The sequence below is a fragment of the Mycoplasma amphoriforme A39 genome, from assembly GCA_000723365.1.
GTDB classification, from domain to species: Bacteria; Bacillota_I; Bacilli_A; order Mycoplasmatales; family Mycoplasmoidaceae; genus Mycoplasmoides; species Mycoplasmoides amphoriforme.
Window position 1 is genome coordinate 57,672 of sequence record HG937516.1, and the last position, 230,686, is coordinate 288,357.

At 32.1% G+C, this 230,686-nt stretch carries 163 protein-coding genes and 2 tRNA genes (2 of these 165 only partly in view); 63 read left to right on the forward strand and 102 right to left on the reverse strand.

What is annotated here, in order from left to right:
• The 3 genes from ABDB96_RS00290 to ABDB96_RS00300 all read right to left on the reverse strand — a co-directional run.
• Positions 1-442, reverse strand: partial view of a SagB family peptide dehydrogenase gene (locus ABDB96_RS00290; RefSeq protein ID WP_343251519.1) — the 5' portion only. It extends 170 nt beyond the left edge of the window; only the first 442 of its 612 coding nucleotides appear in the window; it begins with the start codon at positions 440-442; its stop codon lies beyond the left edge, outside the window.
• A gap of 289 nt (positions 443-731) precedes the next feature.
• On the reverse strand, positions 732-1,511 hold the full coding sequence (locus tag ABDB96_RS00295) for an ABC transporter permease (RefSeq protein ID WP_343251520.1): 780 nt from the start codon (positions 1,509-1,511) through the stop codon (positions 732-734).
• A gap of 3 nt (positions 1,512-1,514) precedes the next feature.
• Positions 1,515-2,171, reverse strand: coding sequence for an ATP-binding cassette domain-containing protein (locus ABDB96_RS00300; RefSeq protein ID WP_343251521.1), 657 nt, complete (start codon positions 2,169-2,171; stop codon positions 1,515-1,517).
• Between the two features lie 222 nt (positions 2,172-2,393).
• On the opposite strand from ABDB96_RS00300, the gene ABDB96_RS00305 reads away from it, so the two are divergent.
• From ABDB96_RS00305 to nadE, 5 genes are all read left to right on the forward strand, one after another.
• Positions 2,394-2,630, forward strand: coding sequence for a hypothetical protein (locus ABDB96_RS00305; protein ID WP_343251522.1), 237 nt, complete (start codon positions 2,394-2,396; stop codon positions 2,628-2,630).
• A gap of 640 nt (positions 2,631-3,270) precedes the next feature.
• The gene (locus ABDB96_RS00310; RefSeq protein ID WP_343251523.1) at positions 3,271-3,438 is read left to right on the forward strand and encodes a hypothetical protein; all 168 of its coding nucleotides are present in this window, start codon (positions 3,271-3,273) and stop codon (positions 3,436-3,438) included.
• A 465-nt stretch (positions 3,439-3,903) separates the two neighbouring features.
• Positions 3,904-4,548: an MPN565 family protein gene (locus ABDB96_RS00315; protein WP_343251524.1), complete on the forward strand. Its 645-nt coding sequence runs from the start codon at positions 3,904-3,906 to the stop codon at positions 4,546-4,548.
• Positions 4,549-4,558: 10 nt separating this feature from the next.
• Positions 4,559-5,854: a GTPase ObgE gene (obgE, locus tag ABDB96_RS00320; RefSeq protein WP_343251525.1), complete on the forward strand. Its 1,296-nt coding sequence runs from the start codon at positions 4,559-4,561 to the stop codon at positions 5,852-5,854.
• A gap of 36 nt (positions 5,855-5,890) precedes the next feature.
• Positions 5,891-6,691 (forward strand): NAD(+) synthase, encoded by an 801-nt coding sequence (gene nadE, locus ABDB96_RS00325; protein WP_343251526.1) that lies wholly within the window; start codon positions 5,891-5,893, stop codon positions 6,689-6,691.
• Here nadE and ABDB96_RS00330 read toward each other — a convergent pair.
• Entirely contained in the window at positions 6,683-6,964 is a 282-nt protein-coding gene (locus ABDB96_RS00330; protein WP_343251527.1) for a hypothetical protein, read from the reverse strand. The two genes, nadE and ABDB96_RS00330, sit on opposite strands and share 9 nt — an antisense overlap.
• A 403-nt stretch (positions 6,965-7,367) precedes the next feature.
• The gene (gene recA, locus ABDB96_RS00335) at positions 7,368-8,375 is read right to left on the reverse strand and encodes a recombinase RecA (protein ID WP_343251528.1); all 1,008 of its coding nucleotides are present in this window, start codon (positions 8,373-8,375) and stop codon (positions 7,368-7,370) included.
• A 181-nt stretch (positions 8,376-8,556) separates the two neighbouring features.
• Between recA and ABDB96_RS00340 the strand changes: the two genes are divergently transcribed.
• Entirely contained in the window at positions 8,557-9,663 is a 1,107-nt protein-coding gene (locus tag ABDB96_RS00340; RefSeq protein ID WP_343251529.1) for an Abi family protein, read from the forward strand.
• Positions 9,664-9,697: 34 nt separating this feature from the next.
• On the opposite strand, the gene ABDB96_RS00345 is transcribed toward ABDB96_RS00340, so the two are convergent.
• A complete protein-coding gene (locus ABDB96_RS00345) occupies positions 9,698-13,483 on the reverse strand; it encodes a hypothetical protein (protein ID WP_343251530.1) in 3,786 nt (1,261 codons plus the stop codon).
• A gap of 677 nt (positions 13,484-14,160) precedes the next feature.
• On the opposite strand from ABDB96_RS00345, the gene ABDB96_RS00350 reads away from it, so the two are divergent.
• Complete coding sequence (locus ABDB96_RS00350) at positions 14,161-16,080, forward strand: TraM recognition domain-containing protein (RefSeq protein WP_343251531.1); 1,920 nt, start codon at positions 14,161-14,163, stop codon at positions 16,078-16,080.
• A 101-nt stretch (positions 16,081-16,181) separates the two neighbouring features.
• On the opposite strand, the gene ABDB96_RS00355 is transcribed toward ABDB96_RS00350, so the two are convergent.
• The 10 genes from ABDB96_RS00355 to pdhA all read right to left on the reverse strand — a co-directional run bounded on the left by ABDB96_RS00355 (position 16,182) and on the right by pdhA (position 25,920).
• Positions 16,182-17,420: a replication-associated recombination protein A gene (locus tag ABDB96_RS00355; RefSeq protein WP_343251532.1), complete on the reverse strand. Its 1,239-nt coding sequence runs from the start codon at positions 17,418-17,420 to the stop codon at positions 16,182-16,184.
• A complete protein-coding gene (rsmI, locus tag ABDB96_RS00360) occupies positions 17,410-18,273 on the reverse strand; it encodes a 16S rRNA (cytidine(1402)-2'-O)-methyltransferase (RefSeq protein ID WP_343251533.1) in 864 nt (287 codons plus the stop codon). Before rsmI ends, ABDB96_RS00355 begins: the two co-directional genes overlap by 11 nt.
• Entirely contained in the window at positions 18,266-18,829 is a 564-nt protein-coding gene (gene rnmV, locus ABDB96_RS00365; RefSeq protein ID WP_343251534.1) for a ribonuclease M5, read from the reverse strand. The genes rsmI and rnmV overlap by 8 nt, the downstream gene beginning before the upstream one ends.
• Positions 18,772-19,851: a ribose-phosphate diphosphokinase gene (locus ABDB96_RS00370; protein ID WP_343251535.1), complete on the reverse strand. Its 1,080-nt coding sequence runs from the start codon at positions 19,849-19,851 to the stop codon at positions 18,772-18,774. Before ABDB96_RS00370 ends, rnmV begins: the two co-directional genes overlap by 58 nt.
• Before the next feature lie 197 nt (positions 19,852-20,048).
• Positions 20,049-21,071 (reverse strand): lipoate--protein ligase, encoded by a 1,023-nt coding sequence (gene lplA, locus ABDB96_RS00375; RefSeq protein WP_343251536.1) that lies wholly within the window; start codon positions 21,069-21,071, stop codon positions 20,049-20,051.
• A 26-nt stretch (positions 21,072-21,097) separates the two neighbouring features.
• Entirely contained in the window at positions 21,098-22,492 is a 1,395-nt protein-coding gene (gene lpdA, locus ABDB96_RS00380; protein WP_343251537.1) for a dihydrolipoyl dehydrogenase, read from the reverse strand.
• Between the two features lie 29 nt (positions 22,493-22,521).
• A complete protein-coding gene (locus ABDB96_RS00385) occupies positions 22,522-23,265 on the reverse strand; it encodes a dihydrolipoamide acetyltransferase family protein (protein ID WP_343251538.1) in 744 nt (247 codons plus the stop codon).
• A 94-nt stretch (positions 23,266-23,359) separates the two neighbouring features.
• Positions 23,360-23,812, reverse strand: coding sequence for a biotin/lipoyl-containing protein (locus ABDB96_RS00390; protein WP_343251539.1), 453 nt, complete (start codon positions 23,810-23,812; stop codon positions 23,360-23,362).
• Between the two features lie 53 nt (positions 23,813-23,865).
• Positions 23,866-24,834: an alpha-ketoacid dehydrogenase subunit beta gene (locus ABDB96_RS00395; RefSeq protein WP_343251540.1), complete on the reverse strand. Its 969-nt coding sequence runs from the start codon at positions 24,832-24,834 to the stop codon at positions 23,866-23,868.
• Positions 24,835-24,846: 12 nt separating this feature from the next.
• Entirely contained in the window at positions 24,847-25,920 is a 1,074-nt protein-coding gene (gene pdhA, locus ABDB96_RS00400) for a pyruvate dehydrogenase (acetyl-transferring) E1 component subunit alpha (RefSeq protein WP_343251541.1), read from the reverse strand.
• Between the two features lie 576 nt (positions 25,921-26,496).
• Between pdhA and metG the strand changes: the two genes are divergently transcribed.
• Positions 26,497-28,056 carry a methionine--tRNA ligase gene (metG, locus tag ABDB96_RS00405; protein ID WP_343251542.1) on the forward strand — a complete coding sequence of 520 codons (1,560 nt, stop codon included), beginning with the start codon at positions 26,497-26,499 and terminating at the stop codon, positions 28,054-28,056.
• A gap of 171 nt (positions 28,057-28,227) precedes the next feature.
• Here the strand turns inward: metG and ABDB96_RS00410 are convergent, their stop codons facing one another.
• The 3 genes from ABDB96_RS00410 to ABDB96_RS00420 form a co-directional block, all read right to left on the reverse strand.
• Positions 28,228-31,056, reverse strand: coding sequence for a cation-translocating P-type ATPase (locus ABDB96_RS00410; protein ID WP_343251543.1), 2,829 nt, complete (start codon positions 31,054-31,056; stop codon positions 28,228-28,230).
• A gap of 101 nt (positions 31,057-31,157) precedes the next feature.
• Positions 31,158-31,340 carry a 30S ribosomal protein S21 gene (rpsU, locus tag ABDB96_RS00415; protein ID WP_343251544.1) on the reverse strand — a complete coding sequence of 61 codons (183 nt, stop codon included), beginning with the start codon at positions 31,338-31,340 and terminating at the stop codon, positions 31,158-31,160.
• A 51-nt stretch (positions 31,341-31,391) separates the two neighbouring features.
• A complete protein-coding gene (locus tag ABDB96_RS00420) occupies positions 31,392-32,615 on the reverse strand; it encodes a DUF5454 family protein (protein ID WP_343251545.1) in 1,224 nt (407 codons plus the stop codon).
• Between the two features lie 480 nt (positions 32,616-33,095).
• On the opposite strand from ABDB96_RS00420, the gene lysS reads away from it, so the two are divergent.
• The 15 genes from lysS to ABDB96_RS00495 all read left to right on the forward strand — a co-directional run bounded on the left by lysS (position 33,096) and on the right by ABDB96_RS00495 (position 52,173).
• Complete coding sequence (gene lysS, locus ABDB96_RS00425) at positions 33,096-34,571, forward strand: lysine--tRNA ligase (protein WP_343251546.1); 1,476 nt, start codon at positions 33,096-33,098, stop codon at positions 34,569-34,571.
• 188 nt (positions 34,572-34,759) lie between these two features.
• Entirely contained in the window at positions 34,760-35,926 is a 1,167-nt protein-coding gene (glf, locus tag ABDB96_RS00430; protein WP_343251547.1) for a UDP-galactopyranose mutase, read from the forward strand.
• Between the two features lie 297 nt (positions 35,927-36,223).
• Positions 36,224-37,090: an HAD hydrolase family protein gene (locus tag ABDB96_RS00435; RefSeq protein WP_343251548.1), complete on the forward strand. Its 867-nt coding sequence runs from the start codon at positions 36,224-36,226 to the stop codon at positions 37,088-37,090.
• A 2-nt stretch (positions 37,091-37,092) separates the two neighbouring features.
• Positions 37,093-38,073, forward strand: coding sequence for an HPr(Ser) kinase/phosphatase (gene hprK / locus ABDB96_RS00440; RefSeq protein ID WP_343251549.1), 981 nt, complete (start codon positions 37,093-37,095; stop codon positions 38,071-38,073).
• Positions 38,074-39,390: a prolipoprotein diacylglyceryl transferase gene (gene lgt, locus ABDB96_RS00445; RefSeq protein ID WP_343251550.1), complete on the forward strand. Its 1,317-nt coding sequence runs from the start codon at positions 38,074-38,076 to the stop codon at positions 39,388-39,390. It abuts the gene before it with no gap.
• A gap of 5 nt (positions 39,391-39,395) precedes the next feature.
• The gene (locus tag ABDB96_RS00450; protein ID WP_343251551.1) at positions 39,396-39,755 is read left to right on the forward strand and encodes a hypothetical protein; all 360 of its coding nucleotides are present in this window, start codon (positions 39,396-39,398) and stop codon (positions 39,753-39,755) included.
• A 232-nt stretch (positions 39,756-39,987) separates the two neighbouring features.
• Positions 39,988-40,416 (forward strand): OsmC family protein, encoded by a 429-nt coding sequence (locus tag ABDB96_RS00455; RefSeq protein WP_343251552.1) that lies wholly within the window; start codon positions 39,988-39,990, stop codon positions 40,414-40,416.
• 250 nt (positions 40,417-40,666) lie between these two features.
• A complete protein-coding gene (gene pta, locus ABDB96_RS00460; RefSeq protein WP_343251553.1) occupies positions 40,667-41,659 on the forward strand; it encodes a phosphate acetyltransferase in 993 nt (330 codons plus the stop codon).
• A 405-nt stretch (positions 41,660-42,064) separates the two neighbouring features.
• The gene (gene tsf, locus ABDB96_RS00465; protein WP_343251554.1) at positions 42,065-42,979 is read left to right on the forward strand and encodes a translation elongation factor Ts; all 915 of its coding nucleotides are present in this window, start codon (positions 42,065-42,067) and stop codon (positions 42,977-42,979) included.
• Positions 42,980-42,982: 3 nt separating this feature from the next.
• Entirely contained in the window at positions 42,983-43,711 is a 729-nt protein-coding gene (pyrH, locus tag ABDB96_RS00470; RefSeq protein ID WP_343251555.1) for a UMP kinase, read from the forward strand.
• Between the two features lie 20 nt (positions 43,712-43,731).
• Complete coding sequence (gene frr, locus ABDB96_RS00475; RefSeq protein ID WP_343251556.1) at positions 43,732-44,283, forward strand: ribosome recycling factor; 552 nt, start codon at positions 43,732-43,734, stop codon at positions 44,281-44,283.
• Positions 44,284-44,610: 327 nt separating this feature from the next.
• On the forward strand, positions 44,611-45,957 hold the full coding sequence (locus tag ABDB96_RS00480; RefSeq protein ID WP_343251557.1) for a phosphatidate cytidylyltransferase: 1,347 nt from the start codon (positions 44,611-44,613) through the stop codon (positions 45,955-45,957).
• A gap of 1 nt (position 45,958) precedes the next feature.
• Complete coding sequence (locus tag ABDB96_RS00485; protein WP_343251558.1) at positions 45,959-47,056, forward strand: 1-deoxy-D-xylulose 5-phosphate reductoisomerase; 1,098 nt, start codon at positions 45,959-45,961, stop codon at positions 47,054-47,056.
• Positions 47,056-47,862, forward strand: coding sequence for a site-2 protease family protein (locus ABDB96_RS00490; RefSeq protein ID WP_343251559.1), 807 nt, complete (start codon positions 47,056-47,058; stop codon positions 47,860-47,862). The genes ABDB96_RS00485 and ABDB96_RS00490 overlap by 1 nt, the downstream gene beginning before the upstream one ends.
• A 9-nt stretch (positions 47,863-47,871) precedes the next feature.
• Positions 47,872-52,173, forward strand: a complete 4,302-nt coding sequence (locus tag ABDB96_RS00495; protein ID WP_343251560.1) for a PolC-type DNA polymerase III — start codon at positions 47,872-47,874, stop codon at positions 52,171-52,173.
• A gap of 33 nt (positions 52,174-52,206) precedes the next feature.
• Here ABDB96_RS00495 and argS read toward each other — a convergent pair whose 3' ends face one another.
• Complete coding sequence (argS, locus tag ABDB96_RS00500) at positions 52,207-53,886, reverse strand: arginine--tRNA ligase (protein ID WP_343251561.1); 1,680 nt, start codon at positions 53,884-53,886, stop codon at positions 52,207-52,209.
• Between the two features lie 236 nt (positions 53,887-54,122).
• Here argS and ABDB96_RS00505 point away from each other — a divergent pair, with 236 nt between their 5' ends.
• Positions 54,123-55,967 (forward strand): MATE family efflux transporter, encoded by a 1,845-nt coding sequence (locus ABDB96_RS00505; RefSeq protein ID WP_343251562.1) that lies wholly within the window; start codon positions 54,123-54,125, stop codon positions 55,965-55,967.
• Positions 55,968-55,977: 10 nt separating this feature from the next.
• On the opposite strand, the gene ABDB96_RS00510 is transcribed toward ABDB96_RS00505, so the two are convergent.
• The 9 genes from ABDB96_RS00510 to ABDB96_RS00550 form a co-directional block, all read right to left on the reverse strand.
• Entirely contained in the window at positions 55,978-57,591 is a 1,614-nt protein-coding gene (locus ABDB96_RS00510) for an amidohydrolase (protein ID WP_343251563.1), read from the reverse strand.
• Positions 57,572-58,759 (reverse strand): methionine adenosyltransferase, encoded by a 1,188-nt coding sequence (gene metK / locus ABDB96_RS00515; RefSeq protein WP_343251564.1) that lies wholly within the window; start codon positions 58,757-58,759, stop codon positions 57,572-57,574. The genes ABDB96_RS00510 and metK overlap by 20 nt, the downstream gene beginning before the upstream one ends.
• A 20-nt stretch (positions 58,760-58,779) precedes the next feature.
• On the reverse strand, positions 58,780-59,760 hold the full coding sequence (tsaD, locus tag ABDB96_RS00520; protein ID WP_343251565.1) for a tRNA (adenosine(37)-N6)-threonylcarbamoyltransferase complex transferase subunit TsaD: 981 nt from the start codon (positions 59,758-59,760) through the stop codon (positions 58,780-58,782).
• Between the two features lie 6 nt (positions 59,761-59,766).
• Positions 59,767-61,515, reverse strand: a complete 1,749-nt coding sequence (locus ABDB96_RS00525) for a type 2 periplasmic-binding domain-containing protein (RefSeq protein WP_343251566.1) — start codon at positions 61,513-61,515, stop codon at positions 59,767-59,769.
• A gap of 60 nt (positions 61,516-61,575) precedes the next feature.
• The gene (locus ABDB96_RS00530) at positions 61,576-62,499 is read right to left on the reverse strand and encodes an ABC transporter permease (RefSeq protein ID WP_343251567.1); all 924 of its coding nucleotides are present in this window, start codon (positions 62,497-62,499) and stop codon (positions 61,576-61,578) included.
• Positions 62,499-63,458, reverse strand: coding sequence for an ABC transporter permease (locus ABDB96_RS00535; RefSeq protein WP_343251568.1), 960 nt, complete (start codon positions 63,456-63,458; stop codon positions 62,499-62,501). Before ABDB96_RS00535 ends, ABDB96_RS00530 begins: the two co-directional genes overlap by 1 nt.
• Complete coding sequence (locus ABDB96_RS00540) at positions 63,458-64,954, reverse strand: ATP-binding cassette domain-containing protein (protein WP_343251569.1); 1,497 nt, start codon at positions 64,952-64,954, stop codon at positions 63,458-63,460. Before ABDB96_RS00540 ends, ABDB96_RS00535 begins: the two co-directional genes overlap by 1 nt.
• Before the next feature lie 314 nt (positions 64,955-65,268).
• Positions 65,269-66,702 carry a proline--tRNA ligase gene (gene proS, locus ABDB96_RS00545; RefSeq protein ID WP_343251570.1) on the reverse strand — a complete coding sequence of 478 codons (1,434 nt, stop codon included), beginning with the start codon at positions 66,700-66,702 and terminating at the stop codon, positions 65,269-65,271.
• A 28-nt stretch (positions 66,703-66,730) separates the two neighbouring features.
• On the reverse strand, positions 66,731-66,877 hold the full coding sequence (locus tag ABDB96_RS00550; protein ID WP_343251571.1) for a hypothetical protein: 147 nt from the start codon (positions 66,875-66,877) through the stop codon (positions 66,731-66,733).
• 480 nt (positions 66,878-67,357) lie between these two features.
• Here ABDB96_RS00550 and ABDB96_RS00555 point away from each other — a divergent pair, with 480 nt between their 5' ends.
• From ABDB96_RS00555 to ABDB96_RS00575, 5 genes are all read left to right on the forward strand, one after another.
• Positions 67,358-68,566 carry a hypothetical protein gene (locus ABDB96_RS00555; RefSeq protein ID WP_343251572.1) on the forward strand — a complete coding sequence of 403 codons (1,209 nt, stop codon included), beginning with the start codon at positions 67,358-67,360 and terminating at the stop codon, positions 68,564-68,566.
• Between the two features lie 24 nt (positions 68,567-68,590).
• A complete protein-coding gene (locus ABDB96_RS00560; RefSeq protein WP_343251573.1) occupies positions 68,591-71,272 on the forward strand; it encodes an MIP family Ig-specific serine endopeptidase in 2,682 nt (893 codons plus the stop codon).
• A 155-nt stretch (positions 71,273-71,427) separates the two neighbouring features.
• Positions 71,428-72,330, forward strand: a complete 903-nt coding sequence (locus ABDB96_RS00565; protein WP_343251574.1) for a hypothetical protein — start codon at positions 71,428-71,430, stop codon at positions 72,328-72,330.
• Positions 72,266-75,358 (forward strand): MIP family Ig-specific serine endopeptidase, encoded by a 3,093-nt coding sequence (locus tag ABDB96_RS00570; protein ID WP_343251575.1) that lies wholly within the window; start codon positions 72,266-72,268, stop codon positions 75,356-75,358. The genes ABDB96_RS00565 and ABDB96_RS00570 overlap by 65 nt, the downstream gene beginning before the upstream one ends.
• Positions 75,348-77,396: an MSC_0620 family F1-like ATPase-associated subunit gene (locus ABDB96_RS00575; RefSeq protein WP_343251576.1), complete on the forward strand. Its 2,049-nt coding sequence runs from the start codon at positions 75,348-75,350 to the stop codon at positions 77,394-77,396. Before ABDB96_RS00570 ends, ABDB96_RS00575 begins: the two co-directional genes overlap by 11 nt.
• Positions 77,397-78,993: 1,597 nt before the next feature.
• On the opposite strand, the gene ABDB96_RS00580 is transcribed toward ABDB96_RS00575, so the two are convergent.
• The 4 genes from ABDB96_RS00580 to msrA form a co-directional block, all read right to left on the reverse strand.
• Positions 78,994-81,747 (reverse strand): lipoprotein 17-related variable surface protein, encoded by a 2,754-nt coding sequence (locus tag ABDB96_RS00580; protein ID WP_343251577.1) that lies wholly within the window; start codon positions 81,745-81,747, stop codon positions 78,994-78,996.
• A 1,117-nt stretch (positions 81,748-82,864) separates the two neighbouring features.
• Complete coding sequence (locus tag ABDB96_RS00585; RefSeq protein ID WP_343251578.1) at positions 82,865-84,136, reverse strand: lipoprotein 17-related variable surface protein; 1,272 nt, start codon at positions 84,134-84,136, stop codon at positions 82,865-82,867.
• 337 nt (positions 84,137-84,473) lie between these two features.
• Positions 84,474-85,502 (reverse strand): NAD(P)H-dependent glycerol-3-phosphate dehydrogenase, encoded by a 1,029-nt coding sequence (locus ABDB96_RS00590; protein ID WP_343251579.1) that lies wholly within the window; start codon positions 85,500-85,502, stop codon positions 84,474-84,476.
• Positions 85,503-85,515: 13 nt separating this feature from the next.
• Positions 85,516-85,992: a peptide-methionine (S)-S-oxide reductase MsrA gene (msrA, locus tag ABDB96_RS00595; RefSeq protein ID WP_343251580.1), complete on the reverse strand. Its 477-nt coding sequence runs from the start codon at positions 85,990-85,992 to the stop codon at positions 85,516-85,518.
• A gap of 324 nt (positions 85,993-86,316) precedes the next feature.
• On the opposite strand from msrA, the gene hrcA reads away from it, so the two are divergent.
• Complete coding sequence (gene hrcA / locus ABDB96_RS00600) at positions 86,317-87,360, forward strand: heat-inducible transcriptional repressor HrcA (protein ID WP_343251581.1); 1,044 nt, start codon at positions 86,317-86,319, stop codon at positions 87,358-87,360.
• Positions 87,323-87,970: a hypothetical protein gene (locus ABDB96_RS00605; RefSeq protein WP_343251582.1), complete on the forward strand. Its 648-nt coding sequence runs from the start codon at positions 87,323-87,325 to the stop codon at positions 87,968-87,970. Before hrcA ends, ABDB96_RS00605 begins: the two co-directional genes overlap by 38 nt.
• 1,340 nt (positions 87,971-89,310) lie before the next feature.
• Here the strand turns inward: ABDB96_RS00605 and ABDB96_RS00610 are convergent.
• The 4 genes from ABDB96_RS00610 to parE form a co-directional block, all read right to left on the reverse strand.
• Positions 89,311-90,402 carry a nicotinate-nucleotide adenylyltransferase gene (locus tag ABDB96_RS00610; RefSeq protein ID WP_343251583.1) on the reverse strand — a complete coding sequence of 364 codons (1,092 nt, stop codon included), beginning with the start codon at positions 90,400-90,402 and terminating at the stop codon, positions 89,311-89,313.
• 1 nt (position 90,403) lies between these two features.
• Positions 90,404-91,549: a GTPase gene (locus ABDB96_RS00615; protein WP_343251584.1), complete on the reverse strand. Its 1,146-nt coding sequence runs from the start codon at positions 91,547-91,549 to the stop codon at positions 90,404-90,406.
• Positions 91,550-91,688: 139 nt separating this feature from the next.
• Positions 91,689-94,178: a DNA topoisomerase IV subunit A gene (parC, locus tag ABDB96_RS00620; RefSeq protein WP_343251585.1), complete on the reverse strand. Its 2,490-nt coding sequence runs from the start codon at positions 94,176-94,178 to the stop codon at positions 91,689-91,691.
• Between the two features lie 3 nt (positions 94,179-94,181).
• Positions 94,182-96,080: a DNA topoisomerase IV subunit B gene (gene parE / locus ABDB96_RS00625; protein ID WP_343251586.1), complete on the reverse strand. Its 1,899-nt coding sequence runs from the start codon at positions 96,078-96,080 to the stop codon at positions 94,182-94,184.
• 679 nt (positions 96,081-96,759) lie between these two features.
• On the opposite strand from parE, the gene ABDB96_RS00630 reads away from it, so the two are divergent.
• The 4 genes from ABDB96_RS00630 to ABDB96_RS00645 all read left to right on the forward strand — a co-directional run bounded on the left by ABDB96_RS00630 (position 96,760) and on the right by ABDB96_RS00645 (position 104,882).
• Positions 96,760-101,196: a midas domain-containing protein gene (locus ABDB96_RS00630; RefSeq protein WP_343251587.1), complete on the forward strand. Its 4,437-nt coding sequence runs from the start codon at positions 96,760-96,762 to the stop codon at positions 101,194-101,196.
• Between the two features lie 172 nt (positions 101,197-101,368).
• On the forward strand, positions 101,369-101,935 hold the full coding sequence (locus ABDB96_RS00635) for a DNA-3-methyladenine glycosylase I (protein ID WP_343251588.1): 567 nt from the start codon (positions 101,369-101,371) through the stop codon (positions 101,933-101,935).
• Positions 101,936-102,344: 409 nt separating this feature from the next.
• Positions 102,345-103,238, forward strand: coding sequence for a PQ-loop domain-containing transporter (locus ABDB96_RS00640; protein WP_343251589.1), 894 nt, complete (start codon positions 102,345-102,347; stop codon positions 103,236-103,238).
• A gap of 195 nt (positions 103,239-103,433) precedes the next feature.
• A complete protein-coding gene (locus ABDB96_RS00645; RefSeq protein WP_343251590.1) occupies positions 103,434-104,882 on the forward strand; it encodes a DUF5378 family protein in 1,449 nt (482 codons plus the stop codon).
• Between the two features lie 30 nt (positions 104,883-104,912).
• Here ABDB96_RS00645 and ABDB96_RS00650 read toward each other — a convergent pair whose 3' ends face one another.
• Positions 104,913-105,428, reverse strand: coding sequence for a Holliday junction resolvase RecU (locus ABDB96_RS00650; RefSeq protein ID WP_343251591.1), 516 nt, complete (start codon positions 105,426-105,428; stop codon positions 104,913-104,915).
• A gap of 180 nt (positions 105,429-105,608) precedes the next feature.
• Here ABDB96_RS00650 and ABDB96_RS00655 point away from each other — a divergent pair, with 180 nt between their 5' ends.
• From ABDB96_RS00655 to ABDB96_RS00665, 3 genes are all read left to right on the forward strand, one after another.
• On the forward strand, positions 105,609-109,574 hold the full coding sequence (locus tag ABDB96_RS00655; RefSeq protein ID WP_343251592.1) for an ABC transporter permease: 3,966 nt from the start codon (positions 105,609-105,611) through the stop codon (positions 109,572-109,574).
• Between the two features lie 14 nt (positions 109,575-109,588).
• Entirely contained in the window at positions 109,589-111,133 is a 1,545-nt protein-coding gene (locus ABDB96_RS00660) for an ABC transporter ATP-binding protein (RefSeq protein ID WP_343251593.1), read from the forward strand.
• 134 nt (positions 111,134-111,267) lie between these two features.
• Positions 111,268-112,356 (forward strand): ZIP family metal transporter, encoded by a 1,089-nt coding sequence (locus ABDB96_RS00665; RefSeq protein WP_343251594.1) that lies wholly within the window; start codon positions 111,268-111,270, stop codon positions 112,354-112,356.
• Between the two features lie 868 nt (positions 112,357-113,224).
• On the opposite strand, the gene glyA is transcribed toward ABDB96_RS00665, so the two are convergent.
• The 8 genes from glyA to ABDB96_RS00705 all read right to left on the reverse strand — a co-directional run bounded on the left by glyA (position 113,225) and on the right by ABDB96_RS00705 (position 119,338).
• Positions 113,225-114,466, reverse strand: a complete 1,242-nt coding sequence (gene glyA, locus ABDB96_RS00670) for a serine hydroxymethyltransferase (protein WP_343251595.1) — start codon at positions 114,464-114,466, stop codon at positions 113,225-113,227.
• Complete coding sequence (locus ABDB96_RS00675) at positions 114,447-115,055, reverse strand: hypothetical protein (RefSeq protein WP_343251596.1); 609 nt, start codon at positions 115,053-115,055, stop codon at positions 114,447-114,449. Before ABDB96_RS00675 ends, glyA begins: the two co-directional genes overlap by 20 nt.
• 3 nt (positions 115,056-115,058) lie before the next feature.
• On the reverse strand, positions 115,059-115,535 hold the full coding sequence (locus ABDB96_RS00680; RefSeq protein WP_343251597.1) for an RpiB/LacA/LacB family sugar-phosphate isomerase: 477 nt from the start codon (positions 115,533-115,535) through the stop codon (positions 115,059-115,061).
• Positions 115,516-116,085, reverse strand: a complete 570-nt coding sequence (locus tag ABDB96_RS00685; RefSeq protein ID WP_343251598.1) for a Sua5/YciO/YrdC/YwlC family protein — start codon at positions 116,083-116,085, stop codon at positions 115,516-115,518. The genes ABDB96_RS00680 and ABDB96_RS00685 overlap by 20 nt, the downstream gene beginning before the upstream one ends.
• Positions 116,086-116,089: 4 nt before the next feature.
• The gene (locus ABDB96_RS00690; RefSeq protein ID WP_343251599.1) at positions 116,090-117,001 is read right to left on the reverse strand and encodes a HemK family protein methyltransferase; all 912 of its coding nucleotides are present in this window, start codon (positions 116,999-117,001) and stop codon (positions 116,090-116,092) included.
• The gene (gene prfA / locus ABDB96_RS00695) at positions 116,955-118,037 is read right to left on the reverse strand and encodes a peptide chain release factor 1 (RefSeq protein ID WP_343251600.1); all 1,083 of its coding nucleotides are present in this window, start codon (positions 118,035-118,037) and stop codon (positions 116,955-116,957) included. The genes ABDB96_RS00690 and prfA overlap by 47 nt, the downstream gene beginning before the upstream one ends.
• 73 nt (positions 118,038-118,110) lie before the next feature.
• Positions 118,111-118,413 carry a 50S ribosomal protein L31 gene (gene rpmE / locus ABDB96_RS00700; protein WP_343251601.1) on the reverse strand — a complete coding sequence of 101 codons (303 nt, stop codon included), beginning with the start codon at positions 118,411-118,413 and terminating at the stop codon, positions 118,111-118,113.
• A gap of 154 nt (positions 118,414-118,567) precedes the next feature.
• On the reverse strand, positions 118,568-119,338 hold the full coding sequence (locus tag ABDB96_RS00705) for a type III pantothenate kinase (protein ID WP_343251602.1): 771 nt from the start codon (positions 119,336-119,338) through the stop codon (positions 118,568-118,570).
• Positions 119,339-119,419: 81 nt separating this feature from the next.
• Here ABDB96_RS00705 and asnA point away from each other — a divergent pair, with 81 nt between their 5' ends.
• Positions 119,420-120,400: an aspartate--ammonia ligase gene (asnA, locus tag ABDB96_RS00710; RefSeq protein WP_343251603.1), complete on the forward strand. Its 981-nt coding sequence runs from the start codon at positions 119,420-119,422 to the stop codon at positions 120,398-120,400.
• Positions 120,401-120,411: 11 nt separating this feature from the next.
• Here the strand turns inward: asnA and ABDB96_RS00715 are convergent, their stop codons facing one another.
• On the reverse strand, positions 120,412-120,696 hold the full coding sequence (locus ABDB96_RS00715) for a hypothetical protein (RefSeq protein ID WP_343251604.1): 285 nt from the start codon (positions 120,694-120,696) through the stop codon (positions 120,412-120,414).
• 385 nt (positions 120,697-121,081) lie between these two features.
• Here ABDB96_RS00715 and ABDB96_RS00720 point away from each other — a divergent pair, with 385 nt between their 5' ends.
• Positions 121,082-122,827, forward strand: coding sequence for a hypothetical protein (locus tag ABDB96_RS00720; RefSeq protein WP_343251605.1), 1,746 nt, complete (start codon positions 121,082-121,084; stop codon positions 122,825-122,827).
• Between the two features lie 1,014 nt (positions 122,828-123,841).
• Here ABDB96_RS00720 and ABDB96_RS00725 read toward each other — a convergent pair.
• From ABDB96_RS00725 to ABDB96_RS00760, 8 genes are all read right to left on the reverse strand, one after another.
• Complete coding sequence (locus ABDB96_RS00725; RefSeq protein ID WP_343251606.1) at positions 123,842-126,685, reverse strand: hypothetical protein; 2,844 nt, start codon at positions 126,683-126,685, stop codon at positions 123,842-123,844.
• A 2-nt stretch (positions 126,686-126,687) separates the two neighbouring features.
• Positions 126,688-129,651, reverse strand: coding sequence for a hypothetical protein (locus tag ABDB96_RS00730; protein ID WP_343251607.1), 2,964 nt, complete (start codon positions 129,649-129,651; stop codon positions 126,688-126,690).
• 20 nt (positions 129,652-129,671) lie between these two features.
• Positions 129,672-132,386: a hypothetical protein gene (locus tag ABDB96_RS00735; RefSeq protein ID WP_343251608.1), complete on the reverse strand. Its 2,715-nt coding sequence runs from the start codon at positions 132,384-132,386 to the stop codon at positions 129,672-129,674.
• A gap of 3 nt (positions 132,387-132,389) precedes the next feature.
• Complete coding sequence (locus tag ABDB96_RS00740) at positions 132,390-135,686, reverse strand: hypothetical protein (protein ID WP_343251609.1); 3,297 nt, start codon at positions 135,684-135,686, stop codon at positions 132,390-132,392.
• 382 nt (positions 135,687-136,068) lie between these two features.
• Entirely contained in the window at positions 136,069-136,953 is an 885-nt protein-coding gene (locus ABDB96_RS00745) for a DUF6856 family protein (RefSeq protein ID WP_343251610.1), read from the reverse strand.
• Between the two features lie 155 nt (positions 136,954-137,108).
• On the reverse strand, positions 137,109-137,807 hold the full coding sequence (locus tag ABDB96_RS00750) for a coiled-coil domain-containing protein (protein WP_343251611.1): 699 nt from the start codon (positions 137,805-137,807) through the stop codon (positions 137,109-137,111).
• Positions 137,808-137,937: 130 nt separating this feature from the next.
• Positions 137,938-138,573, reverse strand: coding sequence for a hypothetical protein (locus ABDB96_RS00755; RefSeq protein WP_343251612.1), 636 nt, complete (start codon positions 138,571-138,573; stop codon positions 137,938-137,940).
• Positions 138,574-138,710: 137 nt separating this feature from the next.
• Positions 138,711-138,938, reverse strand: coding sequence for a hypothetical protein (locus ABDB96_RS00760; RefSeq protein WP_343251613.1), 228 nt, complete (start codon positions 138,936-138,938; stop codon positions 138,711-138,713).
• A gap of 705 nt (positions 138,939-139,643) precedes the next feature.
• On the opposite strand from ABDB96_RS00760, the gene pgmB reads away from it, so the two are divergent.
• The gene (pgmB, locus tag ABDB96_RS00765) at positions 139,644-140,321 is read left to right on the forward strand and encodes a beta-phosphoglucomutase (RefSeq protein ID WP_343251614.1); all 678 of its coding nucleotides are present in this window, start codon (positions 139,644-139,646) and stop codon (positions 140,319-140,321) included.
• Here pgmB and ABDB96_RS00770 read toward each other — a convergent pair.
• Together ABDB96_RS00770 and ABDB96_RS00775 are read right to left on the reverse strand one after the other, a co-directional pair.
• The gene (locus ABDB96_RS00770) at positions 140,318-142,021 is read right to left on the reverse strand and encodes a glycoside hydrolase family 13 protein (RefSeq protein WP_343251615.1); all 1,704 of its coding nucleotides are present in this window, start codon (positions 142,019-142,021) and stop codon (positions 140,318-140,320) included. The two genes, pgmB and ABDB96_RS00770, sit on opposite strands and share 4 nt — an antisense overlap.
• Positions 142,021-144,300 carry a family 65 glycosyl hydrolase domain-containing protein gene (locus tag ABDB96_RS00775; protein ID WP_343251616.1) on the reverse strand — a complete coding sequence of 760 codons (2,280 nt, stop codon included), beginning with the start codon at positions 144,298-144,300 and terminating at the stop codon, positions 142,021-142,023. Before ABDB96_RS00775 ends, ABDB96_RS00770 begins: the two co-directional genes overlap by 1 nt.
• A 517-nt stretch (positions 144,301-144,817) precedes the next feature.
• Between ABDB96_RS00775 and ABDB96_RS00780 the strand changes: the two genes are divergently transcribed.
• From ABDB96_RS00780 to ABDB96_RS00795, 4 genes are all read left to right on the forward strand, one after another.
• Entirely contained in the window at positions 144,818-146,014 is a 1,197-nt protein-coding gene (locus ABDB96_RS00780) for an arginine deiminase (RefSeq protein WP_343251617.1), read from the forward strand.
• Positions 146,015-146,044: 30 nt separating this feature from the next.
• Positions 146,045-147,070, forward strand: coding sequence for an ornithine carbamoyltransferase (gene argF / locus ABDB96_RS00785; RefSeq protein ID WP_343251618.1), 1,026 nt, complete (start codon positions 146,045-146,047; stop codon positions 147,068-147,070).
• A 5-nt stretch (positions 147,071-147,075) separates the two neighbouring features.
• Complete coding sequence (gene arcC, locus ABDB96_RS00790; RefSeq protein WP_343251619.1) at positions 147,076-148,005, forward strand: carbamate kinase; 930 nt, start codon at positions 147,076-147,078, stop codon at positions 148,003-148,005.
• 96 nt (positions 148,006-148,101) lie between these two features.
• Positions 148,102-149,769, forward strand: a complete 1,668-nt coding sequence (locus ABDB96_RS00795) for an APC family permease (RefSeq protein WP_343251620.1) — start codon at positions 148,102-148,104, stop codon at positions 149,767-149,769.
• Between the two features lie 349 nt (positions 149,770-150,118).
• Here ABDB96_RS00795 and ABDB96_RS00800 read toward each other — a convergent pair whose 3' ends face one another.
• The 6 genes from ABDB96_RS00800 to ABDB96_RS00825 form a co-directional block, all read right to left on the reverse strand.
• Complete coding sequence (locus ABDB96_RS00800; protein WP_343251621.1) at positions 150,119-151,159, reverse strand: hypothetical protein; 1,041 nt, start codon at positions 151,157-151,159, stop codon at positions 150,119-150,121.
• The gene (locus tag ABDB96_RS00805; RefSeq protein ID WP_343251622.1) at positions 151,140-151,775 is read right to left on the reverse strand and encodes a DAK2 domain-containing protein; all 636 of its coding nucleotides are present in this window, start codon (positions 151,773-151,775) and stop codon (positions 151,140-151,142) included. The genes ABDB96_RS00800 and ABDB96_RS00805 overlap by 20 nt, the downstream gene beginning before the upstream one ends.
• Before the next feature lie 72 nt (positions 151,776-151,847).
• Positions 151,848-153,944: an ATP-dependent zinc metalloprotease FtsH gene (gene ftsH / locus ABDB96_RS00810; protein ID WP_343251623.1), complete on the reverse strand. Its 2,097-nt coding sequence runs from the start codon at positions 153,942-153,944 to the stop codon at positions 151,848-151,850.
• Positions 153,945-154,124: 180 nt separating this feature from the next.
• The gene (gene hpt, locus ABDB96_RS00815; RefSeq protein ID WP_343251624.1) at positions 154,125-154,721 is read right to left on the reverse strand and encodes a hypoxanthine phosphoribosyltransferase; all 597 of its coding nucleotides are present in this window, start codon (positions 154,719-154,721) and stop codon (positions 154,125-154,127) included.
• A gap of 11 nt (positions 154,722-154,732) precedes the next feature.
• Positions 154,733-155,197 carry a 2-C-methyl-D-erythritol 2,4-cyclodiphosphate synthase gene (gene ispF, locus ABDB96_RS00820; protein WP_343251625.1) on the reverse strand — a complete coding sequence of 155 codons (465 nt, stop codon included), beginning with the start codon at positions 155,195-155,197 and terminating at the stop codon, positions 154,733-154,735.
• Between the two features lie 137 nt (positions 155,198-155,334).
• Positions 155,335-155,601, reverse strand: a complete 267-nt coding sequence (locus ABDB96_RS00825) for an HPr family phosphocarrier protein (protein ID WP_343251626.1) — start codon at positions 155,599-155,601, stop codon at positions 155,335-155,337.
• Between the two features lie 194 nt (positions 155,602-155,795).
• Here ABDB96_RS00825 and ABDB96_RS00830 point away from each other — a divergent pair.
• Together ABDB96_RS00830 and ABDB96_RS00835 are read left to right on the forward strand one after the other, a co-directional pair.
• Positions 155,796-155,886 (forward strand) — tRNA-Ser (locus ABDB96_RS00830).
• 40 nt (positions 155,887-155,926) lie between these two features.
• Positions 155,927-156,017 (forward strand) — tRNA-Ser (locus tag ABDB96_RS00835).
• A 94-nt stretch (positions 156,018-156,111) separates the two neighbouring features.
• On the opposite strand, the gene ABDB96_RS00840 is transcribed toward ABDB96_RS00835, so the two are convergent.
• Positions 156,112-156,999, reverse strand: a complete 888-nt coding sequence (locus ABDB96_RS00840; protein ID WP_343251627.1) for a hypothetical protein — start codon at positions 156,997-156,999, stop codon at positions 156,112-156,114.
• Positions 157,000-157,300: 301 nt separating this feature from the next.
• Here ABDB96_RS00840 and rplM point away from each other — a divergent pair, with 301 nt between their 5' ends.
• Together rplM and rpsI are read left to right on the forward strand one after the other, a co-directional pair.
• Positions 157,301-157,762, forward strand: a complete 462-nt coding sequence (gene rplM / locus ABDB96_RS00845) for a 50S ribosomal protein L13 (protein WP_343251628.1) — start codon at positions 157,301-157,303, stop codon at positions 157,760-157,762.
• Positions 157,763-157,764: 2 nt separating this feature from the next.
• The gene (gene rpsI / locus ABDB96_RS00850) at positions 157,765-158,163 is read left to right on the forward strand and encodes a 30S ribosomal protein S9 (RefSeq protein WP_343251629.1); all 399 of its coding nucleotides are present in this window, start codon (positions 157,765-157,767) and stop codon (positions 158,161-158,163) included.
• Between the two features lie 61 nt (positions 158,164-158,224).
• Here rpsI and ABDB96_RS00855 read toward each other — a convergent pair whose 3' ends face one another.
• From ABDB96_RS00855 to infC, 26 genes are all read right to left on the reverse strand, one after another.
• On the reverse strand, positions 158,225-159,145 hold the full coding sequence (locus ABDB96_RS00855; RefSeq protein ID WP_343251630.1) for a PfkB family carbohydrate kinase: 921 nt from the start codon (positions 159,143-159,145) through the stop codon (positions 158,225-158,227).
• Positions 159,146-159,147: 2 nt separating this feature from the next.
• Positions 159,148-161,217, reverse strand: coding sequence for a PTS fructose transporter subunit IIABC (locus ABDB96_RS00860; RefSeq protein WP_343251631.1), 2,070 nt, complete (start codon positions 161,215-161,217; stop codon positions 159,148-159,150).
• 81 nt (positions 161,218-161,298) lie between these two features.
• Entirely contained in the window at positions 161,299-162,057 is a 759-nt protein-coding gene (locus ABDB96_RS00865; RefSeq protein WP_343251632.1) for a hypothetical protein, read from the reverse strand.
• 9 nt (positions 162,058-162,066) lie between these two features.
• Entirely contained in the window at positions 162,067-163,158 is a 1,092-nt protein-coding gene (locus ABDB96_RS00870) for an aminopeptidase P family protein (RefSeq protein WP_343251633.1), read from the reverse strand.
• A gap of 2 nt (positions 163,159-163,160) precedes the next feature.
• The gene (rpmG, locus tag ABDB96_RS00875; protein ID WP_343251634.1) at positions 163,161-163,322 is read right to left on the reverse strand and encodes a 50S ribosomal protein L33; all 162 of its coding nucleotides are present in this window, start codon (positions 163,320-163,322) and stop codon (positions 163,161-163,163) included.
• Between the two features lie 1,067 nt (positions 163,323-164,389).
• On the reverse strand, positions 164,390-165,289 hold the full coding sequence (locus ABDB96_RS00880; RefSeq protein ID WP_343251635.1) for a hypothetical protein: 900 nt from the start codon (positions 165,287-165,289) through the stop codon (positions 164,390-164,392).
• A 165-nt stretch (positions 165,290-165,454) separates the two neighbouring features.
• A complete protein-coding gene (locus tag ABDB96_RS00885; protein WP_343251636.1) occupies positions 165,455-169,105 on the reverse strand; it encodes a DUF3713 domain-containing protein in 3,651 nt (1,216 codons plus the stop codon).
• 3 nt (positions 169,106-169,108) lie between these two features.
• A complete protein-coding gene (locus tag ABDB96_RS00890; protein ID WP_343251637.1) occupies positions 169,109-172,636 on the reverse strand; it encodes a DUF3713 domain-containing protein in 3,528 nt (1,175 codons plus the stop codon).
• A 180-nt stretch (positions 172,637-172,816) separates the two neighbouring features.
• A complete protein-coding gene (locus tag ABDB96_RS00895) occupies positions 172,817-173,767 on the reverse strand; it encodes an MSC_0882 family membrane protein (RefSeq protein ID WP_343251638.1) in 951 nt (316 codons plus the stop codon).
• Positions 173,768-173,874: 107 nt separating this feature from the next.
• On the reverse strand, positions 173,875-178,452 hold the full coding sequence (locus ABDB96_RS00900; RefSeq protein WP_343251639.1) for a hypothetical protein: 4,578 nt from the start codon (positions 178,450-178,452) through the stop codon (positions 173,875-173,877).
• Positions 178,453-178,683: 231 nt separating this feature from the next.
• Positions 178,684-180,084: a Fe-S cluster assembly protein SufB gene (gene sufB / locus ABDB96_RS00905; RefSeq protein ID WP_343251640.1), complete on the reverse strand. Its 1,401-nt coding sequence runs from the start codon at positions 180,082-180,084 to the stop codon at positions 178,684-178,686.
• Positions 180,084-180,542, reverse strand: coding sequence for an iron-sulfur cluster assembly scaffold protein (locus ABDB96_RS00910; protein ID WP_343251641.1), 459 nt, complete (start codon positions 180,540-180,542; stop codon positions 180,084-180,086). The genes sufB and ABDB96_RS00910 overlap by 1 nt, the downstream gene beginning before the upstream one ends.
• Positions 180,526-181,749 (reverse strand): aminotransferase class V-fold PLP-dependent enzyme, encoded by a 1,224-nt coding sequence (locus ABDB96_RS00915; RefSeq protein WP_343251642.1) that lies wholly within the window; start codon positions 181,747-181,749, stop codon positions 180,526-180,528. Before ABDB96_RS00915 ends, ABDB96_RS00910 begins: the two co-directional genes overlap by 17 nt.
• A gap of 2 nt (positions 181,750-181,751) precedes the next feature.
• Positions 181,752-182,393: a SufD family Fe-S cluster assembly protein gene (locus ABDB96_RS00920; RefSeq protein WP_343251643.1), complete on the reverse strand. Its 642-nt coding sequence runs from the start codon at positions 182,391-182,393 to the stop codon at positions 181,752-181,754.
• On the reverse strand, positions 182,380-183,213 hold the full coding sequence (gene sufC, locus ABDB96_RS00925; protein ID WP_343251644.1) for a Fe-S cluster assembly ATPase SufC: 834 nt from the start codon (positions 183,211-183,213) through the stop codon (positions 182,380-182,382). Before sufC ends, ABDB96_RS00920 begins: the two co-directional genes overlap by 14 nt.
• A gap of 181 nt (positions 183,214-183,394) precedes the next feature.
• Positions 183,395-184,768, reverse strand: coding sequence for an MSC_0618 family F1-like ATPase beta subunit (locus ABDB96_RS00930; RefSeq protein ID WP_343251645.1), 1,374 nt, complete (start codon positions 184,766-184,768; stop codon positions 183,395-183,397).
• Between the two features lie 2 nt (positions 184,769-184,770).
• Positions 184,771-186,291, reverse strand: coding sequence for an MSC_0619 family F1-like ATPase alpha subunit (locus tag ABDB96_RS00935; RefSeq protein WP_343251646.1), 1,521 nt, complete (start codon positions 186,289-186,291; stop codon positions 184,771-184,773).
• An 11-nt stretch (positions 186,292-186,302) separates the two neighbouring features.
• Positions 186,303-186,779 carry an MSC_0621 family F1-like ATPase epsilon subunit gene (locus ABDB96_RS00940; RefSeq protein ID WP_343251647.1) on the reverse strand — a complete coding sequence of 159 codons (477 nt, stop codon included), beginning with the start codon at positions 186,777-186,779 and terminating at the stop codon, positions 186,303-186,305.
• The gene (locus ABDB96_RS00945) at positions 186,779-187,666 is read right to left on the reverse strand and encodes an MSC_0622 family F1-like ATPase gamma subunit (RefSeq protein ID WP_343251648.1); all 888 of its coding nucleotides are present in this window, start codon (positions 187,664-187,666) and stop codon (positions 186,779-186,781) included. Before ABDB96_RS00945 ends, ABDB96_RS00940 begins: the two co-directional genes overlap by 1 nt.
• A 17-nt stretch (positions 187,667-187,683) precedes the next feature.
• Positions 187,684-188,199 carry an MSC_0623 family F1-like ATPase-associated protein gene (locus tag ABDB96_RS00950; protein ID WP_343251649.1) on the reverse strand — a complete coding sequence of 172 codons (516 nt, stop codon included), beginning with the start codon at positions 188,197-188,199 and terminating at the stop codon, positions 187,684-187,686.
• A 10-nt stretch (positions 188,200-188,209) separates the two neighbouring features.
• A complete protein-coding gene (locus tag ABDB96_RS00955; RefSeq protein ID WP_343251650.1) occupies positions 188,210-189,604 on the reverse strand; it encodes an MSC_0624 family F1-like ATPase-associated membrane protein in 1,395 nt (464 codons plus the stop codon).
• 517 nt (positions 189,605-190,121) lie between these two features.
• Complete coding sequence (locus tag ABDB96_RS00960; protein ID WP_343251651.1) at positions 190,122-190,751, reverse strand: MG319/MPN454 family protein; 630 nt, start codon at positions 190,749-190,751, stop codon at positions 190,122-190,124.
• Between the two features lie 193 nt (positions 190,752-190,944).
• Entirely contained in the window at positions 190,945-191,430 is a 486-nt protein-coding gene (locus ABDB96_RS00965) for a dUTP diphosphatase (protein ID WP_343251652.1), read from the reverse strand.
• Positions 191,402-191,785 carry a 50S ribosomal protein L20 gene (rplT, locus tag ABDB96_RS00970; protein WP_343251653.1) on the reverse strand — a complete coding sequence of 128 codons (384 nt, stop codon included), beginning with the start codon at positions 191,783-191,785 and terminating at the stop codon, positions 191,402-191,404. The genes ABDB96_RS00965 and rplT overlap by 29 nt, the downstream gene beginning before the upstream one ends.
• 12 nt (positions 191,786-191,797) lie before the next feature.
• Positions 191,798-191,992, reverse strand: coding sequence for a 50S ribosomal protein L35 (gene rpmI, locus ABDB96_RS00975; protein ID WP_343251654.1), 195 nt, complete (start codon positions 191,990-191,992; stop codon positions 191,798-191,800).
• Positions 191,973-192,629 carry a translation initiation factor IF-3 gene (infC, locus tag ABDB96_RS00980; protein ID WP_343251655.1) on the reverse strand — a complete coding sequence of 219 codons (657 nt, stop codon included), beginning with the start codon at positions 192,627-192,629 and terminating at the stop codon, positions 191,973-191,975. The genes rpmI and infC overlap by 20 nt, the downstream gene beginning before the upstream one ends.
• Positions 192,630-193,022: 393 nt before the next feature.
• Between infC and ABDB96_RS00985 the strand changes: the two genes are divergently transcribed.
• From ABDB96_RS00985 to pheT, 4 genes are all read left to right on the forward strand, one after another.
• Entirely contained in the window at positions 193,023-195,983 is a 2,961-nt protein-coding gene (locus ABDB96_RS00985) for a coiled-coil domain-containing protein (protein ID WP_343251656.1), read from the forward strand.
• Positions 195,984-196,015: 32 nt separating this feature from the next.
• Positions 196,016-196,852, forward strand: a complete 837-nt coding sequence (locus tag ABDB96_RS00990) for an alpha/beta fold hydrolase (RefSeq protein ID WP_343251657.1) — start codon at positions 196,016-196,018, stop codon at positions 196,850-196,852.
• 317 nt (positions 196,853-197,169) lie between these two features.
• On the forward strand, positions 197,170-198,195 hold the full coding sequence (gene pheS / locus ABDB96_RS00995; protein WP_343251658.1) for a phenylalanine--tRNA ligase subunit alpha: 1,026 nt from the start codon (positions 197,170-197,172) through the stop codon (positions 198,193-198,195).
• Between the two features lie 5 nt (positions 198,196-198,200).
• A complete protein-coding gene (gene pheT, locus ABDB96_RS01000; protein WP_343251659.1) occupies positions 198,201-200,807 on the forward strand; it encodes a phenylalanine--tRNA ligase subunit beta in 2,607 nt (868 codons plus the stop codon).
• Positions 200,808-200,810: 3 nt separating this feature from the next.
• Here the strand turns inward: pheT and rnhC are convergent, their stop codons facing one another.
• Positions 200,811-201,770 (reverse strand): ribonuclease HIII, encoded by a 960-nt coding sequence (gene rnhC, locus ABDB96_RS01005; RefSeq protein ID WP_343251660.1) that lies wholly within the window; start codon positions 201,768-201,770, stop codon positions 200,811-200,813.
• A gap of 87 nt (positions 201,771-201,857) precedes the next feature.
• On the opposite strand from rnhC, the gene ABDB96_RS01010 reads away from it, so the two are divergent.
• The 10 genes from ABDB96_RS01010 (at position 201,858) to ABDB96_RS01055 (ending at position 216,372) form a co-directional block, all read left to right on the forward strand.
• Positions 201,858-202,259 carry a DivIVA domain-containing protein gene (locus ABDB96_RS01010; RefSeq protein ID WP_343251661.1) on the forward strand — a complete coding sequence of 134 codons (402 nt, stop codon included), beginning with the start codon at positions 201,858-201,860 and terminating at the stop codon, positions 202,257-202,259.
• Positions 202,260-202,481: 222 nt separating this feature from the next.
• Entirely contained in the window at positions 202,482-202,817 is a 336-nt protein-coding gene (locus ABDB96_RS01015) for a holo-ACP synthase (protein WP_343251662.1), read from the forward strand.
• A gap of 1 nt (position 202,818) precedes the next feature.
• Positions 202,819-203,628, forward strand: a complete 810-nt coding sequence (locus ABDB96_RS01020) for a lysophospholipid acyltransferase family protein (protein ID WP_343251663.1) — start codon at positions 202,819-202,821, stop codon at positions 203,626-203,628.
• Between the two features lie 13 nt (positions 203,629-203,641).
• Entirely contained in the window at positions 203,642-204,511 is an 870-nt protein-coding gene (locus ABDB96_RS01025) for a thymidylate synthase (RefSeq protein WP_343251664.1), read from the forward strand.
• Positions 204,512-204,514: 3 nt separating this feature from the next.
• Positions 204,515-206,077: a segregation/condensation protein A gene (scpA, locus tag ABDB96_RS01030; protein WP_343251665.1), complete on the forward strand. Its 1,563-nt coding sequence runs from the start codon at positions 204,515-204,517 to the stop codon at positions 206,075-206,077.
• Positions 206,078-206,083: 6 nt separating this feature from the next.
• On the forward strand, positions 206,084-206,869 hold the full coding sequence (gene scpB / locus ABDB96_RS01035) for an SMC-Scp complex subunit ScpB (protein ID WP_343251666.1): 786 nt from the start codon (positions 206,084-206,086) through the stop codon (positions 206,867-206,869).
• A 479-nt stretch (positions 206,870-207,348) separates the two neighbouring features.
• Positions 207,349-209,262 (forward strand): P68 family surface lipoprotein, encoded by a 1,914-nt coding sequence (locus tag ABDB96_RS01040; RefSeq protein WP_343251667.1) that lies wholly within the window; start codon positions 207,349-207,351, stop codon positions 209,260-209,262.
• Between the two features lie 203 nt (positions 209,263-209,465).
• The gene (locus ABDB96_RS01045) at positions 209,466-212,816 is read left to right on the forward strand and encodes a DEAD/DEAH box helicase (RefSeq protein WP_343251668.1); all 3,351 of its coding nucleotides are present in this window, start codon (positions 209,466-209,468) and stop codon (positions 212,814-212,816) included.
• A gap of 545 nt (positions 212,817-213,361) precedes the next feature.
• Positions 213,362-214,354 carry a Hachiman antiphage defense system protein HamA gene (locus ABDB96_RS01050; protein WP_343251669.1) on the forward strand — a complete coding sequence of 331 codons (993 nt, stop codon included), beginning with the start codon at positions 213,362-213,364 and terminating at the stop codon, positions 214,352-214,354.
• On the forward strand, positions 214,309-216,372 hold the full coding sequence (locus tag ABDB96_RS01055; RefSeq protein WP_343251670.1) for a DEAD/DEAH box helicase: 2,064 nt from the start codon (positions 214,309-214,311) through the stop codon (positions 216,370-216,372). The genes ABDB96_RS01050 and ABDB96_RS01055 overlap by 46 nt, the downstream gene beginning before the upstream one ends.
• Positions 216,373-217,371: 999 nt before the next feature.
• Here ABDB96_RS01055 and ABDB96_RS01060 read toward each other — a convergent pair.
• The 11 genes from ABDB96_RS01060 to ABDB96_RS01110 all read right to left on the reverse strand — a co-directional run.
• Positions 217,372-218,640 (reverse strand): lipoprotein 17-related variable surface protein, encoded by a 1,269-nt coding sequence (locus ABDB96_RS01060; RefSeq protein WP_343251671.1) that lies wholly within the window; start codon positions 218,638-218,640, stop codon positions 217,372-217,374.
• Positions 218,641-218,849: 209 nt separating this feature from the next.
• The gene (locus ABDB96_RS01065; protein WP_343251672.1) at positions 218,850-220,571 is read right to left on the reverse strand and encodes an ABC transporter permease subunit; all 1,722 of its coding nucleotides are present in this window, start codon (positions 220,569-220,571) and stop codon (positions 218,850-218,852) included.
• Positions 220,564-221,298 carry an ATP-binding cassette domain-containing protein gene (locus ABDB96_RS01070; RefSeq protein ID WP_343251673.1) on the reverse strand — a complete coding sequence of 245 codons (735 nt, stop codon included), beginning with the start codon at positions 221,296-221,298 and terminating at the stop codon, positions 220,564-220,566. The genes ABDB96_RS01065 and ABDB96_RS01070 overlap by 8 nt, the downstream gene beginning before the upstream one ends.
• 26 nt (positions 221,299-221,324) lie before the next feature.
• Positions 221,325-222,527 (reverse strand): ABC transporter thiamine pyrophosphate-binding lipoprotein p37/Cypl, encoded by a 1,203-nt coding sequence (cypl, locus tag ABDB96_RS01075; protein ID WP_343251674.1) that lies wholly within the window; start codon positions 222,525-222,527, stop codon positions 221,325-221,327.
• A 383-nt stretch (positions 222,528-222,910) separates the two neighbouring features.
• Complete coding sequence (locus ABDB96_RS01080) at positions 222,911-224,155, reverse strand: phosphoglycerate kinase (RefSeq protein ID WP_343251675.1); 1,245 nt, start codon at positions 224,153-224,155, stop codon at positions 222,911-222,913.
• Positions 224,156-224,167: 12 nt separating this feature from the next.
• Positions 224,168-225,181, reverse strand: coding sequence for a type I glyceraldehyde-3-phosphate dehydrogenase (gene gap, locus ABDB96_RS01085; RefSeq protein ID WP_343251676.1), 1,014 nt, complete (start codon positions 225,179-225,181; stop codon positions 224,168-224,170).
• A gap of 143 nt (positions 225,182-225,324) precedes the next feature.
• Positions 225,325-226,236 (reverse strand): DegV family protein, encoded by a 912-nt coding sequence (locus ABDB96_RS01090; RefSeq protein ID WP_343251677.1) that lies wholly within the window; start codon positions 226,234-226,236, stop codon positions 225,325-225,327.
• Positions 226,237-226,426: 190 nt separating this feature from the next.
• On the reverse strand, positions 226,427-228,136 hold the full coding sequence (locus tag ABDB96_RS01095; RefSeq protein ID WP_343251678.1) for a ribonuclease J: 1,710 nt from the start codon (positions 228,134-228,136) through the stop codon (positions 226,427-226,429).
• A gap of 577 nt (positions 228,137-228,713) precedes the next feature.
• Entirely contained in the window at positions 228,714-229,217 is a 504-nt protein-coding gene (locus ABDB96_RS01100) for an alpha/beta fold hydrolase (RefSeq protein WP_343251679.1), read from the reverse strand.
• A 27-nt stretch (positions 229,218-229,244) separates the two neighbouring features.
• Positions 229,245-229,457, reverse strand: a complete 213-nt coding sequence (locus ABDB96_RS01105; RefSeq protein ID WP_343251680.1) for a hypothetical protein — start codon at positions 229,455-229,457, stop codon at positions 229,245-229,247.
• A 225-nt stretch (positions 229,458-229,682) separates the two neighbouring features.
• Positions 229,683-230,686, reverse strand: the 3' portion of a protein-coding gene (locus tag ABDB96_RS01110; RefSeq protein ID WP_343251681.1) for a DUF2179 domain-containing protein. 259 nt of this gene lie beyond the right edge of the window; 1,004 of the gene's 1,263 nt are visible here — the last part of the coding sequence; the start codon falls outside the window, past its right edge — the gene reads right to left on this strand; it ends in the stop codon at positions 229,683-229,685.

Here is a 230,686-nt window from a genome sequence, read left to right on the forward strand (position 1 = left end):
TAAAGGCAAAGCCAAGCGAGGCATTGCTATATTTAAATCGTGAAATATTAGAATTTCAAACAAAAAATAGAAAAATGTTTGAATCTAAATAATTAATATTATCCATTTTGGCAGCTTGATCCATGTCAAATAATTCATCACTTTTAATCACTTCAATACCGTTTTGCGTAGTTTTATAAACTGCATTTCTTAGACCTTTCACATTATTTGCGTAAAAATACAAATCAATTGGATATAGACTGCCAGCTGATGAAAATGTGCGCTTACCTAGATTTGTTACACCAAAAGCGTATTGCAAAATAGCAGATAAATCCTTAAAAGACATGTTATATTTAGCAAAATTTCGAACAGATTCTCTAATGTTAATCAGGGTAGACAATCTTTCTAATTTTGAAGGCTTTTGTTCAAAAGCAATAAATTCGTCATAAACAATATCCTTCATCTTGCTCATTTCATTTTTTGTTTCATAAAAAGAAGAATAAATAAATGAAGAATATAGTTTAAATCCCGATAACAAATCATAGTTTATGTAATATAAGTTAAAATTGTGCAGATACAATTCAATCAAATTAAAATCATTTTCAAAATGTTGCAAAAATAATTTAGAAGCCAAAGTCAGATCAGAACCCACAATAGAATTGTTGGTTACATTTAAATAAGTGGGCTTGAAATCATACACAATACTTTTAAACAATTTTAATGATGTTTCATCTTTATTCATATACTATTTTTTACTTTCATCTAAAATACTTGAAACCTAAAAAACTGAAAATAATCGCTTCGAATACTGGTATAAGAATACCTAGAAAATCAAAAGTAAAATTCAATTGCGATTTTTGAAAAATTGAATGAAGCAAAATATTTTGTGAAAAATATGCTGCAGAACCAATTGGCGAAAGAAATTGAACGTATTTAAACCAAACATTATTTCTATCAATCGAATAGGTTGGGATGGAATTTCCACTTAAAAATAAAATTGGATAAAAGACTAATAAGGAAATTAATATCACAGTACGGTCTGTTGACCCAAAATTTGATAAAAATATTGCTAAGGGCAACATAAAAATAAAAGCCAGTAAATCCAAGAAAAAAATTTGAAAGAAAGCGGTTGGTTTTAGATTCAAACCGAAACCAAAATTCGAAATCAAAAGTTGTGTAGTAAACACTAGAAAAAAAATTAAAAAATTCACCAAACAATGTACAGTTAAATACTCATATTTAGTGATATTAAAAGTTCTAAAAACCTTAACACGGTTATGAATCCTATCATTAGCAATTACATTAGGTATATTCATCAACGAAATAGATGTAGCAGATAATAATAAATATCCAGAAACAGAGAACGTAAAATAATTGGTTTTTTGATCAAAACCATTAATGCCAGTATCTTCACCACGGCCTCATGAAAAATACGAAATTATTATTCATGCAATGGGGAAAACAATACTAAAAATTGTGTTTAAAGGATTTTTAAAAAATTTGTACGTATAAAGAAAAAGAAGATTTTTCATTATTTAATTAACCCCAAAAAACGAGTCAATATTTTCGATCTGCGATATTTTCTGATTTTTTACTAAGAAATACTTATTGCATAATGATTTAATTTCGTTTGGATCATGTGAGACAAGAATCAAAATTCCGTTTTGATGTTTATCAAAATAGTCCTTAATGTTTTTAGTGATATCAGACCTTCATTGATAATCTAAAGATGTCGTCAATTCATCTAAAATAACCAACTCAGGCTCAAATTCCATACAAAGAAGAAGCTTAAACTTTTGTTTTTCGCCACCAGACAAATGTCGAAACTTTTTATTTTTTAAATGAAATAAATCATATTTGTTAAGCACATTGACATCTAAATGATTTTTACTAAAACCTTCTTTGCGATTTGCAAGTTTTGAATAAAAATAAATCAACTCAGATAAAGTAAGTTCAGAATCATAATCAATATCTTGAAATACAGTTTTCATCTTAATTTTCAAATCAGAAGAAATATTAATAGAGCCTTTAGAATGATGATTTAAACCCATTATTGTTTCAATAAATGTGGTTTTACCACTGCCGTTTCTGCCAATAATGGCAACCCTATCTCCGTTAAAAATTTCAATATTCACATCATTTAGGATAACCTTTTTACCAAAAGAAACGCTTAGGTTTTTTATACTTATCACAAAAGAAAGATCCTTTTCTATATTAATCTATATTAAATTAAAATAGTAAAAAAATGTAATGAGATTACAGTAATATTTTATAACTACTCAAGCGAAAACAAACTCTTGACAAGAAATAATAAATACAAGTAATGATTCCTTTACTACTCTATTTACTAAAACACTGAAGTGATATAAAAAATATGGGTTAATAGCGACTAGGGAGATGATTCAGGATACTATTTGTTTGAAGTAGCAGCACTTGAACTACACGAAGAACAACACGAGCAAGCACACGAGCAAGAAGAAGTTGAACTTGAAGAGCCCGCGGCAGCAACCAAAATACCATTAGTTAACAAAAAACCATGTGAAGTCGAACTAGATGCAGAAAAAAATTTAACTTTAGAACTATACATAATTAAAAAACCTCGTATTGATCTTGTAATGTATGAATTTAGATCAAGAATTATTGTAACATAATAGAAATTACTTTCAAAAAATTCACAGAAATATTATGGATAAACATTAATACTTATAAATAAGCATGCTTACTTGTGTAAAAAGTGTTATTTTCTAAATTAACCTCATAAAAACTGAATCATCGAACTACTACTTATCTGAATAAACAAAAGTCAAAAAATTAATGTTAATTAAAATTACGAACAATTAACTTAAAAACTTTATAAAAATAAAAAATGCGATTAAGTTACCTAAACACAGAAGATAATCAAGATAACTAGTTCAGTTTTTTAACAACTTTTAAAAAAATTAAATTTGGAATTATATGCTTTCTAAAACTAAATCTGGCTTTAGGCAACCCTATCGCCACTAAAAATTTCAACATTCACATCATTTAGGATAACTTTTTTACCAAATGAAACACTTAGTTTTTTACACTTATCACAAAAGAAAGATCCTTTCCTACATGAATCTAAGTAGTACAAAAAAAAGGAATAACATCATAGTAATTCTTATAACTACTCGAGCGAAAAACAAACTTTCGGCAAGAAATAAGAAATAAACCTGATGATTCCTTTACTACTTTGTTTACTAAAACACTGAAGTGAAATAGAAGTAAAAGTTGGTAGTGACTAACTAATGAAGTGATTTAGAATACTATTTGTTTGAACTAGATGAGGAACAACACGAACAAGCACACGGATCACACGAACAAGAAGAAGCTGAACAGGACGAACAAACACACGCACAAGAAGAAATTGAACTAGATGCAGAAAAAAAATTAACTTTAGAACTATACATAATTAAATACCTCGTATTGATCTTGTAATGTATGAATTAAGATCAAGAAATATTGTAACAAAATAGAAAATACTTTCAAAAAATTTACAGAAATATTATGGATAAACATTAGTACTTATAGATAAGTACGATTGCTTATGTAAAAAGTATTATTTGCTAAATTACCTTCAAAAAAACTGAATCATCGAACTACTATTTATCTGAATAAACAAAAGTCAAAAAATTAATGTTAATTAAAATTACGAACAATTAACTTAAAAACTTTATAAAAATAAAAAAACACGATTTTAAGCCACCTAAACACAGAAGATAATCAAGATGACTAGTTCACTTTTTTAACAACACTTAAAAAAACTAAATTTGGAATTATAGTTTGGTTTTATATCAATACAATCAAGTTTTTTGTTTCTCACATTTCGTTAACAAATTACTAAAAGCATTATTGCTATGTTACGATATACTAAAACGTAAAAGAAAAATCAAATTATCGAAAATGTCCAATTTTAGAACAATTAGTCATCTAAAATACAAACGAACAAAAGTGTGGATCGTAACATTTTATGTGTTTACATTTGTGTTCGCTTATTATCTATTAATCTGGCTTTTATTGGGAGAGATTAATTTATTAAAACTTAATTTAACCAGTTTTTTTGGCCAATTCGTTGACCCAAAGGACCATTCTCGCGTTTCGGGAACTCAATTAGATTCAAGAATGTTTTACTTCACCTTAATTCCTTTGGTTTTTCACGCCTGTTTTATCTTACTAATAAGGGTGATTTTTAAGCAATTAGGATACGACATGATTCCTTTAGTATATAGTTTTTGTGTTGGAATGATTACAATCATTTTTACGGGACTATTTAATAATGCATGATCATTATTAGTTTTGTTTGGCAGAATTGTTTTGGTTGTTATAACTTTTTTCATAACTTTAATAGTGCTTAACTATCTTGTTAATCGTTTCATTTTGCTTAGCAAAAATGCTTCGAACTATTTTGAAAGCATTTTAAACCAAGAACTTACCAAAAAACATCTTAACGAACAATCATGAAAATTAAAAAAGTCTAATCAAAATGAAATTTTAGATGTTGCAACAAGTAACATTTTTTTAAAAAAGAAAAATCAACCAAGTAAATAGGTGGATACAAATGCAATTTGTCGATAATTGTACTTTAAAAATATGTGCAGGTAATGGAGGAAACGGCATCATTGCATGAATGCGGGAAGCCCATTATGACAAAGGAGGGCCTGCAGGTGGTTCAGGCGGTGCAGGTGGCGATGTTATAGTTGTTGCTGATCATAACCAATCCTCATTAATGCATTTAAAATACATCAAATTAGTTAAAGCATCTGATGGTGAAAATGGAAAACCAGATTTAGGTACAGGGCGAAACGGGGAAGCAAAGTTAATAAAAGTTCCTGTCGGAACCACCATCACAAATTTACTTACAAATGATGTAATTGTTGATTTAATTCATGATGGTCAACAATTTGTCATTTGTCATGGTGGTAAAGGCGGTAGAGGAAATGCAGCATTCAAATCACCATCGCTACGAGCTCCAGCAATGTTTGAAAATGGTGATTTGGGTGAAACATTAGAAATAAAATTAGAACTAAAATATCTAGCAAACGTTGGAATTGTTGGCTTTCCTAACGCTGGCAAATCAACATTAATTTCAAAATTATCCAATGCTAAACCAAAAATTGCAAATTATCAATTTACCACTCTCGTTCCTGTTTTAGGAATTGTCAACTATAACGATGCACGACTAGTTTTTGCCGATGTTCCTGGTTTAATTGAAAATGCATCGGAAGGTTACGGGTTAGGACATCATTTTTTACGCCACGTTGAACGTTGTGAAATTCTTATCCATTTAATATCTTTAAGTGCTTTTGATCATGATGATGTTATCATTGCATACGAACAAATAATGCATGAATTAAAAAAATATTCACAATTATTACTAAACAAAAAGATGATTATTGTTGCTAATAAAAAAGATGCACCTGATGCGACAACAAGACTAATGCAACTAAAAAAATATCTTAAAAATAAACCGGTAATTGCTATTAGTGCAATCAACAGCGATCTGAGTGATTTGATTCCATCCGTTTTTAATACATATGAAAAAGTAAAAAACAGTTATGGAGCAAACAAATTTAATAATCCGATTGATCTAATGAGATTATATTCGTATGATAGGAGTGCATCCCAAAATAACGACCCGTTGAACGTAATTAAAGATGAATTAGGAAGGTGAATTGTGAGTAGTAAAAAGTTAGATTACTGATTTCATAAAATACCTCAAACAACAATGGATAATATCGCAAGATTAGGACAAAAAATTAAAAGTATTGGCGTTGAAGAACAGCTCAAAGCAATGGGGGCTAAGCCAAATGATATAATTGTAATCAACGGGTATGAATTTTTAATTGATGAATAATATACAAAATTTGATGAATAATATACAAAATAATTTATGCAAATCAAGAATACAAAAGCAAATGCTATTCTAAAAACAAAACCAATTACTTGTAACTTTAAAACCACTAAAAGTTATGTGCAATATTTAGAAAAATGAGTGCAACAAACGATTCATAATGCTGGAGCCAAAGGTGTTGTGTTTGGGTTATCGGGCGGGATTGATTCAGCAGTGATAGCAGCAATAGCAAAATCTGTTTTTAAAAGTAACCATTTAGCTGTTGTAATGCACATAAATAATCCTTTATTAGATAAAAAATGTACTGATCAAGTAATTAAAGACTTAAAACTAAATGCAGTCCATTTAGATTTATTAGATGCTGCTACAAACATTGCCAAAACAATTAAGATTAATCCAAAAAAAGATTTAGAAATTTTTGCAAATATTAAGGCTCGCATTCGTGCCGTTTCGTTATACGGATTAGCTCAAAAACACAATTATCTAGTTCTAGGAACAAGCAATTATGACGAGTGAATGACGGGTTATTTTACTAAATATGGCGACTCAGCTTGCGATATTGCTCCACTACGTAACTTACTAAAAGGGGATGTTTACACTTTGGGAAATTATTATCAAGTTCCACAAATTATTTTACAACGTGCACCTTCTGCTGGTTTGAAACCTAACCAAACTGATGAAAATGATTTAAACTTAAAATACGTAGATTTAGACAATCATTTCTTAAGAATCAGTCCTTTCAAAAAAACCGAACTAGAACATTACAACAAAATACACAAAAATTCAATTCACAAACGAACGCTTCCTTTGGCACCAAAAGGAATTCATAAACTAGTATAATTTCGTTTTCTTTGCCGGACTTAAGGGAGTAATACTTAGTACTAAACTATTTTCTCGTTTAACCACTGCATAGTAGTTGTACATTTTTGGAATTTTATAATAATCAGTACCATCTCGTCCTTTAATTTCAGGTTTTAAACCAAACAAAATTTTATTAATTTGATTATCGATTTCAAAATTAAATTCTCCTGTTAAATTCAAACGTTCTTTAATGCGAACTCGGGCGTGATCGCTGATGATAAATTTTGCAGATTTTTTATTATAAAAACTCATTTTGAAATCCTTTTGGCAATTGTTTAAAGGTTTTCGAATGTTATTGTCTTAACTGCAAAATTAATTTGCATTTAAACAGATACATTCGCAGCTTAAAACTTGAAAAACCAAACAAATCAATCTTATAATAACAAGATTAATATTCAATAAAAGTCGTTTGTAAAATAATTCTAATTTTTGAAAAACAATGAGTATTTATATAAATATTACCTGTTGTAATTAATATTTACTATTCTATAACAACGATCGACAAAATCATTAATTAAAGCAAAATTAATTTGAATTTTAACCAAAAATTGATCAAACATCAAGTAATTAATTACTAATGATGATTTGATCAATAATCATAACTTTCTTGTTATTTTGTATTTTTTAATAGAAAAGGAGATGAAATTAGCTGATTTTAAGAAATCAAATTTGGTTGCTCAACTGGCGTAACGTGATTTAATGTTAGTAATTCAATTTCTTGAAATAAATTAGAATCATTTTGCATGATATTTAATAACTTATCACGTCCCTGACAAAGTTTATTATTATTAAAACTATATCACGATCCTGATTTTTCAACGACTCCATATTGAATGGCAAAATCAGTAATTTCAGCCTGATAATTCACGCCCTTGTTAAAGAAAATTTCAATATAAGCAATGCCTAAGGGTGGGGCAACTTTATTTTTAACTACAGTAACTTTAGATTTGATGCCCACATGCTGATTGTCATTTTTTAATAATTCTGACCTTCGAACCTCTAAACGTACAGAACTATAAAACAGCAGTGCTCGCCCCCCGGGAGTTGTTTCAGGATTACCAAACATCACGCCAATTTTTTCACGAATTTGGTTAATAAATATAATGCATGTGTTCGTGTTTGCCATGAATGATTGTAAGCGGCGTAATCCTTTGGACATCATTCTAGCGTGTAAGCCGACCATTTGATCTTCCATTGTTCCTTCTAATTCGGCTTTAGGAACTAGTGCTGCAACTGAATCAACCACGATCAAATCAATCATATTGGTTTTAACAAGGGCTTCAATCACAAAAAAAGCTTGTTCGCCATGGCGGGGACGGGCAACTAGTAGTGTATCCAAATCGATTCCTAAATTTCTAGCATAACCAGGATCAAAAGCGTGTTCAGCATCAACATAAGTAGCTTTACCACCCGCTTTTTGACACTGAGCAATTGTTTGAAGTGCTAAGGTTGTTTTCCCTGATGACTCATTCCCGAAAATTTCAATAATTCTGCCTTTAGGTAAACCGCCAATCCCCAAAATTTTATCCAACTTTAAGCTTCCTGTGGAAATTGCTGGAACTTTCGCAATTTTATTTTTGTTATAGAAATTTAAACTTTCTTTGCCGTAACGCTTTTGGATGTCAACAATGGCTTGACCATAAATTTCATCTTCTTTGATCATAGGTTTTATCCTCCATAACAAATAAATGTCAAAAAACACATAAAAAAGACAAAAATAATTAAAAAAAATAACAATTTTTAGCAGAAAAATGGCAGGAATGGTTCTTTGATCCTACACATTATAATATAGTAGAATAATTAAAAAGAATACATCTGTTTTTAACACAAAATTATTAAATACAATGAGCGATCTAAAAAAATTTACAACAACAGAAGAGCAAATATCAAAATTAGAAAAAGAATATATGCTTAAAATGGATGAAAAGGGCAAAGAAAAACTTAAATTATATTTGGATTGATATGGTTATGAAAGGGTGGTAACAGATGCCAAGCCTTTGTTATTTGATAATGCTAATAGTGTTTTTAAAGAAGAATATAATGCAAAGGATTTATGTAAAATCTATGACTTAGACCGAAACATAAGTACGACGATTTCGCGCTATTTATTAAAATCAGCCGAAATTAAATTCAACACATTGGTAGCGAACCACATTGCCAAAAAAATGTATGAAAAAGGTCTTGAAAAACATGGACTTATCGGCACAATAGTTAATGATGATTTAGAGAAGATTTTTCCAAAATATGAAATTGAATATCCAAAATATAAAAATCGACCACAAATCTCACAATTAAAGCGGGATTTACTTGGTTTATTAATCATTCAAGAAAATCGTGGTCAGTTATTGGATGAATATAAAAATATTATTGCAGCAAAACACGCAGAAATTTCTGCAAAGATTGAATCATACCCCAATAACAAAGTACTAGATAAGGAAATCATGGACAATATTTATTTACCAATTTGAACCTTAGCAACAAGCTGAACGTTTGATCGAACTGTCAAATTTTACAATTGTTTAGACGAGCAAACCCAAAAAGAAATTATCAAAAAATTCGTTGGTGATAGCACTAATTGAATAATAAATAGCTCTTTGAACCAAATTCATAAGCATGTTTTTCCTGTCATTATTAATTGGATGAAATATGTAAGGAATATTGTTGCTCATAATGGACAAATTTATAGTTTGGAATATAATCCTTCAGAAAAAAACAAGCAACTAGAAAGACATAATATTGATTTTAATTTCGTCTTTGATTTTTTAAAAAATGTTATTCAAATAACTCGCAATAAAAATGATAGTTATGGCTTAATGTCGTTCGTAAAAATATTAGAAAGTGTTTTATCAATCCTTGATAAAAAAATTCAAAAAGAAATTGATGAATTGTTTGATAAAAGAAGTATATCTGAACAAGTTAAAAAATTACTTTGAGAAAAAATTCGCTTCTAAAATTTGCTCATTAATAAAAAAAAGGGGGGGGTACTTAAATTCCTTGGCTTTTTTTGCGTTTAATAATGAAAATAACGCTTGCAAAAATAACAATAACTATGAAAGGAATTGTCGTACCTAGGATAATTTTGAGCCCAAAATCAGGATCTTGAGGGGCAATTTTTAGCTCATCAGCAGCAGGTGGTGCCACTTCGGGGGCAAGATCACTAATCGGGTTCTGAGTTATTTCTGCTTTTTGTGGGGCAATGAAAGTCTCTAGTTCAAAAAAGGGCATTTCTTGTTTTTCACGAAAATAAGATAGTGATTTTTTTAAATTATCGCTGTTCACAATATGTGTGTTTTTGGCATTAGATGACGGCAATGTCTTAATAAATTTAACAAACTTATCTAACAAGTCGTACTTGTTATTCAATAAGTAGTTTTTGATTTCATATCCATCGTTCGATTCGTTAACTAGAATAACAAATTTGGAAATATTGCCGGTTTTAATTTGTTTGTAAGGAATAATTCAATATCCTTCTGATTTAGTAGCATCATCAATTAATTTTATTTTTCAATAGCCACTAGCTTCCTTGAACAATGTTGTATCGATAGATTGATTTGTGATGTTTTGTTTACCCAAGCCTTCAGAAAACTCTTCAGCAATTTTAATATTGTTCATATAAGTAGTTTTAATGTAAAAAGTTAGCGTATGGTTAATTTCATCATAAACAATGTAAGAACCATTAAAAGCTGCAAATAAATTTTGATAATTTAAATTTTTATTTCCTAATGAAGTTAGCAATTTATTAGCAAGTTTTTGCGGTAATAATTTTTCAGTTTTTAAAAAATCAGATAATAATACCTTTCCATCAATTTTAAATTTTAATTTTGTGAACATATTATTATTTTTAGTTGCTAGATCTTTTTCAATTTGATCAAAAGTTAAATTGCTATCTTGCTTAATAGATTTGTGTTGATTTTTAGTATATTTTACAAAATCTGAACTTTTATTAAAAACATAAATAGACGAGGAATCGGATTCAGTGTTAACTTGAAAATCTTCCAGATTATATTCTTTGTTAGGAGATTCAAATTTCATTAAATAAAAACTTACATTAGTATTTATGCCATCACCTAAATACCAAACATATGGTGCAGGATGCTCGAGACGTCGTTTGTTGCCTAAGTCATTTGCATTTGCAATTTTAACAATTTGAAAAAATTCGCCTGTATCCTTGTTAGGATTAAAATTTAATGAATATTGATTTTTCAAATTTTTAATTTTTTCCACAATTTCATCCGATAGGCTTGCATCATTTCTGTTATTGATAGCATCTAGGGCGCTAATCACATCAGTAACTATAAATGATGATTCAGGAATATTAAGATAATTATCAAGGGAATCGGTAATAATTTTTCTTCCGTTTTTTGAAACATATTGTTCATATTTTGCCGGAGTTCAACCTTTATGCTTGTTATAATCATAATCAATGATCGGGATTGCTCTAGTATCGGTAACAACCTCATTAGGGTCTGACGAAGCCAAATTAAAATTTTTTGCCACAAAATCAGGTTGATAGTTTAATTGATACTTAATCAATTTTTTACCGTGTTCATTTTCGGTCACACTTAACGTATTTTGAATCGTTTTAGATCCAGTAAAATCGCGGTGGGCATCATTAAATTCCTGTAAGACAAATGGCATGTTTTCGATGCTTATTTCTTTGGAATCATCACTAGCAATAGTGTCATCAAAATGTAGTTTTAAAATCGAAAAATCAATTCTGTTTTGATAATCATTTTTTGGATTTAAATAATCAAAATGTTCAATCAATGGATAAGGTTCGATATCAACAAACTGGTTGTTATTTCAAACCGTAACTACTTGATTACGATCTTTAGCACCATAATTAACATTTGCAGTAATTCGTTTATTTTTAAGCGATTGTGCCACTAAGGAAGGAAGGTCTAATAGTGAATTAAAAATTGTTTTTCTCTCGCTGTTGATAAAACGCTCTGAAACTTCTTTATCTAACAGATCAATGCTATATAAAACTGGTAGATCAGAATCAAAAATCGATTTATAATTTTTTGCAAATAAATCACTTGTAGAATCTACTAAATTGTTATATTTATTTAAATTACCATTATGATTTGACCGGTAATCAAGCAACTTTGTTAAGGTATCATAACTGTACCTAAAATTAAAAAAATTATTTAAAAATTTATTATCGTTTATTTTGATAAAAGGATCAGTGTTATTACTTGTTCCACTAGCAATTAACTTAAAAGTTTCAGCCCGTGAAGAATCAGATTTTAAAATTTCATTATGCAAATTTAGCAAATTAACTAAATAAGCAAATTCATCTCTAAAAGCAAATTTGAGTTTTACTTGGTCTGCATCCTGTTTATTATAAACTCCGTTATTGACAGGATTTTCTTGAGTTCCTACACCCGATTTTTTACTAATTAATAATTGTTTTGCTAAAAAATTTAGAAACGATTGGTACCAATGTATTGGTTGAGTTTGATACAACAAAGCAATGTTTGCACTGTTAGTAAGATTTATTGGACTTAAATTGTTAATTGGTTCTATGATTTGGTAAGAATTATTTAAAATTGGGGTAAATTTAACGTTAAACGCATTATTAATAGAATCTTTTAACTCATGAGAATCGACATATAATCTTGTAATTGTTTCATTTCTCTTGCTAACAATTTCTTTAATATGGTTTAAAAAGTTTTTAAATCTTTTACCAGATACGATAACTTCATTAAGATAGTAATACTTGTCGTCTTCAAAGACTTCATCTAAATATCCATTAAAATCATTAGAATCCATATTTTTTATAACATTATCAAAACTTATTTTTTTCTTATTGCTAAAATAAATATCATATTCTCTGTATATATCATTACCAATGCCAAACGATTCAACATTTTTAGGAAAAATAGTTGATCCATAAGTCTGGTTTCATGAACCGCCCGATGCCACGTGGGTTCATAGTTGGACTTTGGTAACGGTAATATTTGGTTCGCCATATTTTTCGCCTGTTAGCAAATTGACAGTGTTGTATTCATCCTTTGCTTCAGTGCCATGCTTCGAATAATTTTGAAAAACTGTTCTTCTTTTTTTTATTTCTGTAGAACCCTTTTCATGATAATAAATAACAACAGCATACTCAGAGGCATCATTAGGTGCAATCCGAATCGCAGAAGTAATGTAACTAACTTCAGCAGTGATCATGTCATTTTTGTCTCATTTACTATATAAAAACATATTGTAGTAATGACTATAAAGTTTAGCAGGACCCTTCGGAAAATAAGCAACAGGACGAGGTGGTTTCTGATATGTTGCATATAATGATGGTGCCACTTCTTTATATGTTTTCTTAAAAATATTTCGATATTCATCTTGATATTCCCTTTGTGATCTTAATGCGGTAAAAATCAAAGCACTTACCTTTAATTTGGCCGCATCTAACTTCGCTTTTTTTCACAGTAATTCACTAATAGTTGGACCATAGTGATTTTTATTAAAGCTAGCAATTTTTTGACTTTGAGAAAAATTTAATTTTCTAGTGTTATCAAATAATTCAACATTGGGATTATTAACGTTAATAACCATTTGATTGGATCCTAGCAAATCAACAAGTTGATCGCTATTAGATCGTTCTGATACGTCTAAAGATTCAGTTGCGTTTTGCACAAATACATACGAACTATTGGTTACATGATTTAAAGATCTTTCGTTAAAAAACATGGGTATAAAAATCATGTTTGTAACAACAACAAATGCAGTTTTTTTCAGGTGATATAACGGTAATTTTCGTAACATATTAAATTCTCTTTTAAATATAAAAATATAGATTTGCTTAATATTAAATCACACGCTTTATACGGGTATATACAAAAATTAATTTAGCAATTATTTTTTCAAGTTTATTAACATTTTTTTGGATAATTTACCATTTCTAAAAATTTTATGTATCTACATAAAATAGTAAAACAATAAAATAATTAAGATGGCTTGGCCGCAATGAAATATAATTTCATTACTTGTTCAAATTAATTTTATGTTTATCTCTACATTAAAAAAATAATTGTTAACTTTATTAAGGTATTCATGTCCAATTTAAAATAGATAACACATGAGGAGTTTTGCCTCAAGATAAGCCAAACACAATAAATTTAAATCGTCAGTATTTAATTATTTTACTTTTTGTGTTTTTTCCCATTAGTATTCCGATATTATGCGGATGATGATATTCACAATGAATCTTTAAAAAACTTATTTATTCAAAACTATTTTCTATCAAAGATTTTTTTATATTTATTACAATTTCATTTCCAATCATCATTGCTAGTTTTTTTGCATTATGAAATTTTTGGTACATTAATTTTTTTAAAATTTATTTTTTTGATCCAACCATTCGTTTTCCAAAAGGCCTGAATATCTTGGTAAACATCTTATCAATTGCTCCTTTAATCACAATTTTTACCATGATAATTTTGGTGCTTTTACATTATTCGTTAAGAAACAAATATTTTTTAAAGAATCAAGAAAAAATCAAAAAAGAACAAGAAAAAATAAATGATGGCGAATTAACAAATGACCATTCAAAAGAAACATACAGTCTTTTTGAAAGATTAATATTTATAAATTTGTATAGTAAAAAAATACCAAATAAAAAGATTAATAAGCCTCGACCAAGTAATGGTGTAGTATTAAACGAAAAAGTTCTCATTCCTGTCAAGGCCCTACAACAACCAATTTCAGTATTAGGATCGTCTGGTTATGGAAAAACAACTACACTCATCCATTTTTTAAAATTTGCGTTTTTAAATAATTATCCAGTAATCTTCATTGATGGCAAGGGAGATCGAAAACTAATTAACGAATTAGCTGATATCGCTAAAGCTAATCGTTTAAAAATGAAATCATGAAGCATCGATGGTAATTTAGAAAAAAAGACGAATGAAGTCAAATACAATCCTTTTAAAAATAAAACTGATAACCAAATTGTGGCATTATTACTAGAATCACAAGGTTATTCACAATCAGCAAAAAACCATTCTGATTCCATGTATTATCGGCAAATTGAAAAGGCCATTCTTGATTTAGTTGTACCATCATTGACAAAACTAAACATTCCCATTGATTTAAAATCATTAAGTAAATATACGAATAAAAAAACTTTTGAATCCTTGGCTTTCAATCGTCATAATATTTTTATTTTAGATCCACTAATTACAGAAAAATACAAAAAAATCAAATATTTTTTTGATCATAAATTATCAAAAATAATGGCAATAAGTTTAAAAGAGCGGCAGATCATTTTAAAAAATAAAAATTTTAGTTTTTATCCGATCAACAAATATGAATATTTACTGCCGGTTTTAATTTTGTCAAAATTAACAAAGGTTCATTTATCAAATCAATTTTTAATTTATTTTTCATTAATATTTGTTATTCCTGGCGAAAATTCATCACTCCTTTATACAAATTACTTCACATTACTTAAAAACATTTATTTTGAAAATTATCATCACGAAAATGAAGCAATTTTACAAATGAAAAATATGATTAATCAAATCGAAAGAAAACAATGATTATCGTTACACTTAAAATTAAAATCAATGGCAGAATCTTTAAAAACAATAAGTGCGAATGGGATTGGATTAAAAGATATTATTAATCGAAAAAATAACAACAATTTTATATTTTTTAGCATTGCAATGCTTGAGGATTCGGTGAACTCAAAATTTGTGTCAGACATTATCATGCTAGATATTATGCAAAACGCATCTTATAACCAAACACAAGGTCAAACAATATTGTTATTAGATGAGTATAGTGCATTTGGCAGTTCAATCTTATCAACATTAGTGTTACAGGCAAGATCATTAATGTATTCGCTAATTTTAAGTTATCAAGGTATCAGCGATATTGCCAAAATGGGGTTAGAATTTAAAGATATCGTTTTAAACAATTGCAACACTTTTATTGTTCATAAAGTTCAAGAACCATCAGGTTCAACAGAAATTTCAAAATTATTTGGAACAAAAAAGAATCTTGTTGATACTTATCAATATAAAAGTAAAATGAATCGAGAACTTAATTTGGCCGGTGTTGACCGGACAATAGATGAAACATATTTATTTAATCCGAATGTAATCCAAAAACTAGAACCAGGAAATGCCATTATTAAAACCATTACACCTGATGGAAAAACTTATATTCACCAAGAGATTCAAAAAATTGATTTTATAAGTCCTCATGTAAATATGGAGATAAAAAAGAAAAAAAGTAGCAGAAAAATAATCCCAGCAAAACCTTTTATATTGTTTTGAAACTTTTCAAAAGATGCTGATGTTAACTATAAAAACATGTTAGCAGCATTTATTAGAAAAATCTCAAAGAATGCAACATAATACAATACCAAACTTTCAACGACGAAATTAATTAAAACATACAACATTGCAAGGTCACTTGTAATCGATGAAACTAAAAAAAATAACATAGTTTTAACAATTTATTTATTGCCTTTTTGTAACGATTTTAACCATGAAGCAAGTTTTGTTTCATTAGCACTATGTTTAGCCGGATAGTAATATTTAGCATTTTGCAATTCCTCAGGTAAATATTGTTGCTTGATTCACCCATCAGAATAATCATGGGGATATTTATATCCAATAATTCCTAATTTTGCACTAGATTTATAATGTCCGTCACAAAGATGTTTTGGAATTGGCGGAATGTTACCATTCATAATGTCAGTTGAAGCGTTTTTCATTGCTAAATAAGCAGAATTTGATTTAGGCGATAGAGCCATTTCAATCGCTAAATTTCCTAAAATTATCGCAGCTTCAGGAAAACCAACTTCTTTTGCTGCTTGCAATCCTAAATAAACTCGAATGCATAAATTGGGGTTTGCTAGACCAATATCTTCGTATGCAACCATTTGCATGCGCCGGGAAATGGATACTAAATCACCACTCAATATTAATCTTCCTAAATAATGAAGGGCTGCGTCAACATCGCTGCCTCGTAATGATTTATGCAATGCTGATTTTAAATTATGAAATTCATCACCATAATGGGCGTTAGTCACATAAACTTGATTCATAAGATTATCTAAAACTGCTTTGGTAATTTTCACATCACGATAAAGATGAAAAATTAAATCAATGATATTAATCGCGGCTCGTATGTCTCCCAGGGTTTTAGTTGCAATAATTTGAAGGATAGCATTTGACACATTTTTCATTTGTGAATTTTTAACAATTGTTTTTAAGCATGCGAATGTTTCAGTTAAATTCAGGGGTTGTAACTGCAAAATCTGGCACCGACTGCGAATGGCTGGATTGATTACAAAAAAAGGATTTTCCGTAGTGGTAGCAAACATGACAAAAGTTCCATTTTCTAAACCTGATAATAAAATATCTTGCTTATCTTTATTGAGTCGGTGAATTTCTTCAACAATTAAAATATAGTTAGCAGACACCTTGGCGGTAGCGATAATGTCAGTGAGCACTTTTTTCTCATCAGTACTCGCATTAAAAATTTTATAAGGCATTTTTAAATCATTGGCTAACGCTAGGGCCAGTGATGTTTTACCAACTCCTGGTTTGCCGTAAAAAATTAAAGAAAAAACCTTCTTCGTCGCCGCAATTCTTGCGATAATTCCCTTCTCATTTAATAAATGTTTTTGCCCAAAAATATCTTTAATTGTTGATGGTCGTAACGAAAGAGCTAGCGGTTTAGTTTTCATAATCAGTCGAATTATTTTTAATCATTCAGTTGTAAAGTTGTGAGCTTTCCAGATTGTTTTTGCTAGCAATATATTTGCATGCATCTTTTAAACGAACGTTAATTTTAGTTAATTCATTAACCAAACATGCCGCTTCAGACCAAGTTATTTTTTGACTATTTTCTACTGTTAAATTGTTATTATTAATTAAAATAACAAATTCACCCTTAACCGTAATTTTGTCAATTATTTCTTCAGGCGAACCAAAATAATAAGTCTCGTTTAATTTTGTTAATTCCCTAGCAACACAAAGATCAGCATTTAAAAAAACCTTACTAATCGTTTTCAACGTGTTAATAATACGGTGAACCGACTCGTAAAAAATTAGGGTTGTTTTATAGTTTTTTAATTCGTATAATCTTTCTTCTAAAAGGTGATTGCTTCGCGGCAAAAAACCATCAAAATAAAAATTATTCGCCGGAAAACCTGATCCCGAAAGAGCACAAGTAACCGCACATGGGCCGTTAACGATTACAATTGGATGCTCGGGGAATTTTGAACGAATTGTTTTGATCAAAATCTGGCCCGGATCACTAATTACTGGATAGCCAGCATCACACATTAACGCACAATTATTATTACTAATGATCTCTAGAAAAGAACTGATTTTTTGCATTTCGTTAAACTTGTGATAACTTTCAAAAAGAACGTGCGAGAATTTGATATTTAACAAATTAAATAGTTTTTTGGTAACTCTAGTATCTTCACAAAATAAGTATTTGATTTGAGAAATCGTTTGTTTGGCCCGCTCTGAAAATTCTTGTAAATTGCCAATTGGAGCAGCAATTACATAGAATGCATTTTTGTTAGTCATGATCTTTTAAAATCTTTTTTAAAGTTAATCAATTGTAATTTAGTAGATTTAGTTGTTTAAATAATTGTTTATGGTTAAAATATTCAATTTTAAGTTGATCACATAAAAATAAACGCTTGTTTTTATTATTTAATTGCAATCCTAAATATTCTTGTCATGTTAAAGATGCATTAGTGCAGTCATATGTTTGAAGATAATTTGCAAACGCATGAATAACGGCTTCATCATCAGCTTCAGCAATTCCATTTTTTCTTTGACCATTTTTGATATCAAAAGGATTAATAAAACACTCCTTGTAAGTTGACAAAACTGCTCGAAGACGGTTACGAATTTTCTTGCCCTGATAATCTGGATCTAAAAACAAAATAATCCCATTGTGTCTTGCGGCTTGAATAATCCGGTTTATTGTCGTTTTTTTTAAATCAGAACCATTGGTTTCAATCGTTTTTACGTGAAATAATTTTTGTAGTTTTTGGGTATCGGTTTTTCCTTCAACCACTACCGTTTCTTTGATAAATCTTCGAGAATTTTTGGTAGATTTGGTGACTTGATTCATTTGTCATATTCCCCATAAATTGATGAAACCGAACCACCATGCATATAACTATGGAGCACTTTTGCGTAAAAAATATCTAAGGAAATTATTTCTAAATTAGTAATTTCTTTTAATTCTTCGCGTGGAGGAACTGTATCAGTGATATAAATTTTATCAACAATTTTTTTATGATTAATTTCTAAAAAGTTTTTAATCGCATCGCCATTAAACAAACCATGGGTTGCCATGATCACAACTTTCTTCGCACCCTTTCGCTTTAAAAGTTTGGCAGCTGAAATGATGGTGCCGCCTGTATCAATCATGTCATCAACCAAAACACACGTGCAATTGCGGACATCACCTAAAACGTTAACGGATTCAGCAACATTTGGTTTAGGACGGCGTTTGTCAATAATTGCCAAGGGCAAATTTAAATCTTCAGCAATCCGCCGAGCCCGCTTAACCCCACCATAATCAGGTGAAACAATGGTTAAAGGTTCGTTTTTATAATCAACTAACAAATAACATAATAAAACTTGTGATGCTCTTAAGGTGTCAACCGGAACGCTGAAAAAACCTTGGATTTGCTCGCTGTGGATATCGGTTAACGCAATGCGAGTTGCTCCAGCTGCCACTAATAAATCAGCAACTAATTTTCCAGTAATTGGTTCGCGACCTTTAGCCTTGCGGTCTTGGCGAGCATATCCGTAATAAGGAATTAAAACACTAATGGAACGTGCTGACGCCCGTTTAAAAGAATCAATGGCAATCAATAATTCCATTAAATTCTCATTTACTGGCTTGGATGTCGACTGCATCACAATCACATCTTTGCCGCGGATGGAAATATCTGAACGAATGTAAATTTCGCCGTCTTTAAACCGATCAATTTTAATGTCACCCGGAGCAATTTTTAACAATTTACAAGTTTTATCAGTAATTTCTTTGGCAGCAGTTAAACCAAAAATAATATGGTTGTTAAGAAAATGAGTGTGGTGACGTTCACAATATTCAGCGGGATATTTGCAAAAAAGTTGCGTCATTTTTTTATCCTTTATAACTTCCCTCATTGATTATAATAAAACATCATAAAATCCTTACTAAATTAAAGTGAAAAAGCAAACTGAAAATACATGAAAATATGACTACCATTTACTAATTTCGTAGTCATATTTGTTAAGCATCTTTAAACTTTTTAATATCGAAAACCATGTATGCAAAATCTAATAAATCTTGAGAACTAGTTCTGATGCATTCCGTTATCAAACATTAATTCCAAAATTTCGTCAGCGGTAATTGTGCCAAAATAGCGCATTAAATCAATATTATCTAAAACATTTTTTACACTAGGTTGATCAAAGTTAATCCCGATGAATTGATCAATAATTTCACTTAAATCACTAATGCTTAAAAAATCACCATAGAATTTAATGTCGACGATTTTCCCTTTATTAGTTTGTAAATTAACTTCAATCAATCCGCCTGCAAATTTCCTTTTATTAACAAAAGCAAATTCTTTCGTTTCACCATAGTTTCACGCTCACGTGCTAAAATGGTCTTTGGCCCGTTTTTCAATCCAAGCTAGGGCATGTTCGTCGAACTTTACAATTTTGGCACCACCATGTTCCACAAACCATAAGCATAAGGCATTTTTAAATTGTTCAACGTCTTTCATTGCTGAATTAGCTGGCAAATGATCAATAATATTAGTAATTCGCTTACGAATCGAATCAATTCCCTTCGCACTCATTTTGGATAAATCAACATTTAAGTAAGAAGTTAACAAATCAAAATTAACATTGAACATTAACGTTCCGTGTTGTAATAATTTATTCTTATACAAATATTGGGCATTACCACTAATTTTTTTGCCATCAATTTCAATATCATTCCGGCCGTGAAAAGTGGCATTAACGTTTATGCTTTGCAAAAAATCGACAACAGGCTGACCAATGATGTCAAACCGACAGGGCTTGTTAATTTCGCTACGATCAATAATCGTGTAGCACAAATTACCTAAATCTTGATAAACCGTTCCGCCACCAGAAAAACGGCGGACCAGATTAACGTGATCTCGTTGAACGTTTGCCAAATTAATTTCTTTGTAAGTGTTTTGGTTCCGACCAACAAAAATCGTATTATCATTTTGCCAAATAAAAAGAATCGGCTCGTTGCTAGGATTTTTATATTCTTTTAACAAGTACTCTTCAGTAGCAACGTTAAGGTATGGTTGCGTGGTTTTGGAAATGAATAATAAGGACATTTTTTCTAGTAACTAATCATCAATAGTTAGGCTTCAGCATGATCTGCAAAAAAATCAACAACAATTTTTCTAGCCGCATCGCCAATTGATTCAGCAATTGCCGGATGGGGATGAATTGAGTTGTACAAATCAAAAACAGTTAACTTGTGCCGCATCGCCAAAGCGATTTCACTAATCATGTCACTGGATACCGAACTAATCATGTGCACCCCTAAGATTTCGCCGCTTTCTTTATGAGCTAACATCTTCATGATGCCGCGGGTTTCGCTATCTGCTACGGCCTTGCCGTTAGCCGCCATTGGCAGCACAACCTTAACGTAGGGAATTTTTTGGTTAATCAATTCTTCTTCAGGATAACCAACACTAGCCACTTCGGAATGAGTATAAATACAACTTGGAGTGTAATGTGGTAAAACTTTCAAAGGTTTTTTACCCAAAATATAATCGACGACATAACGGGCTTGGTGATAAGCGTAATGGGCAAGCATCAATTGGCTAGTAACATCACCAATTAAATAGATATGCGGTAAAGAAGTTTGTAGATTTTCGTTTAATTTGATGTGACCAGATGCGGTTTTTTCTAAGTTTAAAGGTTGTAATAATTCGTCATTTGCCTTGCGACCAACACATTCTAAAATGTAATCAGCACTAATGGAGGTACTTTCGCCACTAACACTATAGTAAAGGGTTGAACCTTGAGCTTTTTCAATTTTGGCATTAGTAACAATTTTCACGCCAAAATCAACAAGGTGTCTAGTCGCATGACGGCTAATATCACCATCTAAACGTTCTAAAATTTTAGGTAAACCCTGAATAATCGTTACATCAGTTTTAAGTGCAGCATAAATGGTTGCCATTTCCACACCAATCACCCCGCCACCAACGACAGTTAATTTCCGTGGTAATTTCGGCAATGATAATGCTTGGGTGGAATCAATCATTTTGCCTGATTGATATGCTTCTTTAAAGCCTGGCAGATTTAACGAACGGTTGGAACTACCCGTAGCAACAATGATGTTTTCGCCCCAATATTGTGTGCCGTTAACAGCAACTGTGTGCTCGTCAATAATCTTTGCTTCACCCTCAACAACAGTGGCTTTAGCGGTTTTCAAAATATACTTTACGCCATCAACTAAAGTGTTCACTACCTTTTGTTTTCGAGCTTGAATCATACCCCAATCAGGAGTAAAAGACGACCCTTCGCCAAATTTAATCCCATACGAACTAGCATGTTCTAAATATGTGGCGATTTTACCGCTTTTAATCAATGCTTTAGTGGGAATACAACCCACATTTAAACAAACACCACCAAACATTTCTTTCTCAATAATCAACACCTTTTTTTTATAGTGGCCAGCATGTTCAGCAGCCATATAGCCACCAGGACCAGCTCCGATGACAATGATATCAAACTTATCCATGATAATTTCTTTCTTTCTAACCTAAATTTTTAAAAATCATGATAACCATCAATCTGAATATCACGTGAATTCAAAGCTTCGGAAATAACTTTAGCAAAGCGGCCAACATCTGCACCATCAATCCAGCGGTGATCAGCAGCAATTGTTAATGGCATAAATTGCTTAGCAATGTATTTACCTTCATTGTTTTTAACAACACGTTCTTCAATCGTGCCTGTGGCAACAATTGCTAACTCAGGAAAGTTAATAATCGGCACGCCAAAAGCCGCACCAATTGAACCAAAATTCGTTAAACTAATGGTACCACCACGAATTTCAGCAAGTCCTAATTTTTTTTGACGGGCTTTAGTTGCTAATTCAGCGATTTTTTGACCAATTTCAATAATTGATAAAGCGCCAGCGTTTTTAATGTTTGGAACGATTAAACCGTTTTCTGTATCAACAGCAATTCCAAAATTGATTTCCTTTTTAAAATGAATTTTATTTTGTTCCTTCACATAAGAAGCATTAAAAATCGGGTATTTTTCAATTCCAAAAATTATGGCTTTCACTAAAAACGGTAAAAAACTTAACTTTAGATTATACTTGCTAAAAATATCGTCCTTAATTCTTTTCCGATAGTTAACTAAGGTTGTCATATCGACATAAAAAGTTAGTGTGGTGAAGGGAATTTCATTCTTAGCAATACTCATTTGTCTGGCAATTGCAGCCCGGATCATCGAAACATCTTCGAGCCGATCGCCAGGATTTAGCTTAATTTCATCACTACCCATAATTTATCTCTCCGAGTTAAAAAATAATATCGTTAAAACTTTTTATTTCCTACATGAAAAATGCGTCCTTGAACGTGCAAAGCGCATTAATTCATTATTTTTTTTGCTTACCAAAAAGAGGTAAAACCTTATTAGAAACCGTCACTTCGCCAACGACTGAAGCACCCTTGTCTTCTTTTACTGATTCAAGCTCTTCTTTTGGTGATTCCTGTCCAACTGGTGTAGGTTCTGGTTTTACTTCTACCGCAATGGGTTGGGGACTATTTGGGCTAACTGCTGGTTGGTTTTCAGAAGTAGCTGCACTAACTCCGGGTTGGTCTTCAATTAAAGCAATGACGTCACCAACGTGAATAACCTGGCCGACAGCAACAAGAATTTGGACAATAACCCCACCAACTGGAGTGGGAATATCGCTAGTAACCTTATCGGTTTCCACATTTAAAACCGGATCATCAACTTTTACCGTGTCACCGACTTTTACGAAAATGTCGTTAATTTTTCCTTCTTCCAGCCCTTCTCCTATATCAGTAAACTTAAATTCATACATGTTATGATCAAATCCTTTCGGCAAATAAAAACTTTATCTTAGTAATCCATCAATTATTTTAACAGTTCAGCAACTGCATCTTTAACGCGTTGTTCAAGTTTAAACTGAATGTGTTCGCCTTTGGCTAAAGGGATGTTAATATCTCATCCAGTTACACGTACTGGCGGCTTAGTTAATGAAATGCCATTTTCCACAACGGTAGTAATGATTTCAGCAGAAACACTAAATGATTTAACTGCTTCGTGAACGACTAGTAAGCGGCCGGTTTTGCGTACGGATGCAAGAACGGTTTCACGATCTCATGGCGAAATCGTACGGAGATCAATTAGTTCAACCGCATCACCAAAATCTTGAACCCAGTTAAAACAATCCACAACTAAAGGACCATAGGTCACAACCGTAAGTTTATTACCTTCTTGTAAAACATTAGCTTCGCCAATTGGTACTTGATAAGCTTCTTCAGGAACTTCTTGACGGAAGGCACGATACAAGCGTTTAGGTTCTAAAAAGACAACAGGATCGGGATCGTTAACAGCAGCTAAAAATAATCCTTTAGTGTCATAAGGATTGGAAGGGTAAACTACTTTTAATCCAGGAACATGCGAATAGATCGTTTCAAGTGATTCACTGTGGTGTTCTAACGCCTTAATGCCGCCACCCATCGGAATACGTAAAACAAGCGGAACATGACGTTGACCGCGTGTTCTTCCACGGTATCTTGCAGCATGTGCAAATAATTGTTGGAGGGCTAAAAAGGAAAAACCATCAAATTGAATTTCAACAATGGGCTTCAATCCTAAGAGAGCAGCACCAATTGCACAACCAGTCATTGATGCTTCGGAAATTGGCGAATCCCATACCCGTTCTTCCCCATATTTTTTTTGCAAGCCTTGGGTCGCCCGGAACACCCCGCCTTCAAATCCGGAATCTTGTCCATAAAGAACAACGTTTTTATCATTTGCTAACGCAATATCCATCGCGTTATTTAACGCTTGAATATTATTTAATTCTTTGCTACTCATTGTATAAACATCCTATTTAAAGTATTTTTTAGCCAACTCTTTTTGTCTAGCGAGTTCAGGCGTAATGGTTCCATATTGCACATCAAAAAGATCATCAACAGTCACATTGTGCATTAATTCAGCACAAATTTTGTATTCACTTTCGACTAAATCGGCAATTTCTTTTTGCATTGCTTCTTCTTTAGTTGCATCCCAATGACCGTTAGCAACTAACCACTTATTTAAACGTTCAATCGGGTCTTTTTTCATTCCTTCAGCGTGCTCTTCAGCAGTTCGATAAATTGTTGGATCATCCGAAGTTGTGTGTGGACCTTGGCGGTAGGTTACAAATTCAATTAATACTGGGCCCATGCCGCTACGAATGTACGCTAATGCATCCCTAGCTGCATCATAAGAAGCAAAGAAGTCATTACCATCAACCCGAACTCTCGGAATCCCAAAAGCGATTGCTTTTGATGAAATATCACTCACTGCAGATTCGTCTTTTAACCGTGTGGAAATAGCAAACCCGTTGTTGTTAACACAGAATAGACTATTTCATTTGTGAATTGCAGCTAAATTAATTCCTTCATAAAATTCGCCTTCGGCAGTTCCCCCATCACCAATGAAGGAAACAGAGACCGCTTTTTTACCTTGGTATTTAAGGGCATAGCCTAAGCCAGCATTTTGGGAAATTTGCGAACCGATAATAATATTAATCGGTAAAACATTCACACCTTCGGGAAAAACGCTGCCTAACTCGTTGCCAGCTCAATAAAGCATTAGTTTATGAATTGGAACGCCACGCATGATCATTAAGCAATCGCTACGAAAAGCGGGTGCTAATCAATCGTTTTTGTGCATTGCTAAGGCAACAGCTGCTTGCAAGCCTTCTTCGCCTAAGTTTGGAGCAAAGTTTGCCATCTTTCCAGAGCGTTGTCAACTCAACATTTTTTTATCCTTTTGCCGACTAATATTCATGAATTTGTAAGCTTCAAGAATTTTTTCAACTGGTAAATTAGGAGTATAACCTTCGGCTAATTTACCATCGGTGTCCATTACTTGAAACAGCGTTTCCGGAACATTACTTTTTACAAGAATAGCCATTTTGTTTTTCCTTTTTGTCCTCGCCAATTGCGTTTAATAGAGAGTAAAAACTCCCAATTTCATAATTAATGTTTATGATTCTACTTTAAAAAATTTAAAAAATAATAAAAAAGTACTTGGTTAATCTTTTTATTAAAAACCAATTAGAATAAAACGCTTATTTTTCAAAAATAAAACTTAAACTTAGAGTAAGTTGTTCACTGATTATTGCTAGATAAAAACCGGAAAATACCAATAACAAACATGATGATAATGGGATGTTTGTAATGCTAGAGATAAAATGATTAGTTTAATTACTAATTGTTTTAATTTTGATAAAACAACTAAAAAACTAACTAACGCTTTGTTTTTTGAATGATTTTACAAGTGCAAATCACTAAACATGATCTATTTTTTGGGTTTTTGAATGGAAGCAATGACCATTTCCTAAAAAATCGAGGCAATATCCATAGATTCACGAGAAAAATTGCTTAAATTGTGGCTAAAATGCAATAAAACTTGAAATAATTTTAATAATTTTAAATATTACAATAATAATATAGTAACCATGAACAATCTACAAATGAGAAAATAGCAATGAAACTAAAAAAAGCATGCATCATCACAACCCCGATTTTTTATCCATCAGGTGCTCCACATATTGGTCATGCATTTACAACTATTTTGGGTGATTTTATTAAGCGATTTAAACAGCAACGTGGTTATGATGTGTTTTTACTTACTGGTAGCGATGAACATGGCAAAAAAATCCAAACAAAAGCAGTTTTAGCAAACAAAACACCTCAAGAATATGTTGATCAAAATAGTTTGCGATTTAAAGATCTTTTTGATAAGATGCAAATTTCATATGATCAATTCGTACGCACCACAAATTCTGAACACGAACAAGCAGTGCAAGCAATTTTTACAAAAATTCAAAGCCAAGGCAATATTTATCTTGATGATTGGGAAGGTTTATATTGTGTTGATTGTGAAGAAAACTATACTGGATCGCAAGTGATTATCAAAAATGAAAAAGCTTTTTGTCAAATTGGTCATCCTATAGAAAACCACAAAGAAAAAACTTATTTCATTAAAATTGCAGAATACGAATCACTAATAAAAAAATTTTTAGTAGAGCAGCAATTAAACATTTTTCCAGATAGTCGTTTTAATGAGTTGATCAACAATTTTTTAAATACAGGTTTAAAAAACTTATCAATTAGTCGCGAAGAAGTCACTTGGGGAATTCTGGTGCCTGGCGATGATAAGCAAACGATTTACGTCTGGTTTGACGCTTTGTTTTCTTATTTAACTGGTACTGGCTACTTAACTAGTCATGATAGCAATTTTCAAAAATATTGAAATGATCCTAATAGTGAACGTATTCAGTTGCTTTCTAAGGAAATTGGTCGCTTTCACTGCATCTACTGGCCGTTATTTTTAACATTTTTAAACATTCCGCTGCCAACGCAATTTATTTTACATGGCTGAATTGTTGATGAAAATGGAACAAAAATGTCAAAGTCTTTGGGTAACATCATTGATCCCTATAATTGGGTGGAGCAATACGGTAATGACGCGATGCGCTACTACTTGTTAAAGGAAATGAATTTAGCAAAAGATAACCGGTGTGGCAAGCAATTGCTCGAAAGTGTCTACAATGCTGATTTAGCAAATAATTTAGGAAACTTAATTTCACGAACCATTGGAATGTTAACTAAATACCAGAATCAAATCATCTTACAACCCGAAAACTTTGATGAACAGTTACAAAATTTATTTGAACAATTAAAATGCTTACCCATTTCCTTTGAAAATTTAATTAACCAAAAGTCGTATCATGCAGCATTTACCCATTGTATTGAAGCTGTTGTAAGAATAAACAAGGCAATTCAAGATTACAAGCCGTGAGAATTATTTAAAAATAATCAAAAACAAAAGTTAGCTAATTTATTATTTTTAGCAGCAGCGACAATTCGCAACGTTTTTGTTTTGTTAGAACCTGTTTTCATTAATAAATCCAAACAAGCCTACCAACAAATGAACTTTGACTCAAAATTAACCACCATCGATAGTTTGCAAAATCATTTTGCAATCTGCAATGTTAAAGTCAACCAAGCTTACCCCTTATTCGAACGAATTCAAAAAAAGTAAAAGATCGCATTAGTAATTTTTTTGAACCTAAACAATAAAAACTTTGCAAAAAAAATCCGAACCTAATTTATGCCAGAAATAAAAATAATAAACCTTAATTACTGAAACATGTTGGTTAAGAACATGCAGAAAAAACGCATTAATCGAAGCGAAAATTTAAAACATTTCTCGTTAAATTCATTGCGTTAATTTCGGGTGGTATTTGGTAAAATTAGCGTATCATCTCGAATTATTTACCACTTTTAAAATTTCGATAAATCCCGTTGGAATCATGCTGGCAATAAATGCAATTGCAAACAGTCATCCGTAGTTGAAAACATCAATGCTTTTTTGATTGTTTATTGTTAAATCTTTAAAATCATAGTGAGTAGTGTTAAAAACGTAAACGTTACTATTAAACACTTCGTTAACTTTGGGAATTAAAATCACAAACAGAATTAGCGATAAGGAACCAAGGCTTGCAAAAACTAAGTATTTAATATCATGTCAACGGTATTTAAAAATCGTATATCGACTAAAAGTATTAAAAGCGTTAAAGGACTGGCTAACAGCAATCACGACAAAAGCAGATAATGATCCAGCAGTTTGCATGTTATAAATAAAGTCACGATCTTGCCCCGTTGCTGTTTCAAATTGTTTAAAAAGCCTTACCATTTCATAATAGTTAAAATTAACAAAAGAACTACTAGCCAAATAAAACATCAATAACGCTATGCTTGAAAACATGATGCTTTGAAGAATGATTCGAACCACCATCTTGACACTGATTAAGTTATCATCCATTTCCGGTTTTAATGACATAATGTGACGATGGGGACGTTTCATTCCTAACGCAATTGCTGGTAAACTTTCAGTTACTAAATTAATTCATAAAATTTGAATGGCTGTAAATGGGCTGAACGAAAAAATTAACATTCCAAACAATAATGATAATAAGCCGCTAATATTAGCAGTAAATAGCGTTAACATAATTCGCTTTAAATTATCGATAACACCGCGCCCTTCGCGAATCGCTTCAACAATTGTTGCAAAATTATCATCTGTTAAAACCATATCAGCAGCATTTTTTGCCACTTCAGTTCCTGTGATACCCATAGCAACGCCAACATCAGCGGCTTTTAATGCTGGCGCATCATTAACACCATCACCAGTCATGACGACAACTTCCCCATTAGTCTGTAAGGCTTTAACAACCCGAATTTTATCTTCGGGTGTGACGCGAGCATAGACGGCAATATTATTCACTTCCTTTAAGAAATTATCCTCACTAAGTTGTTTTAATTCATCACCAGTAATTACTTTTTTGTCATGATCCAAAATACCTAGTTCGCTAGCAATTGAACTAGCTGTCAAAATGTAATCACCCGTAATCATCACCGGGCGAATGTGGGCTTTTTTACAAATATCAATGGCATGTTTTGCTTCGCTGCGCACCGGATCCATAATCCCAAAAATGGCAACTAGATTTAAGTCTTTTTCAATGGTTTCATGACTAATGTTTTTAGGTAATTCTTTTAAAAATTTAAAGGCAAGAGCTAAAACTCGTAAACCTTGCTTTGACATCATATCGGTTTGGGTTTTAAAATTAGTTAAATTTTCATTATTAGCAACGTTAAATAAGCTTGAAGGTGCTCCTTTGGTGATTACTAGAAAACCGTTTTCTCAAGAATGAATTGTGGTCATTAATTTCCGAGTGGAATCAAACGGAAATTCTTCAATCCTTTGGTGAGTTTTTTGCAAATTTTCAAACGCAATACCAGACGCAACGCCAATATTTACTAATGCTAATTCAGTTGGATCGCCAACAAAGGTACCATCATCATCTTTAACATCGGTGCACAACATCGCTGCTTTAATAATTTGTAAATGTTTTTCGTTTTCAAAATTCGTTTGTTCTTGCAAGCCATCATGCCATTTGACCATTTGCATGCGGTTCTGGGTAAGTGTTCCGGTTTTATCACTACAAATTACCGAGACTCCACCTAAAGTTTCGACAGAATTCATTCGTTTGATTAAAGCATTACACTTAATCATGCGCTTGATACCCAATGCAAAAACCACGGTCATGATGGCAAATAGTCCTTCAGGGATTACAGCAATGGCAATTGAGATCCCGATCTTAATGCCGTTTGATCAAGTATTTTGAATATTAGCAATATTATTAACATAAAAGATGTAAATCAAGAAGACAATAACCAAAAAAAAGCCTGCAGTAATTCCTAAAATACGACTTATTTTCGCAATTTTTTTCTCAATACGACTTGCTTGGTTTTTTGCATCATTTAACAGTCCGGCAATCTTACCAATTTCGGTGTTCATTCCGGTCTTAGTAACTAGAATTTTGGCCCGTCCTTTAGTTACCGTGGTGCCCGAAAAAACATAATTTTTTCGATTCGAAATAATCGTATTTCTCGTGGTGATGAAATTTTCATCTTTTTCAACTGGTAACGATTCGCCAGTAAGAACTGCTTCCATACAAAAAAAAGCACTAGATTCGATGATAATACCATCTGCTGTAATTAAATCGCCAGCGTCTAAAACCATAATATCGCCGGGAACTAATGATTCAGAGTTAATAACGCTAAAATCATTATTGCGATAAACTTTTACCTTTGTCACAATCATCTTATTTAAGGACTGGACAGCTTTTTCAGACTTTGCTTCTTGAATCACACCAAAGACGGCATTAATAAGAACAATTAAAAAAATAATGAAAGGCTCAACACGTTCCACAATTCTTTCAGTTTCTGTGATTCCTAAATCAGTGTGAAATGTTGGTATAAAAGCAATCAATAGCGAAATAATAGCAGCAATTAACAACAAAATAATCATTGGATCTTTAAATTGCTCTAAAAATCGCAATAATCAACTAACTGGTTTTTTGGTTTTTAGTTTATTGGGTCCAACTATCTTATAACGTGATTGTACTTGTTCAGAAGTTAGACCCTTCTCCGTGTCAGATTCTAATTCTTTTAATGCAGAAGATAAATTACTGTTCAAAGTGTACCTACTATATGAAAACAATTTAAAAATTTCATTAAATCAATTATCTTTAAATTTATATCAAAAAAAATAAAAATACCTAAAAAAGGTATTTAAGTTTAATATAAATGTTGCTTCTTTTGCATCCGCTTACGTGCTAATTTACGTTTTTCGCGCATTCTCAACCCTGGACGAAGGTGATACTCATGACGGCTCATGGCACGTTTAGTTTCGCTAGAAATCCGCTTGAATTTCTTTAAAGCAATTTCAAGATTTCCATCTTTGATTTCAATTTTTGGCATTATAATCACCCCCTTTCTAAAATAGTCAATTTGTTATAGTTGAATTTACTGTTAAAAATCGTCATCATCAAAACTAGAAAAAATATCATTTTGTTTTAAATTTTCCGTTAAGGCTTGTCTTTTCTTCCGTAACTCCTGATAACGTTTTTCTTCGGCTAATTTTAATTCATTAACTTTTTTGAGCTCGCTGTGAATCAACTCCCGATCTTGCTTAATGGCTGAAACCTCTTTATCAACATGCTTTTCAAAATTTAATGCATCGTTATATTTTCTATTTATAGTTGATTGTTTGGTTCGGTGAAAATCAAAATCTTGTGAAAGTAAATTTTCAGACTCAATTTTTAACGAGTTATTATCGATTTTTTCACTTGTAGCCGATGGCAAGTTTATTGTTTTAGAAGACTCAAAGTCATACAATTTACTATAAGACAAATTTGAACTAGAATTATCATGCTGATTTGGTAATTTATCTTCTAAACTTTGTGTATTAGACCGAGTAGGTTTAAAGCTTGTTGTTGAATGATTGTTTTCAACAAGTTCATCACTGGAAGCGTAATGTTTACGTCTAGGTTGTTCATCAGTTCGAAAATCATTAGAGGCTTTCTTAAAATCTAAACTTGACTTTTCTAAATTTTTCGAATTATTATCTAATCGCATTTGGGCTTTTTTCAAAATATGGAGAACTTCTTCACGGGTGTATTTTTCGTCTAATGGGTCATTTTTTCCAGAACGAAATGGCAAACCAACATATGATTTCATCCATTCACTTTGATTGAGTCCAGAACGTTTAGCGTTTCTTCAAGAACGTTTCATGTTCTTTTTTTCTAACTTGGTCTGGGGGCATAAAAAACGAATCAATAATCTTGTTCGCAATACGTCGCCATTAGTCATTAGTTCAATCAGGTCATCGTCAATGAATGGTTGTTTATTTGGTGATGAATTCGATAAAGGGGTTGCATCGTTCAGAGAACGATTGATTCCCTTTTTTTGCAAAATTCTTTGTCGAAAACGCTTAAAATCCTCTTCACATTCTTTGCCGTATGCTCTAATAAAATCATGAATATTAAACTCACCATAATATAATTTACAATCTTTAATATATTTTGGTCAAGAAAAATCAATATGGTAATAGTTTTTATACCCTTCTAAAAACATTTCTCACTTGTTTTTGTTTTTAGATGCTGCTTCGCGGGTAAAATCAATCGTCGAACTATTAGAAACTGGATTAGTTTCGTCTAGAATTGTCATCTCGTCATCTATTTTGCCATTTCTCATATGCACTCCACAAAAATAAATAAACACGTGCTTGAAATAAGCATCCGTTCACTAGTTTTGTTTACTAATTTATTATACATTACAAAAATCGATATTTTAAACGTCTTCTCTTTTTTTCGAAAAGGAACCTCAAGGCATTTATTATCTAATCCAAATACACATTATGTAGTTTCTTAAGGCTGAAATCTAGTAGTTAGAATTTTTTGTTCTTATAGTTTTTTATTTAGATTTAAAAACATACCAAATCTTAGTAAAAGATTTAAAAAAGATAATTAGCGTGTCCGCAAAATGCAAGCAAAATTTTGTTAACTATTTATCAATAAAATTTAACAAGAGATTCGTTTTGAAATTTAAATTAAAAAGACATTAAGATAATCTATCTGATTTTCGATAATTATGATTGCGCAAAATATTGCTAAAATAATAAAAATAACATTTTATAACTTTTTTGGCTAAAAACATACAGGGGACACAAAATATATGGATCAAAAACTCAACGATCAAGAACAAGTTCGTTTTAATAAACTCAAAGCATTACAAAAAATTAATAAAAATCCTTATGAAGTAACAAAGATTGATCGCACCCATAATAGTCTTACTTTTAAAAAAGAGTTTGATCATTTTGCCAAAGAAGAATTGAATAACTTAACTACTCAAATTGTTTTAGCCGGAAGAATTGTTGGCATCCGTCGGACGTTTATGATTCTTCAAGATTTTTTTGGAAGAACTCAACTTTATTTAAACAAAACTAAACAACCAGAAATCTTCGATTATTTCGATAATTTTTTAGATTTAGGCGATATTGTTCATGTTGAAGGGAATCCAATGAAAACAAATACAAACGAATTAACTTTAAACGTTAATAAATTAATCATTGTTAGTAAATCACTAAAAACGCCACCAGAAAAATATCACGGGATCACCGATGTTGAAGAACGTGCGCGGAAACGATATCTAGATTTAGTGTATAACCAAGAATCCATGGAAGTGTTTAAACTAAGAACACGAATTATTAGTTTAATACGTACTTACTTGGACTTACAAGATTTTTATGAAGTTGAAACGCCTGTGTTACAACCAATTTTAGGCGGGGCAAATGCGAAACCTTTTATCACTAAATACAATGTGTTAAAACAAGATTTTTATTTACGAGTAGCAACAGAAATTGCTTTAAAAAAATTAATCGTTGGCGGCTTTGAAAAAGTTTATGAAATTGGTCGAATTTTTCGGAATGAAGGTATGGATTCAACTCATAATCCTGAATTTACTAGCATTGAATTATACATCGCTTACGGCAACATCCAAACGGTAATGGAGTTAACTGAAAGTTTAATCAAATTTATTGCCCAAAAAATTAACAAACAACAAATAACAATTAAAAACCAGGTAATTGATCTACAAAAACCTTTTAAAGAAATTAGTATGGTGGAATTAATTAAAGAAGCGACCGGCATTGATTTTAAAACGGTTACAAATGACGAGCAGGCCATCGCTATTGCTAAAAAACACCAAATTCATTTTGAAAATCACCAAACTTCATACGGGCACATCATTAATTTATTTTTTGAAAAATATTGTGAAGATCAATTAATCCAACCAACTTTTGTTGTTGAGTATCCTGTTGAAGTATCACCACTTTCGAAATTAAATTATCAAGATACAAGATTTACCGAACGTTTTGAACTATTTATAAATGGCAAAGAATTTGCTAATGCTTTTAGCGAATTAAATGATCCGATTGATCAACGCCAACGCTTCGAAGCACAAATTCGTGAAAAGCAACAAGGAAATAACGAAGCCGTGGAAATCGATGATGATTTTCTAGAATCGTTGGAGTACGGACTTCCACCAACAGGAGGATTAGGCATTGGGATTGACCGTTTAGTCATGTTATTTTGTGAAAAAAATTCAATTCGTGATGTTTTGCTATTTCCGCAAATGAAATCATTAAAATAACACTTAATTAATTCCTTTACAAATAAATATTGCCTCTTGTAAGATTAAGTTGTTACATACCAAATTTTATTTCCAAATAAAATCCATGGATAAAATTTTTAGCAAGATTTTAACAACTATTACCTTAAAATTCGCATATCCATCAACTAAACCATGCATAATATAATTTGAAAGATGTTTAATATATCGTGAAAAAAGTAATAATTGCAGGGGCGGGAATTTCCGGAGCAACGATTGCTAGACTATTTGCTGAGCAAAATTACCGTGTGGAAGTATATGAAAAGCAAAATCACATTGGTGGCAATTGTTACGATTTAAAAAATGAGGATGGAATTTTGTTTCATCGTTATGGACCCCATATTTTTCATACTGACAAAGAACCTGTAATGACTTTTGTAAAAAGATTTACGAAGTTTAACAATTACGTTCACAAAGTGGGAGTAATAGTAAATTCGCAAATGTACCAATTGCCAATCAATTTTTGCCAAATAAAAAAAATTTTATCGCCAAAAAATGGGGGAAAGTTATGCAGGTTTTTAAAAAGTCACTATCCAGATCAAAAAAAAATATCTTTATTAGATCTTTGTAAAATTAAGCATTTTCAAACTTTAAATCAATTAACAAAATGACTTTTTGAAAATATCTATGCTCCATATACTGCAAAAATGTGAGGAACACCTCTTGAAGCAATTGATCCCAGTGTGGTTGAACGCGTAAAAATTACTTTAGGAGACAGCGAAAACTATTTTTTAGATACGAAATTACAAGGTTTGCCAGTAGACGGTTATACCAGAATGATTCAAAAGATCTTAGAGCACAAAAACATTTCAGTTAAATTAAATTGTGATATTTTTGAACATTTAGAAATTAAGCAAGAACATCTATGGTGAAATAACAAAAAACTAGAAAATATTGTGATCTATTGTGGACCAATTGAAGCGTGTTTAAACCAAAAATTTGGTTATTTACCTTATCGAAGTCTACGTTTTGTTTTTGAAACTTATGATGAAAGTAAAGTCTTGCCATTTGCTGTAGTTAATGACCCATCTCATCACACAAAAACTAGGGATACAGAATATACCCAATTAACAATGCAAAAAATTAATAAAACAATCATTTCTAGTGAATATCCAGGGGCATATAATCCAAATGATCCCTTATATAATGTCCCCTATTATCCAATTAATAAACCTGAAAATATACAACATTATCAACAGTATAAAAAAGCTTTAAAAAATATTAAAAATTTTTACTTGCTAGGAAGATTAGCAGAATATAAGTATTATGACATGGATGCTGCAATTAATAGTGCAATGAATCTTTTTGAACAAATTCATAACAACAATTCAAAATAATCTTTTTTTAATGTAAGAACTATCATTTCTAACAATTTTCTAACACTATTTAATTTAGATTTTTAGTAAAAATATATGAATAATCGTCAAATTTCTTTTAAGAAAAATGAAAAAAACTTAATCAATTCCTTTGATTATTTTGTTAGTAAAAACAGTTTTGCTAAATGGCTTTTTACAATGAAAATTAAAATAAAATTTATAATAAAAGATCTAATTTTTGAAATAAACTCATATTTACCAAAAATCCTAAATTTTGTTAATAATTAAATTGATAAAAACAAAGAACACAACATCAACATGAAGACATTAAATCCCGATCAAAAAATTTTTTTAGGTATCGATTTAGATGGCACGTTATTAACACCTTGTAAAAAAATCGCTCATCAATCTTTTGAAACATTAAAAAAATTTAAAAATTTATACCCTAAGGCAGTTTTGGCATTTATTACGGGACGTTCATTTACTTCAGCAAAAAAATATGTCGAATTGGTTAACAAGCAACTTGGTAAAACAACCATTACTTATTTGGCATGTTTTAATGGAAGTGTCGTTTATAAAGTCGAAGAATCAGAGGGATATACACTTTTAGATAAGCATCTTGTTCTTGATAAGATGGCTGAAAAAATCTGACATTCTTGTCGTAAGCATAAAGTTTTCTTTTGGGGTTATCCACAAGAACCTTATAAGGGAGCTCCATGCATGGTTGGTAGACACCCTCTAGGGCACATTATCCAAATGTTGCGGTGAAAGGATATGCATTACTTAAAGGGTTATATTAATAACAACTATTTTAAAATCAACGTCATGATGTTTTTTTCAAAACGCCTTGATCATTTTATGAAAAATTTTACAAAACATGATCTTGACCAGGTCGAATTAATTCGTGCTAACAACCGATTAATCGAAATAACAGCACATGGCATTAATAAGGGCACAGCTGTTAATTTTATTTGCAATCGTGAGCAAATTCCCGTTTTGTCACGGTGTGCCATTGGTGATTCTGGAAACGATCTAGCAATGTTTAAAGAGGTCACTTTTAAAGCGGCAATCTGTGGCTCGCCACAAAGGTTAATTGACGCATCAACTTATGTCGGAACAACAAAAAATCACAGGCGCTTTAGTTCAATTTTCGAAAACTATTTTTTAAAACTTAAAGGAAATTAATAATGCTTACTGTCGCACATGTTTTACAAAAATTTGAATTATCATGTAAATTAATTGATGGAAAAAATAATTTAAGTAACGAAATAAAAAAGCCGGGTTTAAGCCGTGCAGGCTTTGAATTATCGGGTTTTTTCCTAGATAACCAAATCAAAAGTGTTATTATTTTTGGCAATCGCGAACAGCTCTACCTGTCTTCGTTAAACAAAACGGAAAGAAAGCACCGTTTAAAGCAAATTTTAGATTTAAATCCTCCAACCATTATTTTGACCCAATCATTTAAAGATATTGATTCTTTGATCGAAGCCAACCAAAACTATCAAGTTCCAATTTTATTAAGTACAATGTTTTCAAGCGACATTAATTCTTCAATTGGATTTTATATATCTGAGCAACTAGCAGCATACGAAACCATTCATGGGGTTTTAATTGAAGTTTTTGGTGAAGGTGTTTTAATTCTTGGTGAATCAGGCATTGGTAAATCGGAAATTGCCATGGAAATGATTAAAAAAAATCACTTGTTTATTGCCGATGATGCTGTCGACATTACCATGCTAGGCGGAACCGTTTTAGGCAAAGCGAATGCAATTGCTAAAAATTTTATTGAAGTACGTGGTTTAGGCATTTTAAACATTACAAAAATGTTTGGTATTGAAAAAATCAAAGACTCAACAAGAATCACTGTTGTTGTGGAAATCGTGAACATTACCAATAAGCGTTATGACTTTGAAAGATTAGGTGCTGATTTAAAATATAAGGTGATAAAAGGGATTCGAATTCCTTATTATCTTTTGCCTGTATCACCTGGTCGCAAAGTTAGTGACTTGCTAGAAAGCGTGGTGATTGATTTAAAATTAAAATTGCAAGGCTATAATTCAGCATCTGATTTTATTGGAACAACAAGAAGTCACACAAAAAAAGAAGAAATAGTTACAAATCCTGTAAATCAGGTTCGTGATTACAAAAATAATGAAGGGAGTAAATAAATGAATGAGACAACTTTAAACATTACCCCGGGCTATTCGGGAGGCGTTGGCCCAGGAAATATGGCTGAACCGTTTGGTACGGCTTTTTCTATTTCGGGTTTTGATATTCGTTGGTATGGCCTTTTCTATGCTCTTGGCATTCTGATGGCGATTGTTTTTATTATTGTTAAGTTACGAACATTTTACAAGATTGATGATACACCTTTTTACATTTTTATTTTTATCGCGATTCCCGTAATTTTATTAGGGTCAAGAGCATGATCATTTGTAATTGGTGATCTCAAAATTGGCAGAAATGCTTTTTTTGATTTCCGAAGTGGCGGTCTAGCAATTCAAGGTGGTATTATTTTCACAACTTTATCAGGAGTTATTTGATTTAGTTACATCTTAAGAAAAGTAAAATATTACGTGCATACAAGTGATGCGGTGATCAGAAATGGGATTATAATCTCAGAAATTAATCCAAGAAAAATTAGCATGTGGGTATTAGCGGACACAATATTACCAGCAATTTTAATTGGCCAGGCTTTAGGACGTTGGGGTAATTTTTTTAACCATGAAGTTTACGGCGAAGCAGTACAATCAGTACTAACTGCTGGATTAGGAAGTAATTCAATTACAGTTGATTCCCAAGGACCAGCATTTACGCAGTGGGGATGGCTAAAAACTTTATTTCCTAAAGTATGGGAAAACATGTGAATCGGCAATCCTGCTGAAGGCAACGGAGCCGTTAGTTTTCGGATCCCAATTTTTTTAATTGAGTCATTCATGAACGTAATTGGTTTTTTGATTATGTACTACGTTCTTGAATTCATTCGGGGTTATCGGGCTGGTACTAACGCTGCGTTCTTTTTTGCATGAACTGGAATTGTACGCTTGGTGATTGAAATTTTTCGGGATCAAACTTTCAAATTTCAAACATCCATCGTTACTTCATCAGTTTTTTTAGTATTTGGCATCATCTTTTTATGCTTGGTGTATTTGTTATTTCCACGCATTCGTAAATATCGGGTAATTTACTTTATGTGAGTAAATACAATCGGATGATTTGTTGGTGTTTTTTATTTTTTTAAACAAAAAAAGAGCGTTCCCAAACATTTGCAAAAAGTTATTATTGAACACGCCCGTGAATGAAAAAAATCCCGAAATCATTTCGTTCGTAATTTTTATGAAATGTATTATTTCAATGACAATATTGTTCAAAAGCCTTATGAAGTCACCGATAAAATAAACTTTTCGAATTTAAAAGAAAATGATGAAAATCAGTCGGTTGCTAGTTCTGCTACAAAAAATAATTTAGAAACAATGAGCAAATAATCACTATGTATATTAAACAGTTTATTTTCTTAAGAATTTTGAAAATTTTTCATTGATTTTCAACATCGAAAACTTCTGAAATTAATTCGCAGACAAACAGCAACGAAAATCCACCTAACAATTCTTATCCAACTGAAGTAAATAAAAATGATTTCAAAGAAGAATCAAAGCCTAATGAAAAACTACCTGAAAATAATGATGCGATAAAGCAAGATCAAAAAGATAAAAAACAAAAAAGCAAATACCTGCTTTTAATTAAAAAATATTACGAAAAAAAACCATTTTTATATGCTACTTTAATCATGTGAAGTATTATCATTTTGATTGGTGGATTACTAATTACGCGTGGTTTGGGTCTTTACTAAAAACACGGGATTTTAAACCTTTAAATTTGTTAGTAAAGAGTAAGTATTTTTTATTACTCATCTAATAATTTTTAAACATTAATAAATCAATCAATTTTCAAGTCATGATCCAATTTATTGACTTTATTAAGAAATATTTATGGATCGTTTAGCAAAATTACGATATTAATGACCTTTTTATTATATTATTCATGCAAAAGATAACAAAAATAAAATTTACGGAGAATTATTTATGAATAAAATATACGAAGTATCAGCACAATCATTAGTTGGCACCGAAGGCGTTGTCGAAACATTTGAAGGTAAATTTACCAAACCCCAAAAGGATGAAACAGAAAAAGGCCAAAAGATTCTAAACCAAAATCCTGAGCAATTATTAGCAGCTGCTCATGCTTACTGCTTTTCTTTAACACTGGCACATAATGCAAAATCGAAGAATGTAGTTTTAAAAGAGGCTGTAATTAAAACTACTGTTGAATTACAAATAGTTCCGGGAAAAGGATACGTTCTTGCTTCGGGTGTAGAGATTAATACACCAGGTGGCGTGGATGAAGCAGTAATTGGTGAGTTAATGAAAAAAACCCACGATACTTGCCCGGTTTCCAAGATTTTTGGTAACGATATCTTGTTTTTAAAAGTTAATGGTAAAACCATTCATTAATAAATTTTCATTATTTAAAATTATCAAAAATAATTTGCTAAATTAAAACCAAACTAATAGGACTTTCAAAAAATTTCTATTAGTTTTTTTATCATTCATTTCGAAATTTCCCGAAGAATATCAGGTCCTTGTCTCTAGCAGATCATCTAATTCATCATTAAAGTGAAAAAAATATTTTTTTCTTTTATTATATATAACAAGTTGGTTGTGAAACCATCATTTTGTAGACTTTATTGCCAAGGAGACATTAATGAGTGTTATTATCGAAAGTTTAAAGAAAAAAATCAAAGAGTCAAAAATAATTCCCAAAATTGTTTTTGTTGAAGGATGATCTGCATTTGTTCAGAAAGCAGCAATTAAATTAACAGAAGAAAAGATAATTAAACCGGTTTTAATGTTTCGAAATAAAACTGAAATTCCAGCGACTTTGCCGCCAAATATTCCCCGCTTAATCGTTAGCACCTTAGATTTACTTAAGTATGCTAAAGTACTACATGAATTACGAAAAAGTAAGGGAATGAGTCTGCCGCAAGCTTTAGAAGAAGTAAAAAATCCTAACGTTTTAGCACCACTTTTGGTCAAACTTGGCGAAGTTGACGGGGAAGTTTGTGGAAAAGAATACGCAACGAAAGATACTTTAAGACCTGCTTTACAAATTTTAAAGACTGATGAGACCAGTAAGATCGTTTCGAGTGCTTTTATCATGAACAAAGAGACAGAGCGTTTAATTTTTGGCGATTGTGCAATTAATTTAAACCCTAGTCCTGAAGAACTGGCTGCAATCACTCAAAATACGATTAAATTTGCTAGCCAGATTTTAAACTTTAAAGAAATTAATTGTGCCATGCTTAGTTATTCAACTTATGGATCAGGCAAAGGTGAATCAGTTAATAAGGTGCGTGAGGCCTATGATTTAGTTACTGCTGAGCCATTACCTATGGGAGTAAATGTTGCTGGCGAAATACAATTTGATTCAGCATATGTTGAAGCGGTGCGCAAACAAAAAGCACCAAAATTAAACTGAAAAGAGGGTGCAAACGTCTTTATCTTTCCAAATATTGATGCCGGTAACATTGGTTATAAAATTGCTCAACGTTTAGGTCAATATGAAGCAATTGGGCCAATTTTGTTAGGACTAGCTAAACCAGTAAATGACTTGTCACGTGGGGCTTCAATTGAAGAAATTATTGATGTTGGAATTGTAACAGGAATGCAAGCAGTGATCGCTAATTCTACTAATTAGTAATTTATTAAAGTTTTAAATAAAAATCTACATCCTTAAAATATGAAATTTCCCTCAAAAATTTCATATTTTAATTGTGTCTTTGCAAACTACGATTTTCAAAAAAACTACTAACTTTAATAATATTGATTGTCCTGTAATAAAACAATAAAAAAATGGCTTTAACTAAATTGACAATTTATTTTGTAACAATTATGAACCATAAATGGATTCAATTAGTAGTTTATATCATTGAATTTTAAACAATTTTAACCGCAAAATTATTAAGAAACAAAGGATCGTTTACAACTATGTATGATAAAAGAAGGAGCATTTTCTAATTATTTTTTGCCTAACTAATTTGTTAATTCTTGATATAATAATTAACAAATTAAATGCAATAAAATCGATATAAAGAGTTTAAAAATGATCAATCAAAACGAATTAATAAAACAATTACGAAGTCGCACACAGGCAGGGTTTATGGATTGTAAAAAAGCCCTCGATAATTGTAACAACGATTTGGATGCAGCAGCAAAATGATTAAGAGAAAATAACATTGTTAAAGCAACCAAAAAAGTTGATAGTATTGCCGCAGAAGGAATCATAGCAATTCACGTAGTTGATAGTAAAGGATTAATTTTAGAAGTTAATGCACAAACTGATTTTGTAACTAAGAACGAAAAGTTTGCTAATTTTGTTAGCGATTTAACTACTTTAATTTTTAACGGTAGTTTTAAAGATTTAGAAGAAATTAAAGCAGCAAAATTGCCGTCAGGAAAAACTGTTTTTGAGCAAGAAACCGAATTAACTGCAACGATTGGTGAAAAAATCTTTTTAAGACGCTTTAGTTTTGTAAATGCTAAAACTAACGAAGTTATTGGCCAGTACTTACACGCTAATAAACGCATTGGTGTTTTACTAGTAATATCAGAGACAGATGCAGTTACAAGTAAACATTTAGCAATGCATGTGGCTGCAAGTAATCCGAAGTTTATTAGTAAAAATGATGTTGATCCAACATGGTTAACTAGCGAAAAAGAAGTGATTTTGGCACAGGTAAATAGCGATGAATCAGTTGCTGAAAAATTAAAAAAAGTTAACGATCCAACTAAAAAGTCCGAACTGAAAGATAAAATTATCGAAGGACGCATTAATAAATTACTTTCAGAATCATGCATGGATTCTCAACTTTACTTGATTGACCCAACGAAAAAAATTGGTGACTTTTTAAAAGAAAAAAATCTTGCAATCAATAAAATGGTTCGCTTTGAAGTCGGCGAAAACGTCGAAAAAAAAGTTACTGATTTTGCCCAGGAAGTTTATTCACAAATTAAATAAATTATGTCGGGAAAACTAAAAACTGGCAAGACACGAATTTTAGTGAAAATTAGTGGTGCTTCATTACAGGATCGAAATTCAACTAATCCCTTTTATTTAAATCGGGTTGTGGAACTTTGCAAACAGATAAAAACCTTATCAGCACAATATCAAATCGGAATTGTTGTTGGTGGGGGGAATATTTGGCGGGGGAAAGTTGCCAAAGAAATTAAAATGGACCAGCGCCGGGCTGACTATGTTGGAATGGTAGCGACCATCATTAATGCATCTGTTCTAGAAGCACAACTTGATGCAATTGGCGTCAAGGCTTGCGTTTTGTCAGCGATTGATTGCCCACACTTAACGAAAAGAATTACTGTCGATAACATTGATGAATCATTTGAAAATGATAACATTGTGATTTTTGCAGCCGGAATTGGTTCACCATATTTTACTACCGACACCGGGGCAGCACTAAGAGCAATTGAAATCAAAGCAAAAACGATTTTAGTTGGTAAAGAAGGGGTTGATGGAGTTTATAGTTCTGATCCAAATATCGATAAAAACGCTAGGTTTTATAGCGAATTAACTTACGAAAAAGCGATTCAAGAAAAACTAACAATTATGGATTTAACTTCGTTTACCATGTGTCAAGAAAACAAAATTAAATTAATCATTTTCAATATTGAAGCAAAAAACAGTTTGCTAAACGCATTAGAAGGAAAAATGCGCCGTACTGTTATTACCGAATAATCATAAGGAAGTCGTCATTCATGGAATTGAAAAACTACCAAACTTTTTTTGAAACTGAAGCAAATAAAAAAATCGAATGATTACATACAGAATTAGGGAAAATTCGCTCCGGACGAGCTAATGTTAAGTTATTGGACGGAATTCGGGTTGAATATTACGGTGAATTAACACCATTGAACCAAATGGCTCAATTACAAATTCCTGAACCTAGAGAAATTTTGATTAAGCCATTTGATCCATCAACTACCAATCTTATTCAAAGTGCCCTATCGAAGTCAAATTTAAATTTAAACCCCACAATTGATGGGGATAAGATTCGCATTAAATTACCCCAATTGACTACAGAAACAAGAAAAAGTTACGTAAAAAAAACTAAAGAAATTTGCGAAAAGACCAAGCAGGAATTACGAATTATCCGTCGGGATACTTTGCAAAAAATTAAGTCTGATAAACATTCTGATGAAGATTTTGTTAAGTTTTTGGAAAATGAAGTTGAAAAATTAGTTAAAAAATTCAATGCAGAAATTGAAAAAATTTTGGCTGCTAAAGAAAAAGACTTAATGACTGTTTAGAATGATTAATTAAAAGTCTTTATGATAGCACTTGTTATCAGTCACAAATAGATGCTTAAAATTTAGTCGAAAATAAATTATAGAACCATCATTTATTTAAAGAAATTTAAAGTTAGTTTACTTGAAATTTGTAAATCCCTATCAAGGAAAACGGTTTTAAATGGCTTTGGATGATATCTACTAAAAAAGCAGTTTTAATAATTTATAAGTAAAATTAAAGTAGTTACATAAAATAATCATTTGTATTTGAAACTAGATAAATTTTCATAAAAAATGACTAACAAATAATTTGTTTCTACAGTATTTTGAAACCGCTTAGGATCATGTATGGAATTGTCAACATTGAAAAAAAATCGCTGAAACACAAAAATGTTGCGACCAAAATCGCGGGTTGCCGTTTTTATTGCATTGATCGTGTGAATGGTTCTAATATTAATATTTAGTGGGTTAGGTGATGGTTTTAATCGCTGGTCGCCATGAAGTCCAACAATCGTAGATAATGGAACTTTTGCTAGTCCATTAAGAGATTTTGGCAATTCTCATGCAACCTTTTATCAATTACAAGATACTTATCAAAACGCATCAATTCGATTTGCAATGTCTTTTATTGCAATTTCCATGATCAGCGTTTTTAGTTTTTTTATTGCTAAGGAAACCGCGAACCTAATTCGAGCAAACTCCAAAATTGTTTTGTATGCGTTGTATCTAACAATTTTTTTTGGTTATTTCTTTACGGCTTTATTCTACATTGTTCCCCTATACTTTTTTAACAGTGATAGTGATAATAGTTATTTACAATTTGTTACTAATTGTACTAATAGATCATGTGTTCTTGATTCTTCTCGAAATATTAATCTTGACTTTTATTTTGGAAATATGCACGTGAATGATGGGGGGACATTTGCCACCTTTGGCTTTACTGTTTCAATAATTATTTCATTATCACTAATTATTATTTTTGACTTGCTTTTTTTATGAAAATTTAAATTGCTAACCAAACGTTACATTTTAAGTTTGCTAACGATTCATTTATTGTTAGTTTTTGCCATGTTTAGTGTGACTTATGCAAGTGTCATCCGCGGTTGAACCACATTATTGTTAATTAGTTTAATAGCTGTTGGCACTGATACGTTTGCTTACCTTTTTGGAAAACGGTTCGGACGTTATAAAATGATTCCTCATATTAGCCCAAATAAAACTTGGGCAGGAGCAATTTATGGGGTAGTAATCACCACAATCTTAGTGATTGGTATCATTGTTTTATATGGAGCGAATTCTTGATCAAAATTTAACCATGTTAGTCCTTGTCGCAACGTTTCGCCCCAATGTTTTGATCAGCATAATTTAATTACGAATGTCTTTGTTATCACTTTCATTTTCGGGGGAACCACTTTTCAAACATATTGGTGATTAGCAACGATATTAATCGTAATTGCTTCATGCGTGATCTGTATTGTTGGTGACTTGTTATTTAGTTTTATTAAACGGTGTTATCAAATTAAGGATTTTGGCAATACCTTAGGATCACATGGCGGCATTTTGGACCGTTTTGATTCAACAGCAACTTTGTTTACCTTTTATCTACTTTATATTTTAATAATGGTGCTCATATCCAAGCGACCCCTTTTTAACCCTAATTTTTACATTTCAACAGTTAATCCGGTGGCCATTTAAAGTGAAGATATTAATTTGTGGGGCAACAGGAAGTATTGGGATGCAAACGATTGATGTGGCCCAACGGCTAAATCACGAAATTGTCGGAATTACCTTCAACAAACAAATTAATGAAGGTTTACGAATTGTGAAACAGCTTAGCATTCCATTTTTTTTAAGTCATCACGATCCAACAATTGGTACGGTAAAAGACCTTAGCGAACTGATTGAAAAAACCAAACCAAATTTAATCGTTAATGCAGTAGTTGGCACTGCTGGGTTAAACATTAGTTTGCATGCTATCAGGCATAAAATTGATTTGGGATTAGCCAATAAAGAATCATTGGTTATTGGTGGATATTGAATTATGCAAATGGCTAAAAAGGCCAAATCCAAAATCTATCCGATTGACAGTGAACATAGTGCGTTATATGAATTAATCCAATCGCAAAAAGTTAACCAAATTCAACAATTGATGATTACTGCTAGTGGCGGACCATTTTGAAATTATAATCAAGACCAATTAAAAGCAGTAACGTTAAAACAAGCAATGAATCATCCCGTTTGAACCATGGGTCCTAAAATTTGCATTGATAGTGCTACCTTAGTTAATAAAGCGTTCGAGTTAATTGAAGCCTTTCATTTATTTAAAATGAAAAACATCATAGCCTACCGCGAACAACAATCAACAATTCACGCTGGCATTTTATTAAAATCAAATGTATGATTATTTCATGCAGCTTATCCCGACATGAAGTTAGCAATAAGTTTATGCTTACAACGTTACAAAAACAAACAATCGATTATTCGCCCATTACCAATTAATAATTTAAACTTAACACTTGAAGCAATTGATTTAAACAGTTATCCGGTATTAAAAATTGCTTACGATGTTATTAACAAACCAGAAACAACCAGAGGTGTGGTTTTTAATCTGGTTAACGATTTAGCATCAGAATTATTTCAAAGCGGAGCAATTCATTTTTACCAAATTACCCGATTAATTACTAATTTTTACTGAAAATACCAGCACCGTAAAATTACTTCTATCGAGAATTTAATGAGCCTAATAAACAAAATTCAAATTAATTTACAATTACATTGAAAGGAATACCTCTAGTGAATTCATTAAATATTTTTCTAAATATCTTAATTGTGATATTTAGCGTGATTGTTGTTTTAACGATTCATGAATTTGGACACTTTACTTTTGCCAAAATCTTTCGGGTTAATGTTAAAGAGTTTTCCATCGGGTTTGGACCGGTCCTTTTTAAAACTTTTACCAAAAAAACCAATATTCAGGTTTCCTTGCGTTTGTTACCACTAGGTGCATATGTTTTAATGGATAGTGCGTCAATCCGGAAGGCCTATTTAGACGAACCAAATGCAAAAAAATATAATTTCTACTTACGGGCCCGACCGCACAAAACAAAGTTGCTAGAACAAATTGCCTACTGGCAACAAATGTTAAATTTATTTGGTGGAATTTTTTTTAATTTAATCTTTTTTACCTTCTTTTTTGGCATTGGTCAAGCAATTAGCATTGTTAATAATGATTTTTTATTAAGTTCTTTACAAAATATTTTTATTCAAATTGGCCGTTCCTTTGTTTTGTATAGTTTGTGACCGATGCAAGGATCGATGGGTGGGGGAGGTGGACATGCACCTGGTTCATTTTTTCAATCCCCACCGAATTCTTTAATTTTATTAAGTTGGTTGTTATCCATTAATTTTTCGACTGCAATTGTTAACTTAATTCCCATCGCCCCGTTAGATGGCTGAAAAATTATGCAAACATCATACGAAAAGATTACCAAAAAAACCTTACCAGAAAAACTTTTAGTAATTCTTTCCATAACGGGATTGATATTAGTTTTTTGAGTCACACTAGGTGGGATCATTAATCAAATTAGATCAAATTCTTAAAAGGTAGTTATGGAAGATCAAATCAATAAATTCTTACGCGATTTTAAACTAGTGGATGAAGACACTTTAAAAGAACTGGAAAGTTCAACTTTCCAGGTTTCGCCTATTTTTTCAAAAAACCAGGATAAAATTATTTTATCGTTTGTGTTGGGGAAAAGTTTACCACCACAAGCTTATTTTTTTGCTTGTGAACAAATTAAAAAAAACCAACAAATTAATGTTGATTGAAAACTGGAAATTAAAGAACCTAACTATAGTAAAAAAGAAGTTTTAGAATATTTTTTGTACTATTTTCAAAAGATTAATCCCGATCTTCAGTCGCTAACAAAAAACTTCAAAAGAGATGATTTTTGCACAATTAAAGATAAAAAAATAACTTTAGAATTTGATAATGGTCTTGAAAAGGATTTATTTGATGCAAATTTAGACTCATTACAAAAAATTTTCCATGCTGCTGGATTTATTGATATTTTCATCGCTTCTGCATTAACAGTTAAAAAAAAGGTGATTGAACAACATCGTCAGGAATTAGAAAAAAAGATTAAAACCCCAAAAAAAGTTACAACAAAAACTATTTATAATCAAGCAGAAGTTTTACAAAAAAACCAAATTCGGGCCAAAACAATTGTAAAACTTGCCGACTTAACTAAGAGTGAGCCATCGGTTATAATTTATGGTGAAATCATTGATATCGAAAAAATTAATGCAAAAAAAAAGTTTTACGAATTCTTGGTTACTGATTATTCCGATTCACTTACCTTTACGATTTTTTTCAATGATCAACTTCCCGAAGATTACGTTGAAACATTTAAAATTGGTGATTGGGTAAAATTAGAAGCACGTGTGGATTTTAGTAAATACAAAAAAAATGAATTAACCGGAATTGTAGAAAAAATTATTCTCGCCGATATTCCTAAAGATTATCTTCGCAAGGATGATGCCAAAAAAAAACGGATTGAAATGGCTTTTCATTCAAACATGACCGCCTTTGATGGTATTTGCGATGCTGAAAATTATGGTGAATTTTTAGAAAAAATGAATTATGAATATGCCGCCATAACCGATACTAGTAGCATCCAAGCATATCCAAAAATTGTTTCAAAAATTAAAGAAACAAAAATTATTTACGGGCTTGATTGCGAAGTCATTCCAGATCAGATTGAGATTGTTGTTAATTCGACTGATCTGAAAATGGAAGATGCTACTTATGTAATTTTTGATTTAGAAACAACCGGATTATATAGTGCTTACCACGAAATTATCGAGTTTGGAGCAGTTAAAGTTAAAGGAAACCAAATCATAGACACCATTAACTTTTTTATCAAGCCTAAAAACCCGATTCCCGAAAATATCTCAAACTTCACAAAAATTACAAATGCTGACGTTGCAAATGCAATTAATATTAAAACTGCATTGAAGAAAATTACCGAATGGGTTAAAGATTGTGTTTTGGTGGCCCATAACGGCATTGAATTTGACTTTAAATTTCTGGAAACAAAATTACAACAAAACAAAATGCCACTACTTAAAAACCCAATGCTAGATACTTTAAGATTATCTTGGGCAATTAATCCAAAATTCAACTCCCATTCGTTAGGTAGCATTGCCCGCAAATATAACGTTGAATACAATCAGGACGAAGCCCATCGGGCTGATTTTGATGCTCAAGTTTTGAAAAACGTTTACATGCAAATGCAACATTATTTAAGGGAAAACCAAATAATTAATTTGAATCAATTAAATGCAAGTCTGCAAAACGCATCGTTAAAAGAACATTTTCGCGGACATAAAACTTTAATTTACGCAAAAAACCAAAAGGGCGTTAAATCCATCTATAACCTGTTATCTGAAAGTTTAACAACTGGTTTTTTTGATAGGCCGAAAATTTTTCAATCCAAACTAGATGACCAAAGAGAAAACTTATTGGTTACAGCAAGTCCTGGCGAAGGTTTACTTATTAATACGGCCTTTAGTTCATCAGATGAAAATTTACAAAAAGTAATCAACCTTTATGATTTTGTTTTAATTGTCCCCCCATCTTGGTTTGATCATTTACACCAAAATCAATTACTTGATGAAAAATTTATTCAAGATGCGACTGCAAGAATTATTCATTTAGCAAAAAACAAACTAGTAATTGCTAGTAGTGATGCTTATTATTTACACCCCCACCAGCATGTGTATTACCATTTAATGACACATGTGAAAGCCCTGGGCGGAAAACGACACCGGTTTTATCGAATTAAATCTAAAGAGCAATTTGCACCGCACGCCCACTTTCGTACAACAGGTGAAATGGAAGTTGAATTTAAATTTTTAAAAGATAAAAAATTAGTTCAAGACATCGTAATTAATAATGCTTATTCATTAATCAAGAAAGCATTTAGTAAAGAAAAAATTGAACCAGGAAAAAAGGGACTATTCTTTCCTAAAATTGCTAACGCTGATAAAAATTTAACGGATCTAGCGTGGCAAACTGCTCATGAATGATACGGGAAGAAACTACCAGATTTAATTCAAGAACGAATTCAATACGAACTTGATGCCATTATTAAAAATGGTTACGGAATTGTTTATTGAATTGCCCACTTACTAGTTACTAAATCTAACCAAAATGGTTATTTAGTCGGCAGTCGGGGTTCAGTTGGCTCGTCCCTAGTAGCTACCTTGACCGGAATATCGGAAATTAATCCGTTGCCACCTCATTATTGGTGTAAAAAATGTCATTTTGTCGAATTTAAAAATGACGTTGATGATGGTTTTGATTTAAAAATAAAAAAATGTAGTTGTGGCGAAAAATTAATTGGTGAAGGTCATAACATTCCTTTTGCTACTTTCATGGGTTTTGAAGGGAACAAAGTTCCCGATATTGATTTAAATTTTTCAGGTGAATACCAACTTCAAGCCCACCAACATGTTCGGGAATTATTTGGTTCAGACCACGCGTTACGGGTGGGAACGGTTGCCACTATTGCAAAGAAAACAGCATATGGTTATGTGCGGACCTTCTTTGAAGAAACTAATAAAATTGAAACAGTTAAAAATGCTGAAATTAATCGCTATGCCAAAAACATTACTGGTGTCAAACGGACCACCGGTCAGCACCCAGGTGGGATTATCGTTTTTCCAAAAGAATTTGAAATTACCGATTTTACTCCATATAATTTTCCAGCTGATGACTTAGATAGTGATTGAAAAACAACCCATTTCACTTATGAAGATCTGCATGATAACTTGTTAAAGTTTGACCTTCTAGGTCATGATGATCCAACCATGTTGGAAATGCTACGCGATCTTACCGGAATTGATCCAATTGATATTCCCCATCATGATGAAAAAGTGATGAGCTTGTTTAGCAGTTTAAACAGTTTAAAAATTTCTGCACAAACATTCATGAATGAAAGTACAGGAGTGATTGGTATTCCCGAATTTGGAACGGAATTAGTGCGAAAAATGCTGCAAGAAACCAAACCAAAAACTTTTGCTGATTTAATTAGAATTTCGGGATTATCGCATGGTAAAGATGTTTGGCAAAATAATGCTCAAAGTTTAGTGAATCAAGGCTTGTCACTTAACCAAATCATTGCCTGTAGGGATGATATTATGGAATATTTAACCAAACAAGGTTTAAAAGGTGGTGATGCCTTTAAGATAATGGAAAGGGTGCGTAAGGGTTTAGGTTTGACCGATGAGATGATTCATCAAATGCAAGAAAAAAACGTGAAGCCATGATATATTGAGTCGTGTCAAAAAATTAAATATATGTTCCCAAAAGCCCATGCTGCTGCTTATGTTTTAATGGCCTGAAGAATTGCTTGGTATAAAATTTATTACCCGCTGCAATATTACGCAACATTATATTCAATTAAGTTAATTAAAGATCACGATACCAAAACGTGCATACAGGGTACCGGAGCAATTCGGGAAGCCTTAAAGAATCTTAAAGAGCGTTCAACTGACAAAAAATCAGCAAGTGAACTGAAGGAAAAAGAAAAAAATTTAATAACAACTTATGAATCATACTTAGAAATGAGTTTACGTGGTTATAAAATGGGTCCAATTTCCTTAGAACATTCTTTAGCCAGAAAATTTCGGATCGTTAATAACGAAATTATTCCCCCATTCATAACAGTTGATGGTTTAGGCGAAGTCGTTGCTGATTCCATTATTCAGGCCCGTGAACAACAAATGTTTACTTCAATTAAAGATTTTGCTGAACGAACCAAAGTAACCAAAACCCATTTAGCAACATTAAAAGCCAGCGATATTTTTGTATCTTTAAAAGAAGATGATCAGATTAAATTGTTCTAATTACCGATTTTAAAATTTTCAACCTAAAGAAAATTACTTCTTATCCATGTGAATTGGGGCATTAATACCAAGTAACGAAAGACAAAACTTAATGGCATTACCAACAGCTTTTGCTAAACAACAGCGTTGGTATTTCAAATTCAAATCTTCTAAATCACTAACCCGACATTGGTTATACCAACCATGGAAAACTTTTGCCAATTCTAAAACATAACTAACAAGGCGGTGTGGTTCATAAGTTGTAACCGCACTATGTAGTAGTGGATTTAATGACATCAACAAATTAAATAAAGATCTTTCGGCGGGATGAATTAGTTGATCAAATTGTTGCTTAGATCGAAAATTAATTGGTGTTTTAGCCCGTTTCAAAAGTTGAGAAATTCTGGCGTGGGCGTACTGAACGTAATAGACTGGATTGCTATTATCGTTTTTTGATGCTTTCTCTACATCAATAACAATCGGTGAAGATGGGGCTTGGGCCAAAATATACCAACGGGAAGTATCAACATTCATAAATTCTAATAGATCAGGAATGGTTAAAGCGGTGCCAGCACGCTTGGATAATTTTAATTCTTCATTTCCCTTAACTAATTTAACCATTTGGATCAATACTACACCTAGTTGGTTGGCTTTAGCCTTGATTACGGGCATTGCTAACTTCATGCGTTTAACATGTCCTTCATGATCACTGCCCCAAACATGTAAAAAAAGGTCAAAACCCCGGGCTTTTTTATTGGCTTGATTGGCAATATCAGTAACAAAATATGTCCGTGAACCATCACTTTTAACTAAAACCCGATCCTTATCATCGTGGCCTTTATCTGTGGTTTTTAACCATAAGGCTCCATCCTTTTTATAAGTGTGGTTTTTAAAACCAGTTTCCATCAATTTTTCAATAATGCCTGAATAATAAACCTGGGTTTCACTCGTCCATACCTGAAAATTAACCCCAATTTGTTGTAAGTGGTTTTTAATTAAATCTAGCATTGTGTCCATGCAAAAGCGTCAAACGATTTTTCGAATTTCTTGATCTTTAATAACGTAATGTTCATCCCATTTAACATTTAAAAAACGGTCACCAAATTTCGCCTTCATTTTTTGGGCTACTAAATAAGGATCTTGTCCGGGATAACCACCATCAGGAAAAGGTATTTTTTTATTAAATAACTCAAAATAGTGCACTAAAACTGAGACTTCAAATAAAGCAACTTGTGTACCCATATCATTGATCCAGTATTCACTTGTAACCTGATGACCAATGGCTTTTAACATATTGATTAATACGTTACCAACATAAGCATTGCGAACGTGTCCTAAATGCAAAGCACCAGTTGGGTTTGCAGAAACATATTCCATGTTAATTTTTTTGCGTTGGGACTTGGGTAGTTGTTTTGGTAAATAATGTGGCTTTAAAAAAGGTGCCAAAATTTTGCCATAAATTTTTGGGTTCAAAAAAAAGTTAATAAATCCGGGTTTAACTACTTCAATCGTAAGGAAATATTCAGGTTTTAATTCCAAGATTTTTAAACGAATTTTTTCAGCGATAACCATAGGATTTTGCTTAATTTTTTTAGCAAGAACCATCGCAATATTACTAGCAAAATCGCCATGATCTAAACTTCTAGTCATTTCAACCATAAAATTTTTTGGTTTTTCAATATTTAAAGCCGTTAACGCTTGTTTGATATATTTACGAATGTATAAATAGTCCATAAATTAACTCGTTAAAAACAATTAATTAATACAAATTATTATTAATTTTAGTTTATTTTAAATACATCATAAAAAAAATTAAAATTGTCGCTAAAATTTTTGCTTTTCTTTAGGCCTAAATGTGTATAATTAGTGTAATTATTTGCCTTATATTTGTCTTAAGTAGTCACAAAGATTACAAAGTTCAAAACCGTTTTTATTTAGTTAATTAAAGGAAGAATCAGTTTTGAACGACCATGCTTAAATACAAAAAATCAAACACACAACAAATTTTCGAAAAATCTTGCAACCAAAGAACGATCACTTTTTTTAACCAAGCATCAATGGTCAAATTAGGTTTCCATGTTGTTTTTCCCACTTTATTATTGTCATTATTGTTTGGGGTTTTTGTTTTTGCTGACCAAATCATCATGCAGCAATTCATCCCTAATGATGGAAACAATTACTTTCAATTATTTGCTTCCCATTTTGCAACTTTAGATGAATTAACAAATGCCAAAATTTTATTATTTGGCAAGAGTAATTTAACGCAAGAACAATTAAATCATGATTTTATTTATGCTGCTGTTGCCAATGTTGCAGTGGTAAGTTCAATCATTCATTCATTAAGTTTATTTATCAGCACGGGAGCGTCCATTTTTTATAGCCGTTCGTTTGTTGATAAAAGTGTTAATCAAAGGCAATTATTACAAACATCGTTTTGAGGAACTGTTTTAACATCTTTGCTTTTAACAGGACTGATGCTCGCAATTCAGGGGGTGGTAATAAATGCTATTTTACCTGATGCTAGAAAGGTGGGAGTTGATTCAGCAACCAGTTTATTAAATCATCCCGATGCATGAACGCCTGAACAATTAGCATTAATTAACGAACAAGGCGGAATAATGCACGCATCAGATTACTTGCAAAGGACATTCATCCTTATTAATAAAGCAAGAAATGCCACCATTTTTAACTTGGCATCAAATTACTTATGATTTTTATCAAGCAGTATTTTTCTTGTTTCATTAATTAATTTTTACGTATTTTTTTTAAGGGCTGAAGGTACAAATTTATGAATTACAATATTAGGTGTCAGTGCCAATTTAATTAATATTGTTTGTGATTATTTATTGATTGCAATTGCTAAAATTGGTATGATTGGCAGTGGTTTAGCAACATTAATTAGTTATTTGTTTAACATTCTAGGTTTAATTATTTATACCCAATTTCTTAGCAAGAACCACCAAACGAATTTAGGTATAAAAAACTTAGTTGGCTTTATTGTGAAAATTCGCTTGCTTTTTGTTTCCTTTGCTTTAGGATTAGGAACTTTTTTGCGCGACATATCCTTAACAATTGCAAATATTTTATACATCCCTGTATGAATTGCAACAGTTAGTCAAACAGGCTGGGCTGGAATTATTAATGATGCCGGAGCAGTATCGGTAATTCCGATTTATAATTTAGTCTTTTTTGCAATTTATGGCGTAATTGATGGCATGCGGCCCATCATTGCTTTCAACTATGCACAAAAAAATTACCAGCGGTTGAAAAAAACTTTTTATACAGCAATTATCATCAGTTTAATTTATGCAATTATGGTTAATATTTCAATTTATATTCCGACATATGCTAGCACTACAGATAACCAGTTTTTAAATTTTCTTGGAGCAAATAACATTCAATCGCGAATGCTAATTTTACGGGTGTTAATGCCATCAATGCTGTTACAATTGCCTTTTTTGTCATTAGCAGTAGCTGGTTTAGGAATTTTTCAAGCCACTGGAAAAATGTGGCTAAACATCATCTTGTCAGTTTTACAAGGGCTGATTACCTTTTTTTTTGTTTTATACACAATGGCAGCCATTAGCCTTCAAATGAAATCATGAGCAGTCATGTTTTACGCTGGCTTTACAAATATTGTGATTTCTTCCTTAATTATTTTTATATTTGCCATGGTATATATTTACAGATACATGGGTAAAAAAGAAAAATTTACCAATGCCGAATTAGCTGTTTCTGCTTTTGTTAATAGTTTCATTAAAATTAAAAATAAATTCCAAAGAAAAAAGCAACCACTTATCGAAACAATTAATTAATTGTTCTTAATTATTGTTGGTAAACTAATTTGCCATTAACATAGGTGTTTAATGCCTTAGTTTTTTTCAAATCAGCCAGTTTTTTTAAAGAAAAAATATCTTGATTTAAAATAGCAAAATCAGCTTTATAATTCTTTTTGATTTGTCCTTTAATCTTTTCTTCAAATGAGCCATAAGCACTACCAGTCGTATAAGCATCTAAAGCTTGTCATAAACTAATTTTTTGTTCGGGAGTTGATCCCAAACGGGGCTGGTTTGTTAAATCAATGCGCGAAATTGCAAAGTACAAATTTGGTCAGGGATTATGGTCCGAAATTGGTGCATCTGTGCCAAAAGCTAATTTAATGTGATTGTCTAAAAAACTTTTAAATGTTAAACAATTTGCAAACCGTTTTTTCCCTAAACGTTTTTTTAAAAAAAGCATGCTTGAGTCATATAAACACGGTTGGGCGTAAACAACAATATTTTGTTTTTTAATACGTTGAATCGTTTTGGGATCAGTAATTAAGCAATGAACAATGCCATGACGGAGCGGGTTTTTTTTAGTTTGATCATACTTTAGAAAGATGTCAAGAATTTGGTTAATCGCTACATCACCTAAGGCGTGACAAACAATAGAAATATTTTCACTAGTGGCTTTTTTAACAACATCATCTAGTTTTTGGTCATCATAAACTAAAAACCCATGATTATCATCTTCGTCAGCATACGCATCTTGTAAAGCGGCTGTTCTTGCCCCAACCGATCCGTCAGCAAAAATTTTTAAATGTGCTAATCGATTAAATTCATGTTGTGGTTTTTTTTGTAGTTTTTTAAAGGCACTAAAAAATAAGTGAACTTTTTCAGGGCTGGACGTTCAAATCTGGTGATAAAACTTCAAAGTCAACAAATCACGTTTGCATGCTTCTTCATAAACTTGGTAATGATTTTCAATGTTTTCATCAGTTAAATCACACGCGTGAACAGAAGTAACACCAAGTTCATTAAGTTTTGTCATCATTTTTTGATAAATTTTAATTTGTTCATCAAGACTTGGTGGCGTATACATTTTTCGTGCATACACTGTTGCTCCTTCGCGAAGCACGCCGTTGGGATAGTTTTGTTCATCATGATCAATGATCCCGCCAAATTCACTTTTAAAATTTTTGGTAAACATTTTCATCTGTTTTAATGCCGGAGTGTTGCACACAATCATGTGGCGACAGGCTCGGGTAAAATATATCGGAACTGTGGTGGAAATTTGATCCAAATCAAAACGGGTTAAATGTCGGTTACAATCAGTCAATAACGCCTCATCCCAGCCTTCAGCCCATAACATTTTTTTAGCTGATAAACCGTGTTTTTTAATGTATTTTTTTGATTCGGAAATAATCGCTTTTAAGCTTGTTATTTTCGTAAGATCTAAATTCAATAAGTTTAAAGCAGCCATCCGGAAATGAATGTGCGAATCGTTCAGTCCAGCAATCACTAAATTTTGCTGCAAATCAACGGTTGTGTCCACTTTTATTTGACTAATTGCCTTGGTTGACCCAACTGCTTTAAAAAGATCATTTTCAACAACAAACGCTTGTGCAAAACGGTTTTTGCCTAAATAAACCTTACCATTAACGTAGGCGGTTTTCATCTTCTCAAACCTCTTGTAAATGCTTTAGATATGGTAATGTTTCTCACGGAGCATTGGAAGCACTCCGTCCAAAATGACCATAAGTTGCAAACGGCAATAATGAAATGCAATCTAATTTGAGTAGCTGAATAATTTTTGCTAAATCAAAATCAAAGGTTTTTTCAACAGCATGGCTAATTTTTTCAAGGGCAATTTTATTCGTATTAAAGCAATTGATGTCCATCGCAATCGGTCGTGGAAAACCAATCGCTCACGATAAACTCACTTCACATTCACTAGCTCAACCGCAAGCAACAATATGCTTCGCAATTCACCGGGCATAATATGCCCCAGTACGGTCAACTTTGGTAGCATCTTTACCGCTAAAAGCCCCACCACCATGGTGAGCGTAACTGCCGTAATTGTCAACCATTAACTTTCGTCCGGTTAATCCCGTATCGCCGATTGGACCACCAATCACAAATTTGCCTGCCGGATTAACTAAACACGGAAAATCAATTTCATTTTCATGATTAATAAACTTTAACTGTTTTAACAAGGGAACAATCACTACTGTCATGATTTTCTTTTCCAAAAGATCTAAACTAACACTTTCATCGTGTTGAACTGAAATTAAAATTTGGTGAATTTTTACTTCGTGTCCCTGATAGTTTAAAATAATCTGACTTTTCATGTCGGATTTGATTTCCGGTAATAAACCGTTGGCCTTTTGGTATTCACAAAATGCTAACAACTGGTGGGCTAATTGGGTTCCTAATGGCATCAATGATGTCGTTTCTGATACGGCATAACCGATGGTAATGGCTTGATCACCTGCTCCTAATGTGCCATCAGCATGGTCAACTAATTGGGAAATGTCTTTGGATTGTTCGTGGATGTTGGAAATGATTGTAAAATCATTTTCACTATAACCTAACGGAAAAACAATATCCCATGCTGTTTTAACCACATCAACATAACTAGTGGTAGAAATTTCGCCACTAATTAAAATCAAACGGTTACTCGCTAAAACTTCACAGGCAACGCGGCTTTTTGTCGACTGTTTTAAACATTGATCTAAAACAGCATCAGCAATTTGGTCACAAATTTTATCAGGATGACCCTTACTTACTGATTCGCTTGTATAAAATCCCTTACGATAATGTTTAATTTGATAACTTGCTGACATAATAACTTGTGAAAACTCCTTTAAAATGTTTGAATCGGCAGAGAAAATTTTTTCTCGTGGGCTTCTTTTAATAACACGCTAGCATAGTAAGCGTGCATGGCCGCATTATCTTCAGTATACATATTTTGTGGTAAAACGACATTAACATGCATGGCTTGTAGCCGTGAACGTAAATAAGAATTAGCACTAACCCCGCCACCTAAGGCAACTGTTTTTACGGGATATTTTGCTAAATAAAAAGATGTTCTTTTTAAAAAATCTTCAATAATTCAGTACTGAAAAGACGAACAAACTTTGGTGTGATCTAAAGCAGTATGTTTTTGTTTTTGATGGTTAATGTAGTTGATAACTGCGGTTTTAAAACCCGAATAACTAAAGGCGGTGTGTGGTCTTTTGTTTTTCAAAAAATTAATGGTATTAGCCTGTTTTAAATCAAACTGTTGATCAATCGTGCAACCACCAGGATAATCGTAAGACAATTCCCGGGCAACTTTATCGTAAACTTCACCAATGGCATCATCCATGGTTTCGTCTAAAAGCTGAATATCAAAAGCACTATTAATTAGATAGATACTAGTGTGACCACCAGAAACAACTAAGCCTAAGGCGGGGTATTCAATCGGGTTTTGATTAATGGCACCACTAAATAAATGCCCGTATAAATGATTGATCGGTAACATTGGAATTTTTAGCACTAAACCTAAGGTTTTGGCAAAAATTTTACCAACATGTAATGAACCTGGTAACCCAGGTTCACTTGCATAGGTAATTAAATCAATGTCATTAGCGGACAAATTGGCTTCCTTAATGGCTGCCTTATAGACTAATGGTAAGTTCTTTTCGTGTTCACGTGCGGCAATTTCGGGAACAACCCCACCATAATTTTGGTGGTAAGTTCTAGAAGAAATAATTTGGTTGGCAATGACTTTGCCATTTTTACATATCCCAATTCCAGTATCATCACACGTGGTTTCAACTCCTAGAACAATCGAATATTTCATAACAAATTAAAGCGTGTTTTTAAAGCGTCTAAACGCATTAACTAATACCTGTTTTTGGACATCATTTGTAGGTTGTTCCAGAATCAGGGCAGGATTTTTTTCTGATTCTTTAGGAATGGAAATATTGTACGCATTTTGAATTTGTTTAGCTAATTCAGCATCATTATCGGCCTTGTTTTCATCGTATGATGCTAACGCAGTTGCAAAAAAACCGCCAGTGTATGTTGTCTTGTTGTCATCGCTAGTTTCCTTCGAGAAAGGATGATTCACACTATTTGCTGTTGAAAAAACAACGCTTGGATCAATTGGGTTATTCAGATCATCTGATTTTTTAACAGAAGTCTCATCAGGTTCAAATGTCCCTGGTTTTAATTTGGTAGGTGTGCCAGGAATGTGACTAAAAATTCTTAATGGTGATGTGTAGTAAACAAAATCAAAATTTAGCATGGTGCCGTACTTAAATTGTGCGGTTTTATCATCGTCTTTAGCAACTGTTTTATCATCGTCTTTAGCAACTGTTCCAGATGCCTGACCGTTTTTATCGAGTTTAATATTGGATATTTTCGACTGAAAAGCATTATTTACATGTTCTGAACTTAAATCATCAGCACCTTCTAGAGTAATATTTTTAATTACTTGGTGGGCTTGATCAAAAGATTTAGGAAGGCGTTGGTTGATCACCATACTATCTAAGGCATATACTGGTAGTTTTGGAGTCACAATATGGAAGTTTTTGCCATTAATTTTAGCTTTATCTGCTTCTTTGTTATTGTCACCACCAACCGCACTAAAAATAGCATCACCATTATAGAATAGTGCCCCGTTTAAAGCACCTTGGCTTCCTTCTGGTTGGGCTAAGCGATTAACTAAAGTATTGCTATCAGAATTTAAAAAGATGGAACTTGGGTTACTTCTTCATCCCTTGCCTTTAATTCTTTGTTTATTTGCATTGTCTGGATCTTTAGTGCTGTGGTTTAAACTTTCAAATATTTTTAAATAATCATCAACGCTTGGGTTTTGCTTACTTAATGGCGAATCAGCGGCATGTCGTGATTGGTTTGTATCCTCTTCGTAAACGAGTGAAGCAATGGAAAATAACGTTTTTTCGTCTTCAACTGTCCCCAAGCGACCATTATCAAAACGGTCTTTGTATTTAGTGCCAATTAAGTCTAAAATTTGACCATATGATGGGGGATTTTGTGGATCGTTAAATTCTGCAATCACATCACCGCGATAAGCAAAAACAACGGTTTGAAAAAAGTAAGGAACCGAGTATTCTAAGAGATTTTCAATCCCTTGATTCGTTTTTTTATCAGTTAAGATCTGTTGAATTGGAATGCTAAATAAACTCAAAGCTTCTTGAGCATTAGTGATTTTTTCAGAAGGATTATCGGGATTTTTCAGATCAAATTTGGCTCAATCGATTTTTGATAAAAAACCACTTTTTTGTAATTCAATAATCGCGTACGATGAAAGAACAGCCGATGAATAAGAACCACTTTTAAACTTACCAACAGCATTTTCATTAGAAGGATATGACTCAAATTTAACATTATGGTAAGCCGTTTGTAAGCGTTTTTGTAAATCTGGTGCCATATAAGATTCAAAATTACCAAGCACAAAATTTTCACCATTTGCCCTAGCACAAGAGCCAACAATTGCTGTCAGTAAAGTTGTTGTTCCAAATAAAGCAAAACCGGCTACTTTTTTCTTCAACGTTGTTGTTTTGTTTTTAAAAAATTCTTTGTGGTACATATTTTTATTTCTCCTAGTAAATTGATTTTTAAAAAAGTTAATTTAATTTTGAATAAATCATTATTTTAAATTATTAGTTTTGGCCAATTTTGTGCCTTTGGTTACAAAAGTTAACTTGGTTAATTTAGAGCGGCTGCGAACCAGTTTATCGTGTTGTTTGCTCCGCTCAACCAGTCATTTGTGAATGGCAAAAGCAATGGTAATAAATACCGTAGATAAAACTAGTAAACTGCCAAACGCAACCGCTCATGCTTTAACTCCTTTACGCATCGAATAAAGTTGGATCGCAACTGTTTGGGTTGTCCCCCGAACAAAATTAGTAATCACATAGTCGTCAAAACTTAACGCAAAAACAATTGCTGCACCTGATAAAATTCCAGGAAGCAAATAGGGAATCACAATTTTGAAAAAAGTTCTAACGCGTGATACTCCTAAATCTTCACTCGCTTGAATTAATTTGGGATTCATTTTTTGCATTCGCGGATAAATCACAACCAAAGCATAAGGGGTGCTAAAGGAAATATGCGAAACAATAATCGTGAAGTAACCTAATGATGGTGTAAAACTTAACGATGTGACAGCAAATAACACCAGTAAACTTAATCCCGAAATAATATCTGGAGTACTAATTGAGGCACTGGAAACACCAAGGGCAAATTTTCGATAAATTTGTTTGTTATTTCAAATTGCAAAAGATGTAAAAATCGCAATTAATACCGAAATTGGGGTGGAGATTACAGCAATTAGGATGGAACTTTCTAAACTACCAAGAAAACTTGGATCAGTCGCTAATAAACTATATGGAGATGGACCGACTCCCCGACCTGTTGGTCCAAAATCCAAATTAATATTTTCTTTTTTTAGCGTTGAACCATTGAAGCTAACTAAAACAATCACAAATAATGGCAAATAAATTAAAACTAAAATTAAAAAGATATAACTTTGCCGGAGACTATAGCCAACTTTTTTTCAGTTAATGTTCATTATTGTTTATCTCCAATATTTTGATCTAAAACCGTTGTTCCAAGAACTAGCAATTTCGACTTTTTATTAGGTTGTTGGTGAAAAAACGAACCGGTAGTCAGTTTGTGTTTAACGATTCTTCAACCTTTAGGAATGAGTACTCATAGTGAATAAGCCGCTAAAATAACGAGTGCTAAAACTAAACTAACTGCACTAGATTGTGCTGCAGACAATTCACTTTCAATGGCGTTGTTACCGAGATTAAAAATATAATCACCAATTAATGATGCGTTATTGTAATTGTTCAAAAATTCAGGAATGGCAACGGTTGTAAATCCCGGTAGCAAAACAAGCGTTAAACCAGAAATTATTGCAGTTTTACAATAGGGAATGACAATTAGAAAAAAAGATTGAAAAGCATTACGGCCTAAATCTTTACTGGCTAAAACAAAATTTTTAGGCAAATGAATTAAAACGGTGTAAAGTGGCAAAAACATGAACGGAAGGTACATGTACACAATCCCAATAATTGTAAAAATATCACCATATGTACTTTCAGTGTGACCAGCCAATAAATCAAACAATGTTTTCAAACCAATTAACTTGATCAAAAAACTACTTCAGATCGGTGCGGTTGCAAACAAAATCACGGTGGATTTGAAAACTTTACTTTTCACAAAAGCTAAAAAGTAGCAAAAGGGAAAGGCTAAAACTAGACAGATAAAAGTGGAGACAACGGCAATTCAAAACGACTTTCAAATTTTTTCAGCAACAAACAAATCCACGTTTTGAAAATTTTCCGCAACAGTGCTTGAAAGTCCAGACCGAACGTCAAAAGCGGGACGCAATGCTGCAACAATCACAATGACTGAAGGCACAATGAAAAGCATGAAAATAATTGCGGTAAAAGGTAAGATTAACCAAATTTTCTTTTTTGCTTTAAAGGTGTTAACCAATTTCGACTTAAGGTGCATCAACATTAATGTTCAACCTTCATCATGTGCACGTCAATCGGATCAAACTTTAAACCAACTTTTGAATTTAGTTCAACAAAATCAATGTTATCAACAGTAATTTCTGTTTGATCATTTAAAACACCTTCAATTTTTCACAATAGACCCTTGTAAACCGTGTTTGTAATCGTTGCGTCAAACACCCCCGTGCCAGCAGACACAACATCAAAATCTTCAGGACGAATCAAAACTTTTACTGCTTCATTAGCACTAAAACCAGCATCTTCATCAGTGTCAATCACATCGCCGCTACTTAGTTTAATCTGGTGATTTCCTAAATAAACGCCATCAAAAATATTGGCTTCGCCAATAAATTTGGCAACTCACACAGTGCTAGGCGAATCGTAAACATCGCTTGGTGTGCCAACTTGCTCAATGTCGCCCTCAGACATCACCACAATCTTATCAGAAAGCATCAGGGCTTCTTCCTGATCGTGGGTTACCAAAATGAAAGTTAAATTGAATTCTTGATGCAACCGTTTTAATTCATCTTGTAAATTTTTACGAACCTTCGCATCTAGTGCCGATAAGGGTTCATCCAGTAATAAAATGTCCGGTTCAATCACAAGAGCACGTGCTAAAGCGACTCGTTGTTGCATTCCGCCAGATAATTCTGATGGATATTTATCTTCCTTGCCAGTAAGACCAACTTTTTCAATCATTTTGCTCGCACGTTCATTAATTTCTTTTTTTGTTAATTTTCGTGTTAAGGATCGTTTCTCAAAATTTTCTTTTTGAATAACTGGATACGATTCCCAATAAGCTAATCAGTAATCAACATTACTATATTCTTTCATCAACCTATCATACGCTGCATCAAGCGGTTTTTTCTTTTTAAAATTATTTTTTAATTCCAAAATTTCTTTTTCAATTTTAGCGATTTGTACTTGATCATGTGTTTCAGCGATTTTATCACGCAATAAAACAACAGTCTGATTGAATTGCGTCAATCGCATTTCCTTGTTTTCGCTAAATCAAGCGTTTTTTGAGTATTTTTCTGCTTCTTTATCGATCTTCTTTTGAAGGGTAAGGCGCTTTTTTTCTAAATCTTTTTTCTTCCCTTCAGAGACCTTGATAGCTTCTTGGTAAACTTGATTTGCTTCATCATACTTTGAAGCAGGAATTTTTTCCAATGGTGTCCGCATTACTTTCAGTCCGTAGCAAATGTTTTTATAAACAGTCATGTTCGGAAATAATGCGTAGTTTTGAAACACTGTGGCACAGGGACGCTTGTGCACTGGTAGATCTTTAATATCAATTCCACCAATTCGAATTTGTCCACGCGTTGGCTGTTCAAAACCAGCGATCATGTTTATTGTTGTTGTTTTTCCACAACCCGATGGACCTAGTAGCGTGACGAACTCACCTTTTTTTATTTGAAGATTGAAATCTCTTACTGCTACAAAACCATCATCAAAAGTTTTATTAATCCCTTTCAGTTCAATAAAGCTTTTTTCTTCCAATTTGAAATCCCTCGCATTAAAAATTAATAAATAAAAATTACCACCCTCCAAAATTTTGAAATGGCGTTAAGTATAACAAAAAATAACCAACTTTTTTCAAAAAACTATTATTTAAGTTTTAAATAATACTTTGCTAAAAAAGACGAAACAGAATCATCAGTTTATGTAGATTGTTTTTGCTATCTTTTAACTCTGAAATAAATTCAAAAAAATCAAAAAAATCTCCATATCAAATGATCTTTTTTAAAGGGTTATAAAAATATTTTCCTCAATATTTCTATTGCGGAACTAAAATGAACTTTTTTTAAGATTAACTAATAAGCTCGTGCGAAATAAATCCAGTGTGTCGCCTTTTTATTCGAGTAAAAACATTTCTCATTTTCATTAATAATTTCATCTTGCTTAATACAACGCGTGGTAATTCCGGTTTTTGCTTTTAAATCATTTTCAGCATCGACATCATCATGTCATGGTGATAAAGCAATTTTTTTGTTTTTGATGGCTTGTTCAAATTCGGAATATGTTTTTGCCTTAACAATTGTTTGTTCAAGACGGATTTGGCTAGTTTCATAAAGTTCTTGGTCAAATTTATTAACATTAATTTTCATTCAATTGATTAACTCAGAATTTTGGATTTGAATTTTTTCGTTTTTCGTACGGATTTTAATGGTAATGGTTTGCTTAGTTAGATCGTTTGGTCCAACAATCATTACAAAAGGGACACCATGAGTTTCGTAGTTACTTAATTTTGCACCTAAAGAATCATATGATTCATCTATTAAGATGCGATATTGATCATGATTAGAAAGCTTGTTAAAAATTTGTTTAGCATAAACTAAAATTTCGGAATTTTTATTGGCTAATAAAGGAATAATAACGATTTGTTCAGGAGCAATTTTAAAAGGCAAAACTAAGCCATGGTCGTCACTATGACTCATAATCATCGCACCAATAATTCGCGTTGACAACCCAGCAGACATCGTGTGAACATAAGCAAAATCGTTGTTTTTTGTTTGGAATTTAACATCAAAAGTTTTTGCGAAATTTTGACCAAAATAATGAACAGTAGAAGATTGTAGGGCTTGACCATCAGGCATAATTGTTTCTAAAGTGTAAGTGTCAATGGCACCAGCAAATCTTTCGTTTGTTGTTTTGACTCCCTTGATAGTTGCCATCATTAAGATGTCATTGATGAGTCAGTTGTAAACGTCTCACATCCTTTGCACCATGTCGTTACAACGATTACTATCTGCAAATGCACAGTGAACTTCGTGTCAAAAAAATTCAGTATTTCTTAAAAAAGGGCGGGTGTTTTTCTCAATCCGAAAAACACTACACCATTGGTTGTATAAAAAAGGCAATTGGTTATAAGTTCTTAAAGTTTCACTTCACAATTGACAAAAGGCCACTTCCGATGTTGGCCTTAGTACGTAGGGATCCTCTAGACGATCATCACCTTTTTGTGTAATTAAGAATAATTCGGGATTAAATCCGGTTACATGATTTTTTTCGCGAAGAAAATCACTATATAAAAAGAGGGAAGGAAGAGCAATGTTTTGAATTTTTAATTCTTTAAACTTATAACTTAAATATTTTTGGATTTGCTCCCATATGGCTCAACCTCTTGGTAAAAAGGTCATAAATCCCTTAATCTTACTGTAATGAATTAGTTGGGCAGCTTCAACAATGCTTGTATACCAGTCGCTAAAACTTTCTGCTCGCGTAACAATTGCTTGATTTTTGATCATAAATTGTCTCCATATTATTAATAAAAAATTAATTTCGTCTTGTGTTAATCAAGATGATTGTTAAAACAATGATAAAAATAATTGCAAGCAAAATAGCAGCAGCAGTAATAGTGCGAATTTTTTTATGTTTGGACGAAGAGCGGTTTGGTGATTGACTAATTGCCATAATGTACATAATTATACCTTAGTTTATTCATATTATTTAGTTGCTAGTTATATCTTAATTTAAGAAATAACTAATACAAATTAAGAAGCAACTAAAGTTATCCAAAAAAACACAATCATTTTATAAGTGTCAAAAGATTAAACAATGCTGTTTTTAGAATATATACTAAAACAAAAAAGTATTTTAGATTTCTGAGGCCGTCAGGGACCTTTAATATTATTTTTAAGTCAACGAACTATGTTTACTTTTTAGCATTCATGGCTAATCTCCTATTTTAATAAGCAGTTACTTTATTTCTAAATGTATTGCATTAATTTAAGGACATTAAGCCGGGGTGCATTTTATATAATTGCAAAAATAGCGAATTTTTCAACCAGCATAATCGCTAATTTTTTATTATTCTAATAATGGAGTTTTCAATCTAAAAATTAAGTCAAAACCTCAATAGAATTATAAAATTTTAGAATTAGAATATGGGAGATCAACATCATGAGGACCAAAACTAAAATTTTACTATCAGTTATCTCGGGAACTTTTGTGTTATCAACATCGGTTACTGCTGGAATAATTCTTGGCACCAATTTATCAGAATGGCAAAAGGGTGGAACAATTTATAATTCGTTAGCCGGAACAAAAAAACTTAAAGACCTAAACCCACCACAGCAGTCTCTTTCAAAGCAAAAACCCAAACAAGAAGAGCCGAAAGTTAAAAATAGTAATCTCGAACCCCAATTACAACCCAATCCAATTGTTGTTCCTGAAGGGCCACCTCGAGGTGAAGGTTCATTTGGTAAAGATCTCACCTCATTATCAGTACAAGAAATTTTAGAAAAATATAGTGATCTTGATAAGAGTAAATCAAAGGCATTTGAAAATCCAAATGGCGAATTTAGAACCCGTTATGGTGTCGGCACTAATTTTCGAAGCATTGGTGGAAGCCCACTTAGTGATAGCAAATGGGATGACAGCGAATTTTACCAAGGATCGCAAGATTCAGCCCAAACCTTAGGTCGGTTGGTTAAAGCCGGATACACGTTAGAAAGTTTTCCAACAATTAAAGAAGGCGAAATTATCCAACTAAAAGATCTGAAAAATTTACGAACAAACAGTTTGCGAATGAATTTGGGTCAAAAGATTTTAAATTTAACTGAAGAAGATAAACGCGACATTATTAAAGATATTAACGAAAACGTTCGGGTGGTTGATACCTATGCACACGGAATTCGTGGATCTTTAAAGGATGTTGTTGAATTAGCAAAAGAATTTAAAAAAGCATCGAGTTTAAATGATCTAACTAAAGAACAAAAATCTTTAGCAGATGTTTTAATTAGTTATTTATTAAGGCCTGAAACTAGCGAACAACGCTACGGTTATGTACAAAATAAAAATATTGATGCTTTTCCAACAATTTACAAAAACGTCGACATTCCAAATTACAGACAATTTTTAACACCACCAGAAGAGGAGTTTCGGGCTTTAAAACAACTGCTTTTAAATGTTCGGGAAATTACGGTTAATGATTTAACTAGCGATAATATCAAGTTTTTAGAAGAAGGTTACATGCCATCTAGCATTCAACCAGACGGAAAGTTAGGTGCAGGTGTTTGACAAGCAAGACCAGCATTTGTTAATGGGGTACAATTTCAAACCACACTAAGAAATATGAACCGCTTCATTCCGATAACATCAAATTGGTAACGAAACCAAGATGATGTCTTACGATTGAATTTCCAACCAGGATCGGGCGAAGGTGTTAGTGGATATAAACGCTCTGATTTAGGGATGATTGATGGCTTTGATAAAGTTGGTCGGGTTTTAAAATATGTTTCCGCATTAAGTCCAAATAATCCAAAAGAAAATCGCTACATCATCGAAATCGGTGCGGAAAAAGACACCACAATTGGAATCCAATACTTAAGTGATACTGCCGAAAAATTAATTGCAGCAGCACGCGAAAAAATTCAAAAAGACGAACCACAAGCAGATTTCACTGAAAGTGGGATTGGGGTTGCCATTCATAACATTAATGCCACAACCGGAGTAGCAGCGGCTAATTTTGTGAAAACTATGCCAGGAATAGTTAAGTCACTAACCCTTTTCTACAACTGAAATAATCCGCTAGTAGCCAATGCCTTAATTCAAAATCGAAACTTTCCGCCAAATGGTTCCAATAACCTGACTGAATTAAACATTTATACCGATCTAGACGTACCAATTAGTCAAAAAAATCCAGCGGTTGAAAAGCCGACAAATTTAAATCGGATCGATCCTAGGGTTTATCAAAGGGTTAATCCAACCGCTAACGACTACCGTTATAATGCAATTTATACCACAATGGCTGTAAGTGCCAACGAAACTGATAATACTGGCAAAACCATTAAACAAACATCGCGTCGTGAAATTAGCAATATCATGAATTACGTGTATTTACAAGCGTGAAACCGTCGTGAATTTCAGGGCGAGATCCCCGATAGCGCTTCAGTAAAGCCAAGCGGGGCATATCCGGTTAATTGGGATTTTAGCGAAAATAATCAATGGGATTTCAACAACGTTGTGATTCCAGACATTCCCAATTTTGAAAATGGCAAATTTACTAAGGTTTACTATTCGCCATTAGTTAACGGAATTGCTGCACCATTAGATTTACAACACTTAATTGTTGATAACACCTCAAAAGTTGATTACCGGTTAGGTGATGTGAACAAAGGTATTTTCTTCCGTTCCAAAGATGGCGGAGTAGCCGGTGCTGCTGGTGAAGGAGTTTCACAAAATTATTTACGGGTCATTGGCACTTCATCTCGCGGTAAATCAGCTGACCTTCAAACAATACTAAACTATGTAAACGCTGCATGACAATACATCAGAAATATTGACTTACGCGATTACAATGATAATAAGGGAACAGTTTATAAAACTGCTTTTAGAGAAGAAAAAGATGTTGCAGCAATCAGTTGACCGCGCACAATTGGATACATTTATTATGGTGATAATAAAGTCTATCACAACCCAAATGCACATAATGCCAATTTAGGAAGTTCGGGACTACCTTCAAATGATCCTGGTACTTTTGCTGTTGATAACCTCGGTAATACGGAAATTTTTGGTGATATTAAGCCTTCAAGAGTCGGAAATGTTCCAAGTAAAGCTTTTGATTCCATTATTAAAAATCCTTCCAGTTCAGCCCAGGGCAGAAATGGTAATCCATTTATTTCAGTTAATACCCCAGAGTACCAAGCAGTTCAAAACGAAATTTATAAAGTTTTAAACGATTATTCACAACGAATTATTGTTAATACCAATAAACAAAATATCAATCCAATCACTAAAAGACCAATATTTGATTCTTCTGGAAATCCCGTTCCGCTAAACGAATATGGGACAGCATGAATTTTAGACTATGAAAAAACCGAGAATGGTTCTTATCCTACAACCTTTTATTATGCAACAAACATGCACGTTATTGCTCACATGAATCGTGATAAAAAAACCCTTAATAAAAATCCAAATGAACCAATTAAAAATAATGAAGGAATTGAATTTAGAAAAACGATTTTTGGCGAAAAAGAAATCCGCACGTTCAAACTGGAAGAATCCGAATATCCAGAATTAGTGTTTAGTGCAACTAATTTTTTGAAAAATGGTAGTGATACAATCGATTACACAACGCAAGGTTATCAAAAGACCCAATCGTTAACAAACTATTTTAAAGATTTTGCCATCATTAAAGTTACTTATAAAACCGAGGAAAGAGCAAAGTTTGCAACGAATGAGTTTGCAACGAAATATACCACTCCGAAATTTAAATTTAACAATATTCAAGAAAGTTTATTGAACCGACAAACCGGTCAAGATTTAAGCGATTATAAAAAAAATTATTCATTAGGTTATCCGGCTGGTGGCGACGGTTTTACTGGTGGATCAAATTCTGGTGGTGCTAGTGCAACAATTAACAAGAGGGTTGGTAGTGTTGATCATGAAAATGGGCAATCATTTGCAAATAACACACAATTCCAATACATTAATAATTACGGACAAAGCATTCCGGGGATTTATGACCAACAAAGAGCAGCCCCTCCTCCATTAATCTGGGAAGGCAAAACTTTCTATCGTTTTAACACCGTGTATGGTTTAAATAATTCCGGATTTATTGGGGGTGGATCAGGGACTTTAGTTGTTGATGGTGATTACAATGTTGTCGGAATTTATTGGGGCAATATTGGTAACACCCAATCAGCTTTTGTTGATCCTTTAGTTAGTCCTGAAGTTAAAGATAAAAGGGGTAAGACTTTAATTCATGGTTACGATTTAATTAACGGTGGGGGACAAGGACAAAGTAAATCATTTAAACAGTGATTAGAAACAAACAAAACCTTAAGTAAATCTTGATTATTTAATTCTAAATAAAGATAAAATTCAATTAATTTTATCAAGCATTATCAAATACAAAATTTTCGATATTAATTGTACTTATTTATACAAGTACAATATTTTTTTACCAAGTAAAATTAACAAAAAGCACAAAGAGAATTGTAAAATTTTAATAATAGGAGATTAGCACTGTGAGAAGTAAAACTAAAATTTGACTATCAATTATTTCAGGAACTTTTGTGTTATCAACTTCAGTTACTACGGGAATTATTATTGGGACTAATTTATTAGAATGGCAAAAGGGTGGAACGATTTACAATTCATTAGCGGGAACAAAAAAACTTAAAGACCTAAGCCCACCCCAGCAGTCTCTTTCAAAGCAAAAACCCAAGCAAGAAGAGCCGAAAGTTAAAGATAAAAATCTCGAGCCCCAATTACAACCCAATCCAATTGTTGTTCCTAAAGGTGAACCGCGTGGTGAAGGCTCATACGGGAAAGACCAAACTTCCTTATCAGTTGAAGAAATCTTGCAAAAATATACCGATCTTGACGGGAGTAAATCCAAAGAATTTGAAAATCCAACAGGCGAATTTAAAACCCGTTATGGTGTCGGCACTAATTTCCGAAGCATTGCCAGAAGTCCGCTTGGCGATAGCAAATGGGATGATAGTGAATTTTACCAAGGTTCACAAGATTCAGCCCAAACTCTTGGTCGCTTAGTTAGGGCTGGATATACGTTGGAAAGTTTTCCAACAATTAAAGAAGGGGAAACAATCAAATTAAAAGACCTAAAAAATTTGCGAACTAACAGTTTGCGAATGAATTTGGGTCAAAGAATTTTGAATTTAACCCAAGAAGATAAGCAAGACATTATTAAAGATATTAACGAAAATGTCCGGGTTGTTGACACTTACTCACGGGCAATTCGGGGTTCATTAAAAGATATTGTTAATTTAGCAAATGAGCTAAAACAAGTTGATAACATTGCCAATTTGACCCCAAATCAAAGGGCACAAGTTCTACCTTTAATTGCTTATTTATTGTCGCCAAATAGTAACGAGCAATACCGCAATTACCCGACAATTCCTATATAAAAATATTGCGGCTTTCCCGACGCTTTATCGTAACGTTAACATTCCCAAATATGGCGTTGATGTTATTACTGAACAAACCGAATACCAAGCGTTAAAACAAGTACTTGCTAACGTTCGTGAAATTACCATTGATGATTTAACTAGTGATAATATCAAGTTTTTAGAAGAAGGCTACATGCCATCTAGCATTCAGCCAGATGGCAAATTATCTACAGGTAGTTGGCAACCACGACCAGCATTTGTTAATGGTGTCCAATTCCAAACAACACTAAGAAACATGAGTCGTTTCATTCCGATAACATCAAATTGACAAAGAAGTCAAGATGATGTCTTGCAGTTGAATTTTCAACCCGGACCGGGTGAAGGTGTTAGTGGCTACCAACGCTCTGATTTAGGAATGATTGAAGGCTTTGAAAAAATTGGTCGGGTTTTAAAATATGTTTCCGCATTAAGTCCAAACAACCCGAAAGAAAATCGCTACATCATCGAAATTGGTGCTGAAAAAAACACACAGACCGGAATTCAACATCTAGGTGATAAAACCCCAACTGAATTGATTGCAGCAGCAGTTAAAAAAATTCAAAATGATCAACCTGGAGCGGACATTACTGAAAGCGGGATTGGCGTTGCCATTCATAACATTAATGCCACAACCGGAGTAGCGGCGGCTAATTTTGTTAAAGCCATGCCAAGAACGGTAAAATCACTAACCCTTTTCTATAGTTGAAATAATCCCTTAGTAGCCAATGCTTTAATTCAAAACCCAAATTTTCCAGCAAATGGTTCTAATAACCTGACTGAATTAAACATTTATACCGATCTAGACGTACCAATTAGTCGAAAAAATCCAGCGGTTGAAAAGCCGACAAATTTAAACCGGATTGATCCTAGGGTTTACCAAAGGGTTAATCCAACCGCTAACGACTATCGTTATAATGCAATTTATACCACAATGGCTGTAAGTGCTAATGAAACTGATCGTAACGGTAAAACAGTTAAACAAACATCGCGTCGTGAGATTAGTAACATCATGAATTACGTCTATTTACAAGCGTGAAACCGTCGTGAATTTCAAGGCGAAATCCCTGACAGTGCTTCAGTGAAACCAAGCGGGGCATATCCGGTTAATTGGGATTTTAGTGAAAATAATCAATGGGATTTTAACAACGTTGTGATTCCAAACATTCCCAATTTTGAAAATGGCAAATTTACTAAGGTTTACTATTCGCCATTAGTTAACGGAATTGCTGCTCCATTAGATTTACAACACTTAATTGTTGATAACACCTCAAAAGTTGATTATGAAATTGATAACGTTAGAAAAGGTGTATTTTATCGTTCGAATAGTGGCGGTCTAGAAGCACCAGCCGGTACTGGCCAATCGCAAAATTACCTACGGGTAATTGGTTCATCATCACGCGGTAAGCAAAGCGATGCTAATACCATTTTAAATTATGTCAATACTGCTTGACAATACATTAGAAACGTTGATGTTCGTGATTATACTGACCAAAATGGTCAAGTTTACAAAACTCCTTTCCAAACACTAGAAGATGTTAAAGCTGTTAACTGACCAATAACAATTGGTTACATCTATTATGGCAATAACCAAGTTTACCGTAATCCAAATGCTGCTAACCAAAATTTAGGTAGTTCCGTTTTACCTTCAAATAATCCAGGTACATTTGCTGTTGATAATGTAGGCAATACCGAAATTCTTGGTGATCTAACCCCACAAAAAACTGGTAGCATCCAAAATAGTGTTTTTGATTCAATTATTAAAAATGCAGCAAGTTCAGCCGAAGGCAAAAATGGTAATCCGTTCATTTCGGTCAACACTCCCGAATATGATGCAGTTAAAAACGATATTTATAACACCTTAAACGATTATTCACAAAGAATTATCATTAATACCAACCAACAAAGTCGAAATCCAACTACTAACCAATTAATGTTTGATTCATTTGGTAAACCAATTCCCGTGGTTGATTACGGAACTGCATGAATTTTAGACTATCAAAAAACTAGCGATGGTTCTTATCCAAAAACCTTCTATTATGCAACGAACATGCACGTAGTTGCCAGAATGAATCATAAAAAGGATACTTTAAACAAAGATCAGAGTGGTCCAATTAAAAATAACGAAAGTGTTGAATTTCGAAAAAGCATTCTTGGCCAAAAAGAGATTAAAAACTTTAAATTGAAAGATTCTGAGTATCCCGAATTAGTATTTAGTGCCACGAACTTTTTAAATAATGGAAGTGATACAATTGAGTACACCACTCAAGGTTACCAAAATACCCAAAAATTAAAAAATTACTTTAAAGATTTTGCAATTATTAAAGTCATCTACGAAACATCAGAAAGAGCAAAAGAAGCAACTAGTGGCTTTGCTGATAAGTATAAAACACCAAAAATTAAATTTAATAAGATTTCAGAAAGTTTATTAAATAAACAAACATCGCAAGGTCTAAGTGATTATCAGGGAAACTATTCTTTAGGATATCCGGCTGGCAGTAACGGTTTAATGGGTGGTTCAAATTCAGGTGGTAGTCACGCTACAGTAAACAAGAGAGTGGGGAATGTTGATGGCAAACATGGCCAAACATTCGCCAACAACCGTCACTTTCAATTTATTAACAATTATGGTCAAACAATTCCCGGAATTTATGACCAACAACGTGCTGATCCCCCGCCATTATTATGACAGGGCAAAACCTACTACCGCTTTAACACCGTGTATGGTTTAAATAATTCTGGTTTTGCTGGAGGCGGTTCTGGAACCTTAGTCGTTGATGGCAATTATCAAGTTCTAGGAATTTACTGGGGAAATATCGGTAACACCCAATCCGCTTTTGTCGATCCATTAGTTAGTCCTGAAATTAAAGATCGAAACGGTAATACTTTAATTTACGAGTATGATTTAATTAATGGTGGCGGAAAAAATCAAGCCAATTCGTTTAAAAAATATTTAACCGATGCTGGTTTATTAAAAGATTCTTGGTTATTTAATGAAAATGAAAAATAAAAAACAATTTTTAGTAATCGGGTTGGTAAGTAGTTTTTTATCAATCCCGTTGGTTTCTTCATCACACGTTTTACCAAAAACACAAAACTTAAAGTTAGCACACCATGATGAACAATCAACACCGCAATTAGTTGATAGTGAGCCAGAAAAAAATAAAAAATACTTTGAAAATAATTTTAAACCTTTGATTGATGAGGTTATCAAGCAAGTTAAAACGAAATTATCTGCTGATTCTAGCGAAGATCGTGATCCTAACACAACAATTTACTACTTGCAACTTTTGAAATTCTTAGATAAGATAAAAGAAAGTGGTGATTTAGAAACCAATCCAACAAAATATGGATTTAATTTAAACTTTTTATCAGTTTTTGGTAATACAAAATACCGTCGTGGTTCGATAACTTACGATGGAACAACGACAAATGGTGTCATATTTGGCGATAATAACCAAATTAATGGAAATAATTTCGGATACAGTAATAAAGAAGATTTTCAAACATCTAATGGCGAAGAAGTCGAAAACAAAATCACAAATTCAATGTACCAAACTGAATATTTCAATAAATATAAAGCTAACTTATTAAAAGATGGGATTCCCAAAATCTTTTTTAACGAAGCTAATATTAAAAGTGTTGAAGGAAAATACAAGGCTAAAATTGATAATAGTAAGGGCACAAAGGAATTAGTTGTAAGTGATTTATCATTAGATTCAAAGGATGAAAAGAAAATAACAACTTGAGAAGATTATTTTCGATCTATTATTGATAAAAATTTTAATAAATTCGATATTGAACAAAACCAGCAATTACAACCAGAATCTCAAAGCAAGCCGCCAATTGAAGTACCGCCATTAAAGAGTAATGATGATGTTAATGATGCCAATCCTAATAAGGAAATCACAATTAACAAGGAAAAGCAACCAACTAGGATTGACTTGAAACTACCAGAAGAAATTCGCAATATCCAGAATTTAAAACCAATGGTCATTGCTTCATATGATAACCTTACGCCAAAAGAATTTTTAAGTTATTCGCTTAAAGAACAAAGAAAAATGGTTTATATTGATAATCCGGTGCAACAACGTTTCGATTATCAAATTTTAAGTTTAAAACCTGAAGCCACAACAGAGCAAAGTTTAGATGCACAGATCGAATTAAAAGATAAGATTGTTTCCGAAAATTCTCGAAAATATCAAGCAAAGATTGATAATTTTATTGACAAACAAGCGCCTAGCGAGGAACAATTGTTAAAACACAATACCAATTTGTTAAATTACAATTCTTATTTAGTCACTAAGGAAATAGTGAACAAAATTCAAAATGCATTTAAAATTAATCTCGATCTATCCGATTTAACTAGTTTTCAAAAAGGGCAGCAATTTCACATTAAAAATTCCTTTTTCCTCATTACAAAAATTTATTTTAATAGTAACTTTGTCAATGACATCAATATCGTTAAACAAAAATATCTTGATAAAGACTTAAGCCAAAATTTGCAAAACACATATCAAAAAGAAATCCAAGATGTCTTTTTAAGTTATTTATTTAACTCCAAAATTGATACGATCAACTTTAATATTTATTTAAAAAATTTCTTCATGAATAAAATCAAAGATTTAAAAACAAAAATACTTAAAAATGACAAACTTATTAAGTTAATTAATGATCTAAACTTACGTGAAGCAGAAGTATCAATGTTATGAAATAAATTAGAAATGTATTCAAGACAAATTGACTCTTTAAATCAAAGTGCTGATAAGTATGGGTTAAATGATTTTGTTAAAATGTTAAACATCATGATTAATGCAAACAAAATTTATGAACCAATTTTTAATCTTTACCAAGTTTCAAATAATGCAAGCAACAAAAATAAATCTCAAGAAATAAAAACATCTTTGCAAAATTTAATTACCGAAATCAACAAACCAAATAATATTCTTGCCGTTGCAATGACTATTCTCGGAGTGTTTCTTACAACTCTAATAATCACCGTAATAATCATACGGTATAAGAAGTTTAAAGTAATTCAAAAACATTAATATTTATTAATTATTATCTTTTCAATAAAGACACAAAAATCATGGTTGGTTATTTTATATTTTAAATAATTAGTTCATAAGGTCTAATTTCTTAAATCAGAAATTGTAATAATTTTTATTTCACTAGTGTTGATATGCAAACAAACTTCTTCAAACTATAAAAATTCTTTGCAAAATCTTTGTTTACACAGCATTAAGTTAAGACTAGAGAACTAATTTTTTTATTAATATTATTATTTTTCATTTACTAAATTTATTTTAATTAAGACTTGATTTGGTCACAATTAACAAACTATTTTTTAAATTTATAAGACTTAGATGTTGGTATTTTTATTATATTAATCCATTACACAACTAGTTGATCAATTATTTAAAGCATTAAATATGGTCTTAGCGGAAAAACTTAGATAATAATGAAATAAAAACTAAAATTCAAAATTGTTTTACTTGCTTTGTTTATATAAAGTTATTTACTTAATAACCTTTTTATTGATTTATTTGAAAATATGAAGAATTATTTAAATACTTAGCGTTTTTAGAAAATATGTTTTCTAATATTTAAGTGTTGTGATAATTTTAAATTTATCTCGGTTGTCAACCGATTTGAACGAAACGTATCAAAGTGTTCGTACATTTTGTTAATTTTTAAATATATTATTTTTAGAATCAGAAAGAATTCCATTAATTTTTTGCTTTGAATCTTAGATGCGATTATTATGTAGCACGATAATCACCCTTTCGTAAATCTACTTCTTTTTCATAACATAACTTAACTTAACTTAAAAAGATCATGACATAAAAACAGAATTACATATGAATATGAAAGAGATAATGTTAAGTACGTGAAGACAATTTTTTAATTTTGTTATTAAAACTATCGTCAAATAAAATGTTTACTGCATATATTTCAAGAATATTTTTAACATAAAAAAAATCAGATGTATATCGGCTTTAATAAATATTAAAAAACTCAAAAGATCATATTTCTTGATTTATAAAATTAACAATCTTCATAATTTTTACTTCTCTTACCGATTGATGTATTAAAACATTTAAGTGAATGTTGACAAATCAATTGTTTTAGTTCATATTCATTCTTTTTAAAGAATAACAGATTATTAATTAAGTAAATTTACAATGTGATTTTAATAATTTTAAAACGATAAAAAGTTGGTTACGTTCAGTTATAGAGTAGTTTGCAAGCAAAATTTAATTTGTTAAGAAAAATATTTAAAATCAATTGAATTTTATAAGAACTGCCAACACTTTATTAATCATGAAACTCATGTGTCAAAGTATATCTAGACATTTAGAAAAAATCTTATTTTCAACTAATTTCTTCTGTTTTTTTAATTTTAAAATATTGTTTTCACTGTGATATCAATTAATTCAGTTCTTGATCAATCAAATATAAGCTCTATCAAAATTTATAAACTAAATCAACAGATGATAAAGTGATAAAAAACAACAGTGCTAAAACTAGACAAAAGTTATTGTAAATTTTAAATGTTAAAGATAAATAATAAAACCTAACGTACTTGTTAGGTTTCATTACTTTATAAATTGGAAATATTTAATAGTTTTCTATAACAAAATTTTATTTCAAGAAGCCAGTTACGGTAATGGTTTTAGCGCGGTGTGCATCTTTATTAACTGGTTTACCAGTAGTTAAATCAAAGTATTGGTCGCCATTTTTTAAAGCAACGCTAATGGTAAGAGTTCCGGTTGCGTCATCGCCAGTTGCTGAAATTTCGTATGCAAAGCCAGTAAGGTTTGCAGGGATTTCGGGAAGTTGTTTGCTTGCATCTTTAATTTGGGCATTAGCACTTTCGCGACTGTTAACTGTTTTAGCAACTTCACTCGCTTTTTTAGCAGTATCAACTGCTGGGGAAACGACACTGTTAGATTTAAGTTCGTTCTTGCCAGTTTCGCTAAGTTTCTTGTCATTGTCAGCGTCACTAGGTTTTGTGCCTTTATTGGTATCTTCTAGTTTTTTGTTTTTGTCAGTATCAACTTTTAAAAAGCCAGTTACGGTAATGGTTTTAGCGCGGTGTGCATCTTTATTAACTGGTTTACCAGTAGTTAAATCAAAGTATTGGTCGCCATTTTTTAAAGCAACGCTAATGGTAAGAGTTCCGGTTGCGTCATCGCCAGTTGCTGAAATTTCGTATGCAAAGCCAGTAAGGTTTGCAGGGATTTCGGGAAGTTGTTTGCTTGCATCTTTAATTTGGGCATTAGCACTTTCGCGACTGTTAACTGTTTTAGCAACTTCACTCGCTTTTTTAGCAGTATCAACTGCTGGGGAAACGACACTGTTAGATTTAAGTTCGTTCTTGCCAGTTTCGCTAAGTTTCTTGTCATTGTCAGCGTCACTAGGTTTTGTGCCTTTATTGGTATCTTCTAGTTTTTTGTTTTTGTCAGTATCAACTTTTAAAAAGCCAGTTACGGTAATGGTTTTAGCGCGGTGTGCATCTTTATTAACTGGTTTACCAGTAGTTAAATCAAAGTATTGGTCGCCATTTTTTAAAGCAACGCTAATGGTAAGCGTGCCCGTTGCGTCATCGCCAGTTGCTGAAATTTCGTATGCAAAGCCAGTAAGATCTGCAGGGATTTCGGGAAGTTGTTTGCTTGCATCTTTAATTTGGGCATTAGCACTTTCGCGACTGTTAACTGTTTTAGCAACTTCACTCGCTTTTTTAGCAGTATCAACTGCTGGGGAAACGACACTGTTAGATTTAAGTTCGTTCTTGCCAGTTTCGCTAAGTTTCTTGTCATTGTCAGCGTCACTAGGTTTTGTGCCTTTATTGGTATCTTCTAGTTTTTTGTTTTTGTCAGTATCAACTTTTAAAAAGCCAGTTACGGTAATGGTTTTAGCGCGGTGTGCATCTTTATTAACTGGTTTACCAGTAGTTAAATCAAAGTATTGGTCGCCATTTTTTAAAGCAACGCTAATGGTAAGAGTTCCGGTTGCGTCATCGCCAGTTGCTGAAATTTCGTATGCAAAGCCAGTAAGGTTTGCAGGGATTTCGGGAAGTTGTTTGCTTGCATCTTTAATTTGGGCATTAGCACTTTCACGACTGTTAACTGTTTTAGCAACTTCACTCGCTTTTTTAGCAGTATCAACTGCTGGGGAAACGACACTGTTAGATTTAAGTTCGTTCTTGCCAGTTTCGCTAAGTTTCTTGTCATTGTCAGCGTCACTAGGTTTTGTGCCTTTATTGGTATCTTCTAGTTTTTTGTTTTTGTCAGTATCAACTTTTAAAAAGCCAGTTACGGTAATGGTTTTAGCGCGGTGTGCATCTTTATTAACTGGTTTACCAGTAGTTAAATCAAAGTATTGGTCGCCATTTTTTAAAGCAACGCTAATGGTAAGCGTGCCCGTTGCGTCATCGCCAGTTGCTGAAATTTCGTATGCAAAGCCAGTAAGATCTGCAGGGATTTCGGGAAGTTGTTTGCTTGCATCTTTAATTTGGGCATTAGCACTTTCGCGACTGTTAACTGTTTTAGCAACTTCACTCGCTTTTTTAGCAGTATCAACTGCTGGGGAAACGACACTGTTAGATTTAAGTTCGTTCTTGCCAGTTTCGCTAAGTTTCTTGTCATTGTCAGCGTCACTAGGTTTTGTGCCTTTATTGGTATCTTCTAGTTTTTTGTTTTTGTCAGTATCAACTTTTAAAAAGCCAGTTACGGTAATGGTTTTAGCACGGTGTGCATCCTTATTAACTGGTTTACCAGTAGTTAAATCAAAGTATTGATCACCTTTTTTTAAAGCAACGCTAATGCTAAGAGTTCCTGTTGCGTCATCGCCAGTTGCTGAAATTTCGTATGCAAAGCCAGTAAGGCCCGCAGGGATTTCGGGAAGTTGTTTGCTTAAATCTTTAATTTGGGCATTAGCACTTTCACGACTGTTAACTGTTTTAGCAACTTCACTCGCTTTTTTAGCAGGATCAACTGCTGGGGAAACTACACTGTTAGATTTAAGTTCGTTATTGCCAGTTTCACTAAGTTTCTTGTCATTGTCAGCGTCACTAGGTTTTGTGTCTTTATTAGTATCTTCTAGTTTTTTGTTTTTGTCAGCATCAACAGCATTACTAGATTTTGTGCTCTCATCAGGATTGCTAAGTTTCTTATTCTTATCAGCATCATCTTGTTTTTCTTGTTTAACTCCCGGAGTTGTAACAGAATTATCTAACCCTGTTTGTGGTAATGTTTCTGGCTGACTCTTATTCTCATTTTTTCCATCATTATTCCCAGAAGTTGTTAAAGAGCACGCTGAAGCAATTGCACCAACCAATGGGGTTGCTAATGCTAAACTAGTTAACAAAACTTTCTTTTTATTTAATTTTGCCATTAAAATTTCTCTCCGAATGTGATACGTCGCAGACATAGTAAATCTGGAAGAATCTATAAATTTTGTATTTTTTGTTTTTATACTCTGTATAATTTTCCGTTTTTTTTTTTTGTCAAGGGGGTTTTTAAAAATTTCTGTTTTTATCACAAACAATATACAAATTAAATTCTTTTGAAATCCTAAGATATTAGGATTACAAAAATGATGTATTCATAAAATAATGTTTGAAGAATACAAAAATTGAAAATTACAAAATTTAATAAATCAATATTTTTAAATTATGATTCTTAAAATCTGACCCTAGCAATGTTATAAAAACTGATAATATTCAATAATTTTTCCAATACTTTTAAGTTATAGATAAATCTTGTAAGACTATATTTTGTGCAAGATAAATCTTTTAAACATTTTTGATTAAATTTCAAACAAAAACTGATTATTTTAAAATATTAACTAGATACTTAAATATGATAGGGGTCGCATAAATTGGCATTCAATCTTTTTTCAACTACTAGATATTGCTGCTTTGGATACAAACCGAAAATTAGCAAATTTTGTTAATTCATACTAAAAACCAAATTATTAATTTAAAAAAAATTTAAAATTAATTAATGATAAATTTTTTCATTTACTACTTTTAGGATATTTCTAGTAATATTTTTAAAAAACAGCAAAAAGGCAAATCTTTTATCTTTTTTAATTGATGTAATTGATAAACGATTATTACGACAATTTTTTAGCGGACTAAATATATTGTCATGCAAAATCAACTGGATATATTAGTTGTAAATGCTATTGTGACTTCATCTACAATGTTCAATTTAATTTATTCTAAAAAAATAACTAATAATTAGTCTTAAGCATTCTTTTACCTAAATTAAGATTTCAGATCAAAAAGCATACTTTCTATTAATCTATTAAAAACAGTAATTTACTTAAATTTATTCATTAACTTTTTCCAATCTTTATATAATCACAGGAATATATTATTAAACTCAATAATTGCAACTGATTTAAGCACCTGCTTGACGGCGACTTGTGACTGCAGTTTTGTTAAGATGTTTGCATGTTAAATTTATTATAATTTGATCTGTACAGGTATAATTTTTGAATTTGTTTAGGAATCACCAAAACTTGGATCATTCCAAAACGGGTCCAAGGGGGTTTGCGTTTTGGGGCTTTCCTTCTTAAAACCACTTATTGTAATTGTTTTATATATAGGAGTAGATGACAACTCTCCATCTAGTTTGAAATATTTTCCAGTTATTCCAACTTTTTTTAAAGCGACTTTAATTAATAACTTACCTTCAGCATTCTTGTCTTCAGCGGAAATCACGTATTCAAAACCAGCGGGAGGATTGGGAATTTTATTACTATTTGCAGCAATTTGTTCGTTAGCTTTCACTAATGTAGTTATGTTTCTAGCAACTGTTGATGGTAAAACACCTGATTTGCCATTAGCATTTGCTGTTTCTTTAATAGCATCGTATGTTTTTTTGACTTTAAGTTTATCTGCAACTTCAGTTCTTTGGTAGCCACTTACTATAACATCTTTATCAATTTTAGCTTTTGAATAATCTCCGGTTGCTGTGAAAAAACGATTTCCTTTTTTTAAAGCAACTTTAATAGTTAAAGTTCCGCTCTCGTCATTTGCAACTGCAGAAATTACATATTCAAAACCAGCGGGAGGATTGGGAATTTTATTACTATTTGTAGCAATTTGTTCGTTAGCTTTCACTAATGTAGTTATGTTTCTAGCAACTGTTGATGGTAAAACACCTGATTTGCCATTAGCATTTGCTGTTTCTTTAATAGCATCGTATCTTTTTTTGACTTTAAGTTTATCTGCAACTTCAGTTCTTTGGTAGCCACTTACTATAACATCTTTATCAATTTTAGCTTTTGAATAATCTCCGGTTGCTGTGAAAAAACGATTTCCTTTTTTTAAAGCAACTTTAATAGTTAAAGTTCCGCTCTCGTCATTTGCAACTGCGGAAATTACGTATTCAAAACCAGCGGGAGGATTGGGAATTTTATTACTATTTACAGCAATTTGTTCGTTAGCTTTGGCTAATGTAGTTATGTTTCTAGCAACTGTTGATGGCAAAACACCTGATTTGCCACTAGCATTTGCTGTCTCTTTAATAGCATCGTATGCTTTTTTGGCTTTAAGTTGAGCAGATACAAAATTATTACTGTTTGATCGAGTACGAGGTGTTAAACTACCCTTCTTGTTTCCTGGGCTTAAATCATCACGTGCCTGATTATTTAAACCACTATTTCTTTCTTGTGGTTTTATAGTTTCAGAACATGCAGATGCAATTGTAGTAACTAATGGGGCTGCTAATGTTAAACCAGTTAATAAAATTTTCTTTTTAAACTTTGCCATTTTATTAAACTCCTAGTATCATGCTTAGTTAATATGAAGATTTAAAAAAATCTGTAATTTGCATATTCATTACGAAAATTTTCCGTTTTTTTATTTATTTGTCAAATGATTTGTTTAAATATGTCGGATTTTTTAAAAACCAAAAAATTTATTTTTCTAAGTACAAATATTGACATTACACCAATAAATACTTTTATGTTTTTAGTAAAGTAATAAGTTGAAAAAAGTTTCAATTTTATTAATAAGATATAATCTAGGTAATAATAATTATACCGTGTAATAAAAAATGATTGCTAACAAATGCTGCAAAGTTCTTAATCTTAAAATTAAATTTTAATTAACTCTGGCATGAATGAAAATTACCTTTTTGAGTTTTTTCGCCAATAATATCAGCAAAAGCCTGAGGATCTTTGTTTTTATACAATACATCATACACTCATTGAATAATGGGGGCACTTATTTGATTGCTTTTTAAAATATCATGAATTACTTGGGCACTTAAATATCCTTCAACCGTGGTATCGTTAATATTTAAGGCTTTGTGAACTCCAAACATTGCCACTTGGTTGCCAAACCGAAAATTCCTAGACTTTTCACTAGTACACGTTAAAACTAAATCACCAATGCCGCATAATTCGAAACCAATTAACGGTAAAATTTGATGATTGGTTAATTTTTGGTAAATTTCGGCAATTTCTTTAAAAACACAGGCCACGATGGCTGATCTTGTGTTCATTGATTGGTGTAATTGGTAAACAATTCCTGTGCCAATTGCTGCGACATTTTTTAATGCTGCAAATAGATCAGCACCAATTTCATCAGTATTAGGAATTAACTTAAAGTACTTAGTTGTAAAGAGCTTAACCACATCATCAACAATTTTTTCATTGGATCCCACGGCATTAATTACGGTTAGTTCCTTATCAAAAACTTCACTAGCAAATGATGGACCTAATAATGAAACTAGAGCAATTAAATTATTAGCAAAATTTTCTTTAATTACTTGTGACCAAAATTTCTTCGTAGTTAAACTAATGCCCTTAGCAACGTTAATAATCACTACTTTTCTATTTTTTAAAATTGCTTTTAGTTGTTCTAAAATTGCTTCTAAAAATTTACTGGGAATTGCTAGCAAAACATATTGAGCATCAACTAGGGCTGTTTTTAATTGATCAGTGATTAAAACAGGTTTTCCTGCTAGTTTTTTTTCGCCAAAATAACGACTGTTCATTTGCTTTTTTAAATCAGCAATTTCTTTTTGATCAATCCCTCACATGCTCACAACATTTTTATTATCCAATAAAACACTGGCTAAAGCTGTACCCCAAGCCCCTGTACCCAATACGGTAATTTTTTTATTAGTCATAAAAAAATCAATCTTAATCTAACTTAATGTGGCAGTAACCACCCGGATTTTTTTTAAGATAGTCTTGGTGATATTCTTCAGCTGGGTAAAAATTTTTTAAAGGGATTGTTTCGGTAACAATCTTGCGAGCGTATTCTTTTTGCTTATTGCTAACAAACTCTTTAACCATTGGTGCATCATGATCATCCAGTCAATAGATTCCGGTGCGATACTGACTACCACGGTCATTACCCTGTCGATTAATTGCAGTAGGATCAATTACTTCAAACAATTTTTCTAGAAGAAAGTTTAAACCAACAACATTTTCATCATAAATAATTTCCACGGCTTCAGCTGCTTTGGTTTGTTCGGAACAAACTTCTTTATATGTGGGGTTATCAATTAAAGAATTTGCATAACCTGCAGTCGTTTGTGTCACACCATTAATACGTGAAAAATATTCTTGGATTCCTCAAAAGCAGCCACCTGCTAAAACAATTTTTTTACTCATTTTTGTCATGCCTTTCATTGTGTAGTGGACTAATTATAGTGATGTTTACTAAAAAATGAACGAATGTGGCATTTAAAAATAATTATTCTGGTTAAGTTGCTAACTTAAAAATTCTTGGATTAAGTTTTTTACAGGCCGCAAAATATATTATTTTTTTACCAAAAATTAAATTTTATTGTAAATGTCTTTGTTGAAATTCTAAAAGCAAACATAAAAACCTTGGAACGCGATTATTAAAAGCAAAAAGGTTATAAAACTTCTAAAAAGTTATAATAATTTGAAGTTTTTTAAAGTTATATATACACTACGCACTAACGAGAGACTATGCAATTAACTGAGCGACAAGAAAAACTAATTAAAGCAATTATCGACGAGTACACCGCAACAGCAGCACCGGTTGGTAGCAAATTACTCATGTCAAAATATTTTAAAAATTTATCAAGTGCAACAATCCGGAACGAAATGCTGCAACTAGAAAAACTTAATCTTGTTGAAAAAACGCATACTTCTTCAGGTCGAGTCCCTTCACTACAAGGCTACCATTACTATGAAAAAAATTTATTATCACCAGTTGTTGATGATGAAATTCGGAGTAAATTACGCAAAATTTTATCAACAAGATTAAATTCAATTGATGAAATTGTGGAGATTTCAGTTGATTTTATCAACCAAATTACTAATTTGCCAACTGTCATTACCCATTTTAAAACAGATGACCGTTTGTGTCGCTTGGATTTAGTCAAACTTGACGAAACAAGCGGACTAGTTTTAGTCGTTTCCTCGACGGGAAACGTTATCAAAAAAACGATTCAATTTAATAATGAAAACCAATTTATTGATGTTTCCACATGCATTAAAGTTTTTAACGATCGTTTGGTAGATTCCAAATTTTCTGAAATCCCTTATAAATTAACGCTTTTAAAAGGAATTATTAAAAAAAAGGTACATGAATACGAATATGTCATTCAAGAAATTGTTAACCGGATTTTTGTATTTAATGATAGTAATCAAACCGATGTCCGGGGAATTAAAAACTTACTAACGCAACCCGAATTTGCCGACCGGGAAAAATTAATTAAAATTATCGATTTACTCGAAAACACTTCGGTGTGGCAGCAAATTTTATATAACTACCAACGGACTGGAAAAACGATTATCACTTTTGGTGATAGTTTGGGCATAGATGGTGTTTCTGTAGCGTCAACAATGATTGAAACTGATAATAAAAAACACCAAATTGCCGTTGTTGGTCCAACCCGAATGAATTATGAAAAAATCAAGGGCTTATTAATGATGTTAAAAGATGAAATAGAAAAAATAGGTTGCAAAAATGTTAAAAGCAAAATTAATGCTGAAACCGATTATTAATATCGTTAATAAAAGTAAAAAAAATATCTTCAATTTTTATCTCGATTCGAATCAAAAAAAAGTTATTAATAACCGACTTTTTAAGAAAAAAATCTTTGATAATTTAATCGCCATGGTTTTTACATTTTGACAATATCGTCAACAAAACATTTTTAACTATAAAATTGATTATCACAATGTTAAACCTGATTCAAATTGGAAACTTTTTTACCAATTATTTACCGAATTGTATCATTTTAGTAATTTAAAACTGAATGAAACAAAAGATTATTTTTCTCAACAAGACAATTTAAGACAATCAGCCCAAAAATATGCTCAGAAATTTTTGCAAAAAATAACTTCTAACTATGCAAATTTTCAAAATAATGCGGCCATTTTAACAAACGTTTTGGAAGCTTTAATTAATTTTAATTTCATTGATCTATACACCTTTAAGATTAAAATTACTACATCTTGTGATTATACGAAGATCGACCAGTATCTGGCGAAATTAATTAGACTCCAAATGGATTATTTAGATAAAGCATACAAAGTTTTTCAAGACACAAATTCAGTTAATTTCAACATTTTTTTTAAAATTATAATTTCTTTGAGAAAAAACCTCCTTTAACTAATTTCGAAAAACAATTTTTAAACCAGTGTAAAAATAAAAAAACTAATTTAAATGATGTTTCACTCAAGGTTTTAAAAATTCTTTTGGACACATAGGTCATAAATATTAAATTGGTATATTCTGATGTTTAGTTAGCATCTGTATAGTTATAAAATATAGTGCTTTTGTCGTTTTTTAATGTTAAATTTAAATGTTATTTACTATAAAAACTAAGCAACAAGATAATTTTGTTCGATGAATCCGTCTGCTTATATATAAAAATAAAAAAGTTAAATTTTCTAAAACTTAAAGTATCAAAATAGAAGAAACAAATATTCATAAACAATCGTGTTCAATTTTAAAAACTAGTTCTTAAACACTTAAAGGAACTTTCTAATACATTAAGAAATAAAATAATTCACGATACTAAAACTGAATTAAAAGAAGAAATTCACAAAACTAATAAAGAAGTTAATAATACTAGAAGCACATCCAGACAGATTTTTACAATTTACCCGTTAACTCGCATCTTCACCATTAGTTCAAAACTTAATAAATTAATTAAAAATAGTGTTATCATTCGCGTTAATGTGTTTTGAAATTAGTATAATCCAGAATCATTAATCAATAAAATTTACCAAGATTTTAGTTATCTTAAAAAGAAAAAAATCGCTATATTTAGTTTCGAGTGGTTTCAAGCAAAATGGAATCTGCTAAGAAATATTTAGAAACTATCAATACTTTATTGGACATGAAACTTTAAATAAAAACAAATTTATGTAATAAATGTTTAACAAAGTTGGATTTAAAAACATTTTGTCAAAGATTTTATTTCAAAGTCATTCGTGTATTTAACATAAATCCGATCTTTTATAGTTAAATTTCTTAAAATCTATTCACAGAGTTTGGATAGCTAAAACAACCATGATCTTTGCATTTTTGATAATTAAAACTGAAAAATTATGCTGAACTACAAAAATAAGTTTTTGATCAAGGGAAAAAACTCAATTTCATCGAAATATTTATAAAAAACCAAAAATTAATCACGTTAAAAACAAATTGAAAACTAAAGTCGCAATTTAGACATCGATTGATTACGACCATTTAATTACAAACTTTGTTCTCAATTGAAAAGCCTTATTAATAAATATGAAGTAAGGTTTTATAAATGCACTATCGTTCTATCAAAAAGACAAAAACTAGGCTTATTATTTAATAACTTTATTAAAATTTTTATTATTGAAAAAAAGCCAAATTAGTTTGTATTAAATTCATATTAATGATAATGAAATTAAAAAGTTACTGTGATTTAGAAGCCATTTTCAAGGTAGTTTAATAAACTTTTGTTAAAAATATTTTTAGGGATTATTTTTATGTTTTTTCGTATAAAAATTCAAGGTAGCCTGATAAACTTGATGAAATGCTTCATCAATATTACTTAATGCTAACTTTTGCATCTTTGAAATATCAAATAGTTGGTTTTTGTTTGTTTTTTTACGGCCTGGTTCGAGTTTGTCTGCTAGGTAAATGATTTTATCTAACAACGTTAGATCTTTTTGAATAGGTTCAGTATGTCGATAAACGGCATCTAAAATCTCTTTATTTTCAAACAAATAATCATATTTCATAATGTAATATGCGGCGTAAGGATGCAGTGTTTCAATTGAAGTATATTTTTTAATATTTAGTAATTGTGCATAACGTAACAATTCTTGTGAACTAAACTCTTTTGCTAAATCATGAAATAAACCAGCAATATAAGCATCATTGACATTATGATAACCACAAGATATTGCCAGTTTTTTAGCAAATTTTGCAGTTCTAACACAGTGTTGTCAGCGTCCTTCACTCAAATAATTTTTAATTCTTTTTTCAACATACACACAATTTTCATTAATGTACTTAATAACCTTTCAATCAAGCATGCGAAGGTCAGATTTTTTTCTTAATGTTGATGAACTAATATCAAGATTAGTTTCACCAATTTTTTGCATTTTAAATCGCTTAATATTATCTGCATATTCTAATTCAAAACCAGGTCTAACTAGATAGATAATTTGACTATTTTCGCTAATTAATTCAGCATGCTTTCACATGTGAAATGTTTGCAAATGGTCTGATCCAATTAAACTAAAAAGTTGGGCAGTAGGATGCTTTTTTTTAAAGAATTGTAAAGTTTGGTAAAAAAGAAAATTTTTTGATTTAACTTCGATTAGGCTAAGTTGCATTTTGGGATATTTTTCAATTGCCAAACGGACCATCTTAGCCCGGTGGTTTGCTGAAGCATAGATTTGGTTTTTAAATGACGATAACGGACTAATAATAAAGTATAAAAAATCGGCACCAACAGCTTCAATAGCCATTTGTGCTGCCTTAATATGACCCACATGAATTGGATCAAAGCTACCACCATATAAAATAATTTTGTCTGGTTTTTGCGAATGTTTCATGTTAAAACTTTGCTCCTTCAACAAAATGTGGACCAATAATTTTTTCAGGCAATTTCCAAATTACTTGCTTAATTCCCTTAAAAGCAACGATTCCAAGGCCATATAAAACAATAAAAAAGATCTTTTGCTTTGAATTAAACAAATACTGGTTATATTTATCTTGAAAAATTAAATTAGAAATAGGAAAAAGTGTTTTTGGATTATTTTCAAAACGATTTTTATTTTTTAATGAAGTGCGATGTAAGGTTAATTGGTGGCTCAAATAAAAAGTAACCGAAGCACAACTGTCATCGTTTTTAATAACCTCACACCAAAACAAATTTTCAGCAATGAATAATTGATCATCATTAATTTGATAAGTTCTTGGACGATTTTTCTTATTTGCAACAATTTTTTTTAATTGGTCATCATTCATTAAAAATTGAAATGAATTTTCATGTTCAGTGCCCGGCACATCAATTAAAGTAAAATTGCGGGTTTTTATTTGTTTAAATCCTTGGGTAGTGTTTAGATAAGGACTTGTTGTCAACCGTTGCTGACCAATCTTTTCACGATCTAAAATTCAATTAATTAAAGAACTTTTACCACTATTAGTTAAACCTACAAAACAGATTTTTAATTTTTGCTTACTAACTGCAAAAATTGCATTCTGCAACTTTACATAATTTAGGTTAAGTTTGGCTGAAGTAAAAATTATTTGCTCCGGGGTTAAATCTAACTGAAAACAAGCAGTATAAGCAAATAAACGTTCATCTTTTGGTTGAAGATTTTTAGTCGAAATCATCATGTCGATTTTTGTAATAATTAAATAAAAAACTTTAGTCAAATTTTTTAACCGTTTAATTTCATCAACAACATAAGGTAACATTGTTAAATCGCATGCGTAAAATAAGGCATTTTTAGCAAACTGAAAATTTTTTAAAGTTTGTTGAACATTAGGACGTGAAATCTCAGGGTCAACTGTCGTTTTTTGGTAGTGTTTTAATTGAAAACAGCGCTGACACAAACTCGCTTTTTCAAGCACTGGTGTATATCCGGCTGTATTCGCATCTGAAGTTAAAAAAATCCCACATCCTAAACATTTTTTCTTAACTTTTATGTTTTGATTCGTCTTTTTTTTAACTTTTTTTAATTGATCTGATTTCATTATCCCTCTAAATAAAATTGAAATTTTTAGATCCTAATTTTTTGTTAACAATATAAAAATTTCATCTTATTTTTGTCTTATTATTAATATTTAATTACGAAACCAAGGACTGTTTTGGTAACGATAACTTAATCAGGTTTTATGATGTTTTATCATTACTAAATAAATTGTTAACTTCATTATTAAGTACTGTATCATCAACAACAATTAGCCCACTGGTAGATTGTTCAAAAACCGCACTCATACGACTGTTTAAATCCATTACTGGAATATTACTAAGTTTAATAAATTTTTGGTTACCAAAATCATCGCTAACTAAAACTGACTGGTTAACTTTGGCATTTAATGCATGTGTTAATACATATGGTTTGGACTTAATCTGTTGTAATAATGTTTTACCTAATGCCGAACGGGTTAAAGGAACAATTTCATTAATTCGAACCCGTTTAGCGTTACCATGTTTGGCTACTAATGTTAATAGATCATCCTTATTAGCAATCACAATGCAAGCCATTAGCATGTCATCAGTCCGTAATTTAATCCCCCTAACGCCCATGCCTTTTAACCCGATTGGGATTACTTCATTAACGGCAAAACGCAAACCAAGACCGTTTTTAGAAATTAATAAAATTTCGGTTTTTGCGTCATTTATCAGTTTAACATCAGTTAAAAAATCGTTAGTTTTAAGCGAGATGCAAACACTAGGACGTAATGTTTTAAAATTAAGAAGTTGGTTCAAAAATATTCGTTTCACCATCCCTTGTTGGGTGGCTAAAAATAAAGTTTGTTCGTCACCAAACATTTCATTATTTTTAATAATTTGAGCATAAATAATTTTTTCATTATCGCGTAACGTGGTAACCGTATTAACGTGCACGCCTTGTTCTTTTAAGCGGGTTTCTTTGATTTTATGAATTGGTAAAACAAGAATATTGCCATAAATTGTAATCAATATTAAACGGTCTAATAAATTACTTGAATGAATCGCTACAACGCAATCACCTTCTTTTAATTTCAACGCATTTAAACTGTCTAATGTAACACTTTTAGGCGAACACAATTTTAAATACCCATTTTTGGTAACAATAATTGTATTGCTTTTATTTTCAATCACATCATTAGCCTCAATGACAATTTTTTCGGCCGCACCAGCAACTTGCGACCGTCGTGGCGTAGCAAATTTCTTCTTATAATCACGCAGAATTGTTTTTAAATGGTTATTGCGATGAGTTTCATTATTTAACAAGACTTCGAATTGATTAATATTTTGTTCAAGTTGTTTTGACTCGTCAATAAGGGCTTTGACATCAGTATTAGTTAACTTGTAAAGGCGTAGTTGAACAATGGCTTCGGCTTGAATTTCTGATAATGCAAAATTTTTCATTAATTTTGTTTTAGCATCGGCTTTGTCAGTAGCACTACGAATTAATTTAACAACTTCATCAATCACCGATGTTGCTTTAATTAACCCTAAAACGATTTCGAAGCGGTGTTTGGCCTTTTTTAAATCAAAAGTTGTTCTTTTAACAATTATGTCGATCGCATGTTGTAAGTAACTGTCTAAATAATTAATTAAACTCATTTGCACTGGCTTACGTTGGTTAATAACAATCGAATTAATATGAAAGTTGATTTGTAATTGCGTTGACTTGTACAAATATTTTTCAATCGCATTTCCGGCTTTTTCATCACCCTTATACTCAAGGACAATGCGAATGCCGTTTTTGTCTGACTCGTCGCGAACTTCTTCTAGATAAGAAATTTTATTTTCAGCAATAATGCTTTCAATGCTGCGAACAATGTTCGCCTTGTTAGTTTCAAACGGAATTTCTGTAACTACCAATTGTTTTTTATGGTGGTTATTTTCGTGTTCAATTTTAGCTCGGATAACGATTTTGCCACGACCAGTAGCAAACGCTTCCTTAATTCCCCCGTCATCATGAATAATTCCACCTGTGGGAAAATCAGGTCCTAAAATCACTTTCATCAATGATTCTAAACGACAGTTTGGTGAGTCAATTTTCATGATAATTGCATCAATTAATTCGCCCAAATTATGGGGCGGAATCGTGGTTGCATATCCTGCTGCAATTCCTGAACTACCGTTAACCAATAAATTAGGTAATAAACTAGGTAAAACTGTGGGTTCAATTTCAGCATCATCAAAATTAGGAACAAACTTAACGGTTTCTTTTTCCAGATTGTTTAACATCTCATAAGCAAAAGGTGATAATTTGGCTTCAGTGTATCGCATGGCAGCAGCAAGATCGCCATCAATTGAGCCGTTATTTCCCTGCATATCAACTAGGCAAATGTTGTTTTTTCAAGGCTGGCTCATTCTTACTAAAGCTTCGTATATGGAAAAATCACCATGGGGGTGATATTTACCAATAACTTCACCAACTGTACTCGCTGATTTTTTAAAAGGGCGATCTGGCGTTAAATTTAACCGGCTCATCCCATACAAAATCCGTCGTTGTACGGGTTTTAACCCATCGCGAATGTCAGGCAAGGCACGATCTTGAATAATGTATTTGGCATATTTGGCAAAACTTTCTGCCATGATTTCGCCAAGTGAGCGATTTCAAACCCGATCAATTTGGTGATTTTTGTTGCCTTCCTTCGCCATAAGTTATTCGTTCTCCATAGTAAAATCAACATTTTCGTTAATTCAAATTTTTCTAGTGTTTGTACCCTCACTCATTAAAGTAGTAACACGCCGTTCCGCCTCGACAGCATTTTCTAAAGAAACCTTAATTAATTGGCGCGTTTTTGGGTCCATTGTGGTTTCTCACAATTGTTCGGAATTCATCTCGCCAAGACCTTTGTAGCGCTGGATCTCATACTTTTTATATGTTTGTTTCAAATCATCCAATTCAACTTCATCCCAAGCGTACGCTTGTTTTTTCTGATCGGAAGCCTTAATTTTGTATAACGGCGGTAACGCGAGATAGATCATTCCGTTTTCAATTAAAGGGCGCATATATCGGTAAAAAAAAGTTAAAAGTAAAATTTGAATATGGGCCCCATCTGTATCGGCATCAGTCATAATGATAACTTTGTGATAACGAAGTTTTTTTAAGTTAAAATCTTCACCAATTCCCGTCCCTAGACAGGAAATAATTGAAACAATTTCTTCATTTTTTAACAATTCTTGAAGTTTCGTTTTTTCGACATTCATGACCTTACCACGGAGTGGTAAGATTGCCTGAAAACGACGATCCCGGCCAGTTTTTGCCGTACCGCCTGCCGAATCGCCTTCAACCAAAAAAATTTCCGCTTCGCTAGCAATCTTCGTTTGTGCTGGGGTTAGTTTGCCAAATAAAACCTTCTCTGATTTAGCATTTTTTAATTGACGAATGTTTTCGCGTGCTTTGCGAAGTGCAAGGCGTTGATCTCTTGCGGTAATAATTTTTTGAATAATCTTATTGGCATCTTCTTTATTTTCTTCTAAGAAAAAATACAAACCTTCGCTTATCACTTTTTGAACAGCGGTTTTTGCTTCTAAGGTAAATAATTTGTTTTTAGTTTGTCCTTCATAAGCGAGTAAGGCTTCGGGCACTTTAACAGATAAAACCACAGTCAAACCTTCACGAATATCACTACCCTCAAAACTTTTATCACGATCTTTTAAGATTTTATACTTTCTGGCATAATCGTTAATCGTTTCGGTTAAAGCGGTTTTAAAACCAATTTCATGACTACCACCTTCACCGGTTTTAATTGAATTAGCAAAAGAAAAAAATAATTCATTTTCATCTGTGGTGAACTGCATGGCTGCTTCAACTTCGATTTGCTCTTTATTTGCAGAAAAGTAGGCAATTTTTGAGCAAGTTTTTTTTGATTCATTAATAAATTCAACGTACTCCTTAATCCCGTTTTTGGCTAAAAAAATAACGTTGTTTTTCGGATTTTTTTCATCAAAAAAATTAATTTTTAAACCCTTAAATAAAAATGATGATTCGCGTAACCGTTCTTTAATTACGTTAGCATTAAAGGTTATTGAGCGAAAAATTGTGGCATCTGGCATAAAATGGACCGTGGTTCCGGTTCGATTTGTCGTTCCGGTTGCCGCAGCTTTTTTAACAATGTTGCCCCCATTTTTGTAAAGGGCTTCGTAAACTTTCCCCTCGCGCTGCACTTTAACAGCCATTCATGAGCATAATGCGTTAACAACCGATGCACCGACTCCGTGAAGACCACCGGCAACCTTATATGCTTGGTCGTCAAATTTTCCACTAGCGTGTAAAACCGTATAAGCAGTGTCAATGGTTGATAAACCTGTTGAGGGGTTGGTTCCTAAAGGAATGCCCCGACCGTTATCTTTGATTAAAATTGATCCATCTTTTTTCATGGCCACATCAATTTCAGTAGCTGAACCGTTTAAAACTTCATCGACTGCATTATCTAAAATTTCCCACACAAGGTGGTGCAAACCTCTAGTGTCGGTTGATCCAATGTATAATCCAGGGCGTTTACGCACTGGATCAAGCCCTTTTAAAACTTTTATACTACTTTCGTCGTATGCCATTTATCAGAAATATTCCTTTTACAATAAAGAGAAAAAATTTCAGTCGCACAATACCTGGAAGAAGATCGCTTGCCATCAAACACAATATTAATATAACTTTTGACAGTGCAACTGTTTTGTGAGTTTGATAAAAATTAAAATTTACTTTTTAATGCTTTTTGTGAATACATATTATCTTGCCGACCGAATAAATGAAATACGCACTTTATTTTCAAGACTAAAAACATTGCAGCAACAAAATTAATCACAATCCAATTAAATTTAATGTAAATTTTAATAACTTCAATATTTTATATTGTTTTGTATGAAAAAAACATTTTTTATCGTCATATTTAATCATTTTGCATAAAATAAATTCATTTTGCTTATGAAAAGAAATTTTTATTAAAAGATCATCACAGAACTAGCTGGTTAATGATTAAAACTGATTAGGTGCAAATATCGAAGTAGCAACACGTTAAAATATTTATTATTAATTTTAAAATATTGATAACAGGCTTAGATTTCAGATTCCGAAATTTAGTCAAATTTTAAAAAGTAACTATAGGTAAGACTTATTCTAATGAATAATAAATAATTGGAGCCAAAAAAACATTAGGATAAATTAAAAATTGATAAAATTAATTTACATTACACCAAGTTATATTTATCATGTTGGTTCGTCTTGGAGACACCCTTTATGCTACCCAAACTTCAAAAAAAACTTAATAAGTTAAAAACTGTAAATGCAAGAAAATTTCCAAATTATGACATTAACTATGCCTATGATCGCAAATCTCTAAAACTTTATACATTGGTTCAAAACCAACAAACTGGAGTAGTTGTTTCGATTAAGAATTTAAAGCCATTACCAAAAAAAATAATGGTTAATCTCTTGGATGAAAATGACGAACCATTTGAATTTAAACCGCGGATTGTTGGTCTTGAAGTAATTGATTCTAATGGGACGACAGTTGTTTTAGCATACGACCACGACACGCAACAATTCATTAATCCAGAAACAGGCGAACCTGTTGATTCGAATAATTACCGGCAAATAGATGGTTCAGTTTTAGAACCTTTACCACCAAGATTTTCCCAAAAAAATACTGGTGGCGTTAATCAAACCCAATCAATAAGTCATGAAGCAAACCATCAAGACACAGAAATCCTGGAAACTGCTAGCAATTTGCAAGAGCAATTAGAACAAGAATTAGAAAATAATGAATTTGCACTTCAAAACAATCCACAAAATATTGCAGTGGAATTTGATCAACAAAATGGTAGTTATGATCAGTTTCAAAATGAAGGTAACTATGATGAAACCAATGCTTATCAATATAATAAGGATCAACAAATAATCGCACCAAACTACTATCCTGATCAAGGGCAAGATTATTCAAGTTTAGGATCTGAACCACAAAGTTACAACCAACAAAATTATCCGTATCAAAATGAATATTCAGCAAATAAGGAATACAATACAGGACAGGTTGATCACAATCAAAACCAGCAAATATCACAAAATTACTATAATAATATAAGTCAAGGATACCCTGCTGAAAACCAACAAATTGTTCAAGATTATTTTGCTAACAATGCACAAGATTACCAAAATTTGGGTCCTAATGCTGCTCAGCAGAAAGACATTAGCCAGCCAATTGCAAATTCACATGGAAATTCTTCTGAAAATTATCCTAATAGTATTCAGCAGACGCAACCTGTTGATTCACAAAGTGATGCCAATTTAAACCAGGAAACTGATCAAAATTACTACACATATACAAATCAAGTGTACACTGGTGAAAATCAGGAAATTACCCAAAATTATTACGCTAGTAATCAACAAAATTACCAAAATTTAATATCAGGAGCAGATCAACAAAACATTAGCCAAAATCCAGATTCGCATCTAGATGCTGCTAAAAATTACCCCGATAATTATTACCAAACGCAACCTGTTGATTCACAAAGTGATGCCAATTTAAACCAGGAAGCAAATCAAAATTATTACGATAATTTCAATCCAGTGCGTCCTGATGAAAACCAACAAATTTCACAAAATTACTATAACAATAGTCCACAAAATTCAACACCAGAGACAGTTCAACAAGAAGTTAATCAAGTAATTCCAGATTCGTATTCTGAAAATTATCCTGACAATTTTCATGAAACACAATCTGTAGATCCGCAATTTAATACTGATTTAAACCAAAACCTAAATAATTCCTTTAGTGATACAAATCAAGGATACACTGGTGAAAACGAACAAGTTGCACAAAATTATCAAAATGTAGCACCAGTGGCAACTCAACAAGAAATTCCTGATACAAATGTGAATGCTTCTAATAATTATCCTGATAATCTTTACCAAACACAATCAACAGAAGGACAATTCAATACAGATTCAAATCAGCAATCAACTAACCCTTATGGTGATTTAAACCAAGGATACACCGAAGAAAATCAGCAAGTTGCCCAAAATTATTATGCTGACTATTCCACAAATCACCAGAGCATAACATCAGATGAAACTCAACAAGAAACCAGTCAAGCAATTTCTAATTCGTATGCCAATAATTCGGAAAATTATTCCGACAATCTTGGCCAAACGCAATCTGATGATCCACAACTTCATGCTGATGCAAGCCAAGGATACGCCGAAGAAAATCAACAAGTTATCCAAAATTATTATGACAACTACACCCAAGATTATTATCAAAATTTAACAGCAGAAGCAGGTCAACAAAATATTGATGGAACAATTTTAGATAATCATGCAGGTCAAACAAATAATTATTTAAATGCTACTCAACAAATTGAACAACCCACTTCTTCTAACAATCAAAATTTAACCTCCGAGCAAGTTGAACAAATTCCTGAAGAAGCAAATACTGATTCAACTCAATATTACTATTACCCTAACTCACCACAATCCGAGCAAGATGCTAATGGGAATAATTTGTACGAAATTAAAACTAACGATGAGGTAATTTCAGCACAAGAAAATAATATTAGTAACCAACCAAATAAAATTGCCGAACAAATACCCACATATGATCATTTCGAAACAAAAAATACGAGTTATGCACCAGATTCGATCAATTCTATAAGTATTAGTGAACCTAATCCAAAAACAGTGGTTAATAATACTTATTCATCTGTTTCTGAACCAAGCCAGTTAAATCAAACACAACATCAAGAAACACCTAATCATGAACCTATTTTTAAAACTGAGTTCGAACCATCTACACCATTCGCTTCCTTAGCAAGTGGTATCAACAATGGTTTTTCAATGAAATCAGAGTCAACGTATGAAAATAGTTTCATTGATGAAAAAAAATCTGCTCAAATTAATGTTGATAATAGTTCTCTAGCAACAACTGAACCAATGGTTGAGCAAGAAATTATCATTGCAGAACCAATTCGACTTAGCCCTAATTTTGAATACAAGCCTGAAAGTATTGCAAACAAGACAAAGCATCAATCCGCTATAACTCAGAAATCAATTTTTTCCGAAATAGAAGACACTACAGTTCCAACTGTTAAATTTGTTAGTGCTCCTAAAAAAGAGCAAACCAGCAATACATTCAATCCGTTAAACGACAAACAAAAACGTCAAGAAGAGTTGCTTGTTCAAACAAAAGATCATGAATTGTATACTTTAGTTGAAGAAACAACAAACAATGTTGAATTTATAATTAAGCCAAATGTTCGACCAAAAGAAAAACAAAACGTGCCTGATGATCAACTATTCCGTTTAGAAAAACTTGAAAAAGAAATTAGAAAATGTCAGGATCAACTTAATGAAAATGCTCAAACGAAAGAGCCTTTAGCAAATAATATTCAACTCGAAGAGCAAAAGAATAAATCTGTTGACCAAAATAAGCAAGAAAACGAGTCAATAATGCAACTTGTTGAAGAAAAAGAGCCAATTTTTGACCGAAAAAATAACGTTTTAACAAAAAACATCTTAGAACAACCAAGTTTCAAGACTCAAAGAAGTTTGCAAGAAACTACTAGTCGTGTTATGAACACAAATGTTAATCTAAACCAAAACGACCAAATTAAGCATAATGAACTAAAAACAACTGATATTTTTACAAAAAAATCAGGCGTCAAACAATATTCAAAAACACTCAAAGCAGACGATATTTTTACCCATAAACAACCAACCTTACAAGCAAAAACAGGAGCCAATCAGTTAGAATATCGACTTAATGCATCAAGAATTTTCACTAACAAAAAACAAGTGGATCCTCAAATTAATATAACTAAACCAAAAATTTTAGTAAAGCCAGAAGTTGCAGTATATCCGCAAGCAGCGTATGCTTCACCACAAACTCCTACTTATGATCAAAAAACTGCTAATATAATTAAGGTTCCTTTTGCCAATCCAATTGATGCTAATGAACCACAATTACCACGATTAACAATGAATCGTTTAAACTCATATGAACGAGCATGATTACAGGAGCAAGAAATGCGTGATCGTTATCAAAGACAACAATTAATTAACGAGCGAAAAAACTACAATGAATCTTATCGACCAAAATTTAATAAACCGCAAGATGAACCAAAAGTTTACGAACAGTGACCATCCAGACATCGCACGTTAAAAACATTTAATGATGAAATTACAAACAAAAGATACACAACAACATACCGTTACCCACATAAAGCACAAGAAATATCGCGGTCTTATCGTCATCTTGAAGAAACTAAATGCCAACCATCAATCCAAGATGTGATCACCAAACGCCCAAGTTATAACTACACTTTATCATCGTTTTTAAGTACGGTGCGCTATCCTTATAGCAGACGACTACCATCATCTAAAATGACGCCAATTGGATTTGGTTTATATCGAAATATCAACCGCACAAAAACCTTAGATTATAATCATCCATCAAGAGAAATTGAATCTTTATCTTACAATGGTGAAGGAATTCATTACAATTTGCCAATTCGCACTATTCGTCCTTTAATAATGATTAAAAAATATCGCCGTGATGATTCACCATTAGCGATTAAAACAAGAACAGTACCAAGATATTACCAGCCAGGATTGTCGGTGCAAATACCGAGACAAACGCTAGTTCATAGAATTAATTCGCCATATCATTCCGTTAATTAAAAGTCGGAGATTTGAGATAAGTATTGGTTTCAATTGAAATTTTTACTAAAAAAATTACTTCGATCATTTAAAGCTATTTTTTATATTAATTTTTAAATAAGAGTTTATTGAGATTTTCACTCATCTAGGTATTCTTTTTAGAATACGGTGCTAATTTTAAATTTACAAAATTATGAAAAATAGATTAATAAAACGTTGCCATTGGGCCCGTTCGCCAGAATACATTGATCATCACGATAATTTCTGGGGAAAAGGCCCAAAAGAAGAAAACATTTTATTTGAATATCTTTGCTTGGAAGGACAAGCAGTAGGTTTAAGTTTTGATTTAATTTTGAAAAAACATCATGCTTACCGGTTAGCCTTCTACAATTTTGAACCAAAATTAATTAGTGCAATGACTCAAGAAGATGTTAATAAACTGGTAGAAAATAAAAATATTGTTCGGCACAAACAAAAAATTCAAGCAATTGTAAATAATGCGAAAGCTTATTTAGAAATGACAAGCAATAATTTAACATTATCTGAATTAATATATGGCAAGGAAAAAGACAAAATTCAATTACATCACGAAGACCAACAACAAGCATTAACTTTAACGAAAACACTGAAACAGTTTGGATTTTCTTTTATTGGACCAACGACCGTTTACGCATATTTACAAGCCGTTGGTTTATATGATCACCACGAATTGGATTGTGATTGAAATTACCAGAAGAAAAAGTTTGATACGAACAAATAAATTTATAAATCGATGTGTTTGAGTAGTACAAGTCTGTCTTTGGCGTTTATTATGAATGTTATCTTTTTTAATCGTCAAATAGCAACAAAATATTAAACTGGTTAATAAATTAAATAAAAAATCACTTGAGTTAAAATAATCAACTAACGAAAATAAATCAAACCCTTTATAAATTAGCCTTTTAAAAATTAACTAAAGCATCCATAAAAAAGGTAATTTTATATTTTTGTCTATTTACTTAATAACCCCGTGAAAAATTCATCATCTTACGAACTAAATCACAATAATTAAGGGATAAATTAATTTCAAATTTTATAAACGATCAGTGTTATTTTTTGTTATGATCTTTACAATACAAAGATTGCAATTTGCAGGTGTTATCAGTAAAATACTGAATTTGGAAAAAATCATGGATTCTAAAGAATTATTAGCCGGACGAAACCTTAATTTTGACGGTTTAACGGTTGAAAGAGATATTAGTGGAATTAAAAACTTAACAATTCCACAAGCCCACCAACTATACGATATTAATGTTAGTTATTTATTTCTAGGTTGAATTGCTGCAATTTTAACCATTCTCGTAGGTTTACCACAATTAATTTTTATTATTAGAACAAAAAATGTAAAAGGAATTTCCCTAATTTCCTTCTGAGCCTTTTACACCTCGCTGCTTTTCTTTTCTTTGCTTGGCTTATTATTAATTAGTGACCAATTAATATATACAGAGTTTGTTGCAGCGATTGTTTTTGGCGTCCAAATGGTTCTAGTTATTAAGTATTCAGAATTTAAAAATCACCACATCAAAATTAAAAAAATAGTATCCTATGGACTTGTTGGTCTATTTACAGTTATTCCTTTTATTTTCATGATGCTCCACATCTTTCGGGTTCTAGGTAATAGTTTAGTAGTTAACGATAAATATCCAAGCGAATTAAATAGTTTTCGGCAATTTGTCTCAATTGTTGGGCCGGTAATTTCAATGTTATCATTTTTACCACAAACAATTCAAGGAATTAAAAATAAAGAACTTCACCGTTTACCGTTTACTTTCTTAGTAATCCTTGTTACTTTTAACGCTTTATGAATTATTTCGTGATTGTTAAATGTCGGTTACTATCACAATCTATGAACATATGCTAAAAATCAAAATCCTGTAAATGACGCACTAATAACTAATTTATATGATAGTTTAATTACCTTTGCTTTAAATACAATCTTTCAAATTGTGGGGTTAACTATTGCCAGTACCCAAATGATTTTTTGAAGATTACAAATTAAGGGCAAAAAAATTATTTGAATTTAATTTTTAAAATAATCACAATCTTAAACATACCAAATTTAATTGTTATTTTTTAATGGATAAAAAGGTAAATCATGAACTTATTTAGGATTTCTAATAAATTAATTTATTAAAGAATTTTTGGATTAACCACTACAAACTTCACAATGATTTATAGTAAAATTATTTAATCTTTTGTGAGTTAAACTGGGAATGTTTATGCAACGATTCAAGACAGTTGGGCAACTTGAACCAATTGGTCGCTGGCTAGCAGTAATCATGGTTCTAGTTATTGCGATTATTGGCGCATCAGCAATTTTATATTTAAAAGTTAAGAAAAAAACAAAACCTTGGTTTAAACCAATTGGAATCTACAATCTAATCAGTGGTTCCAAACTATCAATTAGATTACTAAAAAGCGATTACATGGTTTGAGCAACAATTGCTTCGGGTTTTTTAATTTATTGGTTTGCTGCATATTTCTTAGTTAGTATTGTTTTATTAACCCAATATAACCAAGCAGTTCAACAAGCCGTTGGTCATGGTGGCATTCAATATGTCTGAAATCCATATAAAATTACTTCATCTGGATCCATTGGTGGTTATGAGGCAATTTTTAAAGATGATTATGATGCAATTATTGCTAGATATCCGAATGACCTTAATGCTCAATTAAATAATATTATTAACAAAACTTACAAATTGATGCCTTATTTAACTAGTCAAACAAATTTCAATTACTACATTTTTAATTTACAAAGTTCAATTTACAACGGGTTAAATAACCAAAACGGATCGACCCGGTTATTATTTTTACCATCATTTAATCTATTACCATTTTGAAATTTATTGCCCCTTGGTCAAAATGTTGAAGCGTATGAGGTTAATAGTCCGTATTATCTTACGAACTTATACCATGGTTTTGCCCAGGAACAATTCACGGTTGTAAGAAGTAGCAATGCAATCGTTTCTGATCAAAAATATATTGATCAACAAACGCAGTTATGGGTTCATTCATTTGTATACAGTAATGTTTTGTTAACCCCACTATGTCAATCGCTTGGATTAATCTTTCCCGCAACATTAGTTTTGTCACGAAAAAAAGATTATGCAACCATTGTTGCTCCGTGAGCATTTCTAGGTGGAATAGTAACTTTATTTGGTGGCATTGCTAGTGATCATAATATTCATATTAGTTTACAATTCATTTTTTATGATCAACAAATGTTTTACTTGTATCATAGTTTCATTTTTATAACAGGCTTATGCTGGTTTGTTTATAGTCAACGTTATAGTTTTGTAAGCATGACCAGCACATATTTTTACATGGGTGGTTATTTAATTTGAATTGTAATTGTCGCCAATATTTTTAACATTCGCTATTTTACAACAGCAATTACTTCTTTAGATTTATCAGTTTCAGGAAGTTATGGTATTGTCAATAGCGATTTACTAAAAGATACATTAATTGAATACCCAGGCAACACGTTGTTAATGTTTTTTGTTTTTGCTACCATCATAACTATTGCCATTATTGTTAAAAACTTAATCCATTACTACTTTTTTAAAAAAAATCTTCATGATGTTAGTGATAGTTATTTCAATGACATTAAACAAACATACAAATTTGCAAAAGAACATCTAAAAAGAATAGTTATTTTGAAGTAATTCTTCTATTAACTAAATATAACAGCCGACTTATGTTTGGTTGATTTTAAATTTAATGAGTTCAATAAAAATTGGCTCAAAGTCTAAAATATCAGGAAAAATTAGACTGATTTCAACTGTATTTTCTAGAAAATAATCATAGGGGATCGATTGTTTTTGTGGATTTTTATTCATGTAATCTAAAATTTGTTCAGTCGTTATTAAAAAGAATTTATCAACATTAGTAAACAACACAATTACAAAAGAAAACGCTTTATACTTAACGATATCAGTTAAATGCTTTAATTGGTGAGCGGCCAAGTTTTTTAAAGGAAATAATTTTAAAGAGACTTGTTTGGCTTCAAAATCAAAATAATAGCCATCATAAACGCCATAATAATCAGTTTGTGTTTTTTCGCCAAGCCAACCCTGAATTCTCCGACCTTGAAATGAATAAACTTTAATGGGTAAATGCCGTTTCGAAAAATAAGCGATTTTGCGACCACAAAAATAAGCGATTGTTCGGTTAATAATCGTTTCCAAAAACATGCCACGGTTTGATTGCATAATATCAAAGATCTAGTTTTAATAAATTCCTACTACAATCTAATGTCAAAAAAACTCCCAAAAATACCAAAAATTTGCAATTTAATTTTTGTAATCTCGCTTAATCAAGAACATGGGACGGACAAAAAAAAGATCAATATATTAGTTAAAAATTTATAATATACTACTATGAAGAACTTATTGAAAAATGTTCTGCGTTCTTTTTTAAGGACAAAGATCGCTTTAATCAGTTTAACTTTTCTAATATTTTTATCAGCCGGAGTTTTTTCCTTACTAAACAGCACCACAAGTAATCTCAAAAACTCTTATGATAATCTAGTTCAAAAAGGAAATCTTGATGAATTTGTTGTTAACGAAAAGTATGATTATGGACTACTGCAATTCGAACGTAAAAACGGACGAATTGAGTTAACTGAAAATTCCAAAGGAAATCCGTTAGTCAAACAAGCCCTTGAACAAAATCGGAGTAAATACGAAAAACTAACAGGTTTTTCACATAATTTAGGCCGTGCTAACAATGAAGAAACGACTACATTGCTACAAAAAGCACGCGCTAACTTATTGGAAGCATTGGAAAATGATCCCAATATTAAGGTTGACAAAATTTTAAAAGAACAGCAAGTCAGGTTTCGAAAATTTCAAACGATTGATATTACTGATGGAAACATTCAAAAAAAAGTTGTGCAATCAAATCCTGAAGATCAAATAGACAAACTTGTACTTTATCAAGGACAACCATTACCTGCAGCAAATTCTTTTTTAGAATTACAGCAATTATATAGTGAACTTACTAAGAAAGATTGAAGCAAACACCCTCGTGAAATCTTTGCAAATAATAAATACTTACCATTGTTCGTTAATTGACAAAAAAATATTGACGGAACTAAAGATGCTAAACTTAACAAATACCTTGCTGCGATTAAGTACGCCACTCAAGGAAAATGATCAGATTCATTAACACCAGAAGAAACCATTCACTTCAATAATTTAAAGCAAATCTTTCTTAGTTCAAAATCTAAATTTACTAATGATGGTTGAAAATATGTAGTTGAATGGCAAGATCAAGTTCCTTTAAATTTTAGAGTTCTAGATTATTCCGCTTATGGAGCAATTGTGGCCCCTGGTAATTTTGCAATCGAGCAAAAACGTGATCAAAAAGAAGTTTATCAAGATCTTGATAACTGAAACAACATCTTAAAACTGGGAAGCGAACAATTTGAAGCAGCATTTAACCAAATTGACTCAAAATACAAAATTAAAATTAGTGCAACTGAATACTTAATTTTAGGCGTTGGCATTACCCCTGATTTTATGTACCCCGTTTTTAACGGAAATGCTTTGATTCCTAATCCTGAAAGTCAATACTTATATTACACCAACACATCGGGATATAAGCGCATTAGATCTGCGTTTTTAACCAATCCCATTGAAGCAAATCTGGTTGCAAAATTTCCAGAAAATGCAACAACTGAACAAAGAACAGCGATCTTAGAAAAAATTAATAAATGATCAAGACAATTTATGTCCTGACCTTCAACCATTCAAGCCGCATATTTATCAAGTGATCAAACAAATATTCTTAATTTAAATGCCGCTAGAACTACTTTTATTCCTTATTTGGTTTCAACAATTTCCTTAGTATCTGCCCTACTAACCATTGTGATTATTGGTCTGGCATTATTTGTTGGAGTTTTAATTATTAAAAATTACATTACGAAAAATCGACAAAATCTTGCCATCTTGCAATCAAACGGAATTAAACGCTGAAAAATTAATTTAAGCATATTGTTATTTAGTATCATTCCATCAATTATTGGTGGTATTTTTGGATACCTAGTAACTTTTGGATTACAATCAACTGCCGTTTCATTATTTTCGTCTTATTGGTTTATTCCCGTTTCTATTTCCTTATTTAATATCGGCTTTTTCTTTCTAGCGATTTTCTTGCCGCTTTTAATTTTTGTTATCGCCAGTTTAACTGTTGGTTATTTTGTTTTAAAACAAAACGTGGTTAAAAGCTTAAAAAATGATAGCGATTATAAAGTTTCCAAATTATCCATAATTATGAAGGCACCATTAGTTAAATTTAACGTAATTACTAGATTTAGGGCTTCATTGGCGTTTAATTCCTTTTGAAAATTAATTATTTTATGCTCGTTATCAATTGCAACAATGGTGGTTTTCAATTTCGCCATAACTGCTAATGGTAATTTTGCTTCAGTTGAAGAAAAAACAAGAAAAACGCATCACTACCAGTACGCCATTGATTTAGCGACACCAACAATTCAAAGCGGGTTAATCAAATACCAATCATTTAAAGAATTAGGGCAAACTGACCCGGTTATTAAAAATAAAAATCCGCATTATTTTTTAGCAAATACCCGCATCAATCCCAATGATCCAACCTTTAACAATTGGGGTAATCTGCATGTTCCTGATTTATTTTTAGATGGGATTGATTCACCAGTTACTAATAACATTATTTATTTGAAAAACTTAGTGCAATCAAAAATAAGTTTAGATTACAACATTGGCGTTAGGTTAGGAACATTCGATCTAACCGTTAATCCCTGAATGCTGTCACAATCATTAATGCCAGCAAACCAGGTTTCCGCATCGAATTTTGCCTATCAAGAATTTTTAAAAGAAATTTGGCAACGTGACAAAAACGCACAAGATTTTATTGATCAAACTTTAACATGTAATGATTCTAATAATGAGGATTGTAACGTTCATTATGAAATTAAACCACAAGTTGTCCAAGATGGTGCATTAACTAGTCAGTTTAAAAATTTTTTAATCAAACAATTTAACATGATTGCTAACAAAAAATACCAACCCCTTGACTATAAAATAACATATAACGTGATTGGTTTAGATGAAAAGACCATTGGTGATCCTAGGCAACAATTTGCTAATGGTAAAAGTTCGCCAAAATACGCATACACCCGGATCGAAGGTGAAGATTTTGATCAACAAAAAGTCATGATAAAGGGAATTAAAGATTGGATTGGTGCTGATGGCCAAATTCCTGATGATTATTTAGGACCAATCTTAACCAATTCGGAGAATCAAATTATTAATCACGATTTATTTAGCAATGACACAAGACTAAATGGTAATAACAATTCACAAACCGAAAATCAAACATATCCATTGATCGTTAATTTATATACTGCTAAAAAATACGACTTAGCGAAAGGATCGCAGTTTCAAGTAAAAGTAACCAATACTTATGACCGGATCTTTAGCAAAATCAATGCGGAAATAAACAACAAACAAACTGTTACCTTTAACGTTATTGGCATTAATAATTCGGCAAAAGATAACGAATTTTATACAAGTTATCAAGCAGCAAATAAAATTCTTAAGTTTAACGATGATGAAATTATCAATAATTTACCATTTAATGGTTTTTACACCAATAATTTATTAACTTTTAATCAATCAACACCATTATTTAGTGAATCGGGTTTATTTCCAGGAACTAGTAGTTTTTCACAAGACAATAACTTAATGAAAATAATTATCGAAAATACAATTAAAGATCCAACAAAACCAGGTTACTTCGCCTTATTAAAAGCACTGGGGAAAAAAGATAGCGAAATTTTAAATATCCAAAACGTGCAAACCTACTTAGAAATTTTGAACAAAACATATGGTGGTCTTCCCTACACTTCAATGATTAATTTTATTTATAATGCCTCGGCTAATCAGGGGATTTTTAATAGTGTTTCAACGACATCGGTCATGCTACAAAACATTGTTATTGGCATTATCGTGCCAATCGTGGTATTAATTGTTATTTTGATTTCCAATATGTTAATTGATGAACTAAGAAAAATTGGCATCAGGTTAAAGGCTTTAGGATACTCAAATATTAAAATTCTAATTTCGTTTTTATCAGTTTATATTCCCGTTTTTGTTATTGGATTAATTATTTCTGTACCAATTTCCATCGCATTTATTCAAACATATGACGCCATTATTTTTAGTAATACTAACATTATTCTAAACAGCATATTAAACCCATGAACGGTCATTGCCTCGCTTTTATCATTAACACTTGTTTTTACTGTTTCGTTAATATCAAACTGAATTTCACTACGAAGGTTGAAAATTGCACAAGAAATTAAAAATTGTTAGATCGAGAAAAATCTATGACTAATAACAATAACCAAGTTATAAAAACAGCAACAAATGAAAAAACCAAAATTATTCCCAATTTTCCGTTTGTTGAAGACAATTGACAACGACCGGAAACCAAAATAGTTAGTGTTCACCAACAGTTTTTAGAAATTGCTAACCCCTATTTAAATTTTGTAAGTCAACACATCATTAACAATTTAAAACAACTAGAAGCAGCATTTGGGATCAAATCGATTGGTAAAATTAACGCTCAAGTCAATAAAACTTTTAACGAACTTAGAGTTTTACGTAATCAAATCAATAACCGCCGTCACTTATTTACAGATGGTAATGGTCATGAAAAAAAATATAGTGTCATTAATTTTATAAACTACGTTGATCGCAAAATTCTATCAGTTATCGAAATTATTAATGATTTTATCGAAAAGCACCGTGGATCAAAAAAACGCTTCATGTATGCAACATCATTAGATGAATATCATAAGATTATTAATTCGGAAATTAACAGTTTGTTTTCTTACTTTGAAAGCCTTGAAGAAAACAAAGCAACCGATGATGCAATTCCTCAAAAACTCTTACTTGCCACCAAAAAAAATGATCAAAAACGGAAGCAAAAAATCCTAGAATTTAAAGCGAATTTTTTAAATCTTGCACCCAAACCGTACGTTAACAAACAAACAAAACAGATTTATCCTTACGGATTACATAAATTTTATAAAAATTACGACAAGTTAAAATTCAAAGTGGAAAGAGCTTTTTGGGAAAACGAGGTTGTTAAAGTTGATCTTTTAAACAAACCTCATCAAGCGAATTTAAAACAAAATTACAAGTCAACAGATTTTGTTATTGATCTACAAAATGTTGTTAAATATTATTCTAATGGTGTTACCACTAACAAAGTTCTAAAAGGGGTGAATTTACAAATTCCTCCGGGAGAATTTGTGGTTATTTTAGGTCCATCAGGTAGTGGTAAAACCACATTACTAAATATTATCTCCGGGATGGATCGGGCTTCGTCTGGAAAAACCATTGTTGCCGATGAGGATTTACTCACGTTTTCAGATACAAAATTAACCAATTTTCGCCGCAAAAATGTCGGCTATATTTTTCAGCAATATGGCTTATTGCCAAATTTAACTGTTAAGGAAAATATTGAAATTGGTGCACACTTGCAACCAAATGCAGCACTAAGATTAAATATTGATGAATTATTAAAAGATATTGGCATGTACGAGCATCGAAACCGGTTACCGGCCGAATTATCTGGCGGACAACAACAGCGAGTTTCGATTGTTCGAGCAATTTCGAAAAACCCAAAAATTATTTTTGGCGACGAACCAACTGGGGCTTTAGATGAAAAAATGACGCAAATTGTGTTAGAACAATTTGTGGAAATTAATAAAAAATATAAAAGTACTCTAGTGATCGTGACGCACAATCCTTTAATTGCTGAAATTGCAACTTTTGTCGTTAAAGTAAGTGACGGTACAATCAAACTCATTGTTAAAAACTCACGTCCTAAAAAAGTTAGTGAAGTAAAATGAGGCGGAGATTAACTTGTTTATTTTTATAAATCTGAAAATAACAAAAAATCAGAAAAATTAAAATTACTTTATTTATAATTTTTATAAATTAAAAATTTTTGGATATAATCATATTTATTCAATTTAAATTATCAGAAAGAAGGTTTATGTTTCCAAATTATTTTCCATATCATCGCCAAGATTTTAATGGCAATATTAATCTAGCAATTTTCGTAAATCTATTGATTTACATTCTTATCTTATTAACTGTACCAAGCTTGTTCGTTTTGCTACTTTCTTTTATCAAACCAAAACTAAAGCCAACGTCAAATTTTTACTTGTATGCTTTTTCATCAGCAATTTTTGTCCTAATAGGAACCGTTGGGTTAATAGGTGAATCACTTGAACATGGCAGAGAATATATTAGTGGTTTAAGAAGTGGTAATATTCGAAAAGTTAATGAAGCAATTGAGGCTGGATTAGCCATAGGAATAACAGCTGGCGGGGCTTTAATTGGTTTGACAGTTGTCATTCTTTTTAGATTTTTATTTATTAAAAAATTTGGTGAAATCCACCACACCCACGAGATGCACGGGCATAACGATCTTATTACTAATGTTCATGATATTGATTCGAAAACCATTAAAGCTGCGTGACTTGTAATTTTTTTAATTTTAAGTCACCGGATGATTGATGGTTTTATTCTCGGTGGTGCAACCTATCGTTTCACATCTCGTTTCACATCTGATAGTAACCAGGAACTTAACATTGGTTTTATTATCACGTTTAATTTACATATTTTAGTTGAAGCAGTAATTATTTATTACCGCCAAATTCAGTATGGACAAAAACGATGAAAAGCAGTGATGTATAATTTTTTAACAACCTTAGTGATTGTTCCAATTATGTTTTTAGGAGCATATATCAACCCTTACTTACAAAGATTAGGCTGGTTCTTGCCAGTAGTTAATGCATCTGGTGGAGCAATCATTACGTTTGTTGGAATTATTGAAATTGTTCCTGAATTTATTCACTTTAAAGATATGCAATCGAAAGAATGATATAAAGTGATTATTGCCTTTGCACTTGGAATTATTGTTGCTTTAATTTTATTGTCCTTCCACACACACGGACACGAACATGGTGAACATGGTCACAGTCACAGTCACGGTCACGCGGGTCATGACCATGGCCACGAACACCATTTTAAGCAAATAGCACAAAGCGTATTTAGTTTACAATCGTTAAGAATTTAATGAGAAAAATTTGATAATCTAACTCTAAAAAAGATGCAACCAATATGTTGGCATCTTTTTTTATACACAAGGTTCAAGATTAAGTTTTCACAAATTATAAAAACTTAATTAATAAAAATTAACTTTAAGCAATTTGGTATTTATTACAAATGCAGTATTAATAATTAAAACTGCAATGTTAGTTTCTTTTTGGCTATTTCCTAAAAGTTTCAAATCCTTCTCTAAAAACTCGAATTTTTTCAAATAAATCTTTTTGATGATAATTTTTGCAATTTCATAGTTAAGATTCATTTAAAACAACATCAAAGAAAAACAAGTTCATATCAATGATATTTTTAAAAAAAGTAAACTCACTCTGATAAGATGACCTTTATAAGTTTAGATAATTCGTCATACTAATGCAAATCGATGAACAACCATTGAAAGATAACCTAAACTTCTGAATATCAAGTTTGGTATACATTTATTGTAAATAAAAATATTAGGCGAAATCTAACAGTTCTAATTAATAAAACTACAATTTATAAAATATTATTAACGTTCTTCTTCGTTTCTAAATAGCACGTTATACATACATAAAATTTATAATGCCTAAAATTCGTATTTTAGTATCCGGTTAAAATGATGAGAATTACGATATTAAAGAAGCAAAAATTCGCATATTTTTGGAATAACTTCATATAAGCGTGATAAAAACCAGCTTTAGCAAGTTATTGAATTAATCGCTAAAACTGGTTTTTTTCTATAGAAAAAATCAATCGATGTTTTAAGTCACTTTATTTTATTTTTATTACTTAAATTGCAAAACTTTAAAAAGGTTGCGTTGTTTTTAGCAATAAAAATAAATAAAAATTTTTTGTTAAAAACTTTATAAATATTTCATATTTTCGTAAATAGGAAATTGTTTTAATAGGGTTTGAACTTTTGCTTTAATTAATTCAATTATGGCATTATCGCCCATTGATTTAATGATTTGCACAATTCATTCGCTAACCATTTTAAACTCATTAATGCCAAATTTGCGTGTGGTCATGGCTGGTGATCCAACGCGAATTCCCGAAGGTTTCATTGGTGAATTGGTTTCATTAGGAATCGTGTTTTTATTAACAACAATTCCTGCATCGTGAAGCCATTGCTCTACCAAATCACCAGTTACTTTTGCCTTGTTAAAAACATCGATTGATAACAAATGGTTGTCAGTTCCGTTAGAAACAACATGAAAGCCATGGTTAATAAAAACATTAGCCATGGCTTTAGCATTAATTAAGACTTGTTTTTGGTATTCTTTAAAATCAGGTTTTAACGCCTCTTCAAACGCAACATACTTAGCAGCAATAATGTGTTCTAATGGTCCGCCTTGGTATCCGGGAAAAGTAGCATTATTTAACTTTTTAAAAATTGCTTCATTATTACTCATAATAATTCCACCGCGTGGTCCGCGTAAGGTTTTGTGAGTAGTTGAAGTCACAACATCACAATAATTTAAGGCATCTGGGTGCAATTTAGCCGCAATTAAACCCGCAATATGAGCGATATCGCCAAGTAAATAAGATCCACATTTTTTAGCAATTTCACCAAAACGCTTGAAATCGATGATTCGGGAATAATTGGATGCACCGCAGACAATTAATTTTGGTTGTATTTCTAAGGCTTGCTTCTCGATCGCATCATAATCCAATGTTTCGGTTTCAGTGTTTAATCCGTAAGTATGAAATTCATAGATTTTTCCAGAAAAATTTGCTTTTGATCCGTGGGTTAAATGTCCCCCAGCATTCAAATCCATTGCTAAAACTTTGTCGCCTGGTTTTAATAGTGCTAAGTAAACAATTGCATTAGCTGTCGATCCCGAATGTGGTTGAACGTTAGCATAACTTGTATTAAATAATTTTTTTAGCAAATTGATTGCCTCTTGCTCAATTTCATCAACGTTATAGCAGCCAGCATAATAGCGTTTATAAGGAAAACCTTCAGCATACTTATTTGTAAGCACGCTGCCAGCGGCTTGCAATACATCTTCAGAAACATAATTTTCTGAGGCAATCAATTGAATGTAATTTTGTTGACGCCATAATTCCGAATTTAAAAGGGATTTAAGTTTTGAACTTTGCATAAACTAAATGTCCTGGGCGATAAGATTTTTTGGTTTTTTTCTGAGCAATTTTCAAATAAGAAATCATCACAAAAAAGCCAGTTAGCGCACTGCCAACAGCAGCAGTGGCAAATAAAACAGCAAAAATAGACAAAACAAACCGTAGCTTTCAAAACGTACTAATCGGGGTGTTAATTTCAAATCTCACATTATGGCCGGGAATAGCGGATTCAGGCGAAATTTTTTTAAAAGGCAAATCACCTTGACTTCCAGGACTCGAAGCATCAAAACCCCAAACACTTAAAAAACTAAAATTTTTACCGCTCAATTCGTTGGGTTGACTTACATTAAATGTGTAACCGCCAAGTCCATATACGCCTAATAAACCACTAATAATAAAAAAAAGGACTGCTAATAAATAGCAAAAAATGGTTAATCTTTTTTTAGAAAGTAAACGTTTTTGTTCAATAGTAAGTGATGAATTTTGATAATTTATTTTGTTGAGAAAATTTCTTTTCAAAAATAGAAATCAATGTTTTCATGCAGCATGTTGCTGATTAAAAAAGGCACATAACTTGTTCTTTACCAGTAAAAATTTATTTTTTATCATTTGCTATATTCCCGACTTTGTTTCATAGTCAATAATTTGGTTGACCCGTCGGGAGTGACGTCCTTTTTCAAATTTGCTGTTTAAAAAAATGTTAATAATTGACTGCATTTTTTTAAACGATGTCTGCCTTGCAGCTAAAGTCAAAATATTAGCGTTATCGTGACGTACGGCTAAATCGGCAATTTTTGGATCATAAACCAATGCAGCTCTGGCTCCTTTAATTTTATTTGCCGCAATGCAGATACCAACCCCAGTTCCACAGATAATAATACCAACCGCTTTTTTATTTTGAACAACAGCTTCTGCTACTGCAAAGCCATATTGGGGGTAATCATCGGCTAAATCTTCAACATGGTTACCTAAGTCATGAACTAAATAATCTTGCTTTGTTAACCAATCAATTAATTGTTTCTTAAGGTGAAAACCCGTGTGATCAGCACCAATATAAATGGTCGGTAATTTATTTTTCTTGGTAGACATATTTAATTTTCATTAAGTTTAAAAAAGCAATAAGTTCGTGATAAAGTAGGCCTTTACGTGATATTATACCATTGTTAACATTAAATACAGTTGAAGGCAATCTAGTTTTAGCACATCCATTGACTAGAAACAAACGGTTACGATAATTTTGAAAATGACTAACAGTTTGGTAATCGATCACTTTATTAAAAGGTTTTTCACCATGTAAATTAGCGCTGGTCGAAAATATTGGACCGGTTTTGTGCAAAATTTTTAGCAATTGTTTGTGATCAGGCATCCGATAAGAAATTCCATCTAAAATTAAAGTAAGTGCACCTGGTCAAAATTTTTTAGTCAATTCTAAAAATAATTGGTGATCAGTTTTGACAGCATTTTTATCAGAAACAAAAGTAACAATTTTTTTTATCTGTGGTCGTTTTTTCAACTCATAAAGCAAATTGGCATCATGCGAAATCAAACCAAGTTGGGTATCGGTTTCAAGAATGCACGCATAATTCTTTTTTAAGAGAAAGGCAATTTTTTCAATATGAAAAATTTCATAGATTTCCATGAGTTTATTTTTTAACTAAAGTAATGGCTCGTTTAGCTTGATTTAAATCTAAACTAATAGTTACATTATATTTTTTTTGCAAATTATTAGCCAAAAAACTAATTTGGTCTGCCAAATATTCGTGCAATTCACAAGTAATAACTTTGGGTTGAAAATCTAAATTAGTTTGTAATTCATTAAACAATAATTGATAATACTGCAAACCACGAGAATTTGCAAACAACGCAATGGAAGGCTCGTGTTTTCGTACTCCCTTTTCCAGATGACAATCATTAGTATCAACATATGGTGGATTACAAATTAAATAATCGATATGATGATTAATTTTTTTTAGGACATCTAAAAAATTTGCTTGGATAAGCGTGACATTATTTGCGGAGTGTTTTGCTTGATTAATTTTTGCAACTTTTAATGCTTCCTTGGAAATATCACTTGCAATTATTGAACATTCACTAAATTGTTTTGATAAAGCAATGGCTAAACACCCGCTACCAGTCCCTAAATCTAAAAAATATTGGTCTTTGGTTATAAACTTACCAACATGACTAATAAAAGTAGCCAAAACACTTTCGGTATCATTTCGGGGAATTAAAACTCGGTTATCAACATAAAAATCAAGACCAAAAAAGTGCCTTTTGTTGGTGATGTATTCAATTGGTTTTAAATTAATCAAAAAATCATCAATTAAATTTAATAAAAATGCACATTCAAAATCAATTTCTAGATCTCGCTTGAAGACAAAGTCACCTGGTGATTTAACGATTTTGGAGCAATGAATAACTAATGCTAAAAAATCATTTTGATATTTAACAAAATTGGTTAAATATTTATTAGACAGAAAATTTCACAAGTTGTGAAAAGTTAACATTTTATAAATTGGTAACTTCTGCCATTTTTCGGGCTTGTTCGTCAGCACGCAACGCTTCAATTAATGCTTCCAAATCGCCCATCATAACGCGATCTAAACTATTTAAACTTAAACCAATACGGTGATCAGTTACCCGGTTTTGTGGAAAATTATACGTCCGAATTTTTTCGGCCCGATCGCCAGAACCAACTTGTGATTTTCGTAATAATGATAGACTGGCATCTTGCTCGGCTTGGGCGGCTTCTCACAATTTAGCACGCAGCATTCGCATTGCGGTTTCGCGATTCATTATTTGTGATTTGCCTTCCTGGCAAGCAGCAATAATACCTGTTGGTAGGTGGGTAATACGAACTGCCGATTCAGTCCGATTAACGTGCTGGCCCCCAGCTCCGCCTGAACGGTAAGTGTCAATCCTTAAGTCGGAAGGATTAATTTGAATTTCCACTTCATCTAATTGTGGCAAAACAGCAACTGTAATTGTTGAGGTGTGGACACGACCTTTCGCTTCAGTCAACGGCACGCGTTGAACACGGTGCACACCAGACTCGAATTTCATTTTTCCGTAAATGTCTTCACCATTAACTTCAAATGACAAAAAACTATATCCAGAAGTTGATGGTGACATATCCAGCAATTTAATCTCCCATTTTTGGGAATCGCAATACGCTTTATACATATCATAAACATTCCCAACAAAAATGCTTGATTCATCTCCGCCGGCTGCGGCTCTAATTTCAACAATAATTGACTTATCATCATTAGGATCAACAGGCAATAATAAAATTTTTAATTTTTCTTCTAAAACAGGCACTTCCTTGACAGCGATCGATAAATCCAAAGATGCTAATTCGTGTAATTCTTTCATCATTGAATCATTTAATATGGTTTCGGCTTCGTTTGCTTGTTTTAAGTAACTATCATACTGATAAAACACTTCTAAAACCTTTTTTTTATGTTTTAGTTCACGATTAATGTCCCGAATTCTTTTTAAGTCGCAATTAGCCAATGTTAATTCTTCTTCAAGAGTTTTTGCGTGGGCAGCAATTTTGCTAAGTGCATCATGGAGTTGTTTGTTATATTGCATAAAATGAAGTTAATGATTTTGAAAAAACAATTTGCAAAAAATTAGCAAAGCCAATTTTGCAAAAAACCTTCATTTAAAGATCAGCGAAAGTTTTTGGTTTATGAACTTCCTTATGTTTTTTAACAATTTTTGGCGGTTTCGAAGTAACTGTGGTTTTTCCAGTTTCAAATTTAACCGAAAGTTTTTCGGCTCGTCCCTTAACAACTTGTTGAACATTAGAACCCTTATAGAAAGGGTGACAGTTACTGCAAATATCAATTGGTTGCTCAGTGGCATTTAGCGTTGTTGTAACTTTGTAGGTACTAGTGCATCCAGCACAAGTAAAAGCCACTTCCTTCATTGTCGGGTGGGTTTGTTTTTTTGTTGTCTTTTTCATTAATTACTCGCTATATCACTAAATTAGAACTATATAAAAAATATTAAGTAAGATTATAACCGATATTCATAAAAAAATATTACAAACATAATCAGTTAATTAAAAACATTAACTGAGAAAATTAACTTCAAAAATCTAACATAGCAATAGACAGTTAATGATTTAAATCATAAATAATTTTGTAACCAAATAAAATTGCTGATCCATCATATTGGATCATTTTCATTTGAAAATCAGTAGCATTACCGCCAGTAACAATAACTTTAGTCTGTCTAATTGAATAATTTTTTTTAATGAATTGACTGAAACTAAAAATTAAACCTAATCGCATGTGAAATAATCCCGATTCAATTGCTGTTTTGCTATCATAGCCAATCGTTAAATGCGAAAAAAGATTAAATTCAATTTTTTTTAATAAATGTGCCTTTTGGATTAAACAATTAACTGATGAATGAATCCCCGGAGCAATAATCCCACCAATTAATTCCTTATTTTTTAAATAAATACCAACTGATGCTGTTCCAAAAGAAAAGCCAATCACATCTTTGGCTTTTAGATTGGCACAATAACACGCTAATGCTAACAAATCATTACCAATTTCATTAACTGCAACGTTTTTTGATATACAAAAATTTAATTTTGTTTTTGATGAAATCAGATATGGGCTAATCCCAAAATGATCCTTGATAAAATTATTGAAAAATAAGGTTTTTTCAGGAACCACACTACCAATTATCGATCCTTCAATATTTATATTTTGAAACTTCTTAATTAATTGCTCTTTAAATAATCTTCTGCCAAGATCTAAACTAGTATCGGTTTTTAAAAACCTTATCAACTTCTGGTCTTTGATTAAACCTACTTTAATTTGTGAATTACCAATATCAACTACTAGGACTGCTTTTGAGTTTTTAAGCTTAGGCATTTGCTCAATTTTAATTAAAACAATTTTATCGTTTCATATTTTGCTTTTATATAATTTTAAAACCAAACATGGAGGATAAGAATGAAAAAAATCAGTCTTTTAGAAACGCAAAAAGCAATCAAGTTTATTAAGGACTTTTTTCAAAACAATCTGAGTAAAAAATTAAAACTACATCGGGTTTCAGCACCAATTATCGTTGCGTCAGGGACTGGTATAAATGATGATTTATCAGGAAGTGAACACAGTTTAAAGTTTTCATCAAAAATTAACGGCGTAAGTGCCGAAGTTATCCATTCACTAGCAAAATGAAAACGATGGGTAATCAAACGCTATGAAATCCCAACGCATGAAGGTGTTTATACTGACATGAATGCTTTAAGAATTGAAGAAGAATTAGATGATGTCCACTCAATTTATGTTGATCAATGGGATTGAGAATTAAAAATTAAAGCAAGCGAACGTAATTTAGAATTTTTAAAAAAGATTGTTAATGATATTTATGGAGTAATTCGCAAAACCCAACTTGCCACACTTGCAAAATATGGCGACAATAAAGACTGAAAATTACCAAATAAAATTAAATTTATTAGTTCGCAAGAAGTTTTGGATATGTACCCAAAAATGAGTACGAAAGAACGCGAAGATGCAATTGCAAAAAAACATAAAGCGGTTTTTTTAATGGGAATTGGTCATAAATTATCCAATGGCAAAACTCATGATCTAAGATCACCAGACTATGATGATTGAAACTTAAATGGAGATATCATTGTTTATAATCAAAAAACAAACAAGGCACTAGAATTAAGTTCAATGGGAATCCGGGTAAATGCCGCATCATTAGATCAACAACTAAAATTAGTTAACGCTACAGATCGTAAAAATTTAATGTTTCACCAAATGTTGTTAACTAATAAACTACCACAAACAATCGGTGGTGGTATTGGACAAAGTCGTTTGTGTTATTTGTTTTTACAAAAATTACACATTGGCGAAATTCAAAGTTCAGTTTGAACTGACAAAATTTACAAAGATTGCGAACGTAAAAAAATTACTTTACTCTAAATTACTAAAATCTAGTCTTTTATTTCGTGAAGAAAATATTTACAAAATTTATCAAATTGAATTGTTTGTAAAAGATCGCTAATGGTTATTAGCAAAGATGAACTAATTCAAAATTCAACAAATCCAAGTTTATTTCTTTCATCTTTGCCAAACTTATTTTTAATTTGTTTCATTAGTTCTCGAAGCATTTTAGTGCTCATTGGTTTGACAATGTGAACATAAACTATTTTTTCGACAGGAAGGAAAAGTTTTGGTGTTTTTTTAGAAATTTTGGAACCTTTTGATACTGTAGCCATAGTTTGTTAATTAGCAGTTAAGAAAATATTAATGTAGTAATTTTGGTAATTGTTTTTCTATTAAATCTATTAAACATTTTATTATATTGATTATATCACACTGATGATAGTAAAAGTTGTTATCATTATAATAAAGTTGGTTGATTTTAAAAAAATCTAAATCTATGCTAAAAAATTTGGTTTCATTAATAAAGTTGGTTTATTCTGATTTGCTTTTAAGCAATCATTTCAATAACAATCTATAAAGTAAAAAGCAGTAAATGCTATTCAAAAACTATCATGCCTAATTTAATCATAGATAAGGCTTTCGTATATAATTATTTGTGACAAAATGTGTTGATTTTCAACGCTCATGATTAACATCATTTCATCAAGGATAAATCTTATGATTAGTCCCAAAAAGAAATATCCATCACAACTAGAAAAATTGTTTGAACAATTGGAAAATAATGAAAAAAAGCGGATAGTAATCATCGCGGGAAAAATTAATAACCGTAAAAGCCGAACTTTGACTTCGTTATACGAGTATAAAGCAACTAAGCAAAACCAAAACGAATTAAAACTGAAAAATGAATTAGTTTTAATTCAACCAATTGTTGCTCTTAGTCATCATCGCGTGATCTCTGATATTATTTTTAATTTAAAAGCAAATTTAACAATCGATAATTTTCAAGCACCACACATGCCAAAATGAATTAAAAAAATCGTTGTTCAAAATAAAAAAAATAAGATTGACAAAATGTTAACCGATTTTAATAATTTGGCATCAAATGAATACTTGGTGGTTCGAACCCAATCATTATTTCCCATTTTAACGACGATCTCAACCTTGGGGACGTCTGTTGGTGTGCCATTATTATCGATTACATTATTAAGATCTAATGAATTTCACCGGTTTGCTGGCAGTGGTGGTTTTGCTGTTTGAATTTCTTTTTGTATCTTTCTAATTATTGGTGGCATTACAGCATTGCTATTTTATTTGTTTTCTAACATTCGCTACAACAAGTTACAAAGAATTACTTCCAATGCTAATGAAATTTTTAATAAGATTTTAAATAAATATTTTGTTCTTCCAGAAAATCAAAATAAAGCGAACAAGAAACGTAATCTTCATAAATTTTTCATTACAACCCATAGTTCCTTCTTATACAATGAAATCGACCATAACGATAAAAATTACGATAAAATCCTTCAATTACTATTAATTTTACTAAGTTTAAATAACAACATAATTTGTACGGTTAATATTGTTGATGATTTTGAAATTAAACAGTTATACAATCCGAATTGAGGAAAAAATAATTTTTTAGTAATTGACATTAGTAGTTTTAAAACAGCCACAAATTACCATACAATTTTATTCTTTTTACTCCGTCAGTTGTCAATAACACTAAACATCGATGCAGAAGAATTATTTTTTAGAAGCAAGCGTTTTTCGAAAATTATTAATTCTTTTTTAACAGAAGCAACTTCCAATTTTCAGTTAATGGAGTTATTACGTTTAACAAAAATTTTCTTGGCTAATTTTTCCAATAGGTTGAAACATAATTTGTGCCGAACTTTCTTTTTTGACTTCTTCACAATCTTAGTTTTAAGAGCACTAAGCGAACAAAGCTACTTGTATTTTGTAACCGAAATTCAAACGCATTTTATTATTTCTAAAGCAGCATACCAAACAATTTATGAAACTTTAGAAATAACGAAATTATTAAGTGATAATTGACAAACATATGGTCCTAATAGTTTAATGTTTGCTTTGGAAGATATTTATGATGATCCGTCATGATTGAACGATATTTTTAATTCATTAGAGACTCAAGGAAATAATTTTGATGAATTAGATTGAGAAAAAAATAAAGAAAAAGTGCAAGACTTTATTACAAAACGATCCTTTCAGTGGATCACTGAAACTGATAACCATTTTTCAATTTATTCGAATGACAATAAAGAAAAATTAATTATATTGACCGTTCCTATTGAAGAAAAAAATATTTTTGAATGAGCAGAAACTGAATTTAAAAAAGCTCTTGAAAATGGCTTCACCTATGTAATTTTACTGTTTAGACAGCAACGCTTAATTCTTAAAGTAAATAACGGAAAATTTGTTGTCATCCCTGAAACAATTTTATAAATTATTTATCTGTTTCTAAGTTTGTTAATGAAAAATAATTTAATTAAATAAGAAGTTAAAAATTAATTTAAAAAGATATTTAATTATTTGTTAATTAAATTAAATCTGTTTATCAGAAATAAAGCATCATTTAAAAGTTTAATAATTCTTACAGTTAAAATGTATTCAAGCAATCTTGTTTTATATCAAATTAAAAAAACCATTGTGCACAAGTAATCAACACCAGAACTAAATGAATCAATTAATCTATAACAACCTAGGAACTATTTGTTCAAAATTCAATTACTAAATTGAAATTTAGATATTATTCATGAAACCGCATTTAATTGATTAAACAAATGTTCATTTGAAAATTATCTACTCAAAAAAAGATAATGTTTATAAACTAAAATATTAATTATTTTTGCATGAAAATAATTTTAGTCTATATTTATTTGATTTACCTAATCTGCAAGCAAAAGACATCAGGTTAATATTTTAAAAATGGAAACTAGATCATAAAAATTTATGCATAGATAAGAAAATATATAAACTGTCCTAATAACTTTTCATAGCAATAATTCAAATGTGCATAATAAGAAAAAGCAACAAAAAGCGAACCAGAAAAATTATAAAATTTTTTTGGTAAAGAAATTCATTCATTAATTCGAAAACCTAATCCTAAAAAAATTAATAAAGCATTAAAAACTAGGTTCTATAAACTTCAAACTTCTAGTGGGCAGATTACCATGAAACTTATTGATAAAACAAATCAAAAATCTATTTCTTAACTACGTAATAAAATAGGAAAATTAAAAAATAATAACGAAGATGAAAACTACGCATCATGTTCATGGAATATTTAAAAAATTAATAATTTGATTAATTAACTTAAACGAGGCATTAGTAAATAAAAAAACAAGCGTTCTTTATGAAGGCTTGTTTTTCATATCTTTAAGATCTTATATAGTTTTTAAAACAAGTGAATCTGGCTTGACAAAATCCGTTAGTTCTAAAATTAAATAAACTTAGAAATTAACCTGGTTTTTTAGGCGGAACTGGCGGTTTTGCCGGATTAATTGGTTTTTTAATTGGTACAGTAGGTTTAGATATAGAAGCACTTGCTGGTTTTTTATCAGCAGTTTTCAATAATTGTGGTCTCTTTTTAACAGCAGAAGTTTCAGTAATAATTTTCTTATAAACACTGCCAACCGCCGAAGTCAAGGTATCCACCTTTTTAAAGGTACTAACAAAGCCTTTATCTTGGATTTTGCGATTTTTATGCATGGGAATACCAATACCAAGTCCAATCGATGTAAACAAGACAACAGCAGCCACAGAAACACCAACAGCAGTTGGAACCACTCATTTTGGTTGGGCTGCTAGTGGTTTAACAATTTCATTAGGAAAATTGAGGCTAGTGTTTTGAATGGTATTATTGCCATACATCTTGCCATTGAAATATTCAATTTCAAAACTTACCGGTAATTCCGTAGAATTTTGATTTGGGTTAGCAATAATTCGGGCTTTTTGACCAGGGAATGCAGGACGATGCACAAGCAAGTCGTTAAGCCGGGTTTTATTATTAGCCAACTCATTAACAGTTAACCCATTATATCCGTTTCTAGTTAGATAATTAGCATCTTGAATGCCGACAGTTCCCCAAATGGGACTGTCCTTTTCATATTTTGGAATTTCACCGTTAAGTGCGTTAAACGAGCGACTTAATGGGGTAGTGCTGCTGAAACGACCATTTTCAGTTAACTGTTCTTGCAAACGCACAATTCGTTCTTTCGTGCTGATATCATCTTCAATTGAGTAAATAAACCGGTTGGCTAGGGGTAATAAAGCATTAACTTTAAAACTATCATTAGGCGGTAAAATGCCTGAAGGGGTGACAAAAACCGAACCATTACCGTTTGGAAACAACTTATCGCCATCCTTACCTTTTGAAAGAACTCCGCCCGAAAGCCCAATTGTATAAACAGATGATGTTGTTTCGTTATTAAAGACTAAATACCACCGGTTATTATTAACCAAGATTTGCGATAATTTGCGCGGATTAAATGAAGCAGTGCTGCCAGATGTTGGTGGTGGAACTAAAGATTTTGTTAAATCTAATTCAGCAGTTGTACTTACCTGTTTTTTTGATCCTGTCGGTGCACTGCTTTGGTCAAGTCGATATCCCAGGCGGTAAACATGATCCCTAGTTAAAAAGAAGGCATTAATTACCGATTTACCCTTTTGTGGCGGAACTGACACTTGGACATCAAAAGCATAAAGGATATTAGCTGTTGTTTGGGATCAATTATCATTTTGGGAAGATTGAGTCGAACTAGAATTAGTGGCAGAAGACACCAACCGTGAGGCATTATTTTCAAAAAGATCTCCGCGATCACCGCCAGTAACTAGTTTCTTGCGTACTTCTTTTTTTGCTAAAGTGCTAATTGTACTAACTGGTGTATCACTAACAATTAACCCAACTGAATTTTTAAAGGAAATGTCAGTTTCAGCCTTGTTACCGTTAATTAAACCAACGTTATGAAAAACTAAATCACTGTTATTGGTTGTGCTATTATACCCAGCGTTAGTTGCTCCGACATGAACTGAAGCCAGTGTGGACTGTGGTTGAACTGCACCATTATCGTCATAAGTTTTCTGCAAAGTAGTACTAGCACCAGCAATTAAATAAGCTGGGTAATAAAAACGGTTAGTTTGCGAACTACCTCAATAACTTTTTAAACCTGCTAGTGAAATAAAAGTCCGTGCTTTTACCTTCTGGCTTTCTTCATCAAACTCGTTAACAAATTCCGTTCGATCTAAATGTGCATTAACCGGATTAGTCCATTTGTACAATGCATATAACCGTGCCTTGTTATGAATCATCTGATCAGGATCATCATTACTACCACTCAACGGTTTTTTGTCAGTATTATCAAAAACGTTAAATGCGTAAAATCAAAACGCTGGCAACACATTGCTACCATAAATGGCAATTGCTCCGTCAGCATAAACCATATTTTTTAAATTTCAGTAGTATAGATGCGAAATCACACTACCTTGAAAATTTCCGGTTCCTAAAATTGGATTAGTTACCGCTTCCCATTCTTCTAACAATTTTTTGGCTTTAGAATTTTGGTTAGTGTTATTCTCGTTAGTTAATTCAGTATCAGTAGTACTTTCACTGTAAGGTTGTGCGATTTTTACTTTTTCAAAGAAATCTTTAACTTTTACGCCATTAGTATCTTCACCAGGAAATTCCGGAAGGCCTAAAATAACCGTGGTGACTAGTTCAAATTTTTGGTTATTAACATCACGAAAGCCTAAAACAACACCAGGATCAGTAATGCTTAATTGTGTTAATGAACTTCCACTAATCTTAACTTGTGGGTTAACAGCAAGAGCATAAAAAATTGACGGATCATCATAGTTTTGAACAACTTGGGTAACGTGGTAGCCAGCAAGGTTGTTGGTAAACGTTTCGTTGCCGGTGGCAGTGATTTCTAAACTAGTAATATCAACAGCATATAACGGCTTTCCAAACGGGCTAAGTTTAACAATTCCGCTTGTGATTGAATTTGCCTCACTATTAGCCGCAAACGAAGTTACGTAAGAACCATCATCAGTCACAATCGGTTTATTACTCAAACTACCAGTGGCAATATCACCTAAATTAATTTGGTTTAAGACTTTCTCATCGCTAAAATTGGTTGTTTCAACCTGATTGTTTAACTTTCATTTTGAAGCTTTTGTAGAGTTTGAATCGGCTGGTAATGTTTTTGCTAGCGAATAAACAGCACCAAAAGCAATGCCAAAAGTGCTAAAGGTTCCTAGAAGCCATTGACTTTTTTTAAAAAAACGTTTCTTTTTTAATTTCATGATTACTTATCTCCTACTGTAGGTGCAGTCGGCTTTTTCGGGGCAATTGGTCTGGTTGGGGTTGGTGCAGAGGGTTTTGGAGCAGTTGGAGTTGTACCTTTTTTTAGTAATTGTGGCGTTTTTTTAATATTACCGATTTGGGTACGATTAATAATTTGTTTAAACACACTACCAACAGCAGTTGTCAACACATCAACCTTACGGTGCGAAATGTCAAAACCTTGCTGTAGGGCTTTTTTGTTTTTTTGCATCGGGATGCCAATGCCAAGACCAAGCCCAATAACAATGGCCACAACAACTAACGGTACGGCAATCGCAACAGGAGTCACATACAAGGGTAACTGGCCAAAACCACCATCAAAGGATGCTGAATTATTAACTGAATTAGAGTTTGGTAATGGGATGGTTACAAACTGGTTGGTAAGATGGTTGCGGACTTGGGCAACAAAAGTAACTTTTTCAGCGGTACGATCAACTTTTGTTGCCAGAATCCGGAAATCCTTCTCAAAATCAAAACCATCATAACTAGGTCGATTAATGTAATTGAAAATTAAACTACGGAACCGCGGATTTAAAATGGTAATTGGCTTACCATCAACTGTTAAATCAGTTAAAACATCGTTAATTGAATTAGTAAAAAATGATTGATCAATTTGCCTAGTTCCAAAAAATCTGCCCTGACCTAGTGTTCTTAATTTACTTTCTTGAGGATTGGTTTCTAATACCGATAAAACCCTATTTTTCAAATCGAGCATATCTAGTGGCATACGATTTGTTTGTTGGATAAAGGCCGAAGTTGAGCTATCACTCGAAAAGATGGAATTGATGCCGTTAGGAACATCTTTCACACTAATATCAGTGTTAATCGGAATTTTAGCAATGCGACCACTTTCTTGGTCTCTGCTACCATTACCACCTGAATTATACATTGCTTGTGTAATGCCGTTACTAAAGTCGGGGAAGGCGTTATTGTTGTTATTGGTTGCAGTTGGTCGAATAACTTTATTATCATTTAACATAATTTCATTATTCGTACTTAAATCTTTACTATAATAAACACCACTTTCTGGTGAATCGGGACTGGTTTTTGCTGTTGATCACCCTGAACCCACTACTGCTGATTGATTCTTTGGATTAGCATCGCCACCAATGATAAATGAACCTAAAAAATTATTTCATTTGTATGCTTTTTTTGCTTGACTTGGTAAACTGGAAACGGTGGCAAAATCACCATTATTAGCAATCATGGGAATCGAAGACATCACATCTTTAGGAATGATACCAGGGTGATACAACTTAATCATGAATGATCCTAATTGGAAGACATATGCTCGCAAACTGAACTCTTTGGAATTAGTCACTTTGTTCGTATAAGCAACTAAATTACCAATACTACGGGGTGAAAAACCGCCAACATTAACTAATGAATAAAAATAATTCATGGCAAATGTTTTCTGATTTTCGCTATTATCTTTTCAAGCGTTCGCTACTGTTCCGGTGGTAAATTGGGTTGGTGAAGCAACTGCAGAATGTTCAATCGGATTGATTGTATTATTGGCATCAGCACTGGTATTTGAAGCAAGGGTTTGAAACGCTGTAATACTAATTAAAGTACTAAAAATGGTTTGTGTTGTAAAACTATTGCCTGTGGCTTTTCGCGATTTTAAGGCCTGTGTGGCAAGATGATTACTACCTAAATCATCTTTAGTAATTGCTCCTTGTTTGTTAGTTCGCATTTGCGGTAATTTACTTTTATTTTCATCATTTTTGGTTCCAATAGTAATTGCTCCAACCAAATTTCAACTGTTTACGGTTTCACTACCTGGTTCAACTGCAGGGACTAATCCCGAAACTGCGATTCTTGGGACATATGCGAAAGTATCATCCTGGCCAATTGGTAAATTAAATAATTCACTACCGATGATATAACTTTTCTTGGAATTATCTGGAAGTAAAGAACCCACAATGGGAGCAGCCAATCCTGATAGTAATGTAGCATAAGGAAAACCATCGGCACTAACCCGGCGCAATTGCGGACTATTACTTTGACTAATTTGGTCAAAATCGAAATTAATACGAAACATTCCCATTGATAAGATCTCTTCATCATCAACCTGACCAGAGAACATGGTTCCATTACCCCCAGCCATTGCTATTTGACCATTATCTGCATATAAATTACCAACTGTGGTTAAATAAATTTTCCATGGCAAGGAAATTGCCTCTCCACCTTCGTTATCGAAATAACTCGGGTGATTAGTCTTGGTAAAGGATGTCATCATACTTTTTCATTGGCTGGGGTAATTTTTAGTCATGTCGCTAGGCTTAATATTACTTACAGCCACAATTCCATACTTTACATTTGAATTAGTAGATAAATCTTCGCTTAAAACCACAACTGTTGCTTGTTTACTAGAATCGGCTTCAATTTCGCTAACACTAGGGGTGATCTCAGCAAAATTAGTTGGAATTAGTAACAAGTAAAAAATGTTAGAAAGCGAAGCATCTTGACGAACTTCTACCACTGTTTTATTACGAATATCCTGATCAAAATCAATGGCATCAGTGACTAAATCACCATTTGGCATTCTTATTAGTGTAGCATCACTACTAATTTTAGTCGCTTTGGTATTAGTTAAAGAATTAGGAGCAAACGTTCATAAAACGTTTCCGAAAAAATCCGTACGACTAACCGCATTTGGTTCAGTCAAAACGGCCGCACCTGGATTTAAACCATTCACTGTAATACCACTAAAACTTGTGTTTTGAAAAACTCTTGTTGGTCCTAAATCAATCGCCTTTTCAGTTTGCTGGTGATTAAGCTGATACGGAAAAGGGTTGAAAACGGGGTCAGTACGTTTAAATGTTAATGAATGCAAACCTGCAGCAACAATTGATCCTAATAATAAAACACCACCCGTAATGGTAAGAACTTTTAACTTCTTTTTCTTTAACAATTTTGACATCTTCGATCTCCTAAATTAAGTTATGCCGGTTTATTTGGTGGTGTTGGTGATTTTTGTTGATTATTAACACTAGGCGGTGTGGGCTTTTTCGGGGGCATTGGTTTGTTGAAAGCAGTAGGCACAGTTGGTTTGGATCCGGTTGGGGTTGGATTTTTACTTCCGGCCTTTAATAACTGTGGTTTTTTCCTAACGGCTGAAGTTTCCAAAACAATTTTTTTATAAACACTACCAACAGCTGAAGTTAACGTATCAACTTTCTTAAATGTTGATACAAAGCCCTTGTCTTGAATCTTACGAGCTTTATACATGGGAATACCAAGACCTAAACCTAAACCTAGAATGATTACTGCTAGAAGAATTGGAACCGAAATGGCAACCGGTAATACTCATGGTGCATATGCACTAAAGCCGGTATAAGTGCGAATTAGCGGATTAAAACTACTTTGATTATCAACTAGTTGTTCGGGCGAATAAAATTGGCCATCAAAATACTGAATGGCTACTGATACTTTGAGTTCATTATTCGCTGTAGCTACTGCACTAACCCGAAATTTTTGACCAGCAAAAGCTGGTTCAAAACTTTTCACCAAAGTGCGAATAATACGTTGGTCATCATCAGCTAATTGTCGAGCTGGGTTTCTTTTGAATCCGGAATTAACTAAATAAGCATCATCTTGGAAGACTAGATTTCCCCAAATGCTTTTAGTTTGCGAACTAGCCTCGCCGTTTCTAACTTCGTAAAAGGGGACGCCTGATGAACTTTTTTTCGCTCGGGCAAAACCATTATCTAAATCAAATAGTCCTGATGGCAAGCGCTTGTACAACTGAACATGACCCGTAGTCGGATTTTCCTTACTATCACTACTTGCAATATAAACGGTTTCATTAGATAACGGAATTATTGCAGTTATGTGTTTCTCACTACTAGTTCCCGAAATCCCAGTTGGGACAAATTGAACGTTTTTACTAATCGGGTCATATGTTAGAACATAAACGGTAGAAAGTGATTCATTACCATCGGTAACACTACCACTATAAACAAAATACCAACTATTGTTGCGATAACTCACACCCTGCAGGCGAGTAAACATGGTATTAGAATCAGCAGCGGCCGGGATTGATCGGGTTGTTTTGGTAGTAACGGTACCGTTAGTTTCATAAACGGTAATTTTCGAACGGGTGTATTGCAAACTGAGGGTCGATCCGGTTGAACTAATTTGCGTATCAAAACCTAAATAACGGTTCGAATAACGGTTCGATGTGTAGCCATCATTTTCTGGATAAGTATCTAAATCTAAATAAGGAGTAACACTAGTATTTGCTGTTAAATCGGCACTAAACAACGGAATCGTGTTTGCTAAATTTCCCTCATTTTCAATAATGGTATTTGCTTGAACAAGACTCATAGTACCAGTAACAATTGGTGTAACTAATGGGTAATTATTCATGGCATTTTTATCACTAATAGCCCCTGCTAAATTCACATTAGTTGACCGAATTAAAACCGGACTGCCACTTGTACCAGTTAACATGTTAGGAACGGCAACTTGCAAGCGAATTTCGTTACGATTTACTAACGCCTTAGCCCCAATAATTTGTAATGCGGGAAATCCTTTCCCGGTAAAACTCATATTGTCAGAATTAGTAATTAAAGATTTTAATTTTTCAGCAGTGACGATATTAGCATCTACCCCGTTTGAGCCAGAACTAGAAATTTCTTTTGGAATTCTTGCTCCAACTAAGCCATCATGAATTTTTAGTTCATAGTTACCATATAACTTGGCACTAACTTTAGATGAATTATTTGCATCATCACTATCTTTAGTTAATTTAAAAGCATAGAACCAGATGTTTGCTAAAGTTGAACCGCCAAAAATATATAAGTTGTCATTATTGCCATCGCCAACATAAACCAAGTTGTTTAAAGAATTTAAATAGAGGGCGTTAGCCACTTTTAGATTATTCGAACTGCCGTTAAAAGTACCACTTAATTTTTGGCCATTGTTACCATTTGCATCATTATTAACTTTTAAAGAACTACTACTTAGTTCCACTTTGTCCGTAGGCGTTAAAGGGGCCTGAAACATAATCTTGTTATAGAAATTTTTCAGATTATCGGGTACAACAAAGCCGCCTAATTCGTAAGTTTTTTTAATAACAAAGTTATCGACACCATTATCAACAACTTGTAACACACGGCCCGGATTTGTAACCTCTAATTGCGATGATGATTCAGTATATGTCGCGTTTGGCTCATTAGAAACAACCAAAACAAAATATTCATTTTTTTGGTTATAATTTTGCACGACTTGGCGTACTTTATAATTAGAAAAATCAACGTCACCAACATTGGCGAATTCAGTTTGGTAGACCGGAAAACCAAACGCATTCATTTTAATTAAACCTGGTCTGTTATTAGCAAAACTAGACAACACAAAATCGCCCTGATCAGTCACGATTGGTGAATTAGTAAGCGGTGCTAAAAAATTGGTATTATTGCTTGGCTCACTTAAATTAATACTTGCTAAACTTTTTGAGGCGTCTTTTTCAGCAATTTTATCTTGATTGCTTAATTTTAAGAAATTATTGCGGGTAGAAAAAGGCATCTTGTCTGAAACATTAATTCCGCTAAAACTATAAACCGAGCCAACTAGTACTAGAGAGAAAAAACTCATCCCGCCAAATAGTTTTATTGATAAATATTTTGATTTTTTTCATTCAAACTTTTTTTTCATACTTTAAGCATTAACTCCTGGTGGTAAAGGTTTTTGTGGTGAAACCGGTGGTTTTACCGGAGGGCTTGGCTTTTTATCAGGTGCTTTCTTCAGCAATTGTGGTGTTTTCTTAATATTACCAATTTGGGTGCGGTTGATAATTTGTTTAAACACACTACCAACTGCAGTGGTTAATGTATCCACTTTGCGGTGGGAAATATCAAAGCCTTGTTGTAACGCTTTTTTGTTCTTTTGCATTGGGATGCCAATGCCAATGCCAAGACCAACAATTACCGCAACCACAAACAAAGGAACAGCAATCGCCACTGCCAAGAGATATTCAGGCTGATTACCAAACGAACCACTGGAATAAGCAACATTTTGATTTTTAAGAACTGAACCATTTTTATCAGGAATTGTTTGCCATGATCTATTAATTGGATTTAAAAGTTGGGCCGAAAACGTTGCTGATTGGTTAGAAATATTTTTGTTGGTAACTAATATCCGGCGGTCTTCTGGTTTAACTTGATTTTTAAAGGTATAGTCAAACAAGCCATCAAAATATTGGGAACGGACAACTTCGATTGAAGTACCATTTTCGTTTTTTTCTTCGATTAATTCGGCTAAACTTTTGGTTTTAATTGATTCGGGAAGATTGGAACGGAAGATACCCGAACCAAGCGTTACCTCACTCGCTTTCATTCAGTCACTATAATTGCCAACCGTTTCTAAAAAACTACCACTACTACTTGGCTTTAAAACAATGATCTCTGAATTTTTTGTTTGCGAAAAGAAATTTCCAGTTGTACGGGGTTTTTGAATGATAACTGAAGGATTTTCCTTGGTTACATCGGTAAAAACTTGGCCACCTGGCACAGATGGATCTTTAAGCGAAACAACTCCTTTTGTTGTCGAATCATATAGCGTTACACTCACACGGCCAAGGCTTGGATTTTGGTATTGCGTTCGGTCATAATAAGTTCCACCACTACCAGAAAAACCCCGAACTAAGACGGCATTGGTTGTATCATCATTATTTCCTGAAGATCATAATGAAAGCACCGAAACATCTTTAGAAGCAGAAGTAGTTGGTACATTACTGCCGGTCGAAGTACCAATGAAGTTTGATCATGAAAGATTTTTATTACCAGATGCATCACTAGCAATAGTTGTCGAACTATTTTTTGCTACTGTGGCACTGTAGTTATAAAAAAGATCATTTGGTTGTCGTCAATAATTTGGTAAAAATGCTGCGATCAAGAAACGACCATGGGTAATTTTTATTTGACTTTCTCTTTTACTTACTTCGAATTCATCAAGTTTAGGAGCAACAATCCCGCTTTTTGTCACATCGGTTACAGGACTAGTACCATGTTGCTGGAAAAAGCCATCTTGACGATTTAAACTAAAGTAGTAAATAAATGCTCCGATTTGCATAATGTAACCATGACTAGCTAACGAATTATCAACAGAATAAGTAGCTAAATTACCAACTGATTTTGGTGAATATCCAAACAGTGAAGTAAACACGCCTAACCCCGCATCTCATAACTGTTGGGGTCTACCGACAACTGCCCCATCACGACCATCCTCATTGCGAGCAACATAGCCATATCTGCCCGCATCATATTTCGATTCATCAGGAAGTACACTTAAATACAATCGTTGGTCAGTAGTTCTAAACTCACTCGGTGCATTTCCCTTGGAATTAAAAGCATAGGTGAAACCAGGATTAACCCCTAAACTATACTTGCTTGGATCTAACAGGGAGAATAATCAGGACTTGTCATTTTCTAGTAATATTCTAATTCCAGCACTCTTGTCAGCATCTTCAGAACTCTCACTAGTAGCAATGCTTAACAACGAAGAAACACTTAATTGGGTACCAAAAACGGTTAAAGGGGTTTTGGAATTTCCAGTTGTATCACCTGAATGAAAACCATGTGAAGGTAAAAAATTAGTTGCATTTTTATTGCCATTACTATTTGTACCATTAAGACTTTTAAATCTGGTCTCAATGTTACTGTATGTTGCATTGGTCGCATTGGTAATAAAACCAAAATCATTTAAACTGCCATAGCCCACAGTAGCAGAAGATGAGCCGCTGTTTTGTGTACTATTATTAGTAGTTACACTACGGCCAACAATGGTTGAATCAGAATCATTGTCGTTTTCTTTTTGAACCGATTTATCTTGACCTACAGTTAAAGAGCCTGCTAAATAGATGTATCCAGCATTTGGATCATTATTTACAGGACCTGATACGCCACCAACTGCCATTCTTGGCACGTACTTAAAATTCTTGTTTTGACCGATAGGAGCATTAGTAAACTCAAAATCAGTAATGGGATTAAAACTATTGGCTTGGATTCCTGCCAAAATATACGCATAAGGAATTCCGGTAATTTCAACTTGTCCGGAATTATTGGCTGAAGGTAAACCGAAATTTAAGCGGAACATTCCAATGGAAAGGGCTTGCTTATTTTCAAAAACGGTACCATTACCCCCAAACATTAAAACCGTACCATTAATCCCATAAAGGTTACCCATGTTGGTAATATACATCGCTCATGGTAAAACAAATTTATTATTTTCATACCAACCCTTGTGGTAATTTGGACTGAAGAAATCTGGACCACCATTACTATCAACTTTTCATTGTAATGGATAATTATTAACCATGGCTCTTGGTGGAATCGAAACAACGTTATTAATAATATAGGTAAAGGCTGTTTGGGATTTATCAACCGTTTGGGTTAACTGCACTACTGAAGCTTGCAATTTGACTTGCTCATTGATCTCATCATAAGTATGCGTTGAACTAACCAAACCCGTTGCTGGGTCAGGAATCGCATCTTTAGGTACTAAGAGAGCATAAAAAGTGTTTGGTAAAATGGCGTCTTGTCTAATTTCAATTACGGCTTTTTCTTTGATCGCTTGATTTTTAAATTTATTTTCAATATTTTTTGATGCAAACGATCCGGTGACACCTTCCGGATTAAAACTTCATTCAACACCACCAAATGCGTTAGTGCGTGTAACTGCATAACCATCATTGACATTTCCCGTTAAAACGGCAAGACCACCATCGTTAAGTTGAATGCCTTGAAAGTTATTGTTTTGGGAACGGCGGATCGCACCAACAGTTTCTCCTTGTTTTAAAGTTGCAACCTGATTAACTGCTTTAATTGAATTATTATCAAAAACGGCATGTTCCTGATTTTGATTTGAATTAGGCATTTTAGACACCGAAAGACCAATGCTGGCTGCCAAACCAAAATTTCCTAAAAAAACTAGTGGGTATCAAATTTTTTTCTTCACACTCTAAACCTCTTGAACTTTCAAAAAGCAAAATAATGATCGCATCTAAAGATAACTATAATTGGTAGAAAATAAATTGTTGGTCAACCAAACACAAGTCTGATGTTCTTCAACATACGATGGCAATATTATATTAGAAATTTTTTTGATTTTAAAAATTTATCAAAATATTTTTTTCTAAGTGCTTCACGATATAAATCAAAATCAATCTAGCTAACAATAAATACTTATTGTTGACAATAAAATGGACCACTAATTTTGAGTTTGATTAAATTCATAAACAAAAAAAATTAAGACTTGATTTGAACTTTAATAAACAATCATTTAAATATAAATTCTAATAACCATACCTATAAAACACAAATTAATAATTACTAATAACCTATTTGTATACACCATCTAAAAACGTAAAGAATCCACTTGGCAAGGTGAGTGCCTGTTGCTTTTGTGTCAAACTTTGTGGGTTTGTAGATGCTGAAGTTGGCGGGGTTGCAGAAACTGGCGGATTTGTCGATGCTGGTGGGGTTGGTGCTGAACCATTATAAAAGTGAGCAGTAACTTTCCCCATAACATTACGAAAGGCGATAACAGCCACTTTGGTAACTTCAACTGATGGATCTTCCGACCTAACGTTGCTACTGTTAAGTCAACCCGATACACTTGAGCCATAAGTTTGTTGAATTAAATTAAAAACATCGCGATAAACTTGGGCACTTTGATCGTTCCTTCTTAATTTATTTGATCGTTTTTTTTCAGCATCAGTGGCTCTTTCATCCTTACGTTTATCAGGAAACCGACTTAACGGGTTTCATTGTTCATCGCCAGAGGTGCCAGGTGGCGTTTGATCAATAAATAGACCAAATTTAATGCCATTGGGATAACCGTTTTGCACGCTTGTATTGTAGCGGTTAGTAATGTTTCGAACAGCTTGAGCCCATTCGCCTAATCAAAGATCACCAATTCCCGGACTGGTCCCGTTGATAAATTGGTATTGGGCTAGATTAGTTGTTGTTGCCAAAGTTAAAACATAATTACCATTATTGTATGCAGTTGTTCCGTAAACCAAATTTTTAACTGTCGGTGATGGAATATTTGTAATTTCACTAAACTGCCGTTTGTTTTCTGGACCAAAATCTTGAAGTGAAATCTGCCGAAATACAGGTGTATCAACAGTAGCACAACTAGTAGCAAAGATGCCAATCATTGTGCTAGTTCCAAACAAACCAAATCAGGTGAATGATTTTTTATACTTTTTTTTATTTCGCATTTTACACCTAAAAAAATACATAATTTATTAAATCAGTACTTAAAATATTGTAACTACTTTGCTTAAGAAATTATAACAAGATAAAAGCAAAATTATTTCAAACTAAAAATTTGCCTTGCTTGTTAATGTAGATTTAGTCGAAACAAATCACCTTTTTATTCATCAATTTCATTATCAATAAAGTACTGATAATCCTTGCGAAATTCGATTGTTTCTAAATACTTTTTGACAAATTCCATTTTATTTGGAACAACTCGAAACTGAACGTAACCAATTTTATTCTTTTTAAGATGACTAAAATCTTGGTAAATTTGCTTAATTAATAGTTCTAACTTATGTTGATTTCAAGAAGTATCAATATGACTTAAAACAATATTTTTCATTAATTTGTAAAGTTTTTGTACTGGTGGTGGTGGTGGCAAGTCAGGATTCAAATGGTACGAATCGATCCGGGCGTTAATTGCAGCGTTACCATCATCAACTTTTTGGTCCAGTTTATCAACCTTTTGGTTGGTTTTATCAATTTCTTTTTTTAATTCAACTTTATTGTTATCAACTTTTTGATCCAGTTTATCAACTTTTCGATCCAGTTTATCAACTTTTTGGTTGGTTTTATCAATTTCTTTTTTTAATTCAACTTTATTGTTATCAATTTTTTGGTTCAGTTTATCAACTTTTTGATTGGTTTTATCAATTTCTTTTTTCAACTCATTTTTATTATTGTCAATTTCTTTTTTTAAATCGGTTTTGATGCTCTGAACGTTTTGATTCGTTTTCTTAGCATTTTCGGTAAGTTCTTTTAGTTGCTCAAGAACCAATTTTTGAAACTTGGAATCATTGTCTTTTTTTGCCACAATCTAACCTCATTACAAATAATAATTGTTTTTAACTTTAAAAATTTGTCAATGTATTGTAAATTAATCTAATTACTAACAGCAACAATTAATCAAAAAAACTTTTTACAGAAATAATTATTTACGCTCTTTATTCATCCATTTCATTATCAATAAAGTACTGATAATCCTTATGAAATTCGATTGCTTCTAAATACTTTTTGACAAATTCCATTTTGCTTGAGACAACCCGAAATTGAACGTAACCAATTTTATTCTTTTTAAAGTGACCAAAATCTTGGTAAATCTGCTTAATTAATAGTTCTAACTTATGCTCATTTCAAGAAGGACCAATATGGACTAAAATAATTTTCATTAATTTGTAAAGTTTTTGTACTGGCGGTGGTGGCGGAGGTAAGTCAGGATTCAAATGGTACGAATCGATCCGGGCGTGAATTGCTGCATTACCATGATCAACTTTTTGGTCCAGTTTATCGACTTTTTGGTTGGTTTTATTAATTTCTTTCTTTAACTCGATTTTAATATTATCAACTTTTTGGTTGGTTTTATCAATTTCTTTCTTTAACTCGGTTTTAATATTATCAACCTTTTGATTGGTTTTTTCAATTTCTTTTTTCAACTCATTTTTATTATTGTCAATTTCTTTTTTTAAATCGGTTTTGATGCTCTGAACGCTCTGGGTTGTTTTCTTAGCATTTTCGGTAAGTTCTTTTAGTTGCTCAAGAACCAATTTTTGAAATTCAGAGTCATTATTTTTTTTAGCCATGTCTAATCCCTATATTAATTTGATATTTTTGTGGAAATCTAAATATTTTATAAATATATTGTAAATTAAATCCGATTAGCAAAACGAACAATTTACTCGGAAATATAACTTTTTGAAGAAATAATTATTTACGCTTTTTATTCATCAATTTCATTATCAATAAAGTACTGATAATCCTTATGAAATTCGATTGCTTCTAAATACTTTTTGACAAATTCCATTTTGCTTGAGACAACCCGAAATTGAACGTAAGCAATTTTATTCTTTTTAAGATGACTAAAATCTTGGTAAATCTGTTTAATTAATATTTCTAACTTATGTTGATTTCAAGAAGTATCGATATGACTTAAAACAATATTTTTCATTAATTTATAAAGTTTTTGTACTGGCGGAGGCGGTGGTGGCAGCTCATTAGATAAATGGTACGAATCAATTCGGGTGTTAATTACAGCGTTACCATCGTCAACTTTTTGGTTCAGTTTATCGACTTTTTGGTTGGTTTTATCAATTTCTTTTTTTAAATCAGTTTTGATGTTTCGAACGTTTTGATTCGTTTTCTTAGCATTTTCAGTAAGTTCTTTTAGTTGCTTAAGAACCGATTTTTAAAATTCAGAGTAAAAACTTTTAAGAAATCTATTCAATAGTAAAAACTAACCAAACATCAATAATAAAGAACGCTTTTATTTCTAAATTTGTTTTAAAAGTGATTTTAAACTTCTTAAATCACACTCAATTTTCAATAATTATAAGTAAATATATTTTCGTCTACGTTTATTAGAAATTCGTGATAGGTTTTTAAATTACTAAAAATTAACTTATCATAAAGCAATCATTAAATTCACATTTATAAAAATAATTTATTAATTATAAACAACTAACATTGCATTAAATTAATCTCGCTAATTGCAGTTATCATAATTATATTAATTAGCTTGCTTGATGAATATCTTTTAATTAATAGATTAATAAATGTGCTCCAATAAAACAAACTATGGGATGAACAAAGTGAATTATAACTAAAAATATTATTTAAAATAGAGATTATTTATTTCGGTAAGTAAAAAGAAATTATGCAAAAAAGAATAAAAGGAATAATTTTTGATTTAGACGGAATTATCACGGATACTGCAAAGTTTCATTACGAAGCTTGAAAGCAAATAATTGCACCCTATGGAATGAAATTAACCAGCGAAATAAACGAAAAAATCAAGGGTTTAGACCGTAAAAATACACTTTTAAAAATTTTAGAAGTCTTTAACTATCAAAAATTATCAGTTCAACAAATTGACCAACTTTGTTTTAAAAAAAACGAACTTTACAAGACATTGATAGCATCAATTACGCCAAACGATATTTTGCCTGGAATTAAGCCGTTTTTAGAAGAAAGTAAAAATCAAAAAATTTTATTAGCAATTGCCTCGAGTTCAAAAAATGCACCCATTATATTAAAACGATTGCAAATATTTGATGTGTTCAATTACCTTGTTGATCCTAGTACGGTTAAAAAGGGTAAACCAGCACCAGATATCTATTTAGCAGCAGCAAATGGTTTAAAACTAAACGCAGATGAATGTATTGGTTTAGAAGATGCATCAGCGGGAATTATCGGATTAAATGCTGCAAATATTTTTTCAGTGGGCATTAATCCGAATGATGATTACGTTAGAAAAAACTCGAGATATTTTTTAGAGTCAACAAATGATTTGGACCTTAATAAAGTTATTAAAGCCTACCAAACATCATTTTAACTTAGTTCAATTGTCAACTCACTTCAATTAATTTTGATTAATACCCTATTATTTTTGTAGATTTTAATTAGCGTTGTGATGTTAGCCATGCGATTAGGAACTAAGGTTCAAATACCTTTTGCAAATACCTCATTTTTTTTCCGCCATTTAATTAATTTTTGAAGGTTTTGATATAAGTTTTTATTTTGTTTACTAAGATCTCATTGCATACATTTGCGACAATCTGGATCTTGTTGTCCTGATAAACCAATTTCGTCACCATAAAAAATACACGGTGAGCCGCTAAATAAAAATAGAAGTTGGTAAGCAAATAAAAATTTCTTCTCATCTTGGTTGAAAATTGTTAGCAATCTTGGCACATCATGGCTACTTAAAATATTAAACATGCCCGTCATGTCATAGGCGTTATACGAAAGTAAAAATTTCGCGAAATTAGTTTCAAACGTTTTCTTATTAGGTTTAAAAATTGCACTTAAAATTAACCCGCGCAACGGATAATTCATTACTCCATCAAACATATCACCTGCTAATCATGGTGTCGAATCATACCAAATCTCGCCCAAAATATAAATTTCTGGATTAATGCTTTTAGTTCAGACGCGAAATTTTCTTCAAAATTCAAAAGCAGGTTCATTAGCAACATCAAGGCGCCAACCATCAATACCCATTTTTGTTCATTTAGTAACAACTTTTTGTAAATATTTTTCAACCTCAAGGTTGTTTCAATTTAACCGGGGCATGTAAGCGGCAAAAGCAAAGGTTTCGTAAGGATAATAATCTAGCCGAAAATTTTTTTCATTACTTAAATCAATTGATTCTCGCAATTTTTCTAACTGCTTAAAATCATTGACAAAAAACCAATATTTGTATTTCGATTTTTCAAGATTTTTTAAGACATCTTGTCACGGTTTAAAAAACCATCCGCTATGGTTAAAAACAGCATCTAACATAACTTTCATGCCTTTTTTATGAGCAAGATCAATCAGTTTTTTTAAATCTTTCTCATCGCCAAAATCAGGTTCAATTCTAAAATAATCAGTAGTATCGTACTTGTGGTTGGATTCGGCTTGAAAAATTGGACATAAATACAATCCAGAAACACCTAATTCTTGAAGATAATCTAATTTAACTGTAATGCCATTGAGATCGCCACCAAAATAATTAAAACGGGTTGGCTGTGTGCCTCATTGCTCAACTGGTTTGCGTTTTTTTGAACTCGTTTTATGAAACCGGTCAACAAAAATTTGGTACCAGACCGTATTTGGCATTCACTTAGGAATCGTTTTTAAATTTCCCTTGGTTAAATATGCTCATGTGTAACATTCATCATGAATTCACTTGGGCTGCTGATCATAAAGATCAAATCGGGTTAAATAATAAGTTGTTTTTGAGGTTTTTATTTCAAAGTAATAATGCAAACGATTGGTGCTAATGGTAATGTAGGCCCGATAATAGTTAAACGCTTGGTCAGCCACATAAAACTCCATGGCTTGTTCAAACGAAACATTTCAAACTTTTCACGTCTTGCTTTTTTTAGGACGACTTTGGTTCACCGTGTAGGGATCACCATAATGTAAAATTAAATTTTTAACCTTCACATCTTTACGCACTTGAATAATGACGCCTAAGGTTTTTGCATCAGCTTGGTATGCCATTTTTCAATATGGGGTATGAAAAATAAAATCATTAGCGATTTGCATTAATTAATCCTTGAATTTTTTGATTTTGATAACACTATTGTTAGTTCATCAGATTGAGCAACAATTGTTTTTCATTGGTTTAAAAACTTGATTTTTGCCGTAATTTTTCCTAATTCTTTCGGAATTTGTGGGGCAAACTCTAAGGTTTGTTTTTTATTAAAACGCATTCCTAAAAGTCCTTCAACAACAGCCAATCATGCTCCAGCCATGGAGGTAATATGCAACCCATCATCGGTATCATCGTTATAATTATCTAGGTCAAGGCGACAAGTTCGAAGCATCGTTTCCAACAAAGTTTTAGCGGGTTTTTTCAGCCGGGACGCAAGAATCATGTGAATGCAGGGTGATAACGATGATTCGTGCACGGTATAAGGTTCATAAAATGAGTAATTTTGGTTCACTTCATGGTCAGAAAATTTTTCAGGAAAAAAATACATTGCTTGTAGAACATCGGCCTGCTTTATGTAACAAGAGCGTAAGATTTTATCCCATGACCAATGCTTATTTAATGGTTTTTCATTCTCTGGAATTAAATCTTTACTGACAAAATTTTTATCTAAAAAAGTATCAAACTGCACAAAAATATCGTGCTTTTTATCGTATGGCAGATACATCTTGGCAACAACTTCTTTTCAGTGTTGAATTTCGGTTTTGGTAAGTGAATATCGCTCTAATTTGGTTAGTTTGTATTGACTAATGCACTCTAAGGCATACTCAATGCACCATCTGGCCATATAATTGGTGTACCAATTGTTGTTAACATTATTATCATATTCATTTGGGCCAGTAACGCCATGAATCATGTAAACTTGCTTGTTTTGCGAATAATGGGTCCGGTCAACTCAGAATTTAGCAACTTCCAAAATTACAGGAATCCCAAAATCTTTTAAATACTTTTCGTCTTTAGTTCATCTCACATAATTGTAAATTCCATAAACAATTGCCGCGTTACGGTGGATTTCTTCAAAGGTAATTTCCCATTCATTATGGCATTCCACGCCATCAAATGTAACCATTGGATATAAAGCCCCATTTAAGCCAAGTTGCTTAGCATTTTCGATAGCTTGATGCAATTGCAAATAACGATATTTAACAAGGTTTTTTGCAACTTCTTGGTCACAAGTTGCTAAATAAAATGGCAAACAAAATGCTTCCGTATCCCAATAAGTTGCTCCGCCGTATTTTTCGCCAGAAAAACCTTTAGGACCAATATTTAATAACGGATCAACTCCTGAATAAGTGCTTAGCAGTTGGTAGATACAATACCTAACACCTTGCTGAATAGCAACATTTTTTTCAATAATAATATCACTTTGTGACCACCGTTTTTCTCACTCATTTTTTTGCAATTTTAGTTGTAAATCAAAATCTGATGTTTGAAGGTTTTTACTTTTTTCAACAATAAAATGTTTGGCATCTTCTTTTGCGATGTTAAAGTCTGATTTAATAAAAACGTGCTTATCTAATTCCAAAATTTCCTGATCTTTTTTCGATGTTCAAATCGAACCTGCCTGAAAACCAGTTTTATTTTGTTCATATTTAATTTCGACACTTTTTTGGTTAGAATTAAAAAGTTTAAACGAACTAAAAACATTAAATTGTTTGACACCAAAAGGGTTCGTTTTCGTTTGCGTGTGTACTAAATATAAGTTGGTATCAATCTTTTTAGTATCAATTAAATCCCAGAAATTTTCCTGTTCACTTGCATCGTAATTAGTGACATCAGTTTTAATTTTTGTGATAAATTCAACTTTGGTATTTTGGGGAACTTGAAAGCGAAAGCGGGTTAAAACGCGTTCAGTCTGGACAACGCTATAAAAACGAAGGACTTGGTAATCGATTGTTTTGCCATTGATATCAAAAGTTGCTTTCCTTAAATAGGTTCCATTCTGCATGTCAAGTTCACGTCAAAATGAAAGCACTTTTAGTTTCGCTAAATCAACCTGGATACCATCAATATAAATTTCGGTATCTAAAAAATCCAAAGCATTAATCATTTTCCCAAAATATAATGGGTAGCCGTTTTTTCACCAACCAACTCTAGTAGGCATAGGATATCACACACCACCTAAATAGTTGCCTAAATGTTTGAAAGAACTAAAAGTTTCTTCAAAAGTTCCCCGGGAACCAATGAGACCATTAGTTGTTGAAAAAATCGATTCACTAAAATAAATTTTTGCTTCCTCAGATGGCAAGTTTTTTTGAATAATTTTTCACGGGTCATAATACAGATTGGTATTACTTTTTAATGAATGGTTTGGTTTAACTCTTGCTTTCATAATTGATCCTTATAAACACGTGAAAACGCTAAAGAGGTTTTGACATTGTCAATATGATCTGATTTTACTACTTTTATTCAAAAATTTTATGAAAAATATAACCGCTTGATTGGTTAATAAATTTTAAAAACAAACTTTATTTAATGCGATTAAATTTCGTACATTACATTTGAAGATTTTTTAAAAAATATCACTTAAGAACACATAAAAATTGCTAAATGATTTTGATTTTCCAAGATTTAAAAAATAAATTAATTCGCAGAAATTTAAGCACTCTTCTAAAATTTCATTTAGGGAACAAAAGAGTAATTTAGCACAACAACAAAATCTGTCAGAATAAATAATGGTAATTTCGAAATTTTCCGTGAACAATATTTCTCAATAATGCGTGAAAAATGAAGATTCTTGCTTCTTACTATATATAAAATTACACTGTGAAATAAGGTGAAGATTTGTCGTAAAATAAATTATCAAATATCCACTAAATTTCCATTAAAAATCAAGGAAGAAGTAGTTCATGAAAATCAATGTGTATAGTGAAGTTACTAAACTAAAAGAAGTTGTGGTTCACACTCCTGGTGAAGAAATAGCACATGTTGATCCAATGCGTTTAAAAGAATTTTTGTTTTCGACAGTAATTGAGCCAAGATCAGCAATTGATGAACACAAGCGTTTTGTAAAAATTCTAGAAGATAATGGGGTAATCGTTCATCAAATCGATGATTTAATTGTCCAAACATACGATGCTGTTGACGATAAAATCAAAAGTGCTTTTATTGAATCCTGATTAGATCACGCCCTGCCAAAATTGTCGACTAAAAACCGTCTCCTTGTTAAAAAGTACATTCTGTCATTTCCAACTAAAGCAATGGTTCGTAAAATGATCGCAGGAATCAGGTGCTGTGAACTAAACTTAAAAGGCAATAAAAATCCCTTAGTTGTTGACCCGATGCCAAACATCTGCTTTGCCCGTGATACATTCGCTAGCATTGGCGATGGCGTATCAATCCACAATATGAAATATCCCACTCGCAAACGGGAAGCATTATTGACTGAATTTGTCTTTAAGAACCATCCCGATTATAAAACCAACTTCAAATATTACGATAATAAAGATGCTAAGGGAACAATTGAGGGTGGTGATATTTTTGTTTATAACGAAAAAACTTTGGTAATTGGCAACAGCGAAAGAACCAATATGGATGCGATTAAAACTATTGCCAAAAGTATCAAATCCCACAAGACGGCAAAATTTGAGCAAATTGTAGCAATTAATGTTCCACCAATGCCCAATCTAATGCATTTAGATACTTGGTTAACAATGGTCGATTATGATAAATTTTTATATTCACCAAACATTTTACAATCCCTAAAATTCTGGGTGATTGATTTAAAAAAACCAAAACTAGAATTAGTTGAAAAAAAGGCCAATCTGAAAACCATGTTGAAATCAATCATTGGTAAAGAACCAATTTTAATTCCCGTTGGCGGCGAGCATGCTGATCAGTTAGATATTGATGTCGAAACCCATTTTGATGCAACTAATTACTTAACGATTGCTCCGGGTGTGGTTGTCGGGTATGATCGCAATGTAAAAACCGAAGCGGCCTTAAAAAAAGCGGGTGTGAGGGTTTTGAGTTTTTCAGGAAACCAATTATCACTAGCAATGGGGTCAGCACGCTGCTTATCCATGCCGCTAGTTCGTGAAAATTAATTATTAAAATTCAAAGGATAAAAGATCACTATGGCATTTAACATTCGTTCAAGAAGTTTAGATTCATTGCTAAACTTTACATCACAAGAAGTTAATCATTTAATTGATTTAGCAATTGATTTGAAAAAAACAAAATATGCCCAATTACACGCTAATAATCGACCATTACAAGGTAAAAACATCGTAATTTTATTTCAAAAAGACTCCACACGCACTCGCTGTGCGTTCGAAGTCGCTGCCATGGATTTAGGTATGGGGGTAACATACATTGGACCTACAGGATCGAATATGGGCAAAAAAGAATCAATTGAAGATACGGCAAAAGTGCTAGGAAGAATGTATGATGGGATTGAATTTCGGGGGTTTTTCCAAAAGGACATTGATGCTTTAGTAAAATATGCTAATGTTCCTGTTTGAAACGGATTAACCGAAAAAGAGCACCCAACACAATGTATTGCCGACTACATGACAATTAAAGAAAAATTAGGATCATTCAAAAATCGGAAAATTGTTTTCATTGGTGATTACAAAAACAACGTTGGGGTTTCAGTAATGATTGGAGCCGCCCACACTGGCATGGATGTGGTAATGTGTGGTCCAAAAAAATATCAGGCCGGTATTGATTTAGAAATTATTGAAAAATGCCAGGAACTTTTTAAACAAAATGGGGGATCTTTGCAATTTAGTGAAGACAAAATCAAAGCAGCAAAAGATGCCGATGTCATCTACACTGATGTTTGGGTGTCGCTAGGTGAGGATTTTTCATTATTTGATGAACGGATTGGCGAGTTGAAAAACTTTCAAGTTGATATGAAAATGATTCAAGCTGCAAAGCCTGAGGTCATCTTCATGCATTGCTTACCAGCGTTTCATGATGATCACACCACTTTTAGTAAAGAAGTGGCCAAAACCCTTGGTGACAAGTACCCAATTGTCAAAACTGGAGCGATCGAAGTAACTGATGAGGTTTTTCAATCAAAGCATAACCAAGCGTTTGATCAAGCCGAAAACCGGATGCATTCCATTAAAGCAATTTTGTTGGCAACTTTGGGGTAATGAACATGGCAAAAATCGTCATTGCTTTAGGTGGCAACGCCCTAGGAAATAATCCGGTTGAACAAAAAGAATTAGTCAAATTACCGGCAAAAATGATTGCTAATCTAGTCCAAGAAGGTCACCAAGTTGTTGTTGGCCACGGTAATGGGCCCCAAGTTGGCATGATTTTTAATGCTTTTAGTGATGCAAAAAAAGCTAACGAGAAGACGCCGTTAATTCCCTTTGCTGAAGCTGGTGGGATGTCACAAGGTTATATTGGTTATCATTTGTTAACAGCGTTATCAAACGCATTTAACATCCAAAAAATTGACCAAGAAATTATTTACGTATTAACCCAAACCATTGTTGATAAAAACGATCCTGCGTTTAAAAATCCGACTAAACCAGTTGGGCCTTTCTATGCAACAAAAACTGATGCACAAAAAAATAATCCCGATTCGCTAATCGTTGAAGATGCAGGTCGCGGTTATCGCAAAGTTGTTCCCTCCCCTTTGCCAATCAACTTTCTTGGTATCAATGCAATTAAAGCCAATGTTGATAATGGGGTAGTTGTCATTGTCGGGGGTGGTGGGGGGATTCCAACAATTATTGAAAATGGCCAATACATAGGGGTTGAGGGTGTTATCGATAAAGACTTTGCATTGGCAACAATTGCTGATAAAATTGGTGCTGATGTTTTTTTAATCTTAACTGCAGTCGACCATGTTTTTATCAACTTTAGTCAACCAAATCAAAAGGCCTTACATGAAGTTAACGTTAACGATTTAGAAAAATATATTAACGAAAAACAATTCGCACCTGGCAGCATGTTGCCCAAAATTCAAGCAGCCAAAACCTTTGTGAAAAACCACGCAAACCGCTATGCCATTATTGCAAGTTTATCGAAAGTTAATGAAGTTTTAGCTGGTAAATCGGGAACGAAAATAATTAATTAAAAAGTCATAAAATAATTAGGATTCATTCATGAATTAAACGGAAATATTTTTAAACATGCAAATTAGTAATGTCGCTAGACACTAAAAGGAATATTTATGGAAGAAATAAAAAGTAATTTAAAACAGGAAGCAGGTGGTATATCTCTGGCTGCACCACAGAAAAAAATTTCCTTCTTTTCGGCCATGTTAATTGTTATGGGATCATCAATCGGTGCTGGAATCTTTTTCAAATCTAAAGATGTTTTAGACTTGTCACAGTCATCACTGGTATTAGCAATTTTTTGTTGAATTATTGCTTCGATTTCGGTAATTGCCATGGCATTAGCCTTAGTTGAAATTTCATCAGCTAGAAATGATAATTTGTCCTTATTAGGTTGAATCAAAGTTTTTAATGGCCGAACCATTTTTAAAGCATCAAAAAATTTTATGTTTTACATTTATTTGCCATTAACTTACTTCTTCATGCCCTTATATTCATTGTTATCACTCCAAGATGCCTTAGGGGCATTTATTAATGATGATGCAAGTGCCATTCAATTTAAAACGAATGCTGATTGAGCCATTTGATCTCTAATTGGTTTAGGGATTGCGGTTTATTTTGTTTATGTAAGTGGCATCTCATCACGAATTGGTAACATTCATAATAAAATCATTACTTATATCAAATTTGTACCCTTAGCAGCTGTGGCAATTATTGGTTTTGTGTTAGTTGGTTTAATTCCCAAAGAAACAATTGAAAAAATTTCACCAACAGTTGTAACTCCAAGTAACGATACAATTGCAGCTGGCAAGGAATTGAAAACATTTACACCCGGATTGGGATTGTTTATCGCTATTGGTGCGATCTTTTTCGCATTTGATGGCTTTTATGTTGCTGGCGGCATTCAGTCAGAAATGAAAGAACCAAAAAAAACACCATTAGCAATTCTATTAGGTCTAGGTATCACGACATTGATTTACTTAATTCTTGCCATTAGTATGTCCATTAATGGTGGTAGTTTTTATGACATGCTTGAAAACATGCGAAAAGCCTTCGGTAGTGTCACTGGTCGAATTGTATTTGGGGTTATTAATTTAGGAATTGCCATTGGTGTATTAGGAATTATTAACGGTTTTGCCCTATGAGCACCAAGATATACTGAAGAACTAATCAAAACCGGAGAACTACCTTATTCATTAAAATATTTAAACCGTTTAAACGATAATCGACCCGTAATTGGTATTGTATATTCATTAGTACTAAGCGTTCCCATCTACATTCTTTTTGCGATTATTGGTGGACTTGGATATATTCCTAAAAGCAGTTATCTAGACGAACAAGGGGCTGAATTATATGGCAGCGGAATGGCACGACTTTACGGATTTACTGATTTAACTTCGACATGAACTTCGGTTTTTGTATTTGGGTTTATTGCCATGGCTATCTATGGTGGTTTACGCAACCGAAAACATCAAAAAATTCAAACAGATCAAAAAAAATACTTCAAAATTTCAGCATGAATTGCTGTAGTTACAGTTGCTTTTTCAATGGCAGTTACAATTATTTTTCCGGTTATTGATATGTTCTTAATTTCGCAAATGAACCGGTTGCAACCTGGTTATCAAGATAATGTAATCTCACGAATTTTAGTGGTCTTTGTGTTATTTCTTTTTGGCTTTGGATCATTTGGAACTACCGTCATTGAAGACATGATTTACAAGCATAAACATGGTTCGATTGATGCGTTTGAAAATTGACAAAAACAAAATTTTAAACATTCCTAAATTAAAAAAATAAAAGAAAATCAGCAAGATATCATGTCTTGCTGATTTTTCATATTAATAATGTTAACAAATGGCTTGAAAGCAAAGCATTTTTTCATAAACAACTTAAACGATGCATATTTTCTAGTCGAATGTCTCCTAAAATTTAAGGAAAACATTTGTTATTTAAAATAAATTTTTAGTCATGAATTCATGGCTTAAGTAATCTTAAAAAAGGTTCTCTTAAACCAAAAAAATCACTAAAAAACTAATTTGCTAATTGAATACTTGTTAAAAAAATAGGATCTAAAATTGTTGAACTATTAAAATAAAAATGAAGAAAATAATAAAAAACAGCAATAATTTTCAATTAAATTTTTACTGTAGATTGGCTAACTTTAAGAATCGGATCAATTTTACTGTTTAATTTTTTTGTTGCTTCTTGAAATGAGAGAAAGTTAAATTGGGTTTCAATAATTTTCATTAAACTTGCTAATAATTTTAAATAGGCAACATCATGATTTGCTTGTCTTCTTAAATTTTCTTGAAAATTAGCAACACTTTCATAAGATTGTAATTTACTATTCATAAACATTGCGGGAACTAAAGCAATTAAATAAAGATCATTAGGTGTATTCAAAAGATCAAATTTTCACGACACCATATTTTGTGCAAATAAAAATTCATCAATTAATTCAAAAATCGTCTGCCATTGTTCATCAAACTTTGCACCATTAACTGCGTACAAATGAAAATGATGAATCGGCTTTTGATAAGTTAAATTAATATTGTTAACTATGATTTCTTGTTGGCTATTAAAATTAACAATTTCTGAACTTAAATAGAAAACATTAGGTCCAATTGAACTACCTTTAGCAATAATAATTTTCTTAACGTTTGCTTGGTCATATAGGGTTTTTTTTGCAAATGAACTTGTAAAATCAATGTGGCCGTAAGTGATGTTCAAAGTTGGTTCTTGAAACTGTAAAAAAAACCAACCGGATCCGCTTGATGGTTCATAAAAACGCTCCATTCATGAGCTGGTAAAATTGACAATTTCAAATTTGGGTTCAGACAATAAACTGAAAGTTGAAACCTCTGCATTGCGTTGAATATTTGTGATCAATTGCTCTTCGTAATTACCATTATTGAATCGCTGAAAACGTTTGATTCTTAGAAAAAAACCAATAAAAACAACGATCATCAAAATTCCGGTTAGACTAATGCTTGTAATTAAAACAGGGAGGTATGCTCTTGTGTTTTTTCAAGAAAATTCATTAATGGTTAAAAGAACAATTAAAGCAATTATTAAGATAATAATAACTTGAATAAAATAACGATTTTTCTGCGGGTTCAATAACCACTTATCAAGTCAAAAAAAACCAACTTGATTAACTTTGATTTTTTTCAAGGGCGACCTCGCTTCATGTTTGCTGAAAAATTTTTAATAAGAAATAAATGAATAACGCTCCGCTATCATGTAAACCAATTGCCCTTTTTCCAAGATATCTAGATAGGCCAATTTTGCTCCGAATCATTTGTAATTTCTTTAAAATCGCTGTCACTTTTTTTAAACAGCTGTTCAAGATCCAATCAACTGGTTCATCATAATGATTGCTAACTCATTCAGACAATGGTAGCAAGACGTCAAAAAATGATTTTTCATTTATTTTAATTTTGTATTTGTTTTGCAAAAATAAAGTACTCCTGTACAAATTGATACAAATGCTTTTTGGAGTATAATTTTCATTTACTGTAAGTTCAGCAAAATTAATAAGAAGCGTCGCAAACAAAACAGCAAATTCACCTTCAACAATATGATAAAAAAGGTCGGCTAAATCAGCTAAAATTTTTTGCGGAGAATTAAAATCATAAGCATCTAAATTACAAGAAACTTCTTGAAAGAAATTATTAATTCGTGAACCAAATGTACCATCACTTAATTGCGTATCAATTTGATTAATTTGGGATTCTTCTTGGGCAAAAAAAGTAATTAAATTAAATAAATATTTTTTGAAAAAACCCATAAAAATGATCCAAGAAAAAAGTAACAAGATTTGAAGCAGAAAATCATTTATAAAATCTATGCCACATTTTAATTAAGCATTAGGTGCAGTTGGTTTCTCTTTAACTGATTCAGTTGCTTTTTTCAAATCAATGGCACCTGGTGGCATTGTTTTGTTTTCATGGATGTAGTCAATATCTTTTTTAAGAATGGTTTCTTGAACTAACAAGGTTTGGACAATTAAATCGTGTTCATCGCGATTAGTTTCAATGATTTGTTTTGCTACTTGATATTGTTTTTCAATAATCTCATTAATGACCACATCAATAGCTTCAGCAGTTTTATCAGAATAAAGTTTCGCGTGCGGGCTAACAACTCCCTCGCTAGGAACAAATTGAGTCATTCCTAACCGGCTCATCCCCAGTTGGGTTACCATGGCACGAACGATGTTAGTTGCTTTATAAAAATCATTAGAAGCACCTGTTGTAATATTATCAGCACCATAAACTACTTCTTCGGCGGCTCGACCACCTAATGCTCCCGCAACGATATTTAATAGATCACTCTTGCGTTTCATTAACATTTCGGCATCTTTTGGTGTCGATAAGGTATAACCACCGGCTTGACCACGAGGAATAATGGTAATTTTTTGAACTTCTTCAACACCTTTTAAATGTAAACCAACAATGGCATGTCCTGCTTCGTGACACGCTGTTAACTTTCGGTCCTGCTCAGAAATCACGCGTGATTTTTTGGCAGGTCCAGCCATAACGCGATCGATCGCTTCATCTAAATCTTCAATGCTAATTGTGTTTTTCTTATTACGAACTGCAAGTAAGGTCGCTTCGTTCAAGACATTTTCCAACTGGGCACCACTAAAGCCTGGGGTGCGTCGTGCGACATCTTCAAGATTAACTTTGCTCGAAAGATTTTTATTGGCCGCATGAATTTTTAAAATAGCGGTACGTTCTTTAACGTCTGGCAAGGTAACTTGAATGTGCCGGTCAAAACGTCCGGGTCGTAATAAAGCCTCATCTAAAACGTCTAAACGGTTCGTTGCAGCCATCACAACAACCCCAGTTCGACTTGTAAAACCATCCATTTCCGCTAACAGTTGGTTTAAGGTTTGTTCGGCAACAGAATAATTGCTAATTTCAACCTTGCCCCGTTTGGAACCAACTGAGTCGATTTCATCAATAAAAATAATGCAAGGGGCGGCTTTTTTTGCCTTGGTAAACAAGTCTCTAACCCGTTTCGCACCAACTCCGACTAGCATGTCTTCAAAAGCTGATCCAGTCACTTGGAAAAACGGGACATTTGCTTCACCAGCCACCGCTTTGGCTAATAAGGTTTTTCCTGTGCCAGGAGGACCATATAAAATTACTCCCCGTGGTGATCTTGCTCCCATTTGGGCATAGCGTCCTGGGTTCTTTAGGTAATCAACAATTTCAATTAATTCATTTTTTTCTTCCTGAATACCAGCAACATCGGTAAATTTTACAGTTGATTTCGCTAGTTTTGCTTGCGATCTTCCGATCGTAAAAACACTTTCAGCACCTTCGCCGCTGCCGCCAAGACCACGATTAGCAAAACGATAGATGAAGTAGATAATTAACGCATAGAAAACAAAAGGCAATAAAGCAGTAATAATGTTAGTTACAATTGCAGCATTTGCATTTGGGACTTGGATTGATCCAATTTGCAACAATCGTGCTAAACCTTGGTTTTGAGCATTTCCATTTGTCCCTTGACCAAGACTATATTGAGTGCCACCAATAGAGATTGTTTGGTTTAATTTATCAATTTTTAAATTACCGATCGTATATATCGGATCGCCATTACTATTGTGAGTGAACTCGCCTGAAACAAAAACGTTGCGGCCCCCAATATTGAAAACGACATTATAGTGACTATTACTAACGTACTGGGTTAAAAGATTCGAAGCTGGTAAATTAATCACTTGTCGATTCGGGCCATTGTTAACCCGTGCTGTTAACTGACTTCCGTTTCATTGGATATCACTTAAGTATACAGTTGGGGTTGACGGTAAGGTTCCAACCACAATTAACGCAACAATAATACCGATAATTACCGACCAAACAATTGATTTAATAATAATGGAGCGTTTTTTTCTTGGATCCATTTTCGATTCAGTAATTTTATCAGTTGGATTCGCTTTGGCTTTAACCATTGGTTTTTTCCTTTCTCAATTATTTCTCATGTGGCACTAACAAATATTGAAATCTGAAACTACTATAAATTGTTGTAAATTATATATTAATATTAGCAAATCGACAATTTCTGTCCAAAGATCAGATAATCGGATTGTTCTTAAATTCCTACAAATGAGAATTTTATTTGGTTAATTGCCTTACTTTTCTAGTGAAGGTTTTATCGCGGTAATCACTTCTTTTTTAAGCGTGCCAACATAAGGTAAATTGCGCAATAATCCCTGGTAATCTAAACCAAAACCAACAAGAAATTTATCAGGCAAACTAAAACATTTATAATCAATGTTCACAAAAATTTCGCGTTTGTCTTGTTTATCAATAAACGTTAATAGACTTACAGATTTGGCCCCACGCATTTTTAACATATCTAGGACTAATTTAATGGTATTTCCTGTATCAACAACATCCTCAACTAGCAATACATGCTGGTCTTTAACATCAATTGCTAAATCCATGACGATTTTGGGAGCACCAACAGCTTTTGTTTGTCCTTTAAACGAAGAAATCGTCATAAAATCTAAAAGCATATCAGATTGAATTAAACTAATTAATTTGCCAATAAAAGGGATGCAACCTTTTAAAATGCCAACCATTAAAAAAGTTTGATTATGGTATCTTTGATTAATCCATTGTGCAGCCGCCATACATCCAGCATCAACTTGTTTTCTAGAAATTAGTAATTCATCAATTCTAGGATCAATTGCTTCTTGTTCGAAAACGGTATTATCTTTTGGCATTATCACTTTTCCTACTTCTTGTGAATCATGACAACCACTTCGCAAGCGATTTGTTTTTTGGGTTCTTCGTAATGCTTCGCCTTGACATTAACAAATTCGCTCTTAAGAATTCGTTTTAAATTGTCAACTAATTGGTAGCGAATTGGGTCAATTTTAATGTATTCAACAAAAATATTCATGTCGACATTAACAATTTGTCATTTTGATTTTTGTAAAATTTTTAAAGTATGTAACAGGATTTTTTCCGATTCAAGATCTTTTAATTTTGGATCACTATCAGAATAAAAAGTGCCGACATCACCAAGGCCAGCAGCTCCAAGCAAGGCATCAGAAAGGGCGTGAAAAACCACATCACCATCTGAGTGGGCCACCACTTCATAGTCGCACTTAACACTAATTCCGCCAAGTTTAATGGTGTTCTTTTTTTTGCTTTTTAAATTATGATTATCAAAGCCTAAGCCTACCCGATATTCCATGATTTTTACCCCGCCTTTACTATAATTAAAAATTGAAGTTATATAATGAAAAAAAATCAAAATGAATAAATCATTTTGTTGTTTACAAGAAATGACTCACTTAAAGTTAATTAATCCTGACAAAAACTGTAAAAAAACTAAATAATCTGATTGTCTTCAAGACTTTTTTGAACAGCCATAACAGCCTCAGCTTCATCTTCGCCTTCAAAAAAGATTTCAAAACTATCACCTTGTTTAATTGCTAAAGACATTAAATTAATAATTGACTTCGCATCACCAGTAGTTCCGGCTTGGGTTTTAATGGTAGTTTTGGATTTAAATTTATTGGCCACTTGCACTAATTGAGTTGCAGGACGAGCATGCAATCCGGTAGGATCTTTTACAACTGCTTTAAAACTTTTCATAGCAACCTTCCTTAGATATTTATAATTGCTTGTTGTTATATATTTTACCAAAATTAATCATAGAATTTACTTGCTAAAAAGAAAAAGAATGAATAATTATTAAAAAATTTTCAAAACATAAGTTGATTTTTAATAAATAATCTAATGATTTTATCTAACGTTAAACAATTATTTATTTTATAATTTATAGCCACGGAGGTTTACCCAAGTGGCTGAAGGGGCAGGCTTGGAAAGCTTGTAGGTGTTTAACAACACGCGAGGGTTCAAATCCCTCAACCTCCGCCATATGTTATTAACAGTTATTATTAACTAATAACTGCTTCATGGAGATTTACCCAAGCGGCTCAAGGGGGCGCTCTCGAAAAGCGTTAGATGGATCAAACCATGCGAGGGTTCAAATCCCTCAGTCTCCGCCATTATTAGTAAAGTTACTCAAATTTAATTTGATAAAAATCCAAAAAAAATAACCAGTCGGATTGACTGGTTATTTTTTTTATGAAGAGGTTGCTATTAACTTAGTCTTTTGGAAAGGAATAATAAATGAATTAGTGATCAAATTAAACCAATTAAACCTACTAGTAAATAAAAACCATAACTAAGTGATAAACTGCGCAATAAACCTTTTTCACTATTATCGTAAGCTAGAAATTCTGAGTGTTGTTTTAATTGGCTAGTAATGTAAACAATATATAAAAGGTAAATAATACCACTAATAATTGTTGACACAATCATAATGATGGGACTAACACCCCTGCGGCCAAAACCAAAACTTAAACTAATAATCAATGAACCGATAATCCACGCAATGACTGCAAAAAATAAGAAGCGACCTAATTTGATTGATGCTTGGCGCGACATCGCTTTACCAATTGCAGCCATGGCAATAAACATTAAACCACCGATAGCAAACATTGACACCACATCAATTAATCGGTAACTGTCATCGACAAATTCAACTAATTTCACCCCAAAAAATACTAGAGCAAAACCAATGGCGTTAGCAAGAATGTAAAATCCAGTTGCAAAAACCATAAAGCCAAAGCCAATGGAACTTAAGCGAGGACGCATGAATCAACCCATAATGTTGGCTACTAAAATTAAAATTGGGCCTAAAGTTAATAAAACGTTAGTTAAATTTCGAACCTGTTGGCTAATTGGGTATAAGTTATACAATAGTTCGAATAAACCATAAGCAATAGCAAAAATTAAAGAAAAACAAATCCCTGTAATTAGAAATGATCTAGTCATCAATCGGGTTTGCGATTGATTAAAAATATATTTGCCCTCAGGACCATAAACTTCAGTATTGCTACCGTAGTTAACACGCCGTGGGTCATATTGAACTGAACCATGAGGATTATAATCATAAGATCGGTTATAAGAATCGTTTGATTTCATAAAACACCTCCGAATCATGATTTAACATTATAACAAAATGAAAAATATTAGATCAGATATAGATAAATAGAGTAATGTGGTTCAGTCTTGATTGCTAATTATTAACTACTAAAAAATGATGGTGCCTATCATGTTTTTTAGAACTTTACAAATAAAAATGACATTTTTTAAGAATGGATGTGTTATCTTCATCCATTTTAGGTATAATATTTACGCTTTGGGCACAAAATCAAGTGCAACACGTGGAAAATAAAAAACAAAGATCTTTAAAACAAGTCGAAAACGACGAGAAGGTTTTTATATGCAAAAGACAACAATGTTGAAAAAAGAAGAAACAATCAAAGCACGGAAATGGTACGCAGTTGATGCAACTAACATTGTGCTTGGTAAGTTAGCAGTAAAAGCAGCAAACTTATTACGGGGCAAAAATAAAGTTGATTTCACACCAAACCAAGATTGCGGCGATTTTCTCATCATTTATAACACTGATAAGGTTGTATTAACTGGAACGAAATTAGAAACTGAAAAATGGTACCGGCACTCCCAATACATTGGCGGAATTAAAAGCCGTTCTGGAAAAGAAATGTTACAAAACTATTCGGATAAATTAGTTTATGAAGCAATTGAAGGCATGCTACCAAAAAACCGGATTCGCAAACACATCATTCGTAAATTAAAGACATATAAAAATGATGCATATAAAGAAACCGCACAAACCCCAACGCTTTTAGATTGATCTTGCAAGAATAAGGAAACTAAATAATTATGGTCACAAACAATACATCTTTCTATGGTTTAGGGCGCAGAAAGTCTTCAATTGCTAAAGTGAAAATGACTCCCGGAACAGGAAAAGTTATTATTAACAGAAGAGAGCCAGGCCAATATTTTCCAAATAAGATTGTAATTCAAGACATGGAACAACCTTTGGAATTAACAAATACCAAAACATTGTATGATATTAATGTAGTAGTTAGTGGTGGGGGCTTTACCGGTCAATCGGGAGCAATCCGTTTAGGTATTGCCCGCACCTTAATTAAGATTAATCCTGACTTTAAAAAGATTTTAAAACAACGCAAATTAGTAACGCGGGATGCCCGTTGTAAAGAACGCAAGAAATTTGGTCTTTACGGTGCTAGACGTGCTCCACAATTTACCAAACGTTAAGATTTCATTTGTTTCTTAAGTTCAACTCTTTTAAAAAACACAAATGCTAAATTTGTGTTTTTTAATTATCAATTGTCACTTCTAGATTATTTAGCATTACTGGAATTTTTTTAACATCAACTAATCAGTTTGAACTAACTGCACTCAAAGCACACGCATTAGCATAAATAAAAGCGGCTTTTTCATCTTTTGACATGGCATAATGAGCAATAAAACTGCTTGTTAAAGTGTCGCCCGCACCAACAGTTGACTTAATTGTTATTGGATGTTTGGGTTTTACTCTAATTAATTGCTTGCTTTTACTTAGCATGTATGCCCCATTAGCTCCAGCACTAATGATCGGAATTTTTGCACCCCAGCTTTGATAAAGTTGTAACGCTTGTTTAATTTCCAAAAGATTAGTTAGTGCTAATTTAGTTGATCTTTGGGCTTCGTCAAAATTTGGCTTGTAAACTAAGGGTTGATAATTTAAAAATGAAGTAATATTATCCAAATCGATGTCAATGACAAAATTAATCTTTTTTTTATTGAGGTGTTGTAAGAAATTAGTTAGATAATTTTCATTCATTCTCCCCATAATTAAAACAACATCTTCATCACTATTTAAGTTGTCAAAATCGTGCAGAAAATGTTGATAACTAACTTGGTCGATAAGCAAGTTAGTGCCATTAATTTCAAAATAATGCTCACTACTATGGTATTTAACATTCGTTCTCGTGATGCCGTCAACGAGAAAATCCTTAACAACTAAGTTTTCTTGTAAACAAAGATTTTTAAAAAATAAATGATTAAGTTTTCCTAAAAAAACATAGTTAACAACCCGAAAACCTAAGCGTTGTAACGTAATGCCAGCATTGATCCCCTTGCCACCTGGTTTAAATTCGTAATGATCAACCCGGTTTAAGCCGTGGAGATTTAGGGCTTTATTACCATAAATTTTATAGTCAATGCTAGGGCTAAAAGTAACGGTATGAAAACGCATGTTTAAGCACTTACGACTTTTTTATGTTTCCAGAAATTTTTAAATTTTGATGAAGGTGTTGCTTGGTGCTTGTCGAAATATTTTCGTAATGCTCAAATGGTGAACATCGAAGCAATTGCTCCAGCAAAAATTGCAATTAAATACAAGCCAATTGCCGCCCCAATGTTAGCTGAAGTGGAAACGTTACTAAATAAATTGGTTTTTAATAAAGCAAAGACAAAGATGCCACCATGCGGTGCAGCAATAGTAATGCCTAAAGCTCCTGATAATAAACCAGTAATTGCCCCACTTATTAAGTTAGCAGGAATTAATACTTTCGGATTCGCTGCTGTAAAGGGAATCGCACCTTCAGATACAAACGAAAAGCCCATAACATAATTAACATAACCATTATTGCACTCTTCATCTGATCATAACTTTTTAAAGAACGATACACTTAAAGCAATTCCAAGTGGTGGTACCATCCCAGCAGCCATCGCTGCTGCCATGGCTAATGATTGACCACCACCTTGTAAAGTAGCCGCACTAAATACATAAGCCGCTTTATTAATTGGACCACCTAAATCAATTGCCATCATTAATCCTAAAACTAGTCCTAATAAAGGAGCAAGATAAGGAGCACTCATTAATTGTAAAAACAGCTTAAATCCATAGTTTACATAAATTAAAGGGATATTAATGATTCAAAAAATAAAAGCAATAATCAATGTTCCAAGTAGGGGAATAATTAAAATGTTTTTAATTCCGTTAAAAGACTTTGGTAATCAATTCAAAGCATAACGACTAAAAACAATGAGCATTGTCGCACTAAAGATACCACCAACAATTGCCCCGAAAAAACCACTAGCAGCCGTTGACATTGCCGTAAAATCAACCTTACCCGTCTGCAAATTAATGTCAAATAAGAATTGAGCATTGGAAATTAAACCGCAAATAAATCCGGGTAAAATCCCAATTTTACCAACTAAACCATAGGCAGTATATGCTGCTAATAGTGCAACAATTAAGCCAAAGGAAAGGCCACCCAAACGGTTAAATCATAACGCCACAACACTGCCACTTCCAAAATTGCTTTTTCCAGCATTATTAATATCGATTAAAAAACTAATAGCAATTAGAATGCCGCCAAAAATAACAAATGGTAGCATGTATGATACACCAGTCAAAATCGCTTTATACAACCGTTTGCCAAACCGCTTAAAACTTAATTCAGAATCGTCGACTGCTGTTATATGACGTTGCCCCGGACGATTTATTGATCCTAAAGCAACGCCTTTATTCATTAATAGATCGTCAATTTGTTTCTTAGCGTTTTTAATTACTGCTCCCGTTGAAACTTCTAATACATTTTGGTGGCTTTTAAAGCGCGATAAATCAATATTCCGGTCGAGTGCTAAAATAACACCTTTACAATTAGCAATCTCGCTTTCACTTAAACGGTTAGCAATTCCTTCGGTTCCTTGCGTTTCCACTTTAATTTTTAACTTCATTTCTTCAGCAGCAGTTTCTAGTGATTTAGCAGCAATAAAAGTGTGGGCAATTCCAGTTGGACAAGCCGTGACTGCTACAAGATCATAACTTGGTCCAGATTCTGCTTTTGCTTGTTTAGTTTGATTAGAACTAGAGTAAGTTTTTACTAAATCGATTAACTGCTCATAAGTACTAATTTCGTTCAAGCCAGTTTTAAACTTATCTTCTAAAAGTAACCGACTTAATTGAGCGATTAACTGCAAGTGTTCGTTTTGAGCACTTTTTTTGTTTAAAGCAATCGTAAAAATGTATTGTACGGGTTGATTATCTAGTGCATTTCAATCAAGGGGTTTAACTTTAACAAACGCAACAACATTATTTGTAATTGCATCATTTTGAACATGGGGAATGGCAAAACCACCACCAATTCCCGTACTAACTTGATTTTCGCGATGGATTAATCCGTCAAAAACTTGTTTTTCATTGTTCGCACAACCATAGGTGACAAGCTGTTTAGCAATTCATTGCAAAGTATCATTTTTGGACGTAAATTCTTGGTTAAAACTAACCAAATTACCATTAAATAATTCAATTAATTCCATTTGTATCTTTTGCCTTTCTCTTTAGAAATCATTATAGTTGAAAGAAAAGACACTTATAAAATGTTTGTAACGAATTTGTTTTTAACTGCTAACACGTTTTTTGCGAAAGAGATTTTTAAAGTCAATCTTGTAATTTAAACCATAAAACCAAAAGATTAAAGAAATAGCCATCATAATCTGTAAAACAACAACCCAAATCCCAAAAGCAGTGGGTACTAGATTAAAAGCAAAGATCATCCCAGAATTGTTTCTAATAACTTCACGAACTTTAAAACTAAGACCAAAAGTTGTGCCAACATCAATTGTTGTAAATGATTTAGGAAATAAATTTTGGTTATTAATGCTAATGCCAATAACCCCAATAATTAGAAAAATGAAATAAGTGACAGTTGTTGAACCAACAATACTAATTCATTGCTTCTTATTTGCTTTATCTAAGTTTGTAAAAAATGGGTCCTTAAAATAAGCGTAAATGTACGAAATTAATAACAAAATGGAGATAATAACAAAAACAGTAGCCACAATACCATACGGGGAAACAGTATAAACATTTGCTTGTTCACTGCTAGCGACTGTGTTTCCAGGAATTTCATATAGCCATAATCTTGTTGCCGATCGATCATTAGTGTTCATAAATCTAACTTGATTAGGTGCTAAAATTGCAATCACAATTAACAGCATGGTAATTAACATGACAATTATTGTTGAAAAAGCAATAAAGATCACAAAACCTTTCGGCCGGCGTGTTAAAAGCGAACTTTGAGGATTAACCTCAGCATCATGCTGGGCGTTTTGCCATTTTCATAATTTATCTTCAATTTGATTGGATCAACCAGTCATGAAATTTTCCTAAAGATGTAAACGCTTAATTTTTTCAGATAATCAAACTGATTTTTTGGATTTAACTAAAACCATGTCTTCAATCCGAATCCCACCAACGCCAGGGATGTAAATTCCTGGTTCAATAGTAACAATGGAATTTGCCATTAAAGGGCGATTGTAACCGGGCGAAACATTCGGTAATTCGTGAACATCATAGCCCACACCATGACCCGTACTGTGCACAAAAAATTTAGCGAATTCACTATTATTTATGTGTTCGCGACAAATCCCATCAACATCTTTCCCTGACATTCCCGACTTGACTTTGCTAATTCCTAGCATGTTGGATTCATCGACGGTTTTATAAGCATTAATTAATCGGGTATTTTTAGGTTTTTTACCAACAACTCAGGTACGGGTAATGTCTGAACAAAAACCTTCATAAACTGTCCCAAAATCGCAAGTTACAAAGTCGCCATCTAAAAATTTACGATTACTAGGCTGGTGGTGGGGAATCGATCCGTTTGGCCCAGAAGCAACGATGGGATCAAATGAATTCTTATCACCACCGGCTTCGATTAAGGCAATTGTAATTTTTTTAGCTAAATCAATCTCGGTCATCCCTTTTTTAATTCATTCAGGCAACTTGTTACCAACTTTAGCTGTGATCTCAATGACTTTGGTAATTTTTTCAATTTCTGACGGAGTTTTAGCAGCCCGTAATAATTTTGATTCAACTACTGTTCATTTTTCACAAATATCTTCCAATAACTTATTGTTCTCATAAGTTAAATATTCGCCTTCAATTAACAAGTGTTTTACCTTCATTTTTTTTGCTATTTCATAAATTAATTTAGGTGAATTGTACAAAACAACTTCAACGTCTTTGATTTGTTTTACAGCCGTTTCATAATAACGAGCGTCAGTTAATAAAACAGCCCGGTTTTTATTAATAAATAAATAACCAAAAGAGCTGCGAAATCCCGTAAATCATTCGCGGTTCTGGTCAGATGCTAAAAGAATGGCATCAGCTTTATGGGATGCTAATGTTTCAGTAACAACCCCATGTTTAAAAGCAAAATCGGTTGATAAATTATTTTTAATTTTTTTAGTTGCCATTTTTATTTCTTCTTAATTTCCTTATGAACGGTTGCCTTTTTACAGCGTGAGCAGTACTTATTTAATTCCAGTTTCTCTGGATTTTTTTTGGAATTTTTATGGGTTATGTAATTGATTTCAGAGCAATCTTTACAACTTAATCTTGTGCCACGTTTTACAGCCATACGCTTATAATACTCCTAAAACTTAAGTGATTCACATCACAAATTAATATTAGTTTATTATATATTATAAATGCTGACCTTTAAAAGGCAATATTTATTAAGTAAATCAAAAAACGACAATTTCTTTTTAAATCTAGCAATTATCTTATGAAGATTAGATCTTTAACCGAATTGATTTGTCAAGATATCTTATAGAAAAATAGATTTGAGTTAGGTTAATGCTAGAAAATAATTAATAAATATTTAAATGAATTTTGAAGTGTTCTATTATTGAGCAAAAGGTTTTTAAACTAACAATAAAAAATCCATTTTTTAGTTTACCAATGCAAAAATAACTGGCGATTAAACAGGAAAATAAAATCTAAAGATTAACCAAAATAATAATATTCTTAATAATGAACCAATGATTATTAAAAGTATCTAGTTACAAATTACTTGTTAGTCATGATAAACAAAGAATAAAATTGCATTTTAGTTCATCACTAATGTTATTTAAAACACAGCCAAACTTTGCCTTTGATAAATAGATTTGAATCATGACTTATGAGTAAAATAATGTAAACGTGGGCAAATGATCTTGTTAGTATTAATTTCAAAACTACGTTAAAAAAATAAGGTTAAAGATAAAACAAGAAATAAAGATCTTTTTGTCAACAAAAATCCGTGTTTTTCAATTAATGCATTTATTCAAAAAAAATAAAACAGTTAACTTGATTGTTTTTAATACATTGCTTTCATGATCAGATTGTCAAAATAGGTCATGTTTGAAACAATAAGTTTACAGGTCATTTTAACAATTATAAAAACCTAAATAAAGTGAGTTACACAAAATAAACTTGGAAATCATTTAAAACTAGAAAATCAAACAAGATAGTGAGTTTTAAACTATAGAACTAATCATTAAACTTTAAATACTGCAACTAAAAAACAAAAAGTGCCAGAATATGGCACTTTTAAAATTAATAACTTAAAAAAATACACGTTTAGGATAAAAAACTTTTATTGAAATGTTAGTTTATTACAACGACTGCTTTCTAAATTTTAAATAATTTTTAAACGAAATTTCACTAAATAGTTTTAGCTTTCTTCTCTAACATAATTTCTTCAGTTCTGTAAACTACTAAAAACAATAATAATTCATCTAACATTTTAATTTTTTCTTTTTCATCAGTCTTTTCGTATTCGGAAGAAAGTTCATATTTTTTGCCCTGCTGGTTATTGTCATTTTCGTGATGCCTAATAATAGCATTAATACGAGGTCTCCAATAACTCGTTAATTTTTCTTCAGATAATAAATTACCTTTATACTTTTTTCCTATATTTTCAAACATTGGTTTTTGTAAATTAAAAAGTACTTGATTTTTATCAGAAGCACTGGTTGCCTTTTTATATTTAAAAATAATTTCTAATAATTTTGTTTTATCTATGCTTTCAGGAAGAATTTCAGTAATAATTTTAATTTGCACTGGCATTAATTCAATATGTCAAGTTTTAAAATGTCAATTAGATCAATTAATTTTTTTCTTTTTCACTAAACTGTATCCAAAAACTTGCTCAATTCTATTTTTAAATTTTTCTCATATTGATTCGATATTATCAAGTCACTTATCGTTTTTTTCTCTTTTTTTTATACGAATTAAATACTCACGATAATAAGGTAAAAAGTTTGCTAAAAAATAAAAATAAAGATACTCACGATTGTGATACTTGCTATTAATGTAAACATAATCGAAAAAATATACTTCTCAAAATTCATGAGGATCTATATTTTCAAAGATTTTTTTTACAAATTCATGATGTTTTTTTATTAATATCATTTCTCTTCATAGTGGTGTATAACATTTTCTCTTTTCAGTATCGGAGTCAAACAAAGGCTTGAATCAGTTTTCTAATCAGTATTCTTTTAATTTCCCTTGTTCTGTTGCATCTTTCACCATATTTTTTATCATGTTTTTAATTACATCCATATTTTTCTTATTGGTACATTGTTAATACTAACACACAGATTTTTTCTAAGCAATCATACTCTAAAAAACAAATAAAATCAATTCCCCTTTAGTTTTTAAACTTTTAAAAGAAAATGATTTATGAAAACCTTTGCAAAAGTATAAGACTAGAGTTTAGTTATATCACTAGAAATTGCTGGCATTTTGGGTTACTCAAGTATTACCTAATGCATCATATAACCGTTTATCACCCGATAAGATGAATGCACCTCTTTGTGCATTGGTTGTGTTTGTTATTTGGTAACTACTATTGGCAATCAAATCCTTCATCGCCATTGCTTGCGTGCTAGTATCCATCGCTTGTTGGGCAACAACTGCTAAAAATGCATGCAAACTTAAACCAAGACGTCCGGTATTTGCTCCACTAGCACTATTCCAACTTTGTGTTCCCAATGCAGCAACATCTCTAAAATTAATTTGACTAATATAAGCGGCAATAATTGTGCGTTTGCCATCTTCACTTAACGGTTGTGATTTTAAAAAAGCATCATGGCGACCATTGGTCCCATTAACCGCAGCCTTTTGTCGCCCAATGTATCCCGAAAAACGCATAAAGTAACTATCATTTAAATTACTAATTTGTCTTAAAATGTATGCTTTTTTTTGCGTAAAGTTTAAAACATCTTTACCCTTATCGTCCTTTTGAAAGAAATTCGAGACAACAATTCCAGCCCGATTTGACAATTGGTTAACAACAGTTGTTAGTTCGGTAATATCACTAATTTTATTAATATATGTTTTTAAACTATTTAAATCGCCATATTGGTATAGTGATCCTTGACTACCTGAGGCAAAATAGTTATTATAAGCAGCGGTTGCAATTTTGGAATTGACATTGCCTGTGCTAGAACTTGTTGATAGTCCTTCAAAGCCATAAAAATAGTTATTGCCATTGGTACCGTTACCATCTTTAGTGTAATTATAATAATGGCTTGATTCGTTAAAGACATTAACTTTAGGAATAACGTTATTATTGGATGACATGTTTTGTATGTTATTCATGCCGTTGCCATTGCTAATATTATTCCAATTGGTTTTTTCAGTACCTTGAATGAAGTTATTATTAGGCTCAAACTTACTAATCGGATCATTTGCACCGTTCATGCCATTTGTGCTATTATTAGTCAAAGAATCGGGATTGGTCGGAACGGTTCATGACACCATCGCTTGTGTACCATTAAAAATTTGGGTTTGTAAAATTGCTTTGAAATTTGCTAAATTGTTTCTTAATAAGTAAGTTAATGTGTATAAAAAGGTGTAGTAATTAATCGCGTCGCTTGAATATGGCAAATTAGCAATTTGTTTCGCCTTTCATGCTTTGTCAATTTTTTGGTTTAATTCTTCTTGAGTTTTAAATAAACCATAGGTAATCTTGCTTGGTAAACTATTAAAAACAGATTGCTGGTAATAAGTTCTAATCACTTCTTGTAAGACATCTTTAGAAATATTGCCATATCCTTTAATACCATCAGTTGAACCAGTGCCATTATTAGTAGATGCTGTAGTTTCATAAATATCATTGAAATCTTTATTACCAAAAAAGTAATCAGTTTTAATTTGATTGGTAGTTTCAGTTGAACCAATAGTTGAATGGATTGCTAAATTAGCAGCTAAAGAATAATCACTTAAGCTTGCAGAGTTTAAAAAAACAAATTGGGAAAATGGCAGCGGTCTAGCAACTGAAACATTTAAACGATTCGTAAGGTTTTCAGTTTGTTTAACTAATTCGCTGCGTGCTTTAATAGTTGCATCACTAAATAAGTGGAAACTATTACCCTTAGTAGCATTGGACATACTAGTTAATTGACGATAGTATTCACTAATACCAAAGTAATCACCATCACTTTGACGAACGTAAGGTAATGGAGCAGCAATCCCAATTTTTGTTAAAGTATTGGCTTTAACTAGATCAATATAGGTTTTGCCCCAAGCGTCTAATTTAGATTGCTCACTAGCAACTGCACTTTCAATTTTTTGGGCATTACTATAACTATACCAAGCATTAACATAATCTTTGGCATCGTTGTATAGTTTAGTGATGGAAGTTTTAAACGCACTATTTGAAGGTAAATTTAAAAAGTTACTATTATTGTTGGCGAAACTATTAGCATTAGTTGCAGCATCGCCAAGGATTTTAAACAAAAGCGTTTCTTGATTGGCATTAAATCAAGTTGATAAGATTGATTTTAAATCAAAGGTGTATTTTAAATCAGCACTAATCCCATTAGGAATACTTGCTAAAAGGGCCCGAAATTTTAAAAACTGGCTTTGTTTAACAACATCGCGGCCTTTATCATTATTGCCATTATTTCCACTATTTGCTACACCCAAATAATACTTGCCGCCATCAATTGCTAAAAGATGGACACCATCCGTAGCCCGGAATAAAATGAATTGGTCTGCTTCTTTCCCACCAGTATTGTTATTCATGCTATTGTCATTCATATTCATGGCATCATTACTTTTTGGCAAAGTCACATTATAAATATGAGTCGTGCTATTAGATTCAGTCAATTTTTTGTAATTATTGTAAAAACTATCGGTCAAATTGGGTGCAATTTTTACATAATCACTATTTGCGGCAAATCATGCTGTATTTGGATCACCATTTGAAGTACGTAAAAAGTTATCCATAATGCTAGTAGCACTTAACGCCACAGGGCTACCAACATTATCCATATTATTCGTTGCAGTTTTACTTACTCGCAAGTATTGTTGGACAAAAGCTGCAGTAACTTCAACTGGATTGGAACCAGCAAACATCTCGCTAGCAGTTAATAAAATTTTACCTGGATTGTTACTAGATAAACTGCCTGGAATGTCAATAGTATGGTTTTTTGAATCAACATATTTCGACAGACCATTAGCACCGCCTACAATTGTTTTATAAGCATTATTGCCTTTGGCATTAACCACACTTGAATCATTATTGAAAGCTTGGAACGCATATGATGCGGTTAAATTTGATGCACCAATGGTTTGTTCATCAAAGATTTTAGCAAGTCCACCATTTTCGGGAACTTCGTTCGCAAACACAGCTTGTGAAATTAAGTTCGGATTTTCGTCGTGAACTCAATAATTAAAAATGGCATTTTGAATGTCAGCAAAAGTTTGGTTGGTATTTTGGCGAATGGTTTCAGAATTATTCGGTTCAATTTGGTTATAACCACCAGCACTAAATTTAATTGAATCCCATTTAGTTGGATCATTAATTTGGTCAACAGTTGGGTTATTAACAACCGAACCATCAGCATTAGTTAGATTTAAAAAAGTGGAATTGGCCGCAAAAATCCGGTTATAAAAATCACTAATGACCCGTTGACGTAACTGGCTAGTTTTTCAAGTTTCTTGTGTTCCGCCAACTGGATCTAAAATATTGGTTTGTAAACGAACTAAATAATCATTGCGAAACTGTTTTTGATAATCTTTAACTTGTTTATCCCAATCCTTATTAATTTCGGTTTCAAAATTGCGATAAGCATTGCGTACCGTACCGTCTTTATTGTTCTTGTACCAATTAGTCAAAACATCAGCTAACCGGTCTTTAATGAATGCACTATAACCATTTCTTTGCAATAAACTGCTGTTTAAAACGGCTGTTGGTGAACCACTTTTCGAACTAGAAAAATTGCGGGTTCTGGAATTGTTAAATAATGATTGCAAAGTCGCAGTTGATGGATTACTACATGAAGCAATAATCAACCCAATGCCAGCAAGGGCATTTAGAGCAAAAAAAGTTGTCCAAAGTTTGGCTTTATTAGTTTTGATTTTTTTCATGTTTTAATTCCTTGATTGGCTGTGGGCTCATCTTGTGGTTAATGCATTTAATAACCGACGATCACCAACACCAACGGTGCCGTTGGTACCATTATTTTGATTATTACTGTTTTGCCTAATTAAATCGGTAATCGCATTGCTTTGGGTGTCAGCGTTCATCGCCTGCATGACAACTATTGCTAAAAATTCACTTAAATTTAAACCTAAACGGTAAATGTTGTTACTTGTTTCGTTCGCACTTCACTGGCTAGATTGACCAAGTTGGTTCACATCTTGATAGTTAATTTGGGTAATAAAAGTTGGCAAAATTTTCGATTGATCGGGACTACGAATGGCTTGCAACGTTGCTAGTTTATCTGACCGATTTTGACCGATATAGCCACTAAAACGGTTAAATAAACCATCGTTAACTTTAGTCGTATCATTTAAAAGGGCAATTGTTTGGGCTTTTTTATCATTTAAGTTTCTACCAGTTATCGTATTGGTAGCAATTTGAGCTTCTGATGCTAAAAATTTAATAAACCCATCAAGTTCAGAAAGGAATGATAAATTTTGAACGTATTCAACAACCGTTTGTCGCGAATTTCCGTAAGGATATAAGGCACCAGTGGCGACATTCTTATCGTCCTTCACGCTACCATAACGGTCGAATAAAGTTTCTCTCAACTCTGAATAATTTAATGTATCTCCTCTTAACTTGACTCCTTCAAAACCATAACGTTTTGTGTTGTTATTAAGATTGGTATACTGATAAGGATTTTTGCTATCACTACCACGATCAGCCATTGATGGAGCGTTCTTGTGATTTTGTCAATTAACTGTTGATCCCCATAAATAGTTCGGGTTAGCAGCATATTGGGTTAAAGGATTATTAGATCCATTAGACGTATCATCTAATTTTTTATCAGCACTACTAGATACACTTCATAACGCTAATGCTTGGCGGCCAATTGCAATTCGCGACTGCATGATTGCCTTAAAGTTCTTTAAATTATTTTCTAATAACCATTTAATGGTATAAATCAGCGTGTTGTAATTCAAAGTATCATCGCTTGTTGTTTTTCTAGTAGTAAAAATGCGGTCAATGATCTGGTTAAACGAAGTGATATCAGCTGGCACACCATAACTTGATTTATCATTTAATGCCTGCCATAAGGTTTGCCCATAAACCGTACGAATTGTTTCTGGTAGTAAATCAGTCACATTTTTCGAAATCGTTGGGGTTGGTTTAAACGTCCCGTAAACGGAATTAGTAGTTGGTGTAAGATCAAAAAAACTCTTAAAGTCATTACTATTGGTGAAAAACGAATTCTTCACTAAGTTTGTCGTGTCCGCTGCAGCAATCGTACTATTAATTGCTAGATTAATTGGTAAGCTATAAAAACGATCGGTATTACTTCGCAGAATAATATTTTGGCTAAAACTACTTACTGAATCAGATTGTAAGTTTAATGCATTGGCTAACTTAATAGCCTCCTTTTGTAAATTTTCTTGAGCATTTTTTACTTGTTCAAAAATGTATTTTTTCGTACCCTTGGTTGATAAATCATCAGCTAAAACATTACTTTGCTTAAATTGGTTGTTTTTCCAATCATTTAACACCAATAATTGGTAAATTTCCTGTGACGGGTAAGAACCGTCTTCAGCTGCCACATCAGGGAGGCGTCCCGCAATGCCGTTGTTCGCTGCTTTATTATCTTTTTCGTTTGTTACATATTTAGCAACGCGTTCATTTAGTCTAGTACGAATTGTTGTTAATGTATCACTAATAGCTGTAGTAAAGCGTCAGTTTTCAAAAGCATTAACTAAACCAGAAATTTGTTGATCTAATTTTGTAAATTCATCACGGAACCGTTGAAAGCCCGGTTGGTTAAAATAACTATTAGGTTGGCGTAAAGCATTAGACAAAGCGGTAAATAATAAAACCGAAGAATTTTTATTAAAGAACGGACTTAGTTGACTGCTAATACTAAAGTCATAATTAAATTCCTGATGGGGGTCGTTTTTACCAGCTTCACCTGAAGACTTATATAATGAGCGGAATTTCAAAAATTCCTTTTGTTTTTCAATGTTTCGACCTGAACTAGATAAGTAGTATGTACCGCCATCAATTCCTAAAATGTGCACGCCGTCTTTACCGCGCGAAACAATAAATTTATCGTTGTAAGGTTGGCTACCATTTTTGTTTTTAGCACGAACAAAATCATAAATAACGTTTTCTGGTGTGCCATTGGTTTTTTGTAATTTTTGATATTCTGAATAAAAATTATTACCACTTACATCTTCAATTAGATTCTCATTATTAACTGGTCGGGTTAAATAACTTAATTTCGTGTAGGCACTATCAGGATCACCATTATTTTTTTGGCGAATAAAATTTTTGGAAATGTTATCGTTATCTAAATCGATTTGAGCACCAATTTTGGCTCCAAGAGTGCTATCAATATTATTAACATCTTTACGAATATCATATAAGTACTGGTTAACATAAGCATCCGTAAACGCCACGTCAAAAGTTGTATACATTTCGTCAGCACTCATCAATAACTTGCCACCACTATCACTAGAAAAACGGGAGGGAATATCAATTAAATACCTGTTATCGCCATCAGTTTTTCTAGTAACTGTAGTCACATATTGACTTAATCCGTTATTTGCAATAACTTGCTTATACGAACTAGATGGCGTGTTATTAAGCTGGTTATCACTAACCGGATTAAAAGTTTGAAATTCGTAGGAATTAGTTGGTGTAGCAACTAGTTTTTTATTAAAAATTTTATTAAAACCAATTGTTGGCGTTTGGTTAGTAAAAACAATTCTTGAAACTAAATTCGGGTTAACTTGCCGCACCCATTGGTCAAAAATCACATCTTGGATTTCAGCAAACATTTGCCTGTTATTGGCTGCACTGGCTTTTGTGGTATATGGGGTATCTTTTGTTTGGTTAGTAAATTTAATTTTGGACCAATTTTTTACATCTAGTAATTCCTTACTAGGCCGGCTAACAACTTGATTCGATTCATCAGTGTAATTTAAAAAACTTTCTTGAAAAATTAACGAATTAAAATCGCTTAAAATCCGGCTATTTAACTGATTTTGCTTTCAGCTTGCTTCAGAGCCCCCATTAGCATCTAAGACATCGGTTTGAAATCGGACTTGGTAATCGTTGCGAAATTGATCGCGTCGGGTTTGTAATTCATTCTGGTAATCTTGATTAATCGCATCGGTAAAAGTTTTGATTCGTTTGCGAATCGATTCATCACCGTTATCATCATATCAATAGCGTAAAACTTGAGCTAAAGCATTATCTAAAAAGGTTTTAAAGCCCGCACTTTGAGTTAATGCTGATGCGGTGATTTGCTGTGTACTTAAATTATTTCTAGATTCACCAAAAGTTGTTCCTGGTCTAAATAAATTCTGTAATGTTTGCTGGTTTGGATTGGCACAACTAGCAACAATCCCAGCAGATAGCAAAAGGCCAAATAAAGATGAATATAGTTTAACTTTCTTTAACTTTTTTAGTTTTACCATTTTTTACCTCCGTCAAATCAAAAGATCCTATTTGATCGATAGCATTTATTGGTAAATTGTTTCTAGTAATCAAATAATTATATCCGGATGCAATAAAAAAACAATAAATTACTTCTCAGGCTTAATTAACTGAAAAGTTTTTATTATTGGTCAATCCCTTTGGTTAAATTAATTTAATTATTATTTTTTGCGTTGCAAAATCCGTCTAACAAAGCGGTAAACAAAGACCCCAAGCAGCGAGATAAAACAAACAGTCGCAACAAAAATAATGGCGTTGCGTTTATTGATCCCTTTTTTAATCACCATAATATCAGCTTCGGGAACAACTTCTTTACCGTAATAGTTGTTCATTGAACTCGCCCGGTGGTGGTTTTTAAATAATGATCAAACGTGAAAAACTAAATATAATCCCAGAACGAACCCGGTCCCGCTAATCACATACAATGGTCACCAGTCACCGCTAGCATAAATTTTAATTGCCCCAAATTCGTTGATTCTCGTAGCACTTTGAATTAAATTATAGGCCCAAGCAACCACTAATGTGCAAATAATCACTAAACCGCCAATTAAATAAATGCCCGCACCAAATCAATTTAAATTTAAATAACCAGTGCGTACCCTCCGGTAGATTTTAATCATGTTCACACTTGGTTGGCGTTCGTATTTAGAAAACGAGATTTGTTGCGATTCAGAGCGTAAGGTTAAATAGTTATTAATCCCATGGTAAGCACAATACAGAGTAAATAATGCTAAGGGCAATGTTAATCACAGTAAATGTCAACTACGGTTGTGAGAATTAATTGACAAAATAATGGTTATCATCCCGCCAGCAAAAACCAAAAGAATCACAAACGCCCCTAATAAACCAGTAAACGCATGCTTTAATTCGTTGCGGTAGAATTTAGGAAACTGAGCATGCTGCAAGTCCTGGGTAACTTGTTGCTGCCGTTTTGGTCTTTTTTTATGCTGCAATTGGTTCCATTCATCAATTTCGGCAAGGTGTTGTTCGGTAGAAACTTGCCCGATTTCTAAGTAATCATCATAGCCTGATTGCAAGCCCTTTCGAGAATTACGCTCATAAAAAGGAATGGAATCTAATCCGAGCTGAACTGTGTTAGTTTGTAAATCCATAAATCCACCCTTCTTATTTACTAATAAATTTTCGAAAATTAAGGCTTTTTTGTATCATCAACCTTTTCAAACTGCTTAGTTAATCCAAATATTATCGCCAAAAATTCTTAACGTCTTAGCAAATCTTCAAGCTCATCAGTTAATGACGCATTAGCATCATATTTATCACTAAATAAAGCATCATCATCGCTAAATAAATCATCTAAATTACTGGTTGTTCGGTCTGGTTTTAATAATTCAAAGTCACGGTTAAAATAACGATCCATGGCTTTTAATGAATCTTGACCTTGCGGATTAAATGGTTTTAACAAATCAGAAGTAAAATTCGATTTTTCTGAAAATAAATCATAACTATTATCTAAATTACCAAGCAAACTATGACTATTATCTAACAAGCGTGGTTGGGTTTCAAACGGTAATGGCAGATTGTTGTTATAAAAACTAGGAGTTGCTAATTTACTATAAAAGGTTGCATCTAAAGCCGATAAATCACTAAATTCATTAAAGTCATTTTGGAATAGACCAGTTGATGGTAACATTTGGTTTTTGAGGTTAGGGAAGGTTGTTGGCACAAAATGGTTTAAACGGTTCCGGTAATCATCTTGAGCTTTCAATAAATTCCGGTAATTTTCTTCAATCATGTCTAAACTATGGTCACGGTAATCAGCACCTGATAGTAAATTTTCTAAGCGATTCGCATCACTAGCTAACTTGCTCATTCTGCGATCATAAACAATTTTCAGTTGAACTTGATTATTAGTTAAAACTTGCAAGCGTTCTTCGTTGGCTTTCATGGTTTCGTTTAAATGTTTGTTGTAATCATGAGCGTGTTGTAAACTATCAAAGTCTTTACCAGTGTTAAAGTTAGTGCCTTGTTTAAAATCAGACGTGATTGTTTTTAGCAAATCGGATTTTTTCGCACTAATACGATTTTCGTTTTCTTTAAATTCCAACCGCAATTTTTCATTATCTTGTTTAATGTTTTTGATTTCAATCTTAAGTTCTTTAGCGATTGTTTTGTAAACGTGAGTGGCTTCGGCACTAGCCTTGTTTAAAAATCCAACCATGTTCAGAAGGGTTTCTTTAATCTTGTTATCATAAGTAGTTGATGCAAACAGATCATCTTCAGAAAGACAACTTGGTTCACCAGAAACGATTTCAGTTGTTAGTGCATCAAGGTTTTCAGAAGGTGGGGTAAAGCGGTTAGTAAGGAAGTTAAATTTTTTCGGTTGCATTTTCGGTTCAAGGATAGTTTCGGTTTTGGTTACTTTTGGTACGATTTCTTCATTTTCAACTTCTTGGATATCATCAATTTCAATTACTGGTTTTTTATCTTCAACTGCCGGTTTTGGTCGCAAAATCGCTTCGTGGGCTTTATTGGCACGAAGTAGTGCTTGACTTGTACCTTCATCATCTAACATAACTACATCAGTATCATATTCAGGATTGCCATACAACTCTGCTTGGGTTTGAACTGGTCTAACGGGAACCATCACTTCTTCACGTTTTTTAATCAAGAAGTCTGTAACTAGAGTCGGATTAGATTCTTGTTGGTTTAAAGCAGTCATTGGTTTTGGATCTGGAGCAATTGGGGGAGCAGTACGGCTTGAAACAAATGTACCATTTTCATAGAAAAAGCCGTCCCAAACTCATTTGTTATCATCATCGAAATGACCATAATCAAAATTACCAATATAACTCTCCCAGAAGGCTTTCTTGATTTTTGGAGCTGGTTCAATTTCTTTAGTTTGCTCTGGTTCTAATACAACGCTAGGAACTGGGGCAACTGCCTCATCAGGTTCTAAATGAGCATCAGGTGAAACTTGCTGTTCTTCTAATTGAATTGAATCAAACTTGAATCCTGATAACGAAGGTTTTTTATTGAACTGGACAACTAAATCAGAATCATTAGTAATCGTGAATGGCAAATAGGGTTCAACTGGTTGCTCAGATTTTCCAAACAATGAATGACTTGGAGTAGCACTAATTTCATCATTCACAATTGTAATTTCTGGCTTGCCATAGTTTTCAAAAATTGAAATGTCTTGTTTGTTTGCAGATGGAGTTGATTGGGGAACTTCCATAATTTCATCAGTTTTTTGAACTTCTGCTAGACTTTCATTTAGTAAGACTTCGTTGAAGTGATCAGCGTGAGTCTTTTGATCACATTCACTTGCATTACTGCCAACAGCAGCATATCATGGTAGAGATTGATTAGATTCAAAAGAATTAGGGACATCAGTTATTACTGGTGTAATTTCTGGTCAAGTAACTGGTTCGGGCTCAACTTTTACATCATCAATAGATGGCTCGCTAAATTCTACCGGGGCTAATTCTAGATCTTTAGGCTTTTCAGGCTGAACAATTCGATCGGCAGGTTTAACAAAGACAACCGGTTCCAATTCATCAACCACTGTAAATGACATTCCTTCTGGTTCATTGCAAACAACATCTTTTTTAGCAAAAGTTGTCGCAAAACTTGCTTGCAAAGCCCCATTTTCCTCAACAATCACAAATTGATCAACAGTTGGTTGCTCTTCTGCATGGATTGTAAAATCCAATTGATTATCGTCTTCCACTAGATTTTGGTGGTCAAAGTTTAAAGGAATAAATGCTTCATCAACTTGTTGTTCTTCAGGTTCATTCGTTTCCGTTTTTGGCATTGTATCAACTGCTTCAACCGGGTCTTTCTTCTCATCAAATAAAGCAATTGTTTCATGGGCATCATGACAATCATCACAACCATGATCATCCTCAATCACCTTATCAGGAACAAACTCCATTTCCGGTTTTAAAGGTACAAAAATATCATCGACTGTAAGCGGTTCAACTTGGCTTACAGGTGGTTCAACGCTAACTTCTTCTTGCGAAGTTTGTTTGGAAGAATCGTTAGCAAATTCAAATGCTGTTGTTGCCGAAACCGATTCTGTGGCGGAAATAATTTCTGGAACAATTTCAGGTAATGCGAGTTGGTCTGCAACTTCACTTGTGTAACTAAAGTTTTCATTATTAAGCATCGGCTCATGGCTAATTGGTGCAAGAAAACTATCAGGTTGCACGTAATTTTCAGAATGGTCAACAATAGCAATAGGTTGAGTTTTACTATCTACTATATCATCATCTTGACTTGCCCTACTTGGTTCATTAGATTCGGCCTGATAAACAAGGTTAGGGGTAATGTGTTGGGTATGTGCATTTTCAAAAACATAATTTTCGGGAACAGATTTTTTAGCAAATAATTCTTTCGTGTCTGATGGTTCATTAACTAAAACAAAATCATCACTAGATTCATCATGAGATTTAGCTAGATCAATATCTACTGGAGAAACAGCAACTGGTTTTTCATCCTCTGGTTCACTGTTTGATTCATCAACAACTAACGCTGTCGGGTGCAATTGTGCTGTAACTTGTTCATCACAAAATTTATGAAAATCGTTTTGAGGATCAAAATCTTGTTGATAAGACGAATCAATTGCAGAAATTGGAATATAGTGGACATTAGGCTTAGAATCGACAACTTGTTCTTGGGGTTGTGTTGGCTGATGAGATTGGCTGGCAATTTCACTGTATTGTTGGTAGTATGCTTTTACCATGGCATCACTAACCGGTTCAACAGTTGAATATCGTTCGGTTTGGACAGAAACATTGCTTTCTGGTTGACTAGGGGCCGAAGTTGACTCATTAATTTGCGGTATAGTTACTAAGTCAGGCTTGATTTCATCGGTTCTTGATAATCCGATTTGGTCTTGGCTAACAGCTGCTTCTTGTTGGCTATTTTCAATGCCATTAATAACAAGCGGTTCTAGTTCGGTAACAGCAGTTGACTCTTCAGCATTTATTTCAAAAGTTTTGTTGTCAGGTTGGTAACCATTATTACCAATTAAACCAGTAATAAGTTGTTCACCATCTTCAAATTGTGATGGATCGGACGTAACATGATCAACTACGGGCAAAGCTTGTTCAGTAGCATCTTGTTCATATTGGTCAAGATAGCGGTAAGGGACTTGATTATAATGTTGGTAGTAATCATCCAATGTTGGATCAGTAACTAAAGTTTCATCTGCTTGCAAGGATGTAGTTTCCTGTACAGGTGGTAGTTGTTGTTCGCTTTCTTGTTCAATGGATGCATTGCTTTCAGAAGGTACATCATGCTGTTGCTGGTAACTAGCACCTTGGTTAGTAACTGATTGTTCTTGTTGCAACTTTTCAAGGTCATGTGTTTGTCGTTCATAAACCTCATCATCAATTACCGCAGGCTCATCATAAACCTGTTCAGCACCTTGTTGGGCTTGCACTTCGTATGCTTGTTCAGGTGAAGCTTCTTGTTCTTCTTCAGAAACTACTTCTTCATTTGGCTCATCACTAAAGAAAGAAAACGGATTGCCCTGCTCATCAAAAAGAGCCGAGATGTCATAAACATCGCCCGATCACGGATCTTGATATTCACCAGTTTCGTAATCATAAGAAATGTAATAACCGTTACCGTCAGCATCATAAGCAATTTGAATCGAACCGTCTTCTGGTAACTCAAACTCTTCATCGGCCTGTTCACCCGAGTTATCTAATTCAAGATCTTGATCAGAATCGCCTCACAAATCGTTAAAGACTGCTTCATTATTTTGCTGATCAGCACCATCGTATCCTTGATTATTATTTTTGACAGCAGGATTATTTGAATGAGCCATTTGCTTACCAACCTTAAGATAAATATTTGACACCGGCAATCTGTGATGATCTAATCCCTTCAACGAACTAAAGACAACTTAAAAACAACGGTGTACGATGGTTATAATTATACATTTACATTGACGAATTTTTCAAAATTATGATGTCAAAAAAGTAAAAAATGTGCATGATTTATCCTTTTTTATTGTATAAAAAGTTTTCTTAATAAATTTGAGTATTTTTAGGAAATATTATCCAACTGAGCCTGTCATGTCCATAGCAATCAACCGGTTTAATTCAATGGCATATTCCATGGGTAATTCTTTGGAAAATGGCTCAATAAAACCTAGGACAATTAAGTTTTCGGCAACTTCACGCGGAATTCCCCGGCTCATCATGTAAAACAATTGATCTTCACTAATATTTGAAACTTTGGCTTCATGTTCTAACTGCGAATCCTTATTGCCTATAATTTCGGTTGGCAACGTATCAGTTCGCGAAATTTTATCCATTAAAAGCGTATCGCATTCCACTTTACTACTAGAATGCAAGGCTTGGGGTTCAATTTTAACTAAACCCCGATAGATTGTGTTTCCCCCATTGAAGGAAACGGATTTTGAAACAATTTTCGAACGGGTGTGTTTTCCTAAATGAATCACTTTCGCCCCAGCATCTTGGATAATCCCTTTATTAGCAACAGCAATCGAAATACAATCAGAACTAGAATAATCACCAGCAAGAATCGTTGAGGGATATTTCATGTTGATTCTAGCCCCAATATTCCCATCGATTCACGACATTTTGGCCCCTTCATAAGCAATGGCCCGTTTGGTTACTAAGTTTAAGACATTGTCTGATCAGTTTTGAATGGTGGTATAACGAACAGTTGCATTTTTATGACAAAAAACCTCAACAACAGCACAATGCAAATTATCTGAACTATAAACTGGTGCCGTGCATCCTTCAACATAGTGACACTTTGCCCCTTCATCAACAATAATAATGGTACGTTCAAACTGGGCCACCTTTTCGCCATTAATGCGAAAGTAAGCTTGTAAGGGTTTTTTAATTTCAACATTTTTGGGAATGTATATGAATGATCCGCCCGATCAAAAAGCCCCATTTAATGCCGCAAATTTATTATCAGTATTGGGCACAATCGCTGCAAAATATTTTTTAAATAATTCGGGATGTTTTTTTAAAGCCTGATCAGTATCAGTAAAGATGACACCAGCAGCAAACAATTCTTTTTGAATATTATGGTAAACCATTTCCGAATCATATTGCGTTGATACGCCATTTAAAAATTTTGCTTCAGCTTCAGGAATTCCTAATTTTTTAAAAGTTTTTTTAATTTTTTCGGGAATATCTTCCCATTTGGTACTAGGTGTAGTTGCAGCTCTAGAAAACATGATGGCTTCATCATAGTTAATAAAGGATAAATCCGGACCAAAATTTGGATTGGGTTTTTTATTAAAAATTGCTAAGGAATCTAAACGATAACGTAACATTCATTCGGGTTCTTGTTTCTTTTTGGAAATTGCACGAACAACATCAGGCGAAATCCCTTTTTTAGTTTTGTATACTGAAATATCGCCATCGCTAAAACCGTACTGGTATTTTTTGTTTAAGATTTTTCTAGATATTGGCATTATGAATGGCTTTCCAAAAATTTTAATAAAGAATTAGTTGCAAGACTAGCACAATTAATTCTTCCCGGTTGTAAATACAATTTATCAAAAACAAAAAAGATTTCAGGTAAAGCAGATTTTAAAATCGGTTTACCCGTGGTTACAAGTTGTAAGAAATTTTCAAAAATTTTAATCGCTTTCGTTTGGGATTTTTCCAAAATGTTTTCACATAAAATTTCATTTGCTGAAATCGATATCACACAGCCTTCGCCACAATATTTAATGTCAATAATTTGATGATCCTTAATCTTTAAATAAAAATCAAAATTATCCATGCAAGAATTTGAATAGGCTTTTAAAAAATGGTAATCTTTACTAAGTTTTTGGGCAGATTCCTTGTCAATTTTAAACTTTGGATTTTCATATTTATCAATAATTAATAAACGTTTAGCATCATCATTTTTAGATCAAACCGACAAGGCTATCACCTACCTTAAATTCTTTCAATGCTTCAATCAATCGATCAATTTCGTTTTTAGTATTATAAAACATTAATGAAACTCTTACAAAACCTTGGGCGGGTGTTGCCATTTTTTTAGCAAGATGCACACAAGAAACACCAGCTCGAACAATAATTTTTTTTGTACTTAAATAATAAGCGATATCTTGAGGACTATAATTTCTATAATTGAAAACAACGGTCGGACTAACCGGATCAACATCTAGCAAACTAATCCCATCAACTTGTTTTAAGCTAGTAAGTAAATATTTTTTTAACGTTTTTTCTAAACTCGAAATTTTTTCATACGAAATTTCGTTTAAAAAATCAAGAGCTGCTCCTCAGCCAAAAATTGCGGCAACATTTGGCGTTCCCGCTTCAAACGCTTCATGGTTCTCTTTTAACAGCACGCTTTTTTTTAACGGATCATAGTCAAGATAACCACCGCCACCGTAAATCAATGGAGTTAGTAATTGTTGCAACGTTTTTTTGACATATAAAATTCCTAAACCGGTTGGTCCAAAAACCTTGTGAGCTGAAAAGACTAAAAAATCAACATAACCTTTTTTTAGAGAAATTTGGTGATGTTGAACTGATTGGGTGGCGTCAACAGCAACAAGACAATTTTGATTTTTGTTTTTAATTCACATAGCTAGTTTAATCGGATCAATAGCAGTACCAAATAAATTTGAACAACTAGCAAAACTAACAACTTTGGTTCTGTTAGTGATCGCCTTTAAAATCGGTTCAACAATATCCATTTCTGCAGTTTGTTTAACGACAACAAGTTTTGCCCCAGTTAGTTTAGCAACTTGTAATCATGGCAAAAAATTGGAAGCATGTTCGTATTGCGGAAGTAAGATTTCATCATTTTTTTTAATGCTTGCTTTTAAACCAAATGCGATTTGATTTAAGGCATAAGTCCCCCCTGGTGTAAAAATAATTTCATCATTATTACACGATAATAAATTTGCAGTTGCTTGTCGAATTAAATCAATTTTTTTACCGACGTGACTAGTATAAATAGAAGTGTCGTTATGGGGATTGTAAGTATCATTTTCATAATAATCTTGCATGGCTTTTATAACTGATTTAGGTTTTAAACTAGTTGCATTACTATCAAAATAAATTAAATCTTTATGGTTTTTAAACCACACAAATTGCTCACGAATTTTGGAGATAACCATACTTAGTTCGCCTCAAATAAGTTCGCAATTTTTGTTTGGTATTTGGCAATTTTTTTCGGATCAGGAATGGTCGTTAATGTCGTGTTAAAATAACCCATTAAAATTTGTTGGATCGCAATTTGTCTGGGTAAGCCTTTGGACATTAAATAAAATAAGTGATTCGGATTAATCCGACCAATGGCCATGGCATGAACGGCTTTCACGTTATTATCATCAATAATTAATTGGGGTTCACCATGGATTTTGGCATCATCTGACAAAACAACTCCCTTAATTTTTTGAGCAGTATTATTGTTATTAGTTTTGGGTTTAATATCACTAACGATTTGGACTTTAACAGTTGCTTTTTTACTAGCTACAACATAACATTGAAAATCACTAACGCCATAATCGCCACGATGATCAATTTTTACCTGGTAATTTTTGGTTCATGTTGCACTTGCAAAACTGGAAATAATGATTTTAACCGATGAATGATAACCTAGTTTAAGATGTAAATTTAAATCGGTTGGTTTTGTCAGCAAATCTAAAACAGAAATAGTAGTTTTAAAGTTGTCTGCAACGATGTAATCGAGGTAATTTTTGCTTTTTTTTACTTCTAAAAAAAGGTTTTTTTCAGCTAGTTTTGTGCTATTTTTTAGCATACATTTTTCCTAAAGAATCTTCCAAAATAAAACCATCGTGATCGGCTTGTTTATTTTCTTTAAATTCCACTTTAAATTCTTGGCGTAACCAATTATAGCCTTCTTGATCAATTTTTTTAGCAAGTTGGTAATCACCTGAAGTAATAATTGAGCCGTTAACAATCACAAAAACCTTGTTAGGTTTAATTAAATTAAACATTCTTTCATAATGAGAAACAATGATTAAAGTCCGTTCCTTGGGTTTTTCGGCTTTTCAAGCAATTAATTGTCCGGTAATAATCATTAAAGCATCGACATCTAATCCAGAATCGATTTCATCTAATAAAGCGAATTCAGGGTTAATAATTTTTAGTTGCAAAATTTCATTTTTCTTTTTTTCGCCACCAGAAAAACCTTCATTGACAGCACGGGTTAATAATTCTGGCGACATTTTCAAATCTTTTAAGGCTTTTTGAACTTTTTTGAAAAGTTCAGGTAGTTTAATGTTTTCTTTTAGCCGAGCGTTAACGGCTGCTTTAAAAAAATCAATATTTTTCACACCAGGAATTTCTTCGGGAGTTTGCGAAGCAAAATATAAGCCTAACCGGGCTCTAACATCGGTGTCTAACTTATTTAAAATCTGGTTTTTAAACTTAATATGGCCGCGAGTAATCGTGGTTAAATAATGGCCCATGATTGTTTTTAGTAATGTTGATTTACCATGACCGTTTGGTCCCATAATGGCGACAATGTCACCACTTTCAATATTGGCATTAACCTTGGTTAAAATTGGTTTTTGGTTAATTTTGACACTAAGATCTTTGATGATTAAACTGGCCATACATATCCCTTACTTGGTCCAACATTTATCATTATAGCAACACAATATTGATCTGTTATAAAATCACTTTAAAAATGGTCAAAACCAATAAAAATTAATGCTTAATCAGTCGTAAATAACTAGATTAAAACATTAAATTGTTTTATTTAATAAGTAAGTAACTGTTAATAATTTACTTTATTTATGAATCGAGTTGTAAATCATTAGTTGAGCCAATGAAATTAAACTTCTCAGGTCTAACCCCTTTGTACTTCCCATTCATAATTTCAAGAACCGAACGAACGGTATCTTTTAACGGAACAAAAATGCCTGGTTCTTTAGTGTAAGCTTCAGCGACAAAAAAGCGTTGGGTAAAAAAGTTTTGCAGTTGCAACGCTTTTTCAACAATAACTTTGTTTTCTTCATCTAATTCATCAAACCCTAAAATTAAAATAACATCTTCAAGTTCTTTGTACTTTTGCAAAATCGACTTGGCCTGAATAATTGCGTTAAAATGCTCTTCGCCAATGATATCAACATTAACACTGCTAGCATTGGATGCCAAGGGGTCAAAGGCTGGATAAAGGTTTTTTTCAACGTATTCACGCGACAATACTAACGCTGAATCTAGATGACTAAAAATCGAGACAGCGGCCGGATCAGTTAAATCATCCATTGGTAAAAATACGGTTTCAAAAGCCGTAATCGAACCTTTTTCAGTCGCTGTTAAGCGATCTTGAACAGCAGCCACGTCACTATCTAATGTCGATTGGTAACCACCAACTGAAGGTTTATTACCTAGCGAAGAGGAAACCTCATTTGCCCCCTGAATGTAACGGTAAATATTATCAATAAATAAAAAAACGGTTTCGTTTTGAAAATCGCGCAAATATTCAGCACTTGTAATTCCGAATGGGACAATATTCATTCTCGCTCCTGGTGCTTCATTCATTTGCGAAATATACATGATCGTATTGTGCATCAAGTTTGATTCTAATAATTCATGATAAAGTTCTAATCCTTCACGGGAACGTTCACCACTACCAATAAAAATTGAAGAAACTTGACCTTGGGTTTTTTGAGAATTAAAAATAATTTCTTTCATTAAAACGGTTTTACCAACACCAGCACCACCTAAAATTCCTAGTTTATAACCTTTGAGGATGGGAATGAAAAAATCAATGGCTTTGATTCCAGTTTCAATAATTTCCCGGTTAACTTTAAGCGAGTTTTTATTCGCAGTAATGGAATTCATCGGAATATAGCGAATGGCTTCAGTAATCAGATTTTGGGTTAATGCATTACCTTTAATTCCGAAAACATTGTTTTTGGCACCGTTACCCACGGGAACTAATAATGGATATTGGGTGTTTTCAAAAACATCGCCAATCTTGATTGGTTGGAATGAGTCAATAACAATCGCTAAAATTTTTGTATCGGATAAGATTTTTTTAATTTGTAAAATGTTTTGGTTTTTTTCATCTTTTAAAATATGATCGATTACTAAATCAGATGACGTTTTTTCAAACTCAACTTCAACTACATTCGTGTAGATATTAACAACTTTCCCAGTCACTATTAGGCCTCCATTTTTGAAATAATTGTCCGCATTTCCGCTTTGCTAAATTTAATAAACTCAATATCTAGTGGAATGTAATTATTAATCTTCTTTGCTGCAAAGTACTGGTTTAAAGCTGAAGCAAAATAATTGCGCATTAAGTCATTATGAAAACTGGTGCCATTCACAATTGTTTTAAAAATGGAATTAGCAACTGGATCATAATTAATCAAAGTTTCGATGAATTTTTTCGCCCGGTCCGTATCTGAGATGTATTGTAAAATACCCCAGGTAATTAGTTTAGCAGTAAGCAATAAAAAGTCTTCGCTATAAGTTGCTAGTCCTTTTTGATTCAATAACTTTTCAATTTCACGTCCTTTATAAATCAATTCGCTAGTTTGTTTATTTAATTCATAGTCTAAATTTGCTAAACGGATTTGTTTTTTAAAACCTAAATAGATTTTTTGAATTTCGCCAGCAATTAATTTAGTGGTTTGGTTTTGAACAGCGTTACCGGTTCGCGAAACCGATAAATTATAGTTAATGGCTGGAAGTTTTCCCTGAGCAAACAAATCAGAATCGGTAACAATTTGCCCATCAGTAATCGAAATGATGTTTGTGGAAATCAAACTGGTAATATCGTTATTAATTGTTTTGACAATCGGGATGCAAGTAATTGATTTACGTCCAATAAATCTACCGCTTTTTTCTAAGAGTTTAGAATGTAAATAAAAAACATCGCCCGGAAATGCTTCTTTACCAATTGGTTTGTTAATTAACAACGATAATTCCCGATAAACGTGAGCGTGCTGTGTTAAATCATCAAAAACAATTAAAACATCATGCGTATGGGAAAGATTTTCAGCATGAGCCATGGCAACATATGGTGCTAAAAATTGTTGGTAAGCACTAGTTGCTGGCGCTTCAATCACAATAGTATTAAATAGTGCTCCGTGTTTTCTTAAAGTTTCATAAACACTTGATAAATTTTCGCGCTTTTGACCAATTGCTACATAAATACACTTCACATTGCGGTTCATTTGGTTTACAATCATGTTTAGTGCAATGTGCGTTTTGCCCGTTTTGCGATCGCCTAGAACTAATTGTCGTTGTCCTAAACCAATCGGTGTAAATAAATCAATTCCTAAAATCCCCGTATAAAGTTGCTCTTGTAAGATTTCCCGACCTAACATATTAACGGGTTTAGTTCATAAATTCGCAATTTTTTGGATGTCATAATTCACTTTAAATTCTCTAGGTAAGATCACTTCGCCAAAAATGTTAATTATGTTGCCAAAAAATGCTGATGATGAATGAATAAATTTTAGATTGGGATTTTCGATAAATTCATCACCAATTTTTAAAATATCATTTCGCTTATCAACTAGTAAAAACGCACCCTTTTCAGTCGCAGTGATCAAATAAGCATTAATTGTCGGATTATTTTTGGCTTGAAAAAACTGGCCTTCATAAAAGCCATAACTTCCCTGGACTTCAACAACGTTATCTAAAATTGCTTTAATAGTTATTTTATTATTCATATTTGTCCCTTTTATCGAGTTATTTTAGCAACAAGGCTAAACAGGTCAATAAATTGATACCGTTTTAATTCTTCCATTACTAATTCCAATTCAATTTGGTCATTAATTGAAAGACCCCAGTCTTGTAATTGGGTTAAATGTTGGATGCGATTGTTAAGTTCTTGGATTTTTAACCGGGGATTTTTAGCGGCAATATTAATTTTATCTTGGTAGTAAACAACTAACGGTTCGCTTAAATAAATCACGACCATTTGTTCTTTTTTTTGAATCATACTTTTTGCTAAAATTAAATATTGATCTTTTTTACGATCACTAATAAATTTTAAGAAAATGTTATTATTTTTAATTAAAACATTGCCTTCAACTTTATCCCAAAGTTGTTCTAATTCATTGTAAATTAACATTTGGTTTACATTCCAGATGTTAATGTTACCGTCAGATTTAATTAATTTAATTTGTAAAGAATTAAAACTATTTTTACTAGTCATTAATATTGCTCTCCAATCCGCTTATTACCATCTGTAATCATCACAATTTCTTCAATTTCTTTTTCGCGTAAGGTTTTGATTAAATTAAGTTTACTTTTATAAATCAATTCGTCTAACTGTTTAAGTTGGCGATTTTCTTCAATTAATTTATTTTTGTAATTAATAAACGATGCTTCGGTAATCATTGTATCAACAATGTTTTCAAAATAATTGGTAATCATCGCTTCAAGAAATTCGTTAATGTTTGGATAAATTTTAAATGTGTCTAGACTTAACTCGTTAATTTCTTTCGAAATTTTTTCCGAATCAAAACGAAAGTCAAAGTTTTTAATAGGAAAGACATTGACCACATAATCATCGACTTTATTGGTATTTAAAACAAATTTAACATTAGTGTACCCATCGTTTAAAACGTGGTATTTTAAAATTCGGGAAAGTTTGGCCGAAGTGTGCGGATTGCTAAAGTCATCAAAACTTTCTAACAAATGAAATTGATGGTCGTTAATAAATTGTTTGGCTTCTTTTCCCAAACAAATGTAAGCATCTTGCTTTTTGTGCAGTTTTAAAATAGTTTCATTAGTTCGATCGTAAAAAGTTTTTGTATATTTTTGAATATTTGTTAAATAGATTCATAACGTTTTTTCAAGAAACTTTTTACGATTTAATTGGACCCGGTCGCTTTCATTTTTTCACAATAACGATTCAATGTTATTACGTTCAACAATTAATTGAATTAAGTTCTTACTAAGAAGCACATTCCTCACAAAAAAATGCATTTTCTTAATTAACTGGTTAATTTGAATCATGGAAATATTTCGTTTTAACGAAACAATTTTTTTGATTCCCGTAAAATTTTTAAGTTGTAATTTAATTTTTTTAATATCCATCAATTAAACCTAATTTTTTACTTCAAAATCGCTTGTTTATTAAAGATAATTTTTAACGATTTGGTTCCTTTTACTTGAAAAACAATAATATTAGGTAGCACTTCAATATAACGATTTTCATCTAAACAATACGCATCTACTAAGGTATTAAAAATCTTGTAAAAATCATTGAGTACTTTTGATTCAGTTACTGCAACTAAATTTAAAGATTCAACATTAGATGATTCTGATTTATCAATAGTGGGAATGGTTTTGGTTAAACTAATGCGAATGTTACGAACTCATGAAATCACAAATGAATTAAAAACAATGTCAATTTGCTTGTTTAAAGCTCGACCAATCATCTGTTTAAATAATGAAACCACTTTACTTTCAGGCCCATTATTGGTCATTAACATTGTTGAACCAAGTAGTTGGTTAAATGAAATAAAATCAGGAGACTGAATTACTTCATCATACTTCACATAAATATCAGTTTCTTGCTCGAAAATATTTGCACCTTGAGTAGTTTTTTTTGATTTTAAACGCGACATAAACTATACCCTACTTTTCTTGGACTTTATATGGTTTGAATTTGGCAACCGCTGTTTTTTTGAGGTTTGAACGTGAAAAACGGTGCCTTTTGTAAAAAATAATGGCACCAAAAATAACTTGAGTCACAAAAACAGCAAATAAATAAACAATTAACTTGGTTACAAAAGAAATATTTGATAGATCTAAATCTAAAAAATTATTGTTATTTATTAAAATGATTCGAAAACCTATCATCACAGTTAAAACAATTAAATTAACTACAAACAAAACAATCGACATGATTTGGTAATTTAGTAAATTTTTACGCATTCTAGCAACCAAGTCAATTAAGAGTAACCCGCTAGTTCACAACGAACTCCAAATCACTTTATAAGTATCATAATCATTCTGGTTAACACTGACTGAAATCATCGTTATTAACCACGAAAACAGAATAAATAGGCTTACTAAAAAGAAAGAGTTAATCACGCCTAAAAACGGACTAACTCTTAAGCTTTTTAAAATATAATATACGATAACTAATAATGCATTAATGGCTACAACAACATAAAAATTAACTGGCAGTTGTTGAGCATTCGGGTTGAGAATTGAATTAAGGTTTGGAAAAATACCAAAAGCGACCGTACTATACCAGATTAAAACACTTGCAAAAATAACCAGGGCAAATTGGGTAAAATTTGCAAAATGATTGCGAATCACTTTTGATTCTTTAGCATAAAACAAAAACGATAAATTATTTAATGCAAAAAGGGTAAAGCCGGCAAGTGATAAAAAGAAAATGATCACAATTTCGGCCGGTCGGTTCACATTTTCTAAAAGGCGATCAATGGTATCGATAATGGCGTTATTTTCAAAGACTTTGGCCGCTTGGTTCCCGCTAAAAGCCAAAAATCCAAAAATAACATAAAAGATTAGTAATGTGAAAATCTTGCTGTAATAGTTAACATTAATTAGTTTAATTTTTACATTATTGTATGAACTTAATTTCAAAAATCTTTTTTCAACAAATAGAAAATGACTTAAACTAACAGCATAAATGTAAATCCAAATCAAACTAAAGAAAAACAGGTTCCCAAAGGAACTAGCAGTGTCTTGAAAGCTTCGTTCATATGTATAAAAGAAAAAACTAAAAATGGCGACAAATCCGGGAAGTAAGTTTGAAATGGATCACAAAATAATTTTAGTGTAATCTTTATAATATTTATTTAAATTTTTGTAAACATTAAAAAAGGCAACTAAAATGGTTAGATAAATAATGGTTGAACGGAAAATTGCAAAAGAATTTTGAAGTTTTAGTTCAGGAGTATTCAAATGTAAAATGTTGGTAATGCCAATTTTTTCGCTCGCAAAAAATAACGAATCTAGCCGAAATAAAGTTAATAGACTAACAATAAACAAAGACAAGAGCACAACAATCTTAAAAAAGACAATAGTAATGCTTGATTTAGTACTAATTAAATTAGTAAAAAAGTTTTTCGATTTTTGGTAATTTAACAACCAATAGTTATTGAGATTTTGGTAAGAAAATTTTGACATGGAATGTAGAAATGTAGAAACGATCAATCGCAAAATAAAATGAAATTAATTACGAAATTAGTAATGATTTTAAAGAACAACTTTCATATAAACTTACTGACTGTTCTTTTAAATTAAACAGCAAAAAAATTAATCAAATCGATATGAACAATTACTAGAAATTTAAGAGAATAAAACTCAAAAACACATTAAGTGAACGTCAATGATCAGTTTTAAAAACAAAGACTACAAGAGATTGCCATGAACCATTTTTGAAAATGGTTAAAGCATTCAAAAAAAATCGGGACAACTAAATTATACTATACAAATGACTCTAGGCTTGTCATAATCAATTATAAAATGTCAATTTAAATTAATGCGGCATTAAAGTAGTTAATTTTGATAATTAAAAATTCTTGTCACGAAATTGTTGGGTTTCCCGATATCCGTACGGTTCAGGGATATTGCTGCCATGTCTTCGCATTGCTTTATTAGGAACAGTTCCAAAATCATCATAATATTGGGGACGAATTTGGCGCGTACGGGTAATAAATTTTTCTCCATTACCGCCATGAAAGTTACGATTTTGATAATTACCAGAACGATCATCATACTTATCATATCGACCAACTTTTTCATGTTTATGCTTTCGACCATATGCTAGGTATGACACCAATTTAATTATTAGAAGAATGCTGACAGAAAAAGTTATGCCCATCGCAAAAGGCAATAAATATAAAAGAATTACGGGAGTTATTCAATTAGGACCGGGAATGATAGTTGAACTTAAAAAATTTCTAAAAGCAGTAATCCTACCCAAAACGCTACCACGATCAATAAATTGGGGATATAAAGATAAATCAGCACCTTGACCCCCACGGGCATATTGTGAAGCATGTTGACTAAAAAATCTTCTTCACATTTCAGCAGGATTAAAAAGATTATGGAACCAGAAGGTAGTTAAAAAGACTCAAACAAGAAAAATAAAGAGCACTAACGTTCCGAGAAAAATAAACAAATGCTTAAATGATTTCATGTGTTTACTCCTTTTGAATACTTATGAATATTGCTTGGAAAATATCGGTTTAACTTCCCAAAACAAGACTAATAAAAGTATACTAGAAAATAATTGATTTGAAAAAAATGGTCAAAACTAGGTTCTAGATTTAGCGAATTTTTAGGTATATTATTAGGGACTTTTTTAGAATTTACTTATATTGTTATATAAGTTAGTAGTCCGATGTGGCACGCATCATGTTAACTTCATTTTTTTTCACATAAGCAGCTTCAATTTCGCCAATTTGGTAGTTTAAATGTTCTGCAATTAAAAATAAATCTTGTAGAAATTTTAACGTGCTGTCAGCATCATTAATTAACAAGGAAGCATTCATCAGTTTTTTAAAACTACTAATAAGATCAAATGCTTCCAATTCATACTTGGTTTTAAAAACACAATCAACATTAAACTGAACGGCAAAACTTAAAGCAAAATGCAAAACATCGGCAAACTCATCGAAAATGGTTTCCATTGAACTTTGTTTTTTAAGTGATCAAAATTTGAAAAAACGTAGTTCATTGGCTCATTCAGCAAGTTCCACAACTAATGCCATCTGGCGTTTGGCAGTTGTACTTTCATATGACGCATTTGCTTTTTTAAAAACATGTGCATCTAGATTTTTTTGTAATTTAACAAGATGGTTCAGGTTTCACTTCATTTTTCTGATCTTGATTAATGATCGTATGCACAAAGGTTTTAAAAGCATCAGGCTGCTGGATTGCTAATTCCGATAACATTTTCCGGTTAACTGCAATCTTATTTTGATGTAACTTATTAATGAATACCGAATAAGTGATACCCAATTCACGTAAAACTCCGTTTAAACGCGTAATTCATAAGGCACGAAACTCACGTTTTTTGTTTTTACGATCACGGTAAGCATATTTTGCTGACTTAATAACAGTTTGTTTGGCAACTTTATACGAAGTGTGTCGAGTTCCAAACGAACCTTCACTTTGTTTTAATCATTTTTTACGTCGTTGTCTAGTAACAGGTCCACCTTTAACACGCATAACGGTTCTCCTTTAATCTTGCAGCAATGCCTTAATCGTTTTTAATTGGGTTTCGTGGACAACACCTACTTTACGTAATTGTCGTTTTTGCTTAGTTGTCTTGTTAGGTGCTAAATGCGACGTATAAGCGTGCTTACGTTTTATTTTTCCGGTTTTTGTCACTTTAAAGCGCTTGGCAGCGGCACTTTTAGTTTTCATTTTTGGCATCGGAACTTCCTCCTTCTGTATGATTGTTAGATTCATCAATCCTGGTTGTAGCTTTAACTGACTTGCGATTTTTGTTAGGTACAATCATGGCTTCGTACATATTTGAAGCAATGCGGCTAAACTCTTTACCAATTTCGCCACTATCACCAATCATTCCCATGAAACTTTGGAAAAGTTTATTAATGATTTCATCACGGGTAATCATTCGGTTAAAAGCCTTTACTGTAAACTTAATGTGAAAACCTTCATCTAGCCAGCGTTTGGCATTTTCGGCCCGTCAACTTAAATCATGACTACCAATTGTGGGTTTCACATTAACTTCTTTAACCCGAATCACAGTCTGTTTTTTCTTTGACTGCCGTTTTTTACGTTTTTGATCGTAAAGGTACCTGCCATAATCCATCAATTTAGCGATTGGTGGTTTGGCATTTGGTGAAATGATCACCACATCTAAACCTCTTTGTTCGCCAATTCTTAAGGCTTCCGCCCGCACTAATTCACCTAGGTTTGTGGAATTTTCATCAATCAAAACAAAGGACGGGTAACGAATGGCATTGTTCATTAGTGGCAATTGGTTACGTTGGTTTCGGTTGCCATCGCGATTATTATTGCGTTTATTATTATTGTTGTTGTTCATGATTCCTTGGTGATAGTAATTTCATTGTTAATAAACAAAGCCAAATAAACCTATTAGTAAAAACTATAATATTGATTTATTTGCGTTAAATAAGTATTTATTTAGCCTTTTTGTATAACTTAATCCTTAAGGCGAGTTAAAACTACTTGATAATTACGAGCAAACATTAACGTTTGATCATCTAACATTATACTTTAAAATTATCTGCCAACAAAATTATTCGACGATTATTACGAAATTTAAATGCAAAATTGATAGTTGTTTGTAGCAATTAATAAACTACTTACTTGATTTTCTTTAACTTATATAAAAAGATAATTTCATTTAAAGTATAATTTAAGCATCTGATAATTAAATATTCTAAAAAATATGTTAATTTAGTGGTGAGTAATTATGAAAAATACAAATTATCGCGATGGAAAATCACGGGTTTCAGATTTGGATGAACTTGAACCAAATGATTTTTATAGTCAAAAAAGAGAAGCCAAAGTTAACCGCTTTTCTTTAATTGGCGAAGACCTTAGCGACATCCCAACAGCATTAATTAACAATAAAGGCGAGCCATCAGGATTATTATTAACTCACGATCAAGTAATTACTGAAAGAATCTTTCGTTCGGTGATTGATCACGAAAAAGAACGCAAAGCAAACGCCAACATAGCTAATGATGCGATTACTAACGAAATTTTACAAATCGATCTTCCCGATGATGATACTTATATTGAAGATGTCATGAAAGATTACGATAGTCGAAACGCACATGTTATTCCCGATGAAAAATTAATCTCAACAAACCTAACTAAGAAAATTCCTTCTCTACAATTGGATGAAACAAGTCATCCTGATCCCCTTTTCGATACTAATAACGCTGCAGTGCCAACCAAACCAATTCATCAAACAACAAGATCGCAATTAAGTGATTTCATTCCAACCAACCAAGTTGATCAAAATCACGATTTATTGCTTGATCAAAACGTTGATGAAAAACTCAAATCAATTGCAGCCGCAGTGGAAGATGTGGCTTTAAATCAAGAAGAGTTGCACATGTCAGTTCAAATCGCTCTAGAAGATTTAAAAAAACACGAAGATGATGACAAAAAGGCTGAATCAGCCATTTTACAGAGTCTTGGTGCTGATTTAAGTTTTAGCGAACCAACGGATGCAATTAAAATTGAACTAGATGCTAAAGAAGAAGAAGAGGATCATCACACATCCAATCAATTTTACAAATTACCTTCTAGTTTCCTATCGATTCCAGCAGATAGTAATTTAAATTTAAATACGAACTTTGAACCCGATGAAATTATTGATCCAATCACCTCGCCAACTAACCAAACTAGACACCCAACATTAAAAAACGATTTTAGTGATTTCAAAACAGATAATTTAGAAAAAGATGATGAATTTTATATACCAACTAAAAAAGAACAAGAAATAAACAATAACACTACTTATCAAGTGCTAGAAGAAGATGAATCAATTCAAGTACCAACTCAAAAATCACAACAACTTAACAGTGTCAAAATAGATCACACTATTCTCGACCCAAGCATGGTGTCATGACAAACAACACCACCAGCCGATAAGGTTAATATTAATCAAGAAATGATGGACAAAATTCGGGAACTCGCCAATCAAGAAGTTCAAAAGCAAATGGAAATTGAACATGCTAAAATTGAACTAGAAAGAATGCAAATGAACGAAGAGTTGTTACGAACTGATCAAGAACAAAAAGATGCCAAATTAGAACAACTAGCGTTTATTGAAAACGCCCGTAAAGAATTAGAAAAAGAACGGCAACTATTTGAAGAACAAAAACAAAAAATTGCCGATGAATTAATGAGTGTTTCTAAAAGTCAACACGATCAATTAATTGATGAAAAACGACGAATTATTGCCGAAGCCCAGCAACAAAAGGACGAATTAATTAAAGCAGCACAAGAAGAAATTGAAAACGAAAAACAACGCTTAAAAGAAGAAAACCAAAGATTGCAAGCTTCCTTAGTTGAAACAATTAAAGAAAACCAAAAATATCTCGATTTACAGCGTCAAGATCTTTTAGATGCAGCTGAAAAAGAAAAAGAAAGACTCATTGCCCTTGCTAAACAAGATGCTTTAGTTGAAAAAGACAATGTTTTAACCGAAGTTAAAAGTTTGCTCAACGAATTGCGTGACTTTAAAGGTTCTAATCAAGAAAAATACGAACAACTAAAAACTGAATTATCTGAACAGGCTAAAAATGCGATTAAGGATGTGCTAGCTAGTGCTAATGAAGAAAAAAACGTAATTGCTGCTGAAGTAGAAAAATTTTCATCTGAACAGAAAGAAAAATTTGACCAATTGTTCAAAGAATTAAGTGATGTCAAAAAACAAAATTTAGTACGTCTACCAGAAACTTTAGAAACCACTATTGTTTCTGTTGAACCCAAAAATTACGATGCCGAATTGGAATTAAAACCTTCCGATTTAGATCGTTCTTATACAGAAGGACCAATTGATTCGATTGAAATTGATGATCTAGTCAAAGAACCGCCCGGCAAAATTTATCATTTAAAAACTGCTGATGTACGAATTAACAATAACACAGCAATCGTTCCGGCAAAGGCAACGAGTCTAACAGAAGAATTTAATAGCGATGTTAGCACCATGCGCAGTGCTTTAAAAAAAACCAGTCATAGCAATGACTTTGTTGTTGCTAATGATGCGTTAGTTAAACAAAAAATGAAAGATGAATTAAAGAAAGAAATTCTTCGCGAATTAAGTCTAGTTTTGCCGGCAATTCCAACAAACCCTAATCCAAACGCTTTGTATTATCCAACATCAGATTTAGAAGAATTAGAAACTTCATACCACGGAACTTACCAAGATCAGAGCACAAATTTAAAGCAACCTAACCAGTCAATTTCTCGGTTTACTGATGCCAATGCTTTGCAAGTTATGAACAATGGTGTTCGCTTACAAAATGAACAATCGATTCCCGAATTAATTAAAAACCCCGTACATCATTTAAATTCTGAAGATCGACCCGAAAAACTTTATGATTTAGAATTATTTGAAGAATTAGGTATGGACTCTTATTTAGAAGGTGGCGATTTAGTCATTGAATCAATCACCAAGGATTTAGACAAAACTTTTGACGAACCAAAAATTAATAGCGATTTAGCACAAACAGCACCAATCCAAAAAAACAATAATCCAAATTCACAAACAAACGAAATTGCAACAAATTCTTCTAATAAAACCAAACAAAAATTACGGAATGCTAAATTAATTTTGAAAGAAGGAATCGATAAAACCACAACTAAAGATTTTGTTAAAGTCTACGCAAAACAATTGATTAAAGCGAAAAAATAATTTTTTCGCTTTCAATTAAAAACAAGAAATTTATGCATGATGAAACTAATGAACGTCCAACAAGTTTTCAAGAAGAATGATCTTTAGCGTCGATTGACACTTCTTATCTTCAACCCTACTACCAGAAGGGATGAAGACGGAAATATGTGGTTGTTTTTGTTCACGGTTTTACTAGTAACTACCAATCGCACCAATCAATTTTTTACAAATTAAAACGCCATGGTTATAAGTATTATGCTTTTAATCTACCCGGTCATGGCGATAATCAAAACGAATCTGAAATTAACTTACAAGTTGACAATTATGCCAAGATCGTCTCGCAGTTCATCATTCAAAATAACTTAAAAAACGTGATTTTAATCGGACACTCCATGGGCGGAGCAATCGCGGTGATGGTTAATGCTTTGATTGGCGATCACATCAGTTGTTTGATTCTTGAAGACCCATTAAATAAAATGGTTTTTAGTTTTAAAAAAGAGCGGATTGTTAATGCATTAACAGCCCGTGATCCTCAAACTGGTAAACGCTTTGGTTTCTTGAAATGAGTTAAAAATATCTGAAAAAATAAAGCTGAATTTAAACCGTTATTAAAAAATATTATTTCAGCCAAAACTACCCAAGACACCGACTGGTCGTACCAGCAAATTAAAGATAAACCGTTGTTACTAATTTTTGGAAAAAACGATTTGTTAATTCCGCCTAAAGAATCAATTGAATATATTGTGAATCATGCGACAAACTTAGAAGTTCGCATCATTGAAAATGCCGGACATTCGCCCCATCACGATCAGCCTGAATTATACTTTGCGTACATTATCGACTTTATTAAACGTTTTAAAAAACAAAAACTATTAAGAGATAATTTTTAACTAATAAACTGCAATGATCATTTTGTTAAATGATCAAGTTCCAATTTTTATTGGTTTTTAATCAATAAGTTCTTTTACTTAGTTTTTTATTAGATGATAAAATTAAGTAGATATGTCTTGCAAATAGTTAACTAAACTAGTTTATTTAAAATGTTTGTAATTATAAGTAATTAATGCGTAACGATTCTAATAAAACCACTAGATCAATTCACATGCTAAAATGGGCGAATAACCCTGTTTTAGTTGTGATCTTTTTATCAAATAATAATCGAAAAATACTAGTTGCCTAGAATGAACAATCAAGGTCATAACAAATCATGAGTGATAAATACTTCAATCCCCAAAATTTATTAACCAAATTAGAAGATCGAATTAAAAATGTGAACCAAACAAAACTCTTATTTGAAGTTCGGAATATTTTTCATAAAGAATATGTGAAACCTTTGTTTGATACCTTAAAAAATTCCAATGATGTGACTTTTAAGAAAACATTTGGCTTACAATTAAAGGTTTTTCAAGAACATATTAACAATATTATTGATGCCAAAAAAGCACAAATCGAGTTAGTTCAAGAAGAAATTAAAAAGCCACCCTATGATTTAATGCTGCCATCAAATAATTTGCAAGGTGGCAATAAACACGTTTTAATTTTAATGATTGAACAAATTGTTAGTTTTTTTAAACAGTTCAACTTTAAAATTGTGAACCTTCCTGAATTAACTTCAATCAAATATTGTTTTGATGATTTAAATGTACCGATTGATCACGTAAGCCGCAACGAAAAAGATACCTTTTATATTAATGATGAAAAGCTCTTAAGAAGTCAATGTACTGCTGCAACCATTCAAACCGTTGCGGCAATGAATAAATCAAAAGATATTCGGATTGTTAGTTTTGGCAATGTCTACCGTAACGATAAAACCGACGCGATTCATTCCCACCAGTTTATCCAAGTTGACTTCATGTGAATTAAAGAAAAATTATCACTTGCTAACCATAAATGATTCATTCAAAATTTTTTAAATCATATTTTTGGCAGGGATTTAAAAAACCGTTTCCGCTTGTCGTTCTTTCCTTTTACTGAACCTTCACTTGAAGTTGATGTGGAATGTTGAAATTGCCAAAACGGTTGCTTTTTATGCAAATTTAGCAAATGGATTGAAATTTTAGGTTCTGGGATTTTGCATCCGAATGTCATTAAAGCCGCTGGCTTACCGAAAAACATGCAAGGATTAGCAGCCGGGATTGGTGTTGAACGTTTAACAATGTTAAAGTATGGCATTACTGACTTGCGTGATTTGTATAATAATGACTTCCGGTTTAACGAGCAATTTCAGGAATAACTACCATGATTTTATCGAAAAAAATTATTAGCAATTTTATTCCAACTATTAATTTGGTTCCCAACGAAAAAGTGATCGAAGCATTAATTGCAATAGGTTGCGAAGTCGAACAAGTCATAGAATCAGTAAAAACTGATTTTCTTAAAATTGGTAAAATTGTTGCCATCAAAAAGCACCCGCATGCTACCAAATTAACAATTTGTAAAGTTCAATTGGAAGAAACACAATTTACCGAAATCGTTTGTGGAGCAAAAAATGTTACAAGTGATTTGGCAATTAATAAATATGCAATTGTAGCCTTAGAAGGGGCCCAATTATCTAACGGACGAATTGTTGGTACCAAAAATATCCGGGGTGTTATTTCTGAAGGGATGCTTTGTGCTTATCAAGAGTTAAACACAAATAGCAAAAACTATGTTGCAATCGAAGATGCTGACAACATTATTTTATTAGAAGATGCTAAACCATTTGATACCGAAATTGATAAATATATTAATTCAGACGACACGATGTTTTTAATTAGTTTGCCAACAAATCGGCCTGATTGACAAGGGGCAAGATTTATTTCACAAGAGTTAGCAGCATATTTAAAACTCAAATATATTAAAAAAATTGATTATTCAGGCGAAGCCAAATTTAATACCTCACCCATTCAAGCAATTAATGATAGTGAAAAAAATTGCAGATACTTTGGCGGAATCTACCTACGCAATAAAAAAATTAAATCATCATCGTGAAATTTGAAAGGATTATTGATTAACAATCAAATTAAACCCGACAATGATATTAACGATTATATGGCATTAATTTCGTTACTTATTGGCAACTCCATTCAAGTCTATGATGCTGATAAAATTGTTGGTTCAATTAAAGTCCGAACGGCTGCTAGTGAAGAAAAAATGATCGGAGCAGACGGAAAAACTTACAATATTGAAATTGGTGATCTGATTGTTGTTGATAACGAAAAAACTTTAGGATTAGCAGGCATTATTGGTACAGAAACTTGTAAAGTTACCCAGCAAACAAACAATTTTTTTATTGAAATAGGTAACTTTAACCATAAACGAATTCAAAAAACAGTCGAACGGTTACAAATTAGCACCTTAGCAAGCCAAATCAACAGCAAAGAGGTACCATTGTACGCTACGCAACTTACATTTGATTATGTTTATGAATATCTAACTAAAGATAACGTAGCCCAACAAATTTCCAAACCAACAAAAAAATTAAACTTAAAGAAATACCATCACGAAATTGTTGTTGATTTTAAAAAAATTGTTGATCTATTGGGGTACAATAAAAATTTATCTGAATTGAAAATGCGAACCATCTGGACTGCATTAGGATTTAGCGTTACGGGTAATAAGGTTTTAGTTCCGACTTATCGTAATGACGTTGAAGTCTGGGAAGATTTAGCCGAAGAACTTGTGAAAGTTTTAAATATTAATACTTTTGCACCTGAACCTATTAAGGCTGATTACATCTTAAACCAGGACAACCATAATTATGAAATGTTACAAACATTATCAGCAAAATTACAAAATTTACAAATATCCAACATCCATACCTATAACTTAACTACCTTAAAAAAAGCCAAACAATTTACTTTCTTTGATTATGGCGAACCGATGCGGGTGCGTCGACCGTCATCATCTGATCACGAATATTTCCGCTTGAATGTCATCAATAACTTACTAGATGTATTGAAATACAACAAGGATCGCAAAAATGCCTTAAAACCCTTGTTTGAAATTAAAAACATTATGAATCTAGAGCATGCAAGCGTGCATATCGGCATCGTTTTGCCAACACCATTGTTTAAATCAACCTTAACTCACGAGCAAATTCCCAATAATTTGCTAACAATGAAGGGGTTAAGCGAAGTAATCGTGAATAATTTTGGGTTTAATTGTGATTATGAAAAAATTAAAGAATCACCGTTTTTAATTGAAAACGATGCCTTAAAATTAATTGTTTACCAAGAAATTATCGGTTACATTGGACGTATCAGGCCATCATTATTAAAAGAATACGATTTAGATCATGATGCAATTTATGCATTAGATATCAATTTAGATCCATTAATTAAGTCCTTAAACCGGACGGAAACAAATTATGAACCGGTGAGTAAGTTCCAAAACGTGGAAAGAGACATTACTTTTCAAGTTTTAAATAACAATGATTTTGACCACTTTGCCAAAACAATTAGCAAAATTAAAGAAGTTAAAAAATGGGAATTAATTTCCGTCTTTAATCCTAGTGATGCAATTGCATCCAACCAGGCAACGGTCGATAAATTAATTAGTAGTCCCAATGTTTTTTTTAACCAGTCGTTATTTGTAACAAAAAATAATCCGACAATTGATTTTTACAAAACTTCCAAATCATTATCGTCAGAAATCATCCATGAATCAACAAAAATAACGATCACTCCAGAAGCTGATATCGAATTTATCAAAGCCCAATTACTGGAAAAACTAGCACCAACAAAATATACTGTAAGATATTATATTGCCCAAAATCACGCCACCTTAACAACTGAGGAAATTAACGAAATTAACAAAAAGATTTTTACCGCTTGTTTAGAGCGTAATATTTTTATTGACGAATAATTGTTAGTTAACAGTTATTTTATCAGTAAAACTAAAGTGTAATTTCACACATTTTTTCAATTCATTGATGCCATAATCTTGGTAGATTTTTTTAGCAATTGTTAAAATTTTCGGATTACTTGCTCCTAAAAAAATGGGAATCTGGTATTTTTTACTCATTTTGTCAATTTCGTTTAACCAAACGTATCTAGCAATAATGGAAGCAGCTGCCACGCTAAGATATTTACTATCGGCCTTAGTTTCAAAAGTATTAATTCGAACCGGATTTGTAACATTAATTTTTGCCAAATAATTATAGTAGTGTTGTTTTGAAACATATTGATCCATGATAATTCGCGTATTAGTTAATTTAATATTGGAATTGGCATTTAAAAGTTTGGTAAGTGCTTGGTTGTGACCAAGCGTTTTTAAAATGTGTGAATTTTGATATTTGTCGTACAAATTATTATATTCTAAGGCAATATAGTTGCTAACAGCATAAGTAATTTGCAATTGATCAATAAGTTTGATGGCGATCGTTGATATTTGTTGATCATTTAGTTTTTTAGAATCTTGGACGCCAATCTTTTGCAAATCTTTCTTTTGGTTTTCATTAACATATGCTACACACATCACCATACCACCAAAATAGTCGCCAACCCCGACTTCATCGCACCCGATTTCGTTAACTTCCATGGAAAACAATGGTTCGTAATTCTTTTTTTTAAAAGGGGTGTTAGATTTTGCATTAACTTCTGGTATCCTTTTTGATTCATCATGCTTGGCAAGCACAAATTTAACAACTTTGTCAACATAATTTCCCTGAAATAAAATTGAACCAGTTCTATAAATGGAAATGGTAACATTTTCATACTTAAAACAAAAATAAAGATTTGGATTATTAGTACGGACTTGAAATACCGCAAATTCCTTCTTAATTTGAACAATCTCATCTTTTGATAATTTTTGTGTATAGGTTTTCATACAAAGATTCTTGATATCCGATAAATGTGTATTATATAATTTTCATAATTATAATATTGACAATAATGAAACTGCTAGGGGTAAACCATGGAAAACAACGATCACAACTATAAGGTTAGTAATGTTTCGGCTAGACTAGTGACCGAAAAACGATTTCAAAAAACCGATGCTGGTGGCTATGATCCTGATGATGTTGACAGTTTTTTGGATTTAGTAATTGAAACCTTAAGTTTCTACGAAACTAATTTTCAACGCTACCAATCAGCAAAAGCAACTTTTGAATCCATGATGACAAAGGTCAAAGCCCAAGCGGCAACCATCCAAAAATTACAAACTGAATTAAGCGAAATGTATAACAATGGTTACAGTAATCAGTTAATGATCCGGCGAATTCAAACTTTAGAATCAAAAAATAACAATCACGAAATTGAAAGCCGTCTTAGCAATATTGAAAATTTATTAAGTAAATTAGTGAAAAGTTCGACTTAATTTATGAAAGTTTTACCTAATCATGGATTGTTAATTTAAAAATTAACAAAAAAATTCATTTTAATCGTATTTGGCTATTATCTTAAATGTTTGGAAACTAAAACGTTATGTAAGGCGTCTATGAAAACATTAATGATGTCAAGTGATCAATCTAAACACATAGCAGAATCTGTCAAATTTAATGTAGGCTTTATGGCTTGACAATAGAAACGGAGTAAAATCATGATTTTAGGAATTGGAATTGATGTGGTTAGCATTAAACGGATCAGTGCTAAAAAAACCCTTGATTTTGCCAAGAAACTGCTAACTGCTGATGAATTTAAAAAATACCAAACGCTAAAATCATCAATCAACGAAGACATGTTCTTAGCGGTGCGTTGGGCATTAAAAGAAGCCATTTATAAGTCATTGAAAACTAAACAATTATTTTCTGATTTGGAAATTAAAAAGGTTAATGGCTTGTATGAATGCTATATTGATGATGAAATTGTTTTGCACTTATCAGTGTCTTATGAAAATGATACCGTTACAGCAATTTGTTTAGCCGAAAGGATTTAGAATGCAAATATTAATCGCAATTTTACGGATTGTTTTATTCCCGCTAGTTTGCATCGAAGTGGGGATTCGATTGATATTTGCCTTACTCAAAGCACGTAAATATAGTTTTAATCCCGAAAATTATCCGGCTGATTCTCGGTATAAAACGGTTTATATTCTCGTAAGCCGTTATTTGTTTTTAAAAGGAATTAGAATTCACGAAAAAGATTGGGAAAATGTTCCCAAAAAACCCGTTTTGTTTGTTTGTAACCATAAATCGAATTTAGATGCCTTGATTCTAATTCAAATCTTAAATAAACATAAAGAATACCCATTAATCACATTTGTGGCCAAAAAAGAATTGCTTTCGAAAAAAATCGGTAAAATTTTATCATTAATAGACTGCGTGTTTGTCGATCGTCAAAACTTACGCCAAATGGTTGAATCATTAGAACTTCAAGAAAAACAATTAAGAACCAATAATGTATCGTTAGGCATTTTTCCTGAAGGCACAAGAGTTCCTGGCGATACCTTAGGTGAATTTAAAGGCGGAGCAATTAAAATTGCATACCGGACGTTTTCACCAATTGTTCCCGTTGCAATTTATGGAACCGAAGGCAAACGTGACAAGGGCTTAGCATCGAACGGTAAGCCATTTAATAAGGTTCTTGGAAAAGATGTATATGTCAAGTTTTTAAAGCCACTACAACCAATCAACACGATGAATATTGATTCTAACCAAACGGCTAATAACATTCGTAAACAACTACAAGTCACTTACGACCAATTAAAAACCCTACACGAAAACCGCAAAAATAAAAAAAATAACTAAAAACTAAACCAAAATGAAACAATACCTAGAAGTTTTACAAGATGTTTTAGAAACGGGAATTCTAAGTGAAAACCGGACTGACACCAAAACTTTAACTGCTTTTGGTAAAAGGATGGAATTTAATTTACAAGATGGATTTCCGCTAGTAACAACGAAAAAAGTGTTCTTTTCAGGAATTGCTCACGAACTCATCTGGTTTATTAAGGGCGACACAAACATCCGTTACTTAGTTGAAAACAATGTCAATATTTGAAACGAATGACCTTTTGAAAAATTTAAAGAATCGCCAGAATATAATGGACAAGATTTAAATTGGTTCAAACAGAAAATTTTAGAAGATAAAATTTTTGCAAAAAAATGGGGCGAATTAGGCCCAGTCTACGGCAAACAATGACGTGATTTTAATGGTTTTGACCAACTGCAAGCAGTCATTCATGAAATTAAAAATAACCCCTCTTCTCGAAGGTTAGTTGTTAGTGCATGAAATCCGAATGATATATCCAAAATGGCATTACCGCCATGTCATTGTTTATACCAATTTCAGGTAACAAATCAAAACCAATTGAATTGTCAGCTATACCAACGTAGTGCTGATTTATTTTTAGGTGTTCCGTTTAATATTGCATCTTATTCATTATTAACTTTTTTAATCGCTAAAACTTGTAATTTAATTCCTAATAAATTTGTTCATGTGATGGGTGATGCTCACATCTATGTAAACCATATTGAGCAAGTTAAAGAACAATTGACAAGAACGCCAAAAAAATTACCAACATTAAAAATCATTAATAATCATGATAGTTTATTTGATTTTAAGGTTAGCGATTTTATCTTAGAAAACTACGAATCATGACCAAAACTACAAGGGAAAGTCGCTGTTTAAATTATGGTAAAAATGATTTGGTGTCAAGATATAAATCACGGCATTGGTAAGGATAATAAAATACCATGACACATTCCGAAAGAGATGAAGCATTTCCAAAAAACCACGACTGGCGGCGTAATTTTAATGGGATACAAAACATACCAATCGATTGGCAAACCATTAGCGAACCGCACTAATGTTGTAGTCACTAGAAAACACAAGAATGAAAATATTAACGGGGTGATCTTTTACTCAAGTTTAAAAAAAGCAATTATGGATTTTAGTAAACATAATTTGTTTATTATTGGTGGTAAAACCATTTATGAGCAAGCTTTGCCGTATGCTCATGAATTAATTGTTAGTTATCTACCAACTGATTATCAATGCGACGTTAAATTAAAAATCAAATTAGATGATTTTGTGATTGATAAAGAAATTAATGATGATAGTAATGAATTTAAAATCATCCACTATAAAAGAAAACCCGAATCAATTAGTTTAACTGATCAAAATAATGATGAGGAGTTAATTACTACTAATTCGGAAACGATTTTTAATTTAAAGTTTGATAACTTCTCAGGACCGTTTGATTTATTATTAAGTCTAATTCAAGAAAAAAAAATGGATATTTTAAATCTGGACTTAGCCTTATTAACCAAACAGTATTTAATGTTTTTGAAAAAACATATTAACGATGTGAACATTGAACAAGTGACTGATTATTTAGTTACAGCAACCTACTTAATTGAACTAAAATCAAAAAAAATTATTCCAATTGAACAAGATCAATTTGAAATTGATATTGAAAATAACAAAGAACGCGATCGGTTGGTTAAGCGTTTAATTGAATACAAACGCTATCGCGAAGTATTGCCAACCCTTGAAGAATTACGAAGTAAGCGTTTTAGTTTATTTGCTAAGGAAATTGGGGATTGAAAAGTGTTCCAGCCAGATCCTGGTGAAATCATTGAAGCACCATTGCCAGAATATGTGAATCCAATGAAATTATATTTGGCAATGCAAAAGGTTTTGGAAAGAACGCGCAATAAACTTGTTCCTAACCAAACCATAGTTATTAAGGAATTTTCAACTGAACTTGTTCAAGCTGAGATTTATGAGATTATTAAAAATTGCAATCAAAAACGAATCTCAATGACGCGAATTTTAAATTCGGTAGACTATTATTTAAAAGTTAACTTAATGTATTTTGTAACCTGCTTTTTTGTTTTATTAGTTCTTGCCAATCTTCATAAAATTAATCTTTATCAAACCCGGCATAATGCTGAAATCTATGCCGAATTAGCTGACCCTAAACTGATTAACCAACAAGAAGAAACTGCTGAAGAAATGATTAAGCGTCAGGAAGAGTTTAAACGAGAAGTTGAAGAATACAAAAAGCAACGCAGTAAAGAAAGAGTTTTAAACTATTACAAACAACGCGAAGAATATTTAAAAAAGAAATATGGTGACGCTTATGTATCAAGAGAAGAGTATTTAAAGATGACTCCCGAACAGCGGGCTGCTTTAAAAATCAAACAAGATCAAATAAAAAATTCGAAAAAGAAACAGAAAGAAGAAAAATAAAAGATTATGGCTAAAAAAACCAAACCAAAAACACCAACTAAAGTTAAAAAAACGCAAGTATCAGAAACTAATATTAAAAAAAAACAGGCTCTGATCTCGGACGATTTAAACAATGCTAATCTCGATCGTGATTTTATCAGATCAAAAAGTACTGCCCTACAAGAAGATGTCCAAATCAATCCTCCAATTAAAAAAAATACAGCAACACTAGATAACATCGAACTTTCGGTTACAGCAATTTTGCAAGGAGCTTTATATGTTGCTGGTAAAGAAGGCATGTCTATTATTGAATTACATAAGATCTTACCGAAAACATCAACTGATGAAATTAAACGTCATTTAATGATCATGCAAAATAAATATGATCAAGATAGCAATATGGGAATATGTTTAAAAGAATTTGGTGGACGTTATAAAATGCTAACAAAATCTCAAATTAAAAAAGAAATGCAACGCTTTGTTAACACGAGATTTAAAAACCCTTTGAATTCAAAACTAATGGAGGTTTTAGCAATTATTGCATATAACCAACCCTGTACAAGACCTAGAATTTCCGAAATTCGCGGAACTGATTCAGCACCACTTGTCGATAATCTTTTAGAAAAAGGATTGATTGTTGAATTAGGTCGGGCTGATACTTGGGGGCGGCCCTTTATTTATGAAGTTTCGGAAAAATTTTATGATCTATTTGGCATCAGTGATGTTAAGGAACTTCCAGAAGTTCAAAACTTTGATGTGGATGCGTTTTCAGACGCAAGTTTTTTTGATAATAATCATTTTGATGATAACTAAATAACAAAATATTTTTATTTACACCTTAAATTTAATTTTAAAAATTCTTTATTAAAAATCATTGGTGATTAAAATCTAAGCAAAACAAGATTTTAATTTTTTTAAAGCAACTAATAATCTGTTGTTTTTAAATAATGATTAGGATTATTTAAGTCAAAAATGGTTTATACAGATTGTTATTTTTAATAAATGGTCTCCGATCAATTATTAAAATTGTTTTACTTATTTTAAGGCATTTACAAGCACCATAATTAATGTGATAATCTAATTTAATATTGTTTTAAGCACTAATTTAAATTCATTTTAATTAACTTTTATTGTGAATCAAAAACAACGACTTTGATCCATTCATTAGTAATAAAAACAAAAATTTAGATAACATCTTGCAATTTTTAATGTTGTTAGAATCTAATTTAGTATAAATAGGGTTGAATTTGTAGTTTGGCTACAAATTTTAATTTCAAAAAAAGAGAGAATTCATGAAAAAAAGCAAAAAATATTTAACTTTTAGTGTTTTTGGTTTTGGATTAATATTTGCAACATCTGTTTTATCCGCTTGCTCAACTACCCAAAAATCAAACGTTACTAGAGACAAAGTTATTTTTGAAACTGCTCAAAGTAAGGTTTATCCATTAATGATCGCCATGCGCCCGTTAGTTAACTTATATAATGAGCAGCAAAAAAATGAACCTAATTTTGTTCCTGTAGAACTCAGAACTGCTGATCAAAATCAAATAAATTCTGAAAGTAAACTTGCCACTACTGTTGTAAGTCAAATTGAAACAAACGATAAAAATTTACCAAATTTAATTTTAAACAATAAATCTGGAGCATATTTAGTTAATCGATACCGTCGGTTATTATCCCTTAATGGCACGAAGATATCAACTGATATATTCCCTGATAAATTAATGCAAAACTATAACAAACTAGCAGGTCAACCAATTAATGATAAAACAATATATAACATTCCGTTCGATATAACCGACGTGGATTCAATTGCTTTTAATCTTGTTAATATGGCAAAGATCTTTTCGATAATTAAAGATAATGGTGGAACTATTGATGAAAATCTAGTAGTTGATGGAGACTATAAGTTATACCAAGAGGCTAAAAAAGTAGAATCAAAGATGTCACAAATTCCAGAAACATCGATTTTTCACTCAATAAAGGCTAAAAATTCCTCGGACAGCCAAAAAAATGCATTTAAAGACGTTAAGATAACTTCTGAAAATTTTGCAACAACCAAAGCGTTGATGGAATTTGCAAAAATGGTTAATGAAAAAACTACAGTTGAAGGTAATGATAAAGTTCATGATGGTCGTATTTTTAGCATTGATTATGCCCAGTCGTTTATGGCTAAAGATATTTTTAATGAACTTAACGGTTCGTTTTTGTGATCACTTAAAGCAAATTCAAACGGAAGACAAGGTTCATTCATTGATTATAATGTTGCTAAACCAAATGATCCATCAGCAAATACTTACAAAAAACTTTGAGATCAATACAGTCAATTTTATGCACCGCAATCGGCAACAGATGAAAAAGTTTCTTTCCACAGCACACAATTTATGTCAAATAATCCCGCAACATCTACAGGAGTGTGAGCGGCATGAGATTTAAGAGCGTATGATGCGGCTTTTGGAATTGCTGCAGCTGTTGGTGTTGAACAAGCAATGGCAAGTCCAACAGCTTTCGGATTTTTTGGAAATAAAGCCAAACCTACAATGCCTACTGCTGAGACTTTTGAAGAATTTGAAAAAAGAAGTGCTAAATATGATGAAATCTATTATGGTTCACAACTATTAAGATCTAATTCTGAAAATAACAATCAAACATATTTAGATGGTGGTTCTAGTTTGGTCGCTATTGATGTTAAAAATGAAAAATTAAATAAGGGTACGCAAAAATTCTTAAGTTGATTGTATGCTGGCAACGTGAAAGTTAAAAATGATGATCAAAATGGTGACCGGGAAATTAGTGCAGCCCAGTACTTAATTGAAAATTCCGGATATATTGTTCCGCTCAAAACATTAGTAACTAATCAACAGTTAAGTAATTTACAAAAACAATATGATGAATTAACCAAATCGATTGATAGTATTAAAGGCAAAAGCGAAAAAACTGCTGCTGATAAAGCCAAACACAACCAACTATTTACCCGTCGGAATTATTTACGAAGTGCAATTGTATCATTAAAATCCCTTTTAAATTTTCTTGATCCGAGTGCTAACATTAATTTATTAAGTGCTCCTTCAGACTCGAAAACAAGCGAAGCTGCCGCTAGAATTAAAAATGATTTATATTCATCAACTGCAAATAAAATTCAAAAACGAATTAGTAGCACAGAAGCATTAGGAAACATTGTTAAAATTCTAGAAGGTACCAACTAGAAATTAAAAATATTTTTTTAATCACCAGAAACCAAAATACCTTTTTACAATTATTATTACCTTAATAAATCATCTTTAAAAATCTTCCAACATTTTAAATTATGAAGATTTTTATTTTAATTAGTCTATGAAAATTGATGTTTATGAAGACTTAATATAAATAAGTTAAAATATAAAAAGTTATCAAATGTAGGAGAATTGTGATGGCAACAGATTGATTATGACTTAAAAATCGCTTAGTTTCAACAAAAACTAAGGCGAATAGTTTCTGGTTGCCTAGTTTATCTTCATCAATTTTAGATATCGGTGAATTAATTAAAATTGCTTCCAATATTAAAGATCATTCCCTCAACGGGATCATGGACTTTTTAGGACGCCATGAATATGTTGAAATTGACTTAAAACGGTTAAGAGACATTCCTGAAAACGAAAGCATGCGTCGTTTCGGAACAACTGATGATCTTTTTAAAATCTTTCAAAATGATTTTATTAAACTACATAAGCAAATTAAGCGGCAAGCACGCGAATCGGGCGATGTTGGTTTATTTATTGGTTTACCAATCATCGAGGGACGTAATGAGTTTGGTGATTATTTTCGAGCCCCTTTATTGTATGTCCAAGTCGAAATGGAGCCAGTTAGTCAATACCAAAAAATTATCTTACATATTAACCAAACTGAATATATTTTAAATCCCACAATTTTAGGTGTTGAAGTTAATAAAAAGGGGATTCTATTTAAAAATCAATATAATCCTAAAAAATTAGATTTAAACGAAGCACTTAATTGTTTCAAAGATTTAGATATTTATTTTAAGGCCCCATTAACTAACGAAGTGGTGCCTTTTGTCAAAAAAGCCAAAAGTGATTTTGGCGAAGCCACAAAAGGATATACTGTTAATTTACTAACAAACAACGTTTTGTTAGGCTTATTTGAAGTCAAGGGTGATAAATTATTTCAAGATTTCACCACAATGATGGGTAATGACCCGGATGCGATTGATCAGATTCTATCAAGTAAGCGTGATTTAATTTTTAATCATAAAGAATTTATGGATAATTTTGATTTAAGCGAAATCTATCTATATAGTCACCTAGATATTTACCAACAATTAGCAGTTAAACATGCTTTAGTTGGTGACATTGTCGTTGAAGGTCCGCCTGGAACTGGTAAATCAGAGACCATTTTAAATATCTTAATTAATATTGTCTTAAATAATAAAACTGCCTTATTTGTTAGCGAAAAGGCCACTGCCATGGAAGTCGTTTATAACCGCCTTGGGAATCTAAAACACATTGCGATGTATATTCCAAGTTTAACAGAAAACAAAAAGCAATTTTATAAACAGTTTGCTGATTTTGAGCAATATTTTAGCGAAAACTACAGCAACCAATTGCTAAACACGCCGATGGCAACTTTTGATAATAAACTTGTACCTAGTTATTACAAACTTGCTAGTGAAATTGAAAATTTTTACAATCAAAAAATTAATACAGGTACTCAGACCCATCTTTTTAAAGACATTTTATTAAATTTCAAATTGATGGATGTTAGTTTCATTAAACTAGATGATGTTGCTAGATTTGAAGAGTGACTAAGTGTTTTCACAAATCAAAGTTGATTAGAGCAACACGTCGCTTACAATGAATTACATAACCAATTAATTAATTCATGAGGCCGTGATACATTTAATGCTTTTTATCATGCCTGACATCAAGAACCTGAAAACTATAAACGCTTCATGTTAATTATCCATAATTTCTACAAGAAAAAGCTAATTGAAGTCCCTAAATTATCCAATCCCTTTTTTAAACCAACACCTAAGGAAGAAAAAACCTTTAACTTGTTATCATTACAAATTAAACGTTTTGATAGTTTAAAAAAATTTGCAAGCAAAAGCAAATATCAGACAATCAAACATTGTCTAGAAAATAATGTTCTAGCAAATAAAAAAGCTGTCTTTTATTCGTGATTTATGCAAGAACAAAGTGCTCCTTATATTGCTAAAATTGATGAACTTCAATTTAATTTTAGTCAATTTCAAAGTTTATTTTCACAAAGTGTTTACGAATATATTGAGGCATGCAAACGGAATTTAAAATCAAAAATTATTAAAAATTTCTTCCAGATTTATGAATCTGACAAAAAACAATTATTAGAAATTTGCCGGCAAGGTCGCAATAGTAATCCCAAGGAAATACCGTGATGATTTAGTATTAATCGCAAGATTATTAACCGGTTGTATCCGATTCATATCATGTCGTTTGAAAGTGCATCTATTTTATTAGAAAACCAACGTGACTTATATGATTATGTAATTATTGATGAGGCTAGCCAAGTTTTTTTAGAAAGAGCTTTACCAGCATTGTATCGTGGTAAAAGATACATTATTGCTGGTGATACCAAACAACTACACCCGTCATCTTTTTTCCAGTCGCGAGCCAATTATGAAGATGATGCTTTTGCTGAAATTGATGAAAACAATGCGATTGAAACTGATGAAGCAGTAAATGCAATTAGTTTAATTCACTTTTTAAAAGAACGGGCACGGTTAAGCAGCATGTTAAAATACCATTACCGTTCGAATTTTAGTAATTTAATTGCCTTTACTAATAGTCATATTTATGGCAATGAATTGATTTTTATGGATAAAGCCATTCGGCCAAATCAAACCTTTATTGTTCATGAAATTAGCAGCGGAAAATGACAAAATAATCGCAATATTGAAGAGGCTCAAGAAGTTGTTAAACGTTTACAAAAATTAGTATTATCTGATGATTACCAAAAAACAGTTGGAATCATTACATTTAATAAAACGCAAGCTGATTTTATTGAAAATTTACTGGACAAAGTTAATGATCCTTTAATTAATGAATGAAGGGAACGAACGACACCTAATGGTGAATATATCGGTTTGTTTGTTAAAAATGTTGAAAATGTTCAGGGTGATGAACGCGATATTATTATTTTTTCGTTAGGATATGATAAATCGGTTAATAATTACGGACCAATTAGTAAAGAAGAAGGTGCTAATCGTTTAAACGTCGCCATTACAAGGGCTAAAAGTCGCATTGAACTATTTAAAACAAATAAAGCAAATGAGTATAGCGGGTGAGCAAGTAATTCGGAAGGTGCCAGATTATTAGTTGAATATTTAAGTTATTGTGAAGAACAAGCCAGTTCTTCAAATCTTAAAAAACAAACCATTACCAATCCCAGTGAGTCAATTAATTTCACTGAAGATGCAAAAATTGCCACTGAAGTGTGAGATTTATTAAATCAAGTATTTGGCCAATACTTTGACCTTAAAAAGAATGTACTGGAAGGAACATATTTTTTTAATATTGTTTTTTATAAAGACGGAATTCCTAAACTAGCAGTCGACATCGATTTGCCACAATTTGATGGGATTAGTCAGTTTTATGAAAATTTAATTTATAAAAATATCTTTTTACAAAAACGTGGTTGAAAACATTTCCGAATTTGAACAAGTGATTGAAAGCTTTTTAAGAAAAAGGTTTTATTAGATATTAAACAAATGCTAACAGAAAAGTAAATAAAAAACTTTAAGATAAATTTATGCGTATAAATTGTATTTAATGAATTAAATTAGTGCATATTAAGTCAAATTAATATTTAGTTAATACCTTATGTATTTGTTTAAAGCAATTAAAATTCAAAATAATTTCAAAATAATATAGTTTGTTTGATTTGCAAGAAATTTATTAGTATGTAATCATTTTTTAAATATAATCATAGTTAAAATCAATTAGATTAGCCCATTAACTGCTATTTATAAAAATAAAATCTACAATAAAGTCATGCTGTACTTAAAGAAGCTAATTATTTTTGATTAAAAGTTTTATACAGGCATTCTGTTACCACTTTCATTACTTTGCATTTAAAATTTTAGATTTAGTATATTGATACTGCGTCTAAATTATACTTTTAGACTCGGTCAGCAATAAGATTCGACTTTCAAAATAAGATTTAATTTTAGTTATACTGCAATCAATACTTATCTAAAAGTTGAATAATATAAATATTTAATAAAACTTTAAGATTTTTAATTTGAAAAATTATCAAAAGGGCGATTTTAACATGCAAGAAACTGATTTCGAAGATTTCAAGGTTTACAAGAAAGAAAATAAGTATTGTTTTATATATTTAAATTTTCAAGATGAAAATAAATTTTTGGAGGGATTTGTTTCATATATATTTAATGAAAAAAATTTACTTCTTTATTCAGAGATGAGTGCATCAACAAATTTTGAAAACTTAGGAAAAAAAGAATATACAAAACTTTTTAAAAATATTTCATGGTTTTTAAATCAAGATCTGCAACAAATTCCGTTAAAATCGGAGGATTTAGATGACAAAGAAATAGAAAAGACACTAATAGTAGAATATGATCTTCAAAAAAGTAATGATGACAAATATTTTATAAATCAAAACAAAATTGGGATGCTGGGAGAATATATTTTTCATTTGTTTATGACAAAATATTTTCAATATAAAATCATTACTCCTAAATTTAAGTTAACAACAAACAGAAATATGAGCGTTTACGGAATTGATCTACTATTTTATAACGATAATGACAATGAAAATGAAATAATATTTGGCGAATCGAAATTAACAGAAAGATTAACAGATGGAATTAAGTTAGTGAATAAATCTCTTGAAAAATACGAAGAAAAGATTAAAGAAGAATATTTGTCAGTTCTACGAAGTGATAATTTCAAATTGAGCAACAGTTTCGTCGATAAATATAAAAACGATATTGATAATTGCAAAGATTTTAGCGAATTTGTAAAAAAAACAAAAATTGAAAATATTATGATTCCTATTTTTATAGCACACGGAAATAAAGAAAAAGAAAACATCAATGATATCATTGAGGATATTATTAAGAAATTAAATAATATTAAAAGTAAAAAAATGCTTGATGTAGAAACCAAATATTTATTTATTTCCTTACCCATAAAAAACAAGAAAAAATTTATAGAATATGCAATTAAAATAGCAAAAAAAGAAATGTGATGAATATGAATCAAAACAAAATTCAACATTATAGAGATGAATGCATCTTAGGTTTGCATGAGGCTAAAAAAAACAAAACTGAAGCAGAATACGAAAAAATATATTCCGAATCCTTATTTGGTTTAGGTCTTACTATGTATTCAAAAAATTATTCTTTTAAGTCAGCTATCTACAATGGATTTGCTTGTAGTCACATAGATGATAATGTGTCCTTACATCCAGAGCAAATGAAGGTATTAAATTTAATTAAAAAAAATAAGGGTCTTATATTTAGTGCTCCTACCAGCTTTGGGAAAACCTTTATTGTGTTTGAGTACATAGCAAGAGCTCAACCAAAAAACGTTGTTTTAGTTGTTCCTACATTAGCATTATCAGATGAATATAGACAAAAAATTAGTAGAAAATATAGAGAAGCTTTTAGCGAATATAAAATATATACAAATTTTAATTCAAATATAACGTATGATTCAAATACTAAAAATCTGTTTATAGTAACCCACGATAGAGTAGTCCAAAATGAAGTAATAACTAGATCATTACCAGATATAGATTTTTTAGTTGTTGACGAAGTATATAAACTAAAAACTGATGAAAATAACGATAGAGTGCTTATATTAAATTTAGCATATAGATTTTTGAAAGAAAAATCCAAAAAATATTTATTGTTGGCTCCATTTTTAACAGAGATCATAAATAATAAGGGGAGTGATGCTCCATTATTTTTTTCAAGTGATTTTTCAGCAGTCGTAAACAGAGTTCATGAACACAAAATTAAAAAGGGCAAGGAAAGAAATCAAAAAATAGATGAACTGCTTAATGAATTGAAAAAAACTAAATGTCTAGTATATTTTAATACGGTTAAAGCCCTAAATAACTTTATTATCAAAACAAAATTTTTTAACGAAGATATTGATGAAAACAAAACTCTAAATAAATTTATTGAATGAGCATCAAAAGAAATACATCCTGAATGATCAGTTTTGAAAGGTTTGAAAAAGGGGGTTTTAGTCCATCACGGACAACTACCTTTAGGAATAAGAATTCTTCAAATGGAATTATTTAATGATCAAGAAAATAAATATTATGTCATGTTATGTACTTCGACTCTACTAGAAGGCGTTAATACTTCCTGCGAAAATATTATTATTACAAATCCAAAAATAAACAAAACTAAATTTAATGCATTTGATTTTTTTAATCTTGTTGGACGAAGTGGGAGATTATTTCAATACTACTTAGGACAAGCTCATTACATAAGAAAAGAAGACGAAGATGAAGAATATCGTAAAGAAGATGCATTAAAATCTATCGAATTTGAGTTAACAGATAAAGATAGCATAGACATGGATATTAATTCTGGAAACTATAAAAAACATAAAGAATTTACAGATCTTCTTGAAGAAATGAACATTTCATATGATGAATATATAAAAATTTTTGCAACTCAATTTAGATACAAAACAATAAAATTTCTATTTCATCGATTTAACGAAAATAAACACAAATTATATAAAGAAATTGAAAATATACTGAGCGATCAAGAAACTTCAAAACTATCTTTGGTAAGGGCACTGTATAAGATAATGAATGATGCTCATGATTGAAAAATTAATCGTGAGGCCTTTGTTATTAACAAATTAACTTATAAGTCTTATCAAAGTGTCAAAAAAATAGTTAATGATACTCATAAATGTTACAGTAAAGAAGGAATCGACTCCACAATTAATTTAGTTCTAAAATTAAAAAATAATTTAGAACATGATTTCTATAAAAAAACACAAGTAATTTTATATTTTATGAAGTTAGAAAATATTTCTGAAAAATGAAAAAAACTAATCGAAGAAAAAATTATTAAAACAATAGAGCACAAATACTATATGCATTTTTTAGAAAAGAGAATGTTAAAGGATATGGGCGTCTACGACCAAGATATAGATAAAATCACAGAAAGAATTAAAAATGTTCAATCCTTCGATGAATTGTTAGTTGAATTAAAAGAAAATTACAAAAAAATTAAACCTCAAATTAGCATTGTCTCTAGATTCGTTATAGAAAAACTAATAAAATAGCAAATCTGTTCCCAAATTAAAAGTTTTTCAAATTTTATGTGAATTTTAAAAATTTAACCCAAAAAAGCAGTTTAATGAAAATATAAAAACTTTCTCTATCATTTTCTAAAAACTGCAAATATTAAAATTCATTCATCAAAGATGACTTTATAAAAACTGATTTTAAAAATATTTATAAGACTAAAATTGTGACTAGTAATTTAAAACAACGCATTTATGCATCATGGAAAATGTTAAAAAATGTAGCCGAAACTAAATCATCTCGTGTCTAAAAAATGCTTTCTCAGAAATTAAAAATTGTTTTAATTAGTTTTTCATAAAAATAAAATTTAATTTTTCAAAATTTAAAACTCTTAAACATGTAAGTATAGCGTCTATTCTTCTTATAATTCTAGAATTATCCATAACATCAAAATCTTCAGGTGCATGAATCTAAATCTAAAAGAAAAATAAATAATTTTTAAAAATATAAAATAAATAGATTATTTTTTGTAATTTGCTTCCTAATTTTTCCCATTTTATACGCAGTTAAACTCAAAAACGGCTATACAAGAAATCATTATTTATACAATTTGCATGTAGTCTAGCATGTTAATTATCTTGTTCAATTTTTTGATTATTAATATTGCCTCTTAATTAATAACAAAACCGCTATAGACATGATGAATCGACAAATAAATATAAAAACTTAAATTTAAATAAATGTTTTTATTTTTTAATCAAACTTTGAAATACTCATTTATTAAAAGTTAATTAAATAAAAATTGCAAAAAGCACAGATTAAACTTTCAAAATCATCAATTTACTCTTACCTTTGATATAAAAAATGAGTAAATATAAATACTAATAATTTATTCAAAACTAAGATTTGGTTTATAAACTAAATTCCCAACTGATTAAATGAATAAATGATATTGTATGCTTAATAGTATTATCTAGAAGTATATCTTATATCTTTGTTTTAAGGTAAAGTAAATAATGGTGGTTTAATGTTTATGGCTATTTTTTATAACCATTTATTTCCGTTCTTTTAAAGAAAGGAGTTTCTGATTTCAGCCCTTCATTGTCGAAAAAACCGTTTTCCACACCAGTTTTTTTTACACTTACAAATACGAATAGTTTCCCATTCTTATCCTCGCCAGAAGTTTCAATTAAATATTCAAAGCCAACTGGAGGTTTTGGAAGCATAGGACTATTTGGTGCAATTTGTTCGTTAACTTTTTGTAATTTTTTATTAGGATCGGTTTCCTTGTTAATTTCTTGACTAACTGTCGACGCTTGACTGGTTGTATTTTTCGTATTTGTAGAATAAGGCAATTGTTCATATGCATTAATGGCAGCAACTTTATCGGCTTCTGCTTGTTTTTGAGCTTGATAACCACTTAAGGTAATGTCTTTGGTGTGTTTTGTTGGCCCAGTGTTAAGGCCCGTTTCAGGATTGTAGAAATCATTACCTTTTTTTAAAGCAACTTTAATGATTAACGTGCCATCTTGAGTACCACCAGATGCTGAAATCTCATATTGAAAACCACTTAACGCATCAGGAATATGTTGATTTTTATCTTTAATTTGTGCGTTCGCAGTTGCCAGATTAGTAACGCTAGATGCAACTGATTTAGCAGTCCTTTGGGCATTACTTTCTGTTGTTGTTAGGTTTGTTATTGGAAACTTATTAAAGTGCTCAATGATATTTCTAACACTTCTAACTGCTGTAGTTTGGTATCCAGAGATCACAATTTTTTTAACGTTATTACCCCTCGAGACAACTTCAGCACCAGTTGTTGGATTAAAATACTTCTTGCCTTGTTTTAAAGCTATTGATATTGTTAAAGTACCCGAAGCATCGTTTGCAATTCCAAAAGCCTCGACAGTAAGGCCTTTCGGAATTAAAGAATTAGTTGGAATTCTTTGGTTGCTATTATTAATTTCGTTATTAATGTCATTAACTGTATAGCTTTGCTTTAAAACTTCTGAAGGTAATCTAGTACTATTTACGTTAGTTGTAACAACATTGGTATATTTGATTTTATTAAAAAAATTTTTAACAGATCTAGCAAGATCAGAATTGGATTGACCTTGATTCTCATCTTGTGCTGGTGGAGTATTATCGTGCACTGGTGGCAGATCAGCATTTTGGTTTTCTTGTCTGGTTGATACGGCTTGGGCAATCCCAGAACCAGCAGCCATTCCTGTTCCAACAATGGCAACACCAGTTAGTGATAGTGCTCATTTTTTGGTAAATTTTCTTTTAATAAATACATTGCTCATACGACACCTATTCTCAAAACTTAAGGAGATTAATTTTAAATTAAAATTTAAAAAAGGGGCAAATTAGCGGGCTAACAAATTTTGCGAACTGCAGATATTAGTTAATTTATATTTCAAATTTATTTGCTTAGAAAAATGAAATAAATTCAAGGTAGTTATCAGTTTTACCTATTTAAAGTAATTTAAGAATTGATAATTTTTTACAAAAATTAACGATAATTGCAATTTTTTAATTTTAAAACAAAGTAATTCAAGGATTTGATTCAATTATTAAAATCAAACGAGCGGATTACAGCAGATATCAAATCAATAATCATGATTAAAAAAATTACCGGTCAAATGTAAGTACCTAAATCACTATATAATTTGCGGTTAAATAAGGTTTGGATAAATCCCCCTAAAGCACTTGATCCAAAGATTCCAAAAAAGATCACATGACGAATGATATTTTCAAATTCAAAACTAAATAAACTAATACGATCTTTTTTAATTTGGGGATAAATGTAATTAGTGACAATCCATAAGTAATTTTTATGTTCCAGTTTGTATTGGTAATAAATCGCAAAATTAATATGATTAATCGATAAAGATAATTGTTTAGAAATATTAGTAACACTAATTATGGTTAAGGTAATAATTGTGGTGCTAACCGCATTATCAACAATTGGATTAATTAAATAAAAAAACAAAATACCCGGTAAAATCCGAAGAATAGTTAAAAGTGTTTTAATAAAAAAAGCAAAAATAACGTGATTAATTCTTTCGTTTTGCAAGATGGCAAAAACAAAACCAAATACAAAAACGAAAAGAATAATGGCTAACGCCTGTTGTAAGACCACTAAAGTTTCAAATAGCGGCGAAGCACTATTAAATGCATAAGCTTTTTCTCAATCTAAAAAAAACATCCGCGAGAACGAATCAAGAAAAGAAACACCTGGCTTTAATGTGTACCTAACGGTAATTAATTGATAAATCATCACAATCACAAATAATAAAAAAATGCCATAAAAAAGAATTGTTTGTCAACGGAACTGTTGTGAATAAATTGAGTAACGCTTGGAAAGAGTTTTAGATGGTAACTTAATCAAATATTTATTTAAGATGACACTAAAAAATTCAAGCAGTAAACTAAACGAAATTAAAATTAGAAGCGGAATGCTGATTTCAGTTCAAGAGACATTGGAAACAATTGGTTCATAAATTAATTGACCGATTCCAGGAACACCAAGGACTGCTAACAAAGAAATCCAACGGATGTTCGACTCAAAACTAAAGAAAAACAAACTATAAATTCGATCTTTAATCCGAAAGTAAATTTCGTTTTTAAATGCTAGAAAAAAATTACTTCCTAGTGATCGAGCACTTTCATAAAAACTTAAATCTAGATTTTCAAAAATTTCAATAAAATATTTGTGAAGCCATAATCAGCTAAACCAAAAAATAATCAAAATTCCTGCAAGTTCGGCATTATACGTAGATGTAAATAATAAAGAAAAAATAATGGTTGGAAAAGCACGAAGAAACAAAATGCCTAGCCTAATAGTAATGCCCCATCACCAATTTTTTAATTTTTTTGCACCTAAAAAAGCAGTAACTAATGCCAATCCGTTACCAAGAATTGTTCCGGTTGCCGTTAACTTAATGGTTAATCATAACCACTCAAAAGATAATCCAACCAAATTGCGATTGACAATTAAAAACGACGAATTTTTAAAACCAAATAATTGCCTGATGTTAATGAGGAAAAGTCTAATTCCAGATGGATTATAACCATAACTACTAAAAACTAGTAGATAAATTGATAAAGCTAAAACCAAAAGAAGCAAAAGAATTTTGTATTCTAAACGAAGTTGTTTTTTGGTAGTTTGGTTTTTATCATTAACATACCAGTTAAATAGTCAATTGCGATGTCTTCATTGATATTTATTCATAAACAAGTTTTAGATCGGTTTGGGTTAAATCGTTAATTGGTTTATAAAACAAAACCCGGCGGTTTTTAATAGCTAGCACATAATCAAAATATTCGGATTTTAAAAGGTCTAAAGTGTGGATGCTAACTAAAGTGATGGTTTGAAGCGACCGGGTTAATTCTTGAAGTAATTTTAAGGTTAATGAACCAGTTGCTGTATCTAAACTACTAGTTGGTTCATCAGCAAGAATAATTTCTGGTTTCTTTAATAGTAATTTAGAAATCTCCACACGCTGTTGTTGGCCACCGGATAATTCTTCAACATTATGAAAAAGATAATTACCAATATTCAGTTTACTTAAAACCTTAAAAAAGCGGTCTGTTAATTTCGGTGAAATAATTTTGAAATAATTAGCAATCCAGTATTTTTCAAAATAATAATCGCGTTTTAAGTTAGCAAAAACGCTTGCAGTTGGGACCAAATTTGGCCGTTGGTGTAAAAAGCCAATTTTCAGAATGTACTTTTTGAATTGCAATCGTTTCATTTGGTTAATGGCAACCCCATTATAACTAATTGCACCAGCATTAAAAATTAAATTTTTGGCAATAGCTTTAAATAATGATGACTTACCAGCTCCAGAAGAACCAATAATCGCAACCGTTTGGTTCGAAAAAAATTCAAGATTAATGTCTTCTAAAACATTAATTGAGTTTTTTTGATACGCTAAAGAAACATTGGTAAATTTCAAGCAATTCATAACAAAAACAGTTTTAATTAATTAATGGAACGATTGTAAATTGCAATAAGATCACGGTAGGGTTCAGCAGCAACATAATCGTTGTAACCAGAATAAAAACCTAAACCATCCTTGATGGCATTTTCGGTAGTCTCGTTTGATAAAGCACGGAATGTTTGCAAGATTAATTCTTTGAGTAATAGGTTGTTACGAAACTTATTGCTAAATACTCCGTAGTCGTAATAAAGCGGATCAGTTACCGACAAAACTTCGATTTTAGCACCTTTAGTTACAGGATTAAATAAATTAGGTAAGTTACTATTGTTTTTGGAACTATCATTTTTTTGTCATGCCCATGATCCTTCATCATCAAAAGCAATTTTGAATTTTGGATTTTGACCAATTTCAGAGCCGCTGGATTCTTGTAATTTAGATCGATCAATGCCACTAGTTAAAAGACTTCAATTGCTGCCTAGATTAAAGCGTTTGCGAATTAACGCTTGAGGCAGCAAGTATGATCCCGCACTTGTTGGTCGGCCATGGGTAATACCAAATTCGGCAAATTCTAGAAAACCTTCGGGCGTTTTTTTGTTTCAGGCCTCACGAATTTTTTTTAACTCAGTGTCTGTACCACTAATTAAAATCATCCCCCGGTAATATTTGACGGTCTCTTTAGGCTTATTATAATACTTCGGGTACTTTGCTCCGTCCCAATCGTTATCAGTAAGTCTGGTGTAAACAACATTGCTAGCACCATTAAATTTGTCACTAAACGCTGCTTCTGTTGCTTTTTTGGCAATTGCTTCCAAACCAACTCCCTGATCATTACTAAAACGCGTTGGTTCATTTTTTTGATAATCATAAATAAAACTTGTTGTTAAAGTTTGAATATAAGGATCAAAAGTTGCTTGGTGCATTTGGGCTAGTTGTGAACTAATGGTTGCCATACTAAGAAAACTAAAATCGGTTTTTTCACTGATCAAGTTTTGCAGTCGAACTTGGGAATCACCGACATTATCAATCCTAAAATCAATGTCGTTGACGTTTTGATATTTATTATCAGATTTTTTAATTTTTGAAAAAGTTTGATTAAATAAATTTTGGTAATCAGATATAGCCCTAGAGCTGGTTTTTTGAACTCATCACGAAGTGTCAGTGTTAACAACAAATCGAATAGGAGCATTAGCCTGATTTGAACGAACAGAACAAGCCGATGCACATAAAACGATAGGAAGCAGCAAACCTACAGTCATCCTAAAGTAGCAGTGCAAGTTTAAGGGTATTTTTATTAGTAATTTTTTTCAATTTTTTGCCATAGGTTTATCTTTGAAATTAAAACAATAGGCAAAGAATTCATTTAAACTGTACTTAAGAACTAACTACGCAAGTATGAACTTGATCAGTCAATAAGAGTATGTCTCAACCACCAGTAACGGTGATACCTCTGCCTTAACGTCTGTTTAAATTATAAACACAAATTATTAAAAATAAAATTTTTTATGGAAAATAAAGCAATTATTCGTACAAACTATAACTTTGTTCTTAATGAAGACACAATTAAAAATAAAACAACCTACCAAGGCGTGGCAAGTTGTTTTAAAAAATTGAATTATGATTTACTTAACTATTTAGCATCAGCGATCGCGTCAATTCCAGGTAAACTAGCACCTTCGACTAAATTCAAACTAGCACCACCACCAGTTGACATAAAACTTACTTTATTACCAAGACCAGTTTTGTTTATCGCCGCGACGATGTCACCACCGCCCATCACGCTAAACACACCGTGTTGTGTGGTAAGATTGGCAATGAATTGGGCAATTTCGTTAGTAGCTTTTGCAAAATTTTCAAATTCAAAAACCCCTAACGGTCCGTTCCAGAAAATGGTTTGGGCTTTTTGTAAATAAGTTTTAAACAGTTCAATTGTTTTTGGGCCGATGTCAAGGGAAAGATAATCACTAAATTCTCCTAGCGACTCATCAACATTTCGAATTTTACCTGGAACATCTGCGAATGTTGGTGCAATCATCTGGTCAATTGCTAAAACTAATTTATGGTGGTGATCTTTAGCTAATAAATCTTTTGCAGTCTCAAGTAAATCTGGTTCATAATCAGATTTACCAATATCAATACCTTGAGCTTTTAAAAAGGTATTAACCATGCCACCACCAATCAAAACGTGATCAGCAATTTCTAACAATTTAGTGATGACCCCTAATTTATCAGAAACCTTCGCACCACCTAACAAAACCACAAAGGGACGTTTTTGGTTAACAGTTACCTTCTGCAAATTTGTTAATTCCTTTTCTACTAAAAAACCAATGCAACTATCAGCCATATTTTTAGCAATTCCAACATTGGAAGCATGGGCTCGGTGGACCGTACCAAAAGCGTCATTAACAAAAACTTCACCTAAACTTGCCCAGAAACGACCAAGATCAGGATCGTTTTTTGATTCCTTTTTAACGACATTTCCCGTATCATCAACGTCATTATAACGAGTGTTTTCCAAAACTAAAATTTCAGTAGGCTGCAAGTTTTTAGCAACTTGTTGAACGCTGCTACCAGTGTTTTCTTCACTAAAAATAATTTTGACAGATCCAAGACGCTCTTGTAAGGCCGATACAACTGGGGCTAAACTTTTTTTTCCTTTAGTTTTGTCTTCCAAAGTTTTAATACGACTTAAATGGCTTAAAACGATGATTTTACATTTTTTATCAATAAGGTATTTTAGTGTTGGTAATGCACCATCAATTCTTTCAAAATCAGTCACCTTCCCATCCTTCATGGGAACATTTAAGTCCAAACGCACAACAACAGTTTTATGTTCAACATTAGTTTGCATTAATGTTTTTTTGTTGTAAAGCATTTTTAGTTAATCCTAGACTAATTTAGCAAGGTGAATTGCCGCCCGACAAAGTTGGTGGGCATAAGAAGATTCATTATCATACCAACTGTACACCTTGTAAAGTTTTTGACCATTAGTTTCAATCACTTGCGTTAATTTCGCATCAAAAATCGAACCATGCTTTTCAGCAATAATATCTGATGATACTAAATCATCTTCTGAGTACAAGAAACTTTCATTATCTTCAGCGGCTTGTTTCATGGCTTGGTTAATACTTTCAACAGTGGCATCTTTTTGAAGCGTTACGGTTAAATCCACAAGTGAGCCAGTAATTACGGGGACGCGAATGGCAATTCCGTTCATTTTGCCAACTAATTCAGGAATCACAAGACCAATGGCTTTAGCTGCACCAGTTGATGTTGGCACAATGTTTTGGGCAGCGGCCCGAGCCCGACGCAGGTCAGTATGTGGTGCATCTTGAATGCGTTGATCAGCAGTATAGCCATGAATGGTGGTCATAGCACCAGAAATAATGCCAAAATTATCGTTCAAAACTTTAGCAACTGGTGCTAAACAATTTGTGGTACACGACGCTGCTGAAACAATCTTATCGCTTGCATTCAAAATACAATGATTAACATTAAACACAATAGTTTTAATGCTTTTATCTTTTGCCGGGGCTGATAGCATTACTTTTTTCGCACCAGCTTGCAAGTGTAAACTTGCTTTTTCTGTTGATAAAAACTTGCCCGTACTTTCAATGACAACATCAATTCCTAAAGATCCCCACGGTAACAACGATGGGTCTTTTTCAGCAAACACCTTAATTAGTTTATCATCAACGACAATATTATTATTAGCATCAGCAGCAATTTTATTTGGTAAAACGCCTTGAGCAGTATCAAATTTTAATAAATGAGCTAAAGTTTTGGCATCTGTTAAATCGTTAACAGCCACTACTTCAACTTCGGGATTATGCATGAAAATACGATACGCTAAACGTCCAATCCGACCAAAACCATTAATTCCAATTTTAATTTTTGACATAAAATTAGTACCAACTCTCCTTCATATTATTTATGAGCCTGAATAAATCGGTTCAAAACTTAACACTTATATTTTAATACTTTAGTAGTTAAAAATAAAAATAAATATAAAAAAGATCGTCCTAATAAAAAAGGAAATCAGATCTACTTATTTTTTGGATGAATTAAGACGCTAATACTAAACGCGTCATTACCTGTATGAGCTGAAATCACTGGGGTGATAAAAGATTGTTCAATCGTTTTCACGCCATAGGCTTGAGCCACTTCTTTTAATTCGTTTAAAATCGCATTAATGCTGGTTTTATCGCGAAAAGAATTACAAAAACCTAAACGCATAATTTTTGGTGATGTTTTCGAGATTCCCAGTAATTTTTCAAATAGATTAAAACTTTTTTCAATCGCTGTCTTGTTGCTAAAAGCCCGGTCAATCAAGGTGTTCTTACCGCCATAAAATTGTAAAATTGGTTTAATTTTTAACAATCCGGCAATAATTGCTTTGATTTTGCCGATCCGACCACCGCGTTTAACTTGTGTTAAATCATTCAAAACAACCGTACAAGCAATTCGCGAGTGTCATTCCTGAATAAAAGTTGTAATTTCAGTAATTGAAGCATGCTTTTTAAGCAAATCAAGAACATCTTCAACCAATCATTTTAAGGAAATGGCAATATCGTTTGTTTGGAATAAATGTAAGTTTTTGAATGCTTTTAGTTCTGATTCTAATAATAATTTTCATTGGTTATAAGTCGCTGATAAACCGCTAGTTAGCGGCAAAATGATCACTTCATCATATTTTTGAGCAACTTCAGTCGCAAGTTGAACCATATCCATAGTCACAGGTGAACTAGTTTTCAAGTCGGCATTTTTCGGGTTGTCTTGAAGATATTTAAAAATATCAGCAGCCGATATTTCCCTGCCATCTTTTAAGTTTTTATTTTCTAGCGTAATCATCATCGAAATCACATAAACATCTTTGATTTCCTCGGGTTTAATGGTTGATGATGTATCAGTTATAATAGCAACCTTGCGGCTTGTTACATGTGATAAATTACTCATAATATGACAAATTGCTCCTAATCAAGATTATGTTATTATAACTTTTAATCACTGCATGTGCAAAAATTGGGTTAACTCAAATGATATTGACAAATTGCAAATAAAATTAAAATTTTTGTTACTTTTAACACCATTATATGTTTAATTTTTTGCAAAAATTTAGCGATAAACAAAAATAAAAACTACTAAATTAAAGTTCTTGGATGAGCGTAATAATATAAGGGTTACGTCGTTTGTTACGTCAAACGTAATAACTAACAATGTTTTTGCAAATTTTTGAAATTAGGTTCTGATTAATTTTTTTGGCGTGATTTTTATACTTTTTGAGTTCTTCATTAACCGCTTGTCTGATTGCATAACTCATTTTGGTAATAAAAGAGCCTGATTCTTTGGCAAAAAAACAGCCACGGGTAACAATGATCGGAATGTTATTAACTTCGTGTAATTCTTGATTAATCGTTAAGATTACAGTAACAATACCATCCTCACTTAAAATTTGGCGTTCTTTTAAAACTTGAGCTGAACTTTTAGAGGTTTTACTACCTTCGATATAAACCGGATCAGCAACAAAACATTGATCGGTATAAAACAGTTCACCTTGAACTAAGTGCAAAATATCTCCGTTTTTAACGATCACCACGTTTTCTTTGTCAAAGCCGACTTCTTCAGCGGCTTTTTGAACGGAACGAAACATTTTAAACTCGCCATGAATTGGTAATAAATATTTTGGCTTCAATAATTTAAGCATTAACTGTAATTCTTGTTTAGTAGCATGTCCTGATGCGTGTAGTTTAAAATTTGACGAATTTTCAAAGACGTTAACACCATATTTAGACAAATCATTAATTAAGTATTCAACATCAGCGTAATTGCCAGGAATGGGGTTGGATGACATAATCAACGTATCAGTCGGTTTTAAACTAACTCATGGGTGTTTGCCACGTGCCATCATGTTTAAAGCCGCTAGTTCTTCGCCTTGCGAACCAGTACATAAAATCATAATATTTTCATCAGGATATTTTTTAATATCTCGCGAACTAACTAAATCAGTATCACTCATATTGATATAGCCCACTTTTCGCGAAATGGCAACATTTGCTTCCATTGATTTACCCAATAAGCAGATTTTTCGACCTAAACTTAACGCAATTTCAATAACTTTATTAATCCGTGTTGTATTGGAAGCAAAGGTTGTCAAAATAACGCGACCAATCGCTTCTTTGATAATCTTATTGATATTTGCATAAATGTTTTCTTCACTAGAACTAAAACCAGGAATTTCAGCATTGGTTGTTTCACTTAAAAATAAAGCAACTTTTCGCGACGCAATTTCAGCAACTTTTTGTAAATTAAATTCTTCACCTTTTGCTTGAAAATCAAAACGAAAATCACCGCTTTCAACAATGTTCCCGTTAGGCGTTTGCACACAGATGCCAAACGAATCGGGAATGGAGTGATTCACACGGTAAAAATCAATTTTAAAGTGTTTGGTTTTGACAACAGTATCATCCGTATACACTTCGATTTTAGTTGGTTTAGCATCTTTGTGTTCTTGAAGTTTTCGAAGAATAAATTCAGATGCCATCTTCGGAGCATAAATAACAGGAATGTTAAATTCTTTTAATAAGTAAGGAATGCCACCAATGTGGTCCTCATGACCATGAGTGATAAAAACTGCTTTAATCTTATGAGCATTTTCGTGTAAATAAGTGAAATTAGCAATAATGCCATCAATTCCTAATAATTCATTATCAGCAAATTTAATACCACAATCAATAATGATTAAATCATCTTTATATTCAATACCGTACATGTTTTTGCCAATTTCTTCAAGACCACCTAGTGCAAAAATTTTAGTAGGTTCTTTATTTGGAATTGGTTTTACTAATTCATGAATCATAGAAAGAAAACTCCTGTAAAAATTACTGATGACAACCAATATAAATGAAAATCTAAACAAGCAAACAACATGTTATATGTGTAACTAATTGAGCGATAAATGTGTCAGTAACTAAAGTGCAAAAAGATGCTTAGTTGTTTTTTCATAAATCAGTAGGTTGGCAGTTGGTTTTTAAAAATATTTTCTCGAAAGTATTAATCATCTTGTTTATCTAACATCACTATAAAAATCTGTTAAAATTTTTTTCTTATAAAGTAATAAGTTCAGTTGCTAATTTATTGTAAAAAATATAACTTTGGAATACTAAATAACCGGAAAGTTGATTTTAATTTTAACCTATTTTTTTATAATGTATTAATCACAGAAAATAAATTAAGAATAATTAAAAAGATTATATAACATTCAACTAACAATAAATAAAATTTCCATGATAAATTATATTTTGATGTGAAAAATACACGCATGCCTGTAAATTTTAAATAGAAATTAAGATGGCAGTTAACTAATCACCTGCATCGTTATCTCTAAATCAAGTCATTTTAAATAATGAGGCTTTGTAACTTCGTTCATGTTTTTCTTAGATGTCATTATTTAGAATTTTTTGAATATGATTCATAAACAAATCAGGATTGTCAATAAACATAGCGTGAGATGCGTTGGGTACGACAAAAGAATGAAGATTTTTAATCTTTTTAGTTAAATGTTTAATGGTTCTTTGTGAAGGCACTAAAAAATCCTTCTCGGCTGTTATTAAATATGTTGGCGTGGTAATCTTCTGAAAAGCGTGTGTTGCGTTTTTAATCGAACGGAGCGAGACAAGACTTTTAACTAAAATTTTAATCGCTTTGTGATATCTAAATAGAAAATCAGAAAAAGCTTGAACATTTATATTCTGATCCTGCTTTGCCAAAAACCTTTTTTTGAGTAATTTAGGATTTTGTAGTATTTTCAAGGCAAAATAACTGCAAACATTAACGCAGGCAAAATTATATGGAGCTAATAAAATTAATTTGCTAACGACATTTTTTGGTAAGTTATTTTCAGCAATGGCAACCACTGAACCACCCATACTATGACCCATCAAATAAACGTTTTTTAAATGTTAGTCTTAAATTCAATTCGCAATTAATTTTCCGTATGAAATAATGTTCAAATCTTCTTTTTTGTACTCTAATTCATTATGACCAGGTAAAACAAATTCATAGTAATTATAATCTTCTAAATATTTATATAAAATCGCAAAAATACCTGCAGGAGCAGCTACGCCGTGACATAAAACAATTGTTGGTGCATGAGCAATCTTGCCCTTATGATAAAACACCACTAGATTATTTTTATAAATTGTTTTCGCTTCAAAAAAGCCTGCATTTTCTTACCTGATTATTAATCTCCATTTATCACTAATGTATACCACCATTATTTTTATTGTACAAAAATTTTAATTTAAGAAATTAATGATAATTTTACTTGAGAATCAATAATTATTATCCATCATTACAATCATTAAAATTGGATTTCTAGTTAAAAATATTCTAAACTTTCTAATTTAGTGCCGCGATTTTTTGAAAGGGTGATTTTTTTTAGGCATAAAAATATACCCATCAATTTTTTTCAATAAACTCACAACAAATAAGGCGTTTTCGTCATGATTTCGGACTAATTGTAAAAGTTTGGCTGCTTCCATGAAAACACAATTAATAATTAAAATTTTTTGAATATTTTTTGAATATCCACCCTTAACGTAATTAATACTTAGTGAGTATGGTTTATTTTCACTAATTAAAACATCACAAATCTCATCTGCCTTAGCCGAATAAATTTCAACTTTAACCATTTGGGTTTTAGGAAACAAAACGTTTAGAAGCAAACTTAATAATAAATTCATTAAAAGGGAAGATAAAAAATTAGGTGAAAAAAATAAGTTAACGCTTCAAGGGTTAGTGTTAAGTCGGGCAAGCGTTAAAACTAAACCGTTTTTGGTTTCTAATTCAATTACAGATAAATAGGCGGGGTTACTTTGAATCTTGATAAGAGCGAAACTGGCGGGAATAAACGAACCAATAATATAACTAATAATTAAAGAAATAATATTGATAACTGCTAAGCCAATTCCAATATCTTTATAGCGACTTTCACCATACCAAACAGCAGGAAAATCTAAACCACCGGTTGAACAGTCAATAATTAATAGGACAGCATAAACAACAGCTTGAAATAAACCTCATAAAATTCCGTAAATAAAAACCGAAAAATGCTTTTGAGCATCAAATTTATAATTTCAAAAAACTAATTGGACATTATGATCAGCAAGATAAGGAACCTTGTTTAAAGATAAATCGCCAAGCAAATATAATTTATTAATATTGTGAATAAAAGCAAAAATGAAACCACCAAAGGTGGATACACAAATATATAAAATGGATAATAAAGTAAAGCGTTTGCCAATTTTGAATCATCCAAAAATCACTAAAGGAATGTTAAAAATTAAATACAAACCCCAAAATAAACCATTAAAAACCCCGTAAGCTAAAGGTTCGTTCTGGGTTTTTT